This is a genomic window from Bradyrhizobium sp. Ash2021 (assembly GCF_031202265.1).
GTDB lineage: Bacteria > Pseudomonadota > Alphaproteobacteria > Rhizobiales > Xanthobacteraceae > Bradyrhizobium.
The window spans coordinates 2,495,258-2,725,943 of the sequence record NZ_CP100604.1 but is presented as its reverse complement, the minus strand read 5'-3'; the positions used below and the strand labels follow the sequence as shown (position 1 = coordinate 2,725,943).

The 230,686-nt window shown below is 62.0% G+C and carries 212 protein-coding genes and 2 pseudogenes (1 of these 214 only partly in view); 92 read left to right on the top strand and 122 right to left on the bottom strand.

The window, feature by feature from the left end; all coding sequences use genetic code 11:
- The 3 genes from NL528_RS13155 to NL528_RS13145 all read right to left on the bottom strand — a co-directional run.
- Window positions 1–508 carry the 5' portion of a GNAT family N-acetyltransferase gene (locus tag NL528_RS13155; protein WP_309183081.1) on the bottom strand. The gene continues 170 nt to the left of window position 1, outside the view, so only the first 508 of its 678 coding nucleotides appear in the window; the start codon lies at window positions 506–508; the stop codon falls past the left edge of the window.
- Window positions 480–935: a VOC family protein gene (locus NL528_RS13150; protein WP_309183080.1), complete on the bottom strand. Its 456-nt coding sequence runs from the start codon at window positions 933–935 to the stop codon at window positions 480–482. The genes NL528_RS13155 and NL528_RS13150 overlap by 29 nt, the downstream gene beginning before the upstream one ends.
- Window positions 936–1,075: 140 nt before the next feature.
- Window positions 1,076–2,236, bottom strand: a complete 1,161-nt coding sequence (locus NL528_RS13145; RefSeq protein WP_309183079.1) for a PA0069 family radical SAM protein — start codon at window positions 2,234–2,236, stop codon at window positions 1,076–1,078.
- 191 nt (window positions 2,237–2,427) lie between these two features.
- Between NL528_RS13145 and NL528_RS13140 the strand changes: the two genes are divergently transcribed.
- The 3 genes from NL528_RS13140 to NL528_RS47075 all read left to right on the top strand — a co-directional run bounded on the left by NL528_RS13140 (window position 2,428) and on the right by NL528_RS47075 (window position 4,266).
- Window positions 2,428–2,997 (top strand): glycosyl transferase, encoded by a 570-nt coding sequence (locus NL528_RS13140; RefSeq protein ID WP_309183078.1) that lies wholly within the window; start codon window positions 2,428–2,430, stop codon window positions 2,995–2,997.
- Between the two features lie 123 nt (window positions 2,998–3,120).
- Entirely contained in the window at window positions 3,121–4,065 is a 945-nt protein-coding gene (locus tag NL528_RS13135; RefSeq protein ID WP_309183077.1) for a helix-turn-helix domain-containing GNAT family N-acetyltransferase, read from the top strand.
- A gap of 96 nt (window positions 4,066–4,161) precedes the next feature.
- A complete protein-coding gene (locus tag NL528_RS47075; RefSeq protein ID WP_375144054.1) occupies window positions 4,162–4,266 on the top strand; it encodes an RSP_7527 family protein in 105 nt (34 codons plus the stop codon).
- A gap of 136 nt (window positions 4,267–4,402) precedes the next feature.
- On the opposite strand, the gene moaB is transcribed toward NL528_RS47075, so the two are convergent.
- Both moaB and NL528_RS13125 read right to left on the bottom strand, forming a co-directional pair.
- Window positions 4,403–4,963, bottom strand: a complete 561-nt coding sequence (gene moaB, locus NL528_RS13130; RefSeq protein WP_309183076.1) for a molybdenum cofactor biosynthesis protein B — start codon at window positions 4,961–4,963, stop codon at window positions 4,403–4,405.
- A 143-nt stretch (window positions 4,964–5,106) separates the two neighbouring features.
- Entirely contained in the window at window positions 5,107–6,042 is a 936-nt protein-coding gene (locus NL528_RS13125; RefSeq protein WP_309183075.1) for a neutral zinc metallopeptidase, read from the bottom strand.
- Between the two features lie 255 nt (window positions 6,043–6,297).
- On the opposite strand from NL528_RS13125, the gene NL528_RS13120 reads away from it, so the two are divergent.
- From NL528_RS13120 to NL528_RS13110, 3 genes are all read left to right on the top strand, one after another.
- Window positions 6,298–7,431, top strand: coding sequence for a site-specific DNA-methyltransferase (locus tag NL528_RS13120; protein ID WP_309183074.1), 1,134 nt, complete (start codon window positions 6,298–6,300; stop codon window positions 7,429–7,431).
- A 92-nt stretch (window positions 7,432–7,523) separates the two neighbouring features.
- Entirely contained in the window at window positions 7,524–7,853 is a 330-nt protein-coding gene (locus tag NL528_RS13115) for a hypothetical protein (RefSeq protein WP_309183073.1), read from the top strand.
- Between the two features lie 159 nt (window positions 7,854–8,012).
- Window positions 8,013–8,699 (top strand): glutathione S-transferase N-terminal domain-containing protein, encoded by a 687-nt coding sequence (locus NL528_RS13110; protein ID WP_309183072.1) that lies wholly within the window; start codon window positions 8,013–8,015, stop codon window positions 8,697–8,699.
- Window positions 8,700–8,858: 159 nt separating this feature from the next.
- Here the strand turns inward: NL528_RS13110 and NL528_RS13105 are convergent, their stop codons facing one another.
- Entirely contained in the window at window positions 8,859–9,284 is a 426-nt protein-coding gene (locus NL528_RS13105) for a nuclear transport factor 2 family protein (RefSeq protein ID WP_309183071.1), read from the bottom strand.
- Between the two features lie 92 nt (window positions 9,285–9,376).
- Here NL528_RS13105 and NL528_RS13100 point away from each other — a divergent pair, with 92 nt between their 5' ends.
- The gene (locus NL528_RS13100; protein ID WP_309183070.1) at window positions 9,377–10,300 is read left to right on the top strand and encodes a LysR family transcriptional regulator; all 924 of its coding nucleotides are present in this window, start codon (window positions 9,377–9,379) and stop codon (window positions 10,298–10,300) included.
- A gap of 166 nt (window positions 10,301–10,466) precedes the next feature.
- Here the strand turns inward: NL528_RS13100 and NL528_RS13095 are convergent, their stop codons facing one another.
- Complete coding sequence (locus tag NL528_RS13095) at window positions 10,467–11,087, bottom strand: glutathione S-transferase N-terminal domain-containing protein (protein WP_309183069.1); 621 nt, start codon at window positions 11,085–11,087, stop codon at window positions 10,467–10,469.
- A 136-nt stretch (window positions 11,088–11,223) separates the two neighbouring features.
- On the opposite strand from NL528_RS13095, the gene NL528_RS13090 reads away from it, so the two are divergent.
- Window positions 11,224–12,513, top strand: coding sequence for a flavin-dependent oxidoreductase (locus NL528_RS13090; protein ID WP_309183068.1), 1,290 nt, complete (start codon window positions 11,224–11,226; stop codon window positions 12,511–12,513).
- 164 nt (window positions 12,514–12,677) lie between these two features.
- Here the strand turns inward: NL528_RS13090 and NL528_RS13085 are convergent, their stop codons facing one another.
- A complete protein-coding gene (locus NL528_RS13085) occupies window positions 12,678–13,097 on the bottom strand; it encodes a PaaI family thioesterase (RefSeq protein WP_309183067.1) in 420 nt (139 codons plus the stop codon).
- Between the two features lie 67 nt (window positions 13,098–13,164).
- Complete coding sequence (gene mutY / locus NL528_RS13080) at window positions 13,165–14,292, bottom strand: A/G-specific adenine glycosylase (protein WP_309183066.1); 1,128 nt, start codon at window positions 14,290–14,292, stop codon at window positions 13,165–13,167.
- A 204-nt stretch (window positions 14,293–14,496) separates the two neighbouring features.
- Here mutY and NL528_RS13075 point away from each other — a divergent pair, with 204 nt between their 5' ends.
- From NL528_RS13075 to NL528_RS13045, 7 genes are all read left to right on the top strand, one after another.
- Window positions 14,497–14,976: a DciA family protein gene (locus NL528_RS13075; protein ID WP_309183065.1), complete on the top strand. Its 480-nt coding sequence runs from the start codon at window positions 14,497–14,499 to the stop codon at window positions 14,974–14,976.
- A 119-nt stretch (window positions 14,977–15,095) separates the two neighbouring features.
- Complete coding sequence (locus tag NL528_RS13070; protein ID WP_074279737.1) at window positions 15,096–15,752, top strand: DsbA family protein; 657 nt, start codon at window positions 15,096–15,098, stop codon at window positions 15,750–15,752.
- A 23-nt stretch (window positions 15,753–15,775) separates the two neighbouring features.
- Window positions 15,776–16,429, top strand: coding sequence for a thioredoxin domain-containing protein (locus NL528_RS13065; protein WP_309183064.1), 654 nt, complete (start codon window positions 15,776–15,778; stop codon window positions 16,427–16,429).
- 217 nt (window positions 16,430–16,646) lie between these two features.
- Window positions 16,647–20,111: a chromosome segregation protein SMC gene (gene smc, locus NL528_RS13060; protein ID WP_309183063.1), complete on the top strand. Its 3,465-nt coding sequence runs from the start codon at window positions 16,647–16,649 to the stop codon at window positions 20,109–20,111.
- 122 nt (window positions 20,112–20,233) lie between these two features.
- Window positions 20,234–20,401: a GDCCVxC domain-containing (seleno)protein gene (locus NL528_RS13055; RefSeq protein WP_309183062.1), complete on the top strand. Its 168-nt coding sequence runs from the start codon at window positions 20,234–20,236 to the stop codon at window positions 20,399–20,401.
- Between the two features lie 192 nt (window positions 20,402–20,593).
- A complete protein-coding gene (locus NL528_RS13050; protein ID WP_309183061.1) occupies window positions 20,594–20,878 on the top strand; it encodes a hypothetical protein in 285 nt (94 codons plus the stop codon).
- A 485-nt stretch (window positions 20,879–21,363) separates the two neighbouring features.
- On the top strand, window positions 21,364–22,926 hold the full coding sequence (locus tag NL528_RS13045; protein ID WP_309183060.1) for a L,D-transpeptidase: 1,563 nt from the start codon (window positions 21,364–21,366) through the stop codon (window positions 22,924–22,926).
- A gap of 302 nt (window positions 22,927–23,228) precedes the next feature.
- On the opposite strand, the gene NL528_RS13040 is transcribed toward NL528_RS13045, so the two are convergent.
- Window positions 23,229–23,750, bottom strand: coding sequence for a Cache 3/Cache 2 fusion domain-containing protein (locus NL528_RS13040; RefSeq protein ID WP_309183059.1), 522 nt, complete (start codon window positions 23,748–23,750; stop codon window positions 23,229–23,231).
- A gap of 354 nt (window positions 23,751–24,104) precedes the next feature.
- Here NL528_RS13040 and NL528_RS13035 point away from each other — a divergent pair, with 354 nt between their 5' ends.
- Both NL528_RS13035 and NL528_RS13030 read left to right on the top strand, forming a co-directional pair.
- Window positions 24,105–24,830: a hypothetical protein gene (locus NL528_RS13035; RefSeq protein ID WP_309183058.1), complete on the top strand. Its 726-nt coding sequence runs from the start codon at window positions 24,105–24,107 to the stop codon at window positions 24,828–24,830.
- Between the two features lie 143 nt (window positions 24,831–24,973).
- Entirely contained in the window at window positions 24,974–25,387 is a 414-nt protein-coding gene (locus NL528_RS13030; RefSeq protein ID WP_309183057.1) for a nuclear transport factor 2 family protein, read from the top strand.
- Window positions 25,388–25,618: 231 nt separating this feature from the next.
- Here the strand turns inward: NL528_RS13030 and coaA are convergent, their stop codons facing one another.
- Window positions 25,619–26,551 carry a type I pantothenate kinase gene (gene coaA / locus NL528_RS13025; RefSeq protein ID WP_309183056.1) on the bottom strand — a complete coding sequence of 311 codons (933 nt, stop codon included), beginning with the start codon at window positions 26,549–26,551 and terminating at the stop codon, window positions 25,619–25,621.
- Between the two features lie 348 nt (window positions 26,552–26,899).
- Window positions 26,900–27,364 (bottom strand): LysR substrate-binding domain-containing protein, encoded by a 465-nt coding sequence (locus NL528_RS13020; RefSeq protein ID WP_309183055.1) that lies wholly within the window; start codon window positions 27,362–27,364, stop codon window positions 26,900–26,902.
- 15 nt (window positions 27,365–27,379) lie between these two features.
- On the opposite strand from NL528_RS13020, the gene NL528_RS13015 reads away from it, so the two are divergent.
- Window positions 27,380–28,569, top strand: a protein-coding gene (locus NL528_RS13015; RefSeq protein WP_375143898.1) for an IS3 family transposase whose coding sequence is annotated in 2 segments (ribosomal slippage) — window positions 27,380–27,629 and window positions 27,629–28,569 — 1,191 coding nt in all. Because the reading frame shifts where the segments join, the coding sequence is not laid out codon by codon here.
- 288 nt (window positions 28,570–28,857) lie between these two features.
- On the opposite strand, the gene NL528_RS13010 is transcribed toward NL528_RS13015, so the two are convergent.
- The 6 genes from NL528_RS13010 to NL528_RS12985 all read right to left on the bottom strand — a co-directional run bounded on the left by NL528_RS13010 (window position 28,858) and on the right by NL528_RS12985 (window position 37,387).
- Window positions 28,858–29,130, bottom strand: a complete 273-nt coding sequence (locus NL528_RS13010) for a hypothetical protein (protein ID WP_309183054.1) — start codon at window positions 29,128–29,130, stop codon at window positions 28,858–28,860.
- 442 nt (window positions 29,131–29,572) lie between these two features.
- The gene (locus NL528_RS13005) at window positions 29,573–30,856 is read right to left on the bottom strand and encodes an IS256 family transposase (protein WP_309176722.1); all 1,284 of its coding nucleotides are present in this window, start codon (window positions 30,854–30,856) and stop codon (window positions 29,573–29,575) included.
- A 361-nt stretch (window positions 30,857–31,217) separates the two neighbouring features.
- On the bottom strand, window positions 31,218–31,634 hold the full coding sequence (locus NL528_RS13000; RefSeq protein WP_309183053.1) for an ester cyclase: 417 nt from the start codon (window positions 31,632–31,634) through the stop codon (window positions 31,218–31,220).
- 293 nt (window positions 31,635–31,927) lie between these two features.
- Window positions 31,928–32,272, bottom strand: a complete 345-nt coding sequence (locus NL528_RS12995) for a potassium channel family protein (RefSeq protein ID WP_309183052.1) — start codon at window positions 32,270–32,272, stop codon at window positions 31,928–31,930.
- Window positions 32,273–32,467: 195 nt separating this feature from the next.
- On the bottom strand, window positions 32,468–33,658 hold the full coding sequence (locus NL528_RS12990) for a patatin-like phospholipase family protein (RefSeq protein ID WP_309183051.1): 1,191 nt from the start codon (window positions 33,656–33,658) through the stop codon (window positions 32,468–32,470).
- A gap of 411 nt (window positions 33,659–34,069) precedes the next feature.
- Window positions 34,070–37,387, bottom strand: a complete 3,318-nt coding sequence (locus NL528_RS12985) for an AAA family ATPase (protein WP_309184885.1) — start codon at window positions 37,385–37,387, stop codon at window positions 34,070–34,072.
- A gap of 1,086 nt (window positions 37,388–38,473) precedes the next feature.
- On the opposite strand from NL528_RS12985, the gene NL528_RS12980 reads away from it, so the two are divergent.
- The 5 genes from NL528_RS12980 to NL528_RS12960 all read left to right on the top strand — a co-directional run bounded on the left by NL528_RS12980 (window position 38,474) and on the right by NL528_RS12960 (window position 43,058).
- A complete protein-coding gene (locus NL528_RS12980; RefSeq protein WP_309183050.1) occupies window positions 38,474–39,499 on the top strand; it encodes a small ribosomal subunit Rsm22 family protein in 1,026 nt (341 codons plus the stop codon).
- Window positions 39,500–39,614: 115 nt separating this feature from the next.
- The gene (locus NL528_RS12975; RefSeq protein ID WP_074279723.1) at window positions 39,615–40,175 is read left to right on the top strand and encodes a LemA family protein; all 561 of its coding nucleotides are present in this window, start codon (window positions 39,615–39,617) and stop codon (window positions 40,173–40,175) included.
- Window positions 40,176–40,208: 33 nt separating this feature from the next.
- Entirely contained in the window at window positions 40,209–41,402 is a 1,194-nt protein-coding gene (locus NL528_RS12970) for a M48 family metallopeptidase (protein WP_309183049.1), read from the top strand.
- A gap of 170 nt (window positions 41,403–41,572) precedes the next feature.
- Window positions 41,573–42,328 carry a hypothetical protein gene (locus NL528_RS12965; protein WP_074279722.1) on the top strand — a complete coding sequence of 252 codons (756 nt, stop codon included), beginning with the start codon at window positions 41,573–41,575 and terminating at the stop codon, window positions 42,326–42,328.
- A gap of 61 nt (window positions 42,329–42,389) precedes the next feature.
- Complete coding sequence (locus NL528_RS12960) at window positions 42,390–43,058, top strand: hypothetical protein (RefSeq protein ID WP_309183048.1); 669 nt, start codon at window positions 42,390–42,392, stop codon at window positions 43,056–43,058.
- A 146-nt stretch (window positions 43,059–43,204) separates the two neighbouring features.
- Here NL528_RS12960 and NL528_RS12955 read toward each other — a convergent pair whose 3' ends face one another.
- Window positions 43,205–43,744 (bottom strand): adenine phosphoribosyltransferase, encoded by a 540-nt coding sequence (locus tag NL528_RS12955; protein ID WP_309183047.1) that lies wholly within the window; start codon window positions 43,742–43,744, stop codon window positions 43,205–43,207.
- Complete coding sequence (locus tag NL528_RS12950) at window positions 43,734–45,926, bottom strand: anthranilate synthase component I (protein ID WP_309183046.1); 2,193 nt, start codon at window positions 45,924–45,926, stop codon at window positions 43,734–43,736. The genes NL528_RS12955 and NL528_RS12950 overlap by 11 nt, the downstream gene beginning before the upstream one ends.
- A 322-nt stretch (window positions 45,927–46,248) precedes the next feature.
- On the opposite strand from NL528_RS12950, the gene NL528_RS12945 reads away from it, so the two are divergent.
- A complete protein-coding gene (locus NL528_RS12945; protein WP_309183045.1) occupies window positions 46,249–47,250 on the top strand; it encodes a VOC family protein in 1,002 nt (333 codons plus the stop codon).
- 139 nt (window positions 47,251–47,389) lie between these two features.
- Here the strand turns inward: NL528_RS12945 and NL528_RS12940 are convergent, their stop codons facing one another.
- The 3 genes from NL528_RS12940 to petA form a co-directional block, all read right to left on the bottom strand.
- Window positions 47,390–48,064, bottom strand: coding sequence for a dienelactone hydrolase family protein (locus NL528_RS12940; protein ID WP_309183044.1), 675 nt, complete (start codon window positions 48,062–48,064; stop codon window positions 47,390–47,392).
- A gap of 246 nt (window positions 48,065–48,310) precedes the next feature.
- On the bottom strand, window positions 48,311–50,383 hold the full coding sequence (locus NL528_RS12935; protein ID WP_309183043.1) for a cytochrome c1: 2,073 nt from the start codon (window positions 50,381–50,383) through the stop codon (window positions 48,311–48,313).
- Window positions 50,384–50,455: 72 nt separating this feature from the next.
- Window positions 50,456–50,986 (bottom strand): ubiquinol-cytochrome c reductase iron-sulfur subunit, encoded by a 531-nt coding sequence (petA, locus tag NL528_RS12930; protein ID WP_309183041.1) that lies wholly within the window; start codon window positions 50,984–50,986, stop codon window positions 50,456–50,458.
- A gap of 278 nt (window positions 50,987–51,264) precedes the next feature.
- On the opposite strand from petA, the gene NL528_RS12925 reads away from it, so the two are divergent.
- From NL528_RS12925 to NL528_RS12905, 5 genes are all read left to right on the top strand, one after another.
- Window positions 51,265–51,720, top strand: a complete 456-nt coding sequence (locus NL528_RS12925) for a tRNA (cytidine(34)-2'-O)-methyltransferase (protein ID WP_309183040.1) — start codon at window positions 51,265–51,267, stop codon at window positions 51,718–51,720.
- Window positions 51,721–51,729: 9 nt separating this feature from the next.
- Window positions 51,730–52,362 (top strand): 7-carboxy-7-deazaguanine synthase, encoded by a 633-nt coding sequence (gene queE / locus NL528_RS12920; protein ID WP_309183039.1) that lies wholly within the window; start codon window positions 51,730–51,732, stop codon window positions 52,360–52,362.
- 46 nt (window positions 52,363–52,408) lie between these two features.
- A complete protein-coding gene (locus NL528_RS12915; RefSeq protein ID WP_309183038.1) occupies window positions 52,409–52,774 on the top strand; it encodes a 6-carboxytetrahydropterin synthase in 366 nt (121 codons plus the stop codon).
- A gap of 141 nt (window positions 52,775–52,915) precedes the next feature.
- Entirely contained in the window at window positions 52,916–53,803 is an 888-nt protein-coding gene (gene hemF / locus NL528_RS12910; protein ID WP_309183037.1) for an oxygen-dependent coproporphyrinogen oxidase, read from the top strand.
- Window positions 53,794–54,543, top strand: a complete 750-nt coding sequence (locus NL528_RS12905; RefSeq protein ID WP_309183036.1) for an HAD family hydrolase — start codon at window positions 53,794–53,796, stop codon at window positions 54,541–54,543. The genes hemF and NL528_RS12905 overlap by 10 nt, the downstream gene beginning before the upstream one ends.
- A gap of 9 nt (window positions 54,544–54,552) precedes the next feature.
- Here NL528_RS12905 and NL528_RS12900 read toward each other — a convergent pair whose 3' ends face one another.
- From NL528_RS12900 to NL528_RS12880, 5 genes are read right to left on the bottom strand one after another with little or no spacing between them, the layout of a single operon-like run.
- Window positions 54,553–55,320, bottom strand: coding sequence for a TSUP family transporter (locus tag NL528_RS12900; protein ID WP_309183035.1), 768 nt, complete (start codon window positions 55,318–55,320; stop codon window positions 54,553–54,555).
- Complete coding sequence (locus NL528_RS12895; protein ID WP_309183034.1) at window positions 55,317–56,570, bottom strand: CCA tRNA nucleotidyltransferase; 1,254 nt, start codon at window positions 56,568–56,570, stop codon at window positions 55,317–55,319. Before NL528_RS12895 ends, NL528_RS12900 begins: the two co-directional genes overlap by 4 nt.
- Window positions 56,567–56,830, bottom strand: a complete 264-nt coding sequence (locus tag NL528_RS12890; protein WP_309183033.1) for a DUF6111 family protein — start codon at window positions 56,828–56,830, stop codon at window positions 56,567–56,569. Before NL528_RS12890 ends, NL528_RS12895 begins: the two co-directional genes overlap by 4 nt.
- Complete coding sequence (locus tag NL528_RS12885) at window positions 56,827–57,486, bottom strand: CoA pyrophosphatase (protein WP_309183032.1); 660 nt, start codon at window positions 57,484–57,486, stop codon at window positions 56,827–56,829. The genes NL528_RS12890 and NL528_RS12885 overlap by 4 nt, the downstream gene beginning before the upstream one ends.
- 8 nt (window positions 57,487–57,494) lie before the next feature.
- On the bottom strand, window positions 57,495–58,136 hold the full coding sequence (locus tag NL528_RS12880; protein ID WP_309183031.1) for a DUF1285 domain-containing protein: 642 nt from the start codon (window positions 58,134–58,136) through the stop codon (window positions 57,495–57,497).
- A 237-nt stretch (window positions 58,137–58,373) separates the two neighbouring features.
- Between NL528_RS12880 and NL528_RS12875 the strand changes: the two genes are divergently transcribed.
- The 6 genes from NL528_RS12875 (at window position 58,374) to NL528_RS12850 (ending at window position 68,215) form a co-directional block, all read left to right on the top strand.
- Complete coding sequence (locus tag NL528_RS12875) at window positions 58,374–59,372, top strand: MoxR family ATPase (protein ID WP_074280273.1); 999 nt, start codon at window positions 58,374–58,376, stop codon at window positions 59,370–59,372.
- Window positions 59,372–60,313 (top strand): DUF58 domain-containing protein, encoded by a 942-nt coding sequence (locus tag NL528_RS12870; RefSeq protein WP_309183030.1) that lies wholly within the window; start codon window positions 59,372–59,374, stop codon window positions 60,311–60,313. The genes NL528_RS12875 and NL528_RS12870 overlap by 1 nt, the downstream gene beginning before the upstream one ends.
- Window positions 60,313–63,114, top strand: coding sequence for a DUF4159 domain-containing protein (locus NL528_RS12865; RefSeq protein WP_309184884.1), 2,802 nt, complete (start codon window positions 60,313–60,315; stop codon window positions 63,112–63,114). Before NL528_RS12870 ends, NL528_RS12865 begins: the two co-directional genes overlap by 1 nt.
- 2 nt (window positions 63,115–63,116) lie before the next feature.
- On the top strand, window positions 63,117–65,180 hold the full coding sequence (locus NL528_RS12860) for a hypothetical protein (protein ID WP_309183029.1): 2,064 nt from the start codon (window positions 63,117–63,119) through the stop codon (window positions 65,178–65,180).
- A gap of 149 nt (window positions 65,181–65,329) precedes the next feature.
- Window positions 65,330–65,767: a DUF2946 domain-containing protein gene (locus NL528_RS12855; RefSeq protein WP_309183028.1), complete on the top strand. Its 438-nt coding sequence runs from the start codon at window positions 65,330–65,332 to the stop codon at window positions 65,765–65,767.
- Window positions 65,768–65,923: 156 nt separating this feature from the next.
- Window positions 65,924–68,215: a TonB-dependent receptor domain-containing protein gene (locus NL528_RS12850; protein WP_309183027.1), complete on the top strand. Its 2,292-nt coding sequence runs from the start codon at window positions 65,924–65,926 to the stop codon at window positions 68,213–68,215.
- Between the two features lie 277 nt (window positions 68,216–68,492).
- Here the strand turns inward: NL528_RS12850 and NL528_RS12845 are convergent, their stop codons facing one another.
- The 4 genes from NL528_RS12845 to NL528_RS12830 all read right to left on the bottom strand — a co-directional run bounded on the left by NL528_RS12845 (window position 68,493) and on the right by NL528_RS12830 (window position 71,880).
- A complete protein-coding gene (locus tag NL528_RS12845; RefSeq protein ID WP_309183026.1) occupies window positions 68,493–69,005 on the bottom strand; it encodes an N-acetyltransferase in 513 nt (170 codons plus the stop codon).
- A 170-nt stretch (window positions 69,006–69,175) separates the two neighbouring features.
- The gene (locus NL528_RS12840; RefSeq protein ID WP_309183025.1) at window positions 69,176–70,111 is read right to left on the bottom strand and encodes a glycosyltransferase family 2 protein; all 936 of its coding nucleotides are present in this window, start codon (window positions 70,109–70,111) and stop codon (window positions 69,176–69,178) included.
- Window positions 70,108–71,310, bottom strand: coding sequence for a hypothetical protein (locus NL528_RS12835; protein WP_309183024.1), 1,203 nt, complete (start codon window positions 71,308–71,310; stop codon window positions 70,108–70,110). Before NL528_RS12835 ends, NL528_RS12840 begins: the two co-directional genes overlap by 4 nt.
- Before the next feature lie 81 nt (window positions 71,311–71,391).
- Window positions 71,392–71,880 (bottom strand): NUDIX domain-containing protein, encoded by a 489-nt coding sequence (locus tag NL528_RS12830; protein ID WP_309183023.1) that lies wholly within the window; start codon window positions 71,878–71,880, stop codon window positions 71,392–71,394.
- 155 nt (window positions 71,881–72,035) lie between these two features.
- On the opposite strand from NL528_RS12830, the gene NL528_RS12825 reads away from it, so the two are divergent.
- Window positions 72,036–72,923: a metallophosphoesterase gene (locus NL528_RS12825; protein ID WP_309184883.1), complete on the top strand. Its 888-nt coding sequence runs from the start codon at window positions 72,036–72,038 to the stop codon at window positions 72,921–72,923.
- Here the strand turns inward: NL528_RS12825 and NL528_RS12820 are convergent.
- The 3 genes from NL528_RS12820 to NL528_RS12810 form a co-directional block, all read right to left on the bottom strand.
- The gene (locus NL528_RS12820; RefSeq protein ID WP_309183022.1) at window positions 72,920–73,474 is read right to left on the bottom strand and encodes a hypothetical protein; all 555 of its coding nucleotides are present in this window, start codon (window positions 73,472–73,474) and stop codon (window positions 72,920–72,922) included. The genes NL528_RS12825 and NL528_RS12820 overlap by 4 nt on opposite strands.
- Window positions 73,475–73,671: 197 nt before the next feature.
- Window positions 73,672–73,881: a hypothetical protein gene (locus tag NL528_RS12815; RefSeq protein ID WP_309183021.1), complete on the bottom strand. Its 210-nt coding sequence runs from the start codon at window positions 73,879–73,881 to the stop codon at window positions 73,672–73,674.
- A gap of 69 nt (window positions 73,882–73,950) precedes the next feature.
- Window positions 73,951–75,588 carry an isocitrate lyase gene (locus NL528_RS12810; RefSeq protein WP_309183020.1) on the bottom strand — a complete coding sequence of 546 codons (1,638 nt, stop codon included), beginning with the start codon at window positions 75,586–75,588 and terminating at the stop codon, window positions 73,951–73,953.
- A gap of 183 nt (window positions 75,589–75,771) precedes the next feature.
- Between NL528_RS12810 and NL528_RS12805 the strand changes: the two genes are divergently transcribed.
- Window positions 75,772–77,217 (top strand): short-chain fatty acyl-CoA regulator family protein, encoded by a 1,446-nt coding sequence (locus NL528_RS12805; protein ID WP_309183019.1) that lies wholly within the window; start codon window positions 75,772–75,774, stop codon window positions 77,215–77,217.
- Window positions 77,218–77,343: 126 nt separating this feature from the next.
- On the opposite strand, the gene NL528_RS12800 is transcribed toward NL528_RS12805, so the two are convergent.
- Window positions 77,344–77,637, bottom strand: a complete 294-nt coding sequence (locus tag NL528_RS12800; RefSeq protein WP_309184882.1) for an antibiotic biosynthesis monooxygenase — start codon at window positions 77,635–77,637, stop codon at window positions 77,344–77,346.
- A gap of 359 nt (window positions 77,638–77,996) precedes the next feature.
- On the bottom strand, window positions 77,997–78,722 hold the full coding sequence (locus tag NL528_RS12795; RefSeq protein ID WP_309183018.1) for a Crp/Fnr family transcriptional regulator: 726 nt from the start codon (window positions 78,720–78,722) through the stop codon (window positions 77,997–77,999).
- A 374-nt stretch (window positions 78,723–79,096) separates the two neighbouring features.
- Between NL528_RS12795 and NL528_RS12790 the strand changes: the two genes are divergently transcribed.
- Window positions 79,097–79,504, top strand: a complete 408-nt coding sequence (locus tag NL528_RS12790) for an EF-hand domain-containing protein (RefSeq protein ID WP_309183017.1) — start codon at window positions 79,097–79,099, stop codon at window positions 79,502–79,504.
- 746 nt (window positions 79,505–80,250) lie between these two features.
- Here NL528_RS12790 and NL528_RS12785 read toward each other — a convergent pair.
- Together NL528_RS12785 and NL528_RS12780 are read right to left on the bottom strand one after the other, a co-directional pair.
- Window positions 80,251–81,540, bottom strand: a complete 1,290-nt coding sequence (locus tag NL528_RS12785; RefSeq protein WP_309183016.1) for an ATP-binding protein — start codon at window positions 81,538–81,540, stop codon at window positions 80,251–80,253.
- A gap of 5 nt (window positions 81,541–81,545) precedes the next feature.
- Entirely contained in the window at window positions 81,546–82,199 is a 654-nt protein-coding gene (locus NL528_RS12780) for an MEDS domain-containing protein (RefSeq protein WP_309183015.1), read from the bottom strand.
- Between the two features lie 587 nt (window positions 82,200–82,786).
- On the opposite strand from NL528_RS12780, the gene NL528_RS12775 reads away from it, so the two are divergent.
- The 3 genes from NL528_RS12775 (at window position 82,787) to NL528_RS12765 (ending at window position 87,448) form a co-directional block, all read left to right on the top strand.
- Window positions 82,787–85,234: an arylsulfatase gene (locus NL528_RS12775; RefSeq protein WP_309183014.1), complete on the top strand. Its 2,448-nt coding sequence runs from the start codon at window positions 82,787–82,789 to the stop codon at window positions 85,232–85,234.
- Window positions 85,235–85,270: 36 nt separating this feature from the next.
- Window positions 85,271–85,624: a hypothetical protein gene (locus tag NL528_RS12770; RefSeq protein WP_309183013.1), complete on the top strand. Its 354-nt coding sequence runs from the start codon at window positions 85,271–85,273 to the stop codon at window positions 85,622–85,624.
- Between the two features lie 123 nt (window positions 85,625–85,747).
- Complete coding sequence (locus tag NL528_RS12765) at window positions 85,748–87,448, top strand: hypothetical protein (RefSeq protein WP_309183012.1); 1,701 nt, start codon at window positions 85,748–85,750, stop codon at window positions 87,446–87,448.
- A gap of 135 nt (window positions 87,449–87,583) precedes the next feature.
- Here NL528_RS12765 and NL528_RS12760 read toward each other — a convergent pair whose 3' ends face one another.
- A complete protein-coding gene (locus NL528_RS12760) occupies window positions 87,584–88,894 on the bottom strand; it encodes a hypothetical protein (RefSeq protein ID WP_309183011.1) in 1,311 nt (436 codons plus the stop codon).
- A 404-nt stretch (window positions 88,895–89,298) separates the two neighbouring features.
- Here NL528_RS12760 and NL528_RS12755 point away from each other — a divergent pair, with 404 nt between their 5' ends.
- The 4 genes from NL528_RS12755 (at window position 89,299) to NL528_RS12740 (ending at window position 94,047) form a co-directional block, all read left to right on the top strand.
- On the top strand, window positions 89,299–91,020 hold the full coding sequence (locus NL528_RS12755; RefSeq protein WP_309183010.1) for a tannase/feruloyl esterase family alpha/beta hydrolase: 1,722 nt from the start codon (window positions 89,299–89,301) through the stop codon (window positions 91,018–91,020).
- A 266-nt stretch (window positions 91,021–91,286) separates the two neighbouring features.
- Window positions 91,287–92,045, top strand: coding sequence for an SDR family oxidoreductase (locus NL528_RS12750; protein WP_309183009.1), 759 nt, complete (start codon window positions 91,287–91,289; stop codon window positions 92,043–92,045).
- 30 nt (window positions 92,046–92,075) lie between these two features.
- Window positions 92,076–93,332 carry an FAD-dependent oxidoreductase gene (locus NL528_RS12745; protein ID WP_309183008.1) on the top strand — a complete coding sequence of 419 codons (1,257 nt, stop codon included), beginning with the start codon at window positions 92,076–92,078 and terminating at the stop codon, window positions 93,330–93,332.
- A gap of 46 nt (window positions 93,333–93,378) precedes the next feature.
- Window positions 93,379–94,047: an amino acid ABC transporter permease gene (locus tag NL528_RS12740; protein WP_309183007.1), complete on the top strand. Its 669-nt coding sequence runs from the start codon at window positions 93,379–93,381 to the stop codon at window positions 94,045–94,047.
- A gap of 26 nt (window positions 94,048–94,073) precedes the next feature.
- Here the strand turns inward: NL528_RS12740 and NL528_RS12735 are convergent, their stop codons facing one another.
- Both NL528_RS12735 and NL528_RS12730 read right to left on the bottom strand, forming a co-directional pair.
- Complete coding sequence (locus NL528_RS12735; RefSeq protein ID WP_309183006.1) at window positions 94,074–94,511, bottom strand: GNAT family N-acetyltransferase; 438 nt, start codon at window positions 94,509–94,511, stop codon at window positions 94,074–94,076.
- A gap of 55 nt (window positions 94,512–94,566) precedes the next feature.
- Window positions 94,567–95,442 carry a transporter substrate-binding domain-containing protein gene (locus tag NL528_RS12730; RefSeq protein WP_309183005.1) on the bottom strand — a complete coding sequence of 292 codons (876 nt, stop codon included), beginning with the start codon at window positions 95,440–95,442 and terminating at the stop codon, window positions 94,567–94,569.
- A 289-nt stretch (window positions 95,443–95,731) separates the two neighbouring features.
- Between NL528_RS12730 and NL528_RS12725 the strand changes: the two genes are divergently transcribed.
- Window positions 95,732–97,147 (top strand): hypothetical protein, encoded by a 1,416-nt coding sequence (locus NL528_RS12725; RefSeq protein ID WP_309183004.1) that lies wholly within the window; start codon window positions 95,732–95,734, stop codon window positions 97,145–97,147.
- Between the two features lie 56 nt (window positions 97,148–97,203).
- Here the strand turns inward: NL528_RS12725 and NL528_RS12720 are convergent, their stop codons facing one another.
- On the bottom strand, window positions 97,204–98,667 hold the full coding sequence (locus NL528_RS12720; RefSeq protein WP_309183003.1) for a DUF5107 domain-containing protein: 1,464 nt from the start codon (window positions 98,665–98,667) through the stop codon (window positions 97,204–97,206).
- Between the two features lie 213 nt (window positions 98,668–98,880).
- On the bottom strand, window positions 98,881–99,723 hold the full coding sequence (locus tag NL528_RS12715) for a GNAT family N-acetyltransferase (RefSeq protein WP_309183002.1): 843 nt from the start codon (window positions 99,721–99,723) through the stop codon (window positions 98,881–98,883).
- A gap of 150 nt (window positions 99,724–99,873) precedes the next feature.
- On the opposite strand from NL528_RS12715, the gene NL528_RS12710 reads away from it, so the two are divergent.
- On the top strand, window positions 99,874–101,472 hold the full coding sequence (locus tag NL528_RS12710) for an FAD-binding oxidoreductase (RefSeq protein WP_309183001.1): 1,599 nt from the start codon (window positions 99,874–99,876) through the stop codon (window positions 101,470–101,472).
- Between the two features lie 93 nt (window positions 101,473–101,565).
- Here the strand turns inward: NL528_RS12710 and NL528_RS12705 are convergent, their stop codons facing one another.
- The 3 genes and pseudogenes from NL528_RS12705 to NL528_RS12695 all read right to left on the bottom strand — a co-directional run.
- A complete protein-coding gene (locus NL528_RS12705) occupies window positions 101,566–103,710 on the bottom strand; it encodes a carboxypeptidase regulatory-like domain-containing protein (protein WP_309183000.1) in 2,145 nt (714 codons plus the stop codon).
- 166 nt (window positions 103,711–103,876) lie between these two features.
- A complete protein-coding gene (locus NL528_RS12700; protein WP_309182999.1) occupies window positions 103,877–105,499 on the bottom strand; it encodes an FAD-dependent monooxygenase in 1,623 nt (540 codons plus the stop codon).
- Window positions 105,500–105,581: 82 nt separating this feature from the next.
- Window positions 105,582–106,802, bottom strand: a pseudogene (locus NL528_RS12695) (MFS transporter); the annotation flags it as partial.
- A gap of 322 nt (window positions 106,803–107,124) precedes the next feature.
- Here NL528_RS12695 and NL528_RS12690 point away from each other — a divergent pair.
- Window positions 107,125–108,036: a LysR family transcriptional regulator gene (locus NL528_RS12690; protein ID WP_309182998.1), complete on the top strand. Its 912-nt coding sequence runs from the start codon at window positions 107,125–107,127 to the stop codon at window positions 108,034–108,036.
- Window positions 108,037–108,194: 158 nt separating this feature from the next.
- Here the strand turns inward: NL528_RS12690 and NL528_RS12685 are convergent, their stop codons facing one another.
- From NL528_RS12685 to NL528_RS12670, 4 genes are all read right to left on the bottom strand, one after another.
- A complete protein-coding gene (locus NL528_RS12685; protein WP_309182997.1) occupies window positions 108,195–110,045 on the bottom strand; it encodes an alkaline phosphatase family protein in 1,851 nt (616 codons plus the stop codon).
- A gap of 197 nt (window positions 110,046–110,242) precedes the next feature.
- Complete coding sequence (locus tag NL528_RS12680) at window positions 110,243–110,650, bottom strand: hypothetical protein (protein ID WP_309182996.1); 408 nt, start codon at window positions 110,648–110,650, stop codon at window positions 110,243–110,245.
- A gap of 128 nt (window positions 110,651–110,778) precedes the next feature.
- The gene (locus tag NL528_RS12675) at window positions 110,779–112,980 is read right to left on the bottom strand and encodes a hypothetical protein (protein WP_309182995.1); all 2,202 of its coding nucleotides are present in this window, start codon (window positions 112,978–112,980) and stop codon (window positions 110,779–110,781) included.
- 141 nt (window positions 112,981–113,121) lie between these two features.
- Window positions 113,122–114,105 (bottom strand): c-type cytochrome, encoded by a 984-nt coding sequence (locus NL528_RS12670; protein ID WP_309182994.1) that lies wholly within the window; start codon window positions 114,103–114,105, stop codon window positions 113,122–113,124.
- Between the two features lie 152 nt (window positions 114,106–114,257).
- Here NL528_RS12670 and NL528_RS12665 point away from each other — a divergent pair, with 152 nt between their 5' ends.
- Window positions 114,258–114,683 (top strand): cupin domain-containing protein, encoded by a 426-nt coding sequence (locus NL528_RS12665; RefSeq protein ID WP_309182993.1) that lies wholly within the window; start codon window positions 114,258–114,260, stop codon window positions 114,681–114,683.
- A 33-nt stretch (window positions 114,684–114,716) separates the two neighbouring features.
- On the opposite strand, the gene NL528_RS12660 is transcribed toward NL528_RS12665, so the two are convergent.
- Window positions 114,717–115,142, bottom strand: coding sequence for an ATP-binding protein (locus NL528_RS12660; RefSeq protein WP_309182992.1), 426 nt, complete (start codon window positions 115,140–115,142; stop codon window positions 114,717–114,719).
- Window positions 115,143–115,342: 200 nt separating this feature from the next.
- Window positions 115,343–116,191 (bottom strand): porin family protein, encoded by an 849-nt coding sequence (locus tag NL528_RS12655; RefSeq protein ID WP_309182991.1) that lies wholly within the window; start codon window positions 116,189–116,191, stop codon window positions 115,343–115,345.
- A 385-nt stretch (window positions 116,192–116,576) separates the two neighbouring features.
- Here NL528_RS12655 and NL528_RS12650 point away from each other — a divergent pair, with 385 nt between their 5' ends.
- Window positions 116,577–117,935 carry a lytic murein transglycosylase gene (locus tag NL528_RS12650; RefSeq protein ID WP_309182990.1) on the top strand — a complete coding sequence of 453 codons (1,359 nt, stop codon included), beginning with the start codon at window positions 116,577–116,579 and terminating at the stop codon, window positions 117,933–117,935.
- Window positions 117,936–118,088: 153 nt separating this feature from the next.
- On the opposite strand, the gene NL528_RS12645 is transcribed toward NL528_RS12650, so the two are convergent.
- The gene (locus NL528_RS12645) at window positions 118,089–119,138 is read right to left on the bottom strand and encodes a hypothetical protein (protein WP_309182989.1); all 1,050 of its coding nucleotides are present in this window, start codon (window positions 119,136–119,138) and stop codon (window positions 118,089–118,091) included.
- A gap of 305 nt (window positions 119,139–119,443) precedes the next feature.
- On the opposite strand from NL528_RS12645, the gene NL528_RS12640 reads away from it, so the two are divergent.
- From NL528_RS12640 to NL528_RS12625, 4 genes are all read left to right on the top strand, one after another.
- The gene (locus tag NL528_RS12640; protein ID WP_309182988.1) at window positions 119,444–119,947 is read left to right on the top strand and encodes a DUF1993 domain-containing protein; all 504 of its coding nucleotides are present in this window, start codon (window positions 119,444–119,446) and stop codon (window positions 119,945–119,947) included.
- 326 nt (window positions 119,948–120,273) lie between these two features.
- A complete protein-coding gene (locus NL528_RS12635) occupies window positions 120,274–120,651 on the top strand; it encodes an SDR family oxidoreductase (protein WP_309182987.1) in 378 nt (125 codons plus the stop codon).
- Between the two features lie 87 nt (window positions 120,652–120,738).
- The gene (locus NL528_RS12630; RefSeq protein ID WP_309182986.1) at window positions 120,739–121,842 is read left to right on the top strand and encodes an alkene reductase; all 1,104 of its coding nucleotides are present in this window, start codon (window positions 120,739–120,741) and stop codon (window positions 121,840–121,842) included.
- Between the two features lie 261 nt (window positions 121,843–122,103).
- The gene (locus tag NL528_RS12625; protein WP_375144009.1) at window positions 122,104–122,916 is read left to right on the top strand and encodes a tetratricopeptide repeat protein; all 813 of its coding nucleotides are present in this window, start codon (window positions 122,104–122,106) and stop codon (window positions 122,914–122,916) included.
- On the opposite strand, the gene NL528_RS12620 is transcribed toward NL528_RS12625, so the two are convergent.
- From NL528_RS12620 to NL528_RS12570, 11 genes are all read right to left on the bottom strand, one after another.
- Window positions 122,913–123,623 (bottom strand): hypothetical protein, encoded by a 711-nt coding sequence (locus NL528_RS12620; protein WP_309182984.1) that lies wholly within the window; start codon window positions 123,621–123,623, stop codon window positions 122,913–122,915. The two genes, NL528_RS12625 and NL528_RS12620, sit on opposite strands and share 4 nt — an antisense overlap.
- A gap of 179 nt (window positions 123,624–123,802) precedes the next feature.
- A complete protein-coding gene (locus NL528_RS12615; RefSeq protein ID WP_309182983.1) occupies window positions 123,803–123,958 on the bottom strand; it encodes a hypothetical protein in 156 nt (51 codons plus the stop codon).
- Window positions 123,959–124,018: 60 nt separating this feature from the next.
- Window positions 124,019–125,815, bottom strand: coding sequence for an ABC transporter substrate-binding protein (locus NL528_RS12610; protein WP_309182982.1), 1,797 nt, complete (start codon window positions 125,813–125,815; stop codon window positions 124,019–124,021).
- Window positions 125,816–125,888: 73 nt separating this feature from the next.
- Complete coding sequence (locus NL528_RS12605; RefSeq protein WP_309182981.1) at window positions 125,889–126,215, bottom strand: DUF2160 domain-containing protein; 327 nt, start codon at window positions 126,213–126,215, stop codon at window positions 125,889–125,891.
- A 12-nt stretch (window positions 126,216–126,227) separates the two neighbouring features.
- Entirely contained in the window at window positions 126,228–127,034 is an 807-nt protein-coding gene (locus tag NL528_RS12600; RefSeq protein ID WP_309182980.1) for a carbohydrate ABC transporter permease, read from the bottom strand.
- Window positions 127,034–127,936, bottom strand: coding sequence for a sugar ABC transporter permease (locus NL528_RS12595; protein ID WP_309182979.1), 903 nt, complete (start codon window positions 127,934–127,936; stop codon window positions 127,034–127,036). Before NL528_RS12595 ends, NL528_RS12600 begins: the two co-directional genes overlap by 1 nt.
- The gene (locus NL528_RS12590) at window positions 127,936–129,021 is read right to left on the bottom strand and encodes an ABC transporter ATP-binding protein (RefSeq protein ID WP_309182978.1); all 1,086 of its coding nucleotides are present in this window, start codon (window positions 129,019–129,021) and stop codon (window positions 127,936–127,938) included. Before NL528_RS12590 ends, NL528_RS12595 begins: the two co-directional genes overlap by 1 nt.
- Window positions 129,008–130,174 carry an ABC transporter ATP-binding protein gene (locus NL528_RS12585; RefSeq protein WP_309182977.1) on the bottom strand — a complete coding sequence of 389 codons (1,167 nt, stop codon included), beginning with the start codon at window positions 130,172–130,174 and terminating at the stop codon, window positions 129,008–129,010. The genes NL528_RS12590 and NL528_RS12585 overlap by 14 nt, the downstream gene beginning before the upstream one ends.
- Window positions 130,171–131,715 (bottom strand): glycerol-3-phosphate dehydrogenase, encoded by a 1,545-nt coding sequence (gene glpD / locus NL528_RS12580; protein WP_309182976.1) that lies wholly within the window; start codon window positions 131,713–131,715, stop codon window positions 130,171–130,173. The genes NL528_RS12585 and glpD overlap by 4 nt, the downstream gene beginning before the upstream one ends.
- A gap of 173 nt (window positions 131,716–131,888) precedes the next feature.
- Window positions 131,889–132,692, bottom strand: coding sequence for an outer membrane beta-barrel protein (locus NL528_RS12575; protein WP_309182975.1), 804 nt, complete (start codon window positions 132,690–132,692; stop codon window positions 131,889–131,891).
- Between the two features lie 159 nt (window positions 132,693–132,851).
- A complete protein-coding gene (locus NL528_RS12570; protein WP_309182974.1) occupies window positions 132,852–133,685 on the bottom strand; it encodes a DeoR/GlpR family DNA-binding transcription regulator in 834 nt (277 codons plus the stop codon).
- Window positions 133,686–133,976: 291 nt separating this feature from the next.
- On the opposite strand from NL528_RS12570, the gene NL528_RS12565 reads away from it, so the two are divergent.
- The 8 genes from NL528_RS12565 to NL528_RS12530 all read left to right on the top strand — a co-directional run bounded on the left by NL528_RS12565 (window position 133,977) and on the right by NL528_RS12530 (window position 141,225).
- Window positions 133,977–135,173: a urate hydroxylase PuuD gene (locus tag NL528_RS12565; protein ID WP_309184881.1), complete on the top strand. Its 1,197-nt coding sequence runs from the start codon at window positions 133,977–133,979 to the stop codon at window positions 135,171–135,173.
- A gap of 165 nt (window positions 135,174–135,338) precedes the next feature.
- Entirely contained in the window at window positions 135,339–136,223 is an 885-nt protein-coding gene (locus NL528_RS12560; RefSeq protein WP_309182973.1) for a xanthine dehydrogenase family protein subunit M, read from the top strand.
- A gap of 5 nt (window positions 136,224–136,228) precedes the next feature.
- Window positions 136,229–136,711, top strand: a complete 483-nt coding sequence (locus NL528_RS12555) for a 2Fe-2S iron-sulfur cluster-binding protein (protein ID WP_309182972.1) — start codon at window positions 136,229–136,231, stop codon at window positions 136,709–136,711.
- On the top strand, window positions 136,708–138,945 hold the full coding sequence (locus NL528_RS12550; RefSeq protein WP_309182971.1) for a xanthine dehydrogenase family protein molybdopterin-binding subunit: 2,238 nt from the start codon (window positions 136,708–136,710) through the stop codon (window positions 138,943–138,945). Before NL528_RS12555 ends, NL528_RS12550 begins: the two co-directional genes overlap by 4 nt.
- Window positions 138,946–139,080: 135 nt before the next feature.
- Window positions 139,081–139,602: a hypothetical protein gene (locus tag NL528_RS12545; RefSeq protein ID WP_309182970.1), complete on the top strand. Its 522-nt coding sequence runs from the start codon at window positions 139,081–139,083 to the stop codon at window positions 139,600–139,602.
- A gap of 148 nt (window positions 139,603–139,750) precedes the next feature.
- The gene (locus tag NL528_RS12540; RefSeq protein ID WP_309182969.1) at window positions 139,751–140,194 is read left to right on the top strand and encodes a GrlR family regulatory protein; all 444 of its coding nucleotides are present in this window, start codon (window positions 139,751–139,753) and stop codon (window positions 140,192–140,194) included.
- Between the two features lie 97 nt (window positions 140,195–140,291).
- On the top strand, window positions 140,292–140,468 hold the full coding sequence (locus NL528_RS12535) for a hypothetical protein (RefSeq protein WP_309182968.1): 177 nt from the start codon (window positions 140,292–140,294) through the stop codon (window positions 140,466–140,468).
- 13 nt (window positions 140,469–140,481) lie between these two features.
- The gene (locus NL528_RS12530) at window positions 140,482–141,225 is read left to right on the top strand and encodes an enoyl-CoA hydratase-related protein (protein WP_309182967.1); all 744 of its coding nucleotides are present in this window, start codon (window positions 140,482–140,484) and stop codon (window positions 141,223–141,225) included.
- Window positions 141,226–141,306: 81 nt separating this feature from the next.
- On the opposite strand, the gene NL528_RS12525 is transcribed toward NL528_RS12530, so the two are convergent.
- Window positions 141,307–141,684, bottom strand: a complete 378-nt coding sequence (locus NL528_RS12525; RefSeq protein WP_309182966.1) for a VOC family protein — start codon at window positions 141,682–141,684, stop codon at window positions 141,307–141,309.
- A 230-nt stretch (window positions 141,685–141,914) separates the two neighbouring features.
- On the opposite strand from NL528_RS12525, the gene NL528_RS12520 reads away from it, so the two are divergent.
- Window positions 141,915–142,676: an adenylate/guanylate cyclase domain-containing protein gene (locus tag NL528_RS12520; protein ID WP_309182965.1), complete on the top strand. Its 762-nt coding sequence runs from the start codon at window positions 141,915–141,917 to the stop codon at window positions 142,674–142,676.
- Between the two features lie 51 nt (window positions 142,677–142,727).
- On the opposite strand, the gene NL528_RS12515 is transcribed toward NL528_RS12520, so the two are convergent.
- Window positions 142,728–143,696 carry a tripartite tricarboxylate transporter substrate binding protein gene (locus NL528_RS12515; RefSeq protein ID WP_309182964.1) on the bottom strand — a complete coding sequence of 323 codons (969 nt, stop codon included), beginning with the start codon at window positions 143,694–143,696 and terminating at the stop codon, window positions 142,728–142,730.
- A gap of 139 nt (window positions 143,697–143,835) precedes the next feature.
- Here NL528_RS12515 and NL528_RS12510 point away from each other — a divergent pair, with 139 nt between their 5' ends.
- Window positions 143,836–144,222, top strand: coding sequence for a carboxymuconolactone decarboxylase family protein (locus tag NL528_RS12510; RefSeq protein WP_309182963.1), 387 nt, complete (start codon window positions 143,836–143,838; stop codon window positions 144,220–144,222).
- 36 nt (window positions 144,223–144,258) lie between these two features.
- On the opposite strand, the gene NL528_RS12505 is transcribed toward NL528_RS12510, so the two are convergent.
- The 10 genes from NL528_RS12505 to NL528_RS12460 all read right to left on the bottom strand — a co-directional run bounded on the left by NL528_RS12505 (window position 144,259) and on the right by NL528_RS12460 (window position 156,320).
- Window positions 144,259–145,062 (bottom strand): SDR family NAD(P)-dependent oxidoreductase, encoded by an 804-nt coding sequence (locus NL528_RS12505; protein WP_309182962.1) that lies wholly within the window; start codon window positions 145,060–145,062, stop codon window positions 144,259–144,261.
- 1 nt (window position 145,063) lies between these two features.
- On the bottom strand, window positions 145,064–145,633 hold the full coding sequence (locus NL528_RS12500; protein WP_309182961.1) for a carboxymuconolactone decarboxylase family protein: 570 nt from the start codon (window positions 145,631–145,633) through the stop codon (window positions 145,064–145,066).
- A gap of 197 nt (window positions 145,634–145,830) precedes the next feature.
- Complete coding sequence (locus NL528_RS12495) at window positions 145,831–146,262, bottom strand: acyl-CoA thioesterase (RefSeq protein WP_375144008.1); 432 nt, start codon at window positions 146,260–146,262, stop codon at window positions 145,831–145,833.
- Window positions 146,259–148,355, bottom strand: a complete 2,097-nt coding sequence (locus NL528_RS12490) for a 3-hydroxyacyl-CoA dehydrogenase NAD-binding domain-containing protein (protein WP_309182960.1) — start codon at window positions 148,353–148,355, stop codon at window positions 146,259–146,261. Before NL528_RS12490 ends, NL528_RS12495 begins: the two co-directional genes overlap by 4 nt.
- 2 nt (window positions 148,356–148,357) lie before the next feature.
- A complete protein-coding gene (locus NL528_RS12485; RefSeq protein ID WP_309182959.1) occupies window positions 148,358–149,641 on the bottom strand; it encodes an acetyl-CoA C-acetyltransferase in 1,284 nt (427 codons plus the stop codon).
- On the bottom strand, window positions 149,641–151,908 hold the full coding sequence (locus NL528_RS12480) for an acyl-CoA dehydrogenase (protein WP_309182958.1): 2,268 nt from the start codon (window positions 151,906–151,908) through the stop codon (window positions 149,641–149,643). Before NL528_RS12480 ends, NL528_RS12485 begins: the two co-directional genes overlap by 1 nt.
- 975 nt (window positions 151,909–152,883) lie before the next feature.
- Window positions 152,884–153,465: a TetR/AcrR family transcriptional regulator gene (locus tag NL528_RS12475; RefSeq protein WP_309182957.1), complete on the bottom strand. Its 582-nt coding sequence runs from the start codon at window positions 153,463–153,465 to the stop codon at window positions 152,884–152,886.
- Window positions 153,466–153,664: 199 nt separating this feature from the next.
- Window positions 153,665–155,125 (bottom strand): amidase family protein, encoded by a 1,461-nt coding sequence (locus NL528_RS12470; protein WP_309182956.1) that lies wholly within the window; start codon window positions 155,123–155,125, stop codon window positions 153,665–153,667.
- Window positions 155,126–155,294: 169 nt separating this feature from the next.
- A complete protein-coding gene (locus NL528_RS12465; RefSeq protein WP_309182955.1) occupies window positions 155,295–155,591 on the bottom strand; it encodes a hypothetical protein in 297 nt (98 codons plus the stop codon).
- A 213-nt stretch (window positions 155,592–155,804) separates the two neighbouring features.
- Window positions 155,805–156,320 (bottom strand): SRPBCC family protein, encoded by a 516-nt coding sequence (locus NL528_RS12460; protein WP_309182954.1) that lies wholly within the window; start codon window positions 156,318–156,320, stop codon window positions 155,805–155,807.
- A 201-nt stretch (window positions 156,321–156,521) separates the two neighbouring features.
- On the opposite strand from NL528_RS12460, the gene NL528_RS12455 reads away from it, so the two are divergent.
- Together NL528_RS12455 and NL528_RS12450 are read left to right on the top strand one after the other, a co-directional pair.
- Window positions 156,522–157,220 carry a helix-turn-helix domain-containing protein gene (locus NL528_RS12455; RefSeq protein ID WP_309182953.1) on the top strand — a complete coding sequence of 233 codons (699 nt, stop codon included), beginning with the start codon at window positions 156,522–156,524 and terminating at the stop codon, window positions 157,218–157,220.
- Window positions 157,221–157,304: 84 nt separating this feature from the next.
- Window positions 157,305–157,727: a GFA family protein gene (locus NL528_RS12450; protein WP_309182952.1), complete on the top strand. Its 423-nt coding sequence runs from the start codon at window positions 157,305–157,307 to the stop codon at window positions 157,725–157,727.
- A gap of 116 nt (window positions 157,728–157,843) precedes the next feature.
- On the opposite strand, the gene NL528_RS12445 is transcribed toward NL528_RS12450, so the two are convergent.
- The 6 genes from NL528_RS12445 to NL528_RS12420 all read right to left on the bottom strand — a co-directional run bounded on the left by NL528_RS12445 (window position 157,844) and on the right by NL528_RS12420 (window position 166,037).
- Window positions 157,844–158,467, bottom strand: a complete 624-nt coding sequence (locus NL528_RS12445) for a flavin reductase family protein (RefSeq protein WP_309182951.1) — start codon at window positions 158,465–158,467, stop codon at window positions 157,844–157,846.
- Between the two features lie 153 nt (window positions 158,468–158,620).
- Window positions 158,621–159,229 (bottom strand): TetR/AcrR family transcriptional regulator, encoded by a 609-nt coding sequence (locus tag NL528_RS12440; protein ID WP_309182950.1) that lies wholly within the window; start codon window positions 159,227–159,229, stop codon window positions 158,621–158,623.
- An 18-nt stretch (window positions 159,230–159,247) separates the two neighbouring features.
- On the bottom strand, window positions 159,248–162,388 hold the full coding sequence (locus NL528_RS12435; RefSeq protein ID WP_309182949.1) for an efflux RND transporter permease subunit: 3,141 nt from the start codon (window positions 162,386–162,388) through the stop codon (window positions 159,248–159,250).
- Between the two features lie 123 nt (window positions 162,389–162,511).
- Entirely contained in the window at window positions 162,512–163,618 is a 1,107-nt protein-coding gene (locus NL528_RS12430; RefSeq protein ID WP_309182948.1) for an efflux RND transporter periplasmic adaptor subunit, read from the bottom strand.
- Window positions 163,619–163,898: 280 nt separating this feature from the next.
- Window positions 163,899–165,206 (bottom strand): MFS transporter, encoded by a 1,308-nt coding sequence (locus tag NL528_RS12425; RefSeq protein WP_309182947.1) that lies wholly within the window; start codon window positions 165,204–165,206, stop codon window positions 163,899–163,901.
- 249 nt (window positions 165,207–165,455) lie between these two features.
- Window positions 165,456–166,037: a hypothetical protein gene (locus NL528_RS12420; RefSeq protein WP_309182946.1), complete on the bottom strand. Its 582-nt coding sequence runs from the start codon at window positions 166,035–166,037 to the stop codon at window positions 165,456–165,458.
- A gap of 183 nt (window positions 166,038–166,220) precedes the next feature.
- Between NL528_RS12420 and NL528_RS12415 the strand changes: the two genes are divergently transcribed.
- Both NL528_RS12415 and NL528_RS12410 read left to right on the top strand, forming a co-directional pair.
- Window positions 166,221–167,405: a restriction endonuclease gene (locus tag NL528_RS12415; protein WP_309182945.1), complete on the top strand. Its 1,185-nt coding sequence runs from the start codon at window positions 166,221–166,223 to the stop codon at window positions 167,403–167,405.
- A gap of 66 nt (window positions 167,406–167,471) precedes the next feature.
- Window positions 167,472–167,669 carry a hypothetical protein gene (locus NL528_RS12410; RefSeq protein ID WP_309182944.1) on the top strand — a complete coding sequence of 66 codons (198 nt, stop codon included), beginning with the start codon at window positions 167,472–167,474 and terminating at the stop codon, window positions 167,667–167,669.
- A gap of 38 nt (window positions 167,670–167,707) precedes the next feature.
- On the opposite strand, the gene NL528_RS12405 is transcribed toward NL528_RS12410, so the two are convergent.
- Together NL528_RS12405 and NL528_RS12400 are read right to left on the bottom strand one after the other, a co-directional pair.
- Window positions 167,708–168,874 (bottom strand): DNA glycosylase AlkZ-like family protein, encoded by a 1,167-nt coding sequence (locus NL528_RS12405; RefSeq protein WP_309182943.1) that lies wholly within the window; start codon window positions 168,872–168,874, stop codon window positions 167,708–167,710.
- A 65-nt stretch (window positions 168,875–168,939) separates the two neighbouring features.
- A complete protein-coding gene (locus NL528_RS12400; protein ID WP_309182942.1) occupies window positions 168,940–169,170 on the bottom strand; it encodes a hypothetical protein in 231 nt (76 codons plus the stop codon).
- A gap of 430 nt (window positions 169,171–169,600) precedes the next feature.
- Between NL528_RS12400 and NL528_RS12395 the strand changes: the two genes are divergently transcribed.
- Complete coding sequence (locus NL528_RS12395) at window positions 169,601–170,233, top strand: OmpA family protein (protein WP_309182941.1); 633 nt, start codon at window positions 169,601–169,603, stop codon at window positions 170,231–170,233.
- Between the two features lie 74 nt (window positions 170,234–170,307).
- On the opposite strand, the gene NL528_RS12390 is transcribed toward NL528_RS12395, so the two are convergent.
- Window positions 170,308–171,516 carry a phospholipid carrier-dependent glycosyltransferase gene (locus NL528_RS12390; RefSeq protein WP_375144053.1) on the bottom strand — a complete coding sequence of 403 codons (1,209 nt, stop codon included), beginning with the start codon at window positions 171,514–171,516 and terminating at the stop codon, window positions 170,308–170,310.
- A gap of 339 nt (window positions 171,517–171,855) precedes the next feature.
- On the opposite strand from NL528_RS12390, the gene NL528_RS12385 reads away from it, so the two are divergent.
- Both NL528_RS12385 and NL528_RS12380 read left to right on the top strand, forming a co-directional pair.
- Window positions 171,856–172,515, top strand: coding sequence for a FecR domain-containing protein (locus NL528_RS12385; RefSeq protein ID WP_309182939.1), 660 nt, complete (start codon window positions 171,856–171,858; stop codon window positions 172,513–172,515).
- Between the two features lie 2 nt (window positions 172,516–172,517).
- Complete coding sequence (locus tag NL528_RS12380; protein WP_309182938.1) at window positions 172,518–173,618, top strand: hypothetical protein; 1,101 nt, start codon at window positions 172,518–172,520, stop codon at window positions 173,616–173,618.
- A 138-nt stretch (window positions 173,619–173,756) separates the two neighbouring features.
- Here NL528_RS12380 and NL528_RS12375 read toward each other — a convergent pair whose 3' ends face one another.
- A complete protein-coding gene (locus tag NL528_RS12375) occupies window positions 173,757–174,782 on the bottom strand; it encodes an alpha/beta fold hydrolase (RefSeq protein WP_309182937.1) in 1,026 nt (341 codons plus the stop codon).
- A gap of 282 nt (window positions 174,783–175,064) precedes the next feature.
- On the opposite strand from NL528_RS12375, the gene NL528_RS12370 reads away from it, so the two are divergent.
- Window positions 175,065–176,285, top strand: a complete 1,221-nt coding sequence (locus NL528_RS12370) for a hypothetical protein (protein ID WP_309182936.1) — start codon at window positions 175,065–175,067, stop codon at window positions 176,283–176,285.
- A gap of 67 nt (window positions 176,286–176,352) precedes the next feature.
- Here the strand turns inward: NL528_RS12370 and NL528_RS12365 are convergent, their stop codons facing one another.
- A complete protein-coding gene (locus tag NL528_RS12365; RefSeq protein WP_309184878.1) occupies window positions 176,353–176,883 on the bottom strand; it encodes a cupin domain-containing protein in 531 nt (176 codons plus the stop codon).
- 128 nt (window positions 176,884–177,011) lie between these two features.
- On the opposite strand from NL528_RS12365, the gene NL528_RS12360 reads away from it, so the two are divergent.
- Window positions 177,012–177,227, top strand: coding sequence for a CsbD family protein (locus NL528_RS12360; RefSeq protein ID WP_309182935.1), 216 nt, complete (start codon window positions 177,012–177,014; stop codon window positions 177,225–177,227).
- 205 nt (window positions 177,228–177,432) lie between these two features.
- Here the strand turns inward: NL528_RS12360 and NL528_RS12355 are convergent, their stop codons facing one another.
- The 3 genes from NL528_RS12355 to ggt all read right to left on the bottom strand — a co-directional run bounded on the left by NL528_RS12355 (window position 177,433) and on the right by ggt (window position 180,586).
- The gene (locus NL528_RS12355) at window positions 177,433–178,413 is read right to left on the bottom strand and encodes a D-2-hydroxyacid dehydrogenase family protein (RefSeq protein WP_309182934.1); all 981 of its coding nucleotides are present in this window, start codon (window positions 178,411–178,413) and stop codon (window positions 177,433–177,435) included.
- 27 nt (window positions 178,414–178,440) lie between these two features.
- The gene (locus tag NL528_RS12350) at window positions 178,441–178,902 is read right to left on the bottom strand and encodes an FKBP-type peptidyl-prolyl cis-trans isomerase (RefSeq protein ID WP_309182933.1); all 462 of its coding nucleotides are present in this window, start codon (window positions 178,900–178,902) and stop codon (window positions 178,441–178,443) included.
- 97 nt (window positions 178,903–178,999) lie between these two features.
- Entirely contained in the window at window positions 179,000–180,586 is a 1,587-nt protein-coding gene (gene ggt / locus NL528_RS12345; protein WP_309182931.1) for a gamma-glutamyltransferase, read from the bottom strand.
- A 194-nt stretch (window positions 180,587–180,780) separates the two neighbouring features.
- Here ggt and NL528_RS12340 point away from each other — a divergent pair, with 194 nt between their 5' ends.
- Both NL528_RS12340 and NL528_RS12335 read left to right on the top strand, forming a co-directional pair.
- On the top strand, window positions 180,781–181,533 hold the full coding sequence (locus tag NL528_RS12340; RefSeq protein WP_309182930.1) for a rhodanese-related sulfurtransferase: 753 nt from the start codon (window positions 180,781–180,783) through the stop codon (window positions 181,531–181,533).
- Complete coding sequence (locus NL528_RS12335; protein WP_309182928.1) at window positions 181,526–181,741, top strand: SlyX family protein; 216 nt, start codon at window positions 181,526–181,528, stop codon at window positions 181,739–181,741. The genes NL528_RS12340 and NL528_RS12335 overlap by 8 nt, the downstream gene beginning before the upstream one ends.
- Window positions 181,742–181,804: 63 nt before the next feature.
- Here NL528_RS12335 and NL528_RS12330 read toward each other — a convergent pair whose 3' ends face one another.
- The 11 genes from NL528_RS12330 to NL528_RS12280 all read right to left on the bottom strand — a co-directional run bounded on the left by NL528_RS12330 (window position 181,805) and on the right by NL528_RS12280 (window position 191,146).
- On the bottom strand, window positions 181,805–181,984 hold the full coding sequence (locus NL528_RS12330) for a hypothetical protein (protein ID WP_309182927.1): 180 nt from the start codon (window positions 181,982–181,984) through the stop codon (window positions 181,805–181,807).
- 206 nt (window positions 181,985–182,190) lie between these two features.
- Window positions 182,191–183,555 (bottom strand): ATP-binding protein, encoded by a 1,365-nt coding sequence (locus tag NL528_RS12325; RefSeq protein ID WP_309182926.1) that lies wholly within the window; start codon window positions 183,553–183,555, stop codon window positions 182,191–182,193.
- Between the two features lie 36 nt (window positions 183,556–183,591).
- Window positions 183,592–184,269: a response regulator transcription factor gene (locus tag NL528_RS12320; protein WP_309184877.1), complete on the bottom strand. Its 678-nt coding sequence runs from the start codon at window positions 184,267–184,269 to the stop codon at window positions 183,592–183,594.
- A 142-nt stretch (window positions 184,270–184,411) separates the two neighbouring features.
- Window positions 184,412–185,878, bottom strand: a complete 1,467-nt coding sequence (locus NL528_RS12315) for a YncE family protein (protein ID WP_309182925.1) — start codon at window positions 185,876–185,878, stop codon at window positions 184,412–184,414.
- 9 nt (window positions 185,879–185,887) lie between these two features.
- On the bottom strand, window positions 185,888–186,427 hold the full coding sequence (locus NL528_RS12310; RefSeq protein ID WP_309182924.1) for a DUF305 domain-containing protein: 540 nt from the start codon (window positions 186,425–186,427) through the stop codon (window positions 185,888–185,890).
- Between the two features lie 170 nt (window positions 186,428–186,597).
- On the bottom strand, window positions 186,598–188,211 hold the full coding sequence (locus tag NL528_RS12305) for a choline dehydrogenase (protein WP_309182923.1): 1,614 nt from the start codon (window positions 188,209–188,211) through the stop codon (window positions 186,598–186,600).
- Window positions 188,212–188,297: 86 nt separating this feature from the next.
- Window positions 188,298–189,113, bottom strand: coding sequence for a GntR family transcriptional regulator (locus NL528_RS12300; RefSeq protein WP_309182922.1), 816 nt, complete (start codon window positions 189,111–189,113; stop codon window positions 188,298–188,300).
- A gap of 140 nt (window positions 189,114–189,253) precedes the next feature.
- The gene (locus tag NL528_RS12295; protein ID WP_309182921.1) at window positions 189,254–189,595 is read right to left on the bottom strand and encodes a 2Fe-2S iron-sulfur cluster binding domain-containing protein; all 342 of its coding nucleotides are present in this window, start codon (window positions 189,593–189,595) and stop codon (window positions 189,254–189,256) included.
- A 37-nt stretch (window positions 189,596–189,632) separates the two neighbouring features.
- The gene (locus NL528_RS12290) at window positions 189,633–189,929 is read right to left on the bottom strand and encodes a ferredoxin (protein WP_309182920.1); all 297 of its coding nucleotides are present in this window, start codon (window positions 189,927–189,929) and stop codon (window positions 189,633–189,635) included.
- Window positions 189,930–190,015: 86 nt separating this feature from the next.
- Entirely contained in the window at window positions 190,016–190,348 is a 333-nt protein-coding gene (locus tag NL528_RS12285; protein ID WP_309182919.1) for a 2Fe-2S iron-sulfur cluster-binding protein, read from the bottom strand.
- Window positions 190,349–190,375: 27 nt separating this feature from the next.
- Complete coding sequence (locus NL528_RS12280; protein ID WP_309182918.1) at window positions 190,376–191,146, bottom strand: iron-containing redox enzyme family protein; 771 nt, start codon at window positions 191,144–191,146, stop codon at window positions 190,376–190,378.
- Between the two features lie 314 nt (window positions 191,147–191,460).
- Between NL528_RS12280 and NL528_RS12275 the strand changes: the two genes are divergently transcribed.
- The 3 genes from NL528_RS12275 to NL528_RS12265 are packed head-to-tail and all read left to right on the top strand — an operon-like array spanning window position 191,461 to window position 195,038.
- Window positions 191,461–193,005, top strand: a complete 1,545-nt coding sequence (locus NL528_RS12275) for a hypothetical protein (protein WP_309182917.1) — start codon at window positions 191,461–191,463, stop codon at window positions 193,003–193,005.
- Between the two features lie 14 nt (window positions 193,006–193,019).
- Window positions 193,020–194,519, top strand: coding sequence for an aldehyde dehydrogenase family protein (locus NL528_RS12270; protein ID WP_309182916.1), 1,500 nt, complete (start codon window positions 193,020–193,022; stop codon window positions 194,517–194,519).
- Window positions 194,520–194,564: 45 nt separating this feature from the next.
- Window positions 194,565–195,038 (top strand): heme-binding protein, encoded by a 474-nt coding sequence (locus NL528_RS12265; RefSeq protein WP_309182915.1) that lies wholly within the window; start codon window positions 194,565–194,567, stop codon window positions 195,036–195,038.
- A 58-nt stretch (window positions 195,039–195,096) separates the two neighbouring features.
- Here NL528_RS12265 and NL528_RS12260 read toward each other — a convergent pair whose 3' ends face one another.
- The 3 genes from NL528_RS12260 to NL528_RS12250 all read right to left on the bottom strand — a co-directional run bounded on the left by NL528_RS12260 (window position 195,097) and on the right by NL528_RS12250 (window position 197,051).
- On the bottom strand, window positions 195,097–195,879 hold the full coding sequence (locus NL528_RS12260; protein WP_309182914.1) for an enoyl-CoA hydratase-related protein: 783 nt from the start codon (window positions 195,877–195,879) through the stop codon (window positions 195,097–195,099).
- A complete protein-coding gene (locus NL528_RS12255) occupies window positions 195,876–196,337 on the bottom strand; it encodes a MarR family winged helix-turn-helix transcriptional regulator (RefSeq protein WP_309182913.1) in 462 nt (153 codons plus the stop codon). The genes NL528_RS12260 and NL528_RS12255 overlap by 4 nt, the downstream gene beginning before the upstream one ends.
- Before the next feature lie 126 nt (window positions 196,338–196,463).
- Window positions 196,464–197,051 carry a helix-turn-helix domain-containing protein gene (locus NL528_RS12250; RefSeq protein WP_309182912.1) on the bottom strand — a complete coding sequence of 196 codons (588 nt, stop codon included), beginning with the start codon at window positions 197,049–197,051 and terminating at the stop codon, window positions 196,464–196,466.
- A 113-nt stretch (window positions 197,052–197,164) separates the two neighbouring features.
- Between NL528_RS12250 and NL528_RS12245 the strand changes: the two genes are divergently transcribed.
- The 5 genes from NL528_RS12245 to NL528_RS12225 all read left to right on the top strand — a co-directional run bounded on the left by NL528_RS12245 (window position 197,165) and on the right by NL528_RS12225 (window position 202,071).
- Complete coding sequence (locus NL528_RS12245) at window positions 197,165–197,530, top strand: nuclear transport factor 2 family protein (protein ID WP_309182911.1); 366 nt, start codon at window positions 197,165–197,167, stop codon at window positions 197,528–197,530.
- 220 nt (window positions 197,531–197,750) lie between these two features.
- A complete protein-coding gene (locus tag NL528_RS12240) occupies window positions 197,751–199,712 on the top strand; it encodes an EAL domain-containing protein (protein WP_309182910.1) in 1,962 nt (653 codons plus the stop codon).
- Window positions 199,713–199,798: 86 nt separating this feature from the next.
- On the top strand, window positions 199,799–200,128 hold the full coding sequence (locus NL528_RS12235) for a hypothetical protein (RefSeq protein WP_309182909.1): 330 nt from the start codon (window positions 199,799–199,801) through the stop codon (window positions 200,126–200,128).
- Window positions 200,125–200,994 carry a fumarylacetoacetate hydrolase family protein gene (locus NL528_RS12230; RefSeq protein ID WP_309182908.1) on the top strand — a complete coding sequence of 290 codons (870 nt, stop codon included), beginning with the start codon at window positions 200,125–200,127 and terminating at the stop codon, window positions 200,992–200,994. Before NL528_RS12235 ends, NL528_RS12230 begins: the two co-directional genes overlap by 4 nt.
- A 36-nt stretch (window positions 200,995–201,030) precedes the next feature.
- Window positions 201,031–202,071, top strand: a complete 1,041-nt coding sequence (locus NL528_RS12225) for a uroporphyrinogen decarboxylase family protein (protein WP_309182907.1) — start codon at window positions 201,031–201,033, stop codon at window positions 202,069–202,071.
- Between the two features lie 11 nt (window positions 202,072–202,082).
- On the opposite strand, the gene NL528_RS12220 is transcribed toward NL528_RS12225, so the two are convergent.
- The 3 genes from NL528_RS12220 to NL528_RS12210 form a co-directional block, all read right to left on the bottom strand.
- Entirely contained in the window at window positions 202,083–202,349 is a 267-nt protein-coding gene (locus NL528_RS12220; protein ID WP_309182906.1) for a hypothetical protein, read from the bottom strand.
- Between the two features lie 251 nt (window positions 202,350–202,600).
- Entirely contained in the window at window positions 202,601–203,086 is a 486-nt protein-coding gene (locus tag NL528_RS12215) for a hypothetical protein (protein ID WP_309182905.1), read from the bottom strand.
- Window positions 203,087–203,242: 156 nt separating this feature from the next.
- Window positions 203,243–204,670, bottom strand: coding sequence for a hypothetical protein (locus NL528_RS12210; protein WP_309182904.1), 1,428 nt, complete (start codon window positions 204,668–204,670; stop codon window positions 203,243–203,245).
- Between the two features lie 423 nt (window positions 204,671–205,093).
- Between NL528_RS12210 and NL528_RS12205 the strand changes: the two genes are divergently transcribed.
- Window positions 205,094–206,713 carry a hypothetical protein gene (locus NL528_RS12205; RefSeq protein WP_309182903.1) on the top strand — a complete coding sequence of 540 codons (1,620 nt, stop codon included), beginning with the start codon at window positions 205,094–205,096 and terminating at the stop codon, window positions 206,711–206,713.
- Window positions 206,714–206,719: 6 nt separating this feature from the next.
- Here the strand turns inward: NL528_RS12205 and NL528_RS12200 are convergent, their stop codons facing one another.
- The gene (locus NL528_RS12200; protein ID WP_309182902.1) at window positions 206,720–207,145 is read right to left on the bottom strand and encodes a DOPA 4,5-dioxygenase family protein; all 426 of its coding nucleotides are present in this window, start codon (window positions 207,143–207,145) and stop codon (window positions 206,720–206,722) included.
- A 223-nt stretch (window positions 207,146–207,368) separates the two neighbouring features.
- Here NL528_RS12200 and NL528_RS12195 point away from each other — a divergent pair, with 223 nt between their 5' ends.
- Together NL528_RS12195 and NL528_RS12190 are read left to right on the top strand one after the other, a co-directional pair.
- Window positions 207,369–208,244 (top strand): S1C family serine protease, encoded by an 876-nt coding sequence (locus NL528_RS12195; RefSeq protein ID WP_309182901.1) that lies wholly within the window; start codon window positions 207,369–207,371, stop codon window positions 208,242–208,244.
- Window positions 208,241–208,618 (top strand): helix-turn-helix transcriptional regulator, encoded by a 378-nt coding sequence (locus NL528_RS12190; RefSeq protein WP_309182900.1) that lies wholly within the window; start codon window positions 208,241–208,243, stop codon window positions 208,616–208,618. Before NL528_RS12195 ends, NL528_RS12190 begins: the two co-directional genes overlap by 4 nt.
- Before the next feature lie 24 nt (window positions 208,619–208,642).
- On the opposite strand, the gene NL528_RS12185 is transcribed toward NL528_RS12190, so the two are convergent.
- Window positions 208,643–209,056: a hypothetical protein gene (locus NL528_RS12185; RefSeq protein ID WP_309185376.1), complete on the bottom strand. Its 414-nt coding sequence runs from the start codon at window positions 209,054–209,056 to the stop codon at window positions 208,643–208,645.
- A 77-nt stretch (window positions 209,057–209,133) separates the two neighbouring features.
- Between NL528_RS12185 and NL528_RS12180 the strand changes: the two are divergent.
- A pseudogene (locus tag NL528_RS12180) lies at window positions 209,134–209,292 on the top strand (IS5/IS1182 family transposase); the annotation flags it as partial.
- A gap of 97 nt (window positions 209,293–209,389) precedes the next feature.
- Here the strand turns inward: NL528_RS12180 and NL528_RS12175 are convergent.
- The 8 genes from NL528_RS12175 to NL528_RS12140 form a co-directional block, all read right to left on the bottom strand.
- The gene (locus NL528_RS12175) at window positions 209,390–209,788 is read right to left on the bottom strand and encodes a response regulator (RefSeq protein WP_309182899.1); all 399 of its coding nucleotides are present in this window, start codon (window positions 209,786–209,788) and stop codon (window positions 209,390–209,392) included.
- 95 nt (window positions 209,789–209,883) lie between these two features.
- The gene (locus NL528_RS12170) at window positions 209,884–210,552 is read right to left on the bottom strand and encodes a response regulator transcription factor (RefSeq protein ID WP_309182898.1); all 669 of its coding nucleotides are present in this window, start codon (window positions 210,550–210,552) and stop codon (window positions 209,884–209,886) included.
- 1,508 nt (window positions 210,553–212,060) lie between these two features.
- The gene (locus tag NL528_RS12165) at window positions 212,061–213,320 is read right to left on the bottom strand and encodes a c-type cytochrome (RefSeq protein WP_309182897.1); all 1,260 of its coding nucleotides are present in this window, start codon (window positions 213,318–213,320) and stop codon (window positions 212,061–212,063) included.
- Window positions 213,313–215,091, bottom strand: coding sequence for a GMC family oxidoreductase (locus NL528_RS12160; protein WP_309182896.1), 1,779 nt, complete (start codon window positions 215,089–215,091; stop codon window positions 213,313–213,315). Before NL528_RS12160 ends, NL528_RS12165 begins: the two co-directional genes overlap by 8 nt.
- A gap of 4 nt (window positions 215,092–215,095) precedes the next feature.
- Complete coding sequence (locus tag NL528_RS12155) at window positions 215,096–215,839, bottom strand: gluconate 2-dehydrogenase subunit 3 family protein (protein ID WP_309182895.1); 744 nt, start codon at window positions 215,837–215,839, stop codon at window positions 215,096–215,098.
- Window positions 215,840–215,848: 9 nt separating this feature from the next.
- Window positions 215,849–216,679, bottom strand: a complete 831-nt coding sequence (locus tag NL528_RS12150) for a haloacid dehalogenase type II (RefSeq protein WP_309182894.1) — start codon at window positions 216,677–216,679, stop codon at window positions 215,849–215,851.
- A gap of 119 nt (window positions 216,680–216,798) precedes the next feature.
- Complete coding sequence (locus NL528_RS12145; RefSeq protein ID WP_309182893.1) at window positions 216,799–217,851, bottom strand: DUF417 family protein; 1,053 nt, start codon at window positions 217,849–217,851, stop codon at window positions 216,799–216,801.
- A 552-nt stretch (window positions 217,852–218,403) separates the two neighbouring features.
- Entirely contained in the window at window positions 218,404–219,960 is a 1,557-nt protein-coding gene (locus NL528_RS12140) for a DcaP family trimeric outer membrane transporter (RefSeq protein WP_309182892.1), read from the bottom strand.
- Between the two features lie 331 nt (window positions 219,961–220,291).
- Here NL528_RS12140 and NL528_RS47070 point away from each other — a divergent pair, with 331 nt between their 5' ends.
- Together NL528_RS47070 and NL528_RS12135 are read left to right on the top strand one after the other, a co-directional pair.
- Window positions 220,292–220,696 (top strand): DUF3551 domain-containing protein, encoded by a 405-nt coding sequence (locus NL528_RS47070; protein ID WP_375144052.1) that lies wholly within the window; start codon window positions 220,292–220,294, stop codon window positions 220,694–220,696.
- 108 nt (window positions 220,697–220,804) lie between these two features.
- A complete protein-coding gene (locus tag NL528_RS12135) occupies window positions 220,805–221,371 on the top strand; it encodes a DoxX family protein (RefSeq protein WP_309182891.1) in 567 nt (188 codons plus the stop codon).
- A gap of 888 nt (window positions 221,372–222,259) precedes the next feature.
- On the opposite strand, the gene NL528_RS12130 is transcribed toward NL528_RS12135, so the two are convergent.
- The 3 genes from NL528_RS12130 to NL528_RS12120 form a co-directional block, all read right to left on the bottom strand.
- Window positions 222,260–223,120 (bottom strand): AraC family transcriptional regulator, encoded by an 861-nt coding sequence (locus tag NL528_RS12130; RefSeq protein WP_309182890.1) that lies wholly within the window; start codon window positions 223,118–223,120, stop codon window positions 222,260–222,262.
- Between the two features lie 419 nt (window positions 223,121–223,539).
- Window positions 223,540–224,211 (bottom strand): response regulator, encoded by a 672-nt coding sequence (locus NL528_RS12125; protein ID WP_309184876.1) that lies wholly within the window; start codon window positions 224,209–224,211, stop codon window positions 223,540–223,542.
- Window positions 224,208–225,854 carry an ATP-binding protein gene (locus NL528_RS12120; protein WP_309182889.1) on the bottom strand — a complete coding sequence of 549 codons (1,647 nt, stop codon included), beginning with the start codon at window positions 225,852–225,854 and terminating at the stop codon, window positions 224,208–224,210. Before NL528_RS12120 ends, NL528_RS12125 begins: the two co-directional genes overlap by 4 nt.
- A gap of 377 nt (window positions 225,855–226,231) precedes the next feature.
- Between NL528_RS12120 and NL528_RS12115 the strand changes: the two genes are divergently transcribed.
- The gene (locus NL528_RS12115) at window positions 226,232–226,429 is read left to right on the top strand and encodes an SDR family oxidoreductase (protein WP_309182888.1); all 198 of its coding nucleotides are present in this window, start codon (window positions 226,232–226,234) and stop codon (window positions 226,427–226,429) included.
- A gap of 562 nt (window positions 226,430–226,991) precedes the next feature.
- Window positions 226,992–228,176, top strand: coding sequence for a patatin-like phospholipase family protein (locus NL528_RS12110; RefSeq protein WP_309182887.1), 1,185 nt, complete (start codon window positions 226,992–226,994; stop codon window positions 228,174–228,176).
- 165 nt (window positions 228,177–228,341) lie between these two features.
- Here the strand turns inward: NL528_RS12110 and NL528_RS12105 are convergent, their stop codons facing one another.
- Entirely contained in the window at window positions 228,342–229,943 is a 1,602-nt protein-coding gene (locus NL528_RS12105) for an MASE4 domain-containing protein (protein ID WP_309182886.1), read from the bottom strand.
- Between the two features lie 185 nt (window positions 229,944–230,128).
- Between NL528_RS12105 and NL528_RS47065 the strand changes: the two genes are divergently transcribed.
- Window positions 230,129–230,467 carry a DUF2798 domain-containing protein gene (locus NL528_RS47065; protein ID WP_375144007.1) on the top strand — a complete coding sequence of 113 codons (339 nt, stop codon included), beginning with the start codon at window positions 230,129–230,131 and terminating at the stop codon, window positions 230,465–230,467.
- The last annotated feature ends 219 nt before the right edge of the window (window positions 230,468–230,686 follow it).

Sequence of the window (230,686 nt, the reverse complement as noted above, 5' to 3'; positions counted from 1 at the left end):
AACAGTTGAGCTGCTCGAATCCAAAAGCGAGTTGCGCCTCGCCGATCTCGGTGGCGATCCCCCGGCCCCAGGCCCGGCGCGCCAGCACGAAACCGATCTCGAGGTCATCGGCCCCCAGGGCCTTGCAAGGGAACAAGCCGGCAAAGCCGATGACATCGTCGTCGGGTTTTTCCGTCAGGATCGCAATCCCTGTGAGACTGTCGCCGAACGTGAAATGCTTCCGCATCACCTCTTCGGCTCTTTGCTCCGTCATCGCTCCGCCCTGGAACACGTAACGCATGACGTCGGGGTCGCCGAGCACCCGCTCCCGCATGACCGGGATGTCCTGCTCTGTTGCCGTGCGCAGGACGAGGCGCGCGGTCGTCAGAATGACGATCGGTTGTTGTTTCGGCGCTGGCGCGGATTGGTCGCTCATAGGGCAGCAATACTGCACTTTGCCCAAAGCGAGAAGGTCACCCCAGGCCGCCGGTCGCGCTGTTTCAGTCCGGCAGGCGAACCCGCCGGTCATCGCCGACTTCAATGCCGGGCGCGACCACGACTTCCCAGGGATGATTGTCAGGATCGCCAAAATATCCGGAATAACCGCCGTAATCGGTCGTATGCGCCGGCTTCAACAGCGACGCGCCTTTGGAGACCGCGAAATCCAGCACCGCATCGACTTCCTCGGTCGAACCGCAGTTCCAGGCAAGCGTCGTTCCGCGAAAGGCTTGCGGCTTCGGCTTATCGGGAAGCGTGACGTCCTGCGCGAGCAGATCCCACGGAAAAAGTCCGAGCACGGTGCCGCCGGTGTCGAAGAATGCAACCGCTTCGCCGGTGGCGCGAAATCTTCGCGCAAAGCCGAGTGCTTCATAAAAGGCGATGCTGGCGCGCATATTGCTGACGCCGAGCGTGATGACGGTGAGACGCGGGACCGGCGCGGGCAGTTTTTTACTCATACAGTTTCCTCATCCGTCATTGCGAGGAGCCAACGGATCGCGCGAATGCGCGCCCGATGACAGGCTCCGCGGACGAAGCAATCCATTCTTTCTTTGCGCGGTCGCATGGATTGCTTCGCTTGCGCTCGCAATGACGACTATTAAAACAAACTCAGTTGCTGCCCGCTGCGCTTGGGCCTCGCAAAATGATCCGTCGTCAGCTTCGAGCGCCGCTTGTTGAGGCCAAGCTTTTCGCAGGCGATTTCGAACCGGCGGCCGATCATCCAGGCCATCGGGCCGGTGCCCTTCATCCGCGTGCCCCATTGCGAGTCGTAGTCGCGCCCGCCGCGCATGTCGCGGATCAGGGTGAAGACGTGGCGATAACGGTCGGGATAATTCGCCATCAGCCATTCGCGGAACAGGTCGCGCACTTCCAGCGGCAGCCGCAGCAGCACGTAGCTCGCTTCCCTGGCGCCGGCATGCGCCGCCGCATCGAGAATGCGCTCGATTTCGGCATCGTTCAGCGCGGGGATGACAGGTGCTACCATCACGGTTGCCGGAATGCCGGCCTCCGCCAGTTGCCGGATCGCCTCCAGCCGTTTTGGCGGCGTCGAGGCCCGCGGCTCCATGGTGCGCGCGAGTTTCGGATCGAGCGTCGTCACCGACAGCGCGACCTTGACCAGATTGCGTTTGGCCATCCTTGCGAGAATGTCGATGTCGCGCGTTACCAGCGCCGATTTGGTCACGATGCCGACGGGATGGCCGGCGCGTTCCAGCACTTCGAGAATGCCGCGCATGATCTTGTATTCGCGCTCGATCGGCTGATACGGATCGGTGTTGGTGCCGATCGCGATCATGCGCGGTTCGTAACCCGGCGCCGCCAGTTCCTTCTCCAGCAACTCCGGCGCGTCCGGCTTGGCGAGCAGTTTCGATTCGAAATCCAGCCCCGGCGACAGGCCGAGATAGGCGTGGGTCGGCCGCGCGAAGCAGTAGACGCAGCCATGCTCGCAGCCCCGATAGGGATTGATCGAGCGGTCGAAGCCGATGTCGGGCGAGTCGTTGCGGGCGATCACCTTGCGCGAGGTATCGATCGAAACCGTGGTCTTGAACGGCGGCAGCTCGTCCAGGCTCTGCCAGCCGTCGTCGAAGGCGACCCGGGCCTCAGCCTCGAAGCGGCCGCTGTCGTTGGACTGTGCGCCGCGGCCGCGCCGCCGTTCGCGGTCGATCGCAACGGCGCGTTCCGGAAAAGGAGTCGCACCCGCCGGTTCGGAGGGCGCCGTGACCGGCGGGTGCTTGAGGGCATGAGAGGATGCTCGGCTCATGGGTCAGTACATAGCACGCCTTGAGAACAAATCAAGAACAACGATGACGACAATCCACAACGTGAAAACAAAAACTGGATTGGAGCAGCCGTCGCCGCTCGACGCAAAAAACTGCAGCCGGACGGCTGTTTTGATTGTGACAAGATGCTAACAGTGCAGCGTTTTTCACTGTTTGAGCCATCGAAGCCTCAATGCTGAGCGTGATTATTCCGACCGACGGGGTCGAACAGCCTGCCGTCGCGACGCTGGCGGCCTTGGTGCCGGGCGCAGCGGCCGGCCTGGTGCGCGAGGTGGTGCTGGTCGACCGCGCCGGTACCGGCGTGATCGAACGGGTCGCCGACGTCGCCGGCTGCCGCTTTCTGCCATTCGAGGGAACGCGCGCCGCGGCACTGGCGGCGGGCGCACGTCAGGCGCGCTCACCCTGGCTGATGTTCCTGCACGCCGGCGCCGTGCTCGACTCCGGCTGGATCGAGGAGACCACGCAATTCATCCAGGGCGTCGCGAACAGCGGCCGGCCCCGCGCCGGGATTTTTCGCTATGCCCGCTCGCCCTATGCCGACACGGGGCTGCGCGACGGCCTCAAATTCGTGGCCCGCATGATTGCGGGTCCGTCGGCCGAACAGGGGCTCTTGATCGCCCGCGATCATTACGACCGGCTCGGCGGTTACCGGCCGGATGCCCGCCGTTCCGAAGCCCGCCTGCTTCGGCAGCTCGGCCGCCGCTCCCGCACGATGCTGCGCAGCCGCATCGTGGTCGCCTAGGCGGGCTGGCCCCCAACAAATATTGAAACCGGATTCCGCTCCAATCAGAGCCCGACAGCGCCGCCAAAATATACTTGCCAAAGTCAAATAATTATTTGACAATGGCAAGTATCGAGGCGCGCCATGACTCTACAAGATTCGGCTCCACAGGATTCCGACGACCAGATCGCGGCGGTACGCGCTTTCAATCGCTTCTACACCCGCAAGCTCGGCGTGCTCGACCAGCATCTGATGAAAAGTCCGTTCTCGCTGAGCGAGGCGCGGGTGCTGTACGAACTCGCGCACCGGGATGATTTGTCCGCCAAGGAGATCGGAGCCGAACTCGGCCTCGATGCCGGCTATCTCAGCCGGATCGTCCAGAATTTCGATGATAGCGGGTTGATCACCCGCAAGCCGCTGGCCTCGGACCGCCGGCAGTACCGGCTCGCTTTGACGGCCAGGGGACGCCAGGCTTTTGCGAAGCTCGATCGCAGTTCGCACGACGAGGTCGGCGCGATGCTGGCCGCGTTGCCGCGCGGCGCTGGCGCGCGGCTGACCGGCGCGATGGGGACAATCGAACGTCTGCTCGGCGATTCACAGGCGCCATTTCCGCCCGCGATCCTGCGCGAGCCCCGCCCGGGAGACATGGGATGGGTGGTGCAGAGCCACGGTGCGCTCTATGCCAGCGAATACGGTTTTGATTCATCGTTCGAGGGCCTGGTCGCGGAGATCGCGGCAAAGTTCCTCGCCTCGTTCGACGCCTCCCGGGAGCGCTGCTGGATCGCCGACATCGATGGCGTCCAGGTCGGCTCGGTGTTCCTGGTCCGGCATAGCGACGATGTCGCAAAACTGCGGTTGCTGCTGGTCGATCCGGCCGGCCGCGGACAGGGGCTGGGCCAGCGGCTGGTCGCCGAATGCATCGGCTTTGCGAAGGCCTGCGGCTATCGCAAGATCACGCTGTGGACCCAGAGCATTCTGGTCGCCGCCCGCAGGATTTATCAGGACGCCGGATTCGTGCTGGTCGCCACCGAGCCGCATCGCAGCTTTGGCCAAAGCCTGATCGGCGAGACCTGGGAGCGCGAATTGTAATGCATAGCGTTTTCGAGCGAAGTGGCCACCGGTTCGCGTGAAGAAAACGCGTCAAAACGAGAAGCCTTCGCACCGCGGCGCATCACGCCGGAGCTCATGGCATTTTATAAACGGCGAGCGCATCGGTTACGCGCCGAAGCCATCCGGAAGACGGGCAGCGCGTTGTGGGCGTCACTGATGCGGATCATCGGGTGGCGTTGACGGCAACTGATCTGAAATTTGTTGCTTCGTCATTCCGGGATGCGCCTCTTGGCGCAGACCCGGAATCCATACTCACGATCATGGTTATGGATTCCGGGCTCGTCCTTCGGACGCCCCGGAATGACGAATGGAGAGACTACGCCGACGCGCCCTGCGCCTTCGGCCGCCGCAGATGCTCGTCCAGCCGCGGCATGATCTCGACGAAATTGCAGGGCCGCGTGCGGTAATCGAGTTGGGCGGCCAGGATGCCGTCCCAGCCGTCGCGGCAGGCGCCCGGCGAACCCGGCAGGCAGAAGATGAAGGTCGCGCCGGCAACGCCGGCGGTAGCCCTGCTCTGGATCGTCGAGGTACCGATCTTGGCGTGGCTCAGCATATGGAAGGCGATCGAAAATCCATCCATCCGCTTTTCGAACAGCGGCTCGATCGCCTCCGGCGTGACGTCGCGGCCGGTAAAGCCGGTGCCGCCGGTGGTGATGATGGCATCGATACCCGGATCGACGATCCACCGCTTGACGAGGTTGCGGATCGCATCGACGTCGTCGACGACGATCTCGCGCGCCGCGAGATGGTGACCGGCGGCAACAAGCCGGTCCGCCAGCGTCGCGCCGGACTTGTCATCGGCGAGCGAGCGGGTGTCGGAAATCGTCAGCACCGCGATGTTGAGCGGCACGAATTGCTTGGTTTCATCGATGGACATTGCACGACACCTCTTCGCCACACACTCTGACGTCATCCTGAGGTGCGCGCGCAGCGCGCCTCGAAGGATGGGCCGGGGGCTCGTCATCCTTCGAGGCTCGCGAAGAGCTCGCACCTCAGGATGATGCTACCATCACCTAACGGCTACAACGCCCCCGAACCGAATGTATTGCAGGCCTGCACCGTTCCCTGCTGATAGCCGGTCATGAACCATTGCTTGCGCTGCGCGGCGGAGCCGTGGGTGAAGGAATCGGGCACCACCCGCCCCGTGGCCTGCCGCTGCAGCGTGTCGTCGCCGATCGCGGATGCCGTCGTCAGCGCGGCGTCGATGTCGCCGGCTTCGAGGAAGCCCGGCCGCTTCTTCTCCTCGCGATTGACCCAGACGCCGGACAGGCAATCCGCCTGCAGCTCGACCTTGACCTGCAGCGCGTTGGCTTCGGCCTTGCTGCCGGCCTGCTGCTGCAGCCGCGTCACGCGCGGCAGGATGCCGAGCAGGTTCTGGATATGGTGGCCGGCCTCATGGGCGATGATATAGGCCGCGGTGAACTTGCAGGCGTTGCCCGAGCAGCCGCGAAACCGGGTCTCGACCTCACGGAAGAAACCGGTGTCGAGGAATATCTGCTTGTCCGGCGGACAGTAGAACGGCCCCATCGCCGATTGCGCCATGCCGCAGCGCCCGCCATTGGTGGAATTGCGGAACAACACGATTTTTGGACCGATATAGGATTGTCCGCTGGCCCGGAAAATCTCGCTCCAGCGATCGTCGATCTCGCCGAGGATGCCGGAGATCATGCTGCCCATCTCGTCTTTCGGCGCGCCGGTCTTGGTCGTCCCAGACCTGCGCTCGGTCTGAATGGTCGGCGCCTGGCCACCGCCGCCGGTGAGAATTTCCGCGCCGCCGATCAGGATGCGCGGATCGATGCCGAAGGCGTAGCCGACCAGGCCGAGCACGATGATGGTACCGATGCCGAGCCCGCCGCCACCGCCCATCGGAAGACCGAAGCCACCTCCGCCACCGCCGCCGCTGTCGTCGCGACGGTCCTCGATGTCGTCGCTGCGGCGGAAATCATCGTAACGCATGGCGGTTATTCCTCATTCCCGGCTGGTGGCTCTTAGATACGCAACGCGGCACAAACCTAAAATTTCCGATCCATTAATCAATAACCCGCCCGGCAATTATTGCCTAGTGCGCAGAACCGGCGAATCTTCCTCAGCAATCTCTTCCGGCGACAATTCCGGTTAAGTCGATTTTTACTTTGCCCGGTCAATGTATCGCCAGTCGGTTGTTTAGTCCCGCGTCGCCGGCAGCGTCGCCTGAGTCAGAGTAATTGAGTCATGGTTGTGTCGCGTCGCGGGGCGTCTGCAAGGGCGCCCCGCACTAAATTCGAGTCCGAGTCCAGCGCTCGTATCGTCGTCGGCGATTGCGTCGCCGAGATGTCGAAGCTTCCGGCGGGCTCCGTCGATCTGGTCTTCGCAGATCCCCCGTATAATTTGCAGCTGAAGGGCGACCTGAAGCGCCCCGACGAATCCCACGTCGATGCCGTCAACAACGACTGGGACAAGTTCGCATCGTTTGCGGCGTACGACGATTTCACCCGCGCCTGGCTGCTCGCCTGCCGCCGCATCATGAAGCCGTCAGCGACGCTGTGGGTGATCGGCTCCTACCACAACATTTTCCGCGTCGGCGCGATCATGCAGGACTTAGGCTTCTGGGTCCTCAACGACATCGTCTGGCGCAAGACCAATCCGATGCCGAATTTCCGCGGCCGCCGCTTCACCAACGCCCACGAGACCATGATCTGGGCGGCGCGCGACGAAAAGGCCAAAGGCTATACCTTTAATTACGAAGCGCTGAAGGCGGCGAACGAGGACGTGCAGGCGCGCTCCGACTGGCTGATTCCGCTTTGCACCGGCGAAGAGCGCCTTAAGGGTTCCGACGGCAAGAAAGTGCATCCGACCCAGAAGCCGGAGGGCCTGCTGGCGCGCGTGCTGCTGTCGTCCTCAAAGCCCGGCGATCTCGTGATCGATCCCTTCAACGGCACCGGCACGACGGGTGCTGTGGCAAAACGCCTCGGCCGCCGCTACATCGGCTTCGAGCGCGACAAGACCTACGCCGCCGCGGCAGAAGAACGCATTGCCGCGATCGAGCCGCTGCCGGAAGCCTCATTGGCGCCCTTCATGACCGCGCGCGAGGCGCCGCGGGTCGCATTCTCCGAACTGATCGAACGCGGCATGATCCTGCCCGGTACCAAACTCGTCGATTCCAAGAAGCGCCACGGCGCTTTGGTGCGTGCCGACGGCGCCATCATGCTCGGCGACAAGGTCGGCTCGATCCACCGCATCGGCGCGGTGGCGCAAGGCTCGCCCGCCTGCAACGGCTGGACCTTCTGGCACGTCGAGACCAAAAAGGGCCTGCGCCTGATCGACGAGTTGCGCGCCGAAATCCGCTCCGAGATGGCGGCGAGCTGAAATCCATCGGCCGATCACGCCAATTCGTCTTGAATCCAGGCAGACGGGGACTAAACTCTACGCGGGCCATTGATTGCGTCGAGCGATCCGCGATGCGAAGGCAATCTGAAGCGCTACTGCTGCTACCGTTGCTGCCGATCTTTCTGGTCGGCCTGTTTCCAATGCTGATCCTGGCCTTGTTGGGATTTGCCGGTCTCGGCCTGCTCGGCATCCTGCTGATCTGCGCCGGTTTATCCGATGCGTTGGACGCCCACAGCGATTTCAATCAGCACATTATCGTCGAGGGCTATGCGCGCCGATCCGAACCGGCGATCGACGCGTCGAATCTGCATTCGGCGATACGTTCCGCGACGGCCATGAGGGTCGCCGGCGCTGCACTGATCGTCGCGAGCATATGCGGCCTGTTGTATTCCCGACTATAGCGCGGAAACGCGCGCTCGCGCCCGATGCGATGACAGCACTGCATGCCCTCCTCACGAACTCGTCGCTTGCGCTTTTCGCCAGAATTTGCGCATGGACATGCCGCCCGCGGCAGTGCCGCCGCGTCCCGATTTTTGTCGGCAACGAAAGGGAGCTTTCCAATGCTCAAATTCTACTTCAACGGCGCGCCGAACCCGAACAAGGTCGCGCTGTTTCTGGAAGAGTCCGGCCTGCCCTATGAGCTGGTGCCGGTCGATACCCGCAAGGGCGACCAGTTCAAGCCGGAATTCCTCAAGGTGAATCCGAACGGCAAGGTGCCGGCGATCGACGATGACGGCGTGTTCGTATTCGATAGCAACGCGATCCTGCTCTACCTCGCCGAAAAGACCGGCAAATTCCTCGCCCCCAACACACCCGCCAACCGGGCGCAAACGCTGTCATGGCTGATGTTCATCGCCACCGGCCTCGGCCCCTATTCCGGCCAGGCGGTGCATTTCAAGCATGCGGCTCCAAAAGACCTGGAATACGCCCATAACCGCTACCAGTACGAAGCGCATCGCCACTACAAGATCCTGGACGATCACCTCGCCAACAGCCGTTACATGGTCGGCGACACCTACACCATCGTCGACATGGCGTTCTGGGGCTGGGCGCGGATGGCGCCGAACGTGCTGGGCGACGACGTGTTTGCAAAATACCCCAACGTCAAGCGCCTGCTCGACGAGGTCTCGGCCCATCCGGCCGCGGCGCGCGCGATCGTGCTGAAGGACAAGTTCACCTTCAAGACCGACATGGACGACGAGGCCAGACATATCATGTTCGGCCATCTCAAGGCCAAGGCGGCCTGATCGAGCCGGAACTGCACAACGGCGCCCTTCACGGGCGCCGTTTTCATTTCACGCGTCGATTGCCGCGACCGCCTCGACCTCGATCAGCCAACCCGGCTGCGCGAGACGCGTGACGACCACCAGCGTGCTGGCCGGCGGCAACCGGAAATTTCCAGCGTCTCAACCCGCCCCCTGCTGCCGCGCGACGGGAAACGGTCCCAAAACCCGCTCGCACAGGGTCGAGTCCAGGTACTCCCGGATTTCGCAAATTTTGCCGTTCTCGATCCGGTAGATCAGGCAATAATGATTGTCGTAGCGCTCGCCGGCGTTGGTCACCATGTCGCCCCGCGCCTCTACCGCGACCCATTCATCGTCGGCGATGAACCGAAACGGAACGGTACGGCGCTGCTTCAGCAACGAGGCCACGTAGCCGTAGAGGTCGCGAAGCACCGATTCCTTGCCGTGAAACGTCTGCGACCAGGAATACTGGCCGGTGACGGTCATGGTGACGTCGTCGGCCAGGCTGTCGACGTACAAAGTCCGGTCGCCGGCCGTAACGCCGGCGAAAATCGTCTCCATCAGTTTCTTGTTGTCGGCGGCGCTCATGACGGCTTCTCCATTGATTGGCTGATCGCCAATCATTGCGGCGCCGTCCGCCATTCTTCCAATCGATAGTCGATATGATATATATTCACCTCATGAATTTGAATTCGCTTGACCTCAACCTTTTGGTCGCGCTCGACGCGCTGCTCAGGGAAGCCAGTGTCAGCCGCGCGGCGATGCGGATCGGGCTGTCGCAGCCGGCGGCGAGCCACGCGCTGCAGCGGCTGCGCGACCTGATCGGCGATCCGCTGCTGGTGCGTAACGGCGCGCGGATGGAGCTGACGCCGCGGGCACTGGCCTTGCGCGGGCCGCTGGCGCAGGCGCTCGACCAGGTGCGCGCGCTGTTCGTCCCCGACGATTTCGACGCCGCACGCAGCGATCGGCAGTTTCGGCTGATGATGCCGGACCTCGCGGTCGAACTCTTGATGCCCCCGCTGATGGAGAAGATCACGAAGGCCGCGCCGAATGTAACCATCGATGTGGTGCCGTGGCGAGGCTCGGCGATCTTCACCGCGGAGTTTGCCCGCACCATCGATCTGGTGATCAGCATCGGCAACGCCTTCTCCGGATTTCACCGCCAGCGGCTCTACACCGACAGCGATGCGCTGGCGGTGCGGCGCGGACATCCCTCGGGCGCCAAACTGAAGCGGCGCGATGCGTTTCTCGAGGCGCGGCATGTCGCCGTCATCCTTCGCGGCCGGAACGAGGACCTGATCGACGGCTGGCTCCGATCCAAGGGCATCGAGCGGCGGATCGCGCTGGTGGTGCCCGGGTATCTCGAAGCGCTGCACGTGGCGGCGCGCACCGATCTCGTCGCCTTCGTGCCGCGCCGTCTGATCGCCGCGCTGGCGAAGCAATTATCGCTGACGACAGTCGCGCCGCCGCTCGATCCCGGGATCGACGAGCAATTCCTGTTCTACCCGACCCGCGCCCAGATGGACCCCGGCTCGATCTGGCTGCGCAACATCATGCTCGGCATCGGCCGCGAGATGGAGCGCGACAAGCGAAAGGCGGCGTAGAAATCAACGCCCTCGCAGTCGTCGTCCCTGCGAAAGCAGGGACCCATACGCCGCGGCCGTTGTTGACGAATACATCTGCCAGACGCGCTCCAACGACAGGCCGCGGCATATGGGTCTCGGATCGGCGCTCGCGATGCTCGCTTGTCCGGGACGACGTGACGTTTTGTCAGGCCTTTTCCTCGGCGAGCACCTTCTGCACCGCGGGCCGCTGCTCCATCCGTTTGCGATGGTCGGCGACCTTCGGCAGGGTCGAGAGGTCGACGCTGTCGCCTTCCAGCCAACCCGCCAGCGTAAACAGATAGGGATCGCAGATCGTGTACTGCTCGCCCATCACCCACGGCCCTTTCAGCATGTCGCGCTCGATCAGCGCAAAACTGGCGCCGACGCTCTTCGGGATCATGCGCTTCATGTCGGCGAAGGAAGCTTCGTCGGTCGCCCAGCGATAGCCGCGCCCTTTATGGGCGTGCGCCACATGCACGGTGGAGCACAGATAGCTGTTGAAGGCCTGCACTTTCGCGAACTCGAACGGGTCGTCGAGCGGCGCCAGTTTCGCTAACGGAAAACTCTGGGCGATGTAGGCCAGCATCGCCGGCGTCTCGGTCAAAATCCCCTGATCGGTCACCAGCGACGGCACCCGCCCCTTCGGATTGATCGCCAGATATTCCGGGCTGTTCTGCTGGTTGGCTTTGAAATCGAGTTTGACGGTCGTGTAGGGGGCGCCGGCCTCCGCAAGGGCGATATGCGAAGCAAGCGCGCAGGTGCCGGGGGCATAATAGAGCTTGAGCATGGCCAGTCCTCGTTGAGAAAGCGGCAAGTTAACGGCGCGCCCTCGCGCCGTCCATCCCCGGGGCGATATCAGCCTTTCGCGGTTGCCCACAGCCGCGCTCCCATGCCATGACGATGCCAGCTATCGAGGGCGTATCATGACCGTATTAATCGCGGGCGGCGGCATCGGCGGGCTGACGCTGGCGCTCAGCCTGCACCAGATCGGCGTCCCCGCGCGCGTGTTCGAGAGCGTGTCCGAGCTAAAACCGCTCGGTGTCGGCATCAACGTGCTGCCGCATGCCGTGCGCGAATTGATCGAGCTCGGCCTGCATGACCGGCTCGACGCGTCAGGCGTGCGCACCAGGGAGCTCGCCTATTTCTCCAAGCACGGCAAACCGATCTGGAGCGAGCCGCGCGGCATCGAGGCCGGCTACAAATGGCCGCAATTCTCGATCCACCGCGGCACGCTGCAGCAGATCCTGCTGGACGCCGCGATCGAACGACTGGGCAAAGAGAACATTCTTACCAGCCATCATCTGTCGAGCTGGACCGAGACGGCAGACGGCGTGCGCGCCGAATTCATCGACAAGGCCACCGGCAAGCCGGCGGGCCACTATGACGGCGTGCTGTTGATCGCCGCCGACGGCATCCACTCGGCGGTGCGCGAAAAGCTCTATTCCTTGGAAGGCCCGCCGATCTGGAACGGGCGCATCCTGTGGCGCGGCATCACCACCGGCGACGCTTTCCTTTCCGGCCGCACCATGATCATGGCCGGCCACGAGATCCTGAAATTCGTCTGTTATTCGATCTCGAAGCAGGCCGATGCGAACGGCAAATATCAGATCAACTGGGTCGCCGAGCGGCATATGCCGCCGACCTATCAATGGCGGCGCGAGGATTACAACCGGACCGCAAAGCTCGAAGAGTTCTTGCCATGGTTCGAGAACTGGAAATTCGACTGGCTCGACGTGCCCGGCCTGATCGAGAACTGCCCGCACGCTTACGAATACCCGCTGGTCGACCGCGATCCGATCCCGCAATGGACGTTCGGCCGCGTCACCTTGATGGGCGACGCCGCGCACCCGATGTACCCGATCGGCTCAAACGGCGCATCGCAGGCGATTTTGGACGCCCGCGTCCTCACCCGCGAAATCCTGGCGCATGGCCCGACCAATACCGCGCTGTTGGCTTATGAGGCCGAGCGCCGGCCTGCAACTACCGACCTTGTCATGCTCAACCGGCGCAACGGGCCGGAGCAGGTCATGCAGTTGGTCGAAGAGCGCGCGCCCAACGGCTACAATGTCGTCACCGACGTGCTCTCGCTGAAAGAACTGGAAGACATCGCCGCCAACTACAAGCGCGTCGCCGGTTTTCAGGTCGAAGGCCTCAACGCCAAACCGCCGATTGTCACCATACCTCAGCCAAGCCAAATTTCGAACGCGCGCTGATTTTCACGTCATTGCGAGCCACCGGGTCGCGCGAATGCGCGCCCGATGATAAACTCCGCGAAGCAATCCATCTCTCCACGAAAAGAAAGAATGGATTGCTTCGTCGCTAGCGCTCCTCGCAATGAAGGCGATAGACATCTGGCAGGTCGCAGCCACCAGCGTCGCTACCGAATGGCCTTCGCGGACTCGACCAGCCGCGCGCTGGTCGTGGCGGTCGCGAGCACGGTGCCATTCTCGGCCATCAGCCGTCCCTCGACGAAGGCGATGGTCTTGCCGAGTTGGGTGACATTGGCTTCGCCCGTGATCGGGCCCGGCTTTGCGGGGGCGAGAAAATTCACCGTCATGGTGATGGTCGCGGTATAGAGCTTTCCGTCAGTCATGACGAATACGGCCGGGCCCATCGTGTCATCGAGCATCGCGGAGAGAATGCCGCCCTGCACGAAGCCTGCCGGATTGCAGAACTCTGGTCTGCCGTCGAAGCCGATCCGGACCCAGCCGTCCCTGGGCCGCGCATCGAGCAGATGCCAGCCGAGCAGCTTTGAGGATGGCGGCGCAGTGAGATGGTCGAGCGCGGTTGCGATCATGGGGAGCCTCCGTTGGCGGCTGTCGTAGCGCAGGCCTGCTGCCAGCATGCTGTCAGCAGTCGCGCAGTCAGCCCTGGAGGCCGAGCCCGTGCGCGATCGCCTTGCGCATGACATTGGGCAGCGCCTCGTCCGCAAGCGTCGCAACCGGCACCCAGCGCATGCCCGCGGGCGCGCGCGTGCGTGCGGCGACCTTTGCGGTGTAGACCACAAGCTCCAGCGGAAAATGCGTGAAGACGTGGGTGACGACGCCCGCCTTGCGGTGCCAGCGCGTGATGCCCTTGTGCACCGGCGCCTGCTGCAGCGCCGCGTTGTCGTCGTGTCCGGCAAGCCAGTCCGAGCCTGGCACTTCGGTCATGCCGCCGAGCAGCCCCTTTTCGGGTCGGGTGCGGACCAAAAGCTCGTCGCCGCGCGTGACGACAAAGGCCGCGCCCCGGCGCAGCGCGCCTGATTTCTTCGGCGCCTTGCGCGGAAAGGTCTCCTGATCGCCGCGCACACAGGCGGCGCAGTCGTCGTTCAGCGGACACAGCGCGCAGGCCGGTTTCTTCGGCGTGCAGATCGACGAGCCGAGGTCCATCAGCGCCTGCGCGCTATCCCCGGCGCGAGACTTCTCGTCGCCGGCGCGAGCATCGCCAAGCAAAGTTGCGGCCAATTGCTGGATGAACGGCTTTGCCTGCGGCAGCGGCTCCTCGACCGCGAACAGCCGCGACACCACCCGCTCGATATTGCCGTCGACCGGCATGGTGCGGCGGTCGAAGGCGATCGCCGCGATCGCCGACGCGGTGTAGGGCCCGATCCCGGGCAGCGCCTGCAGGCCTTGCTCGGTATCGGGAAACACCCCGCGGTGATCGCGCAGCACTGCGACCGCGCAGGCATGCAGGTTGCGCGCCCGCGAATAATAGCCGAGCCCGGCCCACATCCGCAGCACATCGTCGAGCGAGGCGCGGCCGAGCGCCTCGACATCGGGCCAGCGCGCCAGAAATTTCTCGAAATACGGCCCGACGGTTTTGACGCCGGTCTGCTGCAGCATGATTTCCGACAGCCAGACGCGATAGGGATCGGCACGCTCGCCGGCCGGCGGCCGCCACGGCAGCCGGCGGCGGTGGCGGTCGTACCACTCCAGCAGCAGCACGGGGCGGCCGGAGGCCGCTTCAGGCGCTTTTCGTCGTTTGATCTTGGTGGCCGCGGAAGAAGTCATCAAGGCACTCTAGTGTTGGAACGCAAATCCCTCCACGTCATGCCCGCGCTTGTCGCGGGCATCCACGTCTTTCTTCTTCGCGCGGGTAGACGTGGATGGCCGGGCATAGGCGAGCGGAAGCGACGCCGTCCTTCGGACGGCTATGCCCGGCCATGACGGTTGAGATGGTTCCGTCTACGCTACGCGAGGTGCTATAAGGCGCCCATGGCAAAACCCGGTCCGATCAGCGCTAAGCCGCTTTCCGTCCTGCTCAGCGACGTGTTTTCCGATGCCTATGCCAAGCAGGGCTTTGCCGCGCGCGAGCTGGTGACCCGCTGGGCGGCGATCGCCGGAGCCGAGATCGCTGCCCATTCCGAGCCGCTGAAGATGCAGTGGCCGCGGCCGGTGGAGGGGCAGCCGCAGGAACCGGCGACGCTGGTGCTGCGGGTGGAGGGCCCGATGGCGCTGGAAATCCAGCACTCCTCGGACGTCATCCTGCAGCGCGTCAATCGCTTCTTCGGCTGGAGCGCGGTAGGAAGGCTGGCGCTGCGCCAGGCGCCGTTGTCGCGCCGGGAGCGGCCTCCGCCGCGCCGCGCGCCGGACCCGAAATCGGTGGCGAAGGTGGCCGAAACCCTGTCCGCGGTCGAGGACGAGGACTTGCGCGCCGCACTGGCGCGGCTGGGCGCCTCGATCAAGCGAAATTGAGGCTGCGGCGCGGACAGACTGCCGCAACCCGCCATTGCCACAATTATCGTTTCAAGCTAGCGAAGGCTTCTTTTTAAGACCTCTTCAGGCGTGAACGCGCCAATTCCCGGGAGCAGACCTTGATCATCACCCGCCGCGCCTTCACCGCCGCCCTGTCGCTGACCGGGCTTGCCGCTCTCGCCGGGTTCTCGCCACTGCGGCTGATCACGCAAGCGATGGCGCAAAGCGCCGCCGACGTCGCCAAGCCGCAATCGCTGCCGGACATGGGCCTTGGCCCGGCCAACGCCACGGTGACCATCACCGAATACGCCTCGATGACCTGCCCGCATTGCGCGAATTTCAACGAGACGGTTTTTCCGAAGATCAAGTCGGAATATATCGACAGCGGCAAAATCCGCTACGTGTTCCGCGAATTCCCGCTGGACATCAAGGCAGCGGCCGGTTCGATGCTGGCGCGCTGCATCGCCAAGGACGACGCGCCGAAATATTTCGCCGTTATCGACCTGCTGTTCAAGCAGCAGAGCGAATGGGTTGTGAAGAACACCACGGAGACGCTGACGCGGATCGGCAAGCAGGCCGGCCTCACCCAGCAGGCGGTGGAAGATTGCCTGAAGGATCAGGCGCTGCTCGACAAGATCGCTGCCGATCAGAAGTTCGCTAATGAGGTGCTGAAGGTCAATTCGACGCCGACCTTCTTCATCAATGGCGAGATGGTCAAGGGCGAAACCTCGTTCGAGGAGTTCGACAAGAAGATCAAGGCGCTCTTGAAGAGCTGATCGATCACTTAAGGAGCAGGCCGTTGCTCGTCACCCGCCGCGCCTTCACCACCGCTTTGTCGCTGACCGGACTTGCCGCGCTCGCGGGTCTGTCGCCACTGCGCCTGATCGCGGAAGCGATGGCGGCCAGCGCGGACGACGTCACCAGGCCGCAATCGCTGCCGGACATGGCGCTCGGTCCCGCCGATGCAAAGGTCGCGATCGTCGAATATGGGGCGCCGACCTGCCCGCATTGCGCCAAGTTCAGCAAGGACGTGTTTCCGAAGATCAAGTCGGAATATGTCGACACCGGCAAGGTGCGTTACATGTTCCGCAATTTCCCGCTGAACATCAAGGACCTGGCGTGCGAGATGCTGGCGCGCAACATCGCCGGGGACGATGCAGTGAAGTACTTCGCCGTCGTCGACATCATGTTCCGGCAACAGGACCAGTTGGTCGAAAAGACCGGCGACACGCTGAAGCTGATCGGGCGGCAGGCCGGGCTCAGCGTTCAGGCGGTCGAGGATTGCCTGAAGGACCAGGCGATGCAGGACAAGATCGCCGCCGTCCAGAAATACGCCGAGGATGTGCTGAAGGTCGATGGCACGCCGACCTTTTTCCTCAATGGTCAGGTGATCGTCGGTGAAACCAGCTTCGAAGAGTTCGACCAGCGGATAAAATCGCTGTTGAAAACCTGATTCGCGGGGCCGCATTTCTACGGTGCCCTAAGCCCCGCAAAACCCACAATAAAACCCTTGGGAAAAGCCCTTCCCGCTGGTTGCCCTTCGGCCCCAGCCTCGCCATTGTCCCCAGCCATAAGAGCCGCATCGAGCGACTCGTCCACACACCGACATTGCCTTCTATGGTATTGTCACGGCAGGGAGATTCGCGTCCTGCCAACAGAGACCTGTGTTCATGAAACTCACGCGCCTTCGCCTTCACGGTTTCAAGTCGTTCGTCGAGCCCACCGATTTCATGATCGAACCGGGCTTGACCGGTGTGGTCGGGCCGAACGGCTGCGGTAAATCGAATCTGGTCGAGGCGCTGCGCTGGGCGATGGGCGAGACCTCACATAAATCGCTGCGCGCTGCCGACATGGATGCGGTGATCTTCGCCGGTTCCGGCAACCGTCCGGCGCGCAACCACGCCGAAGTGGTGATGACGATCGACAATGCCGATCGCTCGGCGCCGGCGGCAGTGAACGATCGCGAGATTCTGGAAATCTCGCGCCGGATCGAGCGCGAGGCGGGCTCGGTCTATCGCATCAACGGCCGTGACGTGCGCGCCCGTGACGTCCAGATTCTGTTCGCGGACGCAGCCACCGGCGCTCGTTCGCCGGCGCTGGTTCACCAGGGCAAGATCGGCGAGATCATTCAGGCCAAGCCCGAACAGCGCCGCCGGGTGCTGGAAGACGCCGCCGGCGTCGCCGGACTGCACGCCCGCCGCCACGAGGCTGAACTCCGCCTCAAGGCGGCCGAGACCAACCTCACCCGCGTCGAGGACGTGATCGGTCAACTCGCGGGCCAGGTGGACGGGTTGAAGAAGCAGGCGCGGCAGGCGATCCGCTTCCGCGAAGTCGCCGCCAAGGTGCGCAAGGCCGAGGCCACGCTGTTCCACCTGCGCTGGATCGAGGCCAATGCCGACGTCGCGGAAGCCGCCCGCACCCACGACCTCAATGTGCGCGAGATGGCCGAGCGCACCCGCGAACAGGCCGAGGCGGCCCGCATCCAGGCGATCCGCGCTTCCGAACTGCCGGCGCTGCGCGAGGGCGAAGCCCGCGCCGCGGCAGGACTGCAGCGGCTCACCAACGCGCGCGAGCTGCTCGACCGCGAGGAAGAGCGCGCCAAGGAGCGCGTCGCCGAGCTCGATCGGCGGCTGACGCAGTTCTCGGCCGACGTCGCCCGCGAACAGCAGCAGACGTCGGACGCCGAAGTAGCCCTGCAGCGGCTCGACACCGAAGATTCCGAGCTGAAGGAAGAGATCAAGTCGCGCGTCGAAAAGCGCAGCGGCGTCGATGAGCGGGTGTCCGAGGCCGAGGCGACGCTTGCCGCCGCCGAGCGCATGTTCGGCGAACTGACGACCGTGCTCGCCGACTTGACCGCCAGGCGCAACCAGCTCGAGGCCGGGGTGCGCACCCATCGCGACCGGCTGGCGCGGCTCGATCAGGAACTCGCCAACGTCCAGGCCGACGAGCAGAAGCTTAGCGACGAAACCGGCAATCTCGGCGACCTCGATGCACTCGCAGGCGCCATGGAAACCGCGCAGGAGCATCTGGCGCAGTCGGAAGCCATGGCACAGGAGAGCGAAGCCGGCCACGTCGCCGCGCGCTCGCGGCTGGAAGCTTCGCGCAGCCCCCTCGCCGAGGCCGACAAGCGCGTGCAGCGGCTGGAGACCGAAGCGCGCACGATTTCCAAGATCGTCAATGGCGAAACCAAGAACCTGTGGCCGCCGATCATCGACGGCATCACCGTCGCCAAGGGCTACGAAAAGGCGATCGGCGCCGCACTCGGCGACGATCTCGACGCGCCGGTCGATCCTTCCGCCCCGATGCGCTGGACCAATGCCGGGGAACATGGCGAGGATCCGTCGTTGCCGGAAGGCGTCGAATGTCTCGCCAACCACGTCCAGGCGCCGACCGAACTGGCGCGCCGTCTGGCGCAGATCGGTGTCGTCGCCAAGGATCGCGGCGCCGAACTGGTATCGCAACTCAAGACCGGCCAGCGGCTGGTGTCACTGGAAGGCGATGTCTGGCGCTGGGACGGCTTTGTCACCGCCGCCCACGCGCCGACCGGAGCGGCGCGGCGTCTGGCCGAGCGCGCACGGCTGGTCGACATCGAGCACGAACTCGAGCAGGCCCGCACCGACGCCACCAATAAGCGTCAGGCACTGGAAACCGCCGAAGCCGAACTGAGGGTCGCATCGTCCGCCGAGTCCGCCGCCCGCGAGGCGTGGCGCGCCGCCCAGCGCGAAGCCGACGCCGCGCGCGAGCGTCATGCCGCGACCGAGCGCGAGATCAATCGCCACGCCGCGCGCAAATCAGCGCTGACCGAAGCCCACAGCCGCCTCGCCGCCGATCGCAGCGAAGCCGAGGCCGCGCATGAGAACGCCACCGCAGCAATCGCGGAGCTGCCGCCGAGCGCCGATACCGAGACCAGATTGGCCGCCGTCCGCAGCGACATCGAGGGCCATCGCCGCCTCGCTGCACAAGTGCGCGCCGAAGCGCAGGCGCTGGCGCGCGAGGCCGAACTCGCCGACCGCCGCGTGCAGGCGATCCTCGCCGAGCGCACCGAATGGCAGAACCGCAAGCAGAGCGCGGCCTCGCAGGTCGCCACCATCGAAGCCCGCGTCACCGAGGTCACCGCCGAGCGGGCCGAGCTCGAGGACGCACCGGCCCTGTTTGCGCAAAAGCGCCGCGCCCTGATCAACGAGATCGAAACCGCCGAAAGCGCCCGCCGCGTCGCCGCCGACGCGCTGGCCGCCGCCGAAAGCGTGATGGCGGAGACCGACCGCTCGGCCAAAATCTCCCTTGAAGCGCTCTCCAGCGCGCGCGAAGCCTGCGCCCGTGCCGAAGAGCGCATGGAGGGAACCAAACGCCGCCTCGCCGATATCGAGCGCGAGATCCACGACATGCTGGAGGTGGAACCGCACACGGTCGCCGCGCTGGCCGAGATCGAGCCGGGCGCGGAACTGCCGCCGCTCGCCGAGATCGAGGAAAACCTCGAAAAGCTGCGCCGCGACCGCGAGCGGCTCGGTGCCGTCAACCTGCGCGCCGAGGAAGAGCTGCGCGAGGTCGAGGCCCAGCACACCGCACTCACCACCGAGCGCGACGATCTGGTGGAAGCCATCAAGCGCTTGCGCCAGGGCATCCAGAGCCTCAACCGCGAGGCGCGCGAGCGGCTGTTGACCTCGTTCGAGACCGTCAACGAGCACTTCAAGCGGCTGTTCGTCGAACTGTTCGGCGGCGGCGAAGCAGCCCTTCATCTGATCGAGAGCGACGATCCGCTGGAAGCCGGCCTAGAGATCATCGCAAAGCCGCCCGGCAAGAAGCCGCAGACGCTGTCGCTGCTCTCCGGCGGCGAGCAGGCGCTGACCGCGCTGGCGCTGATTTTCGCGGTGTTCCTCACCAACCCGTCGCCGATCTGCGTGCTGGACGAAGTCGACGCGCCGCTGGACGACCACAACGTCGAGCGGTTCTGCAATCTGCTGCACGAGATGACTTCGTCGACCGATACGCGCTTCATCATCATCACCCACAATCCGATCACGATGGCGCGGATGAACCGGTTGTACGGCGTCACCATGGCCGAGCGCGGCGTCTCGCAACTGGTCTCGGTCGGCCTCGATGACGCGGTGAAGATCCTCGATCAGAACGTGGCGTAGTCTTTCTCGCCCTGTCCCGTTGACGTCATCATCCGCGAAAGCGGCGCGCGGCCATTGCCGCGCTGGGATGGTAAGTTACGCCGGAGCCTGTCATCGGGCCGCGCCTTGCGAAAACGGAGACCATGCCGACCGATGCATGCCAGTTCTTCTATGAATGCACCGGCTGCGGCACCAAGCTAAAGCCTAAAACGGGCGATTGTTGTGTGTTCTGTTCCTACGGCTCGGTGCCGTGCCGACCGATTCAGGCCCAGCGAGCCGGCGAGCCGAGCGCCGCGGGGTGTTGTTCCTAATTCGGCCACGAGCGGCATTGGGTTGCGGAGGATAACCGCATCTGGCGGTGCCAACGTAACAGGATCGCATAGTAGACAGGTCTTGGTACAAAAAATTTGTGCCGCCCCGCAGAATTAAGAAAACGTTAGTCGCGAGATGTATGATCGGTAGAAGTCGACAAACGAGGATTTCTCGGTTTGAAGGGGCATATTATGCGCAATATCGCTTCAGCTGTCGGAGTTGTGGCAGTAGCCGCAGCCACCTTTTTGTCGCCAGGACCGGCGACGGCAGAGAACGGTCAAATCGCCGCTGGCGTCGTAGGCGGACTTATCGGCGGTGCATTGCTCGGTGGGGCTCTGGCGTCACGCCCTGCTCCGCCGCCGGTCTACTATGCGCCGGCGCCGGTATACGTCGAAGAGCCCGTGTGCCGGTTCGTTCGCGAACGCTACTGGGACGGCTTCGGCTGGGTATACCGCCGCGTCGAGGTTTGCGGTTGATCGTCCGTTGTACTGATCACCGCCTTCCCGGAAAATGTGACGAGCGAACAACACTCGCACGGCCTTTCGAGTGATTTCTGCGGAAGCGCAGCCTACAGAGTTCAACTCGACCACTATGGTCCGGTGCTATCCAGCCCGCCATGGGATCAGAGCCTGACGGGGATGCCTGAAGCAAATGGCTTCAAAGACCCGACTTCCGGTAAGGGTCAAACGCTACCGAATCGAACTTTCGGGCCGTGTCCGGGTTTCCCCCGGTAGCGACCGGATTGCGGACATTCCGGATTGGCAGCTTCGTGCCAATTTCGGCCGCGAGCCGGCCTTTCTCCTGCGCGGGCTGTCGTATATGAGAATAGCACTGGAACGTGCCGATAGTCCCCAGGAGCGAATTGGCGGCGGGGATGGTGGTGGCAGTTAGTTGATCCAAAAGTCGCGATCTGACACTTGATCGACGCAAGCGCGGACAGGCATTTCAACCGGGGCATGGCATGGTAAATCGGTTTACGACAGCGCGAACCACCGTGGCGATGCGGCGCTGGGGTTCTCTTGGGGGCCCTCTCGCCATTGTGACGCTCGCGGCGATCGCCGCACTGACGGCGCTGACTGTGCCGTCGCCCGCCGACGCGGCGAAGCGCCCCGCGGCCGCCACCGAAGCGACGGCGCCGCGCGATGCCGGCGAGCCGATTATGGCGATCGTGTCGATCAAGAGCCAGCAGGTCACTTTCTACGATGCCGACGGCTGGATCCTGCGCGCGCCGGTGTCGACCGGCACCACGGGACGCGAGACGCCAGCCGGCGTCTTCGCCCTCATCGAGAAGGACAAAGACCACCACTCGAGCCTCTATGACGATGCCTGGATGCCGAACATGCAGCGCATCACCTGGAACGGCATCGCACTGCACGGCGGGCCGCTGCCCGGATATGCCGCCTCGCACGGCTGCGTGCGGATGCCCTATGGCTTTGCCGAGAACCTGTTCGAAAAGACTTGGATCGGGATGCGCGTGATCATCTCGCCTGGTGACGCCGAGCCGGTCGAGTTCTCGCATCCGGCGCTGTTGGTGCCGAAGGCGGAGGCCATCGCGGCCGCACCGGCCAGGGCCGAGGCGCTCACCCGCGAGGCGGCCGAGGCTGCCAGGACGGCCGACGAGGCGAAGAAAGCCGCAGCGTCTGCGGCGCGCGAGACGGCTTTGCTGACGGCGTCGCTGCGCAAGCTGGAGGGACAGAAGACCCGCGCCGACGCCGAGCTCGCCTACGCCGGCAAGGCGCTCGCCGCCGCCAGGACGGACGAGGCCAGGGCGCGGGCCGAGGACCTCAAGCAAAAGGCCGCCGCCAAGGCCGCGGACCTGGGGACCCAGCTCGACACCGCCAGGGCCGACGCGAAATCGAAGCCCGACGCAGCCGCCGCAGCAAAGGAAGCGGCCAAGGCAGCCCAGACGAGGAAGGCCGACACCGCCAAGGCGGCAAGCGAGGCGAAGCTCGCGCTTGAGCCGGCGTCGATCTTCATCAGCCGCGCGACGCAGAAGCTTTACGTGCGGCGCAACACGCATAAGCAGTGGCCGGACGGCGGCGAGGTGTTCGATGCGACCATCGAGGTTCCGGTCACGATCCGCAATCCCGAAAAGCCGATCGGCACGCATGTGTTCACGGCGGTGGCGCGCAACGACACGGGCCTGCGCTGGACCGCGGTCACGATCGACAACGGGGACAATGCCAGGGACGCGCTCGACCGCATCACCATCCCGCAGGATGTGCTCGATCGCATCGCGCCGACCGCATTGCCGCGGTCCTCGATCGTCATCTCGGACGAGCCGTTGAGCCGCGAGACCAACTATCGCACCGAATTCGTCGCGGTGCTGAACAACCAGCCCCAGGGCGGCTTCGTGACGCGCCGGCCTACGTCCGAAGAATTCGTTGCGAGCGGCGACGTCGGGGGCGACAACGGCCTCGGCTTCGGCTTCTTCAATTTCCAGCGCGATTGGAACCCCCAACCTGGCACTACGCGCCCGCGCGGCGGCCAGTACTATCGTCAGGGACAACAGGGCTTGTGGTAAGACGCTGCACGTCGCGCGTCGGCCGCATGGTCGCTCACGGACATTTTCGGACCTCGACGCTGGCGTTGTCGAGGTCCGCTTTACCCTGATGACCGGACATCGTCGTTGAGGTCGGCAATGTCCGAAAGGTGCCAGAAGCGGTCATTTCACTCCACCGGGTGTGTTGGAGTGAGGGTGCGGGCTCTACTGAGCCTCATTCATCTGCGTGACCTATGATTTTGAACCGCGTTTGGTCATGGCGGCAAATTCCGCAACGCGATTCCCAGAGCACGAGCAGCCTCTAATTCCTTTTCAGCGTCGGACTAGTTCTTCAAATAACCGACATAATAGATGCCGATGACGTTGCTGCTTGCATCGCGGATTGGCTCATAGCCAGTGACGTAAGGCTTGCCCAGGATGTCGGCCTCTCCGAAATAGCTTTCGCCCTTCGCAATAGCCGCGATGGCTTTACCCTTTGGGTCGAGAATGGTGCCTATCGCCCGCGACCCGTCATCCTTCTTAACGTTCGTTGCCACGCGGACGAACTCGTCGCCGCTCTTAACAAAGATGGTGGCGGTCCCACCCGCTTCCTTCTGGACCTCGTCAACCAGCACGAAATTGTTATTCATCTTGGTCGTGCCAAAATGTATGGCGGGGACAATCTTGCCAGCGACTGCCTCATCCCCGTTGACAATGGGTGCACCCAGCGTCGCAGCCTTCGACTTGAGAAGTTGCATCGCGGCCTGCACATCCTCAGCAGGTCCGGCGAACACTCGTGCGGGGGATTGAACCAAAAAATCGGCAGTAAAGGCCAGCAGTACCAGTAAGAACTTGGACTTCTTCATGGTTACCTCCCATTGGCCTCACAGCATCTCGATGTGAAGACTATCGGGCGAGGAGGCCCATTGCGGCGATTGTTCAAACCCGATAAGTGGACGCCCCTTTTCGCGTACATGTCAACGGTGGCCGGTCGAAGTGGCCCCGCGGCACAATGTCCGAAGCGGGTCAATCGCATCGTTTTGGAGATCGGTCGGCCACGTCGAGTCCACCCCGATCAACGGACATCAGCAGACTGGCCCGCGCCGCCAAGACCGCCTGATGTCGGCGTAGCTTTGCCCGCAGGCTTTTAGTGTTGTCGCATCATGTGGTCGAACCTCCAGCACCAAATCGGTGACTAACCGTGAACCAGGAAGGAAGCCATGTTTGACCAGAGATTGCGAGAAATTTGGATTGCACTATTGCTTGCTTTCGCCACGGTGGCGCCCGCCAGCGCCGATGGGCCAAGAGCCAGCTACAAGCTGGACCCCGAGGGCACCTTCATATCCCCCGACAAGAAAGTGCGGCTCGAGCAATATGCCCGGGAGAACAAGGACGGGGACCTGTCCTACCACTTCTGGACCTTCGACAGGGATCATCGGCATGCTTTCCTGTTGAACCCTGGCAAGGGCGATGACTTGCCGGCCTATGCGGCTGGATTTCGATTTAGCCCGGACAGCCAGTGGCTAGTGCGAATGCAAAAACTGGGATCCGGCTCTCAGACGCTGTTTCTGTATCGCAGGAACGGGTATCAATTCTCACCAGCGACCAAAAAACCCCTTGGTGATCTGGCCTGGGATTATTTCTTCACCACGCCGACCTCAAAGGGGATGCATCGGGACCCCGAGAACCCGTATGGGCTCGATCACGCATTTGTCGCACTGGTCAAGGGGATGGAAGAAAACTACCCCTGGATGGGGCAGCATTGGCCCGACAGCCGCTATGTCGTGATCAGCCTGTCGTTCGACATGCAGGGTGAAGACGACAAAACGGCCCCATGGATCGAAGACTGGCACTGCGTCTACGATCTGAAAACCGGGGCATTTTCGGTGCCTCCCGACTTCGTGGACAACAACGCGAAAGCCGTCACATATCCTCAACCAAAGTGAGATGGACTGGCGTGCGGGCCGTCGAGGTGAGGCAAGCCATCGACTCATACACCAACAAACCGGAAACGATGAGTTTCCACTCTCGCCGTTTCGCGGGTCGCTCCCACGACCACATCATCATGGCGCAGACAAGGAGTCCTCTGATGAACCAGCATGCCAGCAAGAACAGCGTCCCGCCGTCCGTGGGCGCAGATGTGAGTGGCATCCAGACGCTACTCAACCGCAATCTTCCGGAAGTTTTCGGTGAAGGTGATTCGGCTCGCCGAAGGGCCGCAATTCAGGAACTTTACACTGAAGACTGTGTGCTATACGCGCCGCCCGGCACGTTCGTCGGTCACGACGCACTGGACAAGTTCGCTGGCGATCTCCGAGCGACGCATCCTCATTTCGTTTATACGCCTCATGGCGCGCCCCAGGTTCTGCACAATTCGGGACGCCTGGCGTGGGGCTCGGGGCCGAAAGGCGAAACGCCCCAGTACACCGGTGTGGATTTCATCATCGCACGGGACGGCAAGATCGCGGCTCTTTATGTCTACCTCGACTCGCCGCCCACATAATGTGCGGAACGGCATAGGACCTACTTGACTAACGGGCACCCGCCTTGGCGCGTTGGCCTCTTCTGCACTGAAGCAGCTTTACGCCGAGCAGCCCACGTCAGCAGAACTTGCATAGGTCTGCATCGGGTCATTCGCGTCGAGTTTGACATCTCTCCGGCATGTCGGGTCTGGGACCAACTCCGGACATTCGGACCAGCTTTTTCACTCGGCCAACGCGGCGGACTCTGCCGCCTATGTCTCTCGCAACCAGACCTCACCAACCGAGTGATCGGAACGCTTGCGGAGCACGACATCGGCGCGCATGCGGGTAGGCAGAATGTTCTCTCGGAGATTTGCGCGATGATGCTCACGCCACAGCCTGTCCGCGACCTCGCGCGCGTCGCTTGGCGGCAGATCCCTGTAGTGGTGAAAATATGAGGCAGGCTGTTGGAAAGCGGTCCGCTGCAGACCGAGAAAGCGCTCGACGTACCACGACTGGATGTCGGTCTCGTCAGCGTCCAGGTAGATCGAAAAGTCGAAGAAGTCCGAGACGACCATGGGTGCCGTGCCGCGCGCATGCAATACATTCAGGCCCTCAAACATCAAGATGTCCGGATGCCGAACGACCTGATGCTCCGAAGGTACGATATCCCCGATAAGATGCGAGTACACCGGCAGTTCGAGGTCGACTTCAGCCGCTTTCACCGCCGACAGGAACCGCAACATTCGCGGCAGGTCGTAGCTCTCGGGAAAGCCCTTGCGTCGCATCAACCCTCGTTCTTCCAGAACCCGATTGGCATGCAGGAACCCGTCAGTCGTGACGAGTTCGACCCGGCGATGGTCTGGCCACCGCGCTAAAAGCGCGCAAAGCACGCGGGCAAACGTACTCTTGCCAACGGCAACACTGCCCGCCAACGCGATGATATAAGGCGGACTGCGTGGTGCGCGACCCAGGAATGCGCTTTTAACGTGCATAAGGCTGCGCGCCGCGGTGAAATGCAGGTTCAGCAGCCGCGTCAGCGGCAAGTATATGTCGGCGACTTCGGCGGGGGTGATCGGCTCGTTCAGGCCGCGAAGCGCAGAGAGGTCCGCTTCAGAGAGCGTCAGCGGCGTGTTGAAGCGCAACGCTGCCCACTCGCTTCGGCCGAAGGTGATATATGCCGAAAGCTCTTCGGACTGGCTCATCGGTTCCGTTCTGGGCAGAGGTGGACGCATTCACCAATTTGGCCGCGGCAAATCCATGTTTCCCAAATCCATGTTTCTAATGTCCCGATCGCGTCGCCGCGCTATGGCGATGCACACGATGGGTACCCAAAACACCGTTGCTGTCGCCAAGACGAGCAGCGCGGTCCCTCCGTCTAAACCAGCGGCCCCCAAGATAGATGCGATAGTTCGCCCGAGGGCGCCGCCGAACCCCGCCATTCCGACGTTCGACCTCTCCCTTGCGAAGCGCCTAACACGAATCTAAGCCTCGTTCGGTCTCCTACAATACTAGATTAGTCCCAACGCGCCTCAGCCGCCAATGGTAGAGCCCTAACGTTCCTTGCTAGAGACCCAGCGCTCAATCACGCGGCCGGACAAGCGGGCCAGTTCGCACGGCGCTCGCAATCGCAAGAGATCTGTGGTCGCGATAACCTCCGCCAGCACGCTGAAATGCGGCACGCAAAGCGCGATCCTGCGGGTGTAACCGAGCTCTTGCAGTCGCTCCTCGACCAGACTGTGGCCGCTTTCCGGAGCGACCAGAACGTGCCGTTCGTCAAGATACTGCCGCATCGTCAATTCTGACGTGAGCCTGGGATGCCGACTGCTGGCGACGCACACATAGTGGTCGGTGAATATCACTTCCCCGACTGAGGCCGTCGGGACATAGCCTCGGTTGGAGAGAGCCGCGTCAATTTTGCCTGAGCTCAGCCATTCCGCGAGTTTGGTGACGTCTACGGCAACAATATTGACCTTGCCCCTCGGGCTTAATCCAGTTTGAAGTTCGCTCTGGCCCAAGACGAGGACCAGAGCATGAAGCGCAATCGATTTACAGAAGAACAGATCATCGGGATTTTGAAGGAGCACGAGGCCGGGGTCCCGGTCGCCGATCTCTGCCGCAAGCATGGCGTCAGCGACGCCAGCATCTACAAATGGAAGGCCAAATTCGGAGGGCTGGACGTCTCTGAGGCCAAGCGGCTGCGGTCGCTGGAGGACGAGAACGCGAAGCTGAAGCGGCTTCTGGCTGACGCCATGCTGGATAATGTGGCGCTGAAGGATCTCCTGGGAAAGAAATGGTGACGCCCGCGGGGAAGCGGAAAGCTGTCGCTCATCTGGTGGAAGCCCACGGGATGAGCGAACGGCGGGCGTGTAAAGCCATCGGCTGCTGCCGCATGACCATGAGATATCAGACGACCCGGGCGGATGATGCCGGCATTCGTCAGCGCATGAAGGCGATCGCCCAGGAACGCCGCCGTTTCGGCTACCGACGCCTGCATGTTCTGCTCAAGCGGGAGGGCTACGTGATCAACCACAAGAGGCTGTTCCGGCTCTATCGTGAGGAGAAGCTGGCGGTGCGCCGCCGTGGCGGCCGCAAGCGGGCCATCGGAACCAGGGCGCCGATGCTGGTTCCGATGGCGCCCAACGAACGCTGGTCGCTCGACTTCGTGTCGGATCAACTCACCGACTGCCGCCGCTTCCGCATCCTGACCATCGTCGATGACTGCACCCGAGAAAGCCTGGCGCTGGTGGCCGACACCTCGCTCTCCGGGGTCCGCGTGGCGCGGGAACTGGATCGGCTGATGATCGAGCGCGGCAAGCCGAAGATGATCGTCAGCGACAATGGCAGCGAGCTTACCAGTAACGCCATCCTCACATGGGCGGACCAAGCCCGCGTCGAATGGCATTACATCGCGCCGGGCAAACCCATGCAGAACGCCTTCATCGAGAGCTTTAACGGCCGGCTACGGGATGAATTGTTAAACGAAACGCTGTTCTCTTCGCTGGCGCAGGCTCGCGTTGCCCTTGGATGCTGGCGCGCCGACTACAACGGCTCACGCCCCCATTCTCAGCTCGGATGGAAGACACCTTCCGAGTACGCCTTCACCTGCAATCCGCGCCGGGATCTGGCGCTGCGCTATGCCGATGGCTCCGCGCCAGCTCCCGTCGCTACCACCGTCCAACCGGGCAACCCAAACGCCACGAGCGAACTCGGGATTGGATAAAACTTGGGGGCAAGGTCAATATCAATCCCGACATCCGGCGCGATCTTCTGGAGCGCTGCCATGATAGGGGGAAGAAAGGATATCTCGCCGATGTCGGAAATCGCCAGGCGAAACCGCCGGCTCGAGAGATGAGGATCGAATTTGCGCTACTTTCAATCGCCCCCTCGATCTCCGAGTCTCAGGGTCAATCGCGTCGTTTTGACTATCCGACGGTGACTTCCGGTCTTCCCCGATAAGCAGACATGCTCGGGGCCTGTCAGCTTGTCTCAAAAGTGCCAATAGGCGACATCACAGCGGCCACTCGTCGGGGTTATCAGCACAAGGATCGGCGGTGCCATCCGCTGCGGCCACTTTGTTCATGAGCGCTCGAGTTCGAACGACGATGTTGCCTGCTCGCTTACCGTCGTTAGCGATACTATTGAGCGCCTGCCGGACTACTTCCAGATCTGGCGATTGAGCGCGCAGCAAACGTAATCCGGCCTCTGCATTAAGGACCACCGCCGTGATCGCGTCGGTGATCTCATGGGCTTGCGCATTATAGGTACGCACCAATTCCGACATAGCGCGCGCTCCTTAGTGGGGAGACAAGTTAGTTCTGCCCATGAGTAGATGCCCATGTGCCGGGCATATGTTCATGTCGGAAATCCAACATGTCAAGACTTGGATCCTAGGGGCCGAGTTTTTGGTGCTGGTAAGCGCAGCTTTCTTCAATATTGCTGTTATTTATCCGATAGAAAACATGACCTCTGAGACCAGTGTCGGGAGGAAGCAAACCTGGCTGCCGAGCCCCCGGCACCGCCCCTTTGGTCATGTGCCCCGGCTTTGGGCATTTCTTCATATCAGCAATTTAGCCGCCAAGGCAGCTGGTGCGAGGCGCTACCATCGAGCGTAGGAAATCGCAGAAAGCGTAGAATGGAGAAGCAAGGTCATGGCAAAAACCGGCGCTGACGCAAATCTATGCGCAATCCGAGCTATCGCCAATTTTTGGTGACGGCCTGATCAGTCAGGCGGCGGCGGTTGCGGGCTGAGGGGCGGCCAGCTTGGCGGTGACCTCGATCCCGTCGGTGAATTTCACACCGAGAATGATCTTTGGCAAGTGTGCATGTCCGTCGAGCCGTCGCCAGGATCGTTGCGCCCCTTCGACCAGCTTGAATACCATGGCGAGAGCGGTCTTGTTTGAGAGGCAGCCTTTCGATCGGATCGTGCGGTGGCGGACGGTCGCGAAAGTGCTTTCAATCGGGTTGGTGGTGCGCAGGTGCTTCCAATGCTCGGCCGGGAAGTCGTAGAAGGCGAGCAGCAGGTCGCGATCCTTCGTCAGACAATCGACGGCCTTCTGGTATTTCGGCGTGTAGCTTTCGATGAAGGCGTCGAAGGCGACTTCGGCATTGGCCTTGGTCTCGGCCATCCAGATTTCCTGCAGCGCCCGCTTGGCCTTTGGTTGCACACTCTTGGGTAATTTGCCCAGCACGTTCGCCGTCTTGTGCACCCAACAGCGCTGCTCGCGTGCTTTCGGCCAGACCTCGCCGGCCGCTTTCCAGAAGCCGAGCGCGCCGTCGGCGATCATCAGCTCGGGCCGGGCATCGAGCCCGCATCGCTTCAGATCCAGCAGCAGATCGCGCCAATCCTGCGCACTTTCCCGAGCGCCATCGGTGAACCCGACGAGCTCTTTCTTGCCCTCGGGCGTCGCGCCGATCAGCACCAGGATGCACTGCTTTTCATCTTCCAGCCGCGCCTCGAGGTGGATGCCGTCCGCCCAGACGTACACGTAGCGCTTGCCCGACAAATCACGCTTGCGCCACTGGGCATGATCATCCTGCCAGCCGTCCTTCAGGCGGCCGATGGCGCTGGCCGAGAGGCCGGGCGCATCCTTGCCGAGCAAGGCCGCCAGAGCGTCCGAGAAATCGCCGGTCGAGATGCCCTTCAGGTAGAGGATCGGTAGCAGCGTCTCGATCGACTTCGAGCGGCGCATATAGGGCGGCAAGATCGATGGCGAGAAGCGGATGCGGCGGGGATCGCCGGCTGCGGCCTCGCGATCGCGCACGCGGGGCTGGCGCACCGGGACCGCGCCGATGCCCGTCATCACCTCGCGCTCGGGCAGATGACCGTGGCGCACCACGCGTTGGTGGCCATCCTCGGTCTTCAAATCGGCATGCTTGGAAAGAAACCCGGCGACCTCGGCCTCCACCGCCTGGGCGAGAAGGGCACGCGCCCCATCGCGCAAAATGTCGGTGAGTTGGTCGCTGAAAGTTCCTGGCTGAATCAGTTTTACGACGGTATCCTTAGACACGGCATATCGCTCCTTTGGTGGAGAAGTGGAGGCGTTGAACACCCCCACGATATGCCGCCTTCCCGATTCACGCCGTCACCAACTTTGGGCCATAGCTCGCGCAATCCTTCTTGGAGCCTTTGAGGCTTAACATCCGGAATTGAACGGTGGCGCGCTCGCGCATGCAGCCAGCGCCGCCGCTGAATTACAGAGCTTGATAGGCGCGCCTATCGCGCGGTGGGCATCGTCAGCTGGCACCCCCGTAGGCCTGCAAATTAGTCTTCAGAGTCCGTCGGCATGTCTCAAGGTACCAGAGCCTGACATGAGCGACGCTATTCGATCACCTCGTCGGCGATCGCGAGTAGCGTCGGCGGCATGCCGCTCAAGCCCAGCCCAGTTCCTTTAGTGCCATACCAGAATGCCATATCTTCGTCATTTGGCTGATCTTGTCGTCGGTGAATTGCATCACGTAGACGTAGTCCGAAGTCACCTTTTTACCGGTCGGCTCACACGGACCGCCGGGACCGGTATGAGTGCCTGAAAAGACGGCATAGGCAGCGACGTTGTTTCGTTGGGTATCGGTGGCAAAGGATTTCACCTCGTAGCTGCCGTCCGGCATGATCGTCATTAGCCCCTTCATCCAATCAGTGTATTCTGCAAGAGTTTTAATACCAGCAAGCGGTTCGGCCTGAGCGGCGAAGGTCGCGTTCGGAGCACAGTAAGTGTTGCAGACTTCCCAACCCTTTCCAGTCTCGCAAGCGGCGAAGAAATCGTTGGCGATTGCGGTGATCGACGCCATGGGTGGTTCCTCCTGTCTTTTTTTGGAGATCTCTTTTTAGCACTTCGGCTAAGCTCGGGCCATCACACTGCTTGCTGCTCAGGCTGGGGAGCGGCCCAATGCCCTTGACTGGGATTCCCCACCCGAGGTCAACTCAGGGTCAATCGCGTCGTTTTGACTGCTCGCCGATCACTTTCGGTCCACCCCGCAGAACGGACATCGTCAGAGCCGGTCGACATGTCTCAAAGGTGCCACAACGCGACTCATGCAGTGCAGCAAACAGCACCCTCACTCGATCCCTGGTCGATACAAGATCACTCATTGCGGCTCCCGTCATCAGTGAGCGTTGAGCGCATAGCGTGGACGGCAATTGCCGCTATGAGAGCCGTAACAAAGAGCCCGAAAAAGCCAATTCCGATCGCAAGTACGCGCGTCAACGCCTGCCTCGGGACGAGATCACCATAACCAATCGTGAGGCCGGTAATGAGAGTGAAATAGACCGCATCCCCGAGAGACCAGCCCTCAACAAAACCAGCCAGCAAGCCCAGGACAAGCTGAATCGCTAGAATTGCCGACAACACCGGCCACGTCACGTGAATGGCATGGCCGAGCGCCATGAAAAAGCGCCGCCGCAACGTATGCGGTGCCGGCCGGCTCATGTCGTGACGACCTCCGTAAACGGAGCGCATCTGGCTTTGCGAAATTGAGCCCTCACTAGTGGCGTTCGTGGCCTGCCGAACGAGGTCACCCTGATCGACACCGACGCTCTTCCACCCTTCCGTGATCGGCAGACAGTTTTCGATTTTGCCATCGCACCCACCGAACTTCGCTTGCGGGTGATCTGTAGACCACCACTACATTGCGGAACTTTTAAACCGGAACCCGCCTGATGAGACATCATCCGGCGGCGGCACCTTGACCCAAAAATTACCGGTTTTGGCCTTGTCATATCCGTACTGATAAAGAGAACGCATGTAGCTCGTTTCAAAGCCGGAGGAGCTTGACGACGGAAAGCCTTTGTCGATATAGGTCAGATTGAATCCGAAATTGTTGCGGCGAGCGAAGTCAAAAGTCTCATAGAGAATAGAGCGGGTTTGCGTCTTCGTGACGGAAGCCGAAGCCCGCGCGGCGATGTCGATCGTGCTGTTCGGCACCAGTTGGAAATCTCGCTCAACCTTGTTGTTGATCAAGATGTAAATGCTTATATGCGCACCTCGGACGAACGCCCCGTTTCGCAAAATGAATGCTTCCGGCAACGTCAGCACCGGTGCCGTCACTCCACCGTCGACATGCATCTCCTGGAAGTGATTTCCGTTCGCTTCCGCGTCAATCATCATCGGCGGGAAAACCACCGGGATACTTGCGGATGCAGCCATGACATCGCGGAACAAGCTTAGCGCCTGGGGTGTCCTGATTTCAGCAATGCGACCCATGTCCCATACCGCCGTGCGTTGAGTGTCGAGATCAGTCGTTACGATGAGAAGATCCCTGCCCTTGGCGTGTTCCTCTGCAATTGCCGCGAGCATATTCTGGTCGACATAGCGGGCCACCAACTCGCGAAGTCGCGTGTTTCCAAACAGGCCCGATCCGAAAAGCGCGTTCAAGATGCTTGGCGTATCCAGAAGGCTTTCAGCGATACCGCTGGTGTATACTTCGCGCAATGTAGCGTCGTAGGCTGGGCCCAGAAATGCAAATGGCGCAATCAACCCACCCGTGCTCACACCCGAAACGACTGTAAACTTTGGGCGCGTACCTGCCGTGGTCCAACCATTCAGCACACCCGCGCCATAAGCACCGTCGGCCCCGCCTCCCGACAAGGCAAGATAGCTGACAGGACCGGCACGTAAACTTACAGGTGGTTCCTTGAGGAACGTTGCTGCCGGCTCATCGGTATATCGGCGCAGTTCATTGACGTTCAACACCCGCGCGGACGCAGCATCGGATGCCGTATAGGATGCTCTGGGAAGAGAACTGCAGCCAGCAAGAGAAAACAATCCCGTCGAAACAGCGAATGACAGGACGAGCAACTGACGAAAGGAACGCATGACCTGTACCCGACTCTTCTCGACAACGCAGATTTGCTAGGCAAGGCTTTCGGCGTATTTTAGAACGGCATTGGCGGTGTTGTTCACGAGTTCCCTCCGCTTTCCACCAGTGACTGGCTTCATTTACCGCGCTCCTCGTTCAACGGTTCCCGGCTGGCCTACCTTGACGCGGCCAAGTGATTTCATCGGGTCGTTTTCGAGCGAACTCACCGATACACGTCATCATGGCAGATACACTCGTGCCGGAACCCGCGCTTGTAGCGAAACGTCACCGTTTGTAGCTCCATGCCCCCTGGGAACCGAATCCCGCGCGCCAAGTCAGCTTTGCCCCCAAGAACCGGCATGGTCGACCGAACCTGTCAGGTCCGCTAAGTGCCGCCAGGACGGGAACTTCGTCGCCGGATGGCCTTATCAATGAAGCTCGCCGAGCAACGCCTTGGCCTTTCGAAGGTCGTTTGTGTCAAAACCTTCGGTGAACCAATCGTAGATGGGGGCGAGAAGGTCACGTGCCGTTTGCCGTTTTCCCTGATCGCTCAAGAGCCGCGCCAGGCTCATGGCCGCGCGCAATTCCCACGACTTTGCCTGCTGTGCTCGCGCAACGGTCAGGGAATGCTCGAAATACGCTTGCGCTTTCGCCACGTCTCGCTGCGGCGACTTGAGCGCGATTTCGCCGGCAACGCGATGAGCCTCAGCCTCGCACCACCTTTCCTTGGTTGCGTGCATCGCCGTCATTGCTTTGTCGATGCAGCGCCAGGCATCATCGAATTGGCCCAAATCTGAATGGGCGATTGCCAACATGAACTCGTGCTCCGGTGTAAATATCGTCGACCCGGCCGACCGCCATAAATCAATACCCGCCGTGACGGTCTCGACTGCTTTCGCGGCTCTCGTGAGGGTTAGGATATAGCCCCGGCGTAACACGCCTTCCGCTTTTCGGAACGGGGCACCTTTCTCCTCTGCTAACACGACAAGCTCCTTGAGACGCTCGTTTGCCGCGTGGTAATTCCCGCAGTAGGTATTAACAAGAATCGGGAAATTCAGCGTAAACATCAAAGTGGCAGCATGCTCAATCTGGCGCGCTTCCATGAGCGCGCAGTCTGCATCGTTGAGCGCAGCCTCAGGATAACCGAGCAGCCACGAGGCCATTGACCGAAAGGCCAAGCACGTTACCCGGAGGTCCTGGCCAAATCGCGTCATCAATCGCCGGTGCTCGGCGGGGCGGTAAAGGGCGAGGGCTTCATTGTACTGCGCTTGAGCCTCAACGAGGTCCCCCATAAACGCGAGCGTACTCGCCATGGTGCGGTGTCCAATCATGAGCGGTACCGCCGCTCCCTCCTTCTCGCCAAGCGCCAGAAACCGCGCTGCGAGCTCTCGCGCAACGTCACCATCGAAGTTTATGAAATTGACGATCCACTGGCCAAAGAGGGCTGAGAGCAGCAACGAAGGGTCATCGGGAGGTTCTCCAAGCCGTTCCGCTTGCTCTATCAACGCTCTCACCTGAGCTACGGCAGCCTTCGTTTCGGGCGCGCCATATCCTTTGACATGCATGAGCGTGTTCAAGAGCGCGACTTGTAAAATGATCTGCTCGCGCCGCAGGTCGGACGTGCTGGGCAAGGTTGAGATTTGCGCTAGCGCTTGACCAAGTTGTTCTGCGGCTTCGACCAGCGCCGAACGCTCCTGTGACCGCTGTCCCGCCTTGCCCCACAGGCGCGCTGACTTCTCAACCAGGTCGGCCTTTGTGTAGTGACGCGCCAGCAGCTCGGGCTGGCTCTCGGCGATTTCTGCGAACTGACTTTCGAGGATTTCGGCGATGCGCGCATGCAGCACGCGCCTTGGCTCCCGCAGCAGCGTACTGTACGCTGCGTCCTGCACCAGCGCATGCTTGAACAGGTAGCTCGCATTTGGCGGGATGCCCTGTCGAAACAACAAACCCGCCGCAATGAGCCGGTCGAGGTCGGAGTCCAGTTGTGCCTTCGGCTTTCGCACGAGCGCAGCCAGCAACATGTGGGGAAATTCCCGGCCGATCGCCGCGCCGACCTGCGCAACGTCCTTCGCCGGGCCGAGCCGATCGAGCCGCGACATAAGCGAGGCCTGCAGGCTCGCCGGAACCGCCACAGCGGGCGTTGGTGCCCCTGCGAAGCCCCGCTGCGCATCACTCTCACCCTCCGCGTCCAGCACCGCCTTGGTCATCTCCTCGGCGAACAGTGGAATGCCGTCGGTGCGCTCGATGATGTTCTGGCGGATGTCCGCCGGCAACGATCGGTTACCGACGACCCCCTCGATCAGGAAATGGATGTCGCACGGCGCCAGCCGATTGAGGGTCAGCCCAGTCACGTGCGGTCGTCCGATCCAGGGCGGGCTGAATTCCGGCCTGAAAGTAACAAGTATCAAGAGCCGATGGCTCACGGCCAGGTCCACCGCCCGGGCGAACAATTCGAGGCTGGTCGGGTCGGTCCAATGCGCATCTTCGAAAATCATCAGCACGGGATTGATCCGCGCCAGCGCCTCGATGTGCGAATCAAGAGCTTTCAGTGTTTTCTGACGACGGAGCTGCGGCTCAACTTCAACCGGAGGGTAGCGTCCATCGTTAGGCAGCGACAGCATTTCGGCAAACAGCGCCGCATCCTGGGGCGGCGTCGAGCTTTGCGCCAGCAGCGCGTCAAGCTTGTCCATTTTCGCTTGCTGGCTGTCATCGTGAGCAAAGCCAGCGGCGCGCAGCATCTCGCCGATCACCGGATAGAGCGTGCTGTCGGTATGCTGCGGCGAGCAGAAGTACCGCAGGCGTATGTGCGGCTCGCGAGCAAGCTGTTCCAACAGCGCGACGGTGAGCCGTGATTTGCCGATCCCCGCTTCACCAGAAAGCAGCACCACCTGACCTTCGCCACTCCTGGCCCGCTCCCATCGGCGCAGCAGTAGCTCCATTTCTTCATCACGACCGATCAGCGGCAGCAAATCGCAGCTTTGGAGAGCGTGCGATCGACTGGTCACGGCTGTCTTGCCTGCGACTCGCCAAGCAGCGACTGGCTCTACGAATCCCTTGATCTCGACTTTACCGAGATCGAGATACTCGAATTGCGGTCCCGCGATCGTCTTTGTGCGATCCGAGATAACAACGCAGCCGGCTTGTGCGAGCGATTGCAGTCGGGCGGCAAGGTTCGGGGTATCGCCGAGGATGCCATGCTCCTCGGAAATCGCGCTGTCCGACATATCGCCGACAAGCGCGACACCCGTTGCAACACCGACGCGCGCGCTCAAGTTTTCCTTCGTGGGCAAGGCGGCGACCGCCTGCACTAATGCGAGGCTAGCTTGAACGGCGCGCTCCGCGTCGTCTTCGTGCGCCTGAGGATAGCCAAAATATACCACCGCACCGTCCCCAAGATGCCGCGCGACAAAGCCGTCGAAGCAGGCAACGGTTTCAGTAATGCAGCGCCGGTAGCCGGCGATGATTGCGCTGAAGTCTTCGGGATCGAGCCTCGCGGAGAGCGCAGTCGATCCGACCAGGTCACAAAACAGTACCGTAAGCTGTCGGCGCTCGATCGGGCGCGAGTCCCGTGCCGGTACCACCGCGGGAGAATCCACGCGCAATTTGGTCCCGCAGTCGCCGCAAAACTTGTTTAAGGCTGGGTTTGCCGCGCCGCAGGCCAGACAGCGCCGCACTACGGCCGCTCCGCACTGCCCACAGAATTTCCTTTGCTTCGGGACTTCGGCTGCGCAATTCGTGCAGTGCATCCGGACCTCGACGGATATCAATAACGCCATTACAATGCGCCAGAAGTCGAGCGATCCATGTGATCTTGGTCACAACTCCGGGTGATCCGTCTCGATGTTCCGTTATAGCTCAATCGCGTCGAGTTTGACATCTCTCCGGCATGTCCGGTCTGGGAGCAATCTCGGAAATGGCGTTCGTCCGATTTGGGCACGGCGCAGGCGCGCCTTTGCTCATCCTGACGCGCCGAGGCTGCGGCAAAATAACGCGACGGGCAAAATTCCGCTTAACCTGTCGGGCAAATCAGCGCTACCAGCTCGCCCCGTCCTTTCCCGGCAAGAGGGGCGTATCGCGATCGTCACGAACGCGGGAGGGGATGCGGTGGACGCGGCAGCGTCGGCGCGTGTGTGTTCGCAGGGCGAGTTCTCTCGTGAGCGGACAACAGCGCGCAAGACGACGGCGCCATAGCCCGGCGAGCCTTTTGGCGAAGACGGGTTGCTGCGTACGGCAAAACCGTGTGGTCCTGGCACCCGTTGCTGGTGTCAAGTCGGTGGAGAATTTTGCAGGCCCAACCGGGCTTGGCAAAATCGTTAATCCGCCGATGACGGTGACAAGACGAATTCGTCGCCGGGGAGCGCGGCATAAGCCGTAAAACCATTGCGCAGGGAATGCCAGGGTGCCTCCGCTGAACCTGTATGCTCGTGTGCGTTTCTTCGCACAATTTTGCACACGAGACCGCGGGTGCAGCGCGCCCCCGGCATTTCCTGCGCCCTCTTCTTTTGGGGCGAAAGTTTTCTCTCACGACCCCGGGGCGCTTCGCGCCGCGGGATCGGGAAAGCGTATCTGAGATTTGAGCACCGTCATTGCGAGGAGCGTAGCGACGAAGCAATCCACACTTTCGTTGCCGACAGATGGATTGCTTCGCGGAGCCTGTCATCGGGCGCGCATTCGCGCGACCCGTTGGCTCGCAATGACGTGGACAAGTCGGTGCCACCCCTACCGTCATCGCCCGGCTTGACCGGGCGATCCAGTATTCCAGAGATATCCATGTTAAAACCGAGAAGCCGCCACGTATTGGATGCCCCGCCTTCGGGGCATCACAGAGATAGATGACCTCACCCGATTTTCCTGCCGAACTGAAGGCCGCCCTCGACGCCAAACTCGAGGGCCTGTCGCGCAACGCGGCTGCAGGCCGCGCCGCTTCCATCTCGCAGACCTACCGCGATGGCGGCGGCTCCGGCGCGATCAGATCGGAAACCGACGCGCTGGCCTATGCGCTGGCGCGGATGCCCGCGACCTATGCCGCCGTCGTCGCCAGCCTGAACGCGCTCTACGAGATCAGGCCGGACTTCGCGCCAACGAGCCTGCTCGATGTCGGCGCCGGGCCCGGGACCGCGAGCTGGGCCGCGGCGGAAGCGTTTTCATCGTTGCAAGATTTTACCTTGCTAGACGCCAACGACGCCCTGCGCGAACTGGCGTTGGACCTCACACGCAAGAGCGCGCGCCTGCGCCGCATCAACTACGAGCCGGGGCACGCTCGCTCCCTCCTCGCCCATGCCGATGCCGCCGACCTCGTCGTCGCCAGTTACATGATCGGCGAGATCGGCGATGCCGAGCGAGCCATGCTTGCCGAGCTGATGTGGGCCAAAACCCGCGACACGCTGCTGGTCGTCGAGCCGGGCACCCCCGCAGGCTACGCGCGGATCGTTGCGTTGCGCGAGCAGTTGATCGCCGACGGCGCTCATGTCGCAGCGCCCTGCCCACACGACGGAAAGTGTCCGCTTTCAACACCTGACTGGTGTCATTTCACCCAACGCCTCTCCCGCTCGCGCGCGCACATGCAGGTCAAGGGCGTTGAACTGCCGTTCGAGGACGAAAAATTCGCCTATGTCGCGCTGACCCACGCGCCGCCGGTGCAGCACCCGGCCCGGGTGCTGGCGCAGCCTGATGTCAGCAAGGTCGAAGTGACGGCAAAGCTCTGCACGCCGGGCGGCCTCGCGATCGAAAAAGTGCCCCGCCGCGCCAAGGCAGATTACGCCCGCGCCCGCCGCTGGCGCTGGGGCGATGCGGTGATGGAGGAGCAAATATCCATCTCGGGTCGTCCCGGCGCAGGCCGGGACGACCCAAAGCCTTGAACTTATCCCGTGTTGCGGACGACCAAGCAATGCCCACCTTGCGGCGGGCTGCCGCATGCGCTGTTTTTCGTCTAGGCTGCCCCGCATTGTTTGTCCCATCAGGAGTTGTTTTGCCATGTCGACCGGCTGGATCGTTCTCGGCGTCATCGTCATTCTCGTGCTGTTCGCATTCGGCGCGTATAACCGGCTCGTTGCGCTCGGCCAGCGCGTCAGCCAGGCCTTTGCCGACATCGACGTGCAGCTCAAGCAGCGCCACGATCTGATCCCGAACCTGGTCGAGACCGTAAAGGGCTACGCCGCCCATGAGCGCGGCACGCTCGACGACGTGATCAAGGCCCGCAACTCCGCGATGTCGGCGCAGGGACCGGCGCAGGTCTCGGCCGCGGAAAACCAGCTGAGCGGCGCGCTCGGCCGGCTGATCGCGCTGTCGGAGGCCTATCCGGACCTCAAGGCCAACGCCAATTTCCAGCAGCTGGCGAGCGAGCTGTCCGATCTCGAAAACAAGATCGCCGCCAGCCGCCGCTTCTTCAACAACGCGGTCCAGGAATACAATACCGGCATCCAGCAGATGCCCGCCGCGCTGTTCGCCGGCATGTTCGGCTTCACCCGCAAGGATTTCTTCGATCTCGGCGCCAGCCGCACCGAAGTCGAGGCGGCGCCGACGGTGAAGTTCTAGGCGCCAAGGCATCCCGGCGAGAAGCAGCGCATCATGGCCGCGTACGGTCTCTACACCCACATCGCATCGAACAAGTTTCGTTCGATGGTGCTGCTCGCCGGTCTGTTCGTCCTGATCTATGTGCTGGTCTATGCCGGCGCGCTGATCGCCGAAGTCGTGATCAACAGCGATGCGTCGGCGGATTACTACCTGATGGCCGCCTTGCGCGACCTGATGACGGCGTTTCCCTATGCGACCGGCGCTGCCGCGCTGTGGATCGTGATCGCCTATTTCTTCCACCAGAACATGATCGACGCCGTCACCGGCGGCGAGGACGTGACGCGGCAGCAGCAACCGCGGCTCTATAACCTGCTGGAAAATCTCTGCATCTCGCGCGGCATTCCGATGCCGAAGCTGAAAGTGATGGAAAGCCCGGCGCTGAACGCGTTCGCGACCGGGCTCAACCGGCGGCAATATGCCGTCACCGTCACCACGGGGCTCCTCAAGACGCTCAACGATCAGGAGATCGAGGCGGTGCTGGGCCACGAGCTGACCCATATCCGCAACGGGGACGTGCAGTTGATGGTGGTCGCCGTCATCATCGCGGGCGTGGTCGGCTTTTTCGGCGAATTGTTCTTCCGGACCTTCACCAATCTGTCGTGGAGTTCGGGCGGCGGCGGCTGGTCGTCGTCGTCCTCGTCGCGGTCATCCTCCTCGTCGTCTTCGGACAGGGACAGCAAGGGCTCCGGCGGCGGCGCGATCATCGTCGTCATCGTCGCGGTCGCCCTGATCATGCTGGCCTGGCTGATGTCGCAGGTCGTCAAACTGGCGCTGTCGCGGTCGCGCGAACTTTTGGCCGACGCCGGCTCGGTCGAACTGACGAAAAACCCCGATGCCATGATCTCGGCGCTGCGCAAGATCGAGAATCGCGGCGAACTCCCCGGCGCGACCTCGGCGGTGATGGAACTCTGCGTCGACAATCCGCGCGAGGGGTTTGCCGACCTATTCGCGACCCACCCCTCGGTGCAATCCCGGGTCGACGCGCTGGTGAAATTCGCCGGCGGTCACGACCCCGGGCCGCTGGCCCTGCCCTCGGATGCCACCGGCGAGCCGGACGACCAGCCAGAGCAACCCGGCTCCGAAGGTCAGTCTCCACCGCCTCTGCCCCAGGGTCCCTGGGGCAGCACGACCGAGCCCGCCGGCGCCCCCGGCGCTGGGCTCGAAGGACCTTGGGGCCGGCATCGCTGAGAAGTTTCGGGGCGTTCCTACGCCCTTCCGGGCGTTAACGAATTCCTCATGAATAACCGCGCCGGGGGCTTCAGGAATTGAATATTCCCTTGTTTCTGCCATGTTCGCGCCCAAAGCAGGTATGGGGACTTGCCGATCGCTCCCGCGATCGGGGCGCTTAAGGGAATTCCATGGCAAAGCCGGTCGTGATTGTGGTGGGCGCGGACAAGGGCGGGGTCGGCAAGACCACGGTGTCGCGAACCCTGCTGGATTATTTCAGTGCAAACAACGTCCCCACCCGGGCGTTCGACACCGAGTCGCCGCGCGGCACGCTGAGGCGCTTCCATCCCGACATCACCGAGATCGTCGACATGACGACGACCTCGGACCAGATGAAGATCTTCGATACGCTGAACGCCGCCAGCCCCTCCGTCACCGTGATCGACGTCCGCGCCGGACTGCTGTCGCCGGCGCTGGCCTCATTGCGCGACATCGGCTTTCTCGACGCCGCCAAATCCGGCCAGATCACCTTTGCCGTGTTCCATATACTGGGCCCCTCGATCGCCTCGCTGGACGAGATCGCCGAGACCGCCAATTTCATGCAGGGCGCCAAATATTTCCTGGTGAAGAATTTCATCAACGACACCCAGTTCTTCCAGTGGGACCAGGCGACCTACAATTCCTATTTCCACCGCATCAAGGATGCGACCGAACTCACCATTCCGAAGCTCAACGAAATGGCCTATGAGCAGGTCGAGGTCTCCTCGGTGCCGTTCCTCAAATTCGTCGCCAACAAGGGCAAGGACGACGAGGCCGCGAACTATTCCTTCGTGCTGCGCGGCTATGTCCGGCACTGGCTCGCCAATGTCTGGAGCGAGTTCGACCGCATCAAGCTGACCGACCTGGTCGGCTCCGGTAAATCGGGCGCGCGCGGCGGCGAAAAATAATCGCTCAATGCCGTGGAATGGGGCTGGATTGGACGAAAATTTCGCCTGATATAGCAGTGCGATGTCCGCCACGCCCGTCTACATCATCTGCTCGCCCCGCCCGCTCGTCGGCAAGACGCTGATCGCGCGGCTGCTCAGCGAATTCCTGCTGTTGAAGAACGGCACGGTGACGGCGTTCGACATCAACCTCAAAGAGCCGTCGCTGCTCGAATACCTCCCGAAAATCACCGAGACCGCCGACGTCATCGACACCTACGGCAAGATGCAGTTGATGGACCGCCTGATCGTCAACGACGGGGTAGCCAAGGTGATCGACCTCGGCTTCCACGCCTTCGACGAATTCTTCAAGATGACCGACGAGATCGGCTTCATCAAGGAAGCGGCGCGCCGTGGCGTGGCCCCGGTGATCCTGTTCGTGGCGGACACCGACCGCGTTTCGGCGCGCGGCTATCCGATGCTGCAGCAGCAGGTTCCGCGGAACGCTTTGATCACCATCGATAACGAGCACGTCGTGCGCGGCGAACTGCCGCCGGCGATGGCCCGCGGCCGCGTCCTTCCGATCTCCGCGCTGCCGGTGTTCTTGAAAACCTATATCGACCGGCTGAGCTTCTCGTTCACCGGTTATCTGCGTAACGAAAAGGATTCATCGACCGAACTGCACCAATGGATCCGCCGCAACTATTCGGCGTTTCGCGATCTGGAACTGCGCGTGATGCTGCAGGGGTCGTGACAACGTAAACGTCGTCCCGGCGAACGCCGGATCCATACGCCGCGGCCTCACGTCGGGGCACGGAGGCAGAGACCTTCATTCAACAACAGACGACCGGGATTATGGGTCCCGGCCTTCGCCGGGACGACGTATCGAGGGTTATGCGTCTAATGCCCGTCGAAGGTCATCAGCGTTCGGACCGGCACGTCCATCGCGCGCAGTTTCGCCGCCCCCCCGAGATCGGGCAGATCGATGATGAAGCAGGCCGCGACCACGTTGGCCCCGATCTGGCGCAGCAGCTTGACCGCACCCTCCGCGGTGCCGCCGGTGGCGATGAGGTCGTCGACCAGGATGACGCGTTCGCCGGGATGCACGGCGTCGGCGTGCATCTCCATTTCATCGAGGCCGTATTCCAGGGAGTAAGCGATCCGCACCGTGGTGTGCGGCAGCTTGCCTTTTTTCCGGATCGGCACGAAACCGGCGGAGACCTGATGCGCGACCGCGCCGCCGAGAATAAAGCCCCGCGCCTCGATGCCGGCGACCTTGTCGATCTTGTTGCCGGCCCAGGGCTGCACCAGTTCGTCGACCGAGCGGCGAAATGCGCGCGCATCCGCCAGCAGCGTGGTGATGTCGCGAAACAGGATGCCCGGCTTCGGGTAATCCGGAATGGTGCGAACGGTGGCCTTCAGGTCGTGGTCAAAAGTCATTGCTGTCTCGCAATCCCTGGTTAACGGGTACACCCAGCCGGAACGCGTTCTCCACGATGCGCAGGCCGACCTCGCCGCCGAGCGACATCAGCGATTCCGGGTGAAACTGCACGCCGCCGACCGGCAGGGTCTTGTGTTCGATCGCCATCGCGACGCCGTCCTCGGTGGTCGCCGTCACCTGTAGCACGTCGGGCACGCTGTCGCGCTCGACGAACAGCGAGTGATAGCGGCCGATCACGATTTCATTGGGCAGGTTCTGCATCAGCCGTCCGCCGCGCACCTGGACCCGCGACGGCCGGCCGTGGGCGGGCTGGCCGAGCTGGCCCAATTGCCCGCCGAAATATTCGCCGATCGCCTGGACGCCAAGGCAGACGCCGAAGATCGGCAACTTCTTGTCGAGCGCCGTGCCGATGGTTTTCGAGATCCCGAAATCTTCCGGACGTCCCGGCCCCGGCGACAGCACCAGCAAATCGTACGTGTTCTGCTTCAGCATTTGCTGCGCATGAATGTGCCGGACCACCGTGACGCTGGCGCCGACCTGCCGGAAATAATCCGCCAGCATGTGCACGAAACTGTCGTCGTGGTCGATCAGCAGCACCCTCTTGCCCGAGCCCGTGGCGTCAGGCGCCAACGCCGACAGCCGCTTTGGTGGATCGCCGCGCAGCGCCTGGAACAGCGCCGCGGCCTTGACCTGGCATTCGCGGTCCTCAGCGGCCGGATCGGAATCGAACAGGCATGTCGCACCGACCCGCACTTCGGCGAGGCCACCCTTCATCCGGATGGTGCGGATGGTCAGCCCAGTATTGATGCTGCCGTCGAAATTCACCGCGCCGATCGCGCCGGCATACCAGCGCCGCGACGACCGCTCATTGTCCTCGACGAACTGCATCGCCCATAATTTCGGCGCGCCGGTCACCGTCACCGCCCAGGCGTGGGTCAGGAACGCATCGAGCGAGTCGAAGCCCGGCCGCAGCATGCCTTCGACATGATCGACGGTGTGGAACAGTTTGGAATAGGTCTCGATCTGCCGCCGCGCCAGCACCTTGATGGTGCCGGGCACACAGACCCGCGCCTTGTCGTTGCGATCGACGTCGGTGCACATGTTGAGTTCGAATTCGTCTTTTTCCGAATTCAGCAATTGCCGGATCTGCTCGGCATCGCCGATCGCATCGACGCCGCGCGCGATCGTGCCCGAGATCGGGCAGGTCTCGACCCGCCGCCCGTCGGAGCGCACGAACATTTCCGGCGAAGCCGAAACCAGGAACTCACCGTTGCCGAGATTCATCAACGCCCCATAGGGCGACGGATTGATCCGGCACAGCCGCTGGAACACTTCCGCCGGCGAGCGCTCGCAGGGCTCGGCGAACAACTGCCCCGGCACCGCCTCGAACAGATCGCCGCGCGCGAACGCGGCGCGCGCGGTCTCCACCGTGGCCTGATATTCGCCGGGCGCGTGATCGGCAAAGCCCTGCCGCGGGGTTTTGGCGTAAACGCTCTCGGCGGTATCGCGCGGCAGGCCCGCGGTGGATTTGCCCTTCCAGGCGAAATCATAGTTCAGCACCACGCCGCGGCCGGTGGCGCGATCATAGGCCAACAGGCGATCCGGCACGTACAGCACGATGTCGCGCTGGTCGCTTTCGCGGGCGCGTTTCTGTACGAGGTCCTCGATCTGGAACACGAGATCGTAGGCGAACGCTCCGAACAGGCCGAGCAGCGGATCGTCATTGGCCGTGAACGCTGCCACGAGATCGCGGACCAGCGACATCACGCTGGCGCGCCTGGTGCGCTGATCTTCCTCTACCGGCGCCGGGCCACGAATGATATGGCCCGCCAGACGCGCAGCGCTTCTTTCCGTAATGACGACGCAGGGCTCGCGCAGCACGTCGCCGAGGAAGGCGATCAAAACCTCGCCGCGCTGGTTCAGCGCAGAGAGCGAGAAATTGACGCCCGTCGTCTCCAGGCACAGCGGCGGATCGGCAAAACCGAGATCGAAGCTTTCATAGCGGCCGGGCACCGTGGTGCCCGACGACAGCACGACGCCAGGGCGGCGATCGAGCAGGTCGATCAGATCATCGAGCCGGTCGGCGCCGCCGGTAAATTGCTCGACTTCCCGCGATATCGCGAGCCCGCCGCTGGTGCGGTATTCGCTTTTTGCCGGCAGGGAGAAGGCTGTCCTGTTCATGTGATCCTCTTACGAAACTTAGCGAGGGAGCGCCACACAGGACAAACGAAGGGACCGTCGCACTGCGATGGCGACCTTCGACGATTTTGAAAAATGAAATCGCACCGGCCACCTCTTAAGAGGTGCGCCACCAAAGACGGGATGGGCGGAGAACGGTGTTCATGGGGGCTAAACACCATCCGCCGGGGGCGATGTCAAGGGAGCCGTCTCCGTCCCAAGCCGGGCCGGGGCCCATCTTTGGGGTTTGAAAGGGCGAGAATATGCGTCAGATTCGCCCCAAGCGGCGGCGAACGAAACGCTGGCAACAAACGGAGGCGCACAGATGGCATTGCTGGGTCTGGGATATGCAGGCTTCGGATCGGACGCGCTCGACGATTGGCGGCAGTTCGGTACCGGACTGGTCGGCCTGCAGGCAGTGGAGCGCGGCAATTCGCTGCTGGCGTTCCGGATGGACGACCGCAAACAGCGCATCGTCATCGACCGCGCGATGCCCGAGGGGACGCGCTTCTTCGGCTGGGAAGTGGCTGATGCCGCGGCGCTGGACGAACTCGCGGCGCGGCTGGAGAAGGCCGGCGTCGAGGTCACGGCGGAGCCGCGGACCTTGGCCGACGCACGGCGCGTGCGCAGCCTGATTTCATTCCGCGATCCCGCCGGCAACCGCCTTGAGGCGTTTTACGGCGCCGAGATCGACGACACGCCGTTCAGGCCCGGCCGCTCGATCTCGGGTTTTCGCACCGGCCCACTCGGCCTCGGGCATGCCGTGCTGACGGTCGAAAACATCGCCCCCGTGATGGCGTTCTATGTCGATGTGCTCGGCTTCGGGCTCAGCGACTACATCGAAAAGCCGTTTCGCGCCTATTTCTTCCACGTCAACGCGCGGCATCACAGCCTGGCCCTGATCGAGACCGGCAAGAACGGCATGCATCATCTGATGGTGGAGCTGTTCTCGCTCGACGATGTCGGCCAGTGCTACGACATCGCGCTGACTCAGCCCGACCGCGTCGGCGTCACGCTCGGCCGTCATACCAACGATTTCATGACGTCGTTTTACGCCAAAACGCCGTCATCCTTCATGATCGAATGCGGCTGGGGCGGCCGCGAAATCGAGCCATCGACCTGGCAGCCGGTCGAGATGCACGATGGCCCGAGCCTGTGGGGCCACGATCGCGTCTGGCTGTCGCCGGCTGACCGTGAAGTCGCCCGCGAGATGCGGATGCACGCGGCGGCTTCGGGCCTGCGGGCGCCGGTTCAGGTGATGGAAGGCAATTACAAGCTGATGTCGGGCACCTGCGCGTGGTGGGATGGGTTAAGCGGCAAGGGCTGACGCGGTCGCCGTAAGGAAGACGACACCTTCGGTTTCCCCGTCATTGCGAGCGAAGCGAAGCAATCCATCCATCCGCGCAGAAGGTATGGATTGCTTCGTCGCGTTGCTCCTCGCAATGACGACGGAAATAGCCGTCCCCTTACCCCAAATGCTTTTTGAAAAACTCCGTGGCGCGACCCCAGGCCAGTTCCGCGCATTGCCGGTCGTGCACCGACACGCGCTGCTCGTTGCCAAAACCGTGCTCGGCGTCATAGCGAAACAGTTCCAGCGACTTGCCGGCGGCCTTCATCGCCTTCTCGAAGCCATCGACCGCGGCCGGCGTGCACCAGTCGTCCTTGTTGGCGAAATGGCACTGCAGCGGAATTTTCACGTCCGCCGGTTTCGCCGCCTGCTCCGGCGGAATGCCGTAGAACACTACGCCCGCCGTGAGCTCCGGGATCTTGGTGGCGCCGATGATGGTCACTGCGCCGCCCAGGCAGAAGCCGGTCAGGCCGACCTTGCTGCCGTTCCTGGCCAGGTATTGCGCAGCGCCGCGCACGGTCTGTGTGGTGGCGTCCATGAAATCCAGTGAGTTCATCTCTTTGCCGGCGGCGTCGGTGTCGTGATAGGGCACCACCTTGCCGTTGTAGAGATCGGGCGCCAGTGCATCGAAGCCGGCCAGCGCGAAGCGGTCGCATATTCCCTTGATCTGGCCCTGCAGCCCCCACCATTCCTGGATCACGACCACGCCGGGCGCATTGCCCTGCGCGGCGTTGGCGAGATAGCCGTAGGCGTCCTTGCCGTCGGGGCGAGTGAAGGAGATGCTGGTACCCATGGGTTCCTCCGGGAGTTTTTTTGGGGCCGTTGGTGGCCATTTTGTCTGCTGTGCGGTCGGGAAGCAATCCACCACCGTCATTCCGGGGCGATGCGAAGCATCGAACTATGATGCGCAATTGCGCATCCGAGAATCTCGAGATTCCGGGTCTGGTGTCAACGCCCTATCCCGGAATGACACCTAAATCAGCCCAACAAAAAAACCCCCGCAGGGGCTTTTCCGAATTCACATGGCCGCCCGAAGCGCTTAGTGCGCGTCGGCCCAGACCTTCTTCTTGGTGAAATACAACAAGCCCGCGAGCAGGATCAGGAACACGAAAACCTGCAGGCCGAGCCGCTTGCGCGCCTCCATATGCGGCTCCGCGGCCCACATCAGGAACGTGGTGACGTCGTGCGCATATTGCGCCACCGTGGCCGGCGATCCGTCGTCGAAAGTGACCTGGCCGTCGCTCAGCGGCTTGGGCATCTTGATGGCGTGGCCGGGGAAATATTTGTTGTAGTAGGAGCCATCCGGAATGGTCACGCCGGCCGGCGGCTTGTCTTCAAAACCCTGCAGGATCGCGCTGACGTAGTTCGGGCCTTGCTCCTGGAACTGGGTGAAGAAATCGAAGATGAACCACGGGAAACCGCGCTCGTAGGAACGCGCTTTCGTGATCAGCGACAGGTCCGGCGGATAGGCGCCGCCATTGGCGGCACGGGCGGCCTGCTCGTTCGGGAATGGCGAGGGGAAATAGTCCGCCGGCCGGCCGGGCCGCTCGAACATTTCGCCCTGGTCGTTCGGGCCGTCCTTGACCTTGTACTCGGCGGCCAGCGCGGCGGCCTGCGCCGTCGAATAGCCGGGACCGCCGGGATCGCCGAGATTGCGGAACGCGATGTAGGACAAGGCGTGGCAGGCCGAGCAGACTTCCTTGTAGACCTTCAGGCCGCGCTGCATCGAGCCGCGGTCGAACTTGCCCATCGGGCCCGAGAACGACCACTTCACCGACGGCGGCACGTCGTCGTGCTCCTCGGCGCGCGCGTTCTGCGCGCTTCCGGCAATCAGGCCGCCGGCGACGACGAGCGCAATGATCGCGGAAGCGGCGGTCGCGACCCTGCCCTTGCTCTTCGCCAGCACATCGTCGGCGATCGAGTTCGGCAGCGGCTTCGGCGTTTCGATCCGCGCGAGCAGCGGCAGCACGATCAGGAAATAGGCGAAGTAGCAGAAGGTGAGGATACGGCCGGCGATCACATAGATGCCCTCCGGCGGCTGCGCGCCGAGATAGCCGAGCAGGATGCAGACGACGACGAAGATCCAGAAGAACTGCTTGGCCAGCGGGCGATACTTCGACGACCGGGTTTTCGCGCTGTCGAGCCAGGGCAGGAAGGCCAGCACGATGATCGCCGAGAACATCCCGATGACGCCGGCAAGCTTGTTCGGGATCGAGCGCAGGATCGCGTAGAACGGCAGGTAATACCATTCCGGCACGATGTGCGCGGGCGTTACGCCGGGGTTCGCCGGGATGTAATTGTCGGCGTCGCCGAGATAGCCCGGCATGTAGAAGATGAACCAGGCGAAGAAAATCAGGAAGCAGGACGTGCCGAACATGTCCTTGATGGTCGCATGGGGCGTGAACGGCACGATGTCCTTTTCGGTCTTCACGTCGACACCAGCCGGGTTGTTCTGGCCCGCGACATGCAGCGCCCAGATGTGCAGCACGACCACGCCGGCGATCACGAACGGCAGCAGATAATGCAGCGAGAAGAAACGGTTCAAGGTCGGATTACCGACCGAATAGCCGCCCCACAACAGCGTCACGATGCTCTCGCCGAAATAGGGCACGGCGGAGAACAAATTGGTGATGACGGTGGCGCCCCAGAAGCTCATCTGGCCCCACGGCAGCACATAGCCCATGAAGCCGGTGGCCATCATCAGGAGGTAGATGATGACGCCGAGGATCCAGAGCACTTCACGCGGCTCCTTGTACGACCCGTAATAGAGACCGCGGAACATGTGGACGTAGACGGCAATAAAGAACATCGAGGCGCCGCTGGCGTGCATATAACGCAACAGCCAGCCATAATTCACGTCGCGCATGATGTGCTCGACCGACTTGAAGGCCATGGTGGCCTCCGGCGTGTAGTGCATCGCCAGGATCACGCCGGTCAGGATCTGCACCCCGAGCATCAGCGAAAGGATGGCGCCGAAGGTCCACCAGTAGTTCAGGTTACGCGGCGTCGGATAGGCCACGAACGAGGAGTGGACCAGGCCCATGATCGGGAGGCGCCGTTCGATCCACTTCAAGGCGGGGTTGGTCAGCTGGAAATCGGATGGTCCGCTCATTGATGCGATCCTGAGGAAGAAAGACGACGCGACGGGTCCAAATCTGGTTCTAAGTCCCGGGGGCTCCGGGACTTAGCCAATCTGGATTTTGGTATCGGAAACGAACTGGTAGGGCGGCACCGGCAGGTTGGCGGGCGCGGGTCCCTGACGGATACGGCCCGAGGAATCGTATTGCGAGCCGTGGCAGGGGCAGAAGAAGCCGTCGTAATTGCCCTCATGGGCGATCGGGATACAGCCGAGATGGGTGCAGATGCCGATCACGACCAGCCACTGGTCATGGCCGTCCTTGACCCGGGACTGATCGCTCGCCGGATCGGGCAGGCTGGCGACCGGAACCGAGCGCGCCTCGTCGATCTGTTTCTTGGTGCGGTGGCTGATGTAGATCGGCTTGCCGCGCCAGAACACCTTGATATCCTGGCCTTCGGCAATCGGGGCCAGATCGACTTCGATCGGCGCACCGGCCGCGATCGTCGAGGCATCCGGGTTCATCTGGGAAACCAGCGGCCACACGGCGGCAGCTGTGCCAACCGCGGCGACGGCTCCCGTTGCAACAAAAAGAAAATCACGGCGTGTCGGATGGTCCGCCGAAGACGCTGTCGTCACGATTCCAAGCCCTTTCTCATCTGCAGCCAGCGGAACCGCCCCGGAGGCGCTGAAAACGCGACCGGAAGAGGCTGCCGGCGCCCGCGGCCCCCGCGGCGGCAGAAAGACCACTTTTCCCGGCCAATCCGGCGGAACAAGCAGTCCAGAATCGTTCTATTGGCACCCTTGCCGTAAGAGCGCAAGCCCGCTATCGGCTCGCAAGCGTGCAATGCACTAAATCCGCGCCAAGCGGCAATGTATTCAAAGATTTTCATCGGGACTTCACAAGCCGCTACATCATGCAGATTGCGCTTTTCCAGCCCGACATCCCCCAGAACACCGGAACGATTCTGCGCCTGTGCGCATGCCTGGATGTGGCGGCCCATATTATCGAGCCGGCGGGATTTCCAGTGTCCGACCGGCACTTCCGCCGGGCCGGCATGGACTATCTCGACCAGGTGAGCATTACGCGCCACGACTCATGGTCAAAATTCGAGCAATGGCGTAACGACGGGGGGTTCCGGCTGATCCTGTTCACGACCAAGGCGGCTGGTTCCTATCTGGATTACCGCTATGGCGCGAACGATGTCCTGCTGTTCGGACGGGAATCCGCCGGGGTCCCCGATGCAGTCGCAGCCAGCGCCGATGCCCGGCTGCTGATCCCGATCAAGCCGGGCTTGCGCTCGCTCAATGTCGCCATGGCGGCGGCGATGGCCCTGGGCGAGGCGCTCAGGCAAACCGGTTCCGGAGTTTAAGGAGGCGTGGTGAGTTACGCGGTCAAAGAAATCTTTCTGACCCTGCAGGGCGAAGGCGCCCATGCCGGCCGGGCTGCGGTGTTTTGCCGATTCTCCGGCTGCAACCTCTGGAGCGGCCGCGAACAGGACCGCGCCAGCGCAGCCTGCCAGTTTTGTGACACCGACTTTGTCGGCACCGATGGCACGCTGGGTGGCCGCTATGGCTCGGCAGACCAGCTCGCCGACACCGTCGCTGCGCAATGGACGGGCGCGAACGCCAACCGCTATGTCGTCCTGACCGGCGGCGAACCGCTGTTGCAGGTGGATCGGCCGCTGATCGACGCGCTGCATGCGCGCGGCTTCGAGATCGGCGTCGAGACCAATGGAACCATCGCCCCGCCCGAGGGCATGGACTGGATTTGCGTCAGCCCGAAAGCTGGCGCCGACCTCGTGGTACGCGCCGGTCACGAACTGAAGCTGGTCTATCCGCAGCAAGGTGTTGCGCCGGAGGACTATCTCGGCCTTTCCTTCGAGCGCTTCTCGCTGCAGCCGATGGACGGCCCCAACGTGACGGAAAACACCGCGCGCGCGGTCGACTATTGCCTGCGCCATCCCAAATGGCGGCTCAGCGTGCAGACGCACAAGACGCTCGGCATCAGATAGATTCGGTATCAGACAGCATTGGCATCAGACAGGATTTGAGTTTCAGATGTGGGAATTGACGAAATCGTTCCGCTTCGAGGCGGCGCATTCGCTGCCGGGAACGACGTTTGGCGCGGCCAGCGAGGAAATCCACGGCCACTCGTTTCGCGCCGAAGTGAGCGTGCGGGGAACGCCCGATCCCGCAACCGGGATGCTGCTCGATCTCGGCCTGCTCGAACGCAGCATGGCGGAGGTGCAGAAGACGCTCGACCACAAGCTCCTGAACAATGTCGTAGCGCTGGGACCGCCGACACTCGAAAACCTGTCACGCTTCATCTGGGAGCGGGTTCAGCACGCCGGAAAGATCACGCGCGTCAGCGTTCACCGCGACAGTTGCAACGAGAGCTGCACTTACTTCGGGCCGCAGGGCTAGCCGTTATTGCGAGCCACCGGGTCGCGCGAATGCGCGCCCGATGATAAACTCCGCGAAGCAATCCATAGCCTCAAAAAAGAATGGATTACTTCGTCGCTTGCGCTCCTCGCAATGACGAAAAATAAGCGTTAGGAATCCCCCATGGATATGTCCGTGATCGACGATCGCAAGGCTCGCGCCAGAGGCTGGTTCGAAGCGCTGCGCAACGACATCTGCGCGGCTTTCGAGCGGCTGGAAGACGATGCCCCGGCATCGCTCTACCCCGGCGGCGCGGGACGCTTCGTGCGCACGCCCTGGGACCGCAACGACCACACCGGAAAGCCGGGCGGCGGCGGCGTGATGTCGATGATGTACGGGCGGCTGTTCGAGAAGGTCGGCGTGCACTGCTCGACCGTGCACGGCGAATTCAGCCCCGAATTTCGCTCGCAGATTCCAGGCGCCACCGATGATCCCCGGTTCTGGGCGTCCGGCATTTCGGTGATCGCGCACATGCGCAATCCGCACGTCCCTGCCGTGCATATGAACACACGCTTTGTGGTAACGACGAAGGCATGGTTCGGCGGCGGCTCGGACCTGACGCCGGTGCTCGATCGGCGGCGGACCCAGCAGGACGCCGATACGGTTGCGTTTCATGCCGCGATGCAGGCCGCCTGCGGCCGCCACAACGGGGTTGCAGACTACGCCAGATACAAGAAATGGTGCGACGACTATTTCTATCTGCCGCATCGCAAGGAAGCCCGCGGCATCGGCGGCATCTTTTTCGATCATCACGATTCCGGCGATTGGGATGCCGACTTCGCGTTCACGCAGGACGTCGGCCGCGCGTTTCTGAAAATCTATCCCGATCTGGTCCGAAGGAATTTTGCCACCTCCTGGACGGCGGAGGATCGTGAGGAGCAACTGGTGCGACGCGGCCGTTATGTCGAATTCAATCTGCTCTATGACCGCGGCACCACTTTCGGGCTGAAGACGGGCGGCAATGTCGATTCAATCCTGTCGTCGATGCCGCCCGAAGTGAAATGGCCTTGAAGCCCATGACGCAACTGCCCCGCGCGATGCTGATCGACATGGATGAGACCATCCTGTCGGCCTATGGCCGCCCCGATATCGCCTGGAACAATGTCGCGCGCGAATTTGCCGGCGAATTTGCGCCGCTGTCGTCGCAACAGGTTGCCGCGGCGATCGTGGAGTCCGGCCGAAAATTCTGGGCGAGAGCCGGGGCGGAGTGGCGGCTGAAACTCGGCGAAGCACGCCACGTGGTCGTCAGGGACGGATTTGCCACACTTGCCGCAGCTCACCAGACCACCCTTTCAATGGATCTCGCGACCCGGCTCGCCAACCGCTTCACCGCCTATCGCGAAGAGGAGATGTTTGTCTTCCCGGGCGCGCATGACGCCATCGATGCCCTGAAAGCGCATGGCGTCAAACTGGCGCTGGTGACCAATGGCGCCGCCGAATCCCAGCGCGCAAAGGTCGAACGCTTTGCGCTGACGCACCGGTTCGACCACATCCAGATCGAGGGCGAGCATGGTTTCGGTAAACCGGACGAGCGCGCCTATCTGCACGCCATGCAGGCGCTCGGCGTCACCGCGCCCGAGACATGGATGATCGGCGACAATCTGGAATGGGAAGTCGAAGCGCCGCAGCGCCTCGGCATCTATGCCATCTGGATCGACGTCCACGGCGAAGGCCTGCCCGCGGGTTCCGCCATCAGGCCCGATCGCATCATCCGCTCGCTGACGGAGTTGCTGCCGGTCGAGCGTGGATAGCGGCCGCAATTAAAGCAATTGCCGCAGCGCCGTGGAGATCATCACCACGCCGCCCGTGACGACGGCGACGTCGAGGATCGCGGTGTGGATATGCAGCGGCATCCGTTCGACGAAAGCCCTGGCAAGAAAGGCGCCGGGTATCGCGATGATTCCGATCAGGAGCGCAAAGGCGAGCACCTGCGCGGTGACGACGCCGGATAGGCCGAACACCGAAATCTTGATGACGCTGGTCGCAACCGAGATCACCGCATCGGTGGCGATCACGGCCGCGCCTTCGAGGCCGGCGGCCATCAACAGCGACAGCAGGATCACCCCCGAGCCCGAGGTGCCCCCGACCACGACGCCGTAACCGACCGCGCTGGCGGCAAGCCCGCTGTCGCCGATCCTGACTTCGCGGCGCTTGGCCAGCCGCCGCAACGGCACGCTCGAGATCAGCATGGTTCCGATCACCAGTGCAGCACCTGCATTGGTCAGCCGCGTGTAGCCGTAGGCGCCGAGCGCCGTCGTGAGCGCCGCGGCTGCGACGACGATTAGAGCGCGGCGCCGGTCGATATAGCGGAAATAGGCGGAGAAACGGCTGATATTGGTGAAGACAGCCGAGATCGCGATGATCGGCACCACGGGCTCGGCGCCGATCAGGGGCACCAGCACCAGCGGCATCAGCGCGCCGGTGCCATAGCCGGCAAGGCCGCCGATCAGCGAGGCAAACAGTGCAACGCCGGCCACCAGCAGGAGCTGGACGAGCGAGATGTCGGCAAAGCCCGCGAGAATATTCACAGCCGATGATCGCGTCTGAAACGGGCGGCGGTCTGGTCGGCAATCGCGGTCAGCGCGGACGGATCAAAAGGAAAATCCGCCGCCAGCCAGGCGTCTTCCGCCAGCGTCAGCACGTGTCCCAGCGCCGGGCCTTCGGCAATTCCGCGCGCGACGAAGTCGGCAGCCCTGAGCGGAAATTTCGGCGCGCTCCAGCGCTGCGGCAGCGTGGCCAGCGCGCGCCAAGCGGTGTCGTGGCGCGCGCCGGCCCGCGCCCATGCCAGCATCAGGCGGTCGCGATAGGGCTCCTCGCCGAGCCGGTAGAGCCGCCGCCGCGCCGTCGCCTCATCCATGCCGGCGAGCCGCCACCAGCGATGGCCCATCGAATCCAGCGCCTTGGCCTCGGCATTGGAGAGGCGCAGCCGCGCCGCGACGCGTTTGGCATCCTCAGTGACGGCAACCGTGAGCGCCCCGAGCCTTCGAACCGCGTTGGCTTCAAGTCCCAGCAGATGTTCCGCCGATATCATCGCCGCAAAGGGCCCGGTGTAGGCGACGCCGCCGAAGATCGGCAGCAGCAGGCCGCCGTCGGCCATCGCCGTGACCGCGATCTCGGCTCCCTTGGCGACCACGAGCTTGAGCATCTCCATGCGAATGCGTTCCGCCGAGAGATTCGCCAATCCCGCGCGTCCGCCAATGCAAGCGAGATATCCGGCGCGATCGGGTTCTCCGGCCGCATAAGCGGCGTGAAAGCGGAAGAACCGGAGGATGCGTAAATAATCCTCAGCGATCCGCGCGGCGGGATCGCCGATGAAACGCACGCGTCTGGCGGCGATATCCGCGAGCCCGCCGACATGATCGTGCACGACGCCGGCGGCATCAACCGAGAGACCATTGATGGTGAAGTCGCGCCGCTCCGCGTCGCGGACCCAGTCGCGGCCGAACGCGACCTTGGCCTTGCGGCCGTAGGTCTCGGTATCCTCGCGCAGCGTCGTCACCTCGAATGGATGGCCGTCGACCACCAGCGTCACGGTGCCATGCTCGATGCCGGTCGGCACGCTCTTGATTCCGGCCGCCCTGGCGCGGCGCACGACTTCCTCAGGGACCGCCGAGGTCGCGATATCGATATCGGCGATCGGGATCTTCATCAGCGCGTTGCGGACCGCGCCGCCGACGACGCGGGCTTCCTCGTTCGCGCCGTTAAGCAAGGCGAGCACACGGGCCGCCGGACCGGACCTCAGCCAGGGCGCATCCGACAGCACGGGCACCTCGCTCATTTCTCAACTCCGGGAACAAACTTGCCGTTCTCCATGTGGGCGGGAATGTAGGTCGACTTGGGCGGCGCGCCGGAAAAACGCGCCAGCAGGACGAAACTGGTCACCACCAGCAGCAGCGACCCCAGGACCAGTTTTGCCAGACGATGCGCCGGCCAGGAAGATTGCACCAGCAATCCGGAACGGGTGGCGATCAGGAACAGGGCATAGACCGCGAACGGGATCAGGAAGATTCCGACTTCGGTCAATGCCGGCCGGATCATGGCAAGAAGATCCGCTCATACAGCACGCGCAGGATTCCCGCCGTCGCGCCCCAGATATAACGCTCGGCATACGGCATGGCGTAATAGGAGCGCTCCATGCCGCGGAATTCCTTGCTATGGATCTGGTGGTTCGCCGGATTCATCAGAAATGCAAGCGGCACCTCGAAGGCGTCATCCACTTCGCCTTCATTGATCCTGAGTTTGAAACCGGGTTTGACCCGCGCCACCGTCGGCAGGATGCGAAATCCAAAACCGGTTCCATAGAGATCGAGATAGCCGATCGGCTCGATGAATTCGCGCTTGAGGCCGACTTCCTCATAAGCCTCGCGCAAGGCGGCATCGAGCGGCGAGGCGTCGGTCACGTCGATCTTGCCGCCGGGAAAGGCGATCTGGCCGGCATGTTCGTTGAGATGCGCCGAGCGCTGCGTCAAGAGCACGGTCGGCTGCGGATGGTCGACCACCGGGATCAATACGGCGGCCGGCCGCACCGGCTGTTCGCGCGCGATGATCTCCAGCATGCGATCGGTGCCCTGATCGCCGCTTTTGGGAATGATATTGGGATCGACCAGTCCCGGCGGAACGTCGAAATTGAGCCGCGCCCGGGTTCGCTCGAAGAATTCCGCCGCGCTGGTGGCGGCCGGTTCCATCTTCAGCATCGTGCCGTTCAAAGCGCGTCCCTCACCTGCTTCGCGTCCGCCATTGCGAAGAATTCGCCGCCGGATTCGATTCCGAACATCGGTTGACCATCGACCACCCGCTCCTCGCCCATGTCAACCAGATCGTAGTAGATCGCGCGGGTCACCTTGGCCCATAAATCGGCGCGGACGTGAAGATAGGGCGTGAGACCACCGTCGGCGGCCATCTCGAAGCGCAGGCGGTGTCCGCCGTCGCAGCCGACCCAGTCATCGACATTGGTGCGAAAACGCAGCAGCCGGCCGCGTTCGTCCGCTTCGGTCTGCATCTCGACGGCCAGGAACGGCGCATCGTCGACGCGGATGCCGACCTTCTCCACCGGGGTCACGAGAAAGTGCTTGCCGTCCTCGCGCTTGAGAATGGTCGAAAACAGCCGGACCAGCGCCGGCCGGCCGATTGGCGTGCCCATGTAGAACCACGTACCGTCGCCGGCGATTCGCATGTCGAGATCGCCGCAGAACGGCGGATTCCACAGGTGCACCGGGGGTAATCCCTTTGCGCCGGCAGGGTTGGCTTTCGCGGCATTGCTGGCCGCAGCAGTGAGGCCTTCGAGACCCGTGCTTTCAAGGCCCGTGGTTTCACGGGTTTGGCCGGTCTGCCCTTCGTTCGCCATTGTTTGCCTTAAGATTTGCTAGCCTCAATCTGGCACGATTGGTGCACGTACTCGAAGATGTGAGCGGGACAACATTCTCGCCACTTCGTGATGCCGTTCATACCCCTAAATACCGATAATGTGGGGATAGTCTAATTCAACGAATACATGGCCTTTGCATCGGCTTAGCATGAGGTTCATGGCATGACGACGCCGGTATCGAGCAGCGTCATCGCAGGATCTGGCAAGGAGAACGAAATGCCTGGCGCAGACAGTGTCGAGAAACTGGAAGACGGAATCGTCCGTTCGGCCGAACAGGTCTCCGGTCAAATCCGTGCTGCGAAGGAGGCGATCTCCACCGTGATCTTCGGTCAGGATCGGGTGATCGAAAACACCCTGGTGACGATCCTGTCCGGCGGTCACGCCTTGCTGATCGGGGTTCCCGGTCTGGCCAAGACCAAGCTGGTCGAAACGCTCGGCATCACGCTGGGCCTCGACGCCAAGCGCATCCAGTTCACGCCGGACCTGATGCCGTCGGATATTCTGGGCGCCGAGGTGCTGGACGAGAGCAGCACCGGCAAACGGTCGTTCCGCTTCATCGCCGGTCCCGTATTCGCACAACTGCTGATGGCCGACGAAATCAACCGCGCCAGTCCGCGCACCCAGTCGGCGCTGCTGCAGGCGATGCAGGAGCAGCACATCACCGTGGCTGGCGCGCGCCACGATCTGCCCAAGCCGTTCCACGTGCTCGCGACCCAAAACCCGCTGGAGCAGGAAGGCACCTATCCGCTGCCGGAAGCGCAGCTCGATCGTTTCCTGATGGAGATCGACGTCGATTATCCCGATCGCGACGCCGAACGGCGCATCCTGTTCGAGACCACCGGCGCGGATGAGACGCTGGCGAAAGCCTCGATGAATGCGGAGATCCTGATTGCCGCGCAGCGGCTGGTGCGGCGCCTGCCGGTCGGCGACAGCGTCGTCGAGGCGATCCTTTCGCTGGTGCGCGCCGCGCGCCCCAATCCCGACGGCGGCGAGAAGCTGATCGCCTGGGGCCCGGGTCCGCGCGCCAGCCAGTCGCTGATGCTGGCGGTCCGCGCCCGCGCGCTGCTCGATGGCCGGCTCGCGCCCTCGATCGACGACGTGCTCGATCTCGCCGAACCCGTTCTCAAGCACCGCATGGCGCTGACATTCTCGGCGCGTGCGGAGGGCCGCACAATTCCCGACGTGATCAGGCAATTGAAGGCGCGGATTGGTTGATGGCCGCAGAGAGCAGGCACCTGGGCGAGGAGATCACAGCAATCCGACGTGCCGATGGCGAAAGCCGAACGCTCGCCGCATCGCTGCCGCGCCTTGTGCTTGAAGCCCGCCGCATCGCCGCCAACGTCATTCACGGCCTGCATGGCAGGCGGCGCGCCGGCGCCGGCGAAAGTTTCTGGCAGTACCGCCGCTTTGTCTCGGGCGAACCGTCGCAGAACGTCGACTGGCGCCGCTCGGCGCGCGACGATCATCTCTATGTCCGCGAACAGGAATGGGAGGCCGCGCACACCGTGTGGCTGTGGCCGGACCGTTCGCCGTCGATGGCGTTTGCCTCCAAGGGAGCGCGCGCCAGCAAGCTGGAGCGCGGACTGATCGTCACCTTCGCACTGGCCGAGCTTCTGGTCTCGGGCGGCGAACGCGTCGGCGTCCCCGGCCTGATGAACCCGACCTCGAGCAGCAACGTGATCGACAAGATGGCGCAGGCGATGCTGCACGACGATGCGACGCGTGCGAGCCTGCCGCCGTCGTTCGTGCCGTCTGCACTGGCCGAAATCGTGGTGCTGTCGGATTTCTGGTCGCCGATGCCGGAGATCAGGAACATGCTGGCCGGATTGTCCGCCTCCGGCGCGCATGGCACGCTGGTCCAGGTCGTCGATCCCGCCGAAGAGACTTTCCCGTATTCCGGCCGCGTCGAATTCGTCGAACCGGAAGATGGAAGCCAGATCACCGCGGGCCGCGCCGAGAGCTGGGCGCGCGACTACGTCGCGCGCGTCGCCCTGCATCGCGACGAGATCCGCAGCGAGACCAACAAGCTCGACTGGCTGTTCTCGACCCACACCACCAGCCGCTCCGCCGCCGAACTGCTGCTGTTCCTGCATTCCGGCATGATGGTGAGCAAAGGCGGCGTGCGCTCGAGCGTCAAAGTGGGGCGAGGCGCATGATCGCAGGTCTCCCCCTCTCCTTTGCCGAACCGCTGCTGTTGCTGGGCCTGCTGAGCCTGCCGGTGCTGTGGTGGCTGTTGCGCGTGATGCCGCCGCGGCCGAAGCGGATCGAGTTCCCGCCGACGCGGCTGTTGTTCGATATCGCGCCGAAGGAAGAAACCCCGTCGCGCACGCCGTGGTGGCTGACCCTGTTGCGGCTGACCGCTGCCGCACTCATCATCCTCGCCGCCGCCGGCCCGATCTGGAATCCGCAGACCGCACCTGGCGGCAGCAAGGCACCGCTGGTGATCCTGCTCGACGACGGCTGGAGCGCGGCGTCGAGTTGGGACATCCGGATCAAGGCCGCCGATGAATTGATCGCGAATGCCGACAACGACCGGCGCGGCATAGCCCTGGTCCCGCTGTCGGAGCCAGCGCGCGACATCACGTTGATGCCGGGCGGCACCGCGCGGGTGGCGCTGCGACAGCTTTCGCCAAAACCCTATTCGGTCGAGCGCGTCGAGACGCTGCCGGCCCTCGAGCGCTTCCTCAAAGCCACCGGCGACGCCGAAATCGCGTGGCTGGCCGACGGCGTCGATACCGGGCGCGGCGCTGAGTTTCTGGAAAATCTCGGCAAGACCATCGGCGACCGTACGCTGACGGTGTTCGAGGGCGGCGCGCCCTCGGCGCTGGCCCTGGTCGCCGCCGAAAACGCCGCCGCGAAGATGACCGTAAAAGTGTTGCGCACCGATGGCGGCCTTGCCGCCGGCATCGTGCGCGCCATCGACGCCAAGGGCTCGCCGATCGGGGAAGCCCGTTACAGCTTTGGACCGCAGGAACGTGATACCGAAGCGGCGTTCGATCTTCCGGTCGAACTGCGCAACGACATTGCGCGGCTGGAAATCTCGGGCGAGCGTTCCGCCGGCGCGGTCCAACTGCTCGACAAGCGATGGCGTCGGCGCGCCATCGGCGTGGTCAGTGGCTCGAGCACCGATACCGCGCAGCCGCTGCTGGCCTCGACCTTCTATCTCACCCGCGCGCTGTCGCCGTTCGCCGATGTGCGGCTTGCCGATCGCGGAGCGCCGCAGCAGGTGATCGCGCAATTTCTGGATCAGCGGCTGCCGATGATCGTGCTGGCGGATGTCGGCACCCTGTCGCCGGAAATCCGCGAGCGTCTCAACGCATGGATCGAGCAAGGCGGCGTGCTGGTGCGGTTCGCCGGCCCGCGTCTGGCGCAGGCCGATGACGATCTGGTGCCGGTGAAATTGCGCCGCGGCGGCCGCAGCCTGGGCGGCAGCCTGACCTGGGAAAAGCCGCAGCATATGGCCTCGTTTGCCGCGGACGGGCCGTTCGCAGGCCTTGTTGTACCGAAGGACGTCACCATCAGCCGGCAGGTTTTGGCCGAACCGGATGCGGTGCTGGCGACCAAGAGCTGGGCGTCGCTGGAGGACGGCACGCCGCTGGTGACCGGCGAACATCGCGGCAAGGGCGTGGTCAGCCTGTTCCATGTCGGCGCCGACATGCGCTGGTCTGACTTGCCGATGTCGGGCAGTTTTGTCGAGATGCTGCGGCGGCTGGTCGACATGTCCGGCTACACGTCGAAACCGGGTGCTGGCGTCGCCAGCGAGGCGACCGCGGAGACGGTGGCGCCGCTGCGCACGCTCGACGGTTTTGGTGCGTTCGGCCCGCCGCCCTCGACCGCAAAGCCGATGCCGGCGGATTATCGCGATCGCGCGACCGCGGATCATCCGCCGGGGTTCTATGGTTCGGCCGAAGGTCCGATCGCCGTCAACACCCTGGCGTCGGCCGATCGCATCGCGCCGCTGGATACTTCTTCCCTGCGCGCACAGCGTGCCAGCTACACCAACGCCGAGCCGCGCGACCTGCGCGGGATATTGCTGTCATCATCGCTGGCGCTGTTCCTGATCGATGCGATCGTGGTTGCCATGCTTGGCGCCGGCCTCGCCGCGCTGTTGCGGCGTCGCGCGGCGCCGGCCGCACTTACCATCGCATTCGTCCTGGCCGCGATGAGCCCCTCGCCGAGCCGCGCCGACAACAACGACGACTTCGCCATCAAGGCGGTCTCGCAGACGCGCCTCGCCTATGTCGTCACCGGCAATGCCGACGTCGATTCCATCGTCAAGGCCGGCATGTCCGGGCTGACCCTGTTCCTGGCGCAGCGCACCGCGCTGGAAGCCGGCGATCCCGTCGGCATCGATCCCGCTCATGACGAGCTGGCATTCTTCCCGCTGATCTACTGGCCGGTGATACCGGGGGCGCCGAAGCCGCCGCAGGACGCCATCAACCGCATCGACGCCTATATGAAGCAGGGCGGCACCGTCGTGTTCGACACCCGCGACGCCGTCGAGGCGCCACCTGGAGACAACGGCGCGGCGCAGACGCCGGGCATGCAGACGCTGCGCGACATCCTTTCCTCGCTCGACGTCCCCGAACTCGAGCCGGTGCCGCGCGAACACGTACTGACCAAGACGTTTTATCTGCTGCGCGATTTCCCGGGCCGCTTCAGTTCGGGCCAGACCTGGGTCGAAGCCCTGCCGCGCGAGGATGACGACGAGGCCGCGCAGCGGCCGGCGCGCGGCGGCGACGGCGTCTCGCCGATCATCATCACCTCGAACGACCTTGCCGGCGCCTGGGCGATCCGCCCCGATGGCCAGCCGATGCTGCCGCTGACGCCGGGCGAGCCGCGCCAGCGCGAATTCGCCTTCCGCGCCGGCGTCAACATCGTGATGTACACGCTGACCGGCAACTACAAGGCTGACCAGGTGCATGCGCCCGCTTTGATCGAGCGGTTGGGACAATGAGCATGCAATACGGCATCGCGTTCACCCCCCTCGTTCCCACGCTTGTGCTGTGGCTCGCGCTGGCGGCCATCCTTGTGATCGCAACCCTGTTGCTGCTCGGCCGCGCACGCGGTGCGGCCGTACGCGTGACGGCGCTGGCGCTGATATTGCTTGCGCTCGCCAATCCCTCCTTCACCCGCGAGGACCGCGAACCGTTGTCGTCGGTCGCCGCCGTGGTGATCGACAAGAGTCCGAGCCAGAATTTCGGCACGCGCAATCAGGAAACCGCGAAGGCGCGGGAAGCCCTGGTCGACAGCCTCAAGAAGATCAAGGGACTGGAAGTCCGCGTGGTCGAGGCCGGGCAGGCCGACGGCGAAACCGACGGCACCAAACTGTTCGGCGCGCTGTCATCGGCGCTGTCGGACGTTCCCGTCGAGCGTGTCGCCGGCGCTTTCCTGATTACCGATGGCCGCGTGCACGATATTCCCGCCAATGCCTCGGCACTCGGCTTCCAGGCGCCGGTGCATGCGCTGATCACGGGGCGCAAGGACGAGCGGGACCGGCGCATTGCGATCTCGGCCGCGCCGCGTTTCGGCATCGTCGGCCAGACCCAGACCATTACCTACCGGCTCGACGATCAGGGCGTCACCGGCGAGCGCGCCAAGATCGTGGTCCGCCGCGATGGCGAGGTGATCAACGAGCGCACCCTGCAAAGCGGCCAGACCGCCAATATCGAGATCGACATCAAGCATGCCGGTCCGAACATCGTGGAGATCGAGGCCTCGCCGCTCGAGAACGAGCTGACGCTGGTCAATAACCGCGCGGTGGTCGCCATCGACGGCGTGCGCGATAAATTGCGGGTACTGCTGGTCTCCGGCGAGCCGCATGCGGGCGAGCGTACCTGGCGCAACCTTTTGAAGTCGGACGCCAGCGTCGATCTGGTGCATTTTACCATTTTGCGCCCGCCGGAGAAACAGGACGGCACGCCGATCAACGAGCTGTCGCTGATCGCGTTTCCGACCCGCGAATTGTTCCAGCAGAAGATCAACGAATTCCAGTTGATCATCTTCGACCGCTACGCCCGTCAGGGCGTGCTGCCGATCCCCTATTTCGAGAATATCGCGCGCTATGTGCGTGCCGGCGGGGCCGTGCTGGTGTCGGCCGGTCCCGACTATGCCTCGACCACCAGCATCTGGCGCACGCCGCTGGATTCGGTGCTTCCGGCCGAGCCGGTCGGCGTCACCGAGAAGCCGTTTTATGCGCACCTGAGCGATGCCGGCAAGCGTCACCCCGTCACGCGCGGGCTCGAGGGCTCCGCCGTCGAGCCGCCGCATTGGAGTCGGTTTTTCCGCACGGTGGAGACGCGTAACTCCGTCATCCCGCCGGTCATGACCGGCGCCGACGGCAAGCCGCTGCTGTTGCTGTCGCGCTCCGGCGAAGGCCGCGTCGCGCTGCTGCTGACGGATCATATCTGGCTGTGGGCGCGCGGCTATGAAGGCGGTGGGCCGCATCTCGATCTGCTGCGGCGGATGTCGCATTGGCTGATGAAGCAGCCCGATCTCGACGAAGAAGCGCTGCGTCTGCAGGTCCAGGGTCACGATCTCGTGGTGCAGCGCCAGACCATGGCGGACAGCGTCACGCCGGTGACGGTGACGTCGCCGAGCGGCGCCACGCGCGAATTGACGCTCAGCGCCGGCGAACCGGGAACCTGGACCTCCACGATCCCCGCCAACGAACTCGGCCTGTGGCAGGCGACCGACGGCACGCTGAAAGCGCTGATCAATGTCGGCCCGACCAATCCGAAGGAATTCTCCGAGGTCACTTCCACGACCGAGATGCTCAAGCCCCTGGCGCAGGCGACCGGCGGCGACGCGCGCCGCGTGGTCGACGGTTCGAGCATCGACCTGCCCCGCATCGTGCCGGTGCGGGCCTCCGGCATCTTCCACGGCGACGGCTGGATGGGCGTGAGGATGCGCGACGCCAGCGTCGTCAAGGGCGTCGGCGTGCTGCCGATGTTTGCGGGCTTGATCGGACTGCTGCTGCTGCTCGGCGCCTTTGCCGCGACCTGGCTACGCGAGGGGCGTTGAGCGCGGCGCGCCTCGCTGGCGTTGCATCAATCCCACAGCGCTGACGGATTCCGCCTGACCTGGCCGGAGCTACGGTTGACACGGCCAGCGCCATCCGATGTTATAATATAACATCGGGACGGCCGTCCCTCAGGTGGGCCTCACGCGGCATGAAGTGGTTCCGAAAAAACATCAAAACCGGCTCGCGGCTGGCGCTGTTCGCGCTCGCGATCCAGTTTGCGTTGTCGTTCGGGCATTTCCACGGGATCTCCGCGCAGGCCGCGCCAGCGATCCAGGCCGCGCCAGCGATTCAGATCGGCCTGTCGCAGGCCGATCTGGCCCATATCGGTGCCGTTGCCGCGCCCGATGCGCCCAGTGAAGCCGCGCGGAAGCAACCGCCGTCCACCCCCGACAGCGACCAGCAACCGGCCGATGCCTGCGCGATCTGCGCCGTCATCGCGCTCGCCGGCAATGTGCTGTTCGCGACGCCGCCGGTGCTGCAGCTGCCGCAGGCGGTCGAACTTCTGTACCGCACGACCGACGCCGAGTTCATCCATTTGGGCTCGGTGCATCCGGCGTTCCAATCCCGCGCGCCTCCCATCTCCTGACATCGATTGATTGATGCGCCCTCGGGGCTCACTCGCATCATGCGAGGCGATCTCAAGGGACAAATCGAAATCGGTCCGTCACTTAATCGACGGCAAGGCGCTTCCTAAATTCGTCGACAACGCGAATTCCGGTCGCAGCTTCTCAGGATCGGGACAATGACGCGCTCATTAAGAACCACTTTCCTGCTCTCCAGTTCAGCGTCACTGCTGCTCGGCCTGGGCAACCCCGCAATGTCGCAGACCGCAGCGCCCGCGGCTGGCGGCACCACCAAGCTGCCTGAAATCTCGGTGACCGCGCCGCGCGTTTCCCAGCAGCCGCGGCGTCCAAAGACGCGCGTGACCACCGGGCAACGTCGTGAGGTGCCTGCAGCGGCACCGCAGACCGAAGCGCAGATCGTTGCCGGCAAGAACGAAAAATTCGACGAAGCCCGTCGGACCATCGATGCGCCGATCGGCGCGACCTCATATCAGATCAATCATCAGAACATCGAAGCGTCACCGCAGGGCGCCAATGCGACGCTGGACAAAGTATTGTTGCAGTTTCCGGGCGTAACACAGGATTCGGCCGCCAGCGGCGAACTGCATGTGCGCAACGAGCACGCCAATGTGCAGTACCGCATCAACGGAATCATGCTGCCCGACGGCGTCGGTGCTTTCGGGCAGATCCTCGACACCGGCATTGTCGGTAGTCTTGCCCTGCTTACGGGTGCGCTTCCGGCGCAATACGGCTTTCGCACCGCGGGCGTGCTGGACATCCAGACCAAGGCGGACGCCTTCAACAATTCCGGCAGCGTCAGCGTTTATGGCGGCAGTCACGGCACGATCACACCGAGCTTCGAATATGGCGGCACCGTCGGACAGACCCAATATTTCGTGTCCGGACGCTTTCTCCAGAATAATCTGGGGATAGAGAATCCTACACCGTCGAATGAAGCCATTCACGACCGCACGTCGCAGGAAAAGGGATTTCTCTATCTTTCGACCGTGCTCGACCCCACCAGCCGCCTGACATTCATGAGCGGTGTGTCCAACAGCACCTATCAGATTCCCAACAATCCGGGCCAGACGCCGAACTTTAACGTCAATGGGGTGACCAGCTTCGATTCGGCGCTGCTCAACGAACACCAGAACGAGTTCAATCAATTCAACGTCGTCGCCTACCAGAAATCGGTCGACGATATCGACTACCAGCTCTCGTACTTCAACCGCTACAGCCAGTTGCACTTCTATCCTGATCCGACCGGAGATCTGGTCTTCAACGGCGTCGCGTCGAACGTTTACCGTCAGAGCTTTGTCAACGGCATTCAGGAAGATACAGCCTGGCGCGTCGGTTTTGCGCATACCCTTCGTTTTGGGTTTTCCGTGAGCGCTGAGCGCTCTCTGGTCAACAACATATCCACCGTGCTGCCGGTCGATCCGGCAACCGGCAATCAGGTCGATCCCATAACCGGCAATCCGTTCGGTCCGCCATTCACGGTATTCGATTCCAGTTCGAAGACCGGCTGGCTGATCGGCACCTATCTTCAGGATGAGTGGAGGATCACCAACCAGTTGACCCTGAACGCCGGATTGCGGTTCGACCAGATGTATCAATATGTCGATGCCAATCAGCTCAGCCCGCGCGTCAGCCTGACCTGGAAGCCGTACGATGGAACGACGTTCCACGCCGGCTATGCGCGAAACTTCACGCCGCCACAGCAGGTTATCGCCGCCCCGACCAATCTCGCACTTGTGACGCCCCCCACCGCCCCCGCCAACACGCAAACTCCCGAGGTGGCGCTCAACAGTCCGGTACTGCCGGAGCGGTCGCACGTGTTCGACGTCGGCGTCGTTCAGAAGATCTATCCGATACCGGGCCTCGAAGTCGGTATCGACGGCTACTACAAGATCGCCCGCGACCTGCTCGACGACGGCCAGTTCGGCGCGGCCTATGTGCTGAACGGCTTCAACTACGACCGGGGGCAGAATGTCGGCGTCGAACTCAAAGCGAACTACACCAACGGCAATTTCCGCGCCTATGGAAACGTCGCCTGGGCCAAACAGATCGCCACCACCATCGTGTCAAACCAGTTTCTGTTCGGTCAGGACGAAATAGACTTTATCGCCAGCCACTATATCTACACGGACCATGCCCAGGTCCTGACCGCGTCCGCCGGCGCCTCCTATCTGTGGAACGGCACGCGGCTCAGCGCGTCGATGATCTACGGCAGCGGGCTTCGCTCCGGCTTTGCGAACACCGATCATTTGCCGTCATACACCCAGGTCAATGTCGGACTGTCGCACGATTTCAACATTGTCGCTCCGAACAAGCCGACGACGGTGAGGTTCGACGTCGTGAACCTGTTCGACAAGATCTACGAGATCAGGGACGGCTCGGGCATCGGTGTGTTTGCGCCGCAGTTCGGACCGCGCCGTGGTTTCTTTGTCGGCATTTCGCAGAAGCTGTGAAACTTGCTTCGCAGGGAGGCGGTCATGTCAGTCAAATGGGTGTTGGAGATATACGATAGCAGGCGCGAGGCCGCCTTGATCTCAACGCACAATTTGACGACTTCGCTTCCCAGCGAACGGCGATAGTGGAAAATCCAGCTTGCAAGTTTCTCATCGACCCATCCGACCATGCGACGCCAAACGAGTTCCAATGTCTGCTTGACTTGCGCTGCAAGGGTTTCGAGGTCGAACGCAAGTGATGGTGGTACGGCGTGCGCCGTTGCCCACCCCGCACGCTCTACCGCGCCTTGCTCCAGTCCGGCCGGATATCTCCGGAGACATCGGTGAACGCGCCTTCGACCAATTCAGCCACCAGCAGGCGGCTGTAGTCGACCGGTCCCGGCATGATCGCCCGCCCCTTCGGCACGGCCTTGAAACCGACGCGGCTGTAATAGGGCTCATCGCCGACCAGGATGACGAGGCGATGTCCCCTGGCTTTCGCGTCGTTCAGCGAGCGATCGAGCAGCGCGCGGCCGACGCCGCGGCCGCGGAACGGCGGCTCGACGGTCAGCGGCCCGAGCATCAATGCCGGCGTGTCGCCGATGCAGATCGGCAATTGGCGCACCGAGCCGACCAGCAGGGTGCCGATCCATGCCGTAAACGACAGATCGAGCAGATGATCGACATGTTCGCGCAGGCGATAGGCGCTCAGCACGAAGCGGCCGGGCCCGAAGGTTCGTTCGTGCAGGCGCTCGATCGCGTGCGCGTCATTCGGGGTTTCGGCCAATATTGTCAGGGAGAGGTCGCTCATGATCTCAATAGCGTTTTCAAGCGAAGTGGGCACCGGTTCGCGTTAAGAAAACGCGTCAGAAAATAGGTTAGAGCTTTGGTTCTGATCAAATCAGAACCAAAGCTCTAACGCGGGATAGCATCTGACGGAGGCGCGGTCTATCGCCCTGCCTTGCCTAAATTCGAGCAGTTTCAATTCCTGTCAATGGCCGGCTGGGACAAATAGGCCAGCAGCTTCATCTCGCGGCGGCCGCGCGTCACGGTGTCGAGCACCAGGCCGGAAGATATCGACAGGATCGCCACGATCATCAGGCCCATCGACAAAACCGCGGTCGGCAGCCGCGGAACGAGGCCTACCTCGAGATAGGTGATAATGACGGGGATCGCGAGGCCGATCGAAAGCAGCGCGAGAATGATGCCGATGGCCGTGAAGAACCGCAGCGGCCTTTCCGACCGGTACAATTTCAGGATGGTGCCGAGAATGCGGAAACCGTCGCGCCAGGTATTGAGCTTGCTGACCGATCCCTCCGGCCGGGCATAATACGGCGTCTCGATCTCGCTCACCGGCAGCGCCAGTTCGAGCGCATGCACGCTGAGTTCGGTTTCGATCTCGAAGCCGTCCGACAGCACCGGAAAGGATTTGACGAAGCGGCGCGAGAATACCCGATAGCCGGAAAGGATGTCCTTGAAGGCCTGGCCGAACACCGCGGACAGAAAGCTGGTGAGCATCCAGTTGCCGGTGCGGTGGCCGGGCCGGTAGGCGGCGACCGACTGATCGACGCGAAAGCCCACCACCATGTCGAGATGGTCGCCGACCAGCGTATCGATCATGCGCGGGGCGCTTGGGGCGTCATAGGTCGCGTCGCCATCGACCAGCACATAGATGTCGGCGTCGATATCGGCGAACATCCGCCGCACCACATGGCCCTTGCCCTGGCGGCGTTCGCTGCGTACGTCGGCGCCGGCGGCGCGAGCGACCTCGATCGTGCGATCCGTCGAGTTATTGTCGTAAACGAAGATTTCGGCAGCCGGCAGCGCTTTGCTAAAATCGGCGACCACGGTCGCGACGGCGGCTTCCTCATTGAAGCACGGCACCAGGACCGCAACCCGCAACGCCGGTGTCGTCATCGCCCGCCCGCCGAATCAGCACTTTTCATGGCTCGTTTATACCGTAATCGGGCTTTTGCCGGTTGCCGGAAGGTCAGGTTATCCGTCGCACGCTCGCCGCGCAGGTCGAGCGTCGCAAACAGCAGGGTCCAGAGCGAAAGCATATCGATGGGGATAATGTAGTAAGGCGTGAAGACCGGATGGGACATGAAGAAGATCAGGTTCACAATGAGATTTCCGGCGACCGCGAGCGCAACCCGTTTTGCGCTTCCGTGATCGGAACGCCATAGCCAGGCGGTCCAGGCGGCGGCGATGGCCAGCAGGGTGAACTGCACGTCCACGAAATAGCGCCAGAGGATGCCTGAGTTCAGCTCAGGCGCCACGACGTCGACGCCGCCATAGGTCGTCGAAAACGGACTTCCGGCATTGATCGCATTGGCCATCAGCGTCGGCACGATCCCGATCAGGAAGGCAACGCCAAAGGCGGTACCCTGCAGAAACGTTTCCTTGTTTCGCGCCTTGAGGAACGAACCGGCGAGGAACAGAAAATAGCCTGCCGACAGGAACAGGTTCGGCAGGCGGAAATTGACGGAAAGGCCGATCAAGAGGCCGACCAGCGCGGTCAGAACAAGCCGTTGCCGCCCTCCCCCATCAAAAAGTCTTGGCGTGAGATAACCCGCCGCTGCGCAGACCATCATGGTCGGCGCCATCGAGTAGCTCGCCTTGGTCGGATTGATCATCAGATAGAGCGCGGCAAAGCCGAACAAAGCGGCCAGCGCAAGCGAGGCCGGTTCGCGCGCCCGGAACAGTCCAAGCAGCGCAAAACCGAAGATGGTGATGCTCGCCAATGCGTAAAGCGGAATCACCTGAAAGTCCGCCGGAAACAGCGCCAGCGCAAATCCGGTCCCCGGCGGGTATTGCATGACGTATTTGTCGGCTTTCTCGATCCATGTGTGGCAGGGAATTCGCTTCACATCATTCCATTCCGGGAAGCCGATCGCCTTCAGTCGGTCGACGAGATAATGATCCTCGTCGCGCGCGATGTTGGTATCGAGCCCGCCGGCTCCGAATTTCTGGAACAGATGCGCCTGCCTGAGATAGCAGACGTCGTCATAGACTCCGCGGCTTTCGCTCCAGCGCGATATCGTCCAGATGTTGCTCGCCAGCACCAGCAGAAGGCCAATGCCGCAAAGGAGCCTGAGGGATTTCAGCTTACGCATGTCGAACCGGCCAATGCCCTGATTTCTCCGCTTCTAGGCGCTGCGATAGCGGGACGCAACCAAGCCGGTCGCGCGGAGGCGTCAACGCCAGGTCGCGATCGGCGCCTTGCCGCCGAGCACTTCGGCGATGCGGTGGCGGGTCCCCGGGGTTGTGTCATCGGGCAGTGCTGCCAAATCGAAGAATCCGCATTCGACAATCTCGCGATTGGGCTCCGGCAGGCGGTCCTGCCGAAACTGCCTGACGACATAGACCGCGACGTGATCGCGGTGCGAAACATGGCTGTTAAGGAACACGCCGTGCAGCACGGGCTCGTCGGTCAGCTCAATCCGCCCCTCCTCCATGAGTTCACGCCGCAACGACTCCAGAAAGGTCTCGCCGACCTCGACACCCCCGCCCGGCAGATACCAACCGCTGACATAACTGTGCCTGACCAGGAACACCCGGTTGTCGCCGTCGAGGACAACGGCGCGGACGCCGAGCGTCATGCCGCGGGCCAGCCACCAATAGAGATGAAGAACCCGCCGCAACTGCGGCTCGAAGCGTTTTCGCAGATCCTGCAGGGTCGTCACTGAGACCTCGGATGGACGGGCATTGCGTTTGACCCCGGACGTTTGATGCTTGCGCGGGCGCGGCCGGCTTGCCAATACATTTGCGGGATCTTGGGATATCGAGAGATGATCGTGCACCGGCTCTATATCACAGGCCATCCGGGAGGACGAAAGTGATGGCTGCGTTCACGCTGGCGCATCTGTCCGACCCGCATCTGCCGCCGCTGCCACCGGCGCGGCTGCGCGATCTCGCGGGCAAACGCGCGCTCGGCTATCTCAACTGGACCCGCAACCGGCACAAATATCACCGCCGCGACGTGCTCGACGCGCTGGTCGCCGATCTCAAGGCGCAACAGCCGGACCACATCGCGGTCACCGGCGATCTCGTCAATCTCGCGCTGGAGGCGGAGTTCACGCCGGCGGCGGCCTGGCTGGAAAGCATCGGCGCACCGCAGCAGGTGACGGTCATTCCCGGCAATCACGACGCCTATGTCCGCGCCACCAAGCACCGCTTTGCCGGGACATTCGCCGACTACCTGCGCGGCGATACCGAGGCTGGCGTGACGTCCTATCCGTTTGTGCGCCGGCGCGGTCCGCTGGCGCTGATCGGCGTCTCGTCGGCGGTGCCGACGCCGCCCCTGATGGCGACCGGCCGGCTCGGCCGCGCGCAGCTCGATGCGCTCGATCGCATCCTGGCGCAGCTGTCGTCCGAACAGGCGTTTCGGGTGCTGCTGGTGCATCATCCCCTGCACTCGGATTCCCGCATCAAGCAGCTGACGGATTCGCGGCAGTTGCGCGCGGTGCTGCAGCGGCACGGCGTGGACCTCGTTCTGCACGGCCACGACCACATTCATTCGACGATGTGGTTCGACGGCCCGAACGGCAAAATACCGGCGATCGGCGTGCCGTCGGCGTCGGCGCTGGCGCACCGGCATTATCCGTCCGCCGCCTACAATCTGTTTTCGATCGAGCGCAACGGCGACGCCTGGCGCTGCGAGCAGACGGTGCGAAGCCTGGGCGAGGGCTTGCGGGTGCAGCAATTGAGCGAGACGCGGCTGCTCTAGAAATTGCGCAGGCTCGCAAACAGCGCCAGGGCGAACAGCGCGGCGGCCCCCAGCAGGAAGCCGAGCACGAAGGTCCAGAACCCGCCGCGCCGCGGTTTTTCCGGCGCGACCGGTTCTACGATCGGCGTTGCGACCATCGCGTGTTCGCGCTCGATCATGCGGCGCGCGACATAGTCGGTGACGGCATCGACGATCACGGGGACATCGTGCGATTCGGCCAGCACGATGCGGCCGAAGCGGGTGTCCTGCACGAAGCGGTAGATGCGCTTGTCGCGTCCCATCAGGATATGCGCGACCACATCGATCCACAGCCTCGGCGTTTCGCCCTGGCTGACGCCACGATCGAACAGATCGACCTGCTCGGGGACCTGCGCAAACAGCGGATCGAGCGCCTCGTTCAGGATTTCGAGGCGCGCGACTTCCGCGTCGCGCAACTCGACGACGACGCCGATGCGATCGGCAGCCTCAATCCGCGCCTGCCGGAGCGCATCGCGCAACCGCGTCGGTCGCGGGTCGCTGGCGGCGTGGCCGGTATTCTGCGCGTCTGACATCCTGGGGCGCCTTTGTCCTGATCGGTCCACATTAACCTATCAGTAACCAGATTTTCCGCAAAGGCCGTTTGTTTCCAATAACTTACGCCTTTGGTCGGTTGGAAAACCAGACGGCCCCACCCGGAAATCCGGATGGGGCCGCCCGTCGCTAGGCTTTCCTTGGACGTTTCTTGAGACGTTGATCAGACAGCAGCCGGTCAGGCCGAGACCCGCGAGGGTTCTTCGACGATGGAAAAGCGCACGCCGGCCTTGTGACGGTTCTCTTCCGATACGACGCGCCAGGCGTCCTCGGCTTCCTTGCGGGTCTTGAACGGACCCTGCACCTGAGCCGAGCCTTCCACGAGCTTGTGGAAGTTCATCGAACCGAACTCGCCGCCAATCACCCAGAAATTGCTGCCTGTGGTCATGATAGTCTCCTGTTGCGTAGCGTGTTCAGTCTGGAATCCGACCAGACCCCAGACTGATCAATTGCACCGTTAGCCGAACTGGTTCATCGTGTTGTGGACGCCGCCCGCCTTCAGAGCGGCCTCGCCGGCGAAATATTCCTTGTGATCGTCGCCGATGTCAGATCCAGCCATGTTCTGATGCTTTGCACAGGCGATGCCCTGACGGATCTCCTGACGCTGAACATTCTTCACATAGCCTAGCATGCCCTGATCGCCGAAATACTCCTTCGCGAGATTATCAGTCGACAGAGCTGCCGTGTGATAGGTCGGCAACGTGATCAGATGGTGGAAGATGCCGGCACGCTTTGCTGAATCGGCCTGGAAGGTGCGGATGCGCTCGTCGGCTTCAATGGCCAGCGGCGTATCGTCGTATTCCGGCTTCATGAGTTCGGCCCGATTGTACTTGCTGACATCCTTGCCGGCTTCCTTCATCGCGTCGTACACCTGCCAACGGAAGTGGAGCGTCCAGTTGAACGATGGCGAGTTGTTGTAGGCCAGCTTCGCGTTCGGAACCACCTCGCGAATGCGGTCAACCATCTTGGCGATCTGCTCGATATGCGGCTTCTCGGTCTCGATCCACAACAGGTCGGCGCCGTTCTGCAGCGAGGTGATGCTGTCGAGCACGCAACGATCTTCGCCGGTGCCGGCACGGAACTGATAGAGGTTGCTGGCAAGCCGCTTCGGACGCATCATCTTGCCGTTGCGGTTGATGATGACATCGCCATTCCTGGCGTTGGCGGCCGTCACTTCCTCGCAATCCAGGAAGCTGTTGTACTGATCGCCGATGTCGCCGGGCTTGTGGCTCACGGCGATCTGCTGCGTGAGACCGGCACCCAGCGAGTCGGTGCGGGTCACGATGATGCCGTCTTCGACTCCCAGTTCGAGGAAGGCATGGCGGCAGGCCCGGATCTTCGCCAGGAACACCTCGTGCGGCACAGTCACCTTGCCGTCCTGGTGGCCGCACTGCTTTTCGTCGGAGACCTGGTTTTCGATCTGCAGAGCGCACGCACCTGCTTCAATCATCTTCTTTGCGAGCAGATACGTCGCCTCCGCATTGCCGAAACCAGCGTCGATGTCGGCGATGACGGGCACGACATGCGTCTGGAAGTTGTCGATCTTTTCGATCAATGCCTTTTCCTTCGCCTGGTCGCCTGCCTTGCGAGCGGCGTCGAGGGCGCGGAAGGTATCGTTGAGCTCACGGGAGTCCGCCTGACGGAGGAAGGTGTAGAGCTCTTCGATCAGCGCCGGCACCGAGGTCTTCTCGTGCATCGACTGATCGGGAAGCGGTCCGAACTCGGAGCGAAGCGCGGCGATCATCCAGCCGGAGAGATACAGATAGCGGCGATCGGTCGTGCCGAAATGCTTCTTGACCGAAATCAGCTTCTGCTGCGCGATGAAGCCATGCCAGCAACCGAGCGACTGGGTGTACTTGGTGGGATCGGCGTCATAGGCAGCCATATCGCTGCGCATCAGCGCCGCGGTGTACCGGGCAATGTCCAGGCCGGTCTTGAAGCGGTTTTGCAGACGCATGCGCGCCACGGCTTCGGCAGCGACGCCGTTCCAGGTCGGCTGGGTCTTGAGGAGCGCTTCAGCAGCTCCAACCTCGCTCAGATAGGAAGCCGGTCCTTGGATAGGCCGGTCGCTGATGCCTCGTGGCTGATAGTTCATATGCGTGATCCTTTAATCGACATTCGTGACAGTGCATTGCGAAATGCGTGTCAGGAGCTAAACGTGAGATTCCTTACTTCGTATAGACAGCTTGTATTCGAATGGTGATGTCATGTAACATATGGACTTGTCATAGATGTCATTTTGTAATTATTGTCACAAAATTAGGTCAGCGAGGCTGCCATGGCAGGCGATTCCGGAAAGAAGCTGTTCGTTGGCCCGAGATTCCGGCGGATCCGCCAGCAACTCGGCCTGTCGCAAACCCAGATCGCCGAGGGGCTCGGCATTTCTCCGAGCTATATCAACCTGATAGAGCGCAATCAGCGGCCGGTGACGGCGCAGATCCTGCTGCGGCTGGCGGAAACCTATGACCTCGATCTGCGCGACCTCGCCACCGCTGACGAGGACCGCTTCTTCGCCGAACTGAACGAGATCTTCTCCGATCCCTTGTTTCGCCAGATCGACCTGCCGAAACAGGAACTGCGCGATCTCGCCGAATTGTGCCCAGGCGTCACCCATTCATTGCAACGGCTGTATGCCGCCTATACCGAAGCCCGCCGCGGCGAGACCCTGGTCGCGGCGCAAATGGCCGACCGCGACGAGGGCACGCGATTCGAAGCCAACCCGATCGAGCGCGTCCGCGACCTGATCGAGGCCAACCGCAATTATTTCCCGGAGTTGGAAACCGCGGCGGAAAATCTGCGCGACGAACTGAACGTGCCGGCCGAAGGATTGTTTGCGGCGCTCGCGGCACGGCTGCGCGAAAAGCACTCGATCGTCACCCGCATCATGCCGGTCGACGTGATGCGCGAGACGTTGCGGCGGTTCGACCGGCATCGCCGGCAGTTGCTGATCTCCGAACTAGTCGACGGCCCCGGCCGCGCGTTCCAGCTCGCGTTCCAGATCGGGCTTGCCGAATGCAGCACGAGTTTCGAGACCATTGTCAATCGCGCCGGCCCGCTCGACGACACGCCGCGGCGGCTGTACCGGATTACGCTGGCGAATTACTTCGCCGCCGCCGCCATGATGCCGTATCAGGCCTTCCATAGCGCAGCGGAAACGCTGAGTTACGACGTCAACGTGCTGGCGCAGCGTTTCAATTCCGGATTCGAGCAGATCTGTCATCGGCTCACCACGCTGCAGCGGCCGAATGCGCGCGGCGTGCCCTTCTTCATGCTGCGCGTCGACAATGCCGGCAACGTCTCCAAGCGATTTTCCTCCGGCACCTTTCCGTTCTCGAAATTCGGCGGCACCTGCCCCTTATGGAACGTGCACTCGACCTTCGACACCCCGGACCGCCTGCTCAAGCAAGTAATCGAGCTGCCCGACGGCACGCGCTATTTCTCGATCGCGCAAATGGTGCGCCGGCCGGTGGCGCCGCATCCGCAGCCGCAGCCGCGCTTTGCGATCGGCCTCGGCTGCGAAATCCGCCACGCGTCGCGCTTGATCTATGCCACCGGCATGGATCTGGAAAAGACCGAGGGCACCCCGATCGGCGTCAATTGCCGGCTGTGCGAACGCGAAAATTGCAGCCAGCGCGCCGAGCCGCCGATCACACGAACCTTGATCCTTGACGAGAACACGCGGCGGGTGTCGTCGTTTGCATTCTCCAATGCGCGGGAGTTGTGAGGGCGACAAGCTGAATCCAGCGTTGAGGCCGTCATTGCGAGCGCTAGCGAAGCAATCCATCTCGCCGCGCGAAGAAAGAGTGGATTGCTTCGTCGCTTACGCTCCTCGCAATGACGTCGTAGGGCCTCACGCCAGCGTATGCACGATCACCGGACCGGCGAACGCCGTGGCGGGGCCGACGAGGAGCGGCGCAAGGTCCTGCTCGATCCAGGCGAGCACGCGCCGGTTGGCTTCCTCGGCGCCGGCGTGATTGTTGAAGAGGCTGATCGCGGTCACGGTGTCGTCGGGGGCGTAGACCACATAATAGGCCATGAAGCCTTCGACGTCGCTGATGATCGGAATGGCGCCTTCCTTGATCCGGCGCGTCAATTCCTCGGCCATGCCGGTCTTTGCCTTGCCCTGACGGATCGCGGCGTACACCTCCTCCGACTGCATTCAAAATCGCGGGCTTGTCTGCCCGCTTGCGCATCGCCACTCTACGACGCCCGCAGCGACTTCCCGATTCAAATTTCAAAGAGCCGGGGGATATAATTTCGGGATATGACTTCGCGATCCCGCGGCGCGATACGCCCGAGTGTTTGTACGAACCACCCTCGAGAAGAGAGGGCGCAGGGAAATGCCGGATGCCCGCTGCACCCGCAGCCCCTGTGCATTGGTAGTAAGCACAGGGTAGTCATCACAGGTACCCCGGAACACCCGGCATTCCCTGCGCAATGGTTGTGGGCTGTTCGGGCCAAAGCTGAACTCACCTTGAGACTCTGAGACAGTCCTTCGAGCATTCAGGCATGTGAGCCGGTGGGAGGGCCGAGTAGTCGGTCGAATTCCCGCTTGCTGACGGCATAGCATTCGCACGCACGACCTTCGAGCTTTTTGCGATCGAGGATCGACACCTGTCCGCGATGATAATCGATCAAGCCATCACCCTTCAACTTGCGGGCCGCGAGGGTCACACCGGTGCGCTGCACGCCGAGCATCATCCCGAGGAATTCCTGCGTCAGCAGGAATTGATCGGACTGTACCCGGTCATGCGTCATTAGCAGCCAGCGGCAGCACCGCTGTTCGATGGGATGGAAGTGGTTGCAGGCCGCCGACTGCGCCACCTGATCGAAGAAGGCGTGCGCGTAATGCAGCATCACGGTGCGCATGCCCGCGCTGTGTTGAAGCGCCGATCGCAGGATCTCCGCTCGCAAATGCAGCCCGGCACCCGGGACCTGCACATAGGCAGACATGGGTGTTAGTTCATCGCCCAAAAGGATCGGTAATCCCACGATGCCTTCATTGCCGATGGTGCCGACCTCGGAGGCCGATCCGTCCGCCATCGTGTTCACAAGGGATGCCACCCCGGTCACCGGGAAATAGACACTGCGCAGAGGTTGGTTGGCTTCAAAGAGCGGCTGCCGATACTCCAGGGTAACCGCCTTTAGATGCGGACGCAGCGCATCAAAATCCGAACGCGGCAGCAGTTGCAGCAACCTGTTTCGGTACGATTGGGTCGGTTGGTCCATTTTTGGCTCCCACGTCGTCGCCCCCTGCACCATTGTGCGGTATCGCGGTGTGAGAATTTCCAGGTGTCGTCTTTACGATAGCCGACAAACTATAGGCAACGCCGATTTACCCTTCCGACGTGGGGTTACATGGGCCGTTCCCCAGGTGTGCTCGACGCTTGCTGGACGAGAGCGGGCTCGCATCGCCGGCATTTCCCGGGACATCATCGGGAGCCATGACTGCGGTGGGTTTTGGCGGACGTCTGGATCAAGGAAGACACGCCCAGCGCCCGCAACGCCAGATCAGGTAGGACGTCTCGCGCGCATCCCGGCAGGGAACTCGCGTTCGCCGACGGAGTTGCCCAGTACAAATCAGAACCGGGAAAGGTCACCCCATGATATCGCGCCGCACCTTGGTTCTCGCTCTTATCGCCGGTGCTTCGCTGGTCGGCGGGTCGCCGGTCCTGGCGAAGTCCCGCCAGTCCAACTGGATTCGAATGCTTGACACGGATAACGACGGCACGGTCGACCTCGCGGAAGCGAAAAAGGCTGCATCAGCGTTGTTCGACAAGTTAGATCGGGACCATGATGGCACTCTCGACAAACGTGAATTGGCTGGCAGATTGACGCAGAAGGAGTTGGCCGCTGCCGATCCGGACCACGATGGAACGCTCACGAAGGACGAGTATCTCGCGGTAGTCGAGCAGCGTTTCGGTGCCGCAGATCCAGATCACGATGGGACGTTGGACGCCAAGGAATTGAACTCAAAAGCCGGGCAAGCTCTTTTGCGACTTTTGAAATAGTCGCACGCCAAACTCTCGGTGCGTTCTCGAAGATAGTGAGGGGCCCGAGGTATCCAAAACCGCTGCGGCCACGGGGACTCCTGGTCCGTCCGCGGAGATGTCCGCCCCTACCAGAATGCAATGTGACCATGCCCTGCGACTTTTCGTTTTCGCAAGCGCGCGGCGCGAAGGTTTCGCAGTACACACGATACGATCATGCCGCCGTAGCCGAGGCAAACATCCCCCTTGGTCAGGATGTCGGTGGTCGCCCGGCCGGTTGCCCTCGGTCTTTCTGCGGTTGCGGCGCGGCAATGCGCGTGTTTGGACGTATTGTGCCGGAATTAAACCTCGCGGCTAATTGGCTGCGCTTTCCGCGTGCATCGCCAGCACCTGGAATGGTTGCAGCGCGACGTGGGCACGTCTTTGTCCTGGAACAACACCTTGGGCGCGATATGTGGATGGCATATGACGCCAACTCAGGCGGGCACGCAACGCGAATTCACGCGCGTTCGCTGCGAGGCTATGCGGTCGTCAACCCGCACGCGGCATGAAGATGGGCACTTCTCGGACTTGGCGCGATGTCCGCCTTAAGTTCCGCAATGTAGCACCTTTGAGACATGCCGACCGGTGCTGACGATGTCCGTTGATCGGGGTAGACCGGAAGCGGCTGGCAGAGGGTCGCAACGGCGCTCTTGACCCATATGCGACATGGCTAGATTTCGCCTGTCGGCACGTTATGCAACGCGCGTCGCTATTCAGGAATGACGTTAGCGAATTTGATCACCTTGGCCGACGCTCGTCGGCAACTCAAATTGGAAAACCGAGCCTTTGGCGATTCCCCGCGTCACCCAAATACGGCCGTTATGGCTTTCGATAATAGAATGGCAGATGGAAAGGCCAATTCCCATACCACGCTCTTTGGTCGTGAACATCGGGTCGAAAATACGATCGAGGTTGGATGGGGCGATACCCGTGCCGGTATCCTCGACGGCCACGTGAACAAAATTTGGTTTGCTAACGCAGGATCGTATGCTCAATATTCGCAGCGCTCCCGTCTGCATCGCCTCAATGGCGTTCATGACCAAGTTTAATACGACTTGCTGCAATTGAACTCTGTCGCCTTCCAAGGCCGGGAGTGATTCATCGAGTTCTGTGCGCAGCTCTACTCCATGCCTCTGCAACTCGTGGCGCACAATAGCAAGAACCGTGAAGATCAGCTCGTTAATGTCGATTGGGTTTCTCGCCTGCGTTTCCTTTTTGAACATTCCGCGAAGGCTTGCGATGATTTCACCTGTACGGAGACCGTCCCTTTCGATTTGATCCAGCGCGTCTCGCGCCTTTTCTATGCTCGGCTCTCTCAATGCAAGCCATTGTCGGGCGGCACTGGCTTGCATTACAATCCCGGTTAGTGGCTGATTGATCTCATGAGCAATGGACGCTAGAAGGACGCCCGCTGTCGCTAGGCGATTCATGTGGACCAGCTCAGCCATTGTCCGCTGCAATTCAGCCGTCCTTTCCATCACCGTCATCTCAAGTTCGTCGCGGGCTTTGCGAACTTCCTCCTCAGCCCGGCGCCGTTCATCAATCAAGTTCGCGCTGCGGAAGGCTGTCGCCGCATGATTAGCAGCCACTGTGAGCAGCATCCTGTCATTTTCGGTTGGGAAGTTGCTACGCTCACAGCCGATGGCTACAAGACCAGCGTCAGCGTTGAACCCAAGAGGAATAATGATACCGCGGAGCGATTTCAATCTGTCGTCAAAGCTAATAACATTTGGAATGATCTGCCGACGCAAAGACCCATCGAAAGTAGAAAATTGGGCCTGCAGCCAGTCTAAAAATTCCCTGGTGGCGCATCCACTCGTGACGTCGATCGTCACCCCTCCGGTGGGATCGAGCAAGCGTACGAACGCAAAATCAAAACCCAACGACCCCACCAGTATGTCAGCTAGTCCGGCGGCGATCGTGCGCGGTGCGATCCCGATCCACCCCGCCGGGATGGTCGAAAGTGCAACTAAATCCCGAAGCGCTGCTCGCAGCCGGAGATTCTCGTCAGCCATCACTATCAATGTGCTTGGATCGCGCTGCGCCGAGCCGATTTTCTCTCTCGGAGTTCAAGGAGGAACTGGTCTGGAGGAACAAAGAACGGGTTCTCCTGGAGCACCCCTCCGACAATCACGACGGGGTGAACCCGCAACATGTCCATCACCAAGCTGGCACTGAAGTTCGTCAGATCGTAGGTGCAGATTACCGGATCGTTGTATTTGGAGACCGCGTAGTTGACGCGCGTCTCGTATTCCAACCAGTTATCTTCGCCTGCCTTGTCCACCAGGGACGGTTCCACGCGCGACACAAATCTGACGAGGGCATTACCGGCCGCCGCCCCTGATCCGAGCACCTCTTCGAGCAAGGCGAGCATCCCATCTTGATCGAAGCGATCGTCGCGCAGGTAAGCGTCCTGCCAGCGCCGCAGCTCCAGCTGTCCGGTTGCTATCGCCTGCTCCACGTCTATGCCAGCTTCGGCGAGTCGCTTCAGATGATCGTCCCGCAGCTCGGGATCCACGATATGAAAAGCCTTGTCGCCCCGCTCGAACCCCTCTTTGATGAACGAGCGAAGCACCCTGTGCTGCTCGTCGAAGCCATTGAAAAAAGCGCAAATGTGACACTGTGTGCCAAGCACGCCATCAGCTACGTGGACGGGACATTCATTGCCTCTCATGATGGACCTCCGCGAGAATGGATTTCCGCCTCCCACCCGCAGGACATTTCGTGAACGTTAATCTTGAGGAGTATGAAGTCAAGGTCTCATTTTGCCGCTAGATTGAGCAGTAACTCACGCGTCATGATCCGATTACTGCAGCATGCGCATCTTCTTCTGTATGCTGATTGGCTCCATCGCGTGAGGCGCGCTTCGCCCTCGTCCTCGCGTGCGTGTAGGCATACAAAACCGATACGCACGCGGACGCAGCGAGTGCGCAATTTCAAGACGGCCAGAGCGCTCGGCCTCGATATGCCGTGAATACTCATCGTTCACGCCGACAAGGTGGTCGAATGATGGGACATGTGTTGCGGTGCATGAGTCCGGAACTGGCACTTTTGAGACGTGCCGACGGACCCTGAAGATGTCCGTTGATCGGGGTAGACCGGAAGCGGCCGGCGGACTGCCAAAACGGCGCTTTTGACCCATAACGGTTATCCCGGTGGCGGAGGTTCGACCTCGGCCCAACCGGTACCTTTGACTTAAATCAAAGCGAGCTGGCTCCGGGCTGACATTACCTAAGTTTGCGATGAATGGAGGATTGAGCGATGAAAATCCTTCGTAGCATGCTCGCTGCCGCCAGTGTTCTCGCTCTCGGTTGTTTGTCAGCATCCGCGCAGCAGGTCACAGGTGCTCCTGGCTCACCCGGAGCCACAACCACCATAGACGGCAAACAACTTCCGCCGCCCGACCCGAAATTCAGCGGAGTGATCAAGGAAAAGGCTTCCGAGTCGACGCCTTGGTGGGCGCCGCGCGTGGTGCCGCCGAAAGGCGCGCCAAATGTCCTGCTGATCATGACGGATGATCAAGGTTTTGGGGCACCGGGCACCTTCGGCGGCGTTGTGCCCACTCCAACTATGGATCGCATTGCGCAGGCCGGACTACGCTACACGAACTTCCATTCGACGTCGCTATGCTCACCGACACGGGCGGCGATCATCACGGGACGCAACCATCACTCGGTAGGCTTCGGGGTGGTTGGCGAAATCGCAACAGGTTTCCCGGGTTACGACTCTATCATTCCGATCGAGAAAGGCACGATCGGCACGATTTTGAAGGCGAACGGCTATGCGACCTCTTGGTTCGGCAAGGACCACAACACGCCCTTTTACCAGGCGAGCCAAGCCGGGCCCTTCGATCAATGGCCGAATGGAATGGGTTTCGATTATTTCTACGGCTTCGTCGGTGGCGACGCGAGCCAGTGGCAACCGAACCTGTTCCGCAACACGACGGCCATCTATCCCTTCCAGGGCAATCCCGGCTGGAATCTGGAGACGGCGATGGCTGACGAGGCCATCCAGTACATGAAGCAACTGAAGGAGATCGCGCCCGGCAAGCCGTGGTTGGTCTATTACGTGCCGGGTGCAACGCATGCGCCACATCATCCCACACCCGAGTGGGTTAAGAAGATCAGCGACATGCACCTCTTCGACGAGGGCTGGAACAAGGTGCGCGAGAAAATCTTCGCCAATCAGAAGCGGCTGGGCATCATGCCCGAGAATGCCAAGCTGACCCCTTGGCCGAAAGATTTGCCGGAATGGGACTCTCTGAGCTGGGACGAGAAGAGGCTCTTCATCAAGCAAGCGGACATCTATGGGGCCTATCTCGCCTACGCCGACCACGAGATCGGGCGGGTCATCCAGGCCGTCGAAGACCTCGACGAACTGGATAACACCTTGATCATCTACATCGGTGGCGACAACGGCGCGAGCGCCGAAGGCATGCTCAACGGCACGCCGAACGAGTTCACCACGTTCAACGGCGTTCCCGTGCCGGTGAAGGACCAGTTTCTCTGGTATCCGTTCTGGGGATCGGAGCGGACGTTCCCGCATTTCGCGGCGGGCTGGGCGTGGACGATGGATACGCCCTTCAAGTGGGTGAAGCAGGTGCCGTCACACTTCGGTGGCACGGCCCAGGGCGTGGTCATGTCATGGCCCGGCCACATCACGGAGGCCGGCGGCATCCGCCGTCAGTTCCATCACGTCATCGACATCGTGCCGACCATTCTCGAAGCGGCCAGCGTTTCCCAACCCGACACGATCAACGGGATCAAGCAGATTCCCATCGAGGGTGTTAGCATGGCGTACACGTGGGCCAAAGCGAACGCCAACGCGCCCTCGCAACACACCACCCAATATTTCAAGATGCTCGGCAATCGTGCTATCTATGATGACGGGTGGGTGGCAGCCACGACCCCGGTAACGCTGCCGTGGGAGCTGAGCACCAAGACGCCGCCGGACGTGATCACCGGGTACAATTGGGAGCTCTACAACGTCAAAGAAGATCCTACGCAGTCTGATGACCTCGCTGCAAAAATGCCCGACAAGCTCAAGCAGATGCAGGATCTCTTCTACGCCGAGGCAAAGAAGTACAATGTGTTGCCGCTCGACAATACGACGCTCGCACGCTGGAACACGCCGCGTCCGAGTCTTACGGCGGGGCGAACGGTGTTCACCTATTCGGGTGAACTGACTGGCACGCCGGCGAGCGCGGCGCCGGACATCAAGAATAAGTCCTACACGATCACTGCCGAGGTCGAGATCCCCGATGGCGGCGCGGAGGGGATGATCGTCACCGAGGGCGGACGCTTCGGCGGCTACGGCCTTTTCCTGAGCAAGGGCGAGTTTGGAGTCGGCCGAGGCAAGGCGGTGTTCCTCTATAACCTGCTCGACCTCAAGCGCACCATATGGGAGGGACCTGAGCTGGAAGCTGGCAAGCACACCATCGTGTTCGATTTCAAATCCGCCGAGCCGGGTTTGGGCAAGGGCGGTACCGGCGTGCTGTCCGTCGACGGGAAGGACGTGGCGAGGAATACGCTTGAGCACACCACCCCGATCACGTTCCCGGAGGACGAAACCTTCGACGTCGGCCAGGACACACGCACCGGGGTAGCACTGCTGGAATATCGCTACGAGGTTCCGTTCAAGTTCACCGGCAAGATCAACAAGCTGACCTTTAAACTCGAACCGGAGCCACAAACGCAGGGCAAAAATTAACGGCTGGTCGTAAGCGCGAATTATGCAGTTGGCGCGATGAAAAAAGTGCTGGTCTTCGCTGCTATTGCCGAGGCTGTCACAGGACTGGCGTTGCTGGTTATTCCATCGCTGGTTGGTCAACTGTTGTTCGGTCAACAGCTTGTCGGAGTCGCAATCCCAGTCGCGCGTGTGACTGGGATCGCACTGATCGCCTTGGGAATATCCTGCTGGCCAGCCACACCGCTCATTGGGATGTTCGCCTATAGCTCGGTCGTAACGCTGTATTTTGCTTATGTTGGTTTCGTGGGGGAGTTTTCGGGGGTGCTTCTGTGGCCCGCGGCCGTAGTTCACGCCATTCTGTCATTCCTTCTCGGTCGTGCTCTTTTGGCTGCTGAGCCGCGCAGCAAGTAGTGTCGGCTCTTGGCACTTTTGAGACATGCCGACGGACCCTGAAGGTGTCCGTTGATCGGGGTAGACCGCAAGTGGCCGGCCGACTGCCAAAACGGCGCTTTTGACCCAAACGGGACATCGGCCATGGATCGGCCGGTCGGCCGAAAAAAACCTTCCCGCCCTTCGACACCCGCCCCGGTAACAGATATTATTCTTCAGCGTGAATTTGGTTCAGGTGGAGAGCTCATCATGAAACAGCGCACGGTCATCGCCAGCGTCGCCGCGCTTCTGTTCACGACTGCCGCCGCACTTTGCCATGATGAACACGAGGGCCACGGCGCGCATGGCCAGGTCGGCAACGTCAATTTTTCGAACTCGTGCGCCGCCGCCGTACAGGCGGACATGGCGCGCGGCGTCGCCATGCTGCACTCGTTCTGGTTCAGCGCGGGCGAGCAGGTTTTCCGCGATGTGCTGGCCAGGGATCCCAGCTGCGCCATCGCGTATTGGGGCATCGCTTCTCTGCTGATGACGAATCCGCTGGGCGGAGCCGGTCCGCTGCCAAAGGATGCCGAAAAGGCACAGGCGCTGATCGATCTCGCGCGCCAGATACCGACCACGGCGCGCGAGCGTGATTACATCGAAGCCGTTGGCGCCTACTATCAGGATTGGGCCAACCGCCCCGAGCGCGCCCGCCAGGAAACCCGCTCAAGGGCTTACGAAGCGCTCGCGGCCCGCTACCCGGATGATGACGAAGCCCAGATATTCAGCGCGCTGTATATTGCGGGCACACAATCGCAAGCCGACCAGACCTACGCGGCTTACGCCCGGGCCGCGGCAATCCTGGAGCAACAATTTGCCAAACATCCCGATCACCCCGGGGTCGCGCACTATCTCATCCATTCATACGACGCGCCCCCGCTCGCCGCCCGGGGCCTCACCGCAGCGCGCCTCTACGCCGGCATCGCGCCTGACGCGCCGCATGCGTTGCACATGCCGTCGCATATCTTCACGCGGGTGGGCGCCTGGGAAGACTCGGCATCGACCAACCGGCGCTCCTTTGAGGTGGCGGTCAGGGGCGGCGAGTTGCCCGAAGCCTATCACGCCAGCGATTACGCGGTTTATGCGGACCTGCAACTGGCACGCGATGCGGCTGCACTCGGTGTGATGGCGGACGCATTCAAGGTGAAGGCGTCTCCGTCACAGGGCGCCGTGGCCTACGCCTCGGCCGCGATGCCGGCCCGCTATGCGCTGGAGCGCGGTGACTGGCTCGCGGCGAAGCAACTCTCACCCGTGGCGAGCGGTCTTGCCTACACGGAAGCGATCACGCTGTTTGCCCGCGCGATCGGCGCCGCTCGCTCCGGCGATGCGGCCGCTGCCGAACAAGCGGCTTCCGATCTTGGCGTCCGGCATCAGAAACTCGCCGATGCCGGGAATATTTACTGGGCAACGGAAGTGGAAATTCAGCAGCGCGCGGTTGCGGGCTGGATCGCGTTCGCCCACAAGAATGTTGACGACGCCCTGAAACTGATGCGCGAAGCCGCCGATCTCGAAGACAGGAACGAAAAACACATCGTCACGCCCGGCCGTATCCTGCCTGCCCGCGAATTGCTCGGTGATTTGCTGTACGAGACCGGCCAGCCGGTTCTCGCGCTCAGAGAGTATGAAGCATCGCAGCAGCGCGAGCCGAACCGCTTCCGCGGATACTATGGGGCCGCGCGCGCCGCAGAGGCCGCGGGCGATCGTGATAAGGCCGCCACGTATTACGGCAAGCTGCTCACGCTCGCAACAAACGCCGATACCGAGCGTCCAGAACTGGCACACGCAAGAGCTTATGCCGGGCGGTGAAGCGGGTGCGACCGTCTGGCGTAATAACCGTCAGCTTTACCCCAAACCGGCATTCGGCATCGCCTTGGCGCGCAGCGCGCGTTAGCCCGGCAACAGGTCGCGGCTCTTGAGCCGCGACCTCTTCACCGGCTCAGCCTATCTTTCGGCTCTTTCGTCCATGCGCGCCCCTGTCCCGTAGACTGCGATGCATCCGGTCAGGCAGTTGGGAAACGCATTATTTGCACCAACCGGAACGAACACATGGTTGTTTTCGGCATTGGCGGCAACCGAATGGGCCGTGCTCGCCGCATGAAGCAGCGGACCTGTGGTTACCGCAGGCACGTTGAAGGTGGGCACCAGTTGCTTGACGGTCTTATCGCGCGCATCGATGACGCCGAGGATCGCGGCTCCCTGAGCGGTCAGGGGTGTTGCGGCGATGACCTCGGTCGGACGCAACGGGCTGGTCGAGGACGCCGTGTAGTAGTTTCCGTCACCCTTGTTGAACCATACCTCGTCGCCAACACCGACGCCGGGCACCATCTTGTCGATTGCACCCGTCCTGGCGTCGAGAATGACCTGAATCGGCGCCGCGGTCACATTCTTCGTCGGATCCCAGGCATTGCCCGCGGTGTCAAAAACCGTGTTGCAGCCGGCGAGCAGATCGACGTTGGGACCCACGGTCAGCCCTGCCGGCTGGCAGAACTGGATCGGATATTGCACTTCCACCGTGCCGGCAGTTGATATCCGGACGACGGCCCCATCCTTCAAATTCGGGCCGACCTGCGGGATCGACAGATAGAACTTGCCCGTCACCGGCTCCCACACCGGCTGTTCGGCGCCATTGGTCGCGTTGACCCCGGTATGCATCGTATCAAATGTTATTCGCTTTGCGACGGTGAGGGCACCGCTCACCTGGTTGACGTTGATCAGCGTCGCAAAGGGTGGCGTGTCGGCGTTGTTGACGACAAGCAGAAGTCCGTCGTTGGGATCATATGCCAGTTCGTCCGCGCGAAGGCCCGGCGCGCCGCCGGTGGAGACGTCGCTCACCGTATTGCCGGTGCGCAGATTGATCGTGACCACGCGGCTGTTGGCGTCGGTCACAAAGAGCCACGGAAACGCCGCAACGACTCCGTTGGGCCCGGAAGTGCCGTTGTTGCCGGTAAAGCCCTTGAACGCAGGCTTGGCGTTGATCTGGGAAATCAGCTTGTTGCTTCTTGCATCGACGACATCGACGACCGCGTTGGAGCGATCGGCAAGATAATATGTCTGCGTCGCCTGATCGACGAAGCTGATGTCGAACACGTACATGTTGCCGCCAGTTGTGTTCGCGCCCGTTCCGGGGATGGGAACGGTCGTCAGCAAGCGGACGGCCCCTCCCTCGCGCTCCATCGAGAATGCGTTGGTTGCAAGCGTCGCTGCGGCCAGCATGCCGACGGCGGTGCACAATAATGTTCGAGTTTTAAGCATTGCGTCGCTCCCTTGTTTTTTTTGGCGAGCCGGTGCTTTCGGCTCGCGAATATCATTGTCCGTTTTGGATAGTGTTTCAACCAGAGGTTATTTTCACGGCGTTGGAACCTCGACGCCGGATCGGGGTTTACTCCGCCCTCCGCGTCTCACTCCGTCGCCGGCGGGTTTCGAGACAGGCCGACGGGCCGTGAGGATGTCCGCTTTGCAGTGCGAAGCTGACCCGGACAGAGACGACCGGCGATCGCAGTGCTCAGCCGTGACGGCTATCAAGAAGCAAATTCGACCTATCGGATGATCCGCAGGGCAAGGATCGACACGCTTGCGCGAGTTCATCCTTGAGTTGCGACGTCGATCCGGTATCCTGCCGGTCCCACAAAACGACAACAATCGGGGAGGACAGAATAATGCTTCATCGACCCTTTCTCATCGGCGCGGCTATGGCCGTGTTTGCCGGTGTAGCGATTGCCAGCTCGCCAGCGATGGCGTCGCCGTGCACCAATCTCCAATCCTTGCAACTGCAGCACACCACGATCAATTCGGCAGCCGACAACACCACCGGGGTGTTCGTCCCCCCCGGCTCGGCGCCGATCACCGGCCTTCCGCCCTTCTGCCGGGTCACTGCGACCCTTACTCCCAGTTCGGATTCCGCCATCAAGATCGAGGTCTGGCTGCCCGAAAGCGGGTGGAACGGCAGATTCCTCGGCACCGGTGGCGGCGGATTCCAGGGCGTGATCACCTACAACGAGCTCGCCAGTGGCATCCAGGCCGGCTTTGCTTCGACCAACAGCGATCTCGGCACCGGGACTTCGGGATGCAGCCCGCTGTTCTGCGGTTCAGACGGCAACATGGGAAATCCGCTGGCGACTGCGTTCGGCGATCCGGCGGCGCCGTCGACGGGGTTGTTCGGACATCCCGAGCGGATCAAGGATTTCGGCTACCGCGCGATCCACGGGATGACCGTGCGGGGCAAGGAGATCGCCAACGCGTTCTACGGGCAAAAGGCGCAAAAGGCCTATTTCGCCGGATGCTCCACCGGTGGCCAGAACGCGCTGATGGAAGCGCAGCGCTTCCCGAACGATTATGACGGCATCCTGGCGGGGGCGCCGGCGTTCAACCGCACGCACCTGCACATGGCAGGGCTTTTCGGGTGGCAGGACGCCCACGCGAGCCCGGGCCGGCTGATCCAGCGCGGCCAGATGACGCTGATCAACCAGGCCGTGCTCAAGCAGTGCGTCGGCCGCGACGGCGGCGCCAGCACCGACCAGTTCCTGACCGATCCGCGCGACTGTCATTTCGATCCCAAGGTGCTGCAGTGCACCGGCGGTCAGGTGCCTCCCGCGTGCCTGACGCCCGACCAGGTCACGACCATGCAGAAATACTACGGCGGCGCGATCGACCCGGTGAACGGGCAGGTCATCAATCCGGGCCCCGCACGCGGCACCGAGACCGACAATGTGTTCGCGCTCGGCCTGGCGTTCCAGGAGCAACTTCCCGAGCCGGCCTTCGACGGCCTGTTCTATTGGGTGTTCGGCCCGAGCTTCGGTTATCCGGCGAGCGCGGTCAATTTCGCGAATTTTGACTTCCACCACGCCGTCGACACCGTCGATGACCAGCTTGCCGCGGTGCTGAACGCCAACAGCACCGATCTCGGCGAGTTCCGGGAGCATGGCGGCAAGCTCCTGATGTATCACGGCTGGGCCGACCCCCTGATCCCGTCGCAGAGCAGCATCAACTACTTCAACGCGCTGGTGGGGAACGACAGCCATGGAGTCCAGCAGGCCAGCTTCGGGGCTGGCAACCCGGCGCTGCAGCGGACCCAGAGCTACGCCCGGCTGTTCATGGCGCCCGGGCTCTACCACTGTTCCGGCGGCCCTGGCCCCAACGCGTTCGACGCGCTCACACCGCTCGTCACCTGGGTCGAGACCGGCACCGCGCCGGAAACCATCATCGCCACCAAGTTCGTCGCCGATACGCCGCCCGCGGTTGAGATGACCCGGCCGCTCTGCGTCTACCCCAAGGTCGCAAAGTACAACGGCAGCGGCAGCACCAGCATCGCGGCGAACTTTACCTGCGTTGCTGACGAGAACGACTTCAACCAGACGCCGGCGCCCAAATACGGGCCGTGAGGCGTGCGACGCCGGCGGGCCGCGTGCTCGCCGGCGCCTTGCCTTTACTTCGGCGACGCCGTTCGACGGCCAGCGACCGGATGGTCATCGCCATTCAAAAAACCAGGCACCAGATCGTCCAACGAACGCGCGCGACCTCCACGATCCGGGATGGCCGGAATTGACATCCCTCGTTGCGACGGCGCGCGGCGCCGCCTGCGATTCTTGGCATTCGCAATTGCGCCACCTATAGTTTTCCCGATCAGAGCATCGGGAACGGGGGTCCATTGCGCGTTTCAATCATCACCGGCGGCGGCTCCGGCATCGGAGCCGCGGTCGCGCGCCGGTTGGCCGCGAGCGATCAGTGCTTGATGTTGCATGGACAAGGGGCCGACGCGGCAGGGCTCGAACGATTGACAGCGGTCGCCGCGGACTGCCGGCGTGCCGGCGCCAAAGTCGAATTCTGTACCGGCGACCTCGCAAGCGAAGGCACCGCATCCCGGATCGTTCACGCGGCGCGCACCGCGTTCGGCGCCGTCGATGCGATCGTCCACGCCGCGGGCTTTGCCGACCGGCGCGGTTTCGCGCAGTTGCCGCGCGCGGGACTGGAGCGGGCATTCGCGGTCATGGCGTCGGCGTTTCACGAATTGACGGCCACAGCATTGCCGGACCTGACGCGGGGATCGCAGGGACGCGTCGTCGCCATCAGCAGTTTTGCCGCACATCGATTTACGCCCGATTCGACCTATCCGGCTTCCGGGGCGGCCAAAGCCGCCCTCGAGGTGCTGGTCCGCTGTCTCGCGATTGAACTCGCTCCCTCGGGCGCAACCGCCAATGTCGTCGCACCCGGCTATACGCGCAAGGATGCCGGGTTGTTCGGGGCGCTGGACGCGCAGGCCTGGCAATCGGCCGCCACGGCCAATCCGCAGCGAAGATTGGCCGCCCCCGACGAAGTGGCAGCAACGGTCGCGTTTCTGTTGTCGCCGGAGGCTGGACATGTGACGGGAGCCCTGTTGCCGGTCGATGGCGGCCTGACGCTTATGTAAATCTCTTCCGGTTTCCTTGAGGGTGGATCGATGGCGAACAATTTCACGGGCAGGCAAGCGGATGTCGTCGTACTCGGCGCCGGCATCGTCGGCGTGTCCGCAGCCTATGCCGCGCGGCAGCGCGGCCTGTCGGTTATCCTGGTCGACCGGCGCGAGCCGGGCAGCGAAACCTCCTATGGCAATGCCGGCATTCTCTCCAGCGGGTCGATATCGCCGCTCAACAATCCGTCGCTGTGGAGCGCGCTGCCGAAATATTTGACCAACCGGCACGCGGCGCTGCGCTGGAATCCGGGCTGGTCGATCCGGAACGCGGATTGGGTGATCCGGTTTCTGGCCAATGCGACAGCGTCGCGTCTCCGGCCGCGGGCCACCGCGCTGCACGGATTGATCGGCGCATCGTTGAAACTGCACCGGGAATGGATCGTGAAGGCGGAAGCGGCGCAACGCATCCGCGAGACCGGCTGGCTGAAGGCATGGCGCAGCGACGCGGTCGGCGCGGCAAGACAAGAGCAGGCCCTTCTGACCGAATATGGCATCGAAAGCCGGCTGCTCGACCGGCAGGCGATTTCCGCGCTCGAGCCCAGCATCCTGCCGGTCTACAAAGTCGGCCTCCTGCACACGCAGACCGCCTCCGTCGACTCGCCAGGCGCCGTGGTCAAGGCCTATGCGCGGATGTTTACGGGCTCCGGTGGCGAGATCCGTCAGTCGGACATCAAGGCGATCGTGCCGGACGGCGAAGGCTGGCGCGTCGTGCTCGCCGACGGCGAAATTCGCGCGCGCGATGTCGTGGTGGCACTCGGACCCTGGTCGGCGGATCTGCTGCGCCCGCTCGGCTATCGCGTTCCGCTGGCCTATGAACGCGGCTACCATCGGGAGTTCAAGCCGAACCCGGCACGTTCATTGCAACGCCCGATCCATGATGCCGAAGGCAGTTTTCTGATGACGCCGATGGAGAACGGAATTCGCGTCACCTCAGGCGTCGAATTGACCGACCGCGATGCGCCCTCCTCGTTCGCCCAGCTCGATCAGGTGGTCCCGCTGGCGCGCGGCGTGGTCGAATTCGGCGAGGCGGTCGGCGATCCCTGGCGCGGGGCGCGGCCGACGCTGCCCGACAGCCTGCCTATGATCGGGCCGGCGCCACGGCATGCCGGCCTGTGGCTCGCTTTCGGCAACCAGCACATCGGCTTCACGACCGGACCGGCGACAGGGACTGCGATCGCCGCCATGATCGGCGGAACCGCGCCACCATTCGATGCCACGCCGTTTGCCCCGAGCCGCTACCTCTGATGCCGACGAACGGCAAACAAGCGGGTTGCAGTCAGCGGGGCCCGGCATGAACTACGTTTGGGATTTTGCGATCCTCGGCAAATACAGCCATCTGTTCTGGCTCGGGCTCGGCTGGACCATTACCTATACGATCGGCACCATCGTTCTCGGGACGTTGATTGGCCTGATCGTCGGCATCCTTCGGCTGCGGCGCTGGCCTGTGATCGATTGGCTGCTGCTCGCCTATATCGAACTGTTCCGCTGCACGCCGCTGCTGGTTCAGATCATCTGGTTCTACTACGCGCTTCCGGTGGTGCTCGGGGTCAACATCCCGGCGCATGTCGCCGCCATCAGCGTGCTCTCGCTCTATGGCGGCGCCTTCTACGCCGAAATCGTCCGCGGCAGCATCGAGAGCATACACATCGGACAATGGGACGCGGCGCGGGCGCTGGGGTTGCGGGCACGGCACATCCTGAGGCTGGTGATCCTGCCGCAGGCAATGAAGCCGATGCTGGCGCCCTACGTCAACCAGTCGGTGACGCAGCTGAAGAACACGTCGCTGGTTTCAGTCATTGCCGTGCCTGACCTCGTCTACAACGCAACCCTGATCAACGCCGACACCTATCGGCCGCTGGAAGTGTATACGATCGTGGCCCTGATCTATTTTGCGATCCTGTTCCCCGCCACGCTTGTTGCACGGCGGCTCGAGCGGGGCCTGACCTACGACAAGGTGTGAGCGGCTCGAAGGCCGCGGCAGCGGCATTAAGTGGTGGGGTTCAGCCGCTTTTCCAGGAAGACACTGGTCGCGATGGCTTCCGGCCGCATCGCGGCGTAGTCGCTGAAGGCCGCGCAAGGCGCGAAGCCGGCCCGCGCATAGAACCGCAGCGCCGCCGCCTGCCGCTCTCCGGTTTCCAGGCGCAGGACGATACATCGGGCGGCGCGCGCCTCGGTTTCGATCCGCGTCAACAAGGCCTGCGCCACGCCGCGCCCGCGTGCCGTCTCGCGCACATACATGCGCTTCACTTCGGCGAAATCATCAAACAGGGCGATCCCGCCGCAGCCGACCGCGACGCCGTTCAACCGCGCCACGAAGAAGCGAATATGCGGCTGGAACAGCGCCGCCAACGCCAGCCCGTGCCGCTGCTCGGGAAGGTATTCCGCCGCAAGCACCTGATCGAGTTCGCCGATCAGTTCGCGCAAATCTGCGATGGCGGTTGCGACCGGTTCAATGTCGACTTCTGCGCCCAAAATCGCGTCAGATATTGAGTTCGACCGGCACGTCTTCCGGTTTCACGTTGCTCAGCGCCAGCCCATTGATGAACCATTCGCGCATCTGCCCGATGCCGCGGTTGTAGTCGACCCACACCGACAGGAAATCGCGCCAGCGCTTGTCCGGCTCGCGCCGGACCGCCATGCTGCTCGGTATCGCGACGGACGGGCTTTGCAATATCTTGTAGGTGCCGAGATTCGGGTTCTTGGCGATCGCGGTCAGGCCCAGCACCAGCGCATTCACCACGCAATCGACCCGGCCCGACGACATTTCGAGCATGACCTCGTCGCGCGACTTCAGCGACTTGATGGTCGCATTGGGCGCGAAACGGCGCGCCACCGCCTCGTTGGCGGAGCCGACGTCGACCGCAATATTGACCTCGGGCTTGTTGATGTCGGCCCAGGTTTTGGCGTCCAGCCCCCTCTTGAGCATGGCGCCGAACGGATGCGGAAATACAGTGGCGGTAAAATCCACCACCAACGCCCGCTGCGGGGTCGGATTGAGGGCAAAGCCGAGGTCGATCTTGTTCGACTGCAGATCGAGGATCGAATTTCCGTAGGTCGATTCGGTGTATTCAAGTTTGAGGTCGAGCAGCTTTGCGATGTCGTTGGCCATCTCTATCGAGAAGCCGGACCAGCTGCCGGTGGCGAGGTCCTTGTTGAAGTACGGCAATTCGCCCGGCAGCACCGCGATGCGCAGCACCTTGTTGGCGCGGATGCGATCGAGCGTGTTGTCCGCCGTTTGCGCCGATGCCGGGCTTGCAACGGCGGCGGCGAGCGCTGCGCCGCTGCCGATCGCAAGCGCGTAGCGCAGCGCCTCGCGGCGATCATCAGAAATCCTGCTGTCGTCCGATGTGGTCACGCGTGCCTCCTGCCCCAATTCGGCCGAGCCTAGCGCGCGTGTCCCGGGCCAGCAATAGCACGAGGGTTATCCCGGCCACCGGTCAGCTGCAGCAGGGTGCGGTCGAGGCTGACGTCGGACATCTGCCGTAAGTCCGCTTTGCGACCCGAAACTGACCCGAGCGCGCCCCACGGGGGTTGCCTTGCCATGGAGGCAAATCCATACTGCCAGAGATAGCTTGACCGAATTTTTCAACTCAACTGGGTTTTCTTGACCGTGGACGCATATGGAAAACTCAGCGAACGAAACCGTGATTGTCGTGCACGGCACCTGGGCGGCGCCGGACCCGGCTGAACGCAAATGGTACCAGCCCATCGACGAGCGGCCATGCCGCGAGCCGTTTATCGCCAGGCTTGACGCAGCATTGCAGGCGCGCGGCTCTTCCGCCCGGTGCTGGGCACATTGCGGCCCGGGAAATCCTGCCTTCCATTGGTCCGGTGAGAACAACTGGATCGATCGCACGCTGGCGGCAGCCGCGCTGGCGGATTATGTGGCGAAGCTCCGGGGTGAAGGCTGGCACTGTCACATCGTCGCGCATAGTCACGGCGGCAACGTTCTGGTCGAGGCGCTCCCGCATCTCGCGACGACGCTGGATTCCGAAAAGCCGCAGGGCAAGCTGGTAACACTGGGCACACCGTTCCTGGATACGATGTCGCCGATACTGCAGAGGGCCAAAACACGATTCAGACTTCTGCAGCTGGTCTCGTGGATCGGTTTTGCGTCACTCATCGCGTTTGCGTCATATGACGTTAGATCAAGCTGGAATGACCTTCGGTGGAACGAACTGAATTTCGACGAGATCCTGTTTGGACTTGCCGCGGTTTTTCTCCTTGCCATGATCTTCGGCCGCATGCGACGGCGCGGCCTCGACATTGCGAGCCAGACCAAACCGAAAGTGCTGGCCGTCGGCAGCCCCTACGACGAAGCCTGGCAAGTCCTTCATCATCTCGGCGGCATGAGCAACCCGATAGCGATCGACACGAATTTCTTCGTTTACCTGTTTTCGTCGGTGCGCTCGACTATTTCGCAAGGCAGGACCGTGGCCCGGATACACGGCGCACGGTCGTTTCGCGACCTGGGAGTCTTCGCCAAGCTGGCGCTGATTTCGATTTACCTGTTAAGCCTCGGTGCTGCTTTTATTGCTTTCCTGCTGCAAAGTTGGGTAACCGGCCTTTCAACGCCCTTTGCCCTGCTTCTGTTCCTGCTGGTATTGGCTTCCACTTCGTTCTTCGGAGAGACGTTCTTCTCGGCTTTCTGGTCGCCTTTTCGCTGGTGTCTCCGCCGGGGCGGGTCGCTGGCCAGCATCTTTCCCTCAATGGCGACTTACGGGGTGCGCGCTGCCGGTTGGCCGGTGCTGCTGAAGATGATCATGGGATTGGAAAGCTACCGGTTCAAAATCCCGGCAGTGGAGCAGCAGCCCGATTATGTCACTTACGAAAACATGCCAAGCGGAGCGGAGCTGCGTGCCCTCGACAAGCGCAACGCCTGGATTGCGGGACATCTTGGGGACATTTCCCAGACATTCTCGAAGCTCGCGGTCACCGCGGCCGACATGACGTCATTGCTGAAATCGGTTGAAAGGGACGAAACACTCGTCCATGCAGCCTACTACACCGACGAAGAATGCATCGCGCGGATCGCGGACTGGATTGCCAGGGAAGCATGATCTGCCGGTGCCAGTCGTGACGACCGCTTCCGGCAATTCGCGGACGTCGGCACGATCTATTTTATTTTCGCTTCGGCCGCGATCAGCTCATCGCCTTCCGCGGTCCTGATCGTCAGCTGCACCTGTCCGCCGCTGAGGCCCGCGGGAATCGCCGCGGAAATGCGATTTCCGTTTCTCGGGTCGGCGTTCACGGCGGCGTCGAACAATACCCGATCGCCCTGTTTCAATGTTACGCGCAGCGGCCTGGCCGGTTCGATGCTGAAGAACTGAAGATGCACGCTTGCCGCCTCGGCCGAGAGATTGATCAGGATATTCTCGTTCGCATGCGTCACATTGCTCATGCCGACGGTCGGGCTGTAGGTTTCCGGAACCGATACCCGGCCCAGTGCGGGAAACCTGGCACTGTGGAAAAACTGGTCCGACACCCCCGCCCACAATTCGACGTAAGGCCGCTGCGGGGTCGGGTCCTTGCGCGCATCGGTTTCGTTCGTGAACGACGGAAATCCCCACGTCCACATTTTCAGGCCCGGCGTGACCGCATTGTCCGCGATGCGGATGATCCCCTCTTCGTTGTCGTGGTTGATCACGCCCCAGAAATTCCCGCCCTGCATATCGGGCGCCGCGTAGGCGATGCCCAGCGTCGGCCAGTTCCTGAAGAAGCGCAGTTTTTCGAAACGGCTCTGGCCCGGACCCACGCTCTCATCGCCGTCGGCCAGATTGGCCGACCAGCGGGGTGTGCTATAGGCCTGGATCGGCGCGATGATTTCGGCGCCGCCGGTCGCTTTGGGATTTTTCGGATCCGATCCCGGCGCCAGCGTCGTGCAGGTCCAGTACTCATAGTCGATCGGCTTGTCCCACGGATTTTGCAGCACCACGCGCACGTCGAGCGCGACGCGATCGGCTTTCAGCGTGATGGTGCTGGTCGCTTCGATGCCCGTCGAGCCCGGCCTGAACTTCCTCGGCGCCGCGCTATAGGCGAAATCGTCCTTCAGCGACATCGACACCGTGACTTCGCCGGCACTTTCCTTCACCACCTTGAAATCCCACGGCTTCAGCCAGGTCTTGCCGTGCTCGGCATCCGGGAACGTGGGGAAAATGCCGCCATACACCATCAACCAGTCGTAATAAAACGTGCCGCCCTTCATGCCGTAGGGCACGCCGACTTGCGTGCGATAAAGCTGTTCGTGGCCGGTCGGCTTGTAAATGATGGAAACAATGCGCCCGCCGAATTCGGGCACCAGCGTCACCTTCAGATAGCGATTTTCGAGCACATAGGTCTTGAACGTATGATCGACAATGGTGTTGGCGTCGAGCGACCCGCTGACCAGACCGTTCTCCGCATCGGTGGCGTACTTGACGGTGCTCCAAATTATCGTCGACTCGCTGAGCGACACGCTGTCTGGTGCCGGCGGCGCCGCGTGCACGACGGCACGAAACGCGCACGTCACCGAAAGGACTGCCGCCAAAACCGCGGCAACCGCGAAGCGGACAGGGGTAAGCAAGGAAGCATGAATTGCCATTTGCGTCGCCTTCGGGTGAGCGGGGCGATCTTATCGCAAATATCAAATAGCTGGAGGATCTGGCGAAAATCCGGCCGTCACGATGCACGCGGAATGAAGCCGCCCGTGTCATCCCATGGCACTTGGCCGAGGTGGCCGGTTTGCCGAACGTCGGCTTTGAAGCCGCGATTCCCAATAGTGAGGTTGCGACGTCGCCATTGTTCGCGGTGAACACTACCCCAGCTCAAAGGTGGTGACGCCGAATACCCGCTCCAGCCGCAACGGCGGGATCGCGCCAGTATACATACGCGCAGTCTCGAACACCGGCACGAGCCCCAGGTCTTGCGCCAACGCGACCGCATCGCGGTTGATGCTGGGAACGTCGAGGAAGATCTCCCCGCCCCCGACGCTGGCCAGCAAAGCCGACAGGACCACCTCGGCGGTGGCGCGGTCGTCGGCTACCAGCGGGCCGATCTTGCAGCCCTTGCGGCATGGACGGATCACGCCCCAGCCGACAAGCCCGCCATCGCGCATAAGGGCGCAACCGACATGCCCGGGCGAGCCGATCCAGGCATGCAGGAACGCGGGGCGCGGAGCGGGAAACACCGTCGCGTCGTATGCCTCTATAGCCGTCAACGGGACTTCGGCCAGCGCCATGATGCCAGCCCGCGGTGCATCCGGGGCCGCGACGATGCCGCCGTAACGGACGTTGGCATAAGCGAGCTCGAACCCGGACTTTCTGTAGTTCTGCTGCTGCGCCACCACGCCATCGAGCCCGATCACGCGTGGCCCGGCGTGCGCAATGGCCGCATCCCATATGCGCAGTCCATAGCCACGCCCGCGCAAGTCCTCTCGCACGATGTAAAAGCCGAGGAAGGCAAAGCTTGTGCTGTAGTTGACGCAGGAGACGGTCGCGGCCGGTGCGCCGTCGAGCTCGCCGATCAAGAAGCCTTCCGGATCGACCGCGGCGAAGCAGGCATCGTCGGCGAGGCCGGGGTTCCAGCCTTCGGCTGCGGCCCAGTTCACCGCTATCGAGATTTCGTTCGGCCGCATCGTTCGGATGCTTAGATCGTTCATGGCGGGCGATCATACAAATGGACCATGAAAGCAAGATTACCGCCGGTGAGCCGTTGCCGGCAAACAATAGAACGCTCTGGCGCGGCGCCGTCGTTCAGAATATTTTCTTCGAACCAAGAAACGCTCGAAACCAAACACGAGGGAACGCTCATGACTGGCGCAAGGCTAAAACATTACGGCTGGGGGCGCGAAGGCGAAGGCATGAGCGCGGAGGAGCGAAAGTTTGTGCTCGGCCGCTACCGGGCGAAATTTGCAACTGACGAATTCGACACGATCGCAGTTCCGGGCCTTGACGATCTCTCCTTGCGGGAACCACGCGTGGCGCCGCCGGCCTCACTTGCCCCCTTTTGCACCACCGACCGCTACGATCGCGCCGCGCACACCTACGGCAAGTCCTGTCCGGATTACGTCAGGGCAATGCTTGGCGATTACAATTGTGCGCCCGACGCTGTGGCTTATCCGCGCAACGAGGCGGAGATTTCGGCGGTGATGGACTGGAGCGGCGCCGTCGGCGCTTCGCTGACGCCTTTTGGCGGCGGCTCGAGCGTCTGCGGCGGCGTGGAGCCGCGCGTTGACGGCATCAAGCACAAGGCAGCCGTCACGCTCGATCTGCGCAATCTCTCCAAAGTCGTCGAAGTGGACCCCGTGTCGCGCGCCGCATCGATCGAAGCCGGCACCTATGGTCCGTCCCTGGAAAACCAGCTTAGGCCGCATGGCTTCACGTTGCGGCACTTCCCGCAGAGTTTTGAATTTTCGACGCTTGGCGGCTGGATTGCGACGCGGTCGGGCGGCCATTTTGCCAGTCTTCATACGCATATCGACGATTTCGTCGAAAGTCTGCGCGTCGTGACTCCGGTTGGCGTGCTGGAGACGCGCCGACTTCCCGGATCGGGTGCCGGGCCTAGTCCCGACCGCCTGTTCATCGGCTCGGAAGGAATTTTGGGCGTGATTTCGCGCGCCTGGATGCGATTGCAGCCGCGTCCGAACTTCCGCGCCGGCGCATCGCTGCGTTTCCCCTCTTTCTTCGACGCCGCGCGCGCCGTGCGTGCCGTCGCGCAAGCTGGCCTCTATCCGTCAAATTGTCGCATCCTGGACCCGCAGGAGGCCTTCAACACCGGCGCGGCGGACGGCAGTGCGGCCATCATGGTGATCGCGTTCGAGTCGGGCGATCATCCGCTCGACACCTGGATGGCACGCGCGCTCGAGTGCTGCGCCGACCATCGCGGAACGCCGGAGCCCGCGAAGGCCAGCGACGCGCATCTGCAAGGCGCGGCGGGCATCTGGCGCAACGCGTTCATTCGCATGCCCTATGCGCGCGAATTTCTGACACCCGCGGGCCTCATCAACGATACGTTCGAGACCGCCATCACCTGGGATCAGTTCGAAAACCTTCACGATAAGGTCAAAGCGGCAACCGAGCGCGCCATTCTGGACGCGACTGGCGTGAAGGGTGAAGTCACCTGCCGCTTCACCCACGTCTACCCGGACGGGCCTGCACCTTATTTTTCCTTCCACGCGCTTGGTCGACACGGCGCGCTTCTCGAGCAGTGGCAGGCCATCAAGAATGCGGCGAGCGACGCGCTGATCGCGGCAGGCGGCACCATCACGCATCATCATGCCGTCGGTCGCGATCACAGACCCTGGTACGACCGACAGCGGCCGCAGCTTTTCGCCGCCGCACTAAGGGGAGCCAAGCGCGAATTGGATCCGCAAGGCATGCTCAACCCGGGCGTCCTCATTGATCCGTAAGCGTATCCTGCCAGATGCGGTCACTGGGTAGGTATGATTGAGCGAACGCATCGCAGCCATGGGCCGCGGGGCGTTCAAAGTTCTCCGCGAACCTCAGTTCGCCAGCGGATCGGGCCGAAACTGGATGTGCACGGCGCGCGGCCTTGAGCCCTTGCCGCCTTCCTTGAGCCAGGGCGTGCGGTCGCCGTTCGTGCTCCACAATCCGCGGCCTTTCCACCCGGCGTTGGGATCGTCGATACGTCCGTCAAGACCCTTGGCGTAGAAGCTGAGCGGATAGGGAATCCGGATCGTGATCATCTTGCCGTCCTTCAATGCCACGAAGCCGTCACCGAGATTGGCGGTGGACATCGGGATGTTCTCGCCAAGTCCGGACGTGTTGTGCTGATCGACCCAGGTGTAATAGCTCGACTCGGCGCTGTTCTCGCCGATGCCGTCGAAGCCAGGGCCGGGATATTGATAGATGGTCCAGCCCTCGGGACAATGATTGCCGGTGGCGGTCGGCCCGTTGAGCGGGCCCTTGCACTTGCGGCGATCGAAGCTGCCGAGGTGGCCGCTCGACAACGACGCCCAGACCACGCCGTTCTTGTCGATATCGCCGCCGCGGATTCCGAACGCCGGCGCCGGAACATAAAACACCTCCGACAGTCCGGTCGCCGGATCAAAGCGCAGGACCCCCGGCGGGCCGCCGAAGATGCCGACCGTGTACCAGATCGAGCCGTCGACCGGCGACGGCATCACCGCGTAAGGACCCGAACCCGGGACGATCCGCTTGTCCTTGGCTGGATCGAGCGGGACGTTGGGCTCGACATAATCGTCGCGCTTGCCGTTGCCGTTGGTGTCGAGCACGAACGGCGACCAGCCCTGCGATTTCGCCGCATCGCCGGTTTCGTCGAACATCTTGGTGTTGACCCAGCCGGCAACCGGGCCGGTGCCGCTGAGCCACAGCGTGTCATTGGCGTCGTAGCCGAACTGCAAATGATGGGTGGCAAAGCAGGTGTTGGTGAAACTGTACTTCATCGTTTTGGCATCGAGCATCGCCACCTGACGCGCCGACTTTTCCAGCGGGAACAGCTTGGCCGACGGGTGGTCGGAACCTTGTTTGCAGAACGCCGGGTTATCGATGCCGCGCACGGTGGCGGAGAGCCAGAGCCGGCCCCTCTCGTCGAACATGGCGTTGTGGTTGTTGGCTCGCGTATCCCAGAGTTTTTGCTCGCCCCAATAGGCCGACGGCTCCAGCGGCTTCACGCTGGCGGCATGCCCTGGACCCAACGATTCCGGCATTTCGGGGTCCGCGACCGGCATCTTGAAAAACGAAACTTTATTCGTCTTCGGATCGAGGATCGGCATGTTGTCGGTGGAATATTCCGGCGAGCCGTACAGCGGGCCATAGCCGTTGACCGTCGGATTGCGCCGGTCGGACGAAATCAGATCGTGCAGGTATTTGTCGGGTGTCGACCACTCCCATGAAGTGATCACGATGTTGCGTTCGACGCCTTGCGGACGTGGCGGCTTGGCCTTGGGTAGTTCGCCTTTGGCGATGCGATCGGTCCAGTCTCCGAGATATTTGAAGGGGACACCGCCGAAATTCCCGGCAAGTTGGTTGGTCATCTGCTCACCGGACTGCCCCGATTGGACGCGCCGCATCCAGGCTTCCGCACCGGAATCGAACTTGCCGAAAGCAGCCGGTATCGTGCGAGTGGCTTCCTGGCCGAGTTGATGGCACCCGATGCAGCCGATGTTCTTCACCTGCTTCAGCCAGTCAGTCTGCGTCAGCTTTTCGGGAATGTCGCTCTTGCCACCGAAATCGCCGACAGGTGGAATTTTCATCATCGCATACCAGTAGATCGCCGGATAATAATGCGCCGCCGCCGCTTCATCCGGCGCCGGCACCGCGGTGTGATTTACGAGCTGGCCCGCCTTTGCGGTGAGCTTGGCGGAATCCACCAGACCATAGCCGCGCACCCAGACGCTGTAATTCGCGGCCGGCAGATCGGGGATCAGGTAGCGGCCGGAATCGTCGGTGACGACGATGCGCGCGAACTTCGTCGGCAGCTCGGTGGTCTCGGCGATCACCCAGACCCCGGCTTCGGGGCCCGCCGCGCCGACAACAGTGCCGCCGATATCGGCGGCGCCGACCGTCACGGTCTGCTGCGCATAAACTGCGGTGGAGATTGCGCTTGGCAGCGCCATCAAGCCGGCACACATCGTCAACCGCGCAAGCGCTTTGGTCACGAACATAGTCGCCTCCCGGCATCGAACCGGCTCTTTGGCCGGTTTTTCATTGTCGCCATTTTAGCAAGAAGGTCGGCAGCATCCAATGGCTTGAATCAGCTCTTTACTGATGTCCGCGTTTTGCGCCGCCAATAGCGGACGTTCGGCCCAAGTCCGTCCTCGAAACCCGTCCTCACGCAATCGCGGGCATCCGGCCGAACAGACAATCGAGCGCTGTGCGCAACACCTCCCCCGGATTCGACGCGCCGGAACGGCTGCGCCACGCCACATGGCCGTCCGGTCGAACCAGCACCGCGCCATCGGCGTCGACGCCGTACGCATCATGCCAGTTGCCGTCTACGTCGACGAGATCGCGGTCTTTGCCGATAGTAAAAGCCATCAGTGGCGGCGATGATGTAGCGATCCCTTGCGCGGCCTGTCGCCATGCGCCGCCGTCGCGGCCGGCCAGCAGCACAAAATGCGGGCCGAACAGGTCGATGGTCGAGATTTTCTCGTTGCCGCGCATCAGCCAGACATGGGGTGCGCGGCTGCCGGGCCGCGCGGAAGGCGCGTAGTCGGTGACTGGATCGTCGACTGCGACCGCCGGCGTGCCGTCCGGCACCACCGCCATCGACTGGTAGCTGGCCCCGAAGATCAGCCCCTGCTCGTTCAAGAATTCCCGCCGCGGCAGCGCGTTGCTTTGCCGCACATTGCGGCCCATCGACAGGGCGTTGGCCAGCGCATTCTGGGTGATGATCCGTCCTAAAGGCTGGCGCTCGGCGTGATAGCTGTCGAGCAGCTTCTCGTCGGCCTTGCTGCGCAGCACGGCGGCGATCTTCCACGCCAGATTGTGCACATCCTGCACCCCGGTGTTGAGGCCAAAGCCGCCGGTCGGTGGCATCTCGTGGGCCGCGTCGCCGGCCAGGAAGACGTTCCCGACCCGATACTGGTCGGCAACGATGGCCGAGGCTTCCCACGGGCTGACGCCCAGCACCGACACGGCAAGGTCCGGCACGCCGACCGCCTTGCGGATCAGCTCCGCGCAAAACTCCGGCGTAAAATCCTTGGGCTGCCAGCCATATTGTTTGACGCTGTGAATCAGAAAACCCCAGCGATCCCGGCCGTTGATCGTGAGGAACGTGCCGCGCAGATCCTGCTGCTCGACGAAATAAAGCGCGGCAGGCCGGTGCTCGACCCATTGGGTGAGGTCGGCGTGGAACAGGATATTGACGCTGTCGTAGACTTTCTCCGTGCCGGTCATGTTCACGGCCAGCGCGCGGCGAACCCGGCTTTGCGCGCCTTCGGCCGCGATCAGGTAGCGCGCGGTGAACGGCGTCTCCGCGCCCGTGGTGCGATCGGTCAACAGGCCCGTGACGGCACCTGGCCTTTGGCTGAACGAGGTCAGCTCGGTATTGAAGCGCAGTGTTGCGGGCTCGGCTGCTTCCGCAAACCGGCGAATGACCGGCTCGAGGTCATCCTGGGCACACAGACAGTTTTTGACCGGCGTCGCCGCCATGTTCTTTTCGGTGGCGCGACCGGGCACGCGGCGCTCGATCTCCTTGCCGGCAAGGGTTTCGGTCCAGACGATCAACCCCAACCGCCCTTCCTGCAATCCTGCGTCCCTGACCGCGGTGTCGATGCCGCATTGCCGGAACACTTCCATGGTGCGGGCATTGATGCCGCGCGCCTTCGGCGTCAGCGCCGTGCTCGGGTGGCGTTCGACCAAAAGCGAGCGTACGCCGTGCCGGGAGAGCAGCAGCGAGGCGGTGAGGCCGACCGGACCGCCGCCGGAAATCAGAACGGGGATGTCGAGCATCTCTTCTCCTGTTGGCATTTGCGTCCGTGAATTGTCCGATCTCCATCGGCTTGCCATGGGGCTCCCGGCGATAGGCGAAGATCGCGATCAGCGCCGCGAATTCGCACGCCGCCAGGAACAGGAACGCCGGCGCGATCGCGTCCGCGGTTGCTTTCGGCGAGACCACGTCGTTGCTTCCGGCGATCAGCGCCAGGCAAACCGGTCCGAGAATCTTGCCGACCCCGTTGGCGGCCTGCGCCAGTCCAAACGCCCGGGCGCCGAGCGAGACCGGAAACACTTCGACCACATACGGCGACATGTTGGAGAACGAGCCGCTGTAGAAGGCCGCGCCGAAAATCACCAGCAGCGCGAATACCGACCAGCCCGCGATGAACTCGCGATAGAAGGCGAAAATCGCCAGCATGACCAGGACGGAGAGGAACGTTCCGACCAATGCGGCGCGGCGGCGCCCGATATAGAGCGGCAGCACCGAAAATAGCACGCGGCCGATAATCGAGGCGACGCTGGCATAGACGAAATAATGCGCGGCCTCGTGCGCGGTGATCTTCAGGAGCTGGGACAGGATGGTGGGTCCCCACAGAATCACGCCATAGGTGCCGGTCGAAATCCCGGTCCAGATCACGACGACCCACCAGAACCGCTGCTGGTCCTGGAACAGCTCCGACAACGACCCCGGCTTCCGGATCGGCGCAACCGCGTTCGGCAGCGTGATGCTGGCTTCGGCAACGCCGAGCAGCTTTGCAGCCTCGCGCCGCGCGTCGGCATTGCGGCCGCGCGACAGCAGCCAGCGCACCGACTCCGGCGCAATCAGCGCAAACAACAGCGAGGTTACGATCGGCATCGCCCCGGTGGCCGCGACGCCGCGCCAGCCGATCACCGGCAGCAGGCTCGCCGAAATCATCGCCGCGAACATGGTGCCGAGCGCGACCGGCGCCACCATCATGCTGGAAACGAAGGTGCGGTACCGGGTCGGCGTCATTTCGACGACCAGCGGATTCTGCGCGGTCACCGCCGCGATCGATCCGAAGCCCACGACGAAACGCAGGATCGAAAACAGTATCCAGGCGCCGTCCGGGATCAGCGCACATCCGGCGGCGCCCAGTGAAAAGATCAGGCCGCCGCCCCAGATCATCTTCTTGCGCCCGACCCTGTCGGCGAGCAGACCGCCGGCCAGCGAGCCTGCGATGGCGCCGACCCCGGACGACAGCAGCATCACCGCGCTCTGGCCGTAAGTGAGATGCCAGCCCGGCGCCAGCACAGAAACCAGGTAACCGACCAGGAAGAAATCGTAGAACTCGAACATCTCCTGCAGGACGAGGAGGGCGATGGTCAAATAATAGCGCGGCGTGAGGTTGGATTGCTCGATTCCGCTGATCCAGTCCTGCGCATCGGCTTTGGCGCGATCCTGAGCCGCCTGCCGGACTCCGCCCGAAATACTGCCCTGAACGGCGCCTTGAGCGTCGAGCGAAATTTCGGCCATTGCTCTCCCCGGACGCCCGACTGCCCGCCGTCATGTGCGGCGGTTTGGAGGTGCCGGGACCATCGGGGAATAGAATTAGCACCCGGCTCTGGATTGCGATAATGTTGAATTGTCATCAGATTGATCGCAAATCGGCATCATTAAAATGGACCTGCGCCAGTTCCGCTATTTCATTCAGGCCGCGCGGCGGGAGAATTTTCGCAAAGCCAGCGACGATCTTCGCGTCGCGCAGTCGGCGCTGACGCGGCAGATCCAGCATCTCGAGCGCGAACTGGGCTTTCTCCTGTTCGATCGCGTCCGGCGCGGCGTACGGCTGACCGCGGCGGGCCAGCGGCTATTGGAACGCTCGCAGCACATTCTGGGCGAAGTCGACCGACTGAAGGAGAGCCTGCAGATCGAGGCGCATGTGCCGAGCGGCCCGGCGTCGCTGGCGGCGCCGCCCTCGATCGGGCGGCTGCTGTTCAGCAAACTCGCGCTGACGTTTCTCAAATCCTACCCGAAAGTAACCCTCAGCCTGCTCGAAGGCTGGACATCGAACGTGCTCGGTCAGCTCCGGCGCGGCGAACTTAGCCTTGCGATCGTGACCGATCCGCCGCCCGACCCGCTGCTCGAATACACGCGCCTGTTCACCGAATCGCTCTATCTCGTCGGCCGCCCCGATGACCCCCGGCTGAAGAAACGGAGCCTCGACGTCGACAGTCTCGGCGGTCTCCCGCTGGTGATGATCAACAAGCATAACCGGCCGCGCCAGCTGATCGAGAACGCCGCGGTCAGGGAAGGCACAAAACTCGACATTCGGCTCGAACTGGAAAGCCCGGAAACCCTGAGGCAATTGCTGCTCGGCGGCAGGATCTATGGACTTCTGCCCTACTCCTCGATTTTCGGCGATGCCCAGGCCCGCCGGCTCGGCGCGGTGCCGATCCGGGGACAAGCGATGACGCGGTATCTCGCCAAGAGCCGCAACGAGGCCAATTCCGTCGCCCGCGAAACCCTGGAGAAATGCACGATGGCGGAGATGCGCGGGCTGGCAAAACGGATCGGCATTCGCGAGCAGTAGACGACAAACCACCTGCATGTTTCCGGCGAGGAGAAATCCCCCTCACCGGAAACAGCACGCTAGCCGTCCGCCTGCTCTCCGGGAACGCTTTCGAGGGAAAGTCAGATCCGGAGTGGACGTCGGTTGACGCGAAGCCGCCGCGTCAACCGACCAAGGTTTTAATGCTGATGATGATCGTGGTCGTCGCCTCCGGAGGCCGAGACCACGACACCGGTCTTTTCGTCGAGCAGCAGCTTGCGCGGGCCGCCTTCGTCGCGATCGTCGAAGTCGAACATGTTGTTGAGCGGTCCGGCGATGGCATCGAATGAGCCACCGTGCTGAATGCGTTCGCTGGACAGCCAGTTGTCCTCGATGAACCGCAGCACCGAGGTCTGGTCGGTCAGGGTGTGATCGACATGATTGCGTTTCGCAAAGGGCGACACCACCAATAGCGGCATCCGCGTTCCGTAACCGCAACGCCCCCATGCCGGCTTGCCGGAGTTGCCCAAGAGCGGCGTAGTCGAGGCGGGCTCGTCCTGTTGAAAACCGTTGCTGGTCTGGCAGACGCCGGGCCCATTGAGCGTATCCACCGCCGGGTTGAACGACGGATTGGCGATCGGCGGCATTTGATGGTCATACCAGCCGTCGCTGTCGTCATAGAGGATGACGACGGCGGTTTCCGACCATTCCGGGCTCTGCTGCAGGGCGTTGATGACCCGCACCAGGAAATGCTGCTCGTCGATCGGGTCCGAATATCCGGCATGCCCGTCTTCGAACGCCGCCGCCTTGAGGAAACTCACGGCCGGCAGCTTGTGCGCGTTCAGCGCGGTGAAGAAGTCGTTGATGTCATAGTTGTGGTTGGCGGGATCCGGCGTGTTGGTGTGCGGGATCAGGCTGTGGCCGATGGCCTCGACCGAACTCGGGCGGGCATGGGTCGGATTGCGGGTCGACGCGTAGTACTGGAACCAGGCGTGGTGCGGAATGTAATCGACCGACGTGAACGCGGGCGTGCCGGGCGCGGTCGGGTTGGTATGCCGTGAGCAGCCGGTGGTGCCGTCGGCGTTGACGACCGTGAGATCGAAACCGCCCATGAACGAACCCCAGGTGATGCCCTTGGCATTGAGGAGATCGCCGATGTTCTTGCCGGCCATGGTGACCTGGTCGATCGCCGGATTCGAGCAGACGTCCTGCAGCGGATCGCCGTCGCCGATCTCGGTGACGTTGTCGGGGGTTTTGGCCGCGTCGCCGAACGCCTCATGGGTGCCGTGCAGCAGCGTCTTGCCGGTGGGATCGGCGGGATCGAACACGTTCTTGGTGGCCGCGAAACCGTTGGTCTGGCCCGAGATCAGGTTGATCGCGCCGGGCGTCGAGGGACCGAACTGCGTGGTGTAGTTATTGTCGTTCAAGGCGAAATGCTGGGCGTAGTTCCACATCGCGGTGACGGTGTTGCCGTCGTAGTACCCCATCACCAGCGCCTTGCCGGTGCCGGTCGGCGTGCCTCCGGTTCCGACGAAGACCGGGAAGCCGTCCATGTGGCCATTGTCGTACGCGCTCTCCTCGGGGCCTTCGTTGTGGCCCTGATCCGAGGTCAGCGCCTGCGCGGGCGACAGCCGGAATGGATTCGATGCGTTGCTGCCGTTCTTGTTGGCCACGCCGCCGGTCAACGGGGGAACGGGATTAACCGGATTGGTGGCAACGCTGTTGGGGTTGTTGGTGAGAAGGTCGACGCCGGTCAACAGCTTGAAATCGTGGTTCACGTCGAGCGGGTTGACGAGATTGTTGACCTTTGGCGAGCGCGGCGTCGGCTTGAACGGCGTCTCGCCCGACAGATTGAGGGCGTTGGGATAGGTCCCGAAATAATGGTCGAACGAGACGTTCTCCTGGAAGATGACGACGACGTGCTTGATCGGTGTCGCGGTGGGAACACGATGGAAATCGTCGGAATCACGGCCGTGCCGATCGTCGGCGCTTGCGCCGGCGCACATCAGCGCCAGAGCGGAAACCAAGCCTAAGGTTGTTGGCAAACGCATCGGGATCGCCTCCTGAAGAATGAGTTGAATGGGGGATATTGATGATTGCGAGCGGCAACCAAGCGGTCGCCGGGGCGGAACTTTTCAGAGCTCGATCACAGCCAGAAGAAACATTTGTGACGCCTTGTTGAATAGGTCGCGATCCCGAGGATTCGCACAGGAAATGCCCAATATGTGGAATGCAAAACGCGAACCCTCTACCGGGCCAGTCCGCGTTCGTAGCGGTTGGCTTGCGCCGCGGTCATGACAGGTGCCGGCGATTTTTTGGCTATTGCGACAGCGGGCGCGATGGCGTTGGGCCCGTGCTGCCGCAGGATCAGGACATCGATATTTTGCGCCGCGATGTTTGCGGCAAAATCGTACCCGTCAAGGATACGTGCAGTAACACGCGGCAGGGGGCCATTAAAGGTGCCGGTCATGCGGGTGTCGAGCGCGTCGTTGCTGCGATATTGAAAGTGGAATTTCGCGCGCAGCGCGTCGAGCACCTCCCGAAGCGGCACATCGCGCGCGTCGATATGAACCGCTTCCGGTTGCCCTTCGACCAGCACTTCGCCAAACGCCTGGTTGGCGCTGCCGGCGAGAAGCGCAACCAGGATCATCGGCAAAGCACCACGCCGGCGTGGTGGCGTAAGTGAGCGTGACGGCCTGGAATTGCCGCTTCGATGAACGCGCATGAACCCGCCGGCAAGGCCGGCGGGTTCGCGCTGGTCGGCGGATGGATGCCACATGAAGATCAGTGATGCTCCCGGTCGTGATCATCATGGGCGAGGTCGGAAACCCGATCGATGATCGCGCGGGCGCGGTGCACCAGCTGTTGTTCCTGGCGCTCGTTGATGGGCTGATTGTCGAAAGCGGCCGCATCCAATATCGGCTTGATCTCGGCGGCGAGCGCGTCACGTTGAGCCGTGATGTCGTCCATCTTGCCGAGGAACGTTCCGTATGCGGCATCGTCGCTCAGGATCGAACGGTTGGCGAAGTGGAGGCTGTCAAGGCCGACCGAGCCGAGCGGCGCGTTGAGTTGCTTGTACACCTGCGCCAGTTCGAGGAAGTTCTCGCTCCGCCGCAGCGCGCGCGGCAGGGCGCGATCCTCGAGGAACTCGATCAGTACCCGGCCGTCATGCGTGTAGTCGTCCTTCAGGCCGGCCAGCGCGACCATGGTCGGGCGAAGGTCGGTGTGATCCGAAAACACATGGTCGTCGCGTCCGGAGCGATTGACGCCGGGTCCAACCATGCCCATCCAGGTGCGCGTAATTTCCGTCTGCACGTCGCCATGATTCCAGGCGAAGCCTGGGCTCTCGCTGACGCAGGCGGGTGCCTGCGAGCAGTCCTTGCCCTGCCCGGTCGATGCCGACGACGTCGTGTTGAAGTAGTCCGGATTGCCGAACATCGTGAAGCTCGGCGAGCGCGCCGGGTTCGACGTGATCATGTGCAGGAGGCCCATTTCGGCGCGGTCGGCCAGGAAGGCGTTGAGCTTCTCGACGCGGCCAGTGATCGGGTTGGTCACCTGCAGCGCATCGACATCGTGCTCCATGGTCCGCGTCAGCGCGTCGGTCGGCCCTGGATTGCCGTGGATGTAGAAGGTCGGGGCGTCGTCGAAGTGAATGTCGAACGGCGTCGTATTGCCACGCTGGGTCAAAAGCAGCCGGTCGAGGAAGGTGGTGACCTCGCCGATCTGGGCATAGGTGCAGGGCACGTGAATGCCATCACAATTGGCCGGGCTCGGCGCGCCGCCGGCGAAATGATCGTTTTCGTCCGCGGTCACGACGAACAGGGTGTTGTCCTTGGTGATGCCGTCGGCGGCAAGGCGTGCGAAGAACTTGCCGAAGGCGACGTCATAGGCTTTCAGCTGCGCGACATATTCCGCCTCACCAGCGCCGAAGGCGCGCGACGGACCCGGCAGGTTGGTCGCGGGGTCCAGCGGCACCGGGTTCCGATCGTGCCCGTCAGCCAAATAGACGTAGACGACCGGTATGCCGGCTTCGAGCATGGTCGCGGCATAACCAAGCGACTGCTTGGCCACCGGGCTGAAAATGTTGGGAAAGCCGGGACGGCCGTAGGCGTCGGCAATGACCGCGCCGTCGGTATCCCTGACGTTGCCGCTGCCGTCGCAACCGGCGGGCGCTGCCGCGCAAAGCGCCGGAGCCACATTCACGTTTCCGAACAACGCCTTGAAGCCGACATAGCCCTGCGGCTCGTCCGGCAGCGCATCGGCGCGGGCGTGGCTGTTGTTGCAGAGCTGGCTACCCTGCGCGCAATGCACGGCAATGCCGAGATAGTCGGTGTTCGGCGCCTGGCGCGCGGGCGCGTTGGCGGGCGTGCGCGGCAGCGCAAGTGCCGCCGAAACCGCCACGTCCTCGGGCGAGCCCGTCCCGAACACGGTACGGACGTCGGCCGGCAGGCTCTCGAATTCCATATTGGCGATCGAGAAGGCGCCGACGTCGCAGCCGGCACGGGTAAACGGCGCCCACGGCGCCGGAAAAGTCTTGCCGTTTTCATTGATCAGTTGCGGCTTGCCGTCGGCGCTGAGCGCGGTCCAGTAGAGAAACGAACTAGAAAAGCCGACCGAACCGTCGTTGCGGAAAAATCCATAGCTGTTGGCGACCGGCACACCCATGCGATCGCCATAGGCGCCGGTCAGCACGGTAAGAATGTCGGTGGCGGTGTGCGAAATCAGCGGCGTATGATGATTGCCGCTCACGACGCCGTTATTCTGCATGAAATTGAGCAGGTTGGGCATCTGCTCGAGGTCCGACGGCACGTTGGGATTGTCGCGCCGCAGATGCACGTTGTCGAACTGGATATGCACGACATGCTTGATGCGGTTGTCTGCGGATTGCAGCCCGCACGCGGCCTGCGCCCTCGCCGATCCTCCCACCTGCAGCCCTGCGCCGAGCAGCAACAGAATCGCGGTGCCGAAAATGCGTTTATGACGCATGGCCTTCTCCTGATTTTCAAATTGTTGCAAAAGCCGATAGTACGGCGCGGAAGCTAATGGCCGCTCATGACATTCGATTGACGTACATTTGACGGCGGGCCCATCGCATCCGGCGGAGGGCTACTCCGTGAGGCGCCGGCATCATTTGCTCGCTGACACGCCGTCCGGCGGCAATGAAGCCGCGTAGCCTGCGAGCGCGACCATATCTTCCAGCGTCATTTTTTCCACGACCGGCTTCATCAACTCGCTGCCGCTGCCGGCGCGCGCGCCGGACTTGAAATCATGGAGTTGCCGGACGGCGTAACTCGGCGAACGGCCGGCAATGGCGGGGATGCCGCCGACGCCAGCAAGGCCCGGGCCATGACAGCCCGCACATTGCGTGCCGCCGCCGCCCACGCCTTTTGCAACAAGCTCCTTGCCCTTCTGGATGCTGCCGATCGGCACATAGGCGATGAAGCGCGAGCGCGCGTCGCGGCTTTCGAATTGCGCGAGGTCCTCCGGGATTACGATGATGTGGTTGCCGATCGGTTCGCGCTCGCCGGTTTTGGCGTCGGCCAGAAACCAGCCGGCGACATAGGTTTTCGGAACCGTGTCGGTCTCGACCACCCTGATCGTCGCCCGCGGTTTCAGCGCGGCGAAATATTCCGCCGCGGCGCTAACCTCCTGGTCGGTTGCCGCCTTGGCAAGCGCGATCATGATCTGCGACGGGCCGCGCTCCGGAACGGAGGTCTTGCGCAGGCCGTTCTTGAAATCCGCCATCTGCTGCTCGATGTAATCAGCCGAAAGGCCCGCGAGACTGGCGTTCTCGGGACCGCCGGGGCCGTCCGCCCGATGACAAAAGCCGCAGGCGAACACATCGGGCTTTCGACCCGTTGCCACGACGGCCGGCATTGGGCGGTGATCGGCCGGATGCCAGTCGGGAGCGAAAAACCGGTCGCGGGTCTGCGCCACGCTGTATTGGACCGGACTGTCCGGCACCTGCCGCGGCTTGCCGTCATCAGGCGGCAGCTTGAAGCCGGGCGGATTGACCGGATAGGCCCATTCCGGCGGACGATCTTCAGCCCAGGCATGACCGGCGGTCAGCAGCAACGCGCATGAAAAACCAAGCAAAAGAAAGGATCGCATCAAAAATCCCCACACCTGCCAACATTAAATGATAGTTCCCGAAAAGAGTCGATCTGCAGTGGGCTGCCATCTATTGCCGCAGAGCGACGAACCACGCTTTGCGAATCTGCCCCACGCGCTATTGTTGCCCTCCCTCGTTGGATAAAATCGCCATGCCCGAAACCATCAATCTCGGTTCGCTGCAGCTGAAATTCCTGCAGAGCAAGGACGACACTGCCGGCAGCCTCGATATGTTCGAGATGACGCTGCAGCCTAACGCGCGGATGCCTATTCCGCATTATCACGATCGCTGGGATGAAACGATCTACGGGCTGGCGGGCACATCGACCTGGCGGATCGACGGCAAGGATATCGATCTGGGGCCCGGCGAGACCATCTTCATCCAGCGCGGCGTCGTGCACGGATTCACGAACCGCTCGACCGGGCCGGCCAGTTGCCTCTGCGTCCTGAGCCCGGGTGTGCTTGGCCCGCAATATTTCAAGGATATGGCCGGCCTGCTGTCGGCCGCCACGCCCGATGCGGCCAGGATGAAAGAGACGATGCTGCGCTATGGGCTGATCCCGGCGCCGCCGTCCTGAGCGCCACGCGCCGGCGTCACCGCGACCGACCGATCAGGCCGTGTGAACGACGACGTTGAAACCCTGGTCGGATCCCGGAGCAACGAAGTAACGTGTGAACTGATCGTACTCCACGTCGCTGACCTGGAACGGATGTGCGCCACCGGCATTGCGCCGGCCAAGCCGCTGCCTGCAGATCGTGTCGGGAATATCGAGGTGATGCAGCTCGTGGGCCACATCGGCCTGTGCGATCAACGACCGCATCCATTCACGATTGCGCACCGTGTTGGCCGGAAAATCCAGCACGACGGAAAGGCCTTGCGTCAAGACGTCGACGACGTGCGGCGCCATCGCGGCGCGAAGCCGGGCCGAATAGCGTCCGTAGTCTTCGATGGTCTTCAGGTCATCGGCAAACAGGGTAGAGGTCCAGTGATCTTCGCTGATCAGCAGGGTCGCCGGGCGCGGCGAGGCGCCGTGCAAGGGTCGACTTCCCGGCCGCGATCTTTCCGCAGAGAAGATACAAGGTTGGTGCGTGGGCCGGGTTCATGCGCAAGGAGTATCACAGGCCGATTCTTTTGCGACCTCTCCTCCGCGCCGGTCGCCATCAAACCGCACAAAAAAGCCCCGGACGATGCCGGGGCTTTAGCTTGTCAGTCGCAGTCGGGAGATCAGTGCGTCGATCAGTATTTGGCGACGACCGGGCCGCCGAACTTGTAGTTGATGCCGACCCGGCCAATGTTCGATCGCAGATCAACCGTATGGGTGAACACGTTGCTCGGGAAGTTGCTCGGGAAAGCGGTCGGAGTAACCAGATTGGTGCTGGTCGTGCTGGCCCGGCCGAGATCGACGTAGAGATATTCGGCCTTGATCGACCAGCCGTTCATCAGGGCGTATTCGCCGCCGGCACCTGCGGTCCAGCCATAGCGGGTGGTCGAGATCGCGGCGGATTCGCGGGCCGGGCCGAAGGTATCGGTGAAGAGGTAACTGGCCTTCACATCGGCGACGGCCAGACCGCCGGTGCCATAGAGCAGGAGGGCTGGCGTGGCAAGGAAGCCGGCACGGCCGCGAAGGGTCCAAAGCCAATCCGTGGACTCCGACGAATTGACCGTGAAGGTGGACGGCGCGCAGCACGGGTAAAGTGCGGTGCCGGTGGACGATCCCCTGATCCCGAAATAGTTGAAGTCGGTTTCGACGCCGAGCACGGCGTTACTGATCTGCCAGTTATAACCAGCGGTCGCGCCCCCGGTAAAACCGGAGCGGTTGATGTTCTGGTTGCCAACCGTCCCAATCGCAGGGACGCTGGTGGTGGCAAAATATCCGAACGGAAACGGTGCGAAGACCGTCGTGGTGGTCACATTGGATTCATTCCAGGCGCCGCCGGCGTTCAAACCGACGTAAAAACCGGTCCAGTTGTAAATAGGGGCCACTACAGCGGGCGCCTTGGTATAGGTGCGGGGCGAAAGGTCGGCCGCCGATGCGGTGGCGGCGCCAAGCGCAACGGTGAATAATGTGGCAACGAGTTTTTTCACTACAATCTCCAAATTGATGTGCCCAGTTTGTGAGCACAAGATATGTCCCTCCTCGACAACCTAGCAGGATCGCCTGGGTCGGGCTGTCTCCGGGGAACCACACGTCATGAGATACGGCGTCCTCAGGGGGCAACTGCGGCGTGAGAGGTCGAATTGCCCCAGACCGTGGCCGATTGGTCACGCGCCGCTGGTAACCCTTTGTTAATATGAAAAGCTTCCAGGAGCCCCGCCATCGGCTCTTAACATTCTGAGATTGCTGACGACTCATCCTCGAAACCGCAAGCCCCTCGGCATCCCGTGCTGAACGCCCGAACGAATGCGCCAGGCGTGTCAGCTGTAGTATTGAAAGCGCGCGACCTTCCTGTCCCTTAAGCTGGTGAGATTGATGCGGACCTCTTCGTTTGGAATTCGAGTTGCGATCACAACGGTCGCGGCATCCTTTGCGGCATCCTTGGCATTTTCATCCGCAGCGTCAGCACAGCCGGCTCCAGCCCCGGTTCGACCCGCGGCCACGACCAAACCGACGGCCCCAAAACTAACGGGACTACCAAGCCAAACTGCCACCGCTCCCTCCCCGCGCGCCGCCTCCTGCCACAACGGCATGCCCTTCGACCGCTTCCTTGCCGAGCTAAAGCAACAGGCCGTCGCCGCCGGCGTGTCGCAGCGCGCGCTCGCCGATGCTGCCCCCTACCTCGTCTACGACCAGGGCATCGTCAACCGCGACCACGGTCAGCGCGTATTCGGCCAGGTGTTCACCGAATTCGCACGGAACAGGGCGTCCGACGGCGCGGCAAAGAATGCGCAGGCGCGAATCCGGATGCATGCGGCGGCGTTCAACCGCGCCGAGAAGGAATATGGCGTACCACCGGCCGTGATCGCCGCGTTCTGGGGGCTGGAGAGCAGCTTCGGCGCCGAGTTGGGTAAACTGCATACGCTGCCGTCACTGGTGTCGCTGGCCTATGACTGCCGCCGCTCCGAGATGTTCCAGAACGAAACCATCGCGGCGCTGAAGATCATCGACCGCGGCGATCTCACGCCGGATGAGATGATCGGCTCCTGGGCCGGCGAACTCGGACAGACGCAATTCTTGCCGACGCATTATTTCAACTACGCTGTCGACTATGACGGCGACGGCCATCGCGATCTCTTGCGCAGCGCGCCCGACGTGATCGGCTCAACCGCGAATTACATCGCCAACGGATTGAAGTGGCGGCGTGGCGAGCCATGGCTGCAGGAAGTGCGCGTGCCGCAAAATCTACCCTGGGACCAGGCCGACCTCACGATAAAACTGCCGCGGTCGAAATGGGCGCAGTTGGGCGTCAGCTATCCCGACGGCAGGGCGTTGCCGAACGACGATATGCCCTCGTCGCTGCTGCTGCCGATGGGCCGCACCGGGCCGGCGTTCCTGGCGTACGCGAATTTCGCCGCCTATACCGAGTGGAATAATTCGCTGATCTATTCCACCACCGCCGGCTATCTCGCGACCCGCATCGCGGGCGCTGCGCCAATGCGCGCGCCGTCGGCGCCGGTGGTGCAACTGCCCTTCAACGAAATCCGCGAGTTGCAGCAATTGCTGGTGCGCGCGGGCTTCAATGTCGGCAAGGTCGATGGCGTGCTCGGCCAGGCAAGCCGCAGCGCGGTAAAGGCGATGCAGGTCAAATACGGCCTGCCGGCCGATTCTTGGCCGACCGCCGAACTGCTGGCGCGGATGCGCGGCGGGCCGCGTCCAGCAGCGATGAATTAAAGCTCCCTCGCCCCGCTTGCGGGGAGAGGGTTGGGGTGAGGGGGACTCTCCACAGATTCAGACTCGCGGAGAGTCCCCCTCACCCGGATTTTTCGCTACGCGTAAAATCCGACCTCTCCCCGCAAGCGGGGAGAGGTGAACTAGACGGCGCCCTTACAGCGGATTGTTGATCACATTGCCGCCCAGGGACGCCCAGCCGGACCACGGGCCCGCATGCGGCGCCTGTTGCCAGATGTGCCAGACCGCGCTGTCGGTGCCGCGCGCGAACACTTCCAGCCGCCCGTCGGAATTATCGATCGCAACCGGATCGCTGGTGATCGCGCCGCCAAGCGAGGCCCAGCCCGACCAGGGACCTGCATGCGGCGCCTCCTGCCAGATATGCCAGAGCGCGCTGTCGGTGCCGCGCGCGAACACTTCCAGCCGGCCGTCGGAATTGTCGACCACCGCCGGATCGCTGGTGATGACACCGCCAAGCGAGGCCCAGCCCGACCACGGCCCGGCATGCGGCGCCGTCTGCCAGATATGCCAGAGCGCGTTGTCGGTGCCGCGGGCGAATACTTCGAGACGCCCATCGGAGTTGACGAACACCTCGGGATCGCTGGTGATGATTCCACCGAGCGACGCCCATCCCGACCACGGTCCGGCATGCGGCAACGTCTGCCAGTTGTGCCAGAGCGCGTTGTCGGTGCCGCGCACGAACACCTCGAGCCGTCCGTCGGAATTGACCGCCACGGCCGGATCGCTGGTGATGCCGCCGCCGAGGGTCGCCCATGACGACCACGGCCCGGCATGCGGCGCCTCCTGCCAGATGTGCCAGAGCGCGTTGTCGAGGCCGCGGGCGAACACTTCAAGCCGCCCGTCGGAATTGAGCGCGGCCACCGGATCGCTGGTGATGCCGCCGCCGAGCGAGGACCATGCCGACCACGGTCCGGAGTGCGGCACCATCTGCCAGATGTGCCAGAGCGCGTTGTCGGTGCCGCGCACGAACACCTCGAGTCGTCCGTCTGAATTGTCGATCGCGGCGGGTTCGCTGGTAAGTCCGCCGCCAAGCGATGACCAGGTCGACCATGGTCCCGCATGCGGCGCCTCCTGCCAGATATGCCAAAGCGCCTTGTTGGTGCCGTCCCCGAAGATTTCGATTCTCCCGTCGGAGTTACGGGTGACGGCTACGGCGTGCGTCAATGCTGCAGCTTGATCGGTCATAAATATTGTCCTTCTGGTTTGTGAAAGTCTCCTCAACTCAGGATGGTGATCTTTCCACGCGTCGACCCCAGCTGAATGTGAGAAGCTTCACACTGGAAGCGCGATGAACAACACGTGATCGGCTGGCGATATCTGGAGCGATCGGGTGAACCGGTGCGATGCAAGGCCGGACAAGGACATCGCGGCGAGAGAATATTTGACCAGGCCAAACCGCGTTTAAGAGTTGTAATTCATCTCCAGCCGCCCCACTTCGAGCAGCGTTACCCTGCACTGAATGAAATTCCACAACACGAAAAGAGAATCAGATGTCTTTCTACGACGCCACCGTTCCGGCCTTCCTCCAGATCCTCGGCAGCCTTTCCGGCCTGCTCACCAAGGCCGAAGCGCATTGCAAGGCCAAGAACATCCAGCCCGACGTCCTGCTCGGCGCGCGGCTCTATCCGGACATGCTGCCGCTGAGCAAACAGGTTCAGCTCGCCTGCGATTTCGCGGCCAAGGGCTGTGCGCGCCTCACCCACAGCGAGGTGCCGTCGACGCCCGACACCGAAAAGACCTTTGAGGAATTGAAGCAGCGGCTGGCGAAAACCATCGATTATGTGAAGTCGTTCAAGCCGGCGCAGTTCGACGGTGCCGATGCCAAGGACGTCACCTTCCCCGCCGGCCCCGATCGCTCCATCACGCTGAAAGGCCAGCAGTTCCTCAATGCCTTTGCGTTCCCGAATTTCTACTTTCATGCCGCGACCACCCACGGCATCCTGCGCCATAACGGCGTCGAAGTCGGCAAGCGCGATTTTCTCGGGGTGAGCTGACGCCCTGTCGTCATTCCGGGGCAGCCCGCAGGGCTGAACCCGGAATCTCGAGATTCCCCGATGCGCAATTGCGCATCCGGGGTTCGCGCTTCGCGGGCCCCGGAATGACGGAAAAATTAATTCACCGTCATTGCGAGGAGCCAACGGGTCCGGCCTTTGGCCGGCCCGATGATAAACTCCGCGACGAAGCAATCCATCCTTCCTTCGTGACCGTATGGATTGCTTCGCGGAGTTTATCATCGGGCGCGCATTCGCGCGACCCGTTGGCTCGCAATGACGGAATACAATTGCCAACAAAAAATAAAAACTCAGGGAGAGCCCACCCCATGTCCACCACCACGCACGCACCGAAACAGATAGATCCCTCCGCCTCCCTGCACGCGGAATCGCTGGGCCTCGCCAGGAGCCCTGGCCGGCTGCCGCCGACAACACGGTGGCGCAGATCACATCCGAAGGCGGCGGCTGGCGAAGAAAAGGGCATTCGCTGCAATGTGATCGCGCCCGGCTTCATGGATACGCCGATGGGCCGCGACGCCAGCCGCCGGCGGACCGACCGCGCGGTGACAGTGCCGTTCGGCCGCCAGGGCACCGGCTGGGAGGTCGCCTATGCTGCGCTGTTCCTGATTTCGAACGAATCCTCCTACGTCAACGCGCACACGCTGTTCCTCGATGCCGGCCACATGGCCGGGATCGTGCGCAGCTAATCTGCACATCCCGAATGGCTTGGGCATTGCGCTTGCCGCCGCAATGCACAAATCTGCTGGGTCAGTCACTTCCCTTGGAAAGAACAAATGAGCCAACCGATCAAACTGTTCGAGCCCTACAAGCTTGGCCCGCTCACGCTGCCCAACCGCTTCGTGATGGCGCCCTTGACGCGCAACCGTGCCGTTCCTCCGGGCATGGTGCCAAGCCCATTGGCGGTCGAATATTACGCCCAGCGCGCCTCGGCAGGCCTCCTGATCACCGAAGCCAGCCAGGTGTCGCAGCAGGGCCAGGGCTATCAGGACACGCCCGGCATCTACTCAAAAGAACAGGTCGCGGGCTGGCGCAAGGTCACCGACCGCGTGCATGAGCGCGGCGGGCGCATCTTCATCCAGATCTGGCATGTCGGCCGCGTCTCGCACAATTCGCTGCAGCCAAATGGCGGCGCACCGGTCGCGCCATCGGCGATCCGCGCCAAGGGCAAGACGTTCGTCAACAACAGCTTTACCGACATCTCCGAGCCGCGCGCGCTCGAGCTTTCGGAAATTCCAGGGATCATCGAAGACTTCAAACGCGGCACCGCGAATGCGCTTGCAGCCGGGTTCGACGGCGTCGAGATCCACGGCGCCAATGGCTATCTGCTCGACCAGTTCGCGAAAGACGGCACCAACAAGCGCACCGATGCCTACGGCGGATCGATCGAGAACCGCGCCAAGTTGATGCTGGAAGTCTCGAAAGCCGTCGCGGCGGAAGCAGGAGCCGAACGGACCGGCATCCGGATTTCGCCGGTGACGCCGGCCAACGATGTTTCCGACTCAAATCCGCAGCCGCTGTTCGACTACATCGTCGATCACCTCAACGCGCTGAAGCTGACTTACATCCACGTCATCGAAGGCGCCACCGGCGGTCCGCGCGACGTCGCGCCGTTCGACTATGCTTCGCTGCGCAAGCGCTTCAAGCAGGCCTATGTCGCCAACAATGGCTACGACTTCGAGCTGGCGACCAAGGTGCTCGCCGCCAACGAGGCCGACCTGATCGCGTTCGGAAAGCCGTTCATCTCAAATCCCGACCTGGTCGAACGCCTGCAGAAGGGCGCACCGCTGAACGCGTTCGACAAGGCGACGTTCTACGGCGGCGGCGCGAAGGGGTACACGGATTATCCGACACTGGAAGCGGCGGAAGCGGCGCAGTAACGGCTCTCGGCGTCATTGCGAGGAGTCAACGGGTCCGGCCTTCGGCCGGCCCGATGATAAACTCCGCGACGAAGCAATCCACTCTTTCCTTGCAGCACGATGGATTGCTTCGCGGAGCCTGTCATCGGGCGGCGCTACGCGCCGACCCGTTGGCTCGCAATGACGGAAGACGGAGGCCGGGATTTGTTCCCGGCCTTTTTCACGACGGCTCACGATCGACCTTGTCTTGCAGCGGCGTTGTTTTGTTTTAGTGTGTTCGAGATGAGCAAGCACACCGCCGAGGAAGTCGTTCGCAGGGCTACGACGGCCTTTAATTCCGGCCGACCCGGCGAGGCGCGCAAGCTCTGTGAAGAAGGGTTGGGCCGCCAGCCCCGCGATCCCATGCTCAATCACCTTCTTGCTGCGGTGCTGTTCTCCGGCGGCGAGGTTCAGCCAGCCCGCGCGCATGTCGAGGCAAGCCTTGCCCGGCAGCCAGCAAATGCGGCGGCGCATCTGCTCGCCGCCCGTATCGCCCGCGCCGCGGGGGATTTTGACGGCGCGCTGTCGCATCTGGATCGGGCCATCGCGCTGGCGCCGCAACGCGAAGCGTTCCTGGAAAAGGCGCGGACGCTCGACCAGGCGGGCTTGCGGCCGCAGGCACGCGCCGCGTGGCGGGCCATTCTGGAAGTGGTTCCAACAAACACCGAGGCCGCGGCACGGCTCGGACGATTGGCATGGGAGGATGGCGACCATGCCGCCGCCGCGCCCTTGCTCGAACGCGCCGCGAAAAATGACGCTCCGGCGTCCGTCTGGTTCGATCTCGGCCTCGCGCGCCAGGATTTGCGTGACCCCGACGGCGCCGCCACCGCCTACCGCAAGGCGCTGGAAAAAAAGCCCGACCATGCCGAGGCCGCGCTCAATCTCGGCGTCGTGCTGCAGGAGAAGGGCGATCTCGAAGGCGCGATGCGCGCCTACGCCGAAGCCTATCGCCTGCGCCCCCAAACATTCGGCACGATCGCGATGGCGCTGACATCGGCACCCCACGGCCGTCTGTGGCTCGACGAGGCATCGCTGCGCCGCTCACTTGGCGGCTAGGAGGCCCGCCCTCGCCGCGCGCGAAAATGTTTGCGGTAAACGTTGGGCGCGGCCAGCACGTCGGCAACGGTTTTTGAATAGGCCTCCCTGTGCGCCTCATCGAAACTCTCGAACACGAGTTGCGGCGCGGTGCGCGGCACCGCGAAGCATTGCGCCACCGGCGTGCCCTTGGGCAAGACCCCCGAAAAATCGGGCTGGGTCCAGATCGCCGGGAAATTGATGCCGCCGTCGTGGAAGCGATCGGCATCGACTAATCCGGAAATCAAGTGAAACGGCAGCTCATCGCGATTGACGGGATGGGTCGCAAACAGCGACCAGCCTGGCTCAACCTCGATGGTCCAGAAACTGTTGAACTTGATGGCAGCTTGCGTGCCCTCGGCAAACGGCGCGCCCGCAAGCTGCGCGGCGACGTGAAAGCTCAACGGCGCGCGCGGATGCCCTGAAGTGGCGGGTTCCGGAATATCCCAATTCCAGGAGAACGCGCCACGATCAACCACGACGTCGCAGGGTAACAGGACCATGACTCCATAGGCCATCGCATCGACGAATGGCGGGCATTGCTTCACGGTACGGATGTCGCGGCCATGGATTTCCGAATGCGCTTTCGAAGGCATGGCGCGAAGCCAGTCGGGCAGCGCGGTACGCGCCGCAACCGGCCGCGGCAGATGATCGGCAAGCTGCGGATCGCAACGGAAGATCATGCGCATGACAGGGCTCCCAAAGTCGTCATGCCCGCGAAGGCGGGCATCCAGTAAACACCGGCGTCAGCGATTGAATCGAAACGCCGCGGCGTACTGGATCGTCCGCCTTCGCGGACGATGACCGCAGCATAACGGAAAAAGGCCGGGATCGCTGCCACCTCATCGTCATTCCGGGATGCGCCTTCTTAGGCGCAGGCCCGGAATCCATACTCACGATCGTGGTTATGGATTCCGGGCTCGCGCTGCGCGCGCCCCGGAATGACGATAAGAAAAAGGCCGGGATCGCTCCCGGCCTTCTCGTTCTTCTTTTCGTCATGCCCGGCCTTGTGCCGGGCATCCACGTCTTGCCTCAAAGGAAGCCGTGGATAGCCGGGTCAAGCCCGGCCATGACATGTTCGATGTCACTTCGCTTCGGCGCGCTTCGGCGGCGAGGCCGGCCACGACTTGATCAGCGTGTCGTAGTCGACGGTTTCGCCCTTCGGCTTCTCGTTCGCCAGCTTGCGCTGGGGCGCGATGTTGCCGTCCTTGGCCGACTTCGCGAACCAGTACTCAGCCGATTCCTTCTTGTTCAGCTTCGGTCCGCAGGCGCCCTGGACGCCGGATTTCTCCAGACGTTCCATCACCGAGTCCTGCGCTGCCGCGAGCGAGTCCATCGCGGCCTGTGGCGTCTTCGCACCCGACGACGCATCGCCGATGTTCTGCCACCACAATTGAGCAAGCTTCGGATAGTCAGGCACGTTGTTGCCGGTCGGGGTCCACTGCACGCGCGCGGGCGAGCGGTAGAACTCGATCAGGCCGCCGAGCTTCGGCGCGCGCTCGGTGAACGACTTGTCCCAGATATCGGACTCACGGATGAAGGTGAGACCGACATGGCTCTTCTTCAAGGACACCGTCTTGGAGACGATGAACTGCAGGTAGAGCCAGGCCGCCTTGCGGCGGTCGACCGGGGTCGACTTCAGAAGCGTCGCCGAGCCCACGTCCTGGTAGCCGAGCTTCATGCCGTCTTTCCAGTAGGAGCCGTGCGGCGACGGAGCCATGCGCCACTTCGGCGTACCGTCCGCATTCATGACCGGCAGACCGGGCTTCACCATGTCGGCGGTGAAGGCGGTGTACCAGAAGATCTGCTGGGCGATATTGCCTTGCGACGGGACCGGGCCGGATTCGGAGAAGGTCATGCCTTGCGCCTGCGGCGGGGCATATTTCTTCATCCAGTCGAGGTACTTGACGATCGAATAGACCGACGCCGGACCATTGACGTCGCCGCCACGTTCGACGCTCGAGCCGACCGGACGGCAGCCTTCCATGCGGATGCCCCATTCGTCGACCGGAAGTCCGTTCGGGATACCCTTGTCGCCATTGCCGGCCATCGACAACCACGCGTCGGTGAAGCGCCAGCCCAGCGAGGGATCCTTCTTGCCGTAATCCATGTGGCCGTAGACCCTGGCCCCACTGATTTCCTTGATGTCGTTGGTGAAGAACTCGGCGATATCCTCATAGGCCGACCAGTTCACGGGAACGCCGAGGTCGTAGCCATACTTGGCCTTGAACTTGGCCTTGTAGTCGGGATTGGAGAACCAGTCGTAGCGGAACCAATAGAGGTTCGCGAACTGCTGGTCGGGCAGCTGGTAGAGGTGACCGTTCGGCGCCGTGGTGAACGACTTGCCGATGAAGTCGTTGACGTCGAGCATCGGGTCGGTGACGTCCTTGCCTTCCTTGTCCATCCATTCCGTCAAGTCGACGGCCTGGCCGTAACGGAAGTGGGTTCCGATGAAGTCGGAGTCGTTGATCCAGCCGTCATAGACGTTCTTGCCGGACTGCATCTGGGTCTGGATCTTCTCGACGACGTCACCTTCCTGGATGATGTCGTGCTTGACCTTGATGCCGGTGATTTCCTCGAAGGCCTTGGCCAGCGTCTTCGATTCATACTCGTGCGTGGTCAGGGTTTCGGAGACGGCATTGATCTCCATCCCCTTGAAGGGTGCGGCGGCCTTGATGAACCACTGCATTTCCTTCATCTGGTCGTCCTTGGACAACGTCGAAGGCTGGAACTCGCTGTCGATCCATTTTTTGGCAGCGGCTTCGTCCGCAAGCGCCGGCGAGGTGATCGCAGCCGACGCTGCCATCAGCGCGACCGTGCTTGTCATCATCAAGACGCGGGTCCTGGTCATGGGCCCCTTACTTCTCTCAAAGTGTCGCATGTTGTTTCCTCCGTTGCAGCGACAAACATATATTCAGGCCCGGGTTGCCCCCGGATCTGCTCTTTTTCGCTGCTCAGACGGTGCGGAAGATCGCAACGGCCGAAACAAGCGAAATCACGGTGGCGAGCCACAGGCTCGACAATTCAATCCCCTCTCCGACCGGAATCGTCACGATCGTGTCGGTACCGACCAATCCGACCCACAACAGATGGATCACGGCGGTCATAATCAATGAAATGAACAACCGGTCGCCGCGCGTGGTCGGAATGCGCAGGATCCCGACGCGTTCGGCTTCCGGATAGGCAACCGCCAGCCACGTCATCACACCCAGCGTCGACGACAGCAGCACGAAGAAGATCGCGGTCGGAAGTGTCCAGGCCATCCATGCGATGTTTTCCATCTGATGCCTCCTCTAGACCCGGCCGAGCGCGAAGCCGCGCGCGATGTAATTGCGGACGAACCAGATCACCAGCGCGCCGGGGATGATGGTCAGGACACCGGCCGCCGCCAGCAAGCCCCAATCCATTCCGGCCGCGGAGACGGTACGGGTCATGACCGCGGAAATCGGCTTGGCGGCCACCGAGGTGAGCGTGCGCGCCAGCAGCAATTCGACCCAGGAGAACATGAAGCAGAAGAACGCGGCGACGCCGATGCCGCTGGCGATCAGTGGCACCAGGATCTTGACGAAGAATTTCGGGAACGAATAACCGTCAAGGAACGCGGTCTCGTCGATCTCGCGCGGCACGCCGGAGACGAAACCCTCGAGAATCCAGACCGCGAGCGGCACGTTGAAGATGCAGTGCGCGAGCGCGACCGCCCAGGGCGTATCGAACAGATTGATCGCCGAATAAAGATTGAAGAACGGCAGCGCATAGACCGCGGCCGGCGCCATCCGGTTCGACAGCAGCCAGAAGAACAGATGCTTGTCGCCGAGGAAGCGATAACGCGAGAACCCGTAGGCCGCGGGCAGCGCAACCGAGATCGAGATCACGGTGTTGATCAGCACATATTTCAGCGAATTGATGTAGCCGGAATACCAGCTCTCGTCGGTGAAGATCCGCATGTAATTGGCGATCGTCGGCTGATGCGGCCACAGCGTCATGGTCGAGATGATTTCGCCGTTGGTCTTGAAGCTCATATTGACGAGCCAGTAGATCGGCAACAGCAGGAAGATCAGGAAGGCCGAAATGATGATGCGGCGGCCGGGAATCGAATGCATCACGCGACTCCCTGTTTTTGCTGGCGCTCGGCGCCGGCATTGGTCATGACGGTGTAGAAGATCCAGCACACGATCAGGATGATCAAATTATAGACCAGCGAGAGTGCTGCGGCCTTGCCGAGGTCGAACTGCCCGAGCGCGATCTTGACCAGTTCGATGGACACGAACGTGGTCGAATTGCCGGGTCCGCCGCCGGTCACCACGAACGGCTCGGTGTAGATCATGAAGCTGTCCATGAAGCGCAGCAGCACGGCGATCAGGAGCACGCGGTTCATCTTCGGCAACTGGATCGCGGTGAACACCGCCCAGCGCGAGGCGCCGTCGATCTGGGCGGCCTGATAATAGGCATCCGGGATCGATTTCAGTCCGGCGTAGCACAACAGCGCGACCAGACTGGTCCAGTGCCAGACATCCATCACGATGACGGTGGCCCAGGCATCGAACTCGTTGGAGACGTAGTTGTAGTTGATCCCCAGACCGTTGAGCGTGTAGCCGAGCAGCCCGATGTCGGGACGCCCAAAAATCTGCCAGATGGTGCCGACCACGTTCCATGGAATCAAAAGCGGCAGCGCCAGGATCACGAGGCAGGCCGCGACGCTCCAGCCTTCGCGCGGCATCGACAGCGCCACCACGATTCCAAGCGGCACCTCGATCGCAAGGATCACCGCCGAGAAGAACAAATTGCGGCCCAGCGACGCCAGGAACCGGCCGCCGAGGTCGGTGGAGGGATCGAGCAATTCCTTGAACCAGCCGACGCCGTTCCAGAAGAACTGGTTGTTGCCGAAGGTATCCTGCATCGAATAGTTCACGACCGTCATCAACGGCAGGATCGCCGAGAACGCCACCACCAGAAACACCGGCAGCACCAGGAACCAGGCCTTTTGGTTGATGGTCTTGTCCATCAGGCAACCCCCTCGACCAGAACGCTGTTGGCATAGACGTGAACGTGGCCGGGATCGAAGACCAGTCCGGCGGTGTTGTCGGGGATCGAGAATCCCGGCGGCACGCGCGCGTTGAACTTGGTATCGCCGACGCGGACGCGGGCGAAGCGGATGCGGCCGAGGTCGTCGATGCGCTCGATGGTGGCCGACAGCAGGCCCGATGCCGGGGCTGCGACATCGACGAACTCCGGCCGCACGCCGATTTCGATCTTGGCGCTGGATGGCAAGACGCCGTAATTGCGATGCAGGCCGATGACGTGGCCGTCGATCCGCGCCTCGCGTCCACTGACTTTCGCCGGCACGATGTTCATGCCGGGCGAGCCGATGAAATAACCGACGAAGGTGTGCGCCGGCTTGTCGAACAGTTCCGCCGGCGTGCCGCTTTGCACCACGCGGCCGTCATGCATGACGACGACGGTGTCGGCAAAGGTCAGCGCCTCGGTCTGGTCGTGGGTGACATAGATCATCGTCAAATCGAGTTCGCGATGCAGCGCCTTCAGCTTCGAGCGCAACTGCCATTTCAGTTCGGGATCGATCACCGTCAGCGGTTCGTCGAACAGGACGGCTGCGACATCAGAGCGGACCAGGCCGCGGCCGAGCGAGATCTTCTGCTTGGCGTCCGCGGTCAGCCGCGTTGCCTTGCGCTTCAGATAGGGCGTGAGATCGAGCAGGTCGGCGATCTCCTTGACGCGCGCATCGATGTCGGCTTTCGGCACGCCGCGGTTCTTCAAGGGGAATGCGAGGTTCTGCCCGACCGTCATGGTGTCGTAGATCACCGGAAACTGGAACACTTGCGCGATATTGCGCTTCTGGGTTGACAGCGGCGTGATATCGGCACCGTCGAACAGGATTTTTCCGCGCGACGGCGTCACAATCCCGGAGATCAGGTTCAAGAGCGTGGTCTTGCCGCAGCCGCTGGGGCCGAGCAGCGCGTAGGCGCCACCCTGCCGCCAGGTCATCGAGATTGGCTTCAGGGCGAATGATTCGGGAGCGGCATCGTTGCCGCCGTAGGAATGCGCGAGATCGACGAGGTCAATGCGGGCCATGCGGAATCTCCCTCGCATCGCCCGAGCTGTTTTTTGACGCGTTTTCTTCACGCGAACCGCTACGCACTTCGCTTGAAAACGCTTTGGGCGCTGCGACCAGCCGGTCGGCCGCGTCGAACACAAAGACATTGTCGGGATTGAGCGCGGCATCGAGCACGTGGCCCGGCTCGAACTCGTGCACGCCATGCAGCACCGCGACCCAGTTCGACGCACCGCGGTTGAGATGCACGAAGCTTTCCGAACCGGTGATTTCGGTCACGGTCACCGTGGCCTGGAACGCATGGCGGCCGGCGATGCCGTTGGCCACCTCCAGCTGATGCGCGCGGAAGCCGACGCGATAGGGACCATCGGCCAGACCGGCATAGAGCCCGCCGGCCGGCGCTTTGATGCCACCTGCGTATTGCACAAAACCATTCTTCTTTTCGATGCCGACGATATTGAGCGGCGGATCGGAGAACACCTGCGCGACGCGCAGCGTATCGGGGTGGCGATAGACCTTTGACGTATCGCCGGCCTGCAGGACCTGGCCTTCCCACATGCAGACGGTGTCGCCGCCGAGCAGCAGGGCTTCCGAGGGCTCTGTCGTCGCATAGACGAAGATCGCGCCGGAGGCTTCGAAGATGCGCGGCAATTCGGTGCGCAGTTCCTCGCGCAGCTTGTAATCGAGATTGGCGAGCGGCTCGTCGAGCAGCACCAGATCTGCGCCCTTGACCAGCGCGCGCGCGATCGCGGTGCGCTGCTGCTGGCCGCCGGACAATTGCAGCGGCGTACGCTTGAGATACGGCTCCAGCCTCAACAGGCTTGCCGCCTCCTGCACGCGCTTGTCGATTTCATCGCGCGGCTTGCCCTGCACCCGCAATGGCGAAGCGATGTTCTCATAGACGGTCAGCGAGGGATAATTGATGAACTGCTGATAGACCATCGCAACCGAGCGCTGCCGCACGTCGAAACCGGTGACGTCCTTGCCGTCGACCAGCACGCGGCCCGTGGTCGGCTTGTCGAGTCCGGCCAGCAGCCGCATGATCGAGGTCTTGCCCGAAAGCGTGGGTCCCAGCAGCACGCTCAGCGTGCCGCGATCGAGCGTCAACGAGACGTCGCGGATGGTCGGGATGCCGTCCACCGTTCGCGTGACGTTTTCGAGCGTGACGCTCATGTCCGTCCTCCCGCTTCACGCAAGGGACGTTCGCCGGAAACGCGATGAACAGCGATCCATTCGTCGAGCGCGGCGATTTCGCTGGCCGACAGTCGCAGTCCCAGCTTGGATCGCCGCCATACGATATCTTCGGCGGTGCGGGCCCATTCATTCGCCATCAGGTACCGGACTTCGCTTTCCGTCAAGGTGGCGCCGAACGACTGGCCGAGATCGGCCATCGATTTCGCAGTGCCGAGCACTTTGCTCGCGCGGGTGCCGTAGGCATGTACGAGCCGGTTGGCGTGCGCTGTCGGGAGAAATGAATATTTGCGCACCAGTTCGGCCGATAGCGCCGCGACCGCCGAGACGTCGATATCGCCGCCCGGCAGCGGCGATTTGCCGGTCCAGCCTTCGCGCGCCTTGGCGCTGCGCAGATAGGGTGACAGCCGCTCCAGCGCCTCTTCGGCCAGGCGGCGATAGGTCGTGATCTTGCCGCCATAGATCGACAGCAGCGGCGCGCCACCAGGGGTGTCGAGTTCGAACACATAGTCGCGGGTGGCGGCCTTGGCGTCGCTGGCGCCGTCGTCATAGAGCGGGCGGACGCCGGAATAGGTCCACACCACGTCCTCGGACAAGACCGGCTTGGCCAGATACTCGCTGGCGGAAGCGCAGAGATATTCGATCTCTTCGCTCGAAGCTTTTACCTTCGCCGGATCGCCATCGTAATCGCGATCGGTGGTGCCGATCAGCGTAAAGTCGTCCTGGTAGGGAATGACGAAGATGATGCGGCCGTCGGCGTTCTGGAACATGTAGGCGCGGTCATGCGCGTAGAGTTTTCGCACGACGATGTGCGAGCCCTGCACCAGCCGCACTTTTGCCCGCGCGTTGACGCCGGCACCGGATGCCAGCACGTTCTCGACCCAGGGGCCGCCGGCATTGACCAGCGCCCGAGCCTTGATGGTTTGCCGAACGCCGCTTGCGGCGTCCTCGACCGTGACCTGCCAGATGCCGTCTGCCTGCCTTATCTCGACCGCGCGCGTGCGCGTGTGGATTTCGGCGCCGCGATCGGCCGCGTCGCGCGCAGTGAGCACGACCAGCCGCGCGTCATCGACGAAGCAGTCGGAATATTCAAAACCTTTGACGTAGCGATTCGGGATCAGCGGTTTTCCCACCTCGTCATGGGCGAGATCGACCGAGCGTGTCGGCGGCAGCAGATTGCGGCCGCCGATATGGTCGTACAGGAACAACCCGAGGCGGAGCAGCCAGGCCGGACGCAATCCTGCATGGTGCGGCAAAACGAAACGCAGCGGGCGGATGATATGGGGCGCGATCTGCCAGAGAACTTCGCGCTCGATCAGGGCTTCGCGGACCAGCCGGAACTCGTAATATTCGAGATAACGCAGGCCGCCATGCACGAGCTTGGTCGACCAAGACGACGTCCCGCTAGCCAAGTCGTTCATTTCGCAAAGGAAAACAGAGTTGCCCCGGCCCGCCGCATCGCGCGCGATGCCGCAGCCATTGACGCCGCCTCCAATGATTGCGAGGTCGAAAACCCGATCCAAAAGACGCTTCCCCCGGCGATCGCCTCTTCATTTCGGCGATTTTACTTTCGGTTTGGATTAAATCACAAACAAAAACGAAAGCAAGACGAAAACGGAATGCTGGACCCAAAGCCCGCCTGAAAAAGCCCCGGACGATGCCGGGGCTTTGGATTTTCTGAAACCTCAGCGGGAGATCAATACTTCGCAACAACCGGACCGCCGAATCGGTAGTTGATGCGCGCGGTGACCATATCGACGTCCTGGCGGATGCGTTCATCGTGGTTCAACGCAGCGATAAAAGCCGGATCATAGGTCAAGTGAACGTCGCGATCGCCCATGAACAGATGATCGTATTCGAGCGCAAGCGACCAATTCCGGTTGAACGCATACTCCCCGCCGATCCCGACCACGCCACCCCAACGGGTTTCGCTGCCGCGGTCCGAGATAAAGCCGGCGGGCAACAGACCCTGGGGAGCGGTCAGGAAACCTTCGTACTTGTCGTGCGCGACCGCCGCACCGCCCTTGACGTAGAGCAGGAACGAATTCCAGGAGTAGCCGACCTGACCGGTGAACAGGCCGATGGCATCGATCTTGGTGCGGTTGCCAAAGCCCGCCAGGAGATCGATCTGAGACGCGTTCGAGCCGGTCAGATCGGCCCAATTGCCTTGCGCTTCCAGGCCGAACACCCAGGCGGCCCTCTGCCAGCGATAGCCGACCTGGCCGCCGGCGGTCGCACCGGATGCGGTATGGCACCCTTCGGGACCCGCGATCGTAAACGGCGGAACGAAAACGAGATCGATGGTGAACGGCACCGCATCCCAGCACTTGCGGCTCCACGCGCCGCCGCCATTGGCGCCGACATAGAAGCCGCTCCAGTCATTGGCCGCGACAGCCACGGGAGGCGGCGCCTTGGCGTAAGGACGGGCCGCAAGGTCGGCGGCCGAAGCGCCGACGACGCTGGCCGCAAGAATGGAAACAGCACCGGCAAGTCTGTTCACGAGCGCACCCCGTTGTGCCCAAAAAGTTTGGATCAAGTCACTTTAGATCAAATCACGTTGAAATCGCGACCAATCTAATCGAGTTTCCGCACGGGCCGTTATGCCCCGCGAGCAACACAAGCAGCTATTCGGGCAAAAACGCCTTTGGAATCCCAGGCCCTAGCGAAGCCTGACAGCCGCCGGGACGACCGGCTCTACCACCGGCTCATCGATGTCGGCCGCCGGCTTGTCCATCGCCTCGACCACCTCGATGCCGCGGGTATGGCAAATATTGGCCAATCCGGCCGGCAGCGGCGCGTCGGTGACAAAGGTCTGGATCTGGCTGATATGGGCGATGCGGACCGGCGCGCTGCGCCGCAGCTTGGTCGCGTCGGCCACCAGCATGACGCTGCGCGCGTTGGCGATGATGGCCTGCGCCGCCTGGACTTCGCGATAGTCGAAATCCAGCAGCGCACCCTCCTCGTCGATCGCGGATGCGCCGATGATGGCGTAATCGACCTTGAACTGGCCGATCAGGCTGGTCGCGGTCGAACCGATCACCGCACCGTCGGCGCGGCGAACGGCGCCGCCGGCGACGATCACCTCGATGCGCGGATGCCGATAAAGCAGCATCGCAACATTGAGGTTGTTGGTGATGACCAGCAGATCCTCATGCGAGGTCAGCGCGCTCGCGACTTCTTCCGTGGTGGTGCCGATATTGATGAACAGCGAACAGCCGTTCGGGATCCGCGCCGCCGCCGCGATGCCGATCGCCCGCTTCTCCTCGGCGGCGACGAAGCGGCGCGCTTCATAGGCGAGGTTTTCGACGCCGGAGGCGATGATGGCGCCGCCGTGGATGCGCGTCAGCGAGCGCTGGTCGCAGAGATCGTTGAGATCCTTGCGGATGGTCTGCGCCGAAACCTCGAAGCGGCGCGCGAGGTCCTCCACCATCACCCGGCCGAAGGCGCGCGCGATGTTGAGGATTTCAGTCTGGCGATGCGACAATCCGGCCATGGCGGCACCCTACGGGCAAAACAGGCCATATGGTGCGGCGGTTCTGTGATGGGGTCAACGAGGCAAATCGCCATCGCAGATCGGCGCGTCTCCGAAAGACGAATCCTGGTTAAGGCGAAATGCGCTGCGAAAAAGATGCCGAAATATCCGCTCCCCCTATTGCACCGAGGCAAAGCGGGCCCGAAAGTTGCAGGCACCAGAGACAGACGATATGGGGCCATCGAGTTGATTTCCCGCGCCGAAACGACGGCCCGTCGCCGGCGCCTTGCCTGCGGGACGCACTGACCAATGATGTGGGGATCGATACTGACGGAATGGTCCAGCCTGATCCTGCGCTGGCTGCACGTGGTGGCCGGCATCGGATGGATCGGCAGCTCGTTCTACTTCATCCACCTCGACCTCAGCCTCAAAGCGCGCGCCGGCCTGCCCGACGGCGTGCAGGGCGAGGCGTGGCAGGTCCATGGCGGCGGCTTCTACCGGATGGTCAAATATCTGGTGGCACCGAGCGAGATGCCGGACGAACTGACCTGGTACAAATGGGAGGCCTACACCACCTGGCTGTCCGGCTTCGCGCTGATGGTGGTCGTCTACTATCTCGATGCCGAACTGTTCCTTGTCGACAAATCGGTGCTCGAACTGACACCCCTGCAGGCGGGACTGTTCTCCTTCGGCAGCCTCGCGCTGGCTTGGCTGCTTTACGAAGGTGCCTGCCGGTCGGGCCTGGCGCAATACGAGCTGCGTTTCGCGATCGGCGGCTATTTGTTCCTGGTCGGACTGACCTACGCCTTCACCCATGTCCTGAGCGGGCGCGGTGCGTTCAACCAGATCGGTGCCATCGTCGGAACCATCATGGTCGCCAACGTGTTCGCGCTCATCATTCCCAACCAGAAGAAGATCGTAGCCGCACTGCTGGCGGGTCAGTCGCCGGATCCGAAACTCGGCAAGACCAGCAAGGAGCGGTCGGTCCACAACAACTATCTGACGCTGCCGGTCATCTTCCTGATGATCAGCAACCATTATCCCCTGCTGTTCGCCACCCGCTACAACTGGCTGATCGTTGCGATCGTGCTCGCGCTGGGCCCGATCATCCGGCATTTCTTCAACGCCCGGCACGCAGGGAAAGAATCGCCGTGGTGGGTGTGGGGCGTGGCGGCCTGCGGCATGATCGCCATCGCGCTGCTGTCGGCGGCCGGGCCCCGCGACGCCAGGGTGGGATCGGCGCATGCGCCGGCGAATTATGCCAATGTCGAAGAGATCGTGCTGTCCCGATGCAGCATGTGTCACGGCGTCGAGCCGGTCTGGGCGTCGATCGTCACCGCCCCGAAGGGCATTTTGCTGGACGATTCAGCGCACATCAAGCGCAATGCCCGGCTGATCGGGCGGAACGCAGCATGGGCGAACGCGATGCCGCCGGGCAACGTCACCGAGATGACGGGAGACGAGCGGGCGGTGATCCGGGAATGGTTGGCGGCCGGCGCGCCGCAATGACGGTGGCGTGACGGACTCTCGCCGGACGCATAGGAGCAAGCCGCTTAGGTCGGACCCCGGAGGCTGTTCCAACCCTGTTTGCCCGTGTAGGGTCCCTCGACTGCAGGCCGGAGACAAGGCCGACGTCCATATGGGGCGGTAGAAAAAGGGAGATGACGGAAGACCATGACGGAACTCCGATATTTGGCGCCCAGTTCGCTTGATGAAGCAATTGGCGCGTTTGCTGCCGCCGGAAGTGCTGCGCGCATCCTGGCCGGCGGGACTGACCTTCTGGTGCAAATGCGTTCCGGCGTCCTGAAGCCGGGCCTGATCGTCGACATCAAGAAAATCGCCGAGATGACCGCTATCGAGGAGACCGCGGATGGCGGCTTCCGCATCGGCGCCGCCGCCTCGGGCATGGCGCTGGCCGAGCATGCGCGGTTCGGCAAGGTCTGGCCCGGCGTGCTGGAGGCCGTCAATTTGATCGGTTCCAAGCAGGTGCAGGGACGGGCGTCCGCGGGCGGCAATCTGTGCAACGGTTCTCCAGCCGGCGACAGCGTGCCGGCCATGGTCGCCGCCGGTGCCATCGTCACCGTGCAGGGGCCGAACGGCCGCCGGCAGATGAAGGTGGAAGACGTGCCGGCCGGACCGGGACGCACCAATCTGTTGCCGGGCGAAATTCTTGTCAGCTTCACCTTGCCGCCGCGGCCAAAGGGTTCGAGCGACGCCTATCTGCGCATGATCCCGCGCACCGAAATGGACATCGCGGTGGTCGGCGTCGGCGTCAGCCTCACGCTGAAAGACGGCGTCTGCACCGCGGCCCGCGTCGGCCTCGGCGCCGTGGCGCCCACCGTGCTGCTGGTCGAGGCGGCGGCGAAGGCGCTGATCGGCAGCAAGCTCGACGATGCGGCATTGAATGCCGCGGCTGCCGCCTGCTCCGCCGCCTGCCGTCCAATCGACGACAAGCGCGGCACCATCACTTATCGAACCAAAGTTGCCGGCGTGCTGCTGAAGCGCACGACGGCTATCGCCGCCAAGCGCGCGCAAGAAAAATTAAAGTTGGGGAACTGAAGACCATGGCCAAGCTGCATGTTTCCACCACCATCAACGGCGAGCCGATGGAGTTTCTCTGCGAGCCCAGCGACACCATGCTCGACGCCTTGCGCGGGCCGCTCGGCCTGACCGGCTCGAAGGAAGGCTGCGCCTCCGGCGACTGCGGCGCCTGCAGCATCACCATCGACGATCGCCTGATCTGTTCCTGCCTGATGCTCGCGGCCGAAGCCGAGGGCCATGAGATCAGAACCATCGAAGGCATGGCCCATGGCGAGAAGCTGCATCCGCTGCAGCAAAAGTTTCTGGAAATGGCGGCGCTGCAGTGTGGCATCTGCACGTCGGGCATGCTGGTCGCCTCCGACGCGCTGTTGCGGAAGAATCCGCGGCCGAGCGAGGAAGATGTCCGGTTCTGGCTCGCCGGCAATCTGTGCCGGTGCACCGGTTACGACAAGATCGTTCGCGCGGTTCTCGAGACCGCAGCTGAAATGCAGGAGGCAGCACAATGAACGTCGTCACCAACAACAAATGGATCGGCCAGCGCACCATTCGTCCTGACGGCGTCGACAAGGTCACGGGCCGCGCGGCGTTTGCCGCCGACACCAACATGCCCGGCATGATCTGGGGCAAGGTGTTGCGCAGCCCGCATCCGCACGCGCGCATCAAATCGATCGATACCTCGAAGGCGGAAGCGCTGCCGGGGGTAAAAGCCGTGGTCACCGCGCGCGACATCGTCGACTTCCCGGTCGACAAGTCGGTGATGCTCGGCATCCAGGACATGCGCTGGATGTGCCGCAACGTGATGGCGCGCGAGAAGGCGCTGTTCCCCGGCCACCCCATAGCGGCCGTTGCCGCCACCACAGAGGCGATCGCTGCAAAAGCCTGCGAGCTGATCGAGGTCGACTACGAAGTGCTGCCGTGGACGGTCGAGATCGACGACGCGATCAAGCCCCACGCGCCGATCCTGCACGAATTCCTGAAATTCGAGGGCAAGCCCTCCAACATCGCCGGCCGCCTCGAGGTCAAGAAGGGCGACGTCGCCGAAGGTTTCAAGCAGGCCGAGGTCGTGGTCGAGCGCACCTTCACCACACGTCCGGTGCACCAGGGCTATATCGAGCCGCACGCCTGCCTCGTCAGCGTCGCCGCCGACAACAAGACCACGATCTGGAGTTCGAGCCAGGGCCAGTTCATGGTGCGGGCGATGACGGCCTATCTGACCGGTTTTCCGCAGAGCGACATCCGCGCGATACCTGCCGAAATCGGCGGCGGCTTTGGCGGCAAGACAATCGTCTATCTCGAGCCGCTCGCGACGTTGCTGGCGAAGAAATCCGGCCGGCCGGTGAAAATGGTGATGACCCGCGAGGAAGTGATGCGGGCGACGGGGCCAACGTCAGGCTCGAAGAGCACGGTCAAGATCGGCGCCAAAAAGGACGGCACCATCGTCGCCGCCCAAGGCACCTTCTATCTGCAGGCCGGCGCGCTGCCGGGCTCGCCGATCCGCGGCGCGGTGGGTTGCAGTTTTTCGCCCTACGACATCCCGCACGTGCTGTCGGTCGGGTTCGACGTGCTTTCCAACCGCTCCAAGGTCGCGGCCTATCGCGCGCCGGGCGCGCCGATCGGGGCGTATGCGGTGGAGTGCGTGATGGACGAACTCGCCGAAGCGCTCAAGATGGATCCGCTGCAGCTGCGGCTGAAGAATGCCGCCAAGCAGGGCACGAAAGCGGCGCACGGCCCGGTGTTTCCGCGCATCGGCTACATCGAAACGCTGGAGGCTGCGAAAGTGCATCCGCATTACACCGCGCCGCTCCGTAAATTGCAGGGCCGCGGCGTCGCCTCCGGCTTCTGGTTCAACGCCGGCGGCGAATCCTCGGCGCAGGTCAACATCACCGAGGACGGCAATGTCGTCGTCACCACCGGCCATCCCGACATCGGCGGCTCGCGCGCCGCGATCGCCAACATCTGCGCCGAATTGCTCGGCATCGACTACCGCCGCGTCTCGGTTTTGATCGGCGACACCGCGACCGTCGGCTTCTCAAATCTGACCGGCGGCAGCCGTGTGCTGTTCGCCTCCGCAATGGTGGTGACGCAATCCACCGACAAGATCATTGCCACCTTGCGCGAGCGCGCGGCAAAGATCTGGGAGATCGACCCGGACGCGGTGAAATGGGAAAACGGCGCCGCGCATCCGGCAAGCCCCAATGCCGGCCAGTTCGAGCCGCTGACCTTGGCCGAGTTGGCGGCCAAGGCCCCGACGATGGGCGGGCCGATCGGCGCCGGCGTACAGCTCAACACCGAAGGCGCGGAAGGCGGCTTCGGCACCCATATCTGCGACGTCGAGGTCGATGTCGAGCTCGGGATCGTGCGGGTGATCCGCTATACCGCCGTGCAGGATGTCGGCCGCGCCGTGCATCCGAGCTATGTCGAGGGCCAGATGCAGGGCGGCGTCGCCCAGGGCATCGGCTGGGCGCTCAACGAAGAGTACATCTACAACAAGCAAGGCAAGGTCGATAACCCCGGCTTCCTCGACTATCGCATGCCGGTTTGTTCGGACCTGCCGATGCTCGACACGGTGATGGTCGAAGTGCCGAACCCGAAGCATCCGCAGGGCGTCAAGGGCGTCGGCGAAGTGCCGCTGGTCCCGGTCATGGCCGCGGTCGCCAACGCCGTCCACAACGCGCTCGGCAAACGCTTTTACGCGCTGCCGATGTCGCCGCCGAAGGTGTTGGCGGAACTGGAGGGGTGATGCTTTCGGGCCGATTAGCACAGCGTAACCCGCCATCCCCTCGATGATCGGTGGGGCGGATCGGCTTGGCGTTTCGCTTCCAGAGTGGTGAGTTGACCCGATATGATGCCTCGTCCTGGGCCGGTTGGGGTGCGTATGAGAGATCGACGCGCGTTTCTCGCAGTCGCGCTGGTCGTCGCCACGACCGCGCCGGCTCGCGCCTTTTCCGCGGATGGTTGCGAGCAGCAGCGCAAACAATACCCGGCCAATTGGAACGATACGTCGGCCGAGAAGACGCTGTTTACCTGCGAGTCGCAGCAGGGCCGCTTCTACGTCAAAATCGGCGCTACCGACGAAGCCGGCCGGACCCTGATGAGCCTGGTACCGTTTTCACGCACGAATGCCGGGGTGAAGGTGGAAACCGGGCTCGATGTCCTGCGCATCTGGCTGGACAAGGAGCAGACCCGCCGGCTGCGCGGCGGCAAATATCTGGCGACCGTCGTACGCAAGGAAAACTCCTGCTGGATCCGCGGCAACATTGATGAAGACGTCGTGTTTCTGATGGACAACGCCCATCCTCGGGAAGACGACCCGGGTGCTGCAGGCTCTTTCTACAACAAGGCGCCGCGTTTCACTGTGCTGGGCAATGGTTCCGTGAACTGTGAGCCGTTCAAATAGAACCCAAGCCTCGCATATTTTGGGACGGCTACAATTTCTCGTTCGTCTTTTCCAAGGCGTTAACTATTGCGCGACGCCGCGGTAGCCGTCGAAGGCACCGACCTTTAGTCAGCACCAACCGTTAGTTCTCTCTATGTGAGAGTTTTGCATGCTCAGAGATGGCCGATACGCTGCCTGGTTCAGGACTTCGCAAGGCGAAGGCACCGGCATCGTGAATCTTGCAAATGGCAGGATATCGGGTGGCGACAGCATATTCACCTACAGTGGCTCGTACGAAGTCGATGACGATCGATTCACCGCAGCGCTGACGACCAGAAGGCATGCCGCGGGCCCACCCACTGTTTTCGGCATCGACGAGGTCGAAGTGAGGTTGACGGGGAAAGTCAATGGCATGACGGCTTCGTGCCGGGGAACGGCCCTACAGGCGCCGGACGTGACCTTCGAGGCCACGCTTTTCCTTGGCCAGGATGCGTCGCCTGAGCCGGCTCGAAAACGCGCGGCATTGAATTTCGACGCAGACAAATTGCCGAAGGACTCCGATAGCCGATCCCGTGCACGGAATCCCTTTGCGCGCGGACTGTCCAGGATTTGATCCGGCAGCCTTGGCGCCAGCGGTACCGTCCCAATTGTTTGGAAGGCGCGGACGCGCCCCGCCCCTTGACCGCTCCCGCGGTCAGCCGGTGGATCAAATGGCGCTGCAAGAGCTGAACAGCACCGGCTGCGGCAAACATACCCGCCCCGCGGGCGGCATCGATATTGGCCAGACTAGCGCGCCCAAGTATATGATCAAGGAAAGGCTCGCCATCGCGGCGACGGCTTTGCTGGTTGCGCCAACGATCTCGTCTCGTCTGCTGTATGTCCATTGAAAAAGGAAGAACCATGCAAAAGGTCCTGGTCGAGAACTACACCGACGGCACCACGCTGATCACGATCAACCGGCCGGAACGCCGCAACGCGATTTGCGCCGAGACGGCGCTGATGCTGCAAAAGGCATTTGTCGATTTCGAGCGCTCGCCGACGCAGAAGGCCGCGGTGGTGACCGGCGCCGGCAACGAAGCATTTTCCGGCGGCGCCGACACCGGCAATTTTCCGGAACTGTGGCGCTGCATTCCGACCGTCGGCTTTGAGACCACCAAACCGATTGTTTCCGCGGTCGGCGGCTGGTGCGTCGGCGGCGCGCTGGTGCTCTCGATGATGTGCGACCTCACGGTGGCGGCGGAGAACGCCAAATTCTCCTATCCCGAAGCGCGACTGGGTTTTACCGGTGGCCTGATTGCCGGCCTCGCGGCGCGCATTCCGCACAAGATCGCGATGGAAATGATGCTGCTGTGCCGCGTCCTCGATCCGCAGCGCGGCTACGCCATCGGCCTCGTCAACGAGGTGGTTCCGGCCGGACAGCAGGTCCCGGTCGCGCTGAAGATGGCGCGCGAAATGGCCGAGTTCTCGCCGCTGGTGCTGAAGACCTTGAAGCGCTTTGTCACGGAAGGCGTTTTGGCGCAGGGACCGTCCGAACAATCCGGCCGGGCCCAGCGCACGCTCCACGAGGTCAAGGAAAGCGAGGACGCGGAGGAAGCAAGGCTGGCGGTAAAGGAAAAGCGCAAGGCGGCGTTCAAGGGGCGCTAAGGCGCGATGAGTTCGGTGGTCTGCCTCTCCCCGCTCTTCGCGGGGCCCGCAAGCGGGGCGAGGTGACCAGGCCCGCGGCGTTCACTCCACCCGGTGCAAGGCGCAGAGCTTGTTGCCGTCCGGATCACGCAAATAGGCAATGTAGAGTTTGACGCCGCCGCCTTCGCGAATGCCGGGCGGCTCTTCGCAGGTCTTGCCGCCATGGGCGAGGCCAGCCGCATGCCACGCATCGGCTTGCTCGGCGGAGGCTGCGGCAAAACCGATGGTGCCGCCATTGGCAGGGGTCGCAGCCTTGCCATCGATCGGCTTCGTCACCGAGAAGGTACCGGTCTTGGTGCGGTAGAAAATCCGGTAGCGGTCGACCCTGCCCGGGGGCACGCCGAGCGTACCCAGCAACGCATCATAGAACAACTTGGCCTTGTCCAAATCGTTGGTTCCGATCATCACGTGCGAAAACATCGTTACGTCTCCTTCCCACACTTCGCCGAACGATCGATGCCGCCCTGCGCCTGCCTCTGTTTGCGGGAGGCAACGTAACAGCGCCGATCGGGATACGGAAGTGGCGCGACCCGGCTGCTGACAGCTGGCGATGGCCCAAAGCCGGCTATTTTGACCCAGAGGGGATATTGACGTGGCCCAAGCGAGGTTCATTGTGGACGGCACGATCGGCAGGCTGCGGGAGCGATCCGATGCACCGGCACCATTCAATGATCTGCAAGGGGTGCTGGCAAAATCTGCATCTCCCGGTGCTGTTGCGCGGTCCTCTCTCCATCCCCTATCGAATGGTCGGCCTGCGGCCAAGCCGGATGAATCCGAACACCTGCACATTCTGCGAACTGGCCTTTACGCGGATCATGAAGGCCCGCAACGTCACTATCGACGCAACGGTGCTGTTCGCGGACTTACGGGGCTATACGGCCGCGTCCCAGTCGCTGGCTTCGAGCGAGATGAACTCGACGCTCGACGCCTTCTACGATGAGTGCGCCGAAGCGATCTGGCAGCACGACGGACTGCTGAACAAGACGCTCGGCGACGCCATCATGGCGGTCTTCAATTTTCCGATCCGGCAAGACGATCACGCGGCGCAGGCGGTGCGCGTCGCGCGGCAAATCCAGCGCCGCTGGCGCGCCCGGCGTACCGAGCTGGTCGAGGGTCTCGACATCGGCGAGGACAGCCTCTGCATCGGCATCGGCATCTCAAGCGGCAAGGTCAGCTTCGGTGAATTCGGTCAGTCGCATCGCGATCTCACCGCGATCGGCACGGTCGTGAACACCGCTGCCCGCGCCCAGTCGGTTGCCCGCGCCGGACAGATTTTGGTCACGGGTGCGGTGCGGGACCGGTGTGATCAGGATATGGTCAACCGCGACGGAACGAAGTACGACCTGAAGGGGCTCGCGACGCCCGTCGAACTATACGATGCCGGGGAAGCCGACCGTCAACGGCTGGCGTAGATCGCCCTCGCCAAGATCCAACGCAAGCCACGCATGGTACAACGTGCGCTCTCACTTCTTCGCGCCGGCCGACGCGAGGACCGCGACCCATTTTTCGATATCGGCGCGGATGAAGTCGGAAAACTCCTTCGGCGTGCCGCCCACGGGGTCGGTGCCCTGCCGCTTCAGCGCGGTGCGAACATCTTCGGTCTTCAACGCTTCGTTGGCCGCCGCCGACAGTTTTTCGATGATCGCCGGCGGCGTTCCAGCCGGCGCGAGCAGTCCGATCCAGATTCCGGCGTCGTAGCCCGTCATTCCCGCCTCGTTCAGCGTCGGGACTTCGGGCATGATCGATGCGCGCTTCGATTGCGCCACCGCGAATGCCTTCAGCTTGCCGGCCTCGACATGCGGCGCCAGCGTCGCGGCGACGTTGAACATCAGCGTAATGCGGCCCGAGAGCAGGTCCGAGAGCGCCTGGTTGCTGCCGCCCTGATAGGGCACCATCACGATATGGGTGCCCGCCTTGGCGTTGAACAGTTCGGCCGCCATGTAGCTTGCCGTGGCATAGCCGGAGGAGCCGAACGTCAGGGTATCGGGCTTGCTCTTCGCCAGCGCAATCAGCTCCTGCAGATTATTGGCCGGTACCGACGGATGCGCCACCAGCACGTTCGGAACGGTGCCGAGCAGCGTGATCGGTGCCAGGTCCCGCCCGAGGTTGAAATTCGATTTGGTCTCCGCCGGGTTGAGCGTGTTGGCGATCGTCGCCATGAACAACGTGTAACCGTCGGCCGGCGCGCGCATCACCGTTTCGGCCGCGATCATGCTGCTGTTGCCGGGGCGGTTCTCGACCACGAGGGGTTGACCGAGGCTGGCCTCCATCTGTTTGCCGACCAGCCGCGCCAGCACATCCGCGGCGGAGCCCGGACCAAATCCGATCAAGACCTTGATCGGTTGTGCGGGATAGGTCTGCGCCATGGCCGAGGCCGAGAACATCGCGGCGACTGCGCAAAGCGCCAGCGCCCTAAGGCAGCGGCTGAACATATCCCCCCCGATGCGCACGACGAACCTGGCTTGATTGACGCTTATCGATGCCGGCCCTACAGCATGGAGCATTCAGCGCGTAAGGCCAACCCGCCTGCAAGCGCTACTTTAGTGCGACCGGAAAGAGAAGGAAGCTACGATGACGTCAGACCCGGAGCGTCGCGCTCGCGGCGCACAAAAACTCGGTGAAATCCTCGGGCAAACACCGGACCAGGTCGACCGGTCGCTGGGCGACGTGGCGCCGCAGCTCGCGACCTATGTGCTGGAGACCATCTACGGCGAAATCTATCAAAGCGAGGTGCTCGACTCGCGCACGCGCCAGATCGTCACCTTGGCGGCACTGGCGACCCTCGGCACCGCGGCGCCACAATTACGCACCCATATCGGCGGCGCTCTGCGATGCGGCGTCACCCGCGAGGAACTGGTCGAGATCATGATGCAGCTCGTGCCTTATGTCGGCGTTGCCGCAGCCATCAACGGCGTGGCGGCCTGCAGGGAGGTGTTCGCGGCGGCCGACAAGAAGTAGACCGGGCTCAATTGGCAGATTGGCGCCGGAGCATCGTCAGCCGACGCGTGCCGCCATCCCGCCGTCGACCGGCAACAGCACGCCGGTGATGAAATTGGCTTCGTCGGAAGCTAGAAATAGAGCGGCGTGGGCCGTGTCCCAGGCGGTTCCCATCTTGCCGCGCAGAGGTACACGGGCGTTGCGCGCTTCGCGCACCGCTGACGTCGTCGAGCCGATCCCCGCGGCGATCCCGGAAATGGCCATCGGCGTGTCCATCAGGCCCGGCAGCACGGCGTTGCAACGCACGCCGTGGCTGGCATTGGCGTTGGCGACACTGGTGGTGAGCCGGTTCATTCCGGCTTTGGAAACCTCGTACGCCACCTGATTGCTGCCAGAGAGCGAGGCCAGCGACGAGATGTTGATGATGGATCCGCCGCCCTGCTCGCGCATGATCGGAATGACGTGCTTGATCGTCATCCACGCGGACTTCAGATTGACGTTGAGGATGCGGTCAAAGGCCTGCTCGGCGGCTCGGTGGGCGGGGCCGTCGCCGCCGCCACCAATACCGACATTGTTGACCAGGATATCGATCCGTCCCCAGCGCGATTTTGCCTCGGCGATCACAGCTGCGCAGCCGGCGTCGCGCGAAACGTCAGCCTGAAACGGCGCAGCACTCCCGCCTTCTTCGGCAATCATGGCAACCGTTTCCACAGCGCTTGCCAGGTCACGATCGACGCACAGAACCTGCGCACCGTGGCGGGCGAACAGCACCGCCATGGCCCGGCCATTGCCGATGGTTTCGCCGGCCGATTGGCCTGCGCCGGCGATGATGGCGATCTTGCCCTGCAGACGACCGCTCATTTCAAAATCCCTTCAGATCCGGATCCAGCACCTGGCCTTCGTCGAGCTGAACGCCAAAACTGTTGAGCATCATCGAGACCTGGGTGTACTGGCCTGCCGTGAAGACGACGTCCATGCGCTGGCGTTCCTCAAAGTGCCGCGCCAGCTCCGCCCAGACCGGTTCGGTGACGAACTGCTCGCGATGCAGATCGTCGGTCGCCCGCAACAAGGCCGCATCGGGCTGGCTCCAGCCGGGTACGTCGGCGCCGAGCTTGATCCGGGCGATCTCGTCATCAGTCAGACCGGCACGCCGCGCGATCGGCACATGCTGGGTCCATTCATAGCCGGAGCGACAGAGGAAACCGGTGCGAAGGATCACGATTTCGCGCTCGCGCGGCGGCAAAGTGCACTTGCGACTCAGGATATAACCGCCCCAGACGAGGAAGGCCTTGGCCGCCACGGGATGGTTGAGCAGGGTGCCGAAGATATTGAGGACCGGACCGCGCGCCTGCATCGGCTCCACGATCGCGCGCTGTTCCTCGGTCCAGCTTTCGGGCGCGGCGGGCAAGACGCGCGGGGCTGTCAGTCGCATATGGTTTTCTCCCGAATGATTTTTGTCGTCGTTGCGCGCTGCGGCGCGCCAGCTCCGCGGTCGTACGCTTTCAGCGCGTAACTTAGAGACTTTGACAGCATCATTGGCAAGTCGGGCCCCCGCAACAGGTCCGAATTGGCGCAGGGCTTTTCGTAGCAAGGAATATTTGGAAGACAAGAAAGCGATGACGGCGCAAGTTACGCCGAAATCGGCGTGCCCTCCCGCTGGATCGCCTGCGGGTGGCCCTGCTCGTCGATCGAGACGTAGGTGAAATTGCCGTCGGTGACCAGGATCGACAGCATCTCCTTGCGGCGCAGCACCCAGGCTTCGAGATGGACCGTGATCGAGGTTCGCCCGACCCGGACCAGATTGGCGTGCACGGAGACGAGATCGCCGACATAAACCGCTTTGCGGAAATTCATCGCCTCGATCGCGACCGTGACCGTGCGGGATTTCGCGATCTTGGAGGCGAACACGCCGCCGCCGAGATCCATCTGGCTGAGCAGCCAGCCGCCAAAGATGTCGCCGTTGGCGTTGGTGTCGGCCGGCATCGCCAGCGTGCGGATGCAGAGATCGCCGAGCGGTTCGGTCTCCAGGCACTCTGGCGCATGTATATGCGTATCGGTCACTTGAAAGTCTCCCAGCCCGCATCAGGGGTAAAGCGATCGCCAAACTTTTCCGTCAGCGCGCGCAGCGTCGACACCACATTGTCGACCCCGCGGCTCCGCGCATAGTTCAGGGGACCGCCGCGGAACGGCGCATAGCCGGTGCCGAAGATCATGGCGCCGTCGACCACGTCGGCATTGTCGACGATGCCTTCACGCAAGGCCGCGACGCAGACATTCGACATCGGCAGCACGAGGCGATCGATCATTTCCGGTGTCGGTTCCGCCGTCGAAGGCGAAGCTGGCATCGTGTCGGCCTTGCCGTCCTTCCATGCGTAAAACCCCTTGCCACTCTTGCGGCCGAGCTCACCCCTGGCGACCTTTTCGCGCAGCCAGGCCGGCGTTGGCGGCAGCGAATCGCCGAATTTCGAGCGCAGCATGTCGCCGACATCCAGGCAGATATCGAGGCCGACCTGATCGGCGAGCTCGATCGGCCCCATCGGCATACCGAACTTTTTCGCGGCCGCATCAATGACCGATTTGTCGATCCTCTCGTCCAGCATCACCATCGCCTCCAGCATGTAGGGCGTCAGCGCGCGGTTGACCAGAAAACCGGGCGAGCTCTTCACCGGCAGCGGCAGCCGGTCGATGGCGCCGACGAACGCCAGCGCCTCCTTCAATAGTTGCGGATCGGTGGCGTCATGACTGACGACCTCGACGAGCTGCAGCCGCGATACCGGGTTGAAGAAGTGCAGACCGAGCAGCCGCTCCGGCTTTTGCAAGCTGGTGCGCAAATCCTGCAGCGGAATGCTCGAGGTGTTGGTCGCCAGGATCGCGCCGGGCTTCATTTTTGGCTCCAACCCGGCATAGACTTTTTGCTTCAGCTCCAGCTTTTCCGGCACGGCCTCGATGATGAGGTCGGCGTTGCGAACGCCCTCGCCGCCCATATCCGGCATCAGCCTATCCAGCGCATCCCGCATATCGGTGCGTTTGCGCATGATCTTGCCGAACAAATCAGCGGCGCGCTTGATCGCACCCGCGATCGGCTCCGGCTTCATGTCGGCGAGCGTCACCCGCATATCCTGGCTGGCGCACCATGCGGCGATGTCGCCGCCCATCGCGCCGGCGCCGATGACGTGGACATGCCCGATCTTGTTGCCTGATCCCGCAAGCTTCTTCATCTGCTCGCGCAGAAAAAACACCCGGATCAGGTTTTGCGCCGCCGGCGTCACCATCAGATTGGCGAACGAGGTCTTCTCGGCGCTCAGCATCGCGGATTTGTCGCCGCCATGCTTCTCCCAGAGATCGATCAGCGCGTAAGGCGCGGGATAATGCTCCTGCGGAGCGGCGTTGCCGGCCTCGGCGCGCATGCGCGAGGCAAGCAAGCCGCGCACCGGGCCAATATTCAAAATGCTCGTGAGAAGCCCGGGCCTGGCCCGCTTCAGCCTTCCAAATACGGCATCCTTGACGGCATTGCGGACGTGGCGCTCCTGCGTCACCGCATCGACCAGCCCCAGCGATTTTGCTTTGCGCGCGTCGATGGTTTTGCCGGTCAGCATCAAGGGCATCGCCTGGATCGGATTGACCAGGCGCGTGAAGCGCACGGTACCGCCGAGGCCGGGATGCAGGCCGAGCAGCACCTCCGGAAAACCGAACCGCGCATCGTCGATCGCAATCCGCATCTGGCAGGCCAGCGCCACTTCGAGGCCGCCGCCGAGGCAGAAGCCGTGGATCACGGCGACCGTCGGCACGCGCAGCGCCTCGAGACGATCAATCACCGCATGCGCGCGGCCGATTTGCGTCTCGACGGCGCGCGGATCGGTGACGCCGCGGAATTCGTTGACGTCGGCGCCGGCGATGAAACCGGACTTTTTCGCGGAACGGATCACCAGCCCGGCGGGCCGCTGGCCTTCCAGCTCCGCCAGCACCTTGTCGAGTTCTTCGATCAGATCGGCCGACAGCGTGTTGGCGCTTGAGCCCTCGCGGTCGAACAACAGCCAGGCGATACCGTCGGCATCTCGGGTGAGCTTGAAGTTTTTATACGGCCCCGCCGCGTCAGGCGCCGGCCCGAGTTCGAGCACGCGGTCGCCGAGAACGTCCATGACCTCTGAATCCATGATCACACCGTCTCTATCAACATCGCGCCGCCCTGCCCGCCGCCGATACATTCGGTGGCGATGCCGCGCCGGGTGCCGAGCCGCTTCATCGCATTGACGAGGTGCAGCACGATACGATTGCCGCTGCAGCCGACGGGATGCCCGAGGCTGACGGCGCCGCCATCGACGTTCAGTTTGGTCTGATCGATTTGCCCGGCAGCCCCGTCGAGGCCCAAAATCTCGCGGCAGAATTTTTCATCGTTCCAGGCCGCCAGACATCCGAGCACCTGCGTGGCAAAGGCCTCGTTCAATTCCCAGGTCTCGATATCGGCGAGTGTCAATTCGTTGCGCTTCAACAATGCGGTCGCCGACAGCACCGGACCGAGCCCCATGATCGAGGGATCGAGCGCCGACCACTGGCTGTCGAGGATGACCGCTTTCGGCGTCAGGCCGTGCTTTGCCACGGCCTCTTCAGAAGCGAGAATTACCCACGAAGCGCCATCGGTGATCTGGGAAGAATTGCCAGCCGTTACCTGGCCCCACGGCCGCTCGAACACCGGCTTCAATTTGGCGAGCGACTCCGGCGTGGAATCCGGCCGCACGCCATCGTCATGGTCGTAGAATTTGCCATCGCGCGCAAACGAGGTTTCGACCTCGCCCTTGAGAAAACCCTGTACTTGCGCATTGGCCAGCCGCTTGTGGCTTTCGGCGGCATAGGCGTCCGATTGGGCGCGGGTGATACCGAAGAGATGGCCGACCACTTCGGCGGTCTGGCCCATATTGAGTTCGGTGATCGGATCGGTCAGCCCGCGCTCGAGGCCGATGATCGGCTTCAAATAGCTGGGCCGGATCTTTAGCGCGGCGGCGATCCTGGCGCCAACGCCCTTGGCGCCGGCGAGTCCTGCAAACCACCGCACGCCGGCTTGCGGCCATACCAGCGGGGCATGGCTGAGCGCCTCGGCACCGCCGGCGAGGATCAGATCCGAGACCCCCTCGCGGATGTAACGATAGCCGGTGTCGATCGATTGCATGCCGGAGCCGCAATTGATCTGCACCGTGAAGGCGACCATTTTCTCGCCCATGCCGAGCCGAAGTGCTGCGACACGGGCCGGGTTCATCTCATCGGCAATGACATTGACGCAGCCGAGGATGACCTGATCGAAGGCGGTGGGCGCAAAGGGCTGCCGCGCCAGCAAAGGCCGCCCGCATTGCACGGCGAGATCGACCGGGGTGAAGGGTCCGGGACCGGAACGCGCTTTCAGGAACGGCGTCCGGCTGCCGTCGATAATAAAAACCGGTCGCGCCATCAGCTCGCCGCCCTCTGTTCACCAAGCTCCTGGAAGAACTGATGCACATCGGCCGGCTTCTTGTAAATCGGCGAAAGGTCTTCCGGCGCGAAATCGTCGACCTCGATCACTTTCGCGACGGCGTCCTGCGCCGCCGCGAGCTTTTCGCCCTCGGCCTGCGTGATGACGCCCTTCTTCACGGCTTCGTTCCAGTCGTGCAGGCGCGCCGCATGCATCTTCCTGGCAATATCCTCCGCGGCGGTCACGAGCAGGAACGCCTTCTCCAGCCGCGCCACGCCGCGGTCGTCATCGACATGCGACAGGTCGGGCGTCAGGCGATCACGCGCCGCCGATGGCTCCAGCACCAGTTGCGCGCATTGATGGACCACGCGGTCTGACGGCCCGAGCACCCCTGCGCCAAAGGGCTGGATCAGGAATTTCAGGATCACCGCGACGAACCGGTTCGGGAGATTAGCGAGTATCTCGGCAAAGCGGTTTTCGATGGTCTTGAAACCGCTGGCCATGCACCATTCCAGCGCGGGCAAATCGGCCTGCTGACGCCCCTCGTCCTGCCAGCGCTTTAGCGCGGCCGAGAGCAGATAGAGCTCCGACAAAATATCGCCGAACCGCGCCGACAGCATTTCCTTGCGCTTGAGCGCACCGCCCAGCGTCAACAGCGCCATGTCGGCGCAAAGCGCGAAGGCCGAGGAGTAGCGCGAGAGCTGACGATAGAATTTTGTCGCCTCACCCGCATCGGGCGCCGGTGCGAACAGGCCGCCGGTCCAACTCCGGCCCCAGGCCCGGAACATGGTCGTAAAACTGTGGCCAACATGCTTCCAGAAGGCCGCATCGAAGGCGTCGAGGCCCTTGGCGCGGTCCGCTTCGCCGAGCGCATTCATTTCTTGCAGCAGATAGGGATGGGCACGGATCGCGCCCTGCCCGAACACGATCAGGTTGCGGGTCAGGATATTGGCGCCTTCGACCGTGATGCCGACCGGCACCGAGCGATAAAGGCTGCCCAAATAGTTTTGCGGGCCGTCGATCACCGCCTTGCCGCCATGGATATCCATGGCGTCGTCGATCGCGATCCGCATCCGCTCGGTGGCGTGCAGCTTCATGATGCCGGAGATGACTGCCGGATGATGACCCTGGTTGAGCGCCGCACAGGTCAGCCGCCGCGCGGCGTCGAGCAGATAGGCAGTCCCGGCGATACGCGCGAGCGGCTCCTCGATGCCTTCGAATTTGCTGATGGCGATGCCGAACTGCTCGCGGATGCGGGCATAGGCGCCGGTGGTGCGCGCGGCGTAGGCCGCGCCCGCGGCCGACAGCGACGGCAGCGAGATGCCGCGACCGGCGGCCAGCGCGGTCATCAACATTTTCCAGCCCTGGCCCAGACGCTCTTGGCCGCCGATGATGTAGTCCATCGGAATAAAGACGTCCTTGCCCCAGTTCGGGCCGTTCTGAAACACCTGCATCGCCGGCAGATGCCGATGGCCGATCCGGACGCCTTCCAGATGGCTCGGGATCAGCGCCACCGTGATGCCGAGGTCTTCCTCCTGGCCTGCCAGATGATCGGGATCGTAGGCCTTGAAGGCGAGGCCGAGCAGCGTCGCGACCGGCCCAAGCGTGATGTAGCGCTTGTGCCAGTTAAGGCGCAGCCCGAGCACTTCGCGGCCTTCGAAACTGCCCTTGCAGATGACGCCGGTGTCGATCATCGACGCCGCATCCGAGCCGGCCTCCGGGCTGGTCAATCCGAAACAGGGAATGTCGCGGCCGTCGGCCAGGCGCGGCAGCCATTGCTGTTGCTGCTCCCTGGTGCCGAAGCGCATCAGCAATTCGCCGGGTCCGAGCGAGTTCGGCACCATCACGGTGACGGCGGCGGCGAGCGACCGCGACGAGATTTTCCGAACCACTTCGGAATGCGCATAGGGCGAGAAGCCGAGCCCGCCAAATTCCTTTGGAATGATCATGCCGAAGAATTTGTGCCGCTTGATGAAGGCCCAGGCCTCCGGCGGCAGGTCGCGCCACTCCCAATTGATCTTCCAGTCGTCGAGCATCGCGCAGAGTTCGTCGACCGGGCCGTTGAGAAATGCGCGCTCCTCATCCGTCAGCGTGGCCGGCGCGTTGGCGAGCAGTTTTGACCAATCGGGGTTGCCGGTGAAGAGGTCGGCGTCCCACCAGACATCGCCGGCCTCGAGCGCCTCGCGCTCGGTGTCGGACATCGCAGGCAATACGCCTCGTGCCCAGGAAAAGATCGGCTTGGTGATGAAATCGCGGCGGAAGCTCATGGCTGATATCCTCATGAATCGGCGGCGCACAGGCTATTTTAGCGCAAAGTGCCTGACGGGGGTGAACACTTCGCTTTGAAAACAGGGAGAAATTGACGCGGGCGGGCGGCGATCGCTAACGCCTTTGGAGCCTGTCAGTTCCGGATTATGGGGCTTCACGCCTTCCCCCTGTGGAGCCGATCCGAGCGTTTCAAATTCAGGGCACAGATATGCATCAGCGTTCTCGCGGCACGATTTGCCCGAGGTTTGCAAGTTAGTCTTGCTCCTCTCGAAAAGAGAGGGCGCAGGGAATGCCGGATGCGCGCTGCACCCGCGGTCTCGTGTGCAATGTGCACAAAAAGGTGCGCACACGAGCATACAGGGCAGCGGAGGCAATCCGACATTCCCTGCGCAATGGCTTTACGGCTTATAGCGCGCTCTCCCCGGTGATCGGGCTTTCTTGTCACCGTCGCCCCCAAGAAGCTTGCTTCTCAAGAACTTGACGCCAGCGTCGAGGCGTCAGGACCACACGACTTCGCCGTACGCATCCGCGCCGTTCGTCAAAGGCGCATCCGCGTCCACCGCTCCCTGTCCCACGTTCGTGACGATGGCCGACGCCCCTCTTCTCGGGACAGGATGGCAATTGATGTGCCCTTGATTTGCCCGGCGGCGAAAGCGAAATATTTTTAATTCCTGGGCTTGACATGATTTCGGAAAATCCGAAGTGATTTGCCCGTCGGGTCAATTTGTCGCGGCAGACACAGATACAACGAGATGATCGCGCTGGCAGTTGGCAAGGAGAGGGCATCGACGCCGTGGCGGTTGGCGACGAACGCGAGAAGCAGACGTGCAGGCGGTCAATGAGTGGCGATGTCCGCTTATTGGGGTATCTCGGACCAGCCCCGCAGATCGCGCGAGGTCCGAAAAGTGCCAGAAGCTGACCTCGGCGATCCGGCCACAAGGGTGTCCAAGCTCAGCCTCTCCGACCTTCGTGATCTAGAAAGACGGAGATCGCGCCAAGTGCAACGCGGCCTCAACGCCACCTTCCAGGATCTGCTCCGCCTCGGTAGCGTCGGGCACCGCCCGCGCGAACTGGAGGGTGCCCACCATGAGGCCGAAAATGGCGGTCGCGCGGCGGCGGCTCGCTGCGGAATTCGCGTCGGGAAGCAGTGCGGCAAAAGTCGAGACGTAGCTTCGGAGCCCTTTCTCGTAGTCTTGCCGCGTGGACAGGGGCTGTCGAGCGATTTCGGGGAGCAACGCCGCCGAGGGGCACCCGCCCGCCCGGTCTTCGACGTGAGCGCGGTTCAGGTACCTCCGAATCGCGCTCTCAAGGTCGAGACCTCTCCGCTGATCTTCGTCGAAGCGAAGTTGCTGGGCGCAGAGCGCGCTCGCCAGCACCTCGCGAACGAGTTCGTCTTTGGACTCAAAGTGCGGAGAGAATGCCCCTTTGGTCAGGCCGGCCTCGCCCATGATCCCGGCAATCCCGGCGGCGGAAATGCCGTCTCGGCGCACGCACTTCGACGCCACATCGACTATGTGCCGTCGTGTCGCAGCCTTATGACCTTTCTCGAAACGCATCTTATCTCCATTCCGCTAATATCCTGCGGCCGTTGCTTCTACGGGGGGCTAGTCGCGAGCTTGGCTCGAACGTCCTCGAAAGGCTTTGTTGAGCTGATGGTGAACGAACGCGTTGAGTACAGTGCATCGGCCATCTGTTGATCCTCAGATCGGCTACCGTTGTTCGCAGTGGTTCTTCGGCACGCTAAGGGCCACGGCGCTAGATCGCAGACTTGGCGCCCAAGGCGCGTTCGATCCTACGGGCAAGGTTCAGAAGCTCCCGGTCGCTCCCTAAGCGGGCGTCCAGCTCAAGGCCAATCGGTAACCCGGCGCGAGACAAGCCAACAGGAAGGCTGATACCCGGCAGCCCAACGCTGCTGGCCGACACGGTGTGGTTCGCCAAAGCGAGGTAGCTAACTTCCTGCCCCGCGATATGGACGGTCGCCTGCTCCTCGATCAAAGGCGCCGTGCAGGGCGTGGTCGGTTGCAGAATGACCAGCGCCCCATGAGAGACGAACGCCGTGTCGAGGCGGCGCTGGATTTCCGGCCGACTCACGTTGAGCGCCGTCTGATAGGCCGCTGCCGAGGTGGCACCTGCACCACCCGGCAATACTATGTGCCCCCATGCCTGCCGAAGTTGGGGCTTAAGGCCCTCGTAAATCGCCTCGAACGTGGTCGGAATGTCGTGGCGGCGAAGGAATTCCGAAATTGCGCCCATCGTCTCGTGAGCGAAGATGCCCCATGTAGCGGTTTGGATGAGGGCATTGAAATCCTCGCCAAAGTCGACCTCAACGACCTCGGCGCCGGCGTCCTGCAGCCGCCGAACGATCTCGCGGAAGCGGGTTTCGATTTCCGGGTCTATCAGATCCAGGAACTGTCGCGGCGCAAAGGCCAGTCGGGCCCCCTTTAGATCGTAGCAGTCGTCGAACTCCGCAGCCTGTTCCCCAGTCACGACCTGATCCACCAACATGCAGTCCTCGACGCTTCGGGCGAATGCACCCGTCGTGTCGAGCGTATGGGAGATCGGAGCAACGCCGTTGCGCGGCCAACGTCCGGTCGTTGGCTTGAATCCAACGACGCCACAGAACGATGCGGGCACCCGGATCGAGCCAACGGTGTCACCGCCCAAGGACGCGGGAACGAGGCCGGCGGCCACGGATGCGGCGGAGCCGCTCGAGGAGCCGCCCGACACGCGATCTCGTGCGTGAGGATTCTTCACCTGGCCGTAACGTGCGTTGTGACCGGTCAAGCCGTAGGACATCTCAACGAGGTTGTTCTTGCCGAAGACCAAAGCGCCCGCAGCCTTAATGGCGCGGACAGCGTCGGCGTCTTCACGCGGCACGAAGTGAGCGAGACTATGAAGACCCAAGCTCGTGGGCAGCCCTTTGGTCAAATAGCTGTCCTTCACACCGAGCGGCACGCCCAAGAGCGGGGCCGACGATCCGCCCGCACGCGCTTTGTCCGCATTTCTTGCGGCCGCCAGCACGCCGGCCTCATCAACAGTGATGAAGGCGTTCAGCTCGGCTAGCGCTCGGGCGCGCTGCAAAAGCGACGTGGTGTAAGCCTCTGACGTGATGTCACCATTACGAACTGCCGCAGCAGCGGCTGCGAGCCCGAGCGAGCTAAGATTTGCAGTTTCACGCGACGCGACGCGAATTGAAGTGGCGATTGTGTCGTCCATGAAAGCCTCGCAAAAAGCTGAAACGCGCATCTCGCTTTCGCGCAAGCTCGATGCAATTACAGTCATAATATTAAATTACGATCGTGCGTCAATATCGAAGTTCGGTAGATGGCGGCCTCGCCGGACACATGTACGTGAGGCGCTCCCGCCGGCGCGCTACTGGCCTACCTCACAGCAACCGGTTGGCGGCGCTTGCCGGCCAAGCAAATGACTTCTGCTTCGGGTCAATAGCATCGATCTGGCGATGGCCATCAATGTCCGCCCAGCGGGGATACATGCGCCGCGCCATTCGCACGCTGTAGTCGAGCCTCTTGAGAGTGTATTTTTGAGATACCTTGGCGCGATCAGGCCCGCCGCGGATCATGCCGGCGGGACAACTATCCCTGTTAGTCACGTTGTCCGGTACGCCTGCCTGCTTCGCTACTTTGCGCCACTTTCGACGAAATTCAGCGGTTGACCACGGCATCCCGTTAGTATCGCAAACAATAATTGGGCGGGCGAGGGCGAAGAGGCAGCAAGCTCAATCCGGCCGGACCATCTCGAACATCGCCTCGGGACGCGGGTTATGCCGCGCGATCACGCCGGTGCGTGCCGCCCGTCGGAAAAGATCAATGCGGCCGGCCACGAACGAGGAGTTCGCGGCCGGCCGCAGCGCTTTAAGACGGGCAAGGCCGTCGCACTACTTCGCAAGCTTAGCCTTGATCTCGGCCAACCCAGCTTCGTAGACGCCGATCAACGCCTCACTGGCTGCGTTTTCCTTTCCCTGGTCCGGGGTATAGGAGCCGCTCCAGGTGATGGTCGAAGATCCATCACCCTTGGCCGTAACCTTGATCGTCGCCTTGTAGTTCGAGACCGGTAGTGGGCTCGAAAGGAACGCATAGGAGTAACTGTGCTCGTTATCGTTCCTCGCGGTTTGCGTTTCCACAAACGCGGCCTTGCCGTCCCTGGTAACGAGAACGCGGGTCGGTGGCGCCTTGCCGTCCTCGATGCATTCGCCCACTGGCGGCAACCAGTTCTTGATCGCGCAGAACGGACCGATCACCGACCAGACAACCGAGGCGGATGCTTTCACGTCGGCGCTGCGCAAAATCGTAGCCGCAAAGGCGGGTCCAATGCCGACGCTCAGAAGCACCGCTGCGCCCAGCACCACAAAGCACGTCAACAGAACAGTCGGATTACTCGGAAATTTTCTCACGGAAGGTCCTTTTCAATTTGGGAGTTCAAATTTGCGGCTCGAGAGCCGGGTTCAGGCGAGCCGGAGCCCGCATTCCGGCCAGTTACCAAGCGAGGTTGCGAGCGGCCAGTTCACGAAATGAATCGATCCCGGTACAGAAACTGAACTGGAAACAGCGATCTTTCGTCAGTAAGTTCGCGTCTCAGCCAGATGGAGGGAAGCATGGCCGAGGGTAGCTACAGGCAGTTCTGCCCGGTTGCGATGGCCGCGGAGGTTCTGTGCACGCGCTGGACCGTTATCTTGCTCCGCGAACTCGTCGCCGGCTCGACGCGCTTCAACGAACTGCGCCGCGGCGTGCCGCGGATGTCGCCGGCGTTGCTCTCGCGGCGGCTCAAGGATCTCGAAGCCGCCGGGATTGTCGCCCGCGAGGCGTCGCGCTCGGAGTCCGGCGCATTCGAATATCGCCTGACCGCATCGGGGCGAGAACTTGGACCGATCGTCGAGGCATTTGGCATCTGGGGCCAGCGCCGCATCGAAGCGGATTTGTCGCTCCAGCATCTCGATGTTCAACTCCTGATGTGGGATATGCGGCGGAATCTGAATCCGACGCCGATGCCGCAGGGGCGAAAAATCATTCGCTTCATTTATCCCGAACTTCCGGCCACGCAGCGGTCCTGGTGGCTGATCGTCGACCCTACGGACGGCGTCGATCTCTGTTCAGTCGATCCCGGATTCGACATCGACCTCTATGTGTCTGTCGACTTGCGGACCATGACCGCGATCTGGATGGGGCTGGATACTGTCCGCGCAGCCGTTGCCAACAAGCGCATGATTTTGACTGGCGACCGACGCATCGCATCTGCCATGCAGACCTGGCTCGGTCTCAGCCCGTTTGCAAAGGAGAAGAAGCTCGCGAGCTGACCGCCAGTACAGTTCTGGAACTGGAGGCAGGCCAAAATTTTCCTGATAGTCGAAACGACTTGTTCAACTACAAAAGGAAAACAAATGAGTCACGCCGGAAGCTGTTTTTGCGGGGCCGTCAGACTTGTGGTCAAGGGTGCGCCCGAGGGAATGGGTTATTGTCACTGCCGTTCCTGTCGCTCGTGGTCTGGCGGGCCGGTCAACGCCTTCAGCCTCTGGAAGCCGGAGGCGCTGGAGATCGAGTCGGGAGCCGAGCATATTGCGACGTTTCAGAAGACGCCGCTCAGCGAGCGCAAATACTGCAGGAAATGCGGCGGTCATCTGATGACCAATCATCCGACCCTCGGGCTGGTGGACGTGTTTGTAGCGACGATTCCGACGCTGGAGTTCAAGCCGGGCGTTCACGTCAACTACGCCGAGACGGTGCTGCCAATGCGGGACGGTCTCCCGAAGCTCAAGGATTTTCCCGCCGAGCTTGGGGGCTCCGGCGAAGCCGTCGCGGAATGATCAACCCGTAAGAAAGAAAGGCCGCCCTTCTCGGGCGACCTTTCAGTCGAGATGGTCACATGCCTGGGCTAGCGGTGGCAGACACCCAAATCACGCGGGCCAGGGCGTAGAGGCTATCAATCCGGCCGGACCATCTCGAACATCGCCTCGGGGCGAATTTCGAAATAATCGCCCTTGCGGCCGGCGCGGACGATCGGGCGGGCGAGGCCGGTCTGGTAGACCCCGTCCCTGATCATGGCCTTGTCGATATGAACGGCGACGACCTCGCCCAAGGTCAGCCAGGCCTGCGCCTTTTCGCCGTTGGCGCCCTGCAGCTGGATGATTTGCGTCAGCTTGCACTCGAACGAGACCGGGCTTTCCGCCACCCGCGGCACGTTGACCACCTTGCCGGGCACCGCGGTCAGCCCTGCGACCTTGAACTCGCTGACGTCGTGGGCGACGTGGGCGGCGGTTGCGTTCATCTGTTTCGCCAGGTCCATGGTGGCGAGATTCCAGACGAACTCGCCGCTCTCCTGGACATTGGCGACGGTGTCCTTCCAGGAGGTCGAGGAGAAGCCGATGATCGGCGGGTGATAGCAGAAGCCGTTGAAGAAACTGTAGGGCGCGAGGTTAATATTGCCCCTGGAGTCCCGCGACGAAATCCAGCCGATCGGGCGCGGGGCGATGATGGCGTTGAACGGATCGTGCTTGAGACCGTGGCCGTTCTTCGGTTCGTAAAAATGCAGGTCTTTTGCAGTCACACTGAGGGTTCCGTCATTGCGAGGAGCGATAGCGACGAAGCAATCCATAGCACAGCATGCGGCCACATGGATTGCTTCGCGGAGTTTATCATCGGGCGCGCATTCGCGCGACCCGGTGGCTCGCAATGACGGGAGTGTCAACTGACGATTGCGTCAATTCGCTTTGGCCCGCGGCGCCAGCCCCGCGATCACGAAATCGATCATCTCGTCGATGGTCGGCCCCGGCTTGTTGCTGGTTTGCGCGATCATCTGCGGATGGAAAAACCGGATCATCGCGGTGCAGGCGCACATCGCCGCCAGCTGAAGGTCGGCAACCTCGAATTCCCCGGACGCAGCACCCTGCGCGATCACGCTGCCGATCGTTTCGGTGATCAGCTGCATATGGGCCACGCAGACGTCCCAGTCCTCCTCCATCGCGATCGCGACCATCTCATGCAGCTTGGAATCGCCGACATAGCGCTCCGAGTTCATGCGATGGATGGTTTTCATCAGCTCGCGCAGGCGCACCTCCGCCGGGCCGCTCTGGGCCGCGATGGCCTGCGCCGCCTCCTCGACCCCGCCCATCAGGCCGCGCGCGACGCCTTCGTGGATCGACTTCTTCGAATCGAAGAAGCGGTACACATTGGCCGGGCTCATCCGCAGTTCTTTGGCGATGTCGGCGACCGTGGTCTTCTGGTAGCCGATCTGGCGGAACAGACGCTCCGCCACCACGAGAATCCGCTCGCGGGTGTCGGGTTCGATATGTTCGGCAGTCAGCGTCATTGCGTGCTCAATGTTCAATTATTCGGCAGCTTCAGCAAGCGGAAATGCGGGCTGGGCTTCCGTCCCATGTTGCGGCGCAGAAACGGGCAGCTCGCTCGGGCCGCTTTCCTCCAGGCTCTTGCGGAACCAAAGGGCGTAGAGGCCCGGCAGGTACAGCAAGGTCAGGAAGGTTGCAACAAACAATCCGCCCATGATGGTGATCGCCATCGGGCCCCAGAAGGCCGAGCGCGACAGCGGGATCATCGCCAGGATCGCGGCGAGCGCCGTCAGCACCACCGGGCGGGCACGGCGGACGGTGGCTTCGACGATGGCTTCCTTGCGCGTCAGGCCGTGGGCGACGTCGGTCTCGATCTGGTCCACCAAAATCACCGCGTTGCGCATGATCATGCCGGCCAGCGCGATCAGGCCGAGCAGCGCCACGAAGCCGAACGGCTGATTGGCGATATTCAAGCCGAGCGAGGCGCCGACGATGCCGAGCGGCGCGGTGAGGAAGACCAGCAACAGCCGCGAAAAGCTCTGCAACTGGATCATCAGCAGCGTCAGCATGACGATCACCATCAGCGGAAACAGCACGAAGATCGAGGCATTGCCCTTGGCGGATTCCTCGAACGCGCCGCCCGCCTCGATCCGGTAGGCCGGCTCGAGGTGATCGCGGATCTCCTGCAGTTTTGGCCAGATCTGGTTGGTGACGTCGGGCGCCTGTACGCCGTCGGCGACGTCGGAACGCACCGTGATCGCCATGTCGCGGTTACGGCGCCACATGATCGGCTCCTCATGCGCATACTCGATCCTGGCGATCTGCTGCAGCGGCACGGCAACGCCGTTGCGCGACGTGACCGTGAGGTCGCCGACGCGGCCGAGATCGAGCCGTTCGGACGGCACCGCACGCGCGATCACGCCGACCTTCTCGATGCCGTCGCGGATCGTCGTCACCGGCGCGCCCGAGATCAGCATGGCGAGGGCCTGCGAGACGTCCTGCGGCGTGAGACCGAGCGCGCGGGCGCGGTCCTGGTCGACCACGAGCTTGAGGTAGGGCGACTGCTCGTTCCAGTCGAGCTGCGCCTCCTTGATATTCGGATTCTGCCGCATCACGTCGCGCACCTTGTAGGCGATGTCGCGCACCGCGTTGGCGTCGGGGCCGATGACGCGGAACTGAACGGGGAAGCCGACCGGCGGACCGAAATTGAAGCGGTCGACGCGGACGCGCGCTTCGGACAGTGTGCCGTCAGCGACCGCCTGCTCGATCCGCGCCTTGATCCGCTCGCGGGCCTCGACGTCCTTGGCCACGATCACGATCTCGGCAAAGGCTTCGTTCGGCAGTTGCGGATTGAGGCCGAGCCAGAAGCGCGGCGAGCCCTGGCCGACATAGGAGGTATAGGTCGCGATATCCTTGTCGTCCTTCAGCAGCGTTTCCGCCGTCTTCACCGATTTTTCCGTGACGTTGAAGGCGGTGCCTTCCGGCAGGCGCAACTGCAGGAACAGTTCGGGCCGCTCCGACAGCGGGAAGAACTGCTGCTGCACGTGGCCGAAGGCCACGATCGAGGCCACGAAGACACCGACGGTCGCCAGCACCACCTTGACCCGGTGATCGACACACCACTGGATCATGCTTCGAAGAACGCGATACATCCGCGTCTCATAAACCGCGTGCGGATCGTGGTTATGGTGGACGGTGATGTTCGGCAGCAGCTTGACGCCTATATAGGGCGTGAAGATCACCGCCACGAACCAGGAGGCGACCAGCGCGATCGCCACGATCCAGAAAATGCCGCCGGCATATTCGCCGACCGCCGAATTGGCAAAGCCGATGGGGAGGAAGCCAGCGGCCGTGACCAGCGTCCCCGTGAGCATCGGAAACGCGGTAGATTCCCAGGCAAAGGATGCCGCATGGATGCGGTCCCAGCCCTGTTCCATCTTCACCACCATCATCTCGACCGCGATGATGGCGTCGTCGACCAGAAGGCCGAGCGCGATGATCAGCGCGCCCAAGGTGATGCGGTGCAAATCGAGCGACATCGCATTCATCACGATGAACACGATCGCGAGCACCAGCGGCACCGACATCGCCACCACGATGCCGGTGCGCCAGCCGAGCGCGACGAAGGAGACGAACAGCACGATCGCAAGCGCCTCGATGAAGGAGTGCACGAACTCGCCGACGGCATGCTCGACGACTTTCGGCTGGTCGGCGATCTGCTCGACCTCAATACCCTGCGGCACCGCCTTCATGAAATCAGCGGTCGCCTTTTCGACGTCCTTGCCGAGCTCGAGGATGTTGGCGCCTTTTGTCGTCACGACGCCGATGCCGAGCGCGGCCTTGCCCTCCTGGCGCACGGTGAAGGTCGGGGGATCGACGTAGCCATGGGTGACGGTGGCGATATCGCCGAGGCGGAACACGCGGCCGTTGCTTTCGACCGGGGTTTCGGCGACGGCCTTCACGCCATCGAGCGCGCCGGTGACGCGCAGCGGCACGCGCTGCGAGGAGGTCTCGACCGTGCCGGCCGGGGTGACATTGTTCTGCTTGGCGAGCGAGTCGAACAGCGCCTGCGGCGTGATGCCGAGGGTGGCGAGCTTGGCGTGAGAGAACTCGACATAGATGCGCTCATCCTGGTTACCGTAGAGATCGACTTTGGTAACACCAGGCACTTTCAATAGCCGCTGGCGAAAACCTTCGGCGGCCTTCTTCAACTGGGCGTAGTCGGCGCCGTCACCGGTCATCATGTAGAGGATCGAGTCGACGTCCGAGAATTCGTCATTGACGACCGGGCCGAGGACGCCGGCCGGCAACTGGCCCTGCACGTCGACCAGTTTCTTGCGCAACAGGTAGAAGAGATAAGGCACGTCCTTCGCCGGGGTGGAATCCTTGAAAGTGACCTGCAGCGCCGCGAAGGCCGGCTTCGAATAGGTCTGCACCTTCTCGAAGAACGGCAATTCCTGCAGCTTCTTCTCGATGGGGTCGGCGACCTGGGTCTGCATTTCCTGGGCGGTGGCGCCGGGCCAGATCGCGGAGACGTTCACGACCTTCACGGTGAAGAACGGATCCTCGGCGCGGCCGAGCCGCTGATAGGAGAAGAAGCCGGCGGCGCCGAGCATGATCATCAGGAACAGGATCAATGTCGGATGGCTGACCGCCCAGCCCGAAAGATTGAAGCGCTTCATGTCACTCTCCAAGATCCAAAACCGTGTGCATCAGGCCGTCATTGCGAGGAGCGAAGCGACGAAGCAATCCACACTTCCTTGTAGCGCGATGGATTGCTTCGCTGCGCTCGCAATGACGGGGGACTAGAACGACAAGGACGAAACGACGCGGACCTTCTGGGCCGGGTCGATCTTCTGCACGCCCAGCGCCACGACTTTCGCGCCCTCATCGACGCCGCCCGATATGATGACGCAATCGCTCTCATAGGATTTCACGGTGACCGGCTTCAGCGTCACCTCGCCCGTGTCATCGACGATATAGAGCGAGGGATCGCCACCCTGGCTGTACAGCGCCGACAGCGGCAGTTTTGCGACGCGCTCGGTCGCGGAATCCGACAGCGTCATGGTCGCGGTCATGCCGAGCGAGACACTGTCGCCAGCGTCAGGCAGCGAGAACTTCGCCAGATAAGTCCGGGTGGCGGGATCGGCCGTCGGCGCGATCTCGCGCAGTTTTGCCGCATATTTCTTGTTGGCTTCGGACCACAACGTCACCGTCGCGACGCCGGACTTGGCGCGCCCGACCAGCGTCTCTGGGATAGCGACCACGGCTTCCTTCTCGCCAAGGCGCGCGACGCGGATCGCGGTCTGGCCGGAGGCTACGACCTGGCCGGGCTCAACCAGGGTCGCGGTGACGACGCCGCGGGTGTCGGCCTCGAGCGTCGCATAGGAAAGCGAGTTCTTGGTCAATTCGACCGAACGCTCGGCGCGATTGAGACGCGCGCGGGCTTCGTCGGCGGCGGCGCGGCTCGTGTCCATCTGGGCGTCGGTGGTCCAGCCCTTGGCGCGCAGATCCTTGGCGCGCTGCTCGGCGGCGGCGGCCTGCGCCAGCACGCCGGTGGCGGCGCGGAATTCGGCCTCGGCCTGCTCGGCCTGCAGCTTCAGATCGACTTCATCGAGGGTGGCGAGCGGCTGGCCGAGATCGACGGTCTGGCCGACTTCCACGAGGCGCTTTGCGACCTTGCCGGGAACCCGAAAACCCATGTCGGCCTCGATCCGGGGCTTGATGGTGCCGACGAAACTGCGCTCCGGGGATTCCGCCTCGTAATGCACCGTCGCCACCAGCACGGGACGCCCGGGCGCCACGATTTCGGCGGCCTTTTCATTGCACCCGGTCAGCGCAAACACGGCAAGCGCCAGCGCCGCGCCGGTTAGAAGCCTGTAATAGCTCGAGAAAATCGAACGGGCGAACATCGGCCTCTCCATCATCAACAACTTGATGATGACTATCGAATGTTCACTGATGAATGTCAATATTCGTCAGTAGACAACTAACACACTAATTCGTGAGTTCCTGGGTGGCTAGCGCGTAACCATCCCCGTCGCCCCGGCGCAGGCCGGGGCCCATAGCCACCGATGGTCGTGTTGCAAAAGCCGTCCACCCGCGTGCCCCTTCCCGGGGCCGCGGCGTATGGGTCCGGCCCCCGTGCGCAATTGCGCACCAGGCCGGGACGACGGATGGAGAGATCGCGGCTTACTGCTTTGCGGCCGCGAATTCCGTCTTGGTCTCGTGGCCACCGAGGAAAACCAGCAAGCCCGCGGCGAGCGGCAACAGCGACAGCACCAGCAATCCCATCGACGTGCTGCCGGTCGCTTCCTTGATCCACCCGATCAGAAACGGCCCGCCGAAACCGGCGAGGTTGCCGATCGAGTTGATCAGCGCGATCGCACCCGCAGCCGCCGTGCCGGATAGCCACGCGGTCGGCAAGGTCCAGAACACCGCAAAGGTGCAGAACACGCCGATCGCGGCGATCGTCAGCACGATCATCGTCGTGGTTGGATCGCTGATGTAGCTGGAGACGCCAAGCGCCAGCGCGGTCAAGAGCAGCGGGCCGCCGACATGGGCGACGCGCTCGCGGGTGGCATCGGAGTGCCGCGCCCACAGGATCATCGCGATGGTGCCGAACAGATAGGGGATCGCGGTGACGAATCCGGTCTGGGCGTTGGTGAGGCCGAACGCCTTGACGATCTGCGGCAGCCAGAACTGCATGCCGTAGAGCGCGCCGACGAAGCCGAAATAGATCAGGCTGAGCGCCATCACCTTTGGCGACGTCAGCGCCTGCCCGAGCGTCAAATGCGTGGCCGCCTGCTTGGCGGTGTTCTCGGCGTTCAGCTTGGCCGCCAGCCACGCCTTCTGCTCGGCCGTCAGCCAGCCGGCCTTGTCCGGCCGATCGGTCAGATAGAACCAGCTGACGATGCCGAGCAGCACCGAGGGAATGCCCTCGATGACGAACAGCCACTGCCAGCCCTTCAGCCCCATCGCGCCGTCGAGCCCGAGGAGGAGACCGGAGACCGGCGCGCCGATCACGGTGGACACCGGAACGGCAATGGCGAATGCGGCGAGGAAGCGGGCGCGGTATTCCGCCGGATACCAGTAGGTCAGATAGAGAATGATGCCGGGAAAGAAGCCGGCTTCGGCGACGCCGAGCAGAAAGCGCAGGATGTAGAAGCTCCATTCGCCGCTCACGGTCGCCATCAAGCCCGAGATGATGCCCCAGGTCACCATGATGCGGGCGATCCAGCGGCTGGCGCCGAATTTTTCCAGCGCGAGGTTGCTCGGCACCTCGAAGATGAAATAGCCGATGAAGAAGATGCCGGCGCCCCAGGCGAAGATCAGCGGCGTGAACTTCAGTTCCGCATTCATGGTCAGCGCGGCGAAACCGAGATTGACGCGATCGAGATAGGAAAAGAAATAAGCCAGCACCAGAAACGGAATCAGCCGCAGCGAAATCGCACGAATGGTCGAGGTCTCGATCTCGCTTTTGGCAGGCGTCTGGCTCATGGAATACCCCCGGTTTCTTGTCCGTGACGATTAGCCAGTGCCGCCGCTTCTGGCAACGTTCGATGCCCGCGTTGCGGGAGCGCGGGCATTCCGTTGCTGCGGGGCTTGCCGGTTCCGATCGGGAGTTTCACTCCGCCAGCTGAAACCGCTCGAAACGATCCAGCTCCTCTTCGATGCGGCGCTTGAATTCCTTGCGGGCGCCCTTCTTCCCGACGTTGCCGACCCAATTCCATTTCTGCATCGCTCGATTTACCTGAAGCTGGCGCAGAGTCGTCGCGCCAAATTTGATGGACAAGCGGGCACAACTTGTACGATCTGATCCGGCGTAATCCGCGATAGATATGGCTCTATTTTCCGCAATTTAAGGACCGCCTCGCGGTCATGCTGCGTGAGGAGCTCAACATCTATCAAGGCCCGGACATACTTATCCGCAGGGTCGCATAGGTGATTTCTACGTTGCATGCCGGGGAAAGACTTATCATTGTAGTGCTTAAGCTGCAGGCTAAACGCCACAGCTACGCCTTCTTCGAGAAACGTTATATCAACCCCCTTTGATGGCCCCAAAACGTGGATTGTTTCGTGCGCCAAGTTGAATAAGTTAAAGTCGTGATGCGTCAAAGTTTTGATGTTGAGTCTGATGCAGACGGTATTCCCTTCAAGCGGGCAAGTTTGATTGTGGTTGTCCCAAAGCTCGATTCCCAATGGGGTCCAAGCCTTATCCCTTGGGCCGTAAAGCGCTTCTGCATCTGATAGAAAGAGGCCGAACCACGTCGGCAGCGCGTAAGACCACACGCCGCCGTCTTGCGCCTTCGATACGAAAAGATCAGACATCATGCCACTCGTCGTTTAAAATCGGAACGCTGCAGTCCATTTCTGTTTTGGCTAAAGTCAGGGGAATGAGCAGATCACAGTTCGCCAATCCCGTACGCCCAGAATCCAGCAGCGAGCGCCGCGGCCACGCGTATACTACGCAAGCGTGCGATTCGCATCAGCACATCCATCTGAGATCGTAAAATGACTAGCCCGCTCATGGCCGCCTTGGAAGTCTTTGAAGCGGCCGAAGCCAACCTAATCAAACTAGAGCGGCTTTGGGAGGAGATCCAATTGCTCATTCCCACAGGCATCGCATTCGGTGAAAGTCCAGAATATGAAGATCGATGTAGATCAATGACAACGGTATTGGCGGCGTTGCCCAAATTGGCCGGGTGGAAGCCTAGTATCTCACCGCCCGATCTGAATGATGTTGCGCAGAACCGATTCGACGCTATCGAATCCGGCGACCCGACAGCGCAGCTCCATATTGAAAACTGGATAGCTGAGCCCGGGCGCGACATCCGAGAGTATCGCTTTCGTTTCAATCAGAAACGCCGTGAACTCGTCCGTGACACCTTAGTCGAATTGATAGATTCCGTTGACGCCGCGATCCGCGAAATGCGGCGGGCAATCGGAGGAGCGGAACCAAATGCAAAAGTGGAACTCAAACGTTGGGAAGAACTAAAGTCGCTCCTCGACCAAATCAAGGTCCTTCTCGGGAGCAGTATTCCGCAACCCGCCTATTGGTCGGTGCTCGCGCGCCATCTGCACTTCGGAATGGTCTGCGATTTCGACGATATAGAAAAAAATGATTGGCCAATGGTCAAGAAGGAACTCAGGCAAGGTCTTTATGGAGAGAACGAGCCGCTACCAGTCGAGGTTGAAGATCTTGCAAGTCTAGTGGCCGCGAAGCCACGAGGTGCGGTGACGATGCAGCTCGACTGGAGAAGGCTGAACGCCGAGGATTTCGAGCGGCTTGTCTTCACCTTGATTTCTAACGAACCTGGCTATGAAAATCCCGAGTGGCTATTGCGCACCAATGCACCCGATCGTGGGCGTGACCTTTCCGTTATGAGAATCGTGATCGATGGCTTAGCTGGCACACTACGACTTCGCGTCGTTATTCAATGTAAGCATTGGCTTGCACAAAGCATCTCATTGCCAGATGTTTCGTCAGCAAAAGAACAGATGGCTCTTTGGACTGACCCTCGCGTAGATGTCCTAGTGTTTGCGACCAGTGGTCGTTTCACAGCGGATGCCGTTCAATGGGTCGAGAAGCACAATTCGTCCGGCCATGCCCCTCGGGTGGAGATTTGGCCTGAAAGTCATTTGGAGCGTCTCCTCGCGGCTAGACCGGCCCTGATTGCTGAGTTCAAGCTACGCTAAAAAAGGAAGTTGAGCCATCAGAGGCGCGAGATCAAGCCCGAGACACGCTCAACAGGCTCCCCTTCGATGCAACTCAGTTCCTTTTTGCACCATTCCATGCGCGCTCTTTCAGAGTTTTTCGTGTTCTTGCTGGCTTCCGCCGATTTCTTGGCCATCTTCCACGCGGGCTTTTTCATCTTCTTCGCGCCGTCTTCGTCGCGCGCCTCTATCTTCCGCGCGAGCGATTTGCCGTTCCATGACGTCTCGCGGGAGCAATCGTGCTAGACTCATCGGCCAGGAGGCCGAAGGCTGTTAACAGAGACTCACTCCGCGAGCTGAAACCGCTCGAAACGATCCAGCTCTTCCTCGATGCGGCGCTTGAATTCCTTGCGCGCGCCGCGCGCCGCGCCCTTGCCGACCCAGCTCCATTTCTGCATCAGCAATTTTTTGTTCTTGCGGTCGGTCTTGAGATCGATGGCGGCGACGATGTCGTCGCCGACCAAGACCGGCAGCGCGAAATAGCCGAACAGGCGTTTTTGCTTCGGCACATAGGCCTCGAAACGGTGGCCGTAGCCGAAGAACAATTCGGTGCGCTTGCGCTGGATAATCAGCGGATCGAACGGCGACAGGATGTGCACCAGGCCGGGATCGCCCTCGCCGATCGGCGCAAACGTCGCCGGATCCGCCCAATGCTCCTGCTTGCCCGCGCCTTCCAGTGCGATCGGGACCAGCTCCTTGCGGCGCACGCGCGCTTCGATCAGCCGCCGGATCGACGCCTTGCTCGGCGCGTCGAGATGGCAGATCGAATCCAGGCTCACGATCCCCTGCGCGCGAAGCGCGCGATCAAGCAAATAGGTGGAAACTTCCGTCGCCGAAGCCGGTTTCGGCGGCTTGTCCCAGCCGAAATGCCGCGCCGTCAGTTCATAGGTCTTCAGCATGCCGGCGCGTTCTGCGATCGTCACCTCGCCGGAATAGAACGCCAGCTGCAACGCGCGCTTCGAGGGCTTGCGGCTCGCCCACAGATGCTCCTTCTCCGTCAGCACATCGTCCTCGATGTCGCGGATGGTCAGCGCGCCGTCGCGCCGCAGCAGCCGCATCACCTTGCGCGTGTCCGCTGTGCTGACGGATGAAAACCATTTGTGGCCTTCGCGCTTGTGCAGCTTCATCGCGGGCAGGAAGAAGCGCAAATCCTTCGCGGGCACATAAGACAGGGCGTGCGTCCAGTATTCGAATACGCTCTTGTCGACACTCTGGGCCTGCCACAGATCGGCACGCCGATAGCCGGGGATGCGGCTATAGAGAATGTGATGATGGCAGCGCTCGATCACGTTGATGGTGTCGATCTGCACATAGCCGAGATGCTCGACCGCGGCTGCGACGGCCGTCGGCCCGTCGCCAAACGGCGCCGGCATATCGAGCCGTTGGGCGCGCAGCCAGATTCGCCGGGCCTCGGTCTTGGTCAGGGGATGGGGGGCGGTCGCGCGGGGCATTGCGCGCAATGTAGCGGGATTCGCGCGTGTGAGGAGGCCCGGATTTCAGTGGGCTGTGCACTTCCTCACCGCTTCGGCCGCTCCGTAATACTGCCGGTCGCGACCTCGGCTTCGCAGGAAGCCTTGCCGCGCTCCGGGGCCTGGCACCGGTACAGGTTCCCGGTGAGACGATCGACCAGCCACGCGCTCTCTTCGGTCGGGCCCTCGAACGCCAGGTAGCGGCCACCAAGTGCCGTGATCAGCGTCGACAGCAAGATCGCCGCCGCGATCATGGCCGCGCCGATCAAGACCGGCATTGCGCTTGCCGGACCGGTGCGATCCGGTGTGCCTGTGCGATAATTTTGATACTCACGCTGACGCTTTACTGAAAACACCCGCCCGCCTGTTTCGCTCTACGATCGCCTTCGCGAGCCATTTTCTTAAGTCATCATCTGGCCGATTTGTTGTCCGCTACCCGGCGCTGGCGCGACCGCATTAAGATTGGAAATGAACAGCAACGAAAAGGGTCGAAGGACGCTGCGACGGGGGCGCAAAATCAGAGCAAATAAGGTTCGCTGGAGGCCACCATAAAATAGTGCCGGACGCTCTACCGGTTCCAGCGCGGCGAAACCGCTGTTCCGCAACGTGACCTGGATCACAATTGCCGGTTTGAACCTGTCTTATCCTCGCAACATCAAAACGCCGTGCACGCCAATTTGCAGGGCGTAAACCGTGAGGATTAGGACAATGACCCGCTTTCATGGACTTTCCATCGTGACAATCGGCGCCGCGCTGTCGATGACGGCGGGCCTGGCACTGGCCGGCGACAACACCGTCTCGGCCGATCAGATCCTGAGTGCGCTGAAACCGAAGCCGCTGACCCGCGGCCTGTCGACCGGCGTGCAGGTGGACCCGGCGGTCCAGGCCAAGGAAACCAGTTTCGTCGATACGCTGCGCAACCGCAAAACCCGGTCGCTCTCGCTCGGCGAGCGCGAGGAAATCGCGGAGATCGCATCGAACAAGCCGAAGATCGATCTCGAGATTCACTTCGACTACAACTCGGCCGATATCAGCAAGAGCGCGCTGCCGGCGGTGCAGGAATTGGGCAAGGCGCTCTCGGACGCCAGCCTGAAGGGTTCGACCTTCGTGGTGGCCGGTCACACCGATGCGATCGGCGGCGAGGCCTATAACCAGGACCTCTCCGAGCGGCGCGCCGACACGATCAAGAAGTACCTCACCGCCAAATACGGCATCGTCGGCGCCAATCTGGTGACCGTCGGTTACGGCAAGACCAAGCTGAAGGACCCGAATGCGCCGATGGACCCGGTCAACCGCCGCGTTCAGGTCGTCAATATGGAAACCCAGGCAGCTTCGAAGTGACGTGATGCGTCCGATCCGCCCGCCGTTGCGGCGGGCATTTCTGGTCTACTTCCCGTTCTGATGCGATTTTCTTGTCAGATCCAGTTCTGGAAAATCATCAGCCGGTTGAACGTCTCCATCGAGGTTCCAATGAACGCGGCCGAGATCGGCAGCATGACGGCGAAGCCCGCGAAACCGACGAGGACGAAGGCCCATAACAGCCAGCGCGGCGTGTTGCCGCGCCGGAGCGCATAGACCAGCGCGAAGCTCGCGGTGGTCGCGGCCGGCAGATAGTAATAGATGAAGCCGAGTGTTCGCGGCAGCAGCGCCCAGGCAAGGTAAGGCCCGAAGTAGAACGCCAGGATCAGAAATGCATCCGCCCGCCGCGTCACGATCCAGTCGCGCAGGCAAACCACAACCGCGAGCAGCGCCGGCCACAGGATCAGGGGATTGCCGAGGAACACCACCGCTGCGATCCGGTCGTCGCCGATCTTGTCGAACAGATACCAGACCGGGCGCACCAGAAACGGCCAGGATGGCCACGCGCTCATATAGGTGTGGCCGGCAATTGCGGTGGTCGTGTTATCGGTAAAAATCCGGCGTTGCGCCTCCATTATATCCGGCAGCGACAGGCCGTAGAGCGGAATGAAGGTGGCGAGATAAACGGCCGCCGGAATCAGCACGAAGCACGCGACGAAGTGATAATATCTGAAGCCGGGCCAGAGGTCGGGACGGTACCAATCCTCGGTGTTGCCATCCGCAAATTGCGTACGCCAACTTTGCATCAGGCGGATCGTGCCGACGATCACGATGCAGACTGCGAGCACGAACAACCCGCTCCATTTGCAGGCGGTCGAGAGACCGAAGGCGATGCCGGCGAGCGCGAACCAGAGATGCGGCCTGTGCTTCCGGAAACCATGCATGAAGGCGGCGATCGCGAACAGGCTGAAGGCGAGCGAAAAAATATCCAGCATCGCGATCCGCGACTGCACGAACAGCATCTGGTTGAAAAAGGCGAGCAGGCTGGCGGCGATCGCAGGTCCCTGGGCTGCAAACAGCGCCAGGCCGCACAGATACACCGCGACAATAGCGAGCGATCCGAACAGCACGCCCGGATAACGCCAGCCCAGCGGCCCGTCGCCGAACGAATGGATCGACAGCGCGATCAGCTGCTTTGCCAGCGGCGGATGCATCGGGTTGAGCATCGGTGTCGGCATCACAGGCTCGAGCAACTGCCGCGCCGCCGGCACATAATGCACCTCGTCGAAATAGAATTTCTCCGGCGTGGTCAGGCCGATCAGCATCGCGAAATGCGCGATGAAAAAAATAACTCCCGCAATAATCGCGGTGTGCGCGGCCGAACGACGGAGAACAGAAGGTGATTCGCGCACGATGCTCACGGATCAATGGAATTACGGACAAACTCAAGTGTGAGCGGAGCGGATTTTTATGTCCATCGCATTGAACGCATCTTGGTTTCGTTGCCACTAACCATCGAGCTAGTAAGGCGCTGCTTGTGATAAATCTGCCACATCGCATGCACACGCGATCCGGTACGATGTCGGGATAGATCGATCGGTAATGAAATGAATTCGCGTCACTGCTTTCTTTCTGCATTTGCGTTCAGTTTCGTAGTCGCGCTGATGGCAAGTCCCGTTCACGCGCAAACCCGCGTCGGCGAAGCCGCTGTCGTCAAGAATGAAGTCGTCCGCGTGGCGGCATCGGCAACCACCCAGATCAATGTCGGCGATAGCCTGTTGCGGGACGAAGTCGTGCGTACCGGCCTCGACAGCGCAACGCGGCTGGTGATGGCCGACAGCACCAATTTGTCGCTCGGTCCGAATGCGACGATCACGCTCGACCGCACCGTGTTTGACGACGAACACCATTATCGTGACGTCGCGGTGAAGTTGACATCGGGCGCCTTTCGCTTCGTCACCGGAAATTCGCAAAAGGCCGCCTACAAGATCACGACGCCGCTCGCGACCATCGGCGTCCGCGGCACCATCCTCGATATCCTGGCGCAGCGGGGCAAGAGCACCATCAAGCTGCAGGAGGGTGCCGCGACCGTCTGCACCGTCACCTTTCAATGCATCGAGCTGACAGAGCCCGGCGAAACCGCGGTCATCACCTCGAACGGCGGCAAGATCACGATTGTAAAAGCCAACAACGTCCCCTGGAGCTTCGCATCCAATTGCGGCGGGACGCCCGGGCTTTGCAGCACCAGCCAATATGCCGACGCAACGCCGGCCGTGATACCGGCCGTCGACGACGATCCCACCGGCATGCTGTGCGGGCGCTGACGATGGCAAGATTCATCCGCTGCCTGTTAGCGTCGGCCGCACTCGCCGCAATCTGGCTTTTGCTGGTTCAGATCCAGCCGACGCCTGCGTTTGCGGCGGGAGACACCGTTGTGAATGGCGATTGTACCGAGTGTGGCGCGACGCCAACACCAACCCCGACGCCTACTCCAACGCCGACACCCACCCCTACTCCGACCCCTACTCCGACCGGCTCGGATTCCAGCGGGGGATCGATCAACGATCTGGCCAAGCAACGCTTCAACCAGATGATCACCAATCGCGTGCTCGGCTCGGTGCTGCTCGGGGTCAACGAACAGGTCAATTGCAGCGATTGCGTCAGCGCATTCGGCTCGGCCGGATCGTTTTCGGCCGGCATCCACGGCCGCAAGAGCCTGACCGCCAATCTGTCGCTGCTGGCGGGCATCGCCTACACCCAATACAGCGAGGGCGGCTACAGCGTCGCCAGCGCGCCGATCGGTGCGTTCGCGCTGCGCTATGATTTCGTCGACTGGGGCTCGTCGCGGCCGTTCTTCGATATCGGGGCGATCCTCACCCCCTATGAGAAAGTGCGCTATCGCCGCGGCTATATGACGAGCCTCGGGGCGGTGTCGCTGGATAGCCAGACAACGGCAGACAATTACGGCGCCTATGGCCGTGCGGGCTGGATCAGCCGGCTGTCGCCTCGCGATGAAGTCGCAGCCTCCGTCGAGGTCTGGCAGCTATGGCAGCGGGTCAAGGGCTACACGGATCCCGCCGCCGCGTTCAACCCGTTCGATGCCTCGATCGCCGGCGGCACCGATCGAACCAACCTGGTCAAGGTCGGCGGGCAATGGACGCATCTGTTCGGCTCCAGCGTCGAGGCCAATATCAATGGCGGGTTCGTGCAATCCTTTGCCACGCATTCCGGCATTGTCGCCACCGTCACCGGCGATGGCCTGGTGGTGCCGACGATCGGTAACCAGAGCTGGTTCGAATATGGCGGCCGCCTCGGCTTCCGGATCACCAATGGCTGGATCGCCGACCTCTTCGTCAACGGCACCGCCGGCCCGCAGCCGGTCGGCAATACCATCCACGGCGGCGTCGGACTGCGGATCAGCTACTAGAGCGAGCCGTCATGCCCGGCTTTAAGCAGGGCAACCGTCATTGCGAGGAGCACTCGCGACGAAGCAATCCATTCTTCCTTGCTGCACGATGGATTGCTTCGCTACGCTCGCAATGACGTTGAGAGGCCGGCCGAACCCTCACGTCGCAATCGGGGTCGGCATCGTCAGAAACGCCCGCGTGACGTGCCAGAACAATTGCCGGTTGGTCGCCAGCGTCACCGAATGGGCGGTGCCGGGCAGGATGATGAACTGGCGGTCGCCGCTCGGTAGCTTGTTATAGAATTCCTCGAGGTCGGCGACGGTGGCGATGCCGTCATATTCGCCGCGCACCAGCAGCACCGGCGCCAGCACCTTCTCCGGGTGGACCACCGGCAGATTGGCGGTCATGTCGAGATAGGTGCCGGTCGGGATCTGGTCGCCGAACACCATCTCGGCGTCCGCCAGCGCCTCAATGGCGGCGGGATCGGAGGTGCCGGGCTTGTCGCGGGTCGCGATTGATCTGATCATCTCGCGGTCGCGTTTGCGCATGTTGTGCGAGCGATAATATTCAAGCTGCTCGGCGCGCTTGGTCAGGGTCGGCGATCCCTCGCCCTTGTAGGTGAAGGCTGCGAACACCAGCCGGTCGATGTGCTCGGGCGCCGCCATGGCATAGGCGCCGGCGCGCAGTGCGCCGGAGGACTCGCCGAGGAAATGAAACTTCTTCTGGCCGGTTTCGCGGGTGACGACTTCGACGGCGACCTTGAGATCCTCGACGCCGCTGGCGATATCGGCATTGCCGGACGTGCGGCCCGACTTGCCGTAATTCTCGTGATCCATGGTCCAGCAGTCAAAACCGTAGCGGGCGAATTCGTTCATGACCGAATATTCGCCGTGCCCAGGCACGTTGAGATCGAACGTCCTGGATGTCACCGACGAGCCATGGACGAAGAACAGGACCGGCCGTGCCGGCTCGCCGGCCTTGGGCGCGCCGAGCCGCTTGCGATATATCCACAGCGGAATATCGCCCTTCTTGGCCCAGTATTCGCTGCTCCAGATTTCTCCGCCGGCGGGGGCATCCGCGGTCGCGGCCTGCACCGGCATGGCGCCCGTCATCCCGGCGGCCACACCCACGCCGATGCCCTTGATCACCGCGCGCCGTGGCAGCGGATGCTTCGAACCAGTCATAACTGCTCTCCCTTTCGCTCCCGGATTCCTCGTCCGGTGTTGCTGCCGGCACGATAGCAGCCCGCGCGCTTGTTTGCGAGCGAACCGACGCAAGCGCGCGTCGCTCCATTCCACAATGTCGGATGGACCCACGATTTTGTGAACAAGGCCGCCAAAACAGCGCGAGCCTGCGCTCGGGAAGACGGCTTAGTCTTGGCGGCCGCCTGGCCGGAAAAATCCGGCATGAAGGAGCGAATTGATGCGCAGCGGGACACCGTAGTGCGCGAAACTCAGGGAGGAATTATGTTCAAAACATCGTGCGCGGTTTTGACGACTGCGCTGCTCTGCTCCGGATTTCCCGCGATCGGCCAACAGCTGCCCGACGGACCCGGCAAGGAGTTAGCCGAGGCCAATTGCAACATCTGCCATACGTTGTTGAGCCGCGTGGGTTCGGGCTATACGGCGAACGGCTGGAGCACCGTGCTGCGGATGATGGTCAATCAAGGCGCTCCGCTGCCGGCTGATCAGATCGAGCCGCTCAAGGCCTACCTGATCCAGAGCTTCCCGGAAAAGGGCAAGCCCGACGGCGTGGTCATTCCGGGACCGGCCGAGGTTTCGTTCCAGAAATGGCAGGTCCCCACCCCGGGCTCGCGACCGCATGACCCGTTGGCAACGAAGGACGGTGCGCTCTGGTACACCGGCCAATTGGCCAACGTGCTCGGCCGGCTGGATCCCGCGACCGGCAAATTCACGGAATTCAAGCTCAAGACGCCGCACTCCGGACCGCACGGGCTGCAGGAGGATCATGACGGCAACATCTGGTACACCGGCAACACCGGATCCCTGATCGGAAAGCTCGACCCGAAGACCGGAGCCGACACCGAATACCCGACCCCGGAGCAGGGCGATCCGCATACGCTCATCTTCGACAAAAACGGAATCCTGTGGTTCACGATGCAGAACCTCAACCGGATCGGTCGTCTTGACCCGGAGAGCGGCGAGATCAAGCTGCTCACGCCACCGACCGCCAATTCGCGCCCCTACGGCATGGCGTTGAATTCGAAAGGCAACATTTTCTTCGTGGAGTTCGGCACCAACCAGGTCGGCAGCATCGATCCAAAGACGATGGAATTTCGCGAGTACCGGCTGCCGGATGCGGCATCGCGACCGCGCCGCATCACGATCACGAGCGACGACATCGTGTGGTACTCCGACTATGCGCGCGGTTATCTCGGCCGTCTTGATCCGGCGACCGGCAAGGTGACGGAATGGCAGTCGCCGAGCGGGCCGAAGTCGGAGCCGTATGGCATCTCGGCGATCAACGATATCATCTGGTATAGCGAGTCCGGCTCGACCCCGAATACCGTGGTGCGCTTCGATCCCAAGACCGAAAAATTCCAGAGCTGGGCGATCCCCGGCGGCGGAAACATCGTGCGCAACACGTCGGTCACGCGCGACGGCAATTTCCTGCTGGCCAACAGCCTGATGAATGACATTACGCTGGTCACGATAAAACGGGACTGAGGCAGACGACGGATCCCGCATGCGATTCCGCCGGCGACGCTTAAGCGTGGCCGGCGGATAGACGCCCCTACTTCTTCTCCGCCGGGTCCCTGTGCACCGGGTCGACCCAGAGCACGGTCTCCGGCTTCTCCACCGGCTCGATGTCGAGATTGATCGCGACTGCCTCGCCGTCGCTGCGCACCAGCACGCATTCGAGCGTCTCGTCGCGGCTGGCATTGATCTCCTGATGCGGCACGTAAGGCGGCACGAAAATGAAATCGCCGGGACCCGCTTCCGCGGTGAACTGCAGCTGCTCGCCCCAGCGCATCCGCGCCTTGCCCTTCACGACATAGATGATGCTTTCGAGATGGCCGTGATGATGCGCGCCGGTCTTGGCGTCGGGCCTGATGGTGACCGTGCCCGCCCATAATTTCTGCGCCCCGACGCGCGCGAAGTTGATCGCGGCCTTGCGGTCCATGCCCGCAGTCGACGGCACGTTGGGATCGAGCTGATTGCCGGGAATGACGCGGACGCCGTCATGCTTCCAGCGCTCGTCGTGATCGTGGGAATGATCGCCGCGGGAATGACCGGAATGGGTGTGATCGTGAGAGCCTGACATCATGCTGCTTTCGCTGAAATGTTCATTCGCGAACGGTACATAAAACCGTGATCGCAGACCAGACGAATAAAGGAACGATCGGCGCATACGAGGCTTGTCCTGTCGACGCTTAACAAAGGAGAGTTCCCATGGGCGCAACCGCAGACAAGATCAAAGGCGCGACCAACGAGGCAATCGGCAAGGCCAAGCAGGGCATCGGCGAAGCCACCGGTTCCGATCGCCTGCAGGGCGAAGGCGTGATTCAGGAAGTGAAGGGCAAGGGCCAGAAGGCCGTCGGCGACGCCAAGGAAGCGACGAAAGACGCCGCCAACAAGGCGGCTGCCGCGGCGAACAAGAACCTCTGATCGGCGCTGGTTCGATTGCAATCAAAGAGACCGGTCCGTTTGGGCCGGTCTCTTTTGTTACCTCGCTCCGCTTGCGGGCGAGGTCGAAGCCGAAGGCTTCGGGTGAGGGGGACTATCCGCGAATCCGAATTTGCGGAGAGTCCCCCTCACCCCAGCCCTCTCCCCGCAAGCGGGGCGAGGGAGTCTCAAGCGGGGCGAGGGAGTCTCACCGCCGGTTGCCCATCACATCCGGATTGACGACATTCGTCGGTGTGCCCGCGGCGCAAGCCACGATCTGGTCGAAAATGTCGGTGAACTGGATTTCGTATTCGTCGCGCGAGACGTAGCCGAGATGCGGGGTGCAAACGACGTTGTCCATGGTCAGCAGGGGATCGTTGACGTCGCGCAGCGGTTCCTTCTCGTAAACGTCCACCGCCGCCATGCCGGGCCGCCCGGCCCGCAGTGCATTGACCAGTGCGTTCGGCTCGATCAGCGGCGCGCGGCTGGTATTGACCAGGAGCGCCGTCGGCTTCATGCGCGCGAGATCGTCCGCCTTGACGATGCCGCGGGTGGCGTCGACCAGCCGCATATGCAGCGAGAGCACATCGCATCGCTCGAAGAAGTCTGCCTTGCTGCTGGCGGTCTCGTAACCGTCGGCGCGCGCTTTCGCCAGTGCTGCTTCCCGCGCCCATACCAGCACCTTCATGCCGAACGCCTTGCCGTAACCGGCAACGACCGCGCCGATCCGCCCGTAGCCGTAGATGCCGAGCGTCTTGCCGCGCAAGGTGTGGCCGACACCGATCTGCCATTTGCCGGCCTTCAGCGCCGCCATCTGCTGCGGGATCGCGCGCATCGCCGAGAGGATCAGGCCCCAGGTGAATTCGGCGGTGGCATAGGACGGCGTATCGGCGTGCTGGCCCGACGACACGACGATGCCGAGCCGGGTGCAGGTGTCGATGTCGATATGGGGATAGACGCTGCGCTGGCTGATCAGCTTCAGCTTCGGCAACCGCTCCAGAAGTGGCGTGCGGATTTGCGTCCGCTCGCGGATCAGCACCAGCGCTTCGGTGTCGCGCAGGCGGTCCGCCAGCGCGTCAACATCCTGGAGGTGATCGTTCCAGATCGTGACGTCATGGCCGTCGAGCTTGCGAAAGCAGTCGAGGGTGCGCAGCGTGTCGAAATAGTCGTCGAGGATGGAGACCTTCACAATACGCGCTCCCTTCCCTCGCGGCGCTTATTTCACTGCGAGCAATTCGACATCGAACATCAGCGTCGCGTTGGGCGGGATCACGCCGCCGGCGCCGCGGGCGCCGTAGCCGAGCGCGGGCGGGATGATCAGCGTGCGCTTGCCGCCGACCTTCATGGTGGCGACGCCCTCGTCCCAGCCGGCGATCACCCTGTGCTGCCCGATCGGAAATTCGAACGGCTCGTTGCGGTCGACGGAAGAGTCGAATTTCTTGCCCTTCACGCCGTTTTCGTAGAGCCAGCCGGTGTAATGCATGACGCAGGTCTGGCCGGGTTTCGGCGAAGCGCCGGTGCCGACAGTGCTGTCGATGATCTGCAAACCTGATGCTGTGGTCATGGGTTTTCCTGCGGTCTGGGCTGATGCCATCGTGGCAATAACAACGGGCGTTGAAACCGCTGCCGCTATCGCGGCAAAGCTGGTTTTGATGATCGTGCGTCGGGAAGATCGCATATTGGGCACCCCTTCTAAAGGACGGATGTCTCTAGCCCAGAGCGGGCTATTTCCATAGCCATTTTCAAGTGATCAACGGGCAGAAAACAGCGACGCCTCAATACCCCAGCGCGCAGCCATCCTTGCGCGGATCGGAACCGCCGGTCAGCGTGCCCTTGTCCCAGTCGATCCAGATCGCCTGGCCGCCGCCGAGCGGGCCGACCACGCTGGTGGTCTTGTGCCCGATCTTTTTCAGGCCCTCAACAATGTCGGCCGGCACGCTGTCCTCGAGCTGGTAGACGCCCTCGTAATGCAAACCGCGCGGCATATCGATCGCTTCCTGCACGTCGCAGCCGTAGTCCAGCATGTTGGTCAGCACATGGGTCTGGCCGACCGGCTGATACTGCCCGCCCATCACGCCGAACGGCATCACCGCGCGGCCGTTTTTGGTCGCAAGGCTCGGGATGATCGTATGAAGCGGCCGCTTGCCCGGCGCGATGCAATTGGGATGGCCGGGCTGGATACGGAAGCCGCCGGCGCGATTCTGCAGCAGAATGCCGGTCTTGTTCGACACGATCGCCGAACCGAAGGAGTGCGCGATCGAGTTGATGAACGAGCAAACGTTGCGGTCCTTGTCGACCACGGTGATATAGACGGTCGACGGATTCATCGGCGGCGCGACGTTGGGTAGATCAAGCAGCCCGTCCATCCGGATCTTGCTGATATGCTCGTCGGCGAATTCCTTTGCCAGAATGCCGGCGACGTCGACGTGAACCTGCTGGGGATCGCCGATATATTGCTCGCGCATCATGTAGGCGATCCGCGCCGCCTCAGCTTCGAGGTGGAAGCGTTCGACGCTGAGCGCCGGAAACTTCGTCAGGTCGAAGCGGGAGAGGATGTTCAGCATGACCAGCATGGTAATGCCCGGGCCGTTCGGCGGGCACTGCCAGACGTCGTGGCCCTTATAGATGGTGCCGATCGGCGACGTGGTCTCGGTCGAATGCGCGGCGAAATCTTCCAGCGTGTGCAGACCGCCGATGCCGCGCAGGGTATCGACCATGTCGGCGGCAATCTCGCCGCTGTAGAACGCATCGCGGCCGCCCTTGGCGATCGCGCGCAGCGTCTTGCCGAGTTCGGGCTGATGGATCACGTCGCCGGCGACCGCGGGCCTGCCATGCGGCAGCAGATAGCGCGCGGTGTTGGTGCCGTTCTTCAGCTTGTCAAAGCCGTTCTTCCAGTCGAAGGCGATGCGCGGGGCGACGATGTAGCCTTCTTCCGCGGCCTTGATCGCGGGCTGCAGCAAAGTGTCGAAACCGAGCTTGCCATGATCGCGCAGCAGCGTGTCCCAGGCATCGATGGCGCCGGGAATGCTGACTGCATGCGCCGACGTCAGCGGCACCGAATGGATCTTGCGTTCCAGATACCAATCGGCCGTTGCCGCCATCGGCGCGCGGCCCGAGCCGTTATAGGCTGTGATCTTGCCCTCGCCTTTGGGCTGCACCAACGCGAAGCAGTCGCCGCCGATCCCGGTCGATTGCGGCTCGATCACCGCCAGCAGCGCGGAGGCCGCGATCGCAGCGTCCACGGCGGTACCGCCGGCGCGCATCACGTCGACCGCCACCAGCGCCGCCGCCGGATGCGACGTCGCCACCATCGCGTTCTGGGTGTGGACCGTCGAACGGCCGGCGAAATGGAAATTCCTCATGACAGATTGCTCACTTGACCGTTGTTTTTGCTGCGTTTGCCCCTGCGGAAACGGGGTTACATGACACATTCATCCCGGGCAGGGCAATGGCTGGCATACCAGAGAATTGGCGCCCCAGCCCTGCTTGGTAAACGCTGGAATGATCCCTGTTTTGTGGGGTTTCCCCTGCCCTGGCTGGCTGATAAACCCCCGGGATGCCCCACAAGGTCGCCGCCTTCTATCAATTTGCCCGGGTCCCGGATTTCCGGGAGTTGCGCGAGCCGCTGCACGCAATCTGCGTTCGCCTTGGGCTGAAGGGCAGCGTACTGCTGGCGCCGGAGGGCATCAACGGCACGGTTGCCGGCACGCCGGAGGCCATCGATGCGTTCGTGGGCGAGTTGCAACATGGCCCCCTGTTCGGCGGCCGGCTCGACAACCTCGAGCTGAAATTCTCGTCCAGCTCGACCATGCCGTTTGGGCATATGAAGGTGCGGCTGAAGAAGGAAATCGTCACGCTCGGCGATGCGGAGGTCGATCCGACGAAACAGGTCGGCACCTATGTCGATCCCGCCGACTGGAACGCGCTGATCGCGGCCCCCGACACGCTCGTGATCGATACCCGCAACGCCTTCGAGGTCGCGATGGGGACCTTTGAAGGCGCGGTCGATCCAGGCATCCGGAGCTTTGGCCAGTTCAAGGAATTTACCGCCCGACATCTCGATCCGGCAAAGCACCGGAAGATCGCGATGTTCTGCACCGGCGGTATCAGATGTGAAAAAGCCAGCGCCTATCTGCTCTCGCGCGGCTTTGCCGAGGTCTATCATCTCAAGGGCGGCATCCTGCGATATCTGGAGGGCGTGCCGGAAGACCAAAGCCGCTGGCGCGGTGACTGTTTTGTGTTCGACGAACGCGTCGCGCTGGGACACGGCTTGCGCGAGCGCGGAACGGACGGGGCTTCCGATGAGTGAGGCGAAGGCGCTGAGCGACCGCATCGACGCGCTGGAGGTGCGGCTGACATTCCAGGACGAGACCATCGAGATGCTGAACCTGACCATCACCGCGCAATGGCAGCAGATCGATGCGCTGACGCGCCAGATCGCGGCGCTGAAGGAGCGTGTGCAGGAAGCGGAAAGCAACGCGACCGGCCCGGCAAACGATCCGCCGCCGCATTATTGAGTGTCCACTTAAAAGAACGGCCTCCGCATCGGAGGCCGTTCTCTCAAACTCAACGCAACGCCGTTAGCGATCGCGGTCATGTTTCGACGGCGCCGGTTGCGTGGCGCTGACGGGATCGGAGGCCGGAAAGCTGTCCATCAGGCCGGTCTCGAGTTTCGCATGGATCTCCCGATCGGCCGCATGCGCCTCACGGGGATTGGCGGCGTGCTTGTCGTGCCGCGCCGGATCGAATTTCTCAGCCATGGGATACCTCCGTTGCTGGAGATAACGCGTAAGATTCGGAGGAGTTCCAGCGGGAACCATTGATTGGCCCGGAACGACGCCTCGCGCTCAAGGCAACGTCACAACCCTAAATCGCTTGATAATCGATTCCAGCTGCTACGGCGCCGCATCGTGCCGTTGTTGAAACTCATCACCGGAGTGAACCATGACGGCATTTCACCGCATGATCACGGCACTTGATCCGGACAAGCTATTTCCACCCGGCAACCGGGACCGGGAAAGATCGCCAGCCGAAAGCCGTGCAACTTCACAATCGCGGCAACCAGGTTGAGACCGAGGCCAACGCCCGGGGTATTCCGGTCTTTTTCCGAGCGATAAAAGCGACGCAATACGGCGTCGCGTTCGCCTTCACTGATACCGCGTCCGGTATCGCTGACGCGCATCACGCTTTCACCTTCGCCGCGGATCAGATCGATATCGACCCTTCCGCCCACCGGGGTAAACTTGATGGCGTTGTCGACGAGGTTGGCCACCGCCTCGATCAACAGGTCGCGATCGCCATGGACCGATAATTCCGGCGAGGCCTTAACCTTCAGGGCGATCTCCTTGGTTTCGGCAATCGGTTCGTAGATGTCGCGGACCTCGCGCAGCAATTGATCGAGTGCAACGACACCGAAGCCGGCGGAGCGCCGGCTGTTCTCGATTTCCGCCAACCGCAGCAAGGCGGTGACGATCGCCAGCGATTGATCGATGCCGGTGATCGTCTTGTCGGCAGTGGCCTGAAGCTGCTCGAGGGTTACCGCGTTGGCGCGACCGCGTTCCAGGGTCAGGCGTGCGCGCGTCAACGGCGTTCGCAAATCATGGGCAATGTCGTTGCCGACGCCGGCGAGCGCATCGATCATGGTTTCCATTTCGTCGAGCATGCCGTTGACGATCGCGGCCAGTTTCGAGAACGGATCGCCGTTGTCGCTCTGGGGCAGCCGCTCGTGCAGGTCGCCGGCAACGATGCGCTGAACCCGCGTGCTGACCTCCTCGACCCGCTTGGCTGCACGAAGGCTCGCCAGCGTGCCCGCCACCAGGCAGAGGCCCAGTGCAAACACCAGACCAAGCCCGAGCGCCTGACCGATGACACGGGCGACATCGACGGTTTCATCGACCAGTCGCCCGATCACCAGCACCTCGCCATCCGGCAGTTGCCGCGCCACGCCCTGCACCACCTGATTTTCGAGGCTTGCCGCACGTATCGCCATGATCTGCACGCGGTGCGCCGGAGTTCCGGTTTTGAGGCCGGGCGGCAACTTGGCGATGTTGCCGGCAATGCGGCTTCCGTCGGCTCCAAACAAGCCGGCGAACTGGACACCACGCGAATCCTCCCTCAGATGCGCGTCGATCGCGTCCAGCAGGCGCTGATCCGACAGCAGGGAAATGACGTTGAGTTGCGTCATGATCATCTGATCGGATCGTGCCGTCAGGTAGCTGTCGGTTTTCCAGTAGACGAAGCCGAATAGCGCGACGATGATCGCCGTCAACGCCGCCGCCAGCACCAGCGCCCGGCGAAACGAAGTCGAGCGCACGAGTTCAGGCCAGATCATGCGCTCACTCCGTCCTGAGGATGGCGTGGCACGGCATCAGGTCGGCGTACGCAGGATAAATCCGGCGCCGCGGACATTGTGGATCATGGGTGTTTCGTCCGGGCCGTCCACTTTGTGGCGCAGCCGGCCCATGTGCACGTCCACGAGATTGGTCGCCGGCACGAATTTGTAGTTCCAGACTTCTTCGAGCAGCATGGCCCGCGTCAGCAACTGGTCGCAGCGTTGCATCATGTATTCGAGCAGGCGAAATTCCCGCGGCAACAAATCGATCTCGCGGGCGCCGCGTCTGGCCGTTCGCTCGATCAGGTCGAGCTCCAGCGCCCCCACGCGAAGGATGGTCTCGCGTGATTGCGCCGGCCGGCGCAGCAGCGCCTCGATCCGCGCCACGAGTTCGAGGATCGCGAACGGCTTGGTCAGATAATCGTCGCCGCCCGCCCGCAATCCGCGCACGCGGTCGTCGATCGCACCCAACGCGCTCAGAACCAGCACTGGGGTGCGCACCTGCTCCTGCCGCAGTGTCTCAATGATCGAGAGGCCGTCCATGCCGGGCAGCATCCGATCCACGATCAAGACGTCGGGGCATGACGAACGGGCCGAGGCCAGCCCTGCCGTTCCATCAGCACTCCATTCCACGTCGAAACCACGCTCGACCAGCTCGGCGGTAACCTCTTGTGCCGTTTCATCGTCGTCCTCGATCAGCAAAATTTTTGTCATGAGCGACTTGCCGATGGCCGGAAATGCGAGGGCTCCGCTGGTGGTGGCGCCGATCCGCGGGATTGCTGCAGTCAACCTGATGGCTGCTGCTGCGGTCATCATATATCCCCTTTCTTGGGCCTGTTTAAGGGCCGCGACGCCGCTATCGCAACTGCACCTGTGCGATCGGGCCCGGACTGTCGGCGCGACCCTGCGCGATCACAAGATAGCGGCGCTGGGTCTTGTCCTCGCCGCGCACGATTTGGCGGATCGGCCCGGTGGCATTGACGATCGCTGAGCCTGCCGGATTGGTCATGAATGCCGACAGCGGCTCGAGCGGCCCTTTTCCATCAAACTCGCGGGCAAACGCGAGGACGTAGGGCTGCTTCGGTTCAAGCCCGGTTACCGAGGCCTGCAATATCTGGATCAGGCCTTGATCGAACAGCGAAACGCTGGTCGCGGCCTTATCCTCCGCCGTGTTGCCTGAATGCACTGCGCCCAAAGCCAGATGCACGGCCTGGCCGGCGACACCCAGCGGCTGCAGGTGAGCGGTGCCGTCTCCCTCGGGCACGGCGTTGGGAACGTAGTTGATGGCCTGCGGCGCCTGACCGACAGGGCTCGTCGAAATGACCTTGTTGGTCATGGTATCGATCGCGGCCATGCCATCAGCATTTTCGAGCCCGACGTAAATCCGGCTGCCGTCGCCCGACGGCCAGACCCCATGCGGCAGCTTGCCGACCGGGATGGTCGCAGTTAGCGAGAAATCGTCGGTGCGGAATACCTTGACTTCGTTCAGTCCGCCGACCGTAACATAGGCGAATGTCCCATTAGCATTGCGGGCGAAGTTGACATGATTGGTGATCGGACCGGTATCGATCGACTTCAATACATTGAACGGTGGCTGCGCATTGAACACCATGGTCCGGCCGATGTCCTTGAGCGTGAACCAGACCTGCTTGCCGTCCGGCGTCGCCGCGATGTTCGGGCAGAACGGGCTGTCCTGCTTGACGTGACCGACGATCTGATGATCGGCGACGCTCACGACGACGGTATCCGGATTGAACGATGAACAGACATAACCGTATTTGCCGTCGGGCGAGAAGATCTGCATGCCCGGACCGGCCGGCACCTTGATGCGCGACTTCTCTTCAAAACTCTGTCCGTCGAGCACCGCGACATAGTCCTCGCCGCGAACGGTTACCCAGACCTCCTTGCCGTCTGGCGTGAAGAACGGCTCGTGCGGCGAACGGCCGACATAGGTCGTGTGTTTCACCGCATTGGTGGCGGTGTCGATGAAGGTCACGGAGTTGCTGCCGATCGAGACCACCGCGATGGTTTTGTGATCGGGCGAGAAACCCATGCCGTGAACAAGCACCTGGCCCTTGTAGAGCGGACTGAAATTGCCGGGCTGGGGATCGCCGAGCCGGATGACGCCGACCAGCCGGTTGTCGACGGGATCAGTCACCGAGACGGTGTTGGAAAATTGCTCCGCGGAATAAACCCGATCGCGGTGGCTGACCGGAATATCCTGATCCGAAGCCGCACCGGGCGCCTGTCCCGCCATCGCGGGTGCTACACCTGATATCGCCGTGCAAGCCAGAAACGCCAATGCAAGAGAGGTACGTTTCATCGTCGGCTCCTATTGCATCGTCATGGAATGATGGGACACGGCATCGCGCGACATATCCGTCGCGCCGTGGGCGTCCGGCTGCGTCGGCGCAGCCACCGAGGGCGGCAATCGATCGCCGACGGCGAGGCGCATCGCGGCAATCTCCTGCTGCTGCGTGACGACGATTTCCTGCGCCAGACGCCGAAGCTGCTCGTTGTGGCCATAGCGCAGCACGGCCTGCGCCATGTCGATGGCGCCCTGGTGATGCGGCACCATCATCGCGACAAAATCACGATCGATATCCCCGGTCGGCTTGACCGTCATGTCGGCCATCATCTTGCTCATGGCGGCATCGTTTGCCGACAGAAACGGCGTTTCATCGGAACCATCTGACCGATCGGCGACATATTGTATCGGTGCTACGGGACCTTGTATCGGTGCTACGGGACCGCGGACGTGGTGCGGCCGCGTCGGCCCGTTCGCCAGGGCAAGGGACGTGGCGCTAACAGACAGGGTCGTCGCCAGCGAAATCATACGTTTGCGCATAAAGGAACTGGACAGCGAGACCATCTTACCTCCAGACAAAATCGGGACCTGCCGCGAACGGCAGGACGATGCCAAGCGGGGGCGATGGTCTCAATTAAATAGCGATTTAAAATTCTAAAATGGAATTTAAGGAAGGTGACAATCGGCCATCGTAGCCCGGATGGTGCCATCCTGGCTACTCTCTCCCGTGACGCCTACCGCGCATCCTCCAAAATCATGTCGGAGGCCTTTTCGGCGATCATGATGGTCGGCGCGTTGGTATTGCCCGACATCAGGTCCGGCATGATGGAGGCGTCGACCACGCGCAGCCCCTCGATGCCGCGCACCTTCAGCCGCTGATCGACCACCGCCAGGGGATCGTTGCCCATCCGGCAGGTCGAGGTCGGATGATAGACCGTGCTGCCGGTGCGGCGGCAGAAGTCCAGCAACTCGTCATCGCTCGCGACCTTCGGCCCGGGATCGACTTCGCCGACCGCGTAAGGCTTCAGCGCGGGGGCAGCGAGAATCTTGCGCAGGATCCGGATGCCGTCGATGAAGGCCCGGCGATCGGTCTCGGTCGCGAGATAGTTGATCCGGATTTCCGGCGGCACCGCGGGATCCGCGCTCTTGATCCGCAGCGAGCCGCGGCTCTCGGGGCGCAACTGGCAAACGGAGGCCGTAAAGCCGGACTGCGCATGCAGCTTCTCGCCCATCTTGTCGGTCGAAAACGGCAGGAAGTGGATCTGGATATCGGGCGTCGCCAGGCGCGGATTGGTCTTGAAGAACGCCCCCGATGTGCCCGCGGCGATCGTCAGCGGCCCCTTGCGAAGCGCCGCATATTGCACCCCGGCCATGATGCGCCGAACAGGATTATTGACGACGTCGTTGAGCGTGATGGCCTGCGCGCAGCGCGTCACCAGCCTCACCTGCAAATGATCCTGCAGATCGTTGCCGACGCCGGGCGCATCGAGCACGATGTCGATACCGTGCTGCTTCAGAAGATCCGCGGGCCCGACGCCGGAGAGCTGCAGCAATTGCGGCGAGTTGTACGCGCCGCTCGAGACCAGAATTTCCTTGCGCGCCTTTGCGGTGCGCAACCGGCCTTCCTGCTTGAATTCGACGGCCCGCGCGCGGCGGCCTTCGAACTGGATGCGCTGCGCCAGCGCCGAGGTTTCCACGTGCAGATTGCCGCGCTTGATGGCGGGGCGAAGATAGGAGAATGCCGTGCTGGCGCGCCGGCCGCGCCGGGTCGTGGTCTGGAAAAATCCCGCGCCCTCCTGGCGCTCGCCGTTGAAATCGGGGTTGGTCGGAATGCCGGCCTCGGCCGCGGCCACGACAAAGGCTTCCGACAGCGGATCGGCGTGGCGCCAGTCCGATACCGGCAGCGGACCGCCGGCGCCATGATATTTGTCGGCGCCGCGCTGCTGGTTTTCGGCCTTCCTGAAATAGGGCAGCACGTCGTCATAGCCCCAGCCGGCGTTGCCGCGCTGGCGCCAGCGGTCGTAATCCTCATGCTGGCCACGCACGTAAAGCAGGCCGTTGATCGAGCTCGAGCCGCCGAGCACTTTGCCGCGTGGCTGAAACACCTGCCGGCCGTTGAGCCCCGGCTCGGGCTCGGTCTGGTACATCCAGTTGACGGTCGTTTCCTTGAACAGCTTGCCGTAGCCGAGCGGCACGTGGATCCAGATATTGGTATCCTTCGGCCCCGCCTCGAGCAGCAGCACCGAATGCTTGCCGTCGGCGCTCAGGCGGTTGGCGAGCACGCAGCCGGCCGAGCCGGCGCCGACGATGACATAGTCGTATTCTGCAGCGTCATTGTTATTGTTCATTGGTTTCCCCGGCGGTCGCATCACCGGTGGTACAGACAAAGCCGCGGTTTGAAAAGACTATCGCCCCGCGTGCAGGTTCTGGGGCTTCAGCCCTGGACTTTTGCCCGCCGCGCACTTCCGCCGTTCTGACTGCGACGAACGGATTTTACTTTGGAGGGGCGCGCGGAACGCGAAGGATCGGACGCCTTGTCGTCCGCGGCGGACAATTCGTCCAGCGGCGAATTGTCGTCGGGAATGTGGAGGGTCGCCAGAAAATCGGCGCCGGCGCGCATCACGTGCTCGGCGGCAAGCGTAGCCGCGGAGCGCTCGTCGCCGGCGATGATGGCGCGCAGGATGCCGGCATGCTCGTCCCAGCTGCGGGCCTGACGCACCGGATCGGTCGGCGCGAACAGCATCGCCGTTCGCTCGCGCAGCCGCTTCAGCAGATCGGCCAGCACGCGATTGCGGCCGGCAGCCGCCAGTTCCTGGTGAAACTGCTGGTTGAGATCGGACAGCAGGTCGTAACGTTTCGCCGCGACCGCCTCGTTGCCCTGCTTCAGCACGGCCGCGATCCGCTTGAGGATGTCTTGTTCGCGGCGCCGGGCCGCAAGCCGCGCGTTCTGGCCTTCGAGCAGGGCGCGGACCTCGATCGTCTCGCGCGCCTCTTCGTCGGTCATCGACAGCACCGACGCGCCGCGCCGCGCCGTCACTTCGACCAGGCCCTCCGATTCCAGCACACGGATGGCTTCGCGCACGGGATTGCGGGAGACACCGAGTTCATCGGCCAGGCGCCCCTCGATCAGCCGTTCGCCGGGCTTCAGCCGACGGCTCAGGATGGCCTGGCGCAGTTCCTCGATCACCCTGCCGTGCAGGGAGGGGTAATCGTCACCAAGACGTTTGGAGTTTCCCAGCGTGCCTGCCATGAAGTGACCCGTTCGGCCGCGCCCACGAGTTAGCTGAACCGCGAAACGAGATCCAGCCAGTCGTCGGATCTCAAGCTGACGGCGACAACACCGTATCTAAACTGCCGTCTGTATACCATCAAGATACCATCAAGCCATTGTCATTCGCCGTCAACAGGTGGCGCTTGCGCGGCGAAGGCGTTGGCTGCTGCGGCCGGCTTCGGTGTCCAGGACACGCTCACATCGCCGTTGAGAAATGTCTGGCATGCCATCCTGTAGCCTGCCGCGAATTGCTCCTCGGTCAGGTGTTTGCGTTCCTTCGGCTTGATCGCATCGGTGTTCTTGAGGCCCTTCTCGATCCGGCACTTGCACGTCCCGCAAATCCCGCCGCCGCATTTGAACGGAATGCCGCCCTTCTCGCGCAAGGATACGCGCAGCAGATTGCTGTTTTCCGGCGCCGTCACGGTTTTCCCGCCATTGGTTAGAAATGTGACTTCGATCATGACGGCTTCCGCGCGATGCAGACAGGTTGACGGGTGATCAAAGCTTGCGCAGCTTCGTGTCCATATGGCCGAAAGACGTGAGGTGCTGAAGTTCGCTGAACGCACGTTCCGGCGTCTCGAACTTTTCCAGGAATTTCGAGGGCACCTCGTTCACGACCTGCGGCGACCAGGCCTCGTCGATCACCTTGACCTTGGTATCCCTGAGCAGCTCGGCAATCACGAAGGTCGCTTTCTTCACTCCGTAGAACAGGTAATCGTAAGCTGCCAGCGGCCGCAGACCGTCGACGATCTCGGTACGGAATTGCCCGGGCTTGCTTGTCAATATCACATACATGGGATCGCCACCCTCCGGCTCTGTTTTGCCCGGCAACCCGGCAGATGCATCTTGGCATCTGCCCAGGCTCCGCGCGCAGCGTTGCATCAACCCACCCCGCCCGGCGCGACGACGTCGGCCAGCGGTGTTGCCTCCTGTGACAGCTCAATGTCGTGGGTGATCCAGAGCTGACAAGCCAGGCGATATCCGCGCTCGATCCTGGCTCCGAGGCGCTTCTTCTCTTTCCAGTTCGGCTCCGGCAGGTGCTCGCCGCCCTTGATGATCAGGGACGCGCATTTCCCGCACTTGCCCATGCCGCAGCCATACAGAAAGTTCGGATACGGAAACTGCCGTATGCCGGCCCTGACGACGAGATTGGTGTTCTCCTTGATCTCGCCGTGAAAGATCTGGCCGTTCCTGTGAAAAACCACGTTCGGCATGCCGCCAGTCTCCGGTGATGGCGTCGATCAAGCCTGCAACAGGGCGCGTTCGTCAGCCGGCACCCTGGTTTCGGCCGTCTCCAGCTCGGTCAACGGAATGTCCTTGGCGACATAGTCGTAATAGAGCGCGGTGGTGTAGAGCAGCCGCATCTGCGCGCCGATCTCGCAGATCTTGAGGCAGCGCTGCTGCAGTTCCACCGTGTTGGCGTGTTCGAGCACGATCTGGTAGCCGCGCTCGCCGTGGATTTCATCGGAGACGATGTGAAGGTCGAAGAACTCGACCTCCTCGTCGGTGAACTTGTACTTCTCGCGCAGGGTCGGCGTCTGCTTGCGATAGATCGAGGGCACCTGCGATTCGAGACCGACCACGAGACCCGCCACCGCAACGATCGGGTCCTCGCGCATCGCAACCGCGTAGCACCAGCTTTGCAGCCCGCGGGTCGTCGGGGTCATGTTGTCGGGATCCTTGACCCGCGCCGCTGACGTGCCGCAGGCCTCGGCGAAACGGATCAGGAGATCGGTATGGCGATCACCGCCGATTTCCTCCTCGTACATATTGGCGAGCAGGAAATCCTTTGCTTCCTGATATTGTTCGGGCATCCGCGCATAGATGTAGCCGAGATAGTCGGCGAACGGCCCGACATAATGGTAGTGGTTCTCCGCCCAGCGCGCGAGATGCGCGCGGCTCAGCTTGCCGCTGGCCCAGGCGATACTGAAGGGCGCCTTGTTCGCGCTCTTGCCCTTGATCGCGTTTTCGAGGGCGGTGCGAAATTGAACATGATCCATAAGCTGCTGCATCGTCGCGCTCCTGTCGCGTGAGAGATGGCGTCCGGCATCAGGCTGCGGACCTCTTGGTGGGACGGCAGCTGCGCCAATCAGTATATTGTATACAAAATTGGCACCCTGTCAACGGTTGGACGGCTGGGTTACCCACCGGATTTTCGCGCTGAAGATTTGCGCATAATGCCTATAATTGGGCCACATTTCGCGCCTACCGGAACTCTCGCCATTCCCAGCTCCATCGACTTCCTGCGATCCGGTCACAATTAATTGTTGCAAATCTAGAATACAGTATACAAACTGCACCTGTTATTTTGGGGGAGCAACCGACCATGCAACAGCACGTTCCGATCGTCTCCGCGCATTGGGTATACCTATTCGGCGTCGCCACCATCGTCCTGACGATGATCTGGCGCGCCAACGTCGTCGTGCCGTCGGTGATCGCCACATTCCTGGTCGCGCTCGCCTGGACGCATAGTCCGGTTTCGGCGCTGGCCAGCATCTTCAACGCCAGCTTCACCGCCGCCAAGGAACTCTTCAATATCTTCCTGGTAATCGCGCTGATGACGGCGCTGTTGAACGCGCTCAAGGTGCTTCGCTCCGACATCCGCATGGTCGAGCCGTTTCGCGCGGTCATGAAGAACGGGCACACCGCCTATTTCGTTCTCGCCGCCATCACCTACGTTATCTCGCTGTTCTTCTGGCCGACGCCCGCGGTGCCGCTGGTTTCGGCCGTGCTGTTGCCGGCAGCGATCGCAGCCGGCCTGCCGCCGCTCGGTGGCGCCCTCGCCATCGCGATCGCCGGACAGGGCATGGCGCTCTCGTCCGACTACGTCATCGGCGTCGCTCCCGGGATCAGCGCCAAGGCTGCCGGCATCGCAGTCAGCGCCGCCACGGTGGCTGACCGGGCACTGGTGCTGTCGCTGATCACCGGCGTGATCGCGATGGTGTTGGCTTATCTGTCGATCCGCAAGTCGATCACCAAGCCGGACGACAGGCTGCTCGAACGTTGGCAGGCGCAGTCCGTCAATGGCGAACTGGCACGGGTCGAGGAGGAAGGCACTTTCGACAAGGCCGAGATTGCGCGCGGGACCGCCGAAGGCCAGAAGCCGTTCGCGACCCAGGCGCAGATCGACAAGGAGCTTGCCTCCGTGCCGAGCCGCCGGGAGGCATGGTCCAAGTTCTTCGCCGTCGCCACGCCGCTCGCTTTCCTGTGCGTGATCGTCGTGATGGTGCTCGCGAAGGCCGGCATCGGCCATGATCTCAAGGGCGGCGACGCGGCCGCGCTGGTCGGCGGCGTCGCTGCGGTCCTGATGATCTGCGCATCGTTCGTTACCGACAATTTGCGCAAATTCCTCGATGCCAGCGCCGACCATGTCACCGAAGGCTTCGTCTTCGCGTTCAAGGCCATGGGCTCGGTGTTGCCGATTGCCGGCTTCTTCTTTCTCGGCGCCGAGCAGGGCCTGTCCTCGCCCATTCTCGGGGTTCCCGCGGCGCAGGCTCCGAATCTGCTGTTCGAACTCGTTCAGGCGGCACAGGGCTGGATTCCGCACAATCAGGTGTTCGTCGCCTTCGGCGTGCTGATCGCCGGTATGATCACCGGCATCGATGGATCCGGTTTCGCCGGCCTGCCGCTCACCGGCTCGCTCTCGGGTGCATTGGCGCCGGGGGTCGGGCTCGATCCGGCAACGCTCGCCGCCGTCGGCCAGATGGGCGCGGTATGGACCGGCGGCGGCACGCTGGTGGCGTGGTCGTCGCTGATCGCGGTAGCCGGGTTCGCACGCGTGCCGGTGTTCCAGATCGTTCAGACCGTGATGATCCCGGTTGTCACGGGACTGGTGGCGTCAACGATCTGCGCCGTCCTGATCTGGCATTGAAAAGGAGCGGAACGATGCGTGACACGGCGATGCGGGATGCACGGGCTTTTGTTGTGAGCGCCACCGACGTCGAGGAGTTCCGCAACCTCATCAATGGTGAGTGGATGCAAAGTTCGTCGAAACAGCCATTCGACAACGCCAATCCCGCCGACAGCACCGACATCGTCGGACGTTTTCAGGCATCCACCGCGGCGGATGCCGGCCTCGCCGTGGACGCGGCATCCGCTGCGTTCGAGGCCTGGAAGAAGACGTCGGTCTCCAAGCGCGCTGCTATCCTCAACCGCGCCGCGGATCATCTCGAGGCGCACGCCGACCGGATCGCGCGGGAGGTGACGCGGGAAATGGGCAAGGCGCTCAACCTCGCGCGGGACGAAGTGCTGCGTTCGGCGCAGACGCTGCGATTTTACGCGGTTGAAGGCCAGTCGTTGACGGGAGAGGTGTTTCCGAACGACGATGCCGACATGACGGTCTATACCCTGCGCGAGCCGCTCGGGGTCGTGTCGATCATCACGCCGTGGAACTTCCCGATCTCGATACCGGCCCGCAAGATCGCGCCCGCGCTCATCACCGGCAATACGGTCGTCTTCAAGCCGTCATCCGACGCGCCGTTGAGCGGCTATCGGCTGGCCGAGGCGCTGGCGGTCGCCGGGCTGCCGAAGGGCGTCCTCAACTTCATCACCGGCAAGGCCGGCGAGATTGGTGCGGCCATTACCGAGCCGCCGGTCATCCGCGCCATCTCCTTCACCGGATCGACCGCGGCCGGCGAGCATATCTGCCGATCGGTTAGGTTCACCACCCGCACCCAGATGGAATTGGGCGGCAAGAACCCGTTGATCGTGATGGACGATGCCGACCTCGATCAGGCTGTCGACCTGACCGTCAAGGGCGGTCTCTCGCTGGCAGGCCAGGCCTGCACCGGCACCAGCCGGGTGCTGGTGATGAAACAGGTACGCGCCGAATTCACCGCGAAACTCGTCGCCAAGGTGAAAGCACTGAAGATCGGCAGCGGTCTTGCGGCCGGCATGGATATGGGGCCGCTGGCGACCGCAAAGCAGCTCGAGACCGTACTGCGCTACATCGCGATCGGCAGACGCGAGGCGACGCTGCTGTGCGGCGGCGAGCGGCTCACCGGCGCCGGCTATGACGGTGGCTATTATGTCTCGCCGGCGATCTTCACCGACGTCACTCAGCAGATGACGATTGCGCGCGAGGAGATCTTCGGTCCCGTCATCGCGATCATTGAAGTCGACAGCTATGCGGATGCGATCGCCAAGGCCAACGACACCGAATACGGGCTGTCGGCCGCGATCGTGACCCGCAATCCGCGGGTCATGCAGGATTTCGCCAATGACATTCAATCCGGAACGGTGAAGATCAACCGCACCACGACCGGCAACCTTATCAATGCGCCGTTCGGCGGCCTGAAGCGGTCGAGCACGTCGACGTTTCGCGAGTCCGGCCGCACCGGACTGGAATTCTACACCCAGATCAAGACGGTCTATCGCGGCACCTGAGCCGCGCTGGACCGCCGGCCCAAATCGACACCTGGAAACAATGCGATGAGACGTTCATTCAAGCTGGAACTCGCCGAGGCCCGCCACATGGTCGCCGCCGCCATCAAAACATCCACCGAGATCGGCGTGCTGGAGACGGTGTGCGTGACCGACGAGGGCGGCTATCCGCTCGCGCTCGAACGGATGGATGGCGCACGCGTCACCGGCCCCCAGATCGCCTGGAACAAGGCGTTCACCGCCGCAGGACACAAGCGCTCCACACATCTGTTCAACCAGGCGCCGAACGGACCTGCGCTGCCCGGCAACGAGGCGTTCGGTATCCAATGGAGCTTTGAAGGCAAGTTCGCGGTGTTCGTCGGTGGTTTTCCGATCGTCGTCGATGACGAAGTCGTCGGCGGCATCGGGCTCAGCGGCGGCAATGGCGAGCAGGATACGAAATGCGGTGTGGCGGCGCTGCAGGCCTTGCAAGACCTGTTGCGCGACCATCGCGTGCTCGTTGCCGCCGACATCAAGAAGTGATTTCTTGAAAAAGTGATTTCTTGGGGCCAGGGCGCAATGTGCGCCCCGGCCGCGGCGATCAGGCCGGTTGCTTTGCGAGTTTCAGGAAGTCCGGCGGCCGGCGCTCGGCGAACGCCGTAAACGCCTCGCGGGCCTCGACGGTTTGCAGGCGCGCCGCGAACTGCTCGCTTTCCGCCAAAATCTGCGCCATCAGCGCTTCCGGATTGCGCATCAGCCGCTTGGTGGTGGAGACCGCGCCCGCCGGCTGCTTGGCCAGACGCGCCGCGAGCGCCTTCGCCTCGGCATCAAGCTGCTCCAGCGGCACGACCCGGTTGGCGAGACCCCAGGCGAGCGCAGAACTGGCATTGACGGTTTCGCCGAGCGCGAACATCTCGAAGGCACGCGCATAGCCGATGCGCAGCGGCATCAGCAGGCTGGAGGCGGCTTCCGGCACCAAGGCCAGGCTGACGAACGGAGTCGACAGCAGCGCATTGTCGGCGAGCACGACCAGGTCGCAATGCAGCAGCATCGTGGTGCCGATGCCGACGGCGCGGCCTTGCACGGCGGCGACCAGCGGGCGGCTCGATCGTGCGAGCGATTGAAGGAAACGGCTGACATGCCGTTCGCCCTGAAGATTTCCGGCGGCGATCGCCGCGAACTCGCCGACGTCGTTGCCGGCCGTGAACATGTCGCCCTCGCCCCGGATCAGCACGACGCGGACGGCGGGGTCGGTCTCCGCGGCCTCAATCGCGTCGGCCAGCGCACCATACATCGCGTTGGTCAGCGCGTTCTTCTTGTCGGGCCGCGCCATCGTCAGGCTCAATATCCCGCCCTCGTTTGCGATCTTGATATGCTCGGTCATTGGTCTTCTCCTCTGGGAAATCTGGTTTGCAAACTGGTGAGCCAGCGCGCGACGACGTCGATTTCGGCTTCGGTAAATCCATCGGTAAGGCGCGCGTTGATCTCGGCGAGCGCGGCCTTCGCCTGCGCGAGCGCCGCGCGGCCTGTGGGCGTCAGCCAAAGGCGCCATGCGCGGCCATCATCCGGATCGGCGCCCCGCCTGATCAGGTTCGCCGCCGTCATCCGGTCCACCAGTCCGCTGATACCGGGCGGCCCCAAATCGAGCGCCGCGCCCGCCTCGCCGATCAGCACACCGTCGCGCTGGCCGAGGATGAACAGCAACCCGGATTGTGCAGCGGTCACGCCGCTATCCTGCGTCCGCGCCGCCACCCAGCGTTGCAGCCGGCGCTGCGCGACGCTGAGCAGAAACACCAGCCGGCGGTCGTGCCGGGAATTCACTGGAACCCGGGTCGTGGACATTTAGTTCGCATGCGAACTATATAAGTGAGTGCGGGGATGTTGTCACGGTGAATCTTCCGGCGTCTCGGGATGCCGTCGCGGGTTGCGGCCAGAACGATTGGCGTGAAGCGTCGAGCGCTGCCCGCCTCACCGCAGCCGGAGCGCTTCGAGCAGCGATTTGAAAGCGCGGCTATATTCGCCACCGGCTTTTAGAATATCGGATCGGCCCGCACAGGCGACCGCGGCTTCCGTCACGGCGCCAAGCAGCAGCCGCGCGAGCGGCTCCACGGGTTGGCGGGCGATCAACCCTGCGTCCATCGCCGCAGCGAGAGCCCGCGGAATCTTGCCGCCGAAATGCCGCGCGTCGATTTCACGCCAGCGCTCCCAGCCCAGCACGGCCGGACCATCGCGCAGGATGATCTGGCAGGTATCTCCTTTCGCGCAAGCCGCGAAATAGTGCTGGGTGCCCGCGACCATTGCCGCCAGCACGTCCCTCTCGGTTCGCGCCGCGCGATCGATCTCCAGTACGAGATCGCGCGAGACCTGGTCGAACACCGCCTCGAACACCGTCTCTTTGGTCGCGAAGTGATGATAGACCGCGCCCTTCGCCACTCGCGCAGCTGCCGCGATGTCGTCGATGGTCGTGGCGGCAAAGCCCCGCTCGCCGAACAGCCGGCGTCCGGCTTTCAGGATTGCTTCCGTGGTGGCGGCGCGCCGCTCTGCCTGTTTCGCCATCGCGCCTTTCTAGGTGAACTTCGCCGCGGCGGCCAGTTGACTTTTCGACCAACGGTCGGTATTTACCGACCATAAGTCGGTTTATGTCTGCCCATGGTCGTGAGGACGTATCGATGCCAGACCGCCAAATTGTCGAGAGTTTCGTTGCACTGGTCGAAGCCGGCGACTATGTCGGCGCGATCGAGCAATTCTACGCGCCCGACGCCTCAACGCGGGAAAACACCGCCGAGCCCGTCATCGGCCGCGACACGCTGATGGCGAAGGAGCGCGGCGTGATGGCCGCATTCCAAAAGATCGCGGCGCAACGCATAGGGCCAAGCCTGATTGACGGCGACACCGTGGCGGCGCGCTGGAAATTCACGTTCACCAGCGCCAACGGCACCGTGCGGGTGCTGGAGGAAATCGCCTGGCAGACCTGGCGCGGCGATCAGTTGATCGAGGAACGCTTCTTCTACGACCCGAAGCAAATGACCGGCTGAAATCCGGATTGTTCCGCGCACGGAATTGCCTCCAGCCCGGTCAGATTGCGGTCCTGCCGGTAAGGACGGCATTTGTATCGATTTGTTGCCGTGCCGCAGACGTGAAGTCGCAACCTGGCAGTGTAACGGCGGAGATTTCAAAAATTCATATTTTGTCAAAGGTTTGCAGCGAACTTTCGCGTCCAAGGCCAGCGTTGGGGCCAAGCCCACCGGGTCAGGGATGCGATCGTATCTAGGTTCCTATTTCACCAGATTGTTCGCCGGCGATCTGGCGGTGTTCGGTGGACCATCGACAGATGAAGTCCTCGCGGGTCACATCCGCGCCGAGCAGATTTGCCTCGTGCTCGGCTATTCGCTGGGCATCATGCTGGCCAATGCCTGCAACGCGATGGTGCTCGCGATAGCGCTGTGGCATTCGCCCGACAGAAACATGGCCCTGATCTGGGCGGCTGCGGTGGCCAGCGGCGCCATGTTCTTCGGCTGGCAAGCACATTCATCGCGACGGATCGCAAAGCCGCAATTCGTATCCCGCCGGGCCATGCACCGGCTGGTGCGAAACGCACTCATTCTCGGAACCGCCTGGGGAATAGTCCCGGTGGCCTTCTTCGCCGATGCCTCCAACGGTGCACAATTGGTGATCACCTGTCTTTGCGCCGGGATGCTGGCGGGCGGCGCATTCGCTTTCGCCACGATCCCGGTAGCGGCGATCGCATTCACGGCGCCGATCTTTCTGGGTACGGCCATCTGCCTCGGCAGGAACGGCGATTTCGTCTATTTGCTGGTGGCCATCCTGGTCGTGGTTTATGGCAGCGTGCTTCTGCGCGGCGTTTTCGTGAATTCGTTCGCATTCACGCGACGCATCATCGCCCAGCTCGAAGCCGAAAGGACCGTCCGTCAGGATCCCCTGACGCATTTGCCAAACCGCATTGCCTTCAACGAAACCCTCGAACGCGCCTTGCGGAGGCTGGCGCATTCCGGCGAGGAATTCGCCGTGCTTCTGCTCGACCTCGATCGCTTCAAGGAGGTGAACGACAGGTTCGGTCACCCCGCCGGCGACGAATTTCTCGTTCAAGTGGCGGCAAGATTACGACGGTGCACGCGGGCGGCCGAACATGTCGCCCGCATCGGCGGAGACGAATTTGCGCTGATCATGGCAAATCTGACCAGGCCGGAAGACGCATTCGAAATTGGCGAACGGTTCGTCGCCGCCTTTGCCGATCCATTCCTGATCGAAGGATGCGAGATCGTCGGTGCCACCGGCGTCGGAATTGCGCTGGCACCACGAGACGGCAACACGCCCCACGATCTCCTGAAACATGCCGACATCGCGCTCTATCGCGCCAAGAAATCGGGGCCGGGCACGATCTGCTTCTTCGAGGCCAGCGACGACAAATCGGCGCGCGACCGCCGGGCGTTGCAGCGGGATCTGGAAGGAGCCATCGAGCGGAACGAGCTGTTTCTCGTCTACCAGCCGTTTCTCGGTCTACGCGCCAACCGGATAACCGGCTTCGAGGCATTGCTGCGTTGGCAGCACCCCGTGCGCGGACTGGTTCCACCAAGTGAATTCATTCCAGTTGCCGAGGAGACCGGACTGATCCACCAGATTGGCGAATGGGTCGTCCACCGCGCCTGTTCGGCGCTTTCGAATTGGCCGGATAACATCAGGGTCGCCGTGAATTTCTCCGCGGCTCAATTTCGTAACACGGGCATTCTGCAGACCACAGTGCAGGCGCTCGCCCAGGCCGGGGTTTCACCCAGCCGGCTTGAAATCGAAATCACCGAATCGATGCTGATTTCGAAATACGGATCGGCATCCTCGATCCTGAATTCACTCCTGCAATTGGGAGTGACCGTGGCCCTCGACGATTTCGGGACGGGGTTCTCGTCGCTGACTTACTTGCGAAAACTGCCCTTGAGCCGCATCAAGATCGATCAGTCCTTCATCCGTGACATGCTGGAACAGCCGGATTGTGCGGCGATCGTGAAATCGGTGATCGGGCTGGCGCAAGACCTGCGGATTGGCGTGGTGGCGGAAGGCGTCGAAACGGCTGATCAGCTCGAGTATTTGCGTCAGACCGACTGCGATGAAGTTCAGGGCTATCTCATCGGCCGACCGATGGCAGCCGACCAGATCCTCGCCTTGCTCAACGAGAAAAAGCCGCGGTCGACGCAAGCAGCGTAACCTGCGATCGGGCGCGAGCTTTTGCGGGTATCTCCAGCGGTGCCATTGCGAAGCCCGGTAGCGCTCCGACAAAAAACGATTTTCGATTGACGACAGCCAATTCGCCCGCCAATCTGCCGCGCCACAAACATAGCTGCGTGCTGTGGAAGGCGATCCCGCGCGACTGGGACGATCCGGACGGCTGGGCTGATCGCGCCCTCGACCAATGCCGCGCACAACCCTGGAGCCTGATGGTGCTGCACGATTTGCCATCCGGCGCGATGGATCATCTCGAACGTTTTCTGGACCGCGCCGCGGCGCTCGGCGCCCGCTTCCAACAGGACTTCCCGCCCGCCTGCGTTCCCATGCGCTCGGGCGAGATCGTGCTGCCCATCACCCCCTATGTTTCAATCATCGAAGAAGGTGTTCAACCATGAAGATCGCAAGTTTCAAGGCGGCCGGCGCAGCAAGCTACGGCATCGTAACGGACGCAGGCGTGATCGACGTCGCAAAGCGGCTAAAAGCCTATCCCACGCTGAAAGCGCTGCTGGCCAAGGGATCGCTTGACGAACTCAAGGCCTTGCAGGGCGAACGGCCTGACTACGCGCTGAAAGACATCGAGCTGCTGCCGACCGTGCCCGATCCGGACAAGATCTTCTGCATCGGCGTCAACTACGCCACGCACCTTGCGGAGAGCGGCCATCCCACCCCGCCGCATCCGATGATCTTTACCCGCTTTGCCAACAGCCAGGTCGGCGGCGGCCAGCCGATGATCCGGCCGCTGGAATCCGAGCGCTTCGATTACGAGGGCGAAATGGCCGTCATCATCGGCAAGGCCGGCCGGCGCATTTCGCGCGAGGCGGCGCTGAAACATGTCGCGGGCTATGCGTGCTACAATGACGGCAGCATTCGCGACTGGCAGCGCCACACCTCGCAATTCGCGCCGGGCAAGAACTTTGCCGGCACCGGCGGCTTCGGGCCGTGGATGGTCACGACGGACGAACTTCCCGATATCAGCAAGCAGACCATCGCCACCCGTCTCAACGGCGTCGAGGTGCAGGCCGCGCCGATCTCCGACCTGGTGTTCGACGTCCCCGCCTTGATCGCCTATTGCTCGACTTTCACCGAGCTCGCGCCCGGCGACGTCATCGTGACCGGCACGACAGGCGGCGTCGGCGCCTATCGCACGCCGCCGCTGTGGATGAAGGACGGCGACGTGGTCGAGGTTGAGGTTTCCGGCATCGGCATTCTCAGCAACCCAGTCAAGGACGAGGTGGCGGCCGCGGCGACGCGGGCCGCTTGATTGGCCGCGAGCGAAAATAACAAGAAGGAGGACGTCATGAACCTGCCCAGACATCTGTTGCCGACCACCGTGGTCGGAAGTTACCCGCAGCCGGAATGGCTGGTCGATCGCGCGATGCTGTCGAAATCGGTGCCGCGCACCCGCATGCACGCGATGTGGCGGTTGCCGGCCGAACATCTCGAGGAAGCGCAGGACGATGCCACCATCGTTGCCATCAGAGACATGGAGCGCGCCGGCATCGACGTCGTGACCGACGGCGAAATCCGCCGCGAGAGCTATTCCAACCGCTTTGCGACCGCGCTTGACGGCATCGATGCCGACAATCCTGCCATCATCACCGCGCGCAACGGGACCCAGACGCCGGTGCCCCGCGTCGTGGGCCCGGTGAAGCGCGGTCAGCCGGTCGAACTGCACGACACGGAATTTTTGCGCAAAAACACCGATCGCGCCGCCAAGATCACCCTGCCCGGCCCGTTTACGATGAGCCAGCAGGCCAAGAACGAGTTCTACAAGGACGACGAAGAACTGGCGATGGCATTCGCCGCAGCGGTCAATGCCGAAGCGCTCGACCTGCAGAAGGCCGGCGCCGATGTGATCCAGCTCGACGAGCCCTGGGTCCGCAACAATCCGGATCTGGCGAAGCGCTATGCGGTCGAGGCCATTAACCGTGCGCTACAAGGCATCACCGTGCCGACCGTGGTACATCTGTGCTTTGGCTATGCGGCGGTGGTGCCGGGTTCGACAAAACCCGCCGGCTATTCCTTCCTCGCCGAACTCGCCGAAACCTGCGCCGAGCAGATTTCAATCGAGGCGGCGCAGCCGAAACTCGATCTCGGCGTGCTCAAGGATTTGTCCAACAAGAAGATCATGCTCGGCGTGCTCGACCTCGGCAATCCCGAGATCGAAACGGCGGAAGTGGTCGCCGGCCGAATTCGCAACGGCCTCAAGCATGTCGCCGCCGACCGGCTGGTGGTCGCACCCGATTGCGGCATGAAATACATGCCGCGCCATGTCGCGTTCGGAAAGCTGAAGGCGATGTGCGACGCCGCGGCGATGGTGCGGAAGGAGATCGGCTAGCCCCCAACGCGTTATCGCTCGTCTTCGGCCGCCATAAGTCCGAGGAATTGTTCGAATGGGTCGCCCTTAGTGTCGAGCGCATCGTAACGGTACGGGGTTGCGCGGCCGCGGTATCCGGCCAGCGCCGTTCCTTCTGCTACGACGGCATGGCCTGGCTCAAGCGAGAGGCGCGACCAGCTCTCTGCCTCCGCCAGCCAATAGGCCTTGCTGCTCGGCTCGCGCGCCGCGAGCCGCCTGCAAAGCGCCGCTCGCGAACTCAGCTCCAGATGACTTGTCATGAGCATCCCCCACCCGATGAATTCACGTCGCAGTATGAGCCGCCAAGGGGTCAGGATTCCTTGATCTGGCTCAAATCAAATTACCGATTCGTTCCGGCGGCGGCCGGGGGCCACCGGCGGAGGTTTTTTCGATGAGATCGCATGATGCACTCGTCCCGGCAAAACCGGAAGAGGCATTGCGTGGCCGTGATGTATCCATCGCAGCGTGCATATGGCACCCGCTGCGTCGTCGAACCAGCCACACAGCCGGGTCATCGCGGCGGATTCCCCTTCCCCGACCCGTGACCCTGGGAAAATGATTGATTGCTGAAAGGTGACACGGCCGGGACCGTCATGACGATGAAGCCGCGGCCGATCGATTGATGACAGGCGTTGCAGCCGGCGGTCAGCTCATTGAAAGCCTTTTTGAATCCAGCGCCATTTTTGGCCGCGATGGATTTGTCCAGCGACGTAATCGGCGGATCGATCATCCCGACATTTTCAACGGGTATATTGGTATAGAACGATATGGCCTCCGTCAGGCCGCCCTTGACCTGTTCCAGCTCATAGGCCGTCAGCTCCCAGTTCTGCAGTTGACCCGCAGTCCACAATTTCAAATGTCTGAACTGGACCGCGCTCATGATGTCGGCCAGCCGGGGCGTATATTTTTGCGCCGGCTGGGCGGTGACCAGGACCGGCGCTGCCAGTCCAACGATGACCACGGCTATCGCCGCGAGATATTTGGTGCATTTGCGCATGTTTAAGTGAATAGCGCTCGCGCGGCCGAGTAAATTGACCTAGCTCAAACACTTCGGCGAAGAGGCCATGGCCGCATTCCCGCCCTCGGTCTTTTCGGCGAAGTTCAGCCCCGGACGGGCAGCTCTCACGCCTGCGACGGCCGGACTGACGCGAAGCTAGCGTCCCAAAACATCTTTGGCGACGGCGAGCGGATTCATCAAGCTCGCCAAATTCCGGTTCACGACGACCGCGACCTTGCTCGCATCCAGATCGATCTGGCCGACGGCTGTTCCGAGACGATAGTCGCTCAGATCCGAATCCCGATAGATCGTGCCGCCCACCTTGAATTCGCCGGAGCTGATCTGCTTGCGAAGATCGCTCATGCAGAAGAAATAATTGTTCTCACCGACCCGCGTTTGCAGGACCGGCGGATTTTTGCTGCCCAACTTTGCGGCGCGATAGACCTTCATCTCTTCATCCGACAGTTTCAACGTCAGGACCGCTTGCCAATTGTGCGGAGCCCGGTCGGCGTAATAGACCGCTATTACGCTGTTGCCGGCGCCCTCGCCCATCAGCAGGAAATTGTGAATCGTTTTCGGCACCGGGGCTTTTTTTAGATAATAGTCATGCTGGCAAGCATCTCCGGGCATCGCGATCGCGCCGTCAGTCGAAATATAGGATTTATGTTGCGATGCCGTTTGCGCCGGCTCGGTGGCGAAGAGCGGAGCGTGTTGGAGCAGAGGTATTTCGGCTTCGGGATTTGCCTTGATCGCCTTGCGCAAGCTTTCCTGTGGCAAATAGGCAGGAAGATAGCGGTATACGATTAACTCGATGTCTTTGCGATCGAGCGAAAAATAAAGCCCGGGCACCACGGAAGCCTTGATCGCGAAGCCTCCCTCATGGTCGGCGTTCTTTTGCAATGACGCCCTGATCGGAAACAGCGACGAGAATTCATCCTTGTCTTTATGAGGCCCGAAAATCCTCGGCAAATCCTGCAGGCAGAAAAAGCTGCGGTCGCGTTGCACGCCGCCTTCATCGTAATAAATCGTCGTGAAGGCCGGCAGGGTTTTGGACCCCTTCAGGACCTTTTGGTATGCGGCTATCTCCTCTGGATCCAGGCGAAGACGGAGCAAGAACTGATAATTATGCGGCGGCGTCCCCGAACGGTGCTCGACGAGGATATGATCGGCATCCTCCTGCCCAAGAATCATGAACGAATGCGAGCCACGCCTCGCCGTCTCTCCTGGCAGCATATAGTTGGTGCCGCAGTCCTTCGATCCGGCCGGATGGCTTCCATCATGATTGTGCATATCGTCCTGGGCGTAAGGCTCGGCGGCCACGGCTGGCGACGCCGTCAGTTGGCTCACGCATCCCGCCATAGATATGAGCAATACGATTCCGAAAGGCTTCATCGCGACTCCTGGAGCGCTCAGCCTCAAATTGTAAAGTACCCGCTGCCGTAGTACAAATAATAGATGCGCGTCATTTCGATAATCTGCCTGTTGATCCTCGCAGCTACGCGCGGCTTCGCCGAGTCTCCGCAGGCCTCCATTCCGGTTACAACGCTGATCAGCCAGGCGCCGCTGCTTGCGGAGCTCGATCATGACAACACATCCCCACTTTCGCTGTTGACCCTGTTCAGGAAGATTCACGCCTCACAAAAGCTGCCGCTGCCGGTCGTCGCGACCGGGCCCACGCGCGCGAGCGATTTGCTGGGCTTCAACGAAACCTACGCACAATTCGCTGCCGTGATGTCCGCCGACGTTGCCCGGATCATCTCAGGGATGGGAATCGACTGGGAAAAGGAAATTCTTAGGACGTACGACCCGAAGTCGGCCAAAACGGACGCCGGAAAGACCTTGCGCCTGAACGGCAACGTCGCGCGCGTGTTCAACGAGAAATGGCTCGGCTCCAGCGACGGGTTGTTCATATTGTCGGGTGTGGTCAACCGGATGGACCGCCGCGATTTCGACCGCGCCCATTGCGGCGAACTACGCTTCATCTACCGGCTCGGTTACGACGTCAAAATGAACGGCAAGACCTACGCGTCGCGCATGCCCTTCACCGTGAATATGGTCTTCAGTTACGGTGACGACGGCAAGAATTGCCGGGATATCGCCGCGCTCTGGCGCATCGATGGAATGGATAAAGACGATCCGACCGTCATTGCCCGGCGCCTGTTGCAGGGCCCACTTGATCTTTCAAAGCTGACTTTCAAGCAGATGGAAATCAACGCCCAGGTGGCGCGCTTTCCATCGGACCTTGAAAACATGGAGAATCGCAAGTTCGCGGGTCAAGCGATCTACTGGATGAGGATATTCGCCGTTAGAGGCGGAAAATTTCAGCCCGCCAAACTGGAGAACACGCCGGACGTGCAGGCGATCCTGAAAGATCCCGCCAAGCAGAAGCAGTTGCTGGAATATCTCTCGGGCCACATGGCCGAAATCGACACCGGCGTCTTCAACTTGCCTGAAAGTCTGGAGGCCGACGTCGCGCTCAGTTTCTCCACCGCCGGCAGCTCGCGCGTGGCTAACAGGCCGTTTGATCTCTTGGTCGACAGGGAGCAAGCAGGAAAGATCGTCACGGCGGCCGGAATTCCGGCGAAATCTCTCAAATTCGTGCAATCCGGCGCCGGCCTGCTCGAACGTTTGAATACTTCGTCCTGCATGGGGTGCCATCAATCTTCTTCGACCGCAGGCTTTCATTTCCTGGGAGTGGACCGGTTTGATTTCGGCAGTGGTGCGGACGCAATCAAAAGCGCGCTTGACGGCAACAAGCTGCAATTGCCGTTCTCGCCCCACGTCTACGCCGAACTTGCCCGCCGCAAGGATTATGTCGAGAGAGTTTCGTCGGGCCAGGCGCCCAACATGTTTCGGCCGCACCCTTCCGCGCCCGCGGCGGTCTGGGAGAACGGAGGCCCGACCTACGCTCCCGCCGGCGACAATATGCCGTGTCCCTTGAACGCGGATCTTGCGAATTCCGCAAAATGGAGCTGCAGTTCCACCCGCAATCTCAGTTGCCAGGCAGTAGTGACGAACGCCTCGGCTTCTTCCTACCTTGGCCAATGCCTGCCCGGCGCACAGAACATCTACGCGGGCCTGAGTTGCCGCTCGAATGTCATCGACGACTCGACCGCAAAGAGTGACGCAAAAGAGCCGTTAAGTTTCAACCTGCGTTCGTTCAATGATCGCGTCAGTAAAGATGAACTCATCTATAAAATGCCGGAAGGAAAATTGAGCGGCTACGATTACAACTGCCGTCCAACAAGAATTGGCGTGCCGCTGGGCCGCATCACCCGTCCGTGCAAGCCCGACGAGTCGAAATTGGCGGCAATTCAGCCCGGGAGCATACCCGACGAAATCTGCGCGATTGTCGGCGGCAAGGGCTTTGAACAAATGGCCAAGGGATATTTCGACAGCGCCGTCTTCGCCGCCGGTGTCGGCCGCGGCCTTTTGAACGTATGCACGCCGTCGCGGTTTTGCCGGGAAGACTATATTTGCCAGGAGATGCCGGAGCTTTTGACCGGCGCAAAATTCAACGTCAGTACGCAAACCCTGAATATCCTGAAAAGCCGGAAGATCGGATTTTGCACGCCGACTTATTTCGTCTACCAGCTTCGGCTCGACGGTCATCCGAATCCGAGATAACGCGATCTAGGGCCGGAGAACCGGCGCCGTATTCGGCGCAGGCGCCTGTTCCATCTCGGCATGGTCCGGCAGCTTCTCGCCATGCAGCGCAAGCGGCGACCCGATCCAGAGGGGATCGGCAAGATGGTCCCGGCGCGGGTTAGTCGTGTTGGGGTGGACCAGAATGCTCAAGGGGCCGTGGTTGAGCATCAGCCACGGCACCAGCTCGGGGAAAATCTCCTTGGCAAAGGCGACTTGATACATCGCTTGGTCATGCGGACCGACCTTCACGTCGTGCCATCTCCCCAAGGTGACGGAAAACCGCTCACCCAGCCATCCGCGCAGCCGCTCCGCCTCGGCGCGCGTGGTGGCGGGATCGTAATAGACGTGGGCGTGGAAACTTGCGATCTCGCTGATGGATCGCGGGGCGTCGCCGTCGGGAAAATCGGTCATTTCGGTATCCATCGATACGGATTGGCATGGAATACCGCTGCATCGCAGCCGCATTTCCAGGAAACTGTCCATCCGAGCTAACAGGGAAAATGTTTTGGGGGAAAGGCCATTTGTGCGGGGGACAAGGAAAGTTGGCCTGCAAGGCATGCTCCTGCCCATCCGGGTAGTTCCGCAATGCCTCCGCGCTTACCAAATTAGTGGCAGCCCAACCGGAGTTTTTCCCATGACTGATCCTAGTGCCGCCATCCTTTCTTCGTTCTCTTCCGCGCTCGCCAGCCTGGTTGCCCGGGCTGCGCCGTCGATCGTCTCGGTGCACTCGCATCGATCGCGCGCTTCCGGCTTCGTCTGGAAACCCGGGCTCGTCGTGACCGCCGACGAGGCGTTGGCGGAAGAAGGCGAGATCTCGATCAAGCTTGCCGATGGAACGGCACGGTCCGGCAGCATCGTCGGCCGCGATCACACGACCGACATCGCTCTTGTGCGGTTCGACGCCAAAGACATCGCGCCGATCAAGCTTTTGCCCGAGGTGCCGGCGCTCGGTTCGCTTTCGATCGTGGTCGCCGCCGAGCGCGGCGCACCTGCCGCAGCGCTCGGCACGATCTCGCTCACCGGCGGCCGCTGGCGCAGCCTTCGCGGCGGCGACATCGACGCCAGGATCGAGCTCGACGTCCGGCTGCGTCACAGCCACCAGGGCGGCCTCGCGCTGAACGCCGCCGGCGAACCGATCGGCATGGCGGTGCTGGGGGCGCGACGGGTGATCGTCATCCCGGCGGCGACGATCGATCGTGTCGCGGCCAGACTCGAAACCCACGGCCGGATCGCGCGCGGCTATCTCGGGGTTGGCCTTCAGCCTATCAAACTCGACGACGGCATCGGCGCGATGGTGATGAGCGTCGACAAGACGGGGCCGTCGGCTGCCGCCGGCATCCGGCAAGGCGACGTGATCGTCGGCTGGAACGACGAGAAACTCTCCGGCGTGCGCGCGCTGTTGCGGGCCCTCGGCCCCGACAGCGTCGGCTCGGTCGTCGACGTGGCGATCCGGCGCGGCGGCGAGCCGACGCGGGTCAAGCTGACGATCGGTGAAAGGCCGGAGGCGTGAGCGAGGAGACCGCGCCTGCCATCGTCGTTGCCGTCGAGATCGACGATCCCGTGCTCGCGGACCGGCTCGCATCGCTGCTCGGTGGCGTCGCCGGTCTCCGCCTCGCCGCCCCGGGCGAGACGGCGACCGTCACGGTCGTGTCACGCGATCCGCAAAGCGCCATTGAGCCGCATGGCATCGAGCTTACGCCGCGCGAACGCGACGTGCTGGCACTGATGGCCGAAGGCGCGTCGAACAAGACCATCGCAAGGCAGCTCGGAATATCGGTCCATACCGCCAAGTTCCATGTCGGCTCGCTGCTCGACAAGCTCGACGCCACCGGCCGCACCGACGCGGTGGCGCACGCGGCGCGCCGCGGGGTCATCGACCTGTAGCGATGATTGGAATGATACCGCGGATCAATTCCGATGCCGGTTCGCCCAAAAGCGACGATCGGCCCAGCTGGTTTCCTGACGATACCAGGCGGCACTATTATCGACATAGATGTCCCGAGTCCTCGCGACCTCCGAGGCGTATTCCGCAAGCGCATCGCTTTCGCCCTCGAACCAGCGCTCCGCGGCTTCGGCGGTGGCAAGGCCCAGATACATCGCGTTGAACAGGCCTTGGGCCGCAATGGGATCAAACGCCAGCGCGGCATCGCCGACCGCCAGCCAATCCTCTCCCGCCGCCGTTTCGAGCCAGGTTCCCTGTGCGCAATAACTCCGTTCGCCCCGGTCCCACCCAGCGTCCTGCAACAGACATCCGAGCATTGGCAATCGTCGCGCCCGCGTCAGCAGCGTCGACAGCGTCCGCCCATCGCGTGCGGCGGGCAAATCCGCATCGGTGTGGAACGCCAGGATGCCGGCGCCCGCCGGTATCGGCGCGGCGTACCACCCTCCCTCGGCTTCAGCTTCCCGAGAGTTTAAGGGTCGCCCACAAGACCGGTGCGCTGCGCACACGCGATCTCAAACGGGTCACGGTGGACACCACCGTCCAGCCCAAGGCCATCACCTTCCCAACCGATGCCAAGCTGCTGCATGCAGCGATCAACGGGCTTAACCTTTGCGCCAACACCGGTCATCCGCAGGCCGTCACCTCGGCAATGTGGCGCGTGAACGTGGTTGTGCCCGATGGCTGCAACCATGGATTTCCGGTTGGGTAAACTGCTATGCACCTGGAGAAGGTCGCTTTGCCCTGCTGAGTGCATCCTGCAAACAGTCGGCAAGGCGCCGCCCCTGCAGGTCGATCGGCTTGTGCAGAAAGCAGACCGCTCCAGCGTTCATTGCCCTCGCTCTTACAGCGTCGTCCGGATAGGCGGTTATGAAAATAATGGGAATGTCGAAGCCGAGATGAGACAAATGCTCCTGTAGCTCGAGGCCACTCATGTTTGGCATTTGCATGTCCGCTATCAGACAGCGGGTTGTTTTCACCCACGATGACTGAAGATACGACTCAGCTGACGAAAATGTGCGAGCTACCAGCCCGAGTGATTTCACGAGCTTCTCTATGGCCGCGCGAAACAGATCGTCGTCGTCTACAATCGATATGAGCGGAATCTCGATCAACCGTTCGTTCCACCGCCGGCTGACAAGCCATTGTCCTGGCTTTCGCCAAGCGGAGGGTGTCACGGAGCAGCCCTGCAGGAAATACTACCTGAGTATTAGTCTTCCTTTTTGTCTTGCCCACGAATGCCAAGGTTTTCAGCGACGAGCACCAGATCAGCCAATGATTTCGTACCCATCTTTCGCATAACATGGCCACGGTGAATCTTCACCGTCATTTCGCTTATGCCAATTCTGCCGGCAACTTGCTTGTTCATAAGGCCTGCTGTCACCAGCGACATAGTCTGGCGCTCGCGAGGGGTCAGCGTTTCAAATCGGGCTCGCATGTCCAGATTGGACTGCTCTTCGCTACGACGCTTCCGGTCGCGCTCAAGAGCCCCGGCGACTGCGTCTAGCATCTCCTGGTCACGAAACGGCTTGGTCAGGAAGTCAACGGCACCCGCTTTCATGGCCTTGACCGACATCGGAATATCCCCATGACCGGTAAGGAAGATGATCGGTATATTTACGCCCAGCCTACTGAGCTCTGTTTGCAGGTCGAACCCGCTCAGCCGAGGTAGTCTAACATCGAGGACGAGGCAGCTGGGAACGGCGGGAAGTGGATTTTCCAGCAGCTCTGTTGCGGATGCGAACGCTTTCACGCCCAATCCGACCGAGCGGAACAGGCTGCTAAGTGAGCCACGGGTAAGAGGATCGTCATCGATCACGAGCACGATCGGGTCCTCTCGAACTGGGGCCGGGGAACCGGAAGACACGCCTTTCACCATCGCGCGGGTTCCATTTTTCATACCACCAAGGCCTCGGCCACAAGGCTAAATACGCTATGGTCCTGTGGCAAGATGCTTCCGGACCCCCGGACTTGCTTCTGGTTTCAAGACAGCAACGGAGACGAGGTGGTCTTGATCAGTTATGCCGTCTCTCGACGCAAATAGCGCCCTCTTATTGCGCCTCAAGTTCAAATGCGGATGCTTGGCCAAATAAGGCGTCGGACACTAACGCAAACCTTTGTTTAGTTCTGGCGGCCCTCTCGGCTATCGGCGCGCACCTACGTACGATTGAACTATTGGTCTATCTCATCCTAATCTCGCTACGAGCTCTGGAGTGGTCGATTGGGTGATGCGAATGTCAACGATCTCGCCCCAGCTCGAACGTGATCCAGCTTCCCTGGGTGGCAACTGAAAAAATCATCAGGACTCACACAGAGATTAGAGGAGACAGAGATGCTCAATCTCTCTCAAAATACTCGGCATGGCACACCGAGGCACTGTGCGATCTGTGACGGACCGTTTGGTCTCATCCGATATTATTCCTGGCGCACTCCACTTTGTTCAAAGAAGTGCGTGGAACGCCTCAAGGCCCGCCGCGACGAAAGCCGAAAATGGCTGCGCGGACTTCGGACCGCCTAAAGCCGCCAGCAACCGTGATGGCTGACCCTCTCTCTAGTCAGCCGCCAACGGCAGCCCCAGGAGCGGCTGAGAGCGTACATGTACAGCCACGCGGCAGCGCGTTTGCCCCGAACTCGGCCGAGGACGATGCCGTTCAAACGCGCATCACGATCTTTAATGCGACAGAGAGGCTTTTGGACGCTTCGCTCGATAGAAAGCTAAAGCTAATCATCTGTCGCTGTTGTTAGCCACCGTCGTGCTAAATGTACCGTAGCGGGTAAACACATGGGGCCGACTTTCTCCGATCCATTCGGAGGCGCGGCCGGGATTTTGCGTCACGAAGTTCTGCATTCAAAGCGTGTATTCTCCTTGCAGGGCTCGACATCATCCCGGAGCCGCGTCTCGCTCTAGCCCTCCACATGATCTTTCACGAACTCGCGGACAAATGCCAGCAAGCACGGCGGCCTGGACGTCTACGTCCGGAGTTGGTGAAGTGTTTTGTATGCTCTGATATTAACGCAAGGCGTCAACAGACTCGCGAATATTGCAAAAGCATCGTTCGGGTTCGTCATGTAGTTCTGACGGCACCCGGCGTTCCTCCCGCTCCCTAGACCGGGTAACTGCGGCCGGTCGATATGCGGCCGACCGCCCTTCTATCCCTGCCGCGTTGGTCGAATTCATGGAGAGTATCCATGCCCAATCAAACGACTGATATCAGTGACATCAACGATCACATCGCTATCGCTGGGGAAACCTGATCGAGCAGGCGGCAGCCTACTTCGGCGTCGCAGACGATGACCAAGGTAGCGCAGCGCATTTTCTTGCCGTCGCCGCCGGACTGTGCCAGGCGCTGCTGCGCATACCTTTGGGCGGAATACCAGGGCGAGGCCTCAATCGGAGCGCGAAGCGGCGTCCGATCGTACGCGATTCACGTCCTTTGCTTCGATTTCCGGTGCCGCGCCGCCCCAGGAATTCCTGATGTAGTTCAAGACGGCTGCGACTTGTCCGTCATCGAGTTGCCATCCGTACGAAGGCATTCCCGGCGCCGTCGGTTCGTCACTAGTCCCGACGCTGCGTGCGCCCCGGAGCACTATTCGTATCGCCGTGGTGGGGTCCTTCGATCTCACTAACGAGGAGTTGGCAACTGAGGGGAACAGATTTGGGATGCCCTTACCTTCGATTCCATGGCATGCTGAACATTGGTCCCGATAAATTGCGGTTCCGGCACTCATCGTCCCGGTATCCGCCGGTAACGGTTTGTCGCCGTCGCCGTTCTGATTGCCTGGGAGCGACTTCAGGTAGGTTGCAATCGCTTTCGCATCTACGTCCGTCATGTGGGACGTGGATAAAGAAACGGCCTCGGCCATCGGGCCCGTTGCCGCCGTGATGCGGTTGTGACCGGACTTCAGATAGGCCGCTATGTCCTCGATCGTCCACTCGCCAAGTCCCGCGCGCCTGTCGTTCGTAATGTCCGGCGCGGACCAACCCTGCAGGTAGGACCCTTGCAGATACCGGTCGAGACGATCGCCGCCGAGAAACGTCTTCGGCGTGTGACAGGCGCCGCAATGCGCTGGACCGTCGACGAGAAACGCTCCGCGATTCCACTCGGCGGACCTGGTTGGGTCAAGCGTGAATTCGCCTTCCCTGAAATACAGCAAGTTCCAAATTCGCATGGCGGCGCGGATGTTGAACGGAAATGGCAGGGTGTTGGCGACCACCGCGTTTCGAGCGGGATCCACCGAGTTGAGGTAGGCGCGGATCGCCTGAACGTCATCGCGCGACATCCTGGTGTAGGCGTTGTAAGGCATGGCGGGGTAAAGACGCGCACTATTGGGCCGAACGCCCTTTCTGATCGCCGCGTCGAACGCATCATCACTCCAGGCGCCGATTCCGGTCTCAAGATCCGGCGTGATGTTGGGAGCGACGATATCGCCGAAGGGAGTTTCGATTGGCCGGCCGCCCGCGAACGGCATTCCTCCCGGCACCGTATGGCAGCTCACGCAATCGGACGTGATCGCCAGGTAGCGGCCCCGTTCGATCTGCGTGAATTCCTGCGGATCGGAAGCGCCACCTCGCGCACTCGGCGTCGCCGCGAGCGACAGGGCCGCGATGCCACCGAGGAAATTGGTGCGGTAGCTTTTCCTAGGCATCGACCAGCCTTCCCGGATTCTTGAGATATTGATTTCTGATCGCGTCTGCAGCCCAAAATGCCAATGCCCCCACAGTGAGCGTCGGGTTGTAGCCGGGGTTCTGCGGAAACGCGCTGGCACCTAACACGAACAGGTTTGGAACGTCCCAACTCTGTAGGTACCTGTTGAGCGCGCTCGTCCTCGGATCGGTGCCCATGATAGCGCCGCCGTTGAGGTGCGTCGTCTGATAGACAGTGATGTCGTACGGGGCCTTTCTATACTGCACGGCAAGCTTTTCCGCGCCCATCGCCTTGATAATCTCAGCGAACTTATCGGTCAGAAACTTGTTCTGCTTTATCTCGTTTTCCTTCAGGTCCATCGTGATCCGCATCAGCGGACGCCCAAAGCGATCCCTGTAGGTTGGGTCGAGATCGAGATAGATGTCGCGGTAGGCGTAGAAGCTGCCGTGCACCCCGCTGCCGGGCTTTACAGTGCTGAGATAGTTTTCCTTCACTGCCTTCTTCCAGTCGGCGCCCCACTTCGGCGTTCCCGGCGGGACCAGCGTGCTTTCGATGGGACGGGCGCCGGTCTGCACTTGTCCCACATAGCCGCCGCCGACGAAGCCATGAGGGCCATGGTCGAAGTTGTCCCCATTAAACTCGTCGATGCACATACCGATCGAACCTGACCCGATGAACGGATTGAAGTTGAACTTCTTGTTGTCAAAGAAGCCGTTCACGGTCGATACGGTCTGGTGCGTATAGTTGCGGCCTACGACTCCGGTATTGGAGACGGGATCGTAGAGCCGCCCGATGTTGGAGTGCAGTAGAAGCTGCACGTTAAACAGCGAATAGGCGGACAGTATCACCAGATCGGCCTGCTGTTCCCATTCCTCGCCGCTGGAATCGACGAACGTTACGCCGGTGGCCCGTTTGCCGGAGCGATCCAGGTTGATCCTTACAACCTCCGATTTGTCGCGCAGCGCGAAATTGGGCTTTCGCACGAGATAAGGCAGAATCGTTGTTTGCGGACTGGCCTTCGAATAATTGCTGCAGCCGAACCACTCGCAGAAGCCGCAATATGTGCATGGGCCCAGCCGCAATCCCAACGGATTCGTGTATGCCTGCGAGAGATTTCCGGACGGCTGCGGGAAGGGCTTGTAACCGAGTTCGCGCGCGGCCTTGCCGAATAGCGTGTGGCTGAACGGTTGGGCCTGTGCGGGCGTCGGATAGGGGCGCGAACGGGGACCTTCGAACGGGTTACCTCCTTCCTGGATCTTTCCCTTGATGTTTCCCGCAGTTCCCGAAGTTCCACAAAGATATTCGAACCGATCATAAAAGGGTTCGAGTTCATCGTAGGTGATGCCCCAGTCCTGGATCGTCATGTCTTCAGGCAGAAAGGAGGCGCCGTAACGCTCGGTGAGATGCGTTTTCAGGACAAAATCGAACGGCAGAAAACGCCACATCTCGGCGTTCCAGTGTACGCCGCCGCCGCCCACTCCGTTGGGCGGCATAAATGCTCCCCAACTCCGAATTGGAAGCGCGGCTTGGTTCATCCTATTGCGGAACGTGAAGGTGAGCTGGTCCGGACGCAGGAAAAGCTCATGACGCACACGATAGCGCAACTCGTCCTGCATATAACTGGGTGGAAAGTCGGTCGGCGCGTCCCTCCATGGGCCGCGCTCTATGGCGATGACCTCGAGCCCTTCGTCGGTGAGCTCGTTCGCCATGATCGCGCCTGTCCAGCCAAAGCCAACGATGACCACATCTTTCTTCGGGAGCCTGCCGGGCATGGGCCTACCTCGTCCATTGCGCGCTGCCGGTCATGCTGACCGGCGGCAAGGGAAAGCGTTCATTGTGGCGACCGATCCAATCGAGGTAGTTGTATCGTGCGCCCGGGTAGCCGATCATCTTCCACGCGACCATATCGCGGTTGCCTCCGTAGATGGGGTCGGCGAAGAATCCCATCTGAACGTCTCTGACGATCTGCGCGAAGAACGACTTGCCGTCGACTCCCTGGAGTTTAACTTCTCCGCTCTCCAACCCTTTAAGGACGAGGTCCTTGTCGTCGTCGGAAAGATCCGCGAACGACTTACCGAGCTCGCCCTTGCATGCTCGGTCCAGCGCTGCAAGCCCTTCACGATATTCCTGAGCCGGGCCCTTTTCGGACTGATGTCCCTGGTTCTTTGCGCCGACTTGAAATGGTGGGCGCAGGTAAAGTCCTTCCTGTCTTCCGTAGGAACCCGCCAATTGTCGGTCGACGAATATGGCGCAACCGGAATCCTTCCCGCCGGGCGTTTCGGAATCCGCCGGAATGATGCGGTCGGCCAGCGACTCCATCGTGCGGCCCTCTTCGCCGGTAAAGAATTCCCAAGGCCCAAGCTTGATCCTAGAAGGCGGATTTCCCGCATTGGGCGTCCAGGGCAGCTGCCCGGCGATGGTCGCAGCGCGAACGGTTGTAGCGCTAAACATCAGCATCGCCGTTGCGGCAAGGAGTTCGCGCCGCCGCACGGCCGGCGGAGTCGTTTTGGACGTTTCCATTTAGAGTCCTTAACGCCAGAGCTTGATCAGTTGCGTGGCCACGCCTGGAAGATCCGGCCCAACGGCCGCCGGGGCGGGCCACCCCGGTAAGGCCAGGGCCGGCGGAGGAGCATTGCCTGGTCTAGCGACGAGCGCCGACGAACAGCCAGCGTTCTGTGCGCCCAAATTATCCCATACGTGCACTGAGATCAGGCAGATCGCAGCGGTCTGCACATTCAGCTCTTCCGCCGCCATGTGGTACACCTGCGGCGCCGGTTTATATCGACGCACGCGATCAACACTGAACAATCTTTCAAAGAAGCCATCGATGCCCGCGTGCCTTAGCTGGCTGATCTGCGCGTCGGGCGGCGAATTCGTTAGCGTGACCAGCCGGAAACCGGCATCTTTCAATTGCTTCAACCCGACCGGCACATCGGGGTGAGCCGGCATCGTGGCCGATCGCATTCCCAGTTCATCGATATCGGCCTGCTGAATCGAGACGCTGTGGATTGAGCCCATCAATTTCAGCACAGCCTGTGACAAATTGAAGAATGGTGTGTATGGCCCCCCCGCCAGAGTTATTGCTTCCGAGTAGAGGACGAGCTGTGCATACCACTCGTTCACGAACTTTCCGTCGCCGAATAGCCGTTCAAACAGAGGCGCTAGGTGTTGGATGTCGAGCAGCGACTCATTGACATCGAACGCAAGGATCGACGGCACCACAGCGCCGCCTTTGCTTTCCTGAGCGCGTGCGCGCACCGCCTTCCCGACAGCACTTGCCGTTACACCGCCAGCTGCCGCGGTTCCAAGTCCAGCAAGCAACCTGCGGCGCGACATCGAGAGCAAGAGATCGTCAGTCATGGTGTTTTCTCCTATTGCATTTGTGGGCCACAGTGCCTTCCGTACGCTCTGCGAGCGCGGCGTGTGCGGTCACGGGTTTTCGTCGGGTATGCTTCTGTTGCTATGACGAGCGTCACTGCTCAATTGCCAGCAGCAATGGCATCGACACGCAGTCGCATCGAGCTCATTTCGGCATCCCTGCTGGAGAGAGACATCCTCATGACGTCCTGCTTCAGCAAATACATTGACACTGCAAGAAGGACCAAATCCTTCATCAGGAATGGCACGAGACCTGCCATCGCAGGAAACCCGGCAGCCGGATCCCATCCATTTGGCATGAAGGGGATGATCGTAAGGGTCGTAACGAAGACTATGGTTGAGCCAATGGCCCCAAGAAGTCCGAACCTCTTATCCCAGAATCCCGCATACAGGAGTGCCAGGATTATCCACTCCGACGCACCTAGGAACCGGGCACCTCCGCGCAGCCCGAAGGCTGGATACAACCAAGAAATGAAGGGACTATTGCTGATAAATGGGATCATCAACTGCGCTGCGTACTCGTGCCACTTTGTGTAGCCAAAGAACGCGAACATGATCACCATCGCGAGACGGAGTACGTAGTACTCCAGATCGTCGTTGAGAAGGCCGAGAGCAGTCATCGTCCTTGCGAGACGCTCGATCAGATATTTCGTTATGCCTGCATAGTTAGGGGAACGTATCGCCCTTACGACATCCTGCTTCAACAGGTAGAATGAAGCAGCAAGCAGCACGACATCTTTCATAAGAAACGGAACGTTACCGGTCATTGCAGGAAAGCCGCCGGCAACCTCGTCCCATCCGTTCGGCATGAATGGAATGATCGTAGCGGTCCCCACGAATGTAGCGCACGATCCGAGAGCTCCAAGGATTCCCGCCTGCCTATTCCAAAACCCCCAGAACAGAAGCACGCAAAATAGCCATTCCATAACGCCCAAGAACCAACTACCGCCGCTAATGCCGAAAGCAGGATAGATCCAGAAGATTAGGGGCCCATTGCTGATATAGGGGATCAGCACCTGCGCCTCATATTCAAACCACTTTTGATACCCGAACAACAGAAATACGATCACCATTGACGCTCGAATTAGATGATAGTCGAGATTCCCCTTGAGGAGACGGGAGTTTGCCAGTGCATGCAAAAGATCGCTCATCATTGTCGTCTCATGGTAGCCGGATGGCGTCGTTGTTACTCGCTCAGGCTTTGACCCTCAGCACTTCGATCGCTTCTTGCGACCAACTCCAACCGTTGCATTTCTGGGCAGAGTATATTTTGTCATTTGGTAATCGCAATTCGCTACATCGAAAAAGGACGTCGCAACCTGAAAATCTAAGCAAGACTGCATGAATGACAGCAACATTAGAAAAGGATCTTCTTCGACTCTATCAGCAGCGCTGCGTGGCGACCGACCGGTGATCACCCTCGCAACGGCTGTTCGCCAGCAGCGTAGCGACGGCGCGAGTGTTATCGCTTCCTGGATATCGGTGCCGACACTGAGGTTATCGACGAGCGCCCATTCAAAAAAGGCCGCGCTGAGACCAAGGTCGCTCAAACGAGGATATCCGCAGGGCGAGGCCTTGACCGGTCCACAGGAATTTGCGCTCGCCTTCACGGATCGACACGTGGTTGATGGCGTGAGGGCGCGCTGCGTTTCGCGCACGATTCGTTGGTGCGATCAAACGCGCATCACGCGCCCTCAAACCAATGTTCAGAATCGGTAGATCAGGGAGGACTGGATGCGCGTCTGGTTGCCTTTGCGCCCATCGGCATCTGTCCTCTGTCCATACTGAAACTCGGCGCCGATATCGACGTCCGGCCACGGGCTGTAGATAAGATTAACGACCCCATACTGGGTTTCGCGTGCTGCCGCCGGCCCCGCGAATATCGGATTGTCGATCTTGACGAGGCTGTAGACAAGATTGGTACGGAGCTTATCGGTCCACCAGTGCTGCAAGGCCCCGAATCCGCCGAAAGCTTTGATGCTGTCGAATTGTGTCAGTGTCGCATTATAGGCGACAGAAGGCGCCGTGCTGGCGACATCGAGGAGGTAGCGCGATGCACCGTCCAGATAGCCTGCCTGAAATCTGAAGTTGTCCTTGTCGTTGAACAGCGGAAGCGCGATTTGCGCCGAAGCCAGCACGCCGAAGCCGAACTTCCCATCTCCGCCGACAACGGATGCGGCCGGAGTTGCCGGAGGCGCGGCCGATCGCGTGCCAACGCCGGAAAGCTGGAGATTGAACTGCGGGCTTTCATAGCGGATCCGGGCGATGAAATCCGGGGTGCTGTCGCGCGCGAACGGACCGACGCCGATGACCTGAAGGCCGGTGGCTGCAGGTGCCGCACCCGTTCCGGAGACAGGCCCTTCACCTATGCGGATTCTGGATTGGGGGTTTTCCACCGCGACCGAGGCCGTGAGGCCGCCGCCGAAATTGTGGGTGTACCGGACCTGCCCTTGACGAATGAAGGCCTCCCCTCCCGGCCCCGTGAAATCCAGGACCTCCGGATAGGTTGTCGGATCGACGAATGTCGACCAGGTCTGCCCCGCCAGCAGCGGTCCCACTTCGCCATAGGCGTGACGAAGACGAAACGTGTGCGAGTTTGAAACGGTTGGAGTGCCGAGATCGATTGGACCAAAGAAGTCAGCTTCGACATAGGCACGCGCCGGTCCGAGCGGCGTATCGGTCTTGCTCGCCTCAACGAAAATGCGGGATTGCCGCGCATGAATATTCGTCCTTGGGTCACCGGGCGCGGTGCCCGTCGGAGACGTTCCGCGCGATTGTATTTGGAACACGTTGAACTGGTCGTTTGCTCCAACGGAGCGGTCGCCGCCGGTGATTCCGATAGCGTCAAGTTTCGCATAACCGCCGATCCGCAAACTGACATCGCTACCGGGCAGCTTCCATGACAGCTTCTTGTCTCCCGCAATGACGTAATTTGGATATTGTGGCGAGCCGATCGCCCCCGGAGTCCTGACGGCCGGCGGGGCCGCTTCGACCACGGTATCGACTCGAGGGGGCGGCCTACCGGCCTGCCGTGACGCAGTCTCAGCCTGCCGCGGCGTTTTGGATTGAGCCTTCTTCAGCGCTTTCATCTCGAGATTGAGCTGCTCGATTTGTACTGCCTGGGCACGAATAAGTGCCTCCATCCGCTCCAATTGCTGCGGCGATTGTGCGTTGGCCGTTCCGGCGATGAAGGCCGCAAGCGGAAGCTGAAGAGCAGCCAATATTAGCTCGCGCGGGATCGGCAGCACATCAGCTCTGCGCATGATCCCCACTCCTGATCGAGGATAAGAGTGTCGATACCCTGGCCTTGTTGCCCTCCATAACGGAGAAGTCCACTGCCGCCGCCAAGTCGTCGGGCCTTGTGGGGTCAATCGCCTTGTTAGTCATTCCATCTCCTCGGCAGCCCACTTCTCCGAACGCATGTCCGGGGTCAATGAGGCCCTACTAGGCGCAACCTGAAATATTGAATTGATCCGCGTCCTGCGCGTTCGGGATTGCCTTGCCTTTTTCAATCTTGATGCATTCGGCACCCAACCCATCGACAAGGAGTCGGCTAGGTCTCATATCCGGACCTGGTCGTCGCTTGGTGAGGCAATGAGCTCTCGTAACTCCCGCTTGAAACCGCGCGCGAACCCGGACGTCAATTGCTCGCCGCGAACACGAAGGAAGACAATGTTCCAGAAACATGTCCTGACCATTGATGCGACATCGATCCAACGAACGCTTGCGCACGTTCGATCAATTGCACTGCCGTTCGTCTTTGTGGCTACAGCTGGCGTCGGCGGGATCGCCTCGCTTCTCCCGCAACCGACCCACGCCGCTGATTATGCCTGGTGCACCCGGCGCGAGGGCGCGGTCCAATGCGACTTCACTACACGAGCGCAATGCATGCAGACAGCGTCCGGGACAGCTGAAGAATGCATCGAGAATCCGAGCCTGATCTCCCACGCCCCGTCGCCGAATGCCTATGGGAAGCTAAATCACGGGCGGTCGAAATGACTTCAGGCCGCTTGCGCAATCTCCGACCCCCAGCGGGGTCTAGGCAGGGCCCGGGCGTGCCCCGCCAAAGGTGGCATGTCTTCCCAATGACAAAGAGAGGAGTGCAAAATGAGTAAATCAAAAGCGCCCGATAGCGCTATGAAACGCCCCAGCAGCGGCTTCGACCGAAGCCTCACTGTGTGTCACGCCCTATTCTCTTGCTCCGCCGCTCGGTGGGCGCCTCTTCCCTTGCGCCTGATCGTCGGATACGGATTTGCCGCACATGGCTTTGCAAAATTGTTACGCGGCGCAGACAATTTCTCCGGTCTCTTGCACGCGATGGGACTCCCTTTTCCCCACGTTTTCGCCTGGATCACGATCGTAACGGAAATTGTCGGAGGATTTTGCATTGCGCTGGGAGTGCTCGTTCCACTCGTCAGCATTCCGATGGCCATCGTGCTACTGGTGGCTATCTTCACGGTCCACTTGCCATACGGTTTCTCGTCTATAAACCTTCAAGCAATCACGCCAAACGGGGCGCATTTTGGCGAACCAGGGTTCGAAACTGACTTGCTTTATTTGGCCTGTCTTGCTGCGCTTGTTCTTGGTGGTTGCGGCCCCTTCGCCGTGGATAACTGGTTGTTCCGCAAAATAGACGCCGCTCGTCGCGCGACGCCAAACGGTGTGCCGCAATAGTTAGATTCGGACGGGTTGGTCGGCCCGCTCGCAAAACGATCACGCATTTGCGAACGGCCCAGTCGCAGGGTCCGCAGTGTCTTATCCCGTCTCGTCCCAGCATGGCCGATGACGTCGTAAACGTCATTCGGGAATAGAGATTCGAACGGGATGAAAACCCAGAAGGACGCGACGGGCTTGGCCTGGGGCAGATCGAGCTCTCGGATCTCGAAGATGTCAGCCTGTTAATCTTCATCCGGAAATTTAGACAGCGCAGACGGTTACTAATTTAACTCGTCGGCCACCGAAAATAGCACGATCGACACACCCGCGCGAAAAATGGATAAGCCGGAGCAGGTGTTGAATGATATCTAACTTCTCGTGCATGCGCGCATGATGCCTGCGATGAGACTGATCGTGAACTCGCTGCGATTGGGGAAGTGCGGCGCGCATCATGCAGGAACGGCGAGAGGTCGATTGGAGTAAATGCGATGCGTTCTGGTTTGGTGTTATGCCTGTTGATCACCCTGTGTGCTTCTGCCAACGCAGCAACGGCGCATCGTTCGAGACCGCTACATGTCATCGTTCGTGCCAAGCAAGATTTGACCTTAGGCTTTGCCGCTCCGGGTTGGACAGTCGAACGGCGTAGCCCGCCGGTCCGCTATCACGACACCCCTAGCTACGACGATCCGTCCAAGTATGGCGGCGGCGAAGCGAGGCCGGTGAGATAATAGGACGAATAGCCTGACCTTGTCCGCTTTCCCGCGCCTCGAGTGGCGGTGGCCGGCAATAGACGCCAGACACAGCTCCACAGGATGGGTCTGCATACAAGGCTCAACACGCACTCCTTGTCTCCGAAGCTAAGTGTCCCGTTCACTCGTCAACCTCTGAATGACCCATTGAGTCGGCTCATTGGAATTCCCTGCGATACACCGTGGGTGTCCAGCCTGTCGTCTTTCGAAAAGAATTGCTGAAAGAGCTGGTCTGCGCATACCCTAAAGTGAGGGCGATATCCGTGACCGAGCTCGCTCGATTCGCCAGGAGCGACTTGGCGACCTCCATGCGGCGCTGCACTTGATACTGATGCGGTGGAGTTCCGAATGACTGCTTGAACGCTCGGCAAAAATGATGCTGGCTAAGTCGCGCCAGTTCCGCAAGTTTTGAAAGCGAGACCTGTTTCCCGAGGTGCTCTTCAATATAGCCGACGACGGCGCGTTTTTGCCAACTGGCGAGACCTCCGCGATTCACTTTCGGCGCGCGAGCTGCCTCGTCGTTCACGCAAGATAACTCATGCGCAAGAACACCAGAGAGCGCCTCCAGGTACGGCATGCTTCTGGCCCGAGCGTCCTCAATCGTGTTCTTCAATTTCGATGCTGTCTCCCAGACAAGAGAATCCTCGAAGTATATTCTGGGCTGGAACGCGCCTTCGCTATCGTCCGATTTCTGAAACGCAGCAGGGTCCAGATACAGAAGGGTTACTCGAGTGGAAGCGCCGCTCTCATGCCATTCTCGATAGGCGCATCCCGCAGGTACGAAAGTAAGCTTATGCGTAAACTTTCGAAGCCTTGATGAAGGTAGGCCATCGATCCATGTTTCACCGTTCCGACGTGTACCTTCATTGTACAATACGAGTAAATGCAGTGGTCCTTGAAAGAGAAACTCAATCTTGCATCCGATCGGAACGTGGACGCTTTCTGAAAACCACCAGTGGCAGCCCGTACCGAAACGTTCAATAGATTCGGCAGGCGTGATCTTAACGGTCGGATTCAAGACATTGCCTCCGCTTGATGACCGCGCCCGTGTTGGCACTCGCTGGACTCTCTGCCATGCCGGTAGAAGCGTAATTCATGTGCTCTGCTTTTTGCTTGCGAGATGCGTTCGTTTCCGTCTCTCGTTACCGCTAAGACGCCAAGGCAGCCATTTTCTTCAGACCTCGATAGATGTTGATCTTAATCTTGCCACGTGCGCGAAATCATGGGAGCGCATCGGGGGGCAGTGGTCATCCCTACTAACGCTGAATCGTCGATCGTCAGGCATTCGATCCGGGGGGCTGTTATACAATCGAGAAGGGATGTGCATCGCATCATCTCCCCTGTGAGCAGACGGCTACCCAGTGTCGATTGGCAGCACAAGGTTTAGCTAAACCATGCTTTCGGCCGCGCATGGCCGCAATCTCGCGGTTGTGATACTCAGACCCATACCTTGGTCTGTACCTTTGGTACCGAGGTCACGGTCGCGCCTTGCCTCTGAATGTTAAGAGCTTCAGCCATCCGAGCGAGCGTCGCTACGGATTTTGCTCCCATCTTTCGCATAGCGCTGCCGCGGTGCATTTTCACGGTTGGCTCGCTGATCGAGAGTTCGCTCGCGACATGCTTGTTCATGAACCCGGACGCCACAAGCACCATCACTTGCCTTTCACGCGGCGTCAGGAGCGCATACCGCTCTCGCAATCGAGTAACTTGCACAAGGTCGTGACGCCGGTCCTGGTCCATTCGAATCGCCGTGGCAACGGCATCAATCAACTCCTGTTCCCGTATCGGCTTGGCGAGGAAATCGACCGCGCCAGCCTTCATGCCTTTCACAGACATTGGAATGTCGCCATAGCCTGTCATCAAAATGACAGGCATCGAGATATTGATGCTGGTCAGATACTCTTGCAGCTCCAACCCGCTCGTGCCCGGCAATCGAACGTCGAGCACCAGACATGCCGGCGCGTCGGGCAGTTCAACATTGAGAAACTCCGAGGCAGATCCATGGAGCATTACCTGATAGTCTATGGAGCGAAGCAGATCTCCAAGCGTCTCGCGAACCGCCTTGTCGTCGTCGACGATATGAACAAAAACTGACGACGACACTTTCAGGCGCTCCCCGGCACCGAGGCCGATTGGCGAAGCGGGACAGTGAACGTGAAGGTTGCGCCATGAGCCGTGTCTTCCTCCACCCAGAGACCTCCTCCATGGACAGCAATGATCTTGCGGCAGATCGACAGACCCAGGCCCAAGCCGTCGCCTTTTGTCGTGTAGAGGGGATCGAACAGTCGTTCCCTGCTCGTGGAGGCGATGCCGACGCCAGCATCAGCGATACTGACAAAGACACAACCGTCGGCGACCTTTGAGGAAGCAGTCAGAACGCGAGGCCTTCCACTAACGGTAGTCATGGCGTCGATTGCATTGCGCACGAGGTTGTGGACGACCTGCTGAAGCTGCACTCGATCCCCCTCGACGGTCGGTATCGAGTTATCAAGGGCCGTCCTGAGCGTGACGTCGGCACGCTCAATATCTCGCTTCAAAAGAAGAAGAATTTCATCGATGGCATCATTGATCTCGACCTCGCTAAATCGGATCCGCGCGTCGCGCACCAGGTACCTGAGGCCCGTGACGATGTCGCTCGCCCGGCGTCCCTGTTCAATGACACGCATCGCGGACTTGCGAGCTTCACTGGGTTCGGCGGGATCCCGCGCGAGCCACCGGAGGCAAGCCTCCGCACTCATGATGATCCCGGTCAGCGGCTGATTGATCTCGTGAATAACGGAGCCTGCGAGTTCGCCGAGCGATGCGAGGCGGACGGCTCGCGCAAGTTCGTTTCGCACGTCCGTGAGCGCATGTTCCGCGGCCTTCCATTCCGTGATATCGGTGATGATCCCTTCCAATTCGACATCGCCGGTTGGGCCGAGGTCGAATTGTCCGACAGCTACGACATGCAGGATCGAGCTGTCTCTATGAACAACTCTGTACTCGTGACTGAACGGAGACTTGGTACTGACGGCCTCCCTGAGCGCTTGCTCCAAAGCATTGATGTCGTCAGGGTATACTCGGCTCTTGAACACCTCGAACGGTACCGGATTTACGTCAAGATCGATATCGAAGATGCGGTAGCATTCGCGCGATGCTCGCGAGAGCAGAGTCCGCGTGTTCCAGCGATAGCTGCCCATCCGGCCGATCTGCTGACCCTTGATCATCCACGAGTTGGTCTCACGCAGTGCCTCGAAAAGCTGCGTAGATTCGAAGGATGCGGCAGCCTGCGAAGCCAACATCGATATCACAGAGATACACCCGGGCGTGAATGTCTCCTTGCGCTCTGATTCGAGGTAGAGAACACCGATGGTCCGGTCTTGATGAATCAGAGGCAGGAACAATTGCGCTATGTTCTGCCCCGGCGGGCACTCGGCCGGATCGACCAGTGCGGACCCTTTCCAGCAATCCTGTCTGACGACAATTTCCTGACGCGCAAGTACCCGTTCGCTGATATCTGGCAACAATCGGAAGTCACCGGCCGCAGGTTCCGAAACAAAGAACCTCGCCCTTTCGCGTGGAAAGCTTGCATCGGCTTTGGCAAGCAACTCACCTTTTTCGCTCAGCAGCACAGCACCACGCGCTGCTCCGCAATAGTCGAGTGCGGCTTTGAGAAGGGCTTTAGCTAACCCTTCGTAGCTGATCTCCTTTGAGATTGCCTGGAACGCCTTGGCAATTCGTCCTATTTCAGACGCTTTGTTCTCAAGCTTCATAGCGAGACTTCTCTCACCGTCAACGATTGCCGGGATATTTCGGCACATGTCCTCAAACTTGGTCCGGCTTTATCGTACTCAGTCAGCCGACTGCAACGGCGGTGGCGAATAACTTCTTTGTGTACCTGTAACCAAACCGAAGCAAACCGCGAAAGTAGTATGTCAGACGTGGCTGGACCATTTATGCGATAACCAAATGGACCTGAGACGTTACTATTGTAGAAGCGCTAGGAGTCTGCATGGCTAAGATCCAACATCGCAAAGTTAGCCTAACTGGATTGAACTTGTTCTGCCACTACACACACGGCGTAGCGGATACGCCCTTGGTTTCTTAACTGGTCAGTCCGGGCCCGATCGAGACGCCCATCCTTCGGGGCGTGGGCCAATCCGAACATTCCGGGCAGACTGAAGCGGACTTTCGCGACTATCTCGTGGGCGCCAGCGAGCTGATTCCAATCGGGCACCTTGGACAACCCGACGAAATCGCCGCTGCGGTGCTGTTCGTCGCCAGTGACGCATCCAGCTACATCCTTGGATCGGAAGTGGTCATCGACGGCTGGTTCGCTGAACTTTGACGCAGCGGCTAACTCACTGTGATCCGATGTGCGGCTGCAGGGAATCGACAAGATCGAAGATCCGGCCGTCGGGCCCGAGCGGATGTCGGCTGTTGGCCTTCCGTCATTTCGCTGCTGCGCAACAACGCGTCGCCTTGGGCGCAAAGCGGACATCAACGTCGGTGCGTCATGCCGCCGGGTTTATGAGTACACGGCCTAGTCCAAAATGGGTGACGTATCAATCGGCGGAATGAGGCGTCGCATGAGTCCGATTAGGGTCAATCGCGTCGTTTTGACGGTGCGCCAACCACTTCTGGTCTTCCCCGACAAGCAGACATTCGAGACGTCCGTCGGCATGTCTCAAGGGTGCCAGGAAGAGACTCATGCACCGTAGCAATTATGTGCTTTATTCGATCACCTAGTCGGCGCGCAGCCGCGGCAGGAACGATTCCGGTATCGTGACGCCGAGCGCCCTGGCGGCCTTGAGTTTGATGACTAGGTCGAGTTTGGTTGGGGCTCGACCGGGAGTTCGCTTGGGCGCGTGCCCCGGAAAAGTCTCTCGAGCAAAAACAGAGGGCGGACAATGAAGCAAGCTGCCTTGCGGCCAGAATCGTACACGAAGAAGGTTGCACTCGTCCTGCAAGGCGGGGGCGCCCTCGGAAGCTATCAAGCCGGCGTTTACGAGGCGCTCGCCTCGTCGGACTACAAGCCTGACTGGGTGGCCGGCATCTCGATCGGCGCGATCAATGCCGCCCTGATCGCTGGCAATTCGCCGGAAATGCGGGTTGAAAAACTGCGGGAATTCTGGCGCACGATCACAACGTCCGCGATCTGGCCCGCACGGATTTCTGACCTCGTCAACGGTACGGGTTTGCCTTTCGACCTTGGAAAGCAGATCAGCGCAATGCATGCGCTGATGTTCGGCCAGTCTAACTTCTTCGCGCCGCGAAAGCCTACCGAGTGGTGGTTCGGCCACACGCCGACCAGCTACTACGACACGAGCTCGCTGAAATCCACATTGGAGCGACTTGTCGATTTCGACCGCATTAATTCCAGAGAAATTCGCTTCAGCGTCGGAGCCGTAAACGTAAGGACAGGCAATTTCGCGTACTTCGATAATGCCGAGACCGAGATAAGGCCGGAGCACATCCTCGCGAGCGGCGCTCTTCCGCCAGGCTTTCCCTCCGTGGAAATCGACGGAGAGCACTATTGGGACGGCGGCCTGGTATCCAATACACCGCTGCAATACGTGATCGAGTATTATCCGCGCCGTAGCCATCTCATCTTCCAGGTGGACCTTTTCCCGGCCCGCGGCGCCCTGCCCGGGAATTTGAACGAGGTTACCGAGCGGGACAAGGACATCCGCTATTCAAGCCGAACGCGGGCGGCTACGGACACATTGCGGCGGTTGCATGATCTGCGCCACAGCATCAACATGCTTTGGGAGAGACTCCCCGACGATCTGAGGACCGGCCCGGAAGCCGCCTTGCTCGACGAATTCCGTTGCGTGACTACCATGGACATCGTTGAAGTGATTTACCGTCCGGAGCACGCGCTAGGACAATCAAAGGACTACGAATTCGACCGCCCAACGATGGAAAGGCGATGGGCGCAGGGTCTCTCCGATGCGGAGGAAACGCTAATGGCTGCGCCGTGGCTAGAGCCGATTCCGCCGGAGCTCGGAGCGCGTACATTCGACGTTCGCGCGAACGGTCCGATAGAGGATACCTCGAACAATTCGTTGAACAAGGCCGGTGGGCAATTGTGACCGCAGCGGCATCGGTCGGCTGGTACGCGACGTCCGCTTTACCCCGAATGAGCCGACATCGCCGGCTTGGCTCGCTAGGTCAGAAAAGTGCCACAGTCGGACTTGGGCGGCGCAGAAGGCTACCACTAAGCACTTGCGGCCGGCCGCGATACGGATGGAGCCCGATTAGGATGCGCTGCCAGGATCCACCGGCACCGTGAAGTGAAAAATGGCGCCGCGGCCCTTATTGGCGGTCACCCATATTTGCCCTTCATGCGCCTCGATGATCGACCGGCAGATCGACAGCCCCATGCCCATGCCGTGCGTTTTGGTCGTGAACATTGGGTTGAATATCCGGTCCACGGCACCGGCCTCGAGGCCTTTCCCCGTGTCTTTCACCGACACCATCACATATCTGGAATGATGGACTTCAGACCTTATGGACAGCACTCGTTCCCCATTCTTTGCAGCCATGGAGTCAATTGCGTTCGTAATCAAATTCACCAGCACTTGCTGCAGCTGGATCTGTTCGCCTGTTATCCGTGGCAGCCGTTCGTTAGGGTCGAATTGAACGGCAACGCGATGTGTTTGCAGTTTGTCGCGAACGACGGCCAAAGCTTCCTGGATGAGGTCGTCGATATCAAGCGAAGTGCGTGTCCGTGCACCCATCTTGAAATGCGCCCGGATATTTTCGATCATGGCGTCCGCACGGTGTCCGGTGGCCACGACGCGTCGCAACGCATTCCGGGCGCTATCGAGCTCAGGCTCGACACGATCGAGCCAATTTAAACCTGCGTTCGCACTGGCTATGATCGCCGTTAATGGCTGTTTGACTTCGTGAGCAATTGAGGCTGACACGGCATCGCCGGTCATCAGTCGCGTCTCACGCTCGCGACGCTGCGCCAAGACCGCGCGGAGGAGTTGCGCGTAAAGCGTCATTATCTCATACAACAGGACAAAGAGTACAAGAATGCTGGCGACGTACCCGTAGATTCGGCCGGCGTACCAGCCGGCGCTGAACCGGGCCAGACCAGGAAACGCGACCAGATAGAGCTCAATTGCATACGCGCAAACGACCACCATCAGCCACAGATCGAGTATCGACCGCTTGCGGATCCAGAGCAAAATGAGTGCAAGTGTGTTCCACAGTATTAGACAACTGGCAAAATAAAGCCAGAAGGTGGAAAAACGGACCAGATCGATGGAGATGGGGGGCAAATATGCATCACCCGCTATGACAAGAAATGTCACGGCGCATACGATGGCCGCGGACATCGCGACACTCCAAACGACGGTCGCTCCCACTGAGCCCTTCCACAATCGCTTGGGCGGATCGGGATCGTTCAAAAGGGCATATGCGATGACGAACGGAGGAATACAGGCGTACCGCAGAGCGGAGAGCCAAGCCGCGGTCTGTAGCCCCGCGCCCAGCAGGCCACCTGGTGTGAACACCCCCGGAAAGGTCAGCATCCACGGGATGACCATAAACCCTGCGAAGAGATACCCACTCGCGATTGCGAGGAGGGCACGCGAATGCAGGATGGCGAACTGGTTGAACAGCAGAACCGCGGTGATCAAGTCATTCACGACCAGCGCCGTGCCATAGGCCGGGACGAAGGCGTCGATCCCCCCCAGCTGGACGTTCCAAAGCTTCGGTGCCGAGATGAAAAGGGCGCCCAGCAAGGTGAGCACGACCGCAAACGCAAGCCGTTTCTGCGGCCGGCTCGGCGGTAAGTTCGCAAGGGTGAGAGGCTGATCCTCTGGGACAAAGACGGCCGGCTTCATCATCGGAGCGACTCTTGGCAGTGGCTGGAACGCAGGGCATGAAGCTCAAACGGCTTCGCCATTCTCATCAAAGGCCGCCGTCGTTCACCGCCATTTCTGCCATCGAGACAGCTTGCGACGATTAAGGAAGCGTCACCGCCTCTGAAAAAGCTGGGCTGGCAGGGTTTTCGGCGGTTGCGGACGCGCCAGTGACGAATGCTCCATGCGTGGGATCAGTATATATCTTGTTTGAACGTGGAGATCGATGTCTGGTTGGGGTCATTCGCGTCGATTTTGGCATATCGGGCGGCACGTCAAAGTCGACGCGAGTGGCCCCGTCGCGATCTGCGAGTCGAGCCGATCACTTCGCCGAAACAATCTGGAAGATAGCGATTGATGACGCTTGTGGTGGGATCGCTAACTGGCTCGGCTCCTGGCTGATTGCATGGACGACAACCATTCCCATTGTGGTGCTGGCTGCCCCTGCTATTTGGCGCCTCGTACTCGCCCTGACGATTGATTCCGATGATCACGGCAAGGGAATATGACTCTCCTTGATGCCGATCACGGCCACCTACCTCTTCCCCATTGAATTGCCCATTGGAGGCCTCCGGAATGGAGCGGGCTTGTGCCGCCACTAACTGATTGATGTTGAAGAGCGTGACGGGCCTAGCCGAGCTTTAGCGAGGCCTATGTGAATGGACACTCTCTCGGCCATATGTCGTTGTGTTTATTATGATTTTATGAGTTTTCTCTATCGATCCCCG

Coding starts and splice junctions, on each gene's coding strand:
- NL528_RS13150 (WP_309183080.1), bottom strand. CDS start 935: ATGAGTAAAAAACTGCCCGCGCCGGTCCCGCGTCTCACCGTCATCACG.
- NL528_RS13145 (WP_309183079.1), bottom strand. CDS start 2,236: ATGAGCCGAGCATCCTCTCATGCCCTCAAGCACCCGCCGGTCACGGCG.
- NL528_RS13140 (WP_309183078.1), top strand. CDS start 2,428: ATGCTGAGCGTGATTATTCCGACCGACGGGGTCGAACAGCCTGCCGTC.
- NL528_RS13135 (WP_309183077.1), top strand. CDS start 3,121: ATGACTCTACAAGATTCGGCTCCACAGGATTCCGACGACCAGATCGCG.
- NL528_RS47075 (WP_375144054.1), top strand. CDS start 4,162: ATGGCATTTTATAAACGGCGAGCGCATCGGTTACGCGCCGAAGCCATC.
- moaB (WP_309183076.1), bottom strand. CDS start 4,963: ATGTCCATCGATGAAACCAAGCAATTCGTGCCGCTCAACATCGCGGTG.
- NL528_RS13125 (WP_309183075.1), bottom strand. CDS start 6,042: ATGCGTTACGATGATTTCCGCCGCAGCGACGACATCGAGGACCGTCGC.
- NL528_RS13120 (WP_309183074.1), top strand. CDS start 6,298: ATGGTTGTGTCGCGTCGCGGGGCGTCTGCAAGGGCGCCCCGCACTAAA.
- NL528_RS13115 (WP_309183073.1), top strand. CDS start 7,524: ATGCGAAGGCAATCTGAAGCGCTACTGCTGCTACCGTTGCTGCCGATC.
- NL528_RS13110 (WP_309183072.1), top strand. CDS start 8,013: ATGCTCAAATTCTACTTCAACGGCGCGCCGAACCCGAACAAGGTCGCG.
- NL528_RS13105 (WP_309183071.1), bottom strand. CDS start 9,284: ATGAGCGCCGCCGACAACAAGAAACTGATGGAGACGATTTTCGCCGGC.
- NL528_RS13100 (WP_309183070.1), top strand. CDS start 9,377: ATGAATTTGAATTCGCTTGACCTCAACCTTTTGGTCGCGCTCGACGCG.
- NL528_RS13095 (WP_309183069.1), bottom strand. CDS start 11,087: ATGCTCAAGCTCTATTATGCCCCCGGCACCTGCGCGCTTGCTTCGCAT.
- NL528_RS13090 (WP_309183068.1), top strand. CDS start 11,224: ATGACCGTATTAATCGCGGGCGGCGGCATCGGCGGGCTGACGCTGGCG.
- NL528_RS13085 (WP_309183067.1), bottom strand. CDS start 13,097: ATGATCGCAACCGCGCTCGACCATCTCACTGCGCCGCCATCCTCAAAG.
- mutY (WP_309183066.1), bottom strand. CDS start 14,292: ATGACTTCTTCCGCGGCCACCAAGATCAAACGACGAAAAGCGCCTGAA.
- NL528_RS13075 (WP_309183065.1), top strand. CDS start 14,497: ATGGCAAAACCCGGTCCGATCAGCGCTAAGCCGCTTTCCGTCCTGCTC.
- smc (WP_309183063.1), top strand. CDS start 16,647: ATGAAACTCACGCGCCTTCGCCTTCACGGTTTCAAGTCGTTCGTCGAG.
- NL528_RS13055 (WP_309183062.1), top strand. CDS start 20,234: ATGCCGACCGATGCATGCCAGTTCTTCTATGAATGCACCGGCTGCGGC.
- NL528_RS13050 (WP_309183061.1), top strand. CDS start 20,594: ATGCGCAATATCGCTTCAGCTGTCGGAGTTGTGGCAGTAGCCGCAGCC.
- NL528_RS13045 (WP_309183060.1), top strand. CDS start 21,364: ATGGTAAATCGGTTTACGACAGCGCGAACCACCGTGGCGATGCGGCGC.
- NL528_RS13040 (WP_309183059.1), bottom strand. CDS start 23,750: ATGAAGAAGTCCAAGTTCTTACTGGTACTGCTGGCCTTTACTGCCGAT.
- NL528_RS13035 (WP_309183058.1), top strand. CDS start 24,105: ATGTTTGACCAGAGATTGCGAGAAATTTGGATTGCACTATTGCTTGCT.
- NL528_RS13030 (WP_309183057.1), top strand. CDS start 24,974: ATGAACCAGCATGCCAGCAAGAACAGCGTCCCGCCGTCCGTGGGCGCA.
- coaA (WP_309183056.1), bottom strand. CDS start 26,551: ATGAGCCAGTCCGAAGAGCTTTCGGCATATATCACCTTCGGCCGAAGC.
- NL528_RS13010 (WP_309183054.1), bottom strand. CDS start 29,130: ATGTCGGAATTGGTGCGTACCTATAATGCGCAAGCCCATGAGATCACC.
- NL528_RS13000 (WP_309183053.1), bottom strand. CDS start 31,634: ATGGCGTCGATCACCGCAATCGCCAACGATTTCTTCGCCGCTTGCGAG.
- NL528_RS12995 (WP_309183052.1), bottom strand. CDS start 32,272: ATGAGCCGGCCGGCACCGCATACGTTGCGGCGGCGCTTTTTCATGGCG.
- NL528_RS12990 (WP_309183051.1), bottom strand. CDS start 33,658: ATGCGTTCCTTTCGTCAGTTGCTCGTCCTGTCATTCGCTGTTTCGACG.
- NL528_RS12985 (WP_309184885.1), bottom strand. CDS start 37,387: ATGCACTGCACGAATTGCGCAGCCGAAGTCCCGAAGCAAAGGAAATTC.
- NL528_RS12980 (WP_309183050.1), top strand. CDS start 38,474: ATGACCTCACCCGATTTTCCTGCCGAACTGAAGGCCGCCCTCGACGCC.
- NL528_RS12975 (WP_074279723.1), top strand. CDS start 39,615: ATGTCGACCGGCTGGATCGTTCTCGGCGTCATCGTCATTCTCGTGCTG.
- NL528_RS12970 (WP_309183049.1), top strand. CDS start 40,209: ATGGCCGCGTACGGTCTCTACACCCACATCGCATCGAACAAGTTTCGT.
- NL528_RS12965 (WP_074279722.1), top strand. CDS start 41,573: ATGGCAAAGCCGGTCGTGATTGTGGTGGGCGCGGACAAGGGCGGGGTC.
- NL528_RS12960 (WP_309183048.1), top strand. CDS start 42,390: ATGTCCGCCACGCCCGTCTACATCATCTGCTCGCCCCGCCCGCTCGTC.
- NL528_RS12955 (WP_309183047.1), bottom strand. CDS start 43,744: ATGACTTTTGACCACGACCTGAAGGCCACCGTTCGCACCATTCCGGAT.
- NL528_RS12950 (WP_309183046.1), bottom strand. CDS start 45,926: ATGAACAGGACAGCCTTCTCCCTGCCGGCAAAAAGCGAATACCGCACC.
- NL528_RS12945 (WP_309183045.1), top strand. CDS start 46,249: ATGGCATTGCTGGGTCTGGGATATGCAGGCTTCGGATCGGACGCGCTC.
- NL528_RS12940 (WP_309183044.1), bottom strand. CDS start 48,064: ATGGGTACCAGCATCTCCTTCACTCGCCCCGACGGCAAGGACGCCTAC.
- NL528_RS12935 (WP_309183043.1), bottom strand. CDS start 50,383: ATGAGCGGACCATCCGATTTCCAGCTGACCAACCCCGCCTTGAAGTGG.
- NL528_RS12925 (WP_309183040.1), top strand. CDS start 51,265: ATGCAGATTGCGCTTTTCCAGCCCGACATCCCCCAGAACACCGGAACG.
- NL528_RS12915 (WP_309183038.1), top strand. CDS start 52,409: ATGTGGGAATTGACGAAATCGTTCCGCTTCGAGGCGGCGCATTCGCTG.
- hemF (WP_309183037.1), top strand. CDS start 52,916: ATGGATATGTCCGTGATCGACGATCGCAAGGCTCGCGCCAGAGGCTGG.
- NL528_RS12905 (WP_309183036.1), top strand. CDS start 53,794: ATGGCCTTGAAGCCCATGACGCAACTGCCCCGCGCGATGCTGATCGAC.
- NL528_RS12895 (WP_309183034.1), bottom strand. CDS start 56,570: ATGAGCGAGGTGCCCGTGCTGTCGGATGCGCCCTGGCTGAGGTCCGGT.
- NL528_RS12890 (WP_309183033.1), bottom strand. CDS start 56,830: ATGATCCGGCCGGCATTGACCGAAGTCGGAATCTTCCTGATCCCGTTC.
- NL528_RS12885 (WP_309183032.1), bottom strand. CDS start 57,486: ATGCTGAAGATGGAACCGGCCGCCACCAGCGCGGCGGAATTCTTCGAG.
- NL528_RS12880 (WP_309183031.1), bottom strand. CDS start 58,136: ATGGCGAACGAAGGGCAGACCGGCCAAACCCGTGAAACCACGGGCCTT.
- NL528_RS12875 (WP_074280273.1), top strand. CDS start 58,374: ATGCCTGGCGCAGACAGTGTCGAGAAACTGGAAGACGGAATCGTCCGT.
- NL528_RS12870 (WP_309183030.1), top strand. CDS start 59,372: ATGGCCGCAGAGAGCAGGCACCTGGGCGAGGAGATCACAGCAATCCGA.
- NL528_RS12860 (WP_309183029.1), top strand. CDS start 63,117: ATGCAATACGGCATCGCGTTCACCCCCCTCGTTCCCACGCTTGTGCTG.
- NL528_RS12855 (WP_309183028.1), top strand. CDS start 65,330: ATGAAGTGGTTCCGAAAAAACATCAAAACCGGCTCGCGGCTGGCGCTG.
- NL528_RS12850 (WP_309183027.1), top strand. CDS start 65,924: ATGACGCGCTCATTAAGAACCACTTTCCTGCTCTCCAGTTCAGCGTCA.
- NL528_RS12845 (WP_309183026.1), bottom strand. CDS start 69,005: ATGAGCGACCTCTCCCTGACAATATTGGCCGAAACCCCGAATGACGCG.
- NL528_RS12840 (WP_309183025.1), bottom strand. CDS start 70,111: ATGACGACACCGGCGTTGCGGGTTGCGGTCCTGGTGCCGTGCTTCAAT.
- NL528_RS12835 (WP_309183024.1), bottom strand. CDS start 71,310: ATGCGTAAGCTGAAATCCCTCAGGCTCCTTTGCGGCATTGGCCTTCTG.
- NL528_RS12825 (WP_309184883.1), top strand. CDS start 72,036: ATGGCTGCGTTCACGCTGGCGCATCTGTCCGACCCGCATCTGCCGCCG.
- NL528_RS12820 (WP_309183022.1), bottom strand. CDS start 73,474: ATGTCAGACGCGCAGAATACCGGCCACGCCGCCAGCGACCCGCGACCG.
- NL528_RS12815 (WP_309183021.1), bottom strand. CDS start 73,881: ATGACCACAGGCAGCAATTTCTGGGTGATTGGCGGCGAGTTCGGTTCG.
- NL528_RS12810 (WP_309183020.1), bottom strand. CDS start 75,588: ATGAACTATCAGCCACGAGGCATCAGCGACCGGCCTATCCAAGGACCG.
- NL528_RS12805 (WP_309183019.1), top strand. CDS start 75,772: ATGGCAGGCGATTCCGGAAAGAAGCTGTTCGTTGGCCCGAGATTCCGG.
- NL528_RS12795 (WP_309183018.1), bottom strand. CDS start 78,722: ATGGACCAACCGACCCAATCGTACCGAAACAGGTTGCTGCAACTGCTG.
- NL528_RS12790 (WP_309183017.1), top strand. CDS start 79,097: ATGATATCGCGCCGCACCTTGGTTCTCGCTCTTATCGCCGGTGCTTCG.
- NL528_RS12785 (WP_309183016.1), bottom strand. CDS start 81,540: ATGGCTGACGAGAATCTCCGGCTGCGAGCAGCGCTTCGGGATTTAGTT.
- NL528_RS12780 (WP_309183015.1), bottom strand. CDS start 82,199: ATGAGAGGCAATGAATGTCCCGTCCACGTAGCTGATGGCGTGCTTGGC.
- NL528_RS12775 (WP_309183014.1), top strand. CDS start 82,787: ATGAAAATCCTTCGTAGCATGCTCGCTGCCGCCAGTGTTCTCGCTCTC.
- NL528_RS12770 (WP_309183013.1), top strand. CDS start 85,271: ATGAAAAAAGTGCTGGTCTTCGCTGCTATTGCCGAGGCTGTCACAGGA.
- NL528_RS12765 (WP_309183012.1), top strand. CDS start 85,748: ATGGATCGGCCGGTCGGCCGAAAAAAACCTTCCCGCCCTTCGACACCC.
- NL528_RS12760 (WP_309183011.1), bottom strand. CDS start 88,894: ATGCTTAAAACTCGAACATTATTGTGCACCGCCGTCGGCATGCTGGCC.
- NL528_RS12755 (WP_309183010.1), top strand. CDS start 89,299: ATGCTTCATCGACCCTTTCTCATCGGCGCGGCTATGGCCGTGTTTGCC.
- NL528_RS12745 (WP_309183008.1), top strand. CDS start 92,076: ATGGCGAACAATTTCACGGGCAGGCAAGCGGATGTCGTCGTACTCGGC.
- NL528_RS12740 (WP_309183007.1), top strand. CDS start 93,379: ATGAACTACGTTTGGGATTTTGCGATCCTCGGCAAATACAGCCATCTG.
- NL528_RS12720 (WP_309183003.1), bottom strand. CDS start 98,667: ATGGCAATTCATGCTTCCTTGCTTACCCCTGTCCGCTTCGCGGTTGCC.
- NL528_RS12715 (WP_309183002.1), bottom strand. CDS start 99,723: ATGAACGATCTAAGCATCCGAACGATGCGGCCGAACGAAATCTCGATA.
- NL528_RS12710 (WP_309183001.1), top strand. CDS start 99,874: ATGACTGGCGCAAGGCTAAAACATTACGGCTGGGGGCGCGAAGGCGAA.
- NL528_RS12705 (WP_309183000.1), bottom strand. CDS start 103,710: ATGTTCGTGACCAAAGCGCTTGCGCGGTTGACGATGTGTGCCGGCTTG.
- NL528_RS12700 (WP_309182999.1), bottom strand. CDS start 105,499: ATGCTCGACATCCCCGTTCTGATTTCCGGCGGCGGTCCGGTCGGCCTC.
- NL528_RS12690 (WP_309182998.1), top strand. CDS start 107,125: ATGGACCTGCGCCAGTTCCGCTATTTCATTCAGGCCGCGCGGCGGGAG.
- NL528_RS12685 (WP_309182997.1), bottom strand. CDS start 110,045: ATGCGTTTGCCAACAACCTTAGGCTTGGTTTCCGCTCTGGCGCTGATG.
- NL528_RS12675 (WP_309182995.1), bottom strand. CDS start 112,980: ATGCGTCATAAACGCATTTTCGGCACCGCGATTCTGTTGCTGCTCGGC.
- NL528_RS12670 (WP_309182994.1), bottom strand. CDS start 114,105: ATGCGATCCTTTCTTTTGCTTGGTTTTTCATGCGCGTTGCTGCTGACC.
- NL528_RS12665 (WP_309182993.1), top strand. CDS start 114,258: ATGCCCGAAACCATCAATCTCGGTTCGCTGCAGCTGAAATTCCTGCAG.
- NL528_RS12650 (WP_309182990.1), top strand. CDS start 116,577: ATGCGGACCTCTTCGTTTGGAATTCGAGTTGCGATCACAACGGTCGCG.
- NL528_RS12645 (WP_309182989.1), bottom strand. CDS start 119,138: ATGACCGATCAAGCTGCAGCATTGACGCACGCCGTAGCCGTCACCCGT.
- NL528_RS12640 (WP_309182988.1), top strand. CDS start 119,444: ATGTCTTTCTACGACGCCACCGTTCCGGCCTTCCTCCAGATCCTCGGC.
- NL528_RS12635 (WP_309182987.1), top strand. CDS start 120,274: ATGTCCACCACCACGCACGCACCGAAACAGATAGATCCCTCCGCCTCC.
- NL528_RS12630 (WP_309182986.1), top strand. CDS start 120,739: ATGAGCCAACCGATCAAACTGTTCGAGCCCTACAAGCTTGGCCCGCTC.
- NL528_RS12625 (WP_375144009.1), top strand. CDS start 122,104: ATGAGCAAGCACACCGCCGAGGAAGTCGTTCGCAGGGCTACGACGGCC.
- NL528_RS12620 (WP_309182984.1), bottom strand. CDS start 123,623: ATGCGCATGATCTTCCGTTGCGATCCGCAGCTTGCCGATCATCTGCCG.
- NL528_RS12610 (WP_309182982.1), bottom strand. CDS start 125,815: ATGCGACACTTTGAGAGAAGTAAGGGGCCCATGACCAGGACCCGCGTC.
- NL528_RS12605 (WP_309182981.1), bottom strand. CDS start 126,215: ATGGAAAACATCGCATGGATGGCCTGGACACTTCCGACCGCGATCTTC.
- NL528_RS12600 (WP_309182980.1), bottom strand. CDS start 127,034: ATGCATTCGATTCCCGGCCGCCGCATCATCATTTCGGCCTTCCTGATC.
- NL528_RS12595 (WP_309182979.1), bottom strand. CDS start 127,936: ATGGACAAGACCATCAACCAAAAGGCCTGGTTCCTGGTGCTGCCGGTG.
- NL528_RS12590 (WP_309182978.1), bottom strand. CDS start 129,021: ATGGCCCGCATTGACCTCGTCGATCTCGCGCATTCCTACGGCGGCAAC.
- NL528_RS12585 (WP_309182977.1), bottom strand. CDS start 130,174: ATGAGCGTCACGCTCGAAAACGTCACGCGAACGGTGGACGGCATCCCG.
- NL528_RS12570 (WP_309182974.1), bottom strand. CDS start 133,685: ATGGCCGGATTGTCGCATCGCCAGACTGAAATCCTCAACATCGCGCGC.
- NL528_RS12565 (WP_309184881.1), top strand. CDS start 133,977: ATGTGGGGATCGATACTGACGGAATGGTCCAGCCTGATCCTGCGCTGG.
- NL528_RS12560 (WP_309182973.1), top strand. CDS start 135,339: ATGACGGAACTCCGATATTTGGCGCCCAGTTCGCTTGATGAAGCAATT.
- NL528_RS12555 (WP_309182972.1), top strand. CDS start 136,229: ATGGCCAAGCTGCATGTTTCCACCACCATCAACGGCGAGCCGATGGAG.
- NL528_RS12550 (WP_309182971.1), top strand. CDS start 136,708: ATGAACGTCGTCACCAACAACAAATGGATCGGCCAGCGCACCATTCGT.
- NL528_RS12545 (WP_309182970.1), top strand. CDS start 139,081: ATGAGAGATCGACGCGCGTTTCTCGCAGTCGCGCTGGTCGTCGCCACG.
- NL528_RS12540 (WP_309182969.1), top strand. CDS start 139,751: ATGCTCAGAGATGGCCGATACGCTGCCTGGTTCAGGACTTCGCAAGGC.
- NL528_RS12535 (WP_309182968.1), top strand. CDS start 140,292: ATGGCGCTGCAAGAGCTGAACAGCACCGGCTGCGGCAAACATACCCGC.
- NL528_RS12530 (WP_309182967.1), top strand. CDS start 140,482: ATGCAAAAGGTCCTGGTCGAGAACTACACCGACGGCACCACGCTGATC.
- NL528_RS12525 (WP_309182966.1), bottom strand. CDS start 141,684: ATGTTTTCGCACGTGATGATCGGAACCAACGATTTGGACAAGGCCAAG.
- NL528_RS12520 (WP_309182965.1), top strand. CDS start 141,915: ATGCACCGGCACCATTCAATGATCTGCAAGGGGTGCTGGCAAAATCTG.
- NL528_RS12515 (WP_309182964.1), bottom strand. CDS start 143,696: ATGTTCAGCCGCTGCCTTAGGGCGCTGGCGCTTTGCGCAGTCGCCGCG.
- NL528_RS12510 (WP_309182963.1), top strand. CDS start 143,836: ATGACGTCAGACCCGGAGCGTCGCGCTCGCGGCGCACAAAAACTCGGT.
- NL528_RS12505 (WP_309182962.1), bottom strand. CDS start 145,062: ATGAGCGGTCGTCTGCAGGGCAAGATCGCCATCATCGCCGGCGCAGGC.
- NL528_RS12500 (WP_309182961.1), bottom strand. CDS start 145,633: ATGCGACTGACAGCCCCGCGCGTCTTGCCCGCCGCGCCCGAAAGCTGG.
- NL528_RS12490 (WP_309182960.1), bottom strand. CDS start 148,355: ATGGATTCAGAGGTCATGGACGTTCTCGGCGACCGCGTGCTCGAACTC.
- NL528_RS12485 (WP_309182959.1), bottom strand. CDS start 149,641: ATGGCGCGACCGGTTTTTATTATCGACGGCAGCCGGACGCCGTTCCTG.
- NL528_RS12480 (WP_309182958.1), bottom strand. CDS start 151,908: ATGAGCTTCCGCCGCGATTTCATCACCAAGCCGATCTTTTCCTGGGCA.
- NL528_RS12475 (WP_309182957.1), bottom strand. CDS start 153,465: ATGCGTTTCGAGAAAGGTCATAAGGCTGCGACACGACGGCACATAGTC.
- NL528_RS12470 (WP_309182956.1), bottom strand. CDS start 155,125: ATGGACGACACAATCGCCACTTCAATTCGCGTCGCGTCGCGTGAAACT.
- NL528_RS12465 (WP_309182955.1), bottom strand. CDS start 155,591: ATGCCGTGGTCAACCGCTGAATTTCGTCGAAAGTGGCGCAAAGTAGCG.
- NL528_RS12455 (WP_309182953.1), top strand. CDS start 156,522: ATGGCCGAGGGTAGCTACAGGCAGTTCTGCCCGGTTGCGATGGCCGCG.
- NL528_RS12450 (WP_309182952.1), top strand. CDS start 157,305: ATGAGTCACGCCGGAAGCTGTTTTTGCGGGGCCGTCAGACTTGTGGTC.
- NL528_RS12440 (WP_309182950.1), bottom strand. CDS start 159,229: ATGACGCTGACTGCCGAACATATCGAACCCGACACCCGCGAGCGGATT.
- NL528_RS12435 (WP_309182949.1), bottom strand. CDS start 162,388: ATGAAGCGCTTCAATCTTTCGGGCTGGGCGGTCAGCCATCCGACATTG.
- NL528_RS12430 (WP_309182948.1), bottom strand. CDS start 163,618: ATGTTCGCCCGTTCGATTTTCTCGAGCTATTACAGGCTTCTAACCGGC.
- NL528_RS12425 (WP_309182947.1), bottom strand. CDS start 165,206: ATGAGCCAGACGCCTGCCAAAAGCGAGATCGAGACCTCGACCATTCGT.
- NL528_RS12420 (WP_309182946.1), bottom strand. CDS start 166,037: ATGTCTGATCTTTTCGTATCGAAGGCGCAAGACGGCGGCGTGTGGTCT.
- NL528_RS12415 (WP_309182945.1), top strand. CDS start 166,221: ATGACTAGCCCGCTCATGGCCGCCTTGGAAGTCTTTGAAGCGGCCGAA.
- NL528_RS12410 (WP_309182944.1), top strand. CDS start 167,472: ATGCAACTCAGTTCCTTTTTGCACCATTCCATGCGCGCTCTTTCAGAG.
- NL528_RS12405 (WP_309182943.1), bottom strand. CDS start 168,874: ATGCCCCGCGCGACCGCCCCCCATCCCCTGACCAAGACCGAGGCCCGG.
- NL528_RS12400 (WP_309182942.1), bottom strand. CDS start 169,170: ATGCCGGTCTTGATCGGCGCGGCCATGATCGCGGCGGCGATCTTGCTG.
- NL528_RS12395 (WP_309182941.1), top strand. CDS start 169,601: ATGACCCGCTTTCATGGACTTTCCATCGTGACAATCGGCGCCGCGCTG.
- NL528_RS12390 (WP_375144053.1), bottom strand. CDS start 171,516: ATGCTGATCGGCCTGACCACGCCGGAGAAATTCTATTTCGACGAGGTG.
- NL528_RS12385 (WP_309182939.1), top strand. CDS start 171,856: ATGGCAAGTCCCGTTCACGCGCAAACCCGCGTCGGCGAAGCCGCTGTC.
- NL528_RS12380 (WP_309182938.1), top strand. CDS start 172,518: ATGGCAAGATTCATCCGCTGCCTGTTAGCGTCGGCCGCACTCGCCGCA.
- NL528_RS12375 (WP_309182937.1), bottom strand. CDS start 174,782: ATGACTGGTTCGAAGCATCCGCTGCCACGGCGCGCGGTGATCAAGGGC.
- NL528_RS12370 (WP_309182936.1), top strand. CDS start 175,065: ATGTTCAAAACATCGTGCGCGGTTTTGACGACTGCGCTGCTCTGCTCC.
- NL528_RS12365 (WP_309184878.1), bottom strand. CDS start 176,883: ATGTCAGGCTCTCACGATCACACCCATTCCGGTCATTCCCGCGGCGAT.
- NL528_RS12360 (WP_309182935.1), top strand. CDS start 177,012: ATGGGCGCAACCGCAGACAAGATCAAAGGCGCGACCAACGAGGCAATC.
- NL528_RS12350 (WP_309182933.1), bottom strand. CDS start 178,902: ATGCGATCTTCCCGACGCACGATCATCAAAACCAGCTTTGCCGCGATA.
- ggt (WP_309182931.1), bottom strand. CDS start 180,586: ATGAGGAATTTCCATTTCGCCGGCCGTTCGACGGTCCACACCCAGAAC.
- NL528_RS12340 (WP_309182930.1), top strand. CDS start 180,781: ATGCCCCACAAGGTCGCCGCCTTCTATCAATTTGCCCGGGTCCCGGAT.
- NL528_RS12335 (WP_309182928.1), top strand. CDS start 181,526: ATGAGTGAGGCGAAGGCGCTGAGCGACCGCATCGACGCGCTGGAGGTG.
- NL528_RS12330 (WP_309182927.1), bottom strand. CDS start 181,984: ATGGCTGAGAAATTCGATCCGGCGCGGCACGACAAGCACGCCGCCAAT.
- NL528_RS12325 (WP_309182926.1), bottom strand. CDS start 183,555: ATGATCTGGCCTGAACTCGTGCGCTCGACTTCGTTTCGCCGGGCGCTG.
- NL528_RS12320 (WP_309184877.1), bottom strand. CDS start 184,269: ATGACAAAAATTTTGCTGATCGAGGACGACGATGAAACGGCACAAGAG.
- NL528_RS12315 (WP_309182925.1), bottom strand. CDS start 185,878: ATGAAACGTACCTCTCTTGCATTGGCGTTTCTGGCTTGCACGGCGATA.
- NL528_RS12310 (WP_309182924.1), bottom strand. CDS start 186,427: ATGGTCTCGCTGTCCAGTTCCTTTATGCGCAAACGTATGATTTCGCTG.
- NL528_RS12305 (WP_309182923.1), bottom strand. CDS start 188,211: ATGAACAATAACAATGACGCTGCAGAATACGACTATGTCATCGTCGGC.
- NL528_RS12300 (WP_309182922.1), bottom strand. CDS start 189,113: ATGGCAGGCACGCTGGGAAACTCCAAACGTCTTGGTGACGATTACCCC.
- NL528_RS12295 (WP_309182921.1), bottom strand. CDS start 189,595: ATGATCGAAGTCACATTTCTAACCAATGGCGGGAAAACCGTGACGGCG.
- NL528_RS12290 (WP_309182920.1), bottom strand. CDS start 189,929: ATGTATGTGATATTGACAAGCAAGCCCGGGCAATTCCGTACCGAGATC.
- NL528_RS12285 (WP_309182919.1), bottom strand. CDS start 190,348: ATGCCGAACGTGGTTTTTCACAGGAACGGCCAGATCTTTCACGGCGAG.
- NL528_RS12280 (WP_309182918.1), bottom strand. CDS start 191,146: ATGCAGCAGCTTATGGATCATGTTCAATTTCGCACCGCCCTCGAAAAC.
- NL528_RS12275 (WP_309182917.1), top strand. CDS start 191,461: ATGCAACAGCACGTTCCGATCGTCTCCGCGCATTGGGTATACCTATTC.
- NL528_RS12270 (WP_309182916.1), top strand. CDS start 193,020: ATGCGTGACACGGCGATGCGGGATGCACGGGCTTTTGTTGTGAGCGCC.
- NL528_RS12265 (WP_309182915.1), top strand. CDS start 194,565: ATGAGACGTTCATTCAAGCTGGAACTCGCCGAGGCCCGCCACATGGTC.
- NL528_RS12260 (WP_309182914.1), bottom strand. CDS start 195,879: ATGACCGAGCATATCAAGATCGCAAACGAGGGCGGGATATTGAGCCTG.
- NL528_RS12255 (WP_309182913.1), bottom strand. CDS start 196,337: ATGTCCACGACCCGGGTTCCAGTGAATTCCCGGCACGACCGCCGGCTG.
- NL528_RS12250 (WP_309182912.1), bottom strand. CDS start 197,051: ATGGCGAAACAGGCAGAGCGGCGCGCCGCCACCACGGAAGCAATCCTG.
- NL528_RS12245 (WP_309182911.1), top strand. CDS start 197,165: ATGCCAGACCGCCAAATTGTCGAGAGTTTCGTTGCACTGGTCGAAGCC.
- NL528_RS12240 (WP_309182910.1), top strand. CDS start 197,751: ATGCGATCGTATCTAGGTTCCTATTTCACCAGATTGTTCGCCGGCGAT.
- NL528_RS12230 (WP_309182908.1), top strand. CDS start 200,125: ATGAAGATCGCAAGTTTCAAGGCGGCCGGCGCAGCAAGCTACGGCATC.
- NL528_RS12225 (WP_309182907.1), top strand. CDS start 201,031: ATGAACCTGCCCAGACATCTGTTGCCGACCACCGTGGTCGGAAGTTAC.
- NL528_RS12220 (WP_309182906.1), bottom strand. CDS start 202,349: ATGACAAGTCATCTGGAGCTGAGTTCGCGAGCGGCGCTTTGCAGGCGG.
- NL528_RS12215 (WP_309182905.1), bottom strand. CDS start 203,086: ATGCGCAAATGCACCAAATATCTCGCGGCGATAGCCGTGGTCATCGTT.
- NL528_RS12210 (WP_309182904.1), bottom strand. CDS start 204,670: ATGATCGAGCTCCGCAAGCAGCGGCGCCTGGCTGATCAGCGTTGTAAC.
- NL528_RS12205 (WP_309182903.1), top strand. CDS start 205,094: ATGAACGGCAAGACCTACGCGTCGCGCATGCCCTTCACCGTGAATATG.
- NL528_RS12200 (WP_309182902.1), bottom strand. CDS start 207,145: ATGACCGATTTTCCCGACGGCGACGCCCCGCGATCCATCAGCGAGATC.
- NL528_RS12195 (WP_309182901.1), top strand. CDS start 207,369: ATGACTGATCCTAGTGCCGCCATCCTTTCTTCGTTCTCTTCCGCGCTC.
- NL528_RS12170 (WP_309182898.1), bottom strand. CDS start 210,552: ATGGTGAAAGGCGTGTCTTCCGGTTCCCCGGCCCCAGTTCGAGAGGAC.
- NL528_RS12165 (WP_309182897.1), bottom strand. CDS start 213,320: ATGCCTAGGAAAAGCTACCGCACCAATTTCCTCGGTGGCATCGCGGCC.
- NL528_RS12160 (WP_309182896.1), bottom strand. CDS start 215,091: ATGCCCGGCAGGCTCCCGAAGAAAGATGTGGTCATCGTTGGCTTTGGC.
- NL528_RS12155 (WP_309182895.1), bottom strand. CDS start 215,839: ATGGAAACGTCCAAAACGACTCCGCCGGCCGTGCGGCGGCGCGAACTC.
- NL528_RS12150 (WP_309182894.1), bottom strand. CDS start 216,679: ATGACTGACGATCTCTTGCTCTCGATGTCGCGCCGCAGGTTGCTTGCT.
- NL528_RS12145 (WP_309182893.1), bottom strand. CDS start 217,851: ATGATGAGCGATCTTTTGCATGCACTGGCAAACTCCCGTCTCCTCAAG.
- NL528_RS12140 (WP_309182892.1), bottom strand. CDS start 219,960: ATGCGCAGAGCTGATGTGCTGCCGATCCCGCGCGAGCTAATATTGGCT.
- NL528_RS47070 (WP_375144052.1), top strand. CDS start 220,292: ATGAGCTCTCGTAACTCCCGCTTGAAACCGCGCGCGAACCCGGACGTC.
- NL528_RS12135 (WP_309182891.1), top strand. CDS start 220,805: ATGAGTAAATCAAAAGCGCCCGATAGCGCTATGAAACGCCCCAGCAGC.
- NL528_RS12120 (WP_309182889.1), bottom strand. CDS start 225,854: ATGAAGCTTGAGAACAAAGCGTCTGAAATAGGACGAATTGCCAAGGCG.
- NL528_RS12110 (WP_309182887.1), top strand. CDS start 226,992: ATGAAGCAAGCTGCCTTGCGGCCAGAATCGTACACGAAGAAGGTTGCA.
- NL528_RS12105 (WP_309182886.1), bottom strand. CDS start 229,943: ATGATGAAGCCGGCCGTCTTTGTCCCAGAGGATCAGCCTCTCACCCTT.